184 protein-coding genes and 1 tRNA gene (2 of these 185 only partly in view) are annotated in these 230,686 nt (G+C 37.0%); 109 read left to right on the forward strand and 76 right to left on the reverse strand.

Annotated elements, in window-relative coordinates; translation table 11 throughout:
* Positions 1-75 carry the end of an Rne/Rng family ribonuclease gene (locus tag I3217_RS11330; protein WP_435049870.1) on the forward strand. It extends 1,470 nt beyond the left edge of the window, so only the last 75 of its 1,545 coding nucleotides appear in the window; its start codon lies off the left edge, out of view; the stop codon is at positions 73-75.
* Between the two features lie 60 nt (positions 76-135).
* Here the strand turns inward: I3217_RS11330 and I3217_RS11335 are convergent, their stop codons facing one another.
* From I3217_RS11335 to I3217_RS11350, 4 genes are all read right to left on the reverse strand, one after another.
* Positions 136-1,170, reverse strand: coding sequence for an aldo/keto reductase (locus tag I3217_RS11335; RefSeq protein ID WP_435049871.1), 1,035 nt, complete (start codon positions 1,168-1,170; stop codon positions 136-138).
* Between the two features lie 15 nt (positions 1,171-1,185).
* The gene (locus I3217_RS11340) at positions 1,186-3,363 is read right to left on the reverse strand and encodes a tetratricopeptide repeat protein (RefSeq protein WP_435049872.1); all 2,178 of its coding nucleotides are present in this window, start codon (positions 3,361-3,363) and stop codon (positions 1,186-1,188) included.
* 142 nt (positions 3,364-3,505) lie between these two features.
* Entirely contained in the window at positions 3,506-4,465 is a 960-nt protein-coding gene (locus tag I3217_RS11345; RefSeq protein ID WP_435049873.1) for an OmpA family protein, read from the reverse strand.
* A 31-nt stretch (positions 4,466-4,496) separates the two neighbouring features.
* Positions 4,497-5,255, reverse strand: coding sequence for an exodeoxyribonuclease III (locus I3217_RS11350; protein WP_435049874.1), 759 nt, complete (start codon positions 5,253-5,255; stop codon positions 4,497-4,499).
* A 267-nt stretch (positions 5,256-5,522) separates the two neighbouring features.
* Here I3217_RS11350 and I3217_RS11355 point away from each other — a divergent pair, with 267 nt between their 5' ends.
* From I3217_RS11355 to I3217_RS11370, 4 genes are all read left to right on the forward strand, one after another.
* On the forward strand, positions 5,523-8,927 hold the full coding sequence (locus I3217_RS11355; RefSeq protein WP_435049875.1) for a hypothetical protein: 3,405 nt from the start codon (positions 5,523-5,525) through the stop codon (positions 8,925-8,927).
* 467 nt (positions 8,928-9,394) lie between these two features.
* The gene (locus tag I3217_RS11360) at positions 9,395-9,781 is read left to right on the forward strand and encodes a hypothetical protein (protein WP_435049876.1); all 387 of its coding nucleotides are present in this window, start codon (positions 9,395-9,397) and stop codon (positions 9,779-9,781) included.
* 79 nt (positions 9,782-9,860) lie between these two features.
* Positions 9,861-14,183, forward strand: coding sequence for a CusA/CzcA family heavy metal efflux RND transporter (locus I3217_RS11365; protein ID WP_435049877.1), 4,323 nt, complete (start codon positions 9,861-9,863; stop codon positions 14,181-14,183).
* A 2-nt stretch (positions 14,184-14,185) separates the two neighbouring features.
* Positions 14,186-15,325 (forward strand): efflux RND transporter periplasmic adaptor subunit, encoded by a 1,140-nt coding sequence (locus I3217_RS11370; RefSeq protein WP_435049878.1) that lies wholly within the window; start codon positions 14,186-14,188, stop codon positions 15,323-15,325.
* Positions 15,326-15,379: 54 nt separating this feature from the next.
* On the opposite strand, the gene I3217_RS11375 is transcribed toward I3217_RS11370, so the two are convergent.
* A complete protein-coding gene (locus tag I3217_RS11375; protein ID WP_435049879.1) occupies positions 15,380-16,921 on the reverse strand; it encodes a glycine--tRNA ligase in 1,542 nt (513 codons plus the stop codon).
* A gap of 88 nt (positions 16,922-17,009) precedes the next feature.
* Between I3217_RS11375 and I3217_RS11380 the strand changes: the two genes are divergently transcribed.
* Both I3217_RS11380 and I3217_RS11385 read left to right on the forward strand, forming a co-directional pair.
* Positions 17,010-17,687 carry a ComF family protein gene (locus tag I3217_RS11380; protein WP_435049880.1) on the forward strand — a complete coding sequence of 226 codons (678 nt, stop codon included), beginning with the start codon at positions 17,010-17,012 and terminating at the stop codon, positions 17,685-17,687.
* 57 nt (positions 17,688-17,744) lie between these two features.
* Positions 17,745-19,355, forward strand: a complete 1,611-nt coding sequence (locus I3217_RS11385) for an Ig-like domain-containing protein (protein WP_435049881.1) — start codon at positions 17,745-17,747, stop codon at positions 19,353-19,355.
* Here I3217_RS11385 and I3217_RS11390 read toward each other — a convergent pair.
* Together I3217_RS11390 and I3217_RS11395 are read right to left on the reverse strand one after the other, a co-directional pair.
* Positions 19,339-20,121: an amidohydrolase gene (locus I3217_RS11390; protein WP_435049882.1), complete on the reverse strand. Its 783-nt coding sequence runs from the start codon at positions 20,119-20,121 to the stop codon at positions 19,339-19,341. The genes I3217_RS11385 and I3217_RS11390 overlap by 17 nt on opposite strands.
* Positions 20,121-20,468 (reverse strand): hypothetical protein, encoded by a 348-nt coding sequence (locus I3217_RS11395; RefSeq protein WP_435049883.1) that lies wholly within the window; start codon positions 20,466-20,468, stop codon positions 20,121-20,123. Before I3217_RS11395 ends, I3217_RS11390 begins: the two co-directional genes overlap by 1 nt.
* Positions 20,469-20,671: 203 nt before the next feature.
* Here I3217_RS11395 and I3217_RS11400 point away from each other — a divergent pair, with 203 nt between their 5' ends.
* From I3217_RS11400 to I3217_RS11420, 5 genes are all read left to right on the forward strand, one after another.
* Positions 20,672-22,759, forward strand: coding sequence for a S46 family peptidase (locus tag I3217_RS11400; protein WP_435049884.1), 2,088 nt, complete (start codon positions 20,672-20,674; stop codon positions 22,757-22,759).
* Positions 22,760-22,804: 45 nt separating this feature from the next.
* Positions 22,805-23,089: a hypothetical protein gene (locus I3217_RS11405; protein WP_435049885.1), complete on the forward strand. Its 285-nt coding sequence runs from the start codon at positions 22,805-22,807 to the stop codon at positions 23,087-23,089.
* Between the two features lie 118 nt (positions 23,090-23,207).
* Positions 23,208-24,830 (forward strand): tetratricopeptide repeat protein, encoded by a 1,623-nt coding sequence (locus tag I3217_RS11410; protein WP_435049886.1) that lies wholly within the window; start codon positions 23,208-23,210, stop codon positions 24,828-24,830.
* 161 nt (positions 24,831-24,991) lie between these two features.
* Entirely contained in the window at positions 24,992-27,844 is a 2,853-nt protein-coding gene (locus I3217_RS11415; RefSeq protein ID WP_435049887.1) for a TonB-dependent receptor, read from the forward strand.
* 3 nt (positions 27,845-27,847) lie between these two features.
* The gene (locus tag I3217_RS11420) at positions 27,848-28,861 is read left to right on the forward strand and encodes a phytase (protein ID WP_435049888.1); all 1,014 of its coding nucleotides are present in this window, start codon (positions 27,848-27,850) and stop codon (positions 28,859-28,861) included.
* 76 nt (positions 28,862-28,937) lie between these two features.
* Here I3217_RS11420 and I3217_RS11425 read toward each other — a convergent pair whose 3' ends face one another.
* The 7 genes from I3217_RS11425 to I3217_RS11455 all read right to left on the reverse strand — a co-directional run bounded on the left by I3217_RS11425 (position 28,938) and on the right by I3217_RS11455 (position 39,994).
* Positions 28,938-30,254 (reverse strand): TolC family protein, encoded by a 1,317-nt coding sequence (locus I3217_RS11425; RefSeq protein WP_435049889.1) that lies wholly within the window; start codon positions 30,252-30,254, stop codon positions 28,938-28,940.
* The gene (locus tag I3217_RS11430; RefSeq protein ID WP_435049890.1) at positions 30,244-33,447 is read right to left on the reverse strand and encodes an efflux RND transporter permease subunit; all 3,204 of its coding nucleotides are present in this window, start codon (positions 33,445-33,447) and stop codon (positions 30,244-30,246) included. Before I3217_RS11430 ends, I3217_RS11425 begins: the two co-directional genes overlap by 11 nt.
* A gap of 1 nt (position 33,448) precedes the next feature.
* Complete coding sequence (locus I3217_RS11435) at positions 33,449-34,579, reverse strand: efflux RND transporter periplasmic adaptor subunit (RefSeq protein ID WP_435049891.1); 1,131 nt, start codon at positions 34,577-34,579, stop codon at positions 33,449-33,451.
* Between the two features lie 105 nt (positions 34,580-34,684).
* Positions 34,685-36,454 (reverse strand): MutS-related protein, encoded by a 1,770-nt coding sequence (locus I3217_RS11440; protein ID WP_435049892.1) that lies wholly within the window; start codon positions 36,452-36,454, stop codon positions 34,685-34,687.
* Between the two features lie 86 nt (positions 36,455-36,540).
* A complete protein-coding gene (locus I3217_RS11445; RefSeq protein ID WP_435049893.1) occupies positions 36,541-37,287 on the reverse strand; it encodes a succinate dehydrogenase/fumarate reductase iron-sulfur subunit in 747 nt (248 codons plus the stop codon).
* A 10-nt stretch (positions 37,288-37,297) separates the two neighbouring features.
* Positions 37,298-39,310 carry a fumarate reductase/succinate dehydrogenase flavoprotein subunit gene (locus tag I3217_RS11450; RefSeq protein ID WP_435049894.1) on the reverse strand — a complete coding sequence of 671 codons (2,013 nt, stop codon included), beginning with the start codon at positions 39,308-39,310 and terminating at the stop codon, positions 37,298-37,300.
* 12 nt (positions 39,311-39,322) lie between these two features.
* Positions 39,323-39,994 (reverse strand): succinate dehydrogenase cytochrome b subunit, encoded by a 672-nt coding sequence (locus I3217_RS11455; RefSeq protein ID WP_435049895.1) that lies wholly within the window; start codon positions 39,992-39,994, stop codon positions 39,323-39,325.
* Between the two features lie 397 nt (positions 39,995-40,391).
* On the opposite strand from I3217_RS11455, the gene I3217_RS11460 reads away from it, so the two are divergent.
* Positions 40,392-41,684 carry an aminopeptidase P family protein gene (locus tag I3217_RS11460; RefSeq protein WP_435049896.1) on the forward strand — a complete coding sequence of 431 codons (1,293 nt, stop codon included), beginning with the start codon at positions 40,392-40,394 and terminating at the stop codon, positions 41,682-41,684.
* A gap of 101 nt (positions 41,685-41,785) precedes the next feature.
* Complete coding sequence (locus I3217_RS11465; protein WP_435049897.1) at positions 41,786-42,352, forward strand: hypothetical protein; 567 nt, start codon at positions 41,786-41,788, stop codon at positions 42,350-42,352.
* 88 nt (positions 42,353-42,440) lie between these two features.
* Here the strand turns inward: I3217_RS11465 and I3217_RS11470 are convergent, their stop codons facing one another.
* Complete coding sequence (locus I3217_RS11470; RefSeq protein ID WP_435049898.1) at positions 42,441-43,763, reverse strand: aspartate kinase; 1,323 nt, start codon at positions 43,761-43,763, stop codon at positions 42,441-42,443.
* 103 nt (positions 43,764-43,866) lie between these two features.
* Between I3217_RS11470 and I3217_RS11475 the strand changes: the two genes are divergently transcribed.
* The 3 genes from I3217_RS11475 to I3217_RS11485 all read left to right on the forward strand — a co-directional run bounded on the left by I3217_RS11475 (position 43,867) and on the right by I3217_RS11485 (position 45,696).
* Positions 43,867-44,523: a hypothetical protein gene (locus I3217_RS11475; protein WP_435049899.1), complete on the forward strand. Its 657-nt coding sequence runs from the start codon at positions 43,867-43,869 to the stop codon at positions 44,521-44,523.
* A 64-nt stretch (positions 44,524-44,587) separates the two neighbouring features.
* Positions 44,588-45,361, forward strand: a complete 774-nt coding sequence (locus I3217_RS11480) for an alpha/beta fold hydrolase (RefSeq protein WP_435049900.1) — start codon at positions 44,588-44,590, stop codon at positions 45,359-45,361.
* A gap of 65 nt (positions 45,362-45,426) precedes the next feature.
* Positions 45,427-45,696: a hypothetical protein gene (locus tag I3217_RS11485; protein ID WP_435049901.1), complete on the forward strand. Its 270-nt coding sequence runs from the start codon at positions 45,427-45,429 to the stop codon at positions 45,694-45,696.
* 5 nt (positions 45,697-45,701) lie between these two features.
* On the opposite strand, the gene thiL is transcribed toward I3217_RS11485, so the two are convergent.
* A complete protein-coding gene (gene thiL / locus I3217_RS11490) occupies positions 45,702-46,757 on the reverse strand; it encodes a thiamine-phosphate kinase (protein ID WP_435049902.1) in 1,056 nt (351 codons plus the stop codon).
* Between the two features lie 193 nt (positions 46,758-46,950).
* Here thiL and I3217_RS11495 point away from each other — a divergent pair, with 193 nt between their 5' ends.
* The 16 genes from I3217_RS11495 to I3217_RS11570 all read left to right on the forward strand — a co-directional run bounded on the left by I3217_RS11495 (position 46,951) and on the right by I3217_RS11570 (position 61,286).
* A complete protein-coding gene (locus I3217_RS11495) occupies positions 46,951-48,198 on the forward strand; it encodes a choice-of-anchor B family protein (RefSeq protein WP_435049903.1) in 1,248 nt (415 codons plus the stop codon).
* A gap of 12 nt (positions 48,199-48,210) precedes the next feature.
* A complete protein-coding gene (locus tag I3217_RS11500) occupies positions 48,211-49,539 on the forward strand; it encodes a hypothetical protein (RefSeq protein ID WP_435049904.1) in 1,329 nt (442 codons plus the stop codon).
* Positions 49,540-49,542: 3 nt separating this feature from the next.
* Positions 49,543-50,328, forward strand: a complete 786-nt coding sequence (locus I3217_RS11505; protein WP_435049905.1) for an MbnP family protein — start codon at positions 49,543-49,545, stop codon at positions 50,326-50,328.
* On the forward strand, positions 50,328-51,392 hold the full coding sequence (locus I3217_RS11510; RefSeq protein WP_435049906.1) for a cytochrome-c peroxidase: 1,065 nt from the start codon (positions 50,328-50,330) through the stop codon (positions 51,390-51,392). The genes I3217_RS11505 and I3217_RS11510 overlap by 1 nt, the downstream gene beginning before the upstream one ends.
* A 103-nt stretch (positions 51,393-51,495) precedes the next feature.
* Complete coding sequence (locus I3217_RS11515) at positions 51,496-51,825, forward strand: HesB/IscA family protein (protein ID WP_435049907.1); 330 nt, start codon at positions 51,496-51,498, stop codon at positions 51,823-51,825.
* Positions 51,826-51,863: 38 nt separating this feature from the next.
* Entirely contained in the window at positions 51,864-53,312 is a 1,449-nt protein-coding gene (gene sufB, locus I3217_RS11520; protein ID WP_435049908.1) for a Fe-S cluster assembly protein SufB, read from the forward strand.
* 21 nt (positions 53,313-53,333) lie between these two features.
* Positions 53,334-53,735, forward strand: a complete 402-nt coding sequence (locus I3217_RS11525) for a hypothetical protein (protein ID WP_435049909.1) — start codon at positions 53,334-53,336, stop codon at positions 53,733-53,735.
* Positions 53,736-53,738: 3 nt separating this feature from the next.
* Positions 53,739-54,491, forward strand: a complete 753-nt coding sequence (gene sufC / locus I3217_RS11530) for a Fe-S cluster assembly ATPase SufC (protein ID WP_435049910.1) — start codon at positions 53,739-53,741, stop codon at positions 54,489-54,491.
* Positions 54,492-54,566: 75 nt separating this feature from the next.
* A complete protein-coding gene (sufD, locus tag I3217_RS11535; protein ID WP_435049911.1) occupies positions 54,567-55,880 on the forward strand; it encodes a Fe-S cluster assembly protein SufD in 1,314 nt (437 codons plus the stop codon).
* Positions 55,881-55,975: 95 nt separating this feature from the next.
* On the forward strand, positions 55,976-57,190 hold the full coding sequence (locus I3217_RS11540; RefSeq protein WP_435049912.1) for an aminotransferase class V-fold PLP-dependent enzyme: 1,215 nt from the start codon (positions 55,976-55,978) through the stop codon (positions 57,188-57,190).
* 180 nt (positions 57,191-57,370) lie between these two features.
* Positions 57,371-58,444: a zinc metalloprotease gene (locus I3217_RS11545; RefSeq protein WP_435049913.1), complete on the forward strand. Its 1,074-nt coding sequence runs from the start codon at positions 57,371-57,373 to the stop codon at positions 58,442-58,444.
* Between the two features lie 77 nt (positions 58,445-58,521).
* Positions 58,522-58,995 carry a hypothetical protein gene (locus tag I3217_RS11550; protein ID WP_435049914.1) on the forward strand — a complete coding sequence of 158 codons (474 nt, stop codon included), beginning with the start codon at positions 58,522-58,524 and terminating at the stop codon, positions 58,993-58,995.
* A gap of 37 nt (positions 58,996-59,032) precedes the next feature.
* Complete coding sequence (locus I3217_RS11555; RefSeq protein WP_435049915.1) at positions 59,033-59,455, forward strand: SufE family protein; 423 nt, start codon at positions 59,033-59,035, stop codon at positions 59,453-59,455.
* Between the two features lies 1 nt (position 59,456).
* Positions 59,457-59,780: a DUF59 domain-containing protein gene (locus tag I3217_RS11560; protein WP_066222237.1), complete on the forward strand. Its 324-nt coding sequence runs from the start codon at positions 59,457-59,459 to the stop codon at positions 59,778-59,780.
* Between the two features lie 3 nt (positions 59,781-59,783).
* On the forward strand, positions 59,784-60,290 hold the full coding sequence (locus I3217_RS11565) for a DUF2480 family protein (RefSeq protein ID WP_435049916.1): 507 nt from the start codon (positions 59,784-59,786) through the stop codon (positions 60,288-60,290).
* Positions 60,291-60,362: 72 nt separating this feature from the next.
* Complete coding sequence (locus I3217_RS11570) at positions 60,363-61,286, forward strand: DUF3078 domain-containing protein (RefSeq protein ID WP_435049917.1); 924 nt, start codon at positions 60,363-60,365, stop codon at positions 61,284-61,286.
* Between the two features lie 54 nt (positions 61,287-61,340).
* Here the strand turns inward: I3217_RS11570 and I3217_RS11575 are convergent, their stop codons facing one another.
* Both I3217_RS11575 and hflX read right to left on the reverse strand, forming a co-directional pair.
* Positions 61,341-63,641, reverse strand: coding sequence for an FdhF/YdeP family oxidoreductase (locus I3217_RS11575; RefSeq protein ID WP_435049918.1), 2,301 nt, complete (start codon positions 63,639-63,641; stop codon positions 61,341-61,343).
* Positions 63,642-63,729: 88 nt separating this feature from the next.
* Positions 63,730-64,956 (reverse strand): GTPase HflX, encoded by a 1,227-nt coding sequence (gene hflX / locus I3217_RS11580; RefSeq protein ID WP_435049919.1) that lies wholly within the window; start codon positions 64,954-64,956, stop codon positions 63,730-63,732.
* 109 nt (positions 64,957-65,065) lie between these two features.
* Here hflX and I3217_RS11585 point away from each other — a divergent pair, with 109 nt between their 5' ends.
* A complete protein-coding gene (locus tag I3217_RS11585) occupies positions 65,066-66,001 on the forward strand; it encodes an endonuclease (protein WP_435049920.1) in 936 nt (311 codons plus the stop codon).
* On the opposite strand, the gene I3217_RS11590 is transcribed toward I3217_RS11585, so the two are convergent.
* Together I3217_RS11590 and I3217_RS11595 are read right to left on the reverse strand one after the other, a co-directional pair.
* Positions 65,998-67,413, reverse strand: a complete 1,416-nt coding sequence (locus I3217_RS11590; RefSeq protein WP_435049921.1) for a DUF5689 domain-containing protein — start codon at positions 67,411-67,413, stop codon at positions 65,998-66,000. The genes I3217_RS11585 and I3217_RS11590 overlap by 4 nt on opposite strands.
* A 1-nt stretch (position 67,414) precedes the next feature.
* Positions 67,415-70,174, reverse strand: a complete 2,760-nt coding sequence (locus tag I3217_RS11595; protein ID WP_435049922.1) for a carboxypeptidase-like regulatory domain-containing protein — start codon at positions 70,172-70,174, stop codon at positions 67,415-67,417.
* 97 nt (positions 70,175-70,271) lie between these two features.
* Here I3217_RS11595 and I3217_RS11600 point away from each other — a divergent pair, with 97 nt between their 5' ends.
* On the forward strand, positions 70,272-71,324 hold the full coding sequence (locus I3217_RS11600; RefSeq protein WP_435049923.1) for an endonuclease/exonuclease/phosphatase family protein: 1,053 nt from the start codon (positions 70,272-70,274) through the stop codon (positions 71,322-71,324).
* Between the two features lie 36 nt (positions 71,325-71,360).
* Here the strand turns inward: I3217_RS11600 and I3217_RS11605 are convergent, their stop codons facing one another.
* The 11 genes from I3217_RS11605 to uvrC form a co-directional block, all read right to left on the reverse strand.
* Positions 71,361-71,801 carry a hypothetical protein gene (locus tag I3217_RS11605; RefSeq protein WP_435049924.1) on the reverse strand — a complete coding sequence of 147 codons (441 nt, stop codon included), beginning with the start codon at positions 71,799-71,801 and terminating at the stop codon, positions 71,361-71,363.
* Between the two features lie 98 nt (positions 71,802-71,899).
* Complete coding sequence (locus I3217_RS11610; RefSeq protein WP_435049925.1) at positions 71,900-73,039, reverse strand: hypothetical protein; 1,140 nt, start codon at positions 73,037-73,039, stop codon at positions 71,900-71,902.
* Positions 73,040-73,050: 11 nt separating this feature from the next.
* Positions 73,051-75,600, reverse strand: coding sequence for a TonB-dependent receptor (locus I3217_RS11615; protein ID WP_435049926.1), 2,550 nt, complete (start codon positions 75,598-75,600; stop codon positions 73,051-73,053).
* 161 nt (positions 75,601-75,761) lie between these two features.
* The gene (gene pgi, locus I3217_RS11620; protein WP_435049927.1) at positions 75,762-77,408 is read right to left on the reverse strand and encodes a glucose-6-phosphate isomerase; all 1,647 of its coding nucleotides are present in this window, start codon (positions 77,406-77,408) and stop codon (positions 75,762-75,764) included.
* Position 77,409: 1 nt separating this feature from the next.
* Entirely contained in the window at positions 77,410-78,720 is a 1,311-nt protein-coding gene (locus tag I3217_RS11625; RefSeq protein WP_435049928.1) for a peptidoglycan DD-metalloendopeptidase family protein, read from the reverse strand.
* Positions 78,678-79,601 carry a tryptophan 2,3-dioxygenase family protein gene (locus I3217_RS11630; RefSeq protein WP_435049929.1) on the reverse strand — a complete coding sequence of 308 codons (924 nt, stop codon included), beginning with the start codon at positions 79,599-79,601 and terminating at the stop codon, positions 78,678-78,680. The genes I3217_RS11625 and I3217_RS11630 overlap by 43 nt, the downstream gene beginning before the upstream one ends.
* Positions 79,598-80,383 carry a DUF3108 domain-containing protein gene (locus I3217_RS11635; RefSeq protein ID WP_435049930.1) on the reverse strand — a complete coding sequence of 262 codons (786 nt, stop codon included), beginning with the start codon at positions 80,381-80,383 and terminating at the stop codon, positions 79,598-79,600. The genes I3217_RS11630 and I3217_RS11635 overlap by 4 nt, the downstream gene beginning before the upstream one ends.
* 146 nt (positions 80,384-80,529) lie before the next feature.
* On the reverse strand, positions 80,530-81,690 hold the full coding sequence (gene hppD / locus I3217_RS11640; RefSeq protein ID WP_435049931.1) for a 4-hydroxyphenylpyruvate dioxygenase: 1,161 nt from the start codon (positions 81,688-81,690) through the stop codon (positions 80,530-80,532).
* Positions 81,691-81,810: 120 nt separating this feature from the next.
* Positions 81,811-82,965, reverse strand: coding sequence for a homogentisate 1,2-dioxygenase (locus I3217_RS11645; protein WP_435049932.1), 1,155 nt, complete (start codon positions 82,963-82,965; stop codon positions 81,811-81,813).
* A 183-nt stretch (positions 82,966-83,148) separates the two neighbouring features.
* Positions 83,149-85,371 carry a patatin-like phospholipase family protein gene (locus I3217_RS11650; RefSeq protein WP_435049933.1) on the reverse strand — a complete coding sequence of 741 codons (2,223 nt, stop codon included), beginning with the start codon at positions 85,369-85,371 and terminating at the stop codon, positions 83,149-83,151.
* Positions 85,372-87,162, reverse strand: a complete 1,791-nt coding sequence (uvrC, locus tag I3217_RS11655; RefSeq protein ID WP_435049934.1) for an excinuclease ABC subunit UvrC — start codon at positions 87,160-87,162, stop codon at positions 85,372-85,374. It lies immediately after the preceding gene.
* Positions 87,163-87,275: 113 nt separating this feature from the next.
* On the opposite strand from uvrC, the gene I3217_RS11660 reads away from it, so the two are divergent.
* From I3217_RS11660 to I3217_RS11675, 4 genes are read left to right on the forward strand one after another with little or no spacing between them, the layout of a single operon-like run.
* Positions 87,276-87,701, forward strand: coding sequence for an ATP-dependent zinc protease family protein (locus I3217_RS11660; RefSeq protein ID WP_435049935.1), 426 nt, complete (start codon positions 87,276-87,278; stop codon positions 87,699-87,701).
* Positions 87,698-88,573 (forward strand): 30S ribosomal protein S6--L-glutamate ligase, encoded by an 876-nt coding sequence (gene rimK, locus I3217_RS11665; RefSeq protein WP_435049936.1) that lies wholly within the window; start codon positions 87,698-87,700, stop codon positions 88,571-88,573. Before I3217_RS11660 ends, rimK begins: the two co-directional genes overlap by 4 nt.
* 3 nt (positions 88,574-88,576) lie before the next feature.
* Positions 88,577-89,551, forward strand: a complete 975-nt coding sequence (locus I3217_RS11670) for a succinylglutamate desuccinylase/aspartoacylase family protein (RefSeq protein WP_435049937.1) — start codon at positions 88,577-88,579, stop codon at positions 89,549-89,551.
* Positions 89,548-90,111 carry a 5-formyltetrahydrofolate cyclo-ligase gene (locus I3217_RS11675; protein WP_435049938.1) on the forward strand — a complete coding sequence of 188 codons (564 nt, stop codon included), beginning with the start codon at positions 89,548-89,550 and terminating at the stop codon, positions 90,109-90,111. The genes I3217_RS11670 and I3217_RS11675 overlap by 4 nt, the downstream gene beginning before the upstream one ends.
* A 14-nt stretch (positions 90,112-90,125) precedes the next feature.
* On the opposite strand, the gene I3217_RS11680 is transcribed toward I3217_RS11675, so the two are convergent.
* The 11 genes from I3217_RS11680 to panC form a co-directional block, all read right to left on the reverse strand.
* Positions 90,126-90,749 carry a lipoprotein signal peptidase gene (locus tag I3217_RS11680; protein ID WP_435049939.1) on the reverse strand — a complete coding sequence of 208 codons (624 nt, stop codon included), beginning with the start codon at positions 90,747-90,749 and terminating at the stop codon, positions 90,126-90,128.
* 28 nt (positions 90,750-90,777) lie between these two features.
* Positions 90,778-91,398 (reverse strand): hypothetical protein, encoded by a 621-nt coding sequence (locus I3217_RS11685; protein WP_435049940.1) that lies wholly within the window; start codon positions 91,396-91,398, stop codon positions 90,778-90,780.
* Positions 91,399-91,462: 64 nt separating this feature from the next.
* Positions 91,463-91,843, reverse strand: a complete 381-nt coding sequence (locus tag I3217_RS11690) for a TraR/DksA family transcriptional regulator (protein WP_435049941.1) — start codon at positions 91,841-91,843, stop codon at positions 91,463-91,465.
* Positions 91,844-91,847: 4 nt separating this feature from the next.
* Positions 91,848-95,252: an isoleucine--tRNA ligase gene (gene ileS, locus I3217_RS11695; RefSeq protein WP_435049942.1), complete on the reverse strand. Its 3,405-nt coding sequence runs from the start codon at positions 95,250-95,252 to the stop codon at positions 91,848-91,850.
* A gap of 101 nt (positions 95,253-95,353) precedes the next feature.
* Positions 95,354-95,824, reverse strand: coding sequence for a hypothetical protein (locus I3217_RS11700; protein WP_435049943.1), 471 nt, complete (start codon positions 95,822-95,824; stop codon positions 95,354-95,356).
* A 117-nt stretch (positions 95,825-95,941) separates the two neighbouring features.
* Positions 95,942-98,044 (reverse strand): M13 family metallopeptidase, encoded by a 2,103-nt coding sequence (locus I3217_RS11705; RefSeq protein WP_435049944.1) that lies wholly within the window; start codon positions 98,042-98,044, stop codon positions 95,942-95,944.
* 89 nt (positions 98,045-98,133) lie between these two features.
* Positions 98,134-99,501: a DNA repair protein RadA gene (gene radA, locus I3217_RS11710; RefSeq protein ID WP_435049945.1), complete on the reverse strand. Its 1,368-nt coding sequence runs from the start codon at positions 99,499-99,501 to the stop codon at positions 98,134-98,136.
* On the reverse strand, positions 99,501-100,649 hold the full coding sequence (locus I3217_RS11715) for an alpha/beta hydrolase (RefSeq protein ID WP_435049946.1): 1,149 nt from the start codon (positions 100,647-100,649) through the stop codon (positions 99,501-99,503). The genes radA and I3217_RS11715 overlap by 1 nt, the downstream gene beginning before the upstream one ends.
* A gap of 87 nt (positions 100,650-100,736) precedes the next feature.
* Complete coding sequence (locus tag I3217_RS11720) at positions 100,737-101,624, reverse strand: lysylphosphatidylglycerol synthase transmembrane domain-containing protein (RefSeq protein ID WP_435049947.1); 888 nt, start codon at positions 101,622-101,624, stop codon at positions 100,737-100,739.
* 85 nt (positions 101,625-101,709) lie between these two features.
* A complete protein-coding gene (gene panD, locus I3217_RS11725) occupies positions 101,710-102,060 on the reverse strand; it encodes an aspartate 1-decarboxylase (RefSeq protein WP_435049948.1) in 351 nt (116 codons plus the stop codon).
* Between the two features lie 14 nt (positions 102,061-102,074).
* Complete coding sequence (gene panC, locus I3217_RS11730; RefSeq protein ID WP_435049949.1) at positions 102,075-102,923, reverse strand: pantoate--beta-alanine ligase; 849 nt, start codon at positions 102,921-102,923, stop codon at positions 102,075-102,077.
* 109 nt (positions 102,924-103,032) lie between these two features.
* Between panC and I3217_RS11735 the strand changes: the two genes are divergently transcribed.
* The 7 genes from I3217_RS11735 (at position 103,033) to I3217_RS11765 (ending at position 113,908) form a co-directional block, all read left to right on the forward strand.
* Positions 103,033-103,842, forward strand: a complete 810-nt coding sequence (locus I3217_RS11735; RefSeq protein WP_435049950.1) for a glycogen/starch synthase — start codon at positions 103,033-103,035, stop codon at positions 103,840-103,842.
* 27 nt (positions 103,843-103,869) lie between these two features.
* Positions 103,870-105,477, forward strand: coding sequence for a DUF4270 domain-containing protein (locus tag I3217_RS11740; protein WP_435049951.1), 1,608 nt, complete (start codon positions 103,870-103,872; stop codon positions 105,475-105,477).
* A gap of 12 nt (positions 105,478-105,489) precedes the next feature.
* Positions 105,490-107,337 (forward strand): glutamine--fructose-6-phosphate transaminase (isomerizing), encoded by a 1,848-nt coding sequence (gene glmS, locus I3217_RS11745; RefSeq protein WP_435049952.1) that lies wholly within the window; start codon positions 105,490-105,492, stop codon positions 107,335-107,337.
* Between the two features lie 232 nt (positions 107,338-107,569).
* Entirely contained in the window at positions 107,570-110,296 is a 2,727-nt protein-coding gene (locus tag I3217_RS11750; protein ID WP_435049953.1) for a TonB-dependent receptor, read from the forward strand.
* A 12-nt stretch (positions 110,297-110,308) separates the two neighbouring features.
* Positions 110,309-111,922 carry an SGNH/GDSL hydrolase family protein gene (locus I3217_RS11755; protein ID WP_435049954.1) on the forward strand — a complete coding sequence of 538 codons (1,614 nt, stop codon included), beginning with the start codon at positions 110,309-110,311 and terminating at the stop codon, positions 111,920-111,922.
* 168 nt (positions 111,923-112,090) lie between these two features.
* Positions 112,091-113,599, forward strand: a complete 1,509-nt coding sequence (gene atpD, locus I3217_RS11760; protein WP_435049955.1) for a F0F1 ATP synthase subunit beta — start codon at positions 112,091-112,093, stop codon at positions 113,597-113,599.
* 15 nt (positions 113,600-113,614) lie between these two features.
* Positions 113,615-113,908: a F0F1 ATP synthase subunit epsilon gene (locus I3217_RS11765; RefSeq protein ID WP_435049956.1), complete on the forward strand. Its 294-nt coding sequence runs from the start codon at positions 113,615-113,617 to the stop codon at positions 113,906-113,908.
* Positions 113,909-114,289: 381 nt separating this feature from the next.
* Here the strand turns inward: I3217_RS11765 and I3217_RS11770 are convergent, their stop codons facing one another.
* On the reverse strand, positions 114,290-117,490 hold the full coding sequence (locus I3217_RS11770; RefSeq protein WP_435049957.1) for a PA domain-containing protein: 3,201 nt from the start codon (positions 117,488-117,490) through the stop codon (positions 114,290-114,292).
* Between the two features lie 66 nt (positions 117,491-117,556).
* The gene (locus tag I3217_RS11775) at positions 117,557-118,900 is read right to left on the reverse strand and encodes a deoxyguanosinetriphosphate triphosphohydrolase (protein ID WP_435049958.1); all 1,344 of its coding nucleotides are present in this window, start codon (positions 118,898-118,900) and stop codon (positions 117,557-117,559) included.
* 228 nt (positions 118,901-119,128) lie between these two features.
* On the opposite strand from I3217_RS11775, the gene I3217_RS11780 reads away from it, so the two are divergent.
* Together I3217_RS11780 and I3217_RS11785 are read left to right on the forward strand one after the other, a co-directional pair.
* Positions 119,129-121,870, forward strand: coding sequence for a carboxypeptidase-like regulatory domain-containing protein (locus I3217_RS11780; protein WP_435049959.1), 2,742 nt, complete (start codon positions 119,129-119,131; stop codon positions 121,868-121,870).
* A gap of 147 nt (positions 121,871-122,017) precedes the next feature.
* Entirely contained in the window at positions 122,018-124,024 is a 2,007-nt protein-coding gene (locus I3217_RS11785) for a hypothetical protein (protein WP_435049960.1), read from the forward strand.
* Positions 124,025-124,104: 80 nt separating this feature from the next.
* Here the strand turns inward: I3217_RS11785 and I3217_RS11790 are convergent, their stop codons facing one another.
* Positions 124,105-124,464, reverse strand: a complete 360-nt coding sequence (locus I3217_RS11790) for a toxin-antitoxin system YwqK family antitoxin (protein WP_435049961.1) — start codon at positions 124,462-124,464, stop codon at positions 124,105-124,107.
* 348 nt (positions 124,465-124,812) lie between these two features.
* Here I3217_RS11790 and I3217_RS11795 point away from each other — a divergent pair, with 348 nt between their 5' ends.
* Together I3217_RS11795 and I3217_RS11800 are read left to right on the forward strand one after the other, a co-directional pair.
* Positions 124,813-126,021 carry a porin gene (locus I3217_RS11795; RefSeq protein ID WP_435049962.1) on the forward strand — a complete coding sequence of 403 codons (1,209 nt, stop codon included), beginning with the start codon at positions 124,813-124,815 and terminating at the stop codon, positions 126,019-126,021.
* Positions 126,022-126,095: 74 nt separating this feature from the next.
* Positions 126,096-128,411, forward strand: coding sequence for an inorganic phosphate transporter (locus tag I3217_RS11800; protein ID WP_435049963.1), 2,316 nt, complete (start codon positions 126,096-126,098; stop codon positions 128,409-128,411).
* A 141-nt stretch (positions 128,412-128,552) separates the two neighbouring features.
* On the opposite strand, the gene I3217_RS11805 is transcribed toward I3217_RS11800, so the two are convergent.
* Together I3217_RS11805 and I3217_RS11810 are read right to left on the reverse strand one after the other, a co-directional pair.
* Positions 128,553-131,045 carry a ribonucleoside-diphosphate reductase subunit alpha gene (locus tag I3217_RS11805; RefSeq protein ID WP_435049964.1) on the reverse strand — a complete coding sequence of 831 codons (2,493 nt, stop codon included), beginning with the start codon at positions 131,043-131,045 and terminating at the stop codon, positions 128,553-128,555.
* A gap of 112 nt (positions 131,046-131,157) precedes the next feature.
* Positions 131,158-132,138, reverse strand: a complete 981-nt coding sequence (locus I3217_RS11810; protein ID WP_435049965.1) for a ribonucleotide-diphosphate reductase subunit beta — start codon at positions 132,136-132,138, stop codon at positions 131,158-131,160.
* Between the two features lie 618 nt (positions 132,139-132,756).
* Between I3217_RS11810 and I3217_RS11815 the strand changes: the two genes are divergently transcribed.
* Together I3217_RS11815 and I3217_RS11820 are read left to right on the forward strand one after the other, a co-directional pair.
* A complete protein-coding gene (locus I3217_RS11815) occupies positions 132,757-133,491 on the forward strand; it encodes a LytR/AlgR family response regulator transcription factor (RefSeq protein WP_435049966.1) in 735 nt (244 codons plus the stop codon).
* 2 nt (positions 133,492-133,493) lie between these two features.
* Positions 133,494-135,485, forward strand: coding sequence for a tetratricopeptide repeat protein (locus tag I3217_RS11820; RefSeq protein WP_435049967.1), 1,992 nt, complete (start codon positions 133,494-133,496; stop codon positions 135,483-135,485).
* Between the two features lies 1 nt (position 135,486).
* On the opposite strand, the gene I3217_RS11825 is transcribed toward I3217_RS11820, so the two are convergent.
* Positions 135,487-136,053: a DUF3109 family protein gene (locus I3217_RS11825; protein WP_435049968.1), complete on the reverse strand. Its 567-nt coding sequence runs from the start codon at positions 136,051-136,053 to the stop codon at positions 135,487-135,489.
* A gap of 90 nt (positions 136,054-136,143) precedes the next feature.
* Between I3217_RS11825 and I3217_RS11830 the strand changes: the two genes are divergently transcribed.
* Both I3217_RS11830 and I3217_RS11835 read left to right on the forward strand, forming a co-directional pair.
* Complete coding sequence (locus I3217_RS11830; RefSeq protein WP_435050309.1) at positions 136,144-136,725, forward strand: MarC family protein; 582 nt, start codon at positions 136,144-136,146, stop codon at positions 136,723-136,725.
* 1 nt (position 136,726) lies between these two features.
* A complete protein-coding gene (locus tag I3217_RS11835; protein WP_435049969.1) occupies positions 136,727-136,930 on the forward strand; it encodes a hypothetical protein in 204 nt (67 codons plus the stop codon).
* Between the two features lie 55 nt (positions 136,931-136,985).
* On the opposite strand, the gene I3217_RS11840 is transcribed toward I3217_RS11835, so the two are convergent.
* From I3217_RS11840 to I3217_RS11855, 4 genes are all read right to left on the reverse strand, one after another.
* Positions 136,986-138,587, reverse strand: a complete 1,602-nt coding sequence (locus tag I3217_RS11840) for a S41 family peptidase (RefSeq protein WP_435049970.1) — start codon at positions 138,585-138,587, stop codon at positions 136,986-136,988.
* Complete coding sequence (locus I3217_RS11845) at positions 138,587-139,018, reverse strand: deoxycytidylate deaminase (protein WP_435049971.1); 432 nt, start codon at positions 139,016-139,018, stop codon at positions 138,587-138,589. Before I3217_RS11845 ends, I3217_RS11840 begins: the two co-directional genes overlap by 1 nt.
* 159 nt (positions 139,019-139,177) lie before the next feature.
* Positions 139,178-139,765 carry a HupE/UreJ family protein gene (locus I3217_RS11850; RefSeq protein WP_435049972.1) on the reverse strand — a complete coding sequence of 196 codons (588 nt, stop codon included), beginning with the start codon at positions 139,763-139,765 and terminating at the stop codon, positions 139,178-139,180.
* 148 nt (positions 139,766-139,913) lie between these two features.
* Positions 139,914-140,333 (reverse strand): DUF2147 domain-containing protein, encoded by a 420-nt coding sequence (locus I3217_RS11855; RefSeq protein WP_435049973.1) that lies wholly within the window; start codon positions 140,331-140,333, stop codon positions 139,914-139,916.
* Between the two features lie 445 nt (positions 140,334-140,778).
* Here I3217_RS11855 and I3217_RS11860 point away from each other — a divergent pair, with 445 nt between their 5' ends.
* The 13 genes from I3217_RS11860 to I3217_RS11920 all read left to right on the forward strand — a co-directional run bounded on the left by I3217_RS11860 (position 140,779) and on the right by I3217_RS11920 (position 153,518).
* The gene (locus I3217_RS11860; RefSeq protein ID WP_435049974.1) at positions 140,779-141,486 is read left to right on the forward strand and encodes a hypothetical protein; all 708 of its coding nucleotides are present in this window, start codon (positions 140,779-140,781) and stop codon (positions 141,484-141,486) included.
* A 756-nt stretch (positions 141,487-142,242) separates the two neighbouring features.
* A complete protein-coding gene (locus I3217_RS11865; protein WP_435049975.1) occupies positions 142,243-143,322 on the forward strand; it encodes a tyrosine-type recombinase/integrase in 1,080 nt (359 codons plus the stop codon).
* An 8-nt stretch (positions 143,323-143,330) separates the two neighbouring features.
* A complete protein-coding gene (locus I3217_RS11870; RefSeq protein WP_435049976.1) occupies positions 143,331-144,248 on the forward strand; it encodes a hypothetical protein in 918 nt (305 codons plus the stop codon).
* A gap of 137 nt (positions 144,249-144,385) precedes the next feature.
* Positions 144,386-144,667, forward strand: coding sequence for a helix-turn-helix domain-containing protein (locus I3217_RS11875; protein WP_435049977.1), 282 nt, complete (start codon positions 144,386-144,388; stop codon positions 144,665-144,667).
* A 3-nt stretch (positions 144,668-144,670) separates the two neighbouring features.
* Positions 144,671-145,195: a hypothetical protein gene (locus I3217_RS11880; protein WP_435049978.1), complete on the forward strand. Its 525-nt coding sequence runs from the start codon at positions 144,671-144,673 to the stop codon at positions 145,193-145,195.
* A gap of 8 nt (positions 145,196-145,203) precedes the next feature.
* On the forward strand, positions 145,204-146,478 hold the full coding sequence (locus I3217_RS11885; protein WP_435049979.1) for a DUF3987 domain-containing protein: 1,275 nt from the start codon (positions 145,204-145,206) through the stop codon (positions 146,476-146,478).
* Between the two features lie 447 nt (positions 146,479-146,925).
* Entirely contained in the window at positions 146,926-147,552 is a 627-nt protein-coding gene (locus I3217_RS11890) for a DUF6371 domain-containing protein (protein ID WP_435049980.1), read from the forward strand.
* Positions 147,553-147,896: 344 nt separating this feature from the next.
* On the forward strand, positions 147,897-148,322 hold the full coding sequence (locus I3217_RS11895; protein ID WP_435049981.1) for a hypothetical protein: 426 nt from the start codon (positions 147,897-147,899) through the stop codon (positions 148,320-148,322).
* Positions 148,323-148,667: 345 nt separating this feature from the next.
* Positions 148,668-150,788, forward strand: coding sequence for a DEAD/DEAH box helicase (locus I3217_RS11900; protein WP_435049982.1), 2,121 nt, complete (start codon positions 148,668-148,670; stop codon positions 150,786-150,788).
* The gene (locus I3217_RS11905) at positions 150,788-151,435 is read left to right on the forward strand and encodes a DUF2290 domain-containing protein (RefSeq protein WP_435049983.1); all 648 of its coding nucleotides are present in this window, start codon (positions 150,788-150,790) and stop codon (positions 151,433-151,435) included. The genes I3217_RS11900 and I3217_RS11905 overlap by 1 nt, the downstream gene beginning before the upstream one ends.
* Before the next feature lie 486 nt (positions 151,436-151,921).
* The gene (locus I3217_RS11910; protein WP_435049984.1) at positions 151,922-152,251 is read left to right on the forward strand and encodes a helix-turn-helix domain-containing protein; all 330 of its coding nucleotides are present in this window, start codon (positions 151,922-151,924) and stop codon (positions 152,249-152,251) included.
* Complete coding sequence (locus I3217_RS11915; RefSeq protein WP_435049985.1) at positions 152,252-152,998, forward strand: ImmA/IrrE family metallo-endopeptidase; 747 nt, start codon at positions 152,252-152,254, stop codon at positions 152,996-152,998.
* Positions 152,982-153,518, forward strand: coding sequence for a hypothetical protein (locus I3217_RS11920; RefSeq protein ID WP_435049986.1), 537 nt, complete (start codon positions 152,982-152,984; stop codon positions 153,516-153,518). Before I3217_RS11915 ends, I3217_RS11920 begins: the two co-directional genes overlap by 17 nt.
* 12 nt (positions 153,519-153,530) lie before the next feature.
* On the opposite strand, the gene I3217_RS11925 is transcribed toward I3217_RS11920, so the two are convergent.
* The 7 genes from I3217_RS11925 to I3217_RS11955 all read right to left on the reverse strand — a co-directional run bounded on the left by I3217_RS11925 (position 153,531) and on the right by I3217_RS11955 (position 162,297).
* Positions 153,531-154,466: a restriction endonuclease gene (locus I3217_RS11925; protein ID WP_435049987.1), complete on the reverse strand. Its 936-nt coding sequence runs from the start codon at positions 154,464-154,466 to the stop codon at positions 153,531-153,533.
* Between the two features lie 49 nt (positions 154,467-154,515).
* The gene (locus I3217_RS11930; protein WP_435049988.1) at positions 154,516-157,623 is read right to left on the reverse strand and encodes an HsdR family type I site-specific deoxyribonuclease; all 3,108 of its coding nucleotides are present in this window, start codon (positions 157,621-157,623) and stop codon (positions 154,516-154,518) included.
* Positions 157,610-158,815 carry an AAA family ATPase gene (locus I3217_RS11935; RefSeq protein ID WP_435049989.1) on the reverse strand — a complete coding sequence of 402 codons (1,206 nt, stop codon included), beginning with the start codon at positions 158,813-158,815 and terminating at the stop codon, positions 157,610-157,612. Before I3217_RS11935 ends, I3217_RS11930 begins: the two co-directional genes overlap by 14 nt.
* A 15-nt stretch (positions 158,816-158,830) precedes the next feature.
* Positions 158,831-159,988 carry a restriction endonuclease subunit S gene (locus I3217_RS11940; protein ID WP_435049990.1) on the reverse strand — a complete coding sequence of 386 codons (1,158 nt, stop codon included), beginning with the start codon at positions 159,986-159,988 and terminating at the stop codon, positions 158,831-158,833.
* Positions 159,985-161,532, reverse strand: a complete 1,548-nt coding sequence (locus tag I3217_RS11945; protein WP_435049991.1) for a type I restriction-modification system subunit M — start codon at positions 161,530-161,532, stop codon at positions 159,985-159,987. The genes I3217_RS11940 and I3217_RS11945 overlap by 4 nt, the downstream gene beginning before the upstream one ends.
* Positions 161,533-161,683: 151 nt before the next feature.
* On the reverse strand, positions 161,684-161,977 hold the full coding sequence (locus tag I3217_RS11950; protein WP_435049992.1) for a helix-turn-helix domain-containing protein: 294 nt from the start codon (positions 161,975-161,977) through the stop codon (positions 161,684-161,686).
* Between the two features lie 77 nt (positions 161,978-162,054).
* Positions 162,055-162,297, reverse strand: a complete 243-nt coding sequence (locus I3217_RS11955; RefSeq protein WP_435049993.1) for a hypothetical protein — start codon at positions 162,295-162,297, stop codon at positions 162,055-162,057.
* Positions 162,298-162,443: 146 nt separating this feature from the next.
* On the opposite strand from I3217_RS11955, the gene I3217_RS11960 reads away from it, so the two are divergent.
* A complete protein-coding gene (locus tag I3217_RS11960; protein WP_435049994.1) occupies positions 162,444-162,734 on the forward strand; it encodes a helix-turn-helix domain-containing protein in 291 nt (96 codons plus the stop codon).
* Positions 162,735-162,991: 257 nt separating this feature from the next.
* Here the strand turns inward: I3217_RS11960 and I3217_RS11965 are convergent.
* Together I3217_RS11965 and I3217_RS11970 are read right to left on the reverse strand one after the other, a co-directional pair.
* Positions 162,992-163,073, reverse strand: a tRNA-Leu gene (locus tag I3217_RS11965).
* Positions 163,074-163,322 (reverse strand): GIY-YIG nuclease family protein, encoded by a 249-nt coding sequence (locus tag I3217_RS11970; protein WP_435049995.1) that lies wholly within the window; start codon positions 163,320-163,322, stop codon positions 163,074-163,076.
* A gap of 252 nt (positions 163,323-163,574) precedes the next feature.
* On the opposite strand from I3217_RS11970, the gene I3217_RS11975 reads away from it, so the two are divergent.
* The 4 genes from I3217_RS11975 to I3217_RS11990 all read left to right on the forward strand — a co-directional run bounded on the left by I3217_RS11975 (position 163,575) and on the right by I3217_RS11990 (position 167,917).
* Positions 163,575-164,516 (forward strand): ribose-phosphate pyrophosphokinase, encoded by a 942-nt coding sequence (locus I3217_RS11975; protein ID WP_435049996.1) that lies wholly within the window; start codon positions 163,575-163,577, stop codon positions 164,514-164,516.
* 23 nt (positions 164,517-164,539) lie between these two features.
* Positions 164,540-165,139: a 50S ribosomal protein L25/general stress protein Ctc gene (locus I3217_RS11980; protein ID WP_435049997.1), complete on the forward strand. Its 600-nt coding sequence runs from the start codon at positions 164,540-164,542 to the stop codon at positions 165,137-165,139.
* Between the two features lie 98 nt (positions 165,140-165,237).
* Positions 165,238-165,804 carry an aminoacyl-tRNA hydrolase gene (pth, locus tag I3217_RS11985; RefSeq protein ID WP_435049998.1) on the forward strand — a complete coding sequence of 189 codons (567 nt, stop codon included), beginning with the start codon at positions 165,238-165,240 and terminating at the stop codon, positions 165,802-165,804.
* Positions 165,805-165,982: 178 nt separating this feature from the next.
* Positions 165,983-167,917, forward strand: a complete 1,935-nt coding sequence (locus I3217_RS11990) for a M43 family zinc metalloprotease (protein ID WP_435049999.1) — start codon at positions 165,983-165,985, stop codon at positions 167,915-167,917.
* A gap of 88 nt (positions 167,918-168,005) precedes the next feature.
* Here I3217_RS11990 and I3217_RS11995 read toward each other — a convergent pair whose 3' ends face one another.
* The gene (locus tag I3217_RS11995) at positions 168,006-171,338 is read right to left on the reverse strand and encodes a reprolysin-like metallopeptidase (RefSeq protein WP_435050000.1); all 3,333 of its coding nucleotides are present in this window, start codon (positions 171,336-171,338) and stop codon (positions 168,006-168,008) included.
* 162 nt (positions 171,339-171,500) lie between these two features.
* Here I3217_RS11995 and I3217_RS12000 point away from each other — a divergent pair, with 162 nt between their 5' ends.
* The 15 genes from I3217_RS12000 to I3217_RS12070 all read left to right on the forward strand — a co-directional run bounded on the left by I3217_RS12000 (position 171,501) and on the right by I3217_RS12070 (position 188,481).
* Complete coding sequence (locus I3217_RS12000) at positions 171,501-172,457, forward strand: bifunctional riboflavin kinase/FAD synthetase (RefSeq protein WP_435050001.1); 957 nt, start codon at positions 171,501-171,503, stop codon at positions 172,455-172,457.
* Between the two features lie 223 nt (positions 172,458-172,680).
* Positions 172,681-173,952 carry a serine--tRNA ligase gene (gene serS / locus I3217_RS12005; RefSeq protein ID WP_435050002.1) on the forward strand — a complete coding sequence of 424 codons (1,272 nt, stop codon included), beginning with the start codon at positions 172,681-172,683 and terminating at the stop codon, positions 173,950-173,952.
* 457 nt (positions 173,953-174,409) lie between these two features.
* A complete protein-coding gene (locus I3217_RS12010) occupies positions 174,410-176,188 on the forward strand; it encodes a tetratricopeptide repeat protein (protein WP_435050003.1) in 1,779 nt (592 codons plus the stop codon).
* 2 nt (positions 176,189-176,190) lie between these two features.
* On the forward strand, positions 176,191-176,724 hold the full coding sequence (locus I3217_RS12015) for a GNAT family N-acetyltransferase (RefSeq protein ID WP_435050004.1): 534 nt from the start codon (positions 176,191-176,193) through the stop codon (positions 176,722-176,724).
* Complete coding sequence (locus I3217_RS12020; RefSeq protein ID WP_435050005.1) at positions 176,706-177,032, forward strand: DUF4286 family protein; 327 nt, start codon at positions 176,706-176,708, stop codon at positions 177,030-177,032. The genes I3217_RS12015 and I3217_RS12020 overlap by 19 nt, the downstream gene beginning before the upstream one ends.
* A gap of 3 nt (positions 177,033-177,035) precedes the next feature.
* Complete coding sequence (rsmA, locus tag I3217_RS12025; protein ID WP_435050006.1) at positions 177,036-177,821, forward strand: 16S rRNA (adenine(1518)-N(6)/adenine(1519)-N(6))-dimethyltransferase RsmA; 786 nt, start codon at positions 177,036-177,038, stop codon at positions 177,819-177,821.
* Entirely contained in the window at positions 177,821-179,194 is a 1,374-nt protein-coding gene (gene mgtE / locus I3217_RS12030) for a magnesium transporter (RefSeq protein ID WP_435050007.1), read from the forward strand. The genes rsmA and mgtE overlap by 1 nt, the downstream gene beginning before the upstream one ends.
* A 106-nt stretch (positions 179,195-179,300) precedes the next feature.
* Entirely contained in the window at positions 179,301-180,239 is a 939-nt protein-coding gene (locus tag I3217_RS12035) for a 2-hydroxyacid dehydrogenase (RefSeq protein WP_435050008.1), read from the forward strand.
* 24 nt (positions 180,240-180,263) lie between these two features.
* Complete coding sequence (locus tag I3217_RS12040) at positions 180,264-180,719, forward strand: DUF1801 domain-containing protein (RefSeq protein ID WP_435050009.1); 456 nt, start codon at positions 180,264-180,266, stop codon at positions 180,717-180,719.
* Between the two features lie 5 nt (positions 180,720-180,724).
* Complete coding sequence (locus tag I3217_RS12045) at positions 180,725-181,111, forward strand: VOC family protein (protein WP_435050010.1); 387 nt, start codon at positions 180,725-180,727, stop codon at positions 181,109-181,111.
* 59 nt (positions 181,112-181,170) lie between these two features.
* On the forward strand, positions 181,171-181,854 hold the full coding sequence (locus tag I3217_RS12050; protein ID WP_435050011.1) for a YtxH domain-containing protein: 684 nt from the start codon (positions 181,171-181,173) through the stop codon (positions 181,852-181,854).
* Between the two features lie 281 nt (positions 181,855-182,135).
* Positions 182,136-182,522, forward strand: coding sequence for a hypothetical protein (locus I3217_RS12055; RefSeq protein ID WP_435050012.1), 387 nt, complete (start codon positions 182,136-182,138; stop codon positions 182,520-182,522).
* Between the two features lie 164 nt (positions 182,523-182,686).
* Positions 182,687-183,772 carry an efflux RND transporter periplasmic adaptor subunit gene (locus tag I3217_RS12060; RefSeq protein WP_435050013.1) on the forward strand — a complete coding sequence of 362 codons (1,086 nt, stop codon included), beginning with the start codon at positions 182,687-182,689 and terminating at the stop codon, positions 183,770-183,772.
* A gap of 22 nt (positions 183,773-183,794) precedes the next feature.
* Positions 183,795-187,037 (forward strand): efflux RND transporter permease subunit, encoded by a 3,243-nt coding sequence (locus I3217_RS12065; protein WP_435050014.1) that lies wholly within the window; start codon positions 183,795-183,797, stop codon positions 187,035-187,037.
* Positions 187,030-188,481, forward strand: coding sequence for a TolC family protein (locus tag I3217_RS12070; protein ID WP_435050015.1), 1,452 nt, complete (start codon positions 187,030-187,032; stop codon positions 188,479-188,481). Before I3217_RS12065 ends, I3217_RS12070 begins: the two co-directional genes overlap by 8 nt.
* 91 nt (positions 188,482-188,572) lie before the next feature.
* Here the strand turns inward: I3217_RS12070 and I3217_RS12075 are convergent, their stop codons facing one another.
* Genes I3217_RS12075 through I3217_RS12085 form a run of 3 tightly spaced genes read right to left on the reverse strand, consistent with a single transcriptional unit; the run spans position 188,573 to position 192,157 of the window.
* Positions 188,573-190,405 (reverse strand): GNAT family N-acyltransferase, encoded by a 1,833-nt coding sequence (locus I3217_RS12075; protein ID WP_435050016.1) that lies wholly within the window; start codon positions 190,403-190,405, stop codon positions 188,573-188,575.
* A 22-nt stretch (positions 190,406-190,427) separates the two neighbouring features.
* Positions 190,428-191,678, reverse strand: a complete 1,251-nt coding sequence (locus I3217_RS12080) for an aspartate kinase (RefSeq protein WP_435050017.1) — start codon at positions 191,676-191,678, stop codon at positions 190,428-190,430.
* Positions 191,678-192,157 carry a GNAT family N-acetyltransferase gene (locus I3217_RS12085; protein WP_435050018.1) on the reverse strand — a complete coding sequence of 160 codons (480 nt, stop codon included), beginning with the start codon at positions 192,155-192,157 and terminating at the stop codon, positions 191,678-191,680. The genes I3217_RS12080 and I3217_RS12085 overlap by 1 nt, the downstream gene beginning before the upstream one ends.
* A gap of 110 nt (positions 192,158-192,267) precedes the next feature.
* Between I3217_RS12085 and fbp the strand changes: the two genes are divergently transcribed.
* Positions 192,268-193,275 (forward strand): class 1 fructose-bisphosphatase, encoded by a 1,008-nt coding sequence (fbp, locus tag I3217_RS12090; RefSeq protein WP_435050019.1) that lies wholly within the window; start codon positions 192,268-192,270, stop codon positions 193,273-193,275.
* 64 nt (positions 193,276-193,339) lie between these two features.
* Here fbp and I3217_RS12095 read toward each other — a convergent pair whose 3' ends face one another.
* Positions 193,340-193,771 (reverse strand): TerB family tellurite resistance protein, encoded by a 432-nt coding sequence (locus I3217_RS12095; protein WP_435050020.1) that lies wholly within the window; start codon positions 193,769-193,771, stop codon positions 193,340-193,342.
* A gap of 166 nt (positions 193,772-193,937) precedes the next feature.
* Between I3217_RS12095 and mfd the strand changes: the two genes are divergently transcribed.
* Both mfd and I3217_RS12105 read left to right on the forward strand, forming a co-directional pair.
* Entirely contained in the window at positions 193,938-197,279 is a 3,342-nt protein-coding gene (mfd, locus tag I3217_RS12100; RefSeq protein WP_435050021.1) for a transcription-repair coupling factor, read from the forward strand.
* Between the two features lie 6 nt (positions 197,280-197,285).
* Positions 197,286-198,587 carry a TlpA family protein disulfide reductase gene (locus I3217_RS12105; RefSeq protein WP_435050022.1) on the forward strand — a complete coding sequence of 434 codons (1,302 nt, stop codon included), beginning with the start codon at positions 197,286-197,288 and terminating at the stop codon, positions 198,585-198,587.
* A gap of 1 nt (position 198,588) precedes the next feature.
* Here the strand turns inward: I3217_RS12105 and I3217_RS12110 are convergent, their stop codons facing one another.
* The 4 genes from I3217_RS12110 to I3217_RS12125 all read right to left on the reverse strand — a co-directional run bounded on the left by I3217_RS12110 (position 198,589) and on the right by I3217_RS12125 (position 205,195).
* Positions 198,589-200,949: a TonB-dependent receptor domain-containing protein gene (locus tag I3217_RS12110; protein WP_435050023.1), complete on the reverse strand. Its 2,361-nt coding sequence runs from the start codon at positions 200,947-200,949 to the stop codon at positions 198,589-198,591.
* Positions 200,950-201,061: 112 nt separating this feature from the next.
* Positions 201,062-202,732 carry a LuxR C-terminal-related transcriptional regulator gene (locus I3217_RS12115; RefSeq protein ID WP_435050024.1) on the reverse strand — a complete coding sequence of 557 codons (1,671 nt, stop codon included), beginning with the start codon at positions 202,730-202,732 and terminating at the stop codon, positions 201,062-201,064.
* Between the two features lie 118 nt (positions 202,733-202,850).
* Positions 202,851-204,542: a T9SS type A sorting domain-containing protein gene (locus I3217_RS12120; protein WP_435050025.1), complete on the reverse strand. Its 1,692-nt coding sequence runs from the start codon at positions 204,540-204,542 to the stop codon at positions 202,851-202,853.
* Between the two features lie 293 nt (positions 204,543-204,835).
* Positions 204,836-205,195: a YraN family protein gene (locus I3217_RS12125; protein WP_435050026.1), complete on the reverse strand. Its 360-nt coding sequence runs from the start codon at positions 205,193-205,195 to the stop codon at positions 204,836-204,838.
* Between the two features lie 155 nt (positions 205,196-205,350).
* Between I3217_RS12125 and I3217_RS12130 the strand changes: the two genes are divergently transcribed.
* Positions 205,351-207,258: a S9 family peptidase gene (locus tag I3217_RS12130; protein WP_435050027.1), complete on the forward strand. Its 1,908-nt coding sequence runs from the start codon at positions 205,351-205,353 to the stop codon at positions 207,256-207,258.
* A 91-nt stretch (positions 207,259-207,349) separates the two neighbouring features.
* Here I3217_RS12130 and I3217_RS12135 read toward each other — a convergent pair whose 3' ends face one another.
* Positions 207,350-207,595, reverse strand: a complete 246-nt coding sequence (locus tag I3217_RS12135; protein ID WP_435050028.1) for a hypothetical protein — start codon at positions 207,593-207,595, stop codon at positions 207,350-207,352.
* A gap of 282 nt (positions 207,596-207,877) precedes the next feature.
* Here I3217_RS12135 and I3217_RS12140 point away from each other — a divergent pair, with 282 nt between their 5' ends.
* The 4 genes from I3217_RS12140 (at position 207,878) to I3217_RS12155 (ending at position 211,407) form a co-directional block, all read left to right on the forward strand.
* Positions 207,878-208,567 carry a hypothetical protein gene (locus tag I3217_RS12140; protein ID WP_435050029.1) on the forward strand — a complete coding sequence of 230 codons (690 nt, stop codon included), beginning with the start codon at positions 207,878-207,880 and terminating at the stop codon, positions 208,565-208,567.
* A 139-nt stretch (positions 208,568-208,706) separates the two neighbouring features.
* Entirely contained in the window at positions 208,707-210,008 is a 1,302-nt protein-coding gene (locus I3217_RS12145; RefSeq protein WP_435050030.1) for a c-type cytochrome, read from the forward strand.
* A gap of 173 nt (positions 210,009-210,181) precedes the next feature.
* Positions 210,182-211,066 (forward strand): restriction endonuclease, encoded by an 885-nt coding sequence (locus I3217_RS12150; protein WP_435050031.1) that lies wholly within the window; start codon positions 210,182-210,184, stop codon positions 211,064-211,066.
* A gap of 11 nt (positions 211,067-211,077) precedes the next feature.
* The gene (locus tag I3217_RS12155; protein ID WP_435050032.1) at positions 211,078-211,407 is read left to right on the forward strand and encodes an HNH endonuclease; all 330 of its coding nucleotides are present in this window, start codon (positions 211,078-211,080) and stop codon (positions 211,405-211,407) included.
* On the opposite strand, the gene I3217_RS12160 is transcribed toward I3217_RS12155, so the two are convergent.
* The gene (locus I3217_RS12160) at positions 211,397-212,362 is read right to left on the reverse strand and encodes a S66 peptidase family protein (protein WP_435050033.1); all 966 of its coding nucleotides are present in this window, start codon (positions 212,360-212,362) and stop codon (positions 211,397-211,399) included. The two genes, I3217_RS12155 and I3217_RS12160, sit on opposite strands and share 11 nt — an antisense overlap.
* Positions 212,363-212,509: 147 nt before the next feature.
* Here I3217_RS12160 and metG point away from each other — a divergent pair, with 147 nt between their 5' ends.
* The 7 genes from metG (at position 212,510) to I3217_RS12195 (ending at position 220,000) form a co-directional block, all read left to right on the forward strand.
* A complete protein-coding gene (gene metG / locus I3217_RS12165; protein ID WP_435050034.1) occupies positions 212,510-214,558 on the forward strand; it encodes a methionine--tRNA ligase in 2,049 nt (682 codons plus the stop codon).
* A gap of 26 nt (positions 214,559-214,584) precedes the next feature.
* Entirely contained in the window at positions 214,585-215,349 is a 765-nt protein-coding gene (locus tag I3217_RS12170; RefSeq protein ID WP_435050035.1) for a copper resistance protein NlpE N-terminal domain-containing protein, read from the forward strand.
* A 75-nt stretch (positions 215,350-215,424) separates the two neighbouring features.
* A complete protein-coding gene (locus I3217_RS12175; protein ID WP_435050036.1) occupies positions 215,425-216,060 on the forward strand; it encodes a class I SAM-dependent methyltransferase in 636 nt (211 codons plus the stop codon).
* A complete protein-coding gene (locus tag I3217_RS12180; protein ID WP_435050037.1) occupies positions 216,060-218,186 on the forward strand; it encodes a Tex family protein in 2,127 nt (708 codons plus the stop codon). Before I3217_RS12175 ends, I3217_RS12180 begins: the two co-directional genes overlap by 1 nt.
* Before the next feature lie 92 nt (positions 218,187-218,278).
* The gene (locus I3217_RS12185) at positions 218,279-219,166 is read left to right on the forward strand and encodes a DMT family transporter (protein WP_435050038.1); all 888 of its coding nucleotides are present in this window, start codon (positions 218,279-218,281) and stop codon (positions 219,164-219,166) included.
* A 57-nt stretch (positions 219,167-219,223) separates the two neighbouring features.
* Positions 219,224-219,742, forward strand: a complete 519-nt coding sequence (locus I3217_RS12190; protein WP_435050039.1) for a ferritin — start codon at positions 219,224-219,226, stop codon at positions 219,740-219,742.
* A gap of 75 nt (positions 219,743-219,817) precedes the next feature.
* Positions 219,818-220,000 (forward strand): hypothetical protein, encoded by a 183-nt coding sequence (locus I3217_RS12195; RefSeq protein WP_435050040.1) that lies wholly within the window; start codon positions 219,818-219,820, stop codon positions 219,998-220,000.
* A 53-nt stretch (positions 220,001-220,053) separates the two neighbouring features.
* Here the strand turns inward: I3217_RS12195 and I3217_RS12200 are convergent, their stop codons facing one another.
* A complete protein-coding gene (locus I3217_RS12200) occupies positions 220,054-222,639 on the reverse strand; it encodes a phosphoenolpyruvate carboxylase (protein ID WP_435050041.1) in 2,586 nt (861 codons plus the stop codon).
* Between the two features lie 567 nt (positions 222,640-223,206).
* Positions 223,207-223,539: a single-stranded DNA-binding protein gene (locus I3217_RS12205; RefSeq protein WP_435050042.1), complete on the reverse strand. Its 333-nt coding sequence runs from the start codon at positions 223,537-223,539 to the stop codon at positions 223,207-223,209.
* A 233-nt stretch (positions 223,540-223,772) separates the two neighbouring features.
* On the opposite strand from I3217_RS12205, the gene I3217_RS12210 reads away from it, so the two are divergent.
* Both I3217_RS12210 and I3217_RS12215 read left to right on the forward strand, forming a co-directional pair.
* Complete coding sequence (locus I3217_RS12210; RefSeq protein WP_435050043.1) at positions 223,773-224,333, forward strand: hypothetical protein; 561 nt, start codon at positions 223,773-223,775, stop codon at positions 224,331-224,333.
* 15 nt (positions 224,334-224,348) lie between these two features.
* Complete coding sequence (locus tag I3217_RS12215; protein ID WP_435050044.1) at positions 224,349-224,699, forward strand: hypothetical protein; 351 nt, start codon at positions 224,349-224,351, stop codon at positions 224,697-224,699.
* A 3-nt stretch (positions 224,700-224,702) separates the two neighbouring features.
* Here I3217_RS12215 and I3217_RS12220 read toward each other — a convergent pair whose 3' ends face one another.
* Both I3217_RS12220 and I3217_RS12225 read right to left on the reverse strand, forming a co-directional pair.
* Positions 224,703-225,170 carry a CBS domain-containing protein gene (locus I3217_RS12220; protein ID WP_435050045.1) on the reverse strand — a complete coding sequence of 156 codons (468 nt, stop codon included), beginning with the start codon at positions 225,168-225,170 and terminating at the stop codon, positions 224,703-224,705.
* Between the two features lie 186 nt (positions 225,171-225,356).
* Positions 225,357-225,869 carry a hypothetical protein gene (locus tag I3217_RS12225; protein ID WP_435050046.1) on the reverse strand — a complete coding sequence of 171 codons (513 nt, stop codon included), beginning with the start codon at positions 225,867-225,869 and terminating at the stop codon, positions 225,357-225,359.
* 108 nt (positions 225,870-225,977) lie between these two features.
* Here I3217_RS12225 and I3217_RS12230 point away from each other — a divergent pair, with 108 nt between their 5' ends.
* From I3217_RS12230 to I3217_RS12250, 5 genes are all read left to right on the forward strand, one after another.
* Entirely contained in the window at positions 225,978-226,928 is a 951-nt protein-coding gene (locus tag I3217_RS12230) for an NAD-dependent epimerase/dehydratase family protein (protein ID WP_435050047.1), read from the forward strand.
* Between the two features lie 168 nt (positions 226,929-227,096).
* Positions 227,097-227,585, forward strand: coding sequence for a hypothetical protein (locus I3217_RS12235; protein ID WP_435050048.1), 489 nt, complete (start codon positions 227,097-227,099; stop codon positions 227,583-227,585).
* 137 nt (positions 227,586-227,722) lie between these two features.
* A complete protein-coding gene (locus tag I3217_RS12240; RefSeq protein ID WP_435050049.1) occupies positions 227,723-228,646 on the forward strand; it encodes a YeiH family protein in 924 nt (307 codons plus the stop codon).
* Between the two features lie 55 nt (positions 228,647-228,701).
* Entirely contained in the window at positions 228,702-229,208 is a 507-nt protein-coding gene (locus I3217_RS12245) for a hypothetical protein (RefSeq protein ID WP_435050050.1), read from the forward strand.
* Positions 229,209-229,341: 133 nt separating this feature from the next.
* A protein-coding gene (locus I3217_RS12250; protein WP_435050051.1) for a TonB-dependent receptor crosses the window boundary here: on the forward strand, positions 229,342-230,686 show its 5' portion. Its footprint extends 884 nt past the window's final position; 1,345 of the gene's 2,229 nt are visible here — the first part of the coding sequence; its start codon is at positions 229,342-229,344; its stop codon lies beyond the right edge, outside the window.

Genomic DNA, 230,686 nt, shown 5'->3' on the forward strand with positions numbered 1-230,686 from the left:
AAAATATTACCCAGAGATGCTTACACTTATTTAGAATATCACTTTTTTGATAAAGATGGTAATCAAATCAACTAATAAAAAAGCCTTACTTAAATTTTAAGTAAGGCTTTTTTTATGCTTTTAAAATTAGAAATTTTAAGTTGCCGGATTCGGAATTTCGGTATGCACTTCCTGAATTGCTTTTAAAACCTCTTCGCTTAATTTTACATCTATACTGTCTATATTTTCTTTTAACTGCGTTAAGTTTGTAGCACCAATAATATTGCTTGTCACAAAAGGCTGCTCTGTAACAAACGCCAGTGCCATCTGAGCCAGACTTAAATTAAAATCCTCTGCCACTTTTAAATACTTCTCTGTGGCTTTGGTACAGTTTTCACTGCTGTATCTTGCAAACCTGGGAAACAGTTTTAATCTGGAATTTTCTGCAGCAGTTCCCTTTACATATTTTCCTGACAATACACCAAACGCCATAGGAGAATAGGCCAGCAAACCAATATTTTCGCGTAAGGAAATCTCAGCCAGATCCCCTTCAAATACCCTATTCAATAAAGAATATGCATTTTGAATCGTTACCATTCTTGGTTTATTGTTAAATTTTGCCTCTTCCAGATAACGCATGGTACCCCAGGCCTTTTCGTTAGACAAGCCAATTTGTCTAATCTTACCGGCCTTGATTGCCTTTTCCAGCACATTTAAAACTTCGCCGAAATTATCCTTCCAGACATCTTCAGGATTGTCTTTATAATCACGAATTCCAAACGTATTGGTTTTACGTTCCGGCCAGTGCAACTGATACAGATCTATATAATCGGTCTGTAAACGCTTTAAACTGGCATCTATAGCTTCTTCCAAACCTTCATGAAAAGGTTTCGTTCTTATATGAGCCGTATAATCTCCCGGTCCCGCAATTTTAGACGCTAAAACAATCTGATTTCGCTTCCCGGATTTTTTAAACCAATTTCCAATTATTCGCTCTGTTTCGGCATAGGTTTTCTGTTCTGCAGGAACAGGATATAATTCCGCTGTATCGAAAAAATTTATTCCCCGCTCCACAGCATAATCCATCTGCTCAAATCCTTCGTCCTGAGTATTCTGATTTCCCCAGGTCATAGTTCCCAGACACAGCTTACTTACTTTTATATCTGTATGTGGTATAGTCGTATATTTCATTTTAAAAATTTGTTTTTAAGATTGCCCCTGCATTATTTGTATAGCCATCATTAATCGCTTACTTTCTTTGGTTTTACCTTGTTCCTTATAAATTAAGGCCAGTAAATAATTGTAATCCGGATTATTAGGTTCAAGTTCTAATGCCTGACGAATATAGTTTTCTGCTTGTTTTATGTTTTTATTCTGAAAATAATAGGTCGCCAAATTATACTTCGACCTGGAGTCTTCAGGATCTAACTTAACGGCCATCTTTAAATCGGAAACCGCAGCCTCATTTGCTTTTAATTCAAATTGCAATAACGCTCTAAGATAATAAGGTCTAGCTGAATTTGGCTCTTTCTTAATCCAGGTATTTAAAGTCTGTTTCGCGTTATCATTTTCTCCTACCAAACTATATGTAGTCGCCAGATTGGAATATACCGGCATAAGCAAACTATCCTTCTTTAAAGCTTCTTTGTAGTGCTTAATAGCGGTATGATAGTCCTGATTCTGTAAATAATAATCTCCCAATTGCAAACGTCCGGTTGAAAAATCGGCATTAGTAAACAACATGGTTTCCAATTCCTGACGTGCATTATTTAAATTAGCCTGATTTACGTCTTTTAACAAACTAGGATCAACGCCGTTTAATAATTGTACAGCTCCAATTCTAACTAATTTTGTTGTATCATTTAAATGTTCGGAAGCTATGGCAATACGATCCAGCGGACTCATAGCTCTAAATTTCTGTAACGTGTTATAACGCACTAACGGAGACGGATCCTTAAGCCCTTTTAATAGTACTTCAACCTGTTTTGAATTAGACACCCTTAAATTGTTTATTACTGTAGAACGGGCAATAGCTGGATAATCTAAATTAGTAATATAGGCATCTAAGCGTTCGCGGTCTGCTTTTGTAATTTTTGGCAAATTACTTACCAGTAATCCATCCGAAAAATGATCGGCTCTGTCCGCGCCATACCATGTTATAATTTGTTTAGCCGCCCATTTATCAGATTTATCCTCGTGGCAGCCCGTACAGGCATTTGGCGTACCATAAGCAACACTCTGATCTGGTCTGGGAACCCTAAAACTATGATCCCTTCTAAAATCGTTACCCATATAAGTAGCTCCCGTCATATGGCAATTAATGCACTGAGCGCCTTCTGTTCCCGGTGTATGAAAGTGATGCTCTACTGTATCGTATTTTGGCACATGACATTGCATACACAAGCTATTATCGTCTGCTTTACGCTTTAAAGAATGTGCATCGTGACAGTCAGTACAGGTTACGCCTGAATGATACATTTTACTCTGAAGAAAAGAACCGTAAACATAGTCTTCTTCGTCTATTTGTCCATCTCCATGGTAATAATCACTGGAAATATTCTGAAGCAAATACTGATCCTCAAAAAGTTTACCAGGCTCCAGATTTGGCGTTAGTTTTGCCCGGCGTGCATGGCAAGGTGCACACATATTCATTTGACTGAACTGTCCCTTTCCTGAAATTAAGTAGGTGTTAGCAACCGGAATATTTTCCTGATGACGCTCAGCCCAGTATACATGGCGCTCTGCGGGACCATGACAACTTTCGCAACTCACATTAATTACCGAATAAGAGGTAGCGAAAGCGTCGGCGTCGGCATCGTAATTTTTCTTTAGATTAGTGGAGTGACATTCGGCACACATCGTATTCCAGTTTTGTGCACTTTCTGTCCAGTGCAGCCAGTCATGCGGACTTATTGTATCATCACCATACTGATGAAACCATCGCTTTTTCTCAGTATCCCAGGTTACCCGTAATACCTGCTTTCTGCCTTTTTCGAAATCTACCAGATACTGTTGCAATGGCTGAACTCCAAAAGTGTAATCTATTTTATAATCGGTTTCGCTACCATCAATTTCCTTAATATGCACGTTAAAGTCTCCATTAACTCTCGTGAATTCATAAGAAACACCATCTAAAATGGTTTTTACATTATTAAAATCACCTAAAACTGTAGAATCATTAGCGACCTGCATAGCCAGATCATGATCAGAACCTTTCCAGGTATCGTAAACACCCTTATGGCATTCTATACATTTGGAATCGCCAACATATCCATCTTCATGCTGTAATTCTATATCGGCAACGGCTACATAATCTGATTGTTTTGTTTTAGAATTACAGGCCGACAATAATGCAAAACAAAAAACCCAAAAATAATTTCTCATAGTGGTTTTTAATGGTAGATAACTTAATCCTCTAAGTTAAAACTATTTTTTGTTCGCTCTAAAAAGAAACCCTAAAAATTCTGTGGATAATAAATTAAAATCCAAAGATTTTCAGGGTTAAATCAATCTATGTAAAAACGATTTACATTTCGTTTAACAGCTTGGTAATTTCATCTAGTTTAGGTGTTAGAATTACCTCGATTCTTCGGTTCTTAGCACGGCCTTCTGTTGTTTCGTTTGAAGCCACAGGCGCAAATTCACCACGACCTGCCGCAGTTAAATTTTCAGGATTAATCCCTGGGTTTTCCCTTAAAATAGATACAATTGCAGTAGCTCTTTTAGTTGATAAATCCCAGTTTCCTGCTAATTGTCCGTTACCCTGATAAGGCACATTATCTGTATGCCCTTCAATAAGCACTGCAATTTCAGGATTTTCTGCCAGTACATTTCCTAGTTGCTGTACAGCTTTACGACCTTCCGTTCCCACAGACCAGCTACCTGAACTAAACAACAATTTATTTTCCATAGAAATATAAACTTTACCATTACGTTCTTCCACTGTCAAACCTTTACCTTCAAAATCTGTCAAGGCTCTGGAAATTGCATCTTTTAAAGCATGCATGGTTGCATCTTTCTGCGCAATCACTCGTTCCAGTTCGGCCACCCGTTTTGAACGTGCTTCCAGTTCGTTTTTCAACTGTTGTAATCTGGAATTTTCTGCTGCCAATGCCTGCTCTTTAGCTTCCAGTTGCGCCAGCAACTCTCTGTTTTGCTGTACATTTTTAGCTATAGCTGCCGAACTGTTTTTCTCTAAGGCGTCGTAAGACTGCTTTAAATTATCATAGTTGGTTTTTAAAGCATTGTATTCATTCTGAATTTTATCTCTCTCACTTAATGTCTGGTCATAATTTTTCTGCAGAGCATTCAAATCGGTTTCCAATTGCGTTTTACCAGCCTGTAAGGCTTCATTTTCGTCCTGTAAAGACTTATTTGTTTTCTTCAAAGCTTCATGTCTAGCCTCCAGATCTTTGTAAATCTTAGGAGACACACAGGAGCTTAAACTCGCTACGACTAAAGCACTTGCTAAAACTAATTGTTTCATTTAAGTAGGTTTAATTTAAGGTTAGACTATATTATGAAATTTCTACAAGTATTGGGCAGTGATCACTGTGCTTTGCTTCCGGCAAAATTACAGCGCGCTCTAAACGATCTTCCAACGGTGCCGTAGCCATACAATAATCTATTCGCCAGCCTTTATTATTAGCCCTGGCATTGGCTCTGTAACTCCACCATGAATATTCCTGTTTTTCCGGATGAAGATATCGGAAAGAATCTATAAAACCGCTGTCTATAAAATTACCCAGCCACTCACGTTCTTCCGGTAAAAAACCAGAAACACCTTTCATTTTAGGGTTATGAATATCGATTTCTTCATGACAAATATTATAATCCCCGCAAACAATTAAATTAGGATGCGATTCGCGCAACTCGTTTAAATATTCATGAATCATATTCATATACTCAAACTTATGGGCCAGTCTGTCATCGTTAGTTCCAGAAGGTAAATACATACTCATTACAGAAACTCCATCGAAATCTGCACGTATGTTTCGTCCCTCGTAATCCATAGACTCGATACCTGTACCGTACTCTACATGGTTGGGTTTTATTTTACTTAAAATCGCAACTCCGCTATACCCTTTTTTCTGAGCACTAAACCAGTAATTATAAACATAACCGGCCGCCTCGAACACCTCTAAATCCAACTGCTCTTTTTGCGCCTTTGTTTCCTGTAAACAAATCACATCTGGATTTGCACTTTGTAACCATTCTATAAAGCCTTTTTTTATGGCGGCCCTAATACCATTTACATTGTACGAAATTATTTTCATGCCTATAGTTATATTGTGTTCTTGCAATTTCTCCTAAACGGAGTAAACACATCTTATTTTAAGAATTTCAGCTAAAATAAATAATAGCTTACTTTTACGCCATTAATTTAAAACCCTTTTAACAATCACAATCACAATCACAATCGGAATCTGAAATCGGAAATCTGATTTACAAAATCACTTAAGCTACTACCACACAAATGCATGAACATTTTATTCTTACTTTGTGCTTAAAATATTTTAAACGATTTACAGTTTAAATATCGCATGAAATTACTAACCACCCTTTTCATTTTTTGTTTTAGCATACATGTTTTTGCTCAGGATATTAGTTCCAATTACAAAACAAAACAAGTGGCGGTTAAAGATACTGTTAAAATAGACAGTGTAAGTATTAACCCGTATTGGTTTCAGGTAAAAACCCTTAGCAACCAAGCTGTAGATTCTAGTTTTTACACGATAGATTTTCCTAAAGCTCTGCTTGTATTCAAAAAAGTTCCGGCGACAGACTCTATAAAAATATCCTATTTAAAATTTCCTGAGTTTTTAACCCGCACCTATAAACAGTTAGATGAAAATATTATTTTAACCGATACCGACAATCAGCAGAAATTATACAAACTCAGTCAGCCATCAGCAAAAAGCAATTTTACGCCTTTCGATGGTTTGACTACTTCAGGAAGTATTTCACGTGGGGTGACAGTTGGAAATAATCAAAACTCGGTTTTAAACAGCGAGCTGGATCTTCAGATTTCAGGCAAACTCAACGACAAAATAACCCTGAGAGCATCTATTCAGGATGCAAATATTCCGTTACAGGAAAGCGGATATTCACAGCGTCTGGATGAGTTTGACCAGGTTTTTATTGAAATTTTCAGCGATACCTGGAACATCCGGGCCGGAGATATCGATCTTGAGAACACACAGAGCTATTTTGCAAATTTCAGTAAACGCGTTCAGGGACTTATGGTAAAAGCGAATTTCGACCATGAACATGGAAAAACCGAAGCTTTTGCTGCCGGTGCTCTGGTACGCGGACAATTCACCCGAAGTCAGTTTACAGCCCAGGAAGGCAACCAGGGCCCTTATAAACTTAAAGGACCAAACAACGAACTTTTTGTGCTTATCGTCTCCGGAAGCGAAACGGTTTATGTAAACGGTATAGCTCTGGAACGTGGAGAAAATAAAGATTATATTATAGATTATAATGCCGGCGAGCTTATTTTCAACTCGACATTTCCCATAACTTCAGAAATGCGTATTACAGTCGATTTTCAATTTAGCGAACGCAATTACTCTCGTTTAATCGGTTATGGCGGCGGTCGTTACCAAAGCGAAAAATTTACTTTAGGGGCTTCGGTTTACACCGAAAACGATTCTAAAAATAATCCCATTCAACAAAATCTATCGGCCGAACACGTCGATATTTTAGCCAGTGCCGGCGACGATAAAACTAAAATGACGGCACCTTCTGCCAGTTCGGAAAGTTATAACGACAACAGAATTTTATACAAAAAAGAACTCATAAATAACGAAGAGATTTTTGTATTTTCCAACAACCCGGAGGACGAGCTTTACAGTGTAAAATTCACTTTAGTAGGCGAAAATCAAGGTCATTACATTCTTAGCTCTATAAACGCCATTAACAAAATTTACGAATACGTTGCTCCTCTTAACGGAATTCCACAAGGGAATTACGCCCCTGTAACACAACTTATCGCGCCAACAAAACTACAAATTGCCGTACTTAACGGAACCTACCAGCCTTCAGAAAAAACAAGTGTTTATTTTGAAGGTGCCGGAAGCAAAAAAGACCTTAACCTCTTTTCTAATCTGGACGACAATGACAATGATGGCTTCGCAGGAAAATTAAAAATCGCCCAGAACATTATAAAACAAGACAGTCTCTGGACACTGGATGTCTTTGCTGATTTCGATTATATTGAACAAAACTTCAACACCATTGAACGGTTATACAATGCCGAATTTACACGAGACTGGAATTTAGACACTCCTTCCGGAAATCAGAAACTGTTAATTACAGGACTGCAACTTCAGTTACCAGAGAAAGTCTATTTTAATTATCAGTTCGAACATTTAAACTACAGCAACACTTTTAACGGAAAGCGTCATGTTGCTCGCGGCACACTGCGTTTTAAACGTCTTAACTTTTACACAAACACCAGTATATTAAATTCTAATTCATCACAATCAAACTCTACATTTTTAAGAACTTCCAACACTGCAACTTATACTTTTGGAAAAACCTGGATTGGCGCCAGACTTAATATAGAAGACAATAAAGACCAGAATATCATCACTGACGAATTAAACACTAATTCTCAAAAATTTATCGCCTACGATATCTTTACAGGTATTGGAGACAGCACCAAGGTATTCGCCAAGATAGGCTACAAACAACGTGTTAACGACAGTATTCGGAGTAATAAAGTACAACATGTAAACACTTCTAACACCTATTATTTAGACTCCCGATTAATACAAAACAACACGACTAATCTATCGCTTTATCTCAATTACCGTCAATTAAATAATGTAGATGCAGACGACGAAAACTCTTTAAATTCCAGACTCATTTACAATCAAAGTTTCTTTAAACAGTTGCTACTATGGAATACCATTTTCGAGACCAACTCAGGCACTTTACCTATGCAGGATTTTACTTATGTAGAAGTAGAACCGGGTCAGGGTGCCTACACCTGGATAGATTATAACGACAACGGCATACAGGAACTGGAAGAGTTTGAACTGGCTCAATTTCAAGATCAGGGTAAATACATTAGGGTGCTTTTACCCAATCAAATTTATATAAAAACCCACCAAAACCGTTTTAGCCAGACCTTAACCATAAATCCGTTGCAATGGTCGGCATCATCGTCCGTACTTAAAAAATTCTGGTCTCATTTTTACAATCAGACCGCATTTTTAATCGACCGAAAAAACAGACGGGAAGGCGATAATTTTCAAATTAATCCTTTTAAAAACGATACAGAAAATCAGCTTGGATTACAGCTAAACATAAGAAACGTACTATTCTTTAACCGAGGCAAACAACATTATACCACATCGTACACCTTTTTACAAAACAAGGCCCGGAATGTGCTTACCGTAGGGTTTATTGAGAATAATTTAAATAGCCATCAGCTAAACTTCAATCATAAATTTGCAACCAGCTGGCTCGTAACTTTACAGGGTAATTTAAATACTACCGAAAGTGTGAGCGAAAATTATGTGAGCAAAAATTATAATATAGATGAAATTGAATATCACCCAAAACTCAGCTATTTACTCAGCGAGAATATGCGCTTTGATGTGTTCTATCAGTTTTCCGAAAAAGAAAATACCATTGGGGCCTCCGAAACCTTAAATCAACAGAAATATGGGTTGGCTTTCTCTGTTGCCAACCTCCAAAAATCAGCGATTAGCGGGGAACTTAATTTGTATAACAACAAATTTTCCGGGAATGCCAACACACCAGTAGCGTATCAGATGCTTGAAGGTTTACAACCCGGAAAAAACTACACCTGGAACCTTTTGGTTCAGAAAAAAATCACAAAATTCTTAGATTTAAACTTAAGTTATTTTGGCAGAAAAACCGAAACCAGTAAAAGTATACATACGGGGAATGTACAGTTAAAAGCGTATTTTTAATCAGTAAAAAAATAAATACAAACTTTGACTTTCTGTAATATTCTCAAAAAAAAAAAAAAAGAGTCCAAATACCTACATATTTGGACTCAAGTGTATAGTAGACTTGAAAACTGTGTAACAACCATAACATAATTTTATTTTAAATTAAAATGATTGCTTACCTACACTTTTCTATCTCAAATTTATCCATTCTTTCTGACATTTAATTACGGGAAAACCATACTTTTAAAAGAATTAGACGAAATGCACGTTTCTTTAACACTATATTCAATTTCGCTACCGAATTCTAAAAATAACAACGAATAAATAGCTAAAAACACAACTAAAACTTAAAACCTAAACACACAACCAATAAGATTCACCCATTACAACTCTCTATTAATTAAACCATTATCATCATATTTCTAAACCGGAATTGCAACTTTTGTTTCCTTTATTATTTATAAAAAACCTTACATTTGTGATGCATGCAAAAGTCATTAGCCATAATATTCGCATTTTTTATCCTGTTTCAGAGTCTTAGCTTTGAAGTGAGTGATGTGGCTAATCTTGACATTTTAATTGAGCACGCACAATTTCATAAAAAACAATACGGCGACAGCTTTTTCCAGTTTATGGCAGAGCATTACGGCAATGCGAAAGAAAAGCATCAGGGCGATCATAAACACGACAATCTACCCTTTAAGCACGACCATCAAATGTGCTCGCATTACAATTCTGTATTCACCTTTATACATTCAGAAATTGACATAAAACGAGTAGAGTTTGTAGATATACCACGTAATTTCCTGTACCGGGAATCGCATTCCATTTTTGAAAAATTCCCTTTATTACAACCTCCCAAACACGCATAATTCTTTTTAAAAAGTATTAACGCCTCCATACATCTCAAATGTTAAAAGGCGATATTATTTAATTGCTATTAAAAGAATTATGTTAGAACACATTATTAAATTCAGCTTAAAAAACAAGCTTATAATCCTGTTGTTTACAGCAGGTATCTTTGGTTTCGGGCTTTACTCCCTGACAGAAATTCCCATTGGAGCGGTACCCGATATTACTAATAATCAGGTTCAGGTTATTACCACCTCCCGTAACCTGTCTACACAAGATGTAGAACAATTTATAACCTATCCGGTAGAACTGGAAATGGCCAATTTACCCGGTGTAAAAGAAATTAGATCGGTTTCAAAATTCGGACTTTCAGTGGTAACCGTGGTTTTTGAAGACGACCTGGGCACGTATTTGCCCAGACAATTGCTTGCCGAAAAAATAAAGTCGGCCAGTGAAAAAATACCCGAAGGCTTTGGTGCTCCCGAAATGGGACCTATAACTACGGGGCTGGGAGAAATTTACCAGTACACGCTGGATGTAAAACCCGGTTTTGAAGAGCGATATTCCATAACTGACCTCCGTACAATTCAGGACTGGATTGTAAAGCGTCAGCTTTCGGGCATCCCCGGAGTTGTAGAAATAAATACCTGGGGTGGCTACTTAAAACAGTACGAGGTAAGTATAAATCCTCTAAAATTAACGGCAATGAATATAACCGTTTCCGAAATATTTGAGGCACTGCAAAAAAACAACAGTGTTGCCGGTGGCGGTTATATAGAAAAATCTAATCAGGCTTATTTTATTCGCGGTGAAGGGCTTGCCAAATCGATAAAGGACATCGAAAATATTGTGGTTAAAAATAACGGCACACCAATTTACATTAAAGATGTGGCCCAAGTGGGCTATGGAAATGCTGTTCGTTTTGGAGCCATTACAGGAAATGGCCAGGGCGAAAAGGTTCTGGGCCAGATTATGATGTTAAAAAATGGTAACTCTAAAAAAGTAATCGACGCCGTTAAAAACCGAATTGCCGAAATTGAAACTGCTCTACCTGAAGGCGTTTACATTAATGGCTTTTTGGAACGCAGCGAACTGATAGACAAAACCACTTTTACCGTAACAGAAAACCTGGTTCTGGGATCCTTAATTGTGATTTTTGTCGTTGTGCTATTACTGGGTAATTTAAGGTCTGGACTGGTTGTAGCCTCGGTTATTCCGCTAAGTTTATTGTTTGCTATCTCCTTAATGAATCAGTTTGGGGTAGATGCCAACTTAATGAGTTTAGGAGCTATAGACTTTGGTATTATAATCGACGGGGCTGTTATTATTGTTGAGTTTATTGCGTTTCAGATTTCTCAGGGCGCAGATAAAATAAAAGGACTCCCTAAAGCAGATAAACAATTAGCAATAGATACAATTACCCGAAAAAGCGCCACAAAAATGATGAATTCCGCCATATTTGGTCAGCTTATCATACTTATCGTTTTTATTCCTATTCTAACCCTTAGTGGTGTTGAAGGTAAAATGTTTAAACCGATGGCACTCACTTTTAGTTTCGCACTTATAGGTGCCATGATTTTGTGTTTAACCTACGTTCCTGTGATTTCTTCTTTAGCATTAAAACCTGCCAAAGAACAAAAGAACACGCTTTCAAACAAACTATTGCATATTATAAATAAACAATACCAACCGGTAATTCACTGGTCACTTCACCATAAAAAACTGGTTTTAGGTATTTCAGGCTGTTTGTTACTAGGGAGCATCTGGCTTTTCAGCACTATGGGTGGGGAATTTGTTCCGACTTTAGACGAAGGCGATTTTGTGATACAACCCGTGCTAAAAACAGGAACTTCACTGGATCAGACCATAGCTATTACAACCAAAATAGAAAAGATCCTGCTCGACAATTTCCCCGAAGTAGATCAGGTAGTCAGTCGTATAGGTGCAGCCGAAGTCCCAACCGACCCCATGTCTATGGAACAAAGTGATGTAATTATCAAATTAAAACCCAAAGACGAATGGGTATCTGCAGAAACTAAAGACGAACTTGCTAATAAATTTAAAACTGCTCTGGAAGTTATTCCGGGAATGGATGTAGAATTTACTCAACCTATAGAAATGCGTTTTAACGAACTGATAACCGGCGTTCGGGCAGATGTTGCCATCAAGGTTTTTGGAGAAGACCTGGATGTTCTTTCTCAAAAAGCGAACGAAATAAAAGGCCTTATTACTAATGTAGATGGCGCCTCGGATATTATTGTGGAAAAAGTAGCCGGTTTACCGCAAATGAGCGTAAACTACAAGCGTGATAAAATAGCCAGATACGGATTAAACATTTCCGATTTAAACGATATGATAACCATGGGCTTTGCAGGAAAAACAGCCGGAAATATCTTTGAAGGCGAAAAACGATTCGACCTTGTAATGCGACTCGACAAACAATACAGACAGGATATTAACAACCTGAAAAATCTGTATGTAGACAGCCCTTCCGGAATTAAAATTCCGCTAAACGAGCTGGCAGATATAAGCTATACCACAGGTCCGGCTCAAATTTCCAGAGACGATACTAAAAGACGTATAGTTGTAGGTATTAACGTTAGAGACCGTGATTTACAGTCTGTGGTAAACGATGTACAACAGATATTAGACAAAAACCTGAAACTCCCAGCCGGCTACACCATAACCTATGGCGGTCAGTTTGAAAATTTACAACAAGCCAAAGACCGTCTTTTAATTGCTGTCCCGCTGGCTCTCATCCTTATTTTTATTATGCTGTATTTTGCATTTAACTCCATTAAAGATGCTTTAATAATCTATTCAGCCATTCCGCTTTCGGCCGTTGGAGGCATTTTATTGCTTTGGCTTCGCGGCTTACCATTTAGTATTTCGGCAGGCGTAGGATTTATTGCTTTGTTTGGTATTGCCGTGCTTAACGGCATCGTGCTTATAGAACATTTTAAAGCCCTTAAAAAAACTAGAGAATTTTCATCTATAGAAGCTTTAATAATTACCGGAACCACCGAGCGTTTACGACCGGTTTTATTAACAGCATCGGCGGCGGCACTAGGCTTTCTTCCTATGGCGGTGTCTACTAATGCCGGCGCTGAAGTACAGCGGCCACTGGCCACTGTTGTTATTGGTGGTTTAATATCAGCAACCTTTCTAACTCTGGTGGTTCTACCCGTACTTTACTCCTCGTTAGAAGGCAAACTTAAAATGCCTTTAAAAAAGAAACATATAACGGTGATTATTCTGTTACTTTTTGGACTAAAAATACAAGCGCAGCAACGTCCTTTACACATAGAAGATGCTGTACAGCTGGCCATAGAACATAACAACAATTTAAAAGCTTATAAAGCGCAGTCCGAAGCATCGGAAGCACTTATTGGTTCGGCCTTTAATTTCGATAAAACCAGTATTTATTATCATTACGACGAGAACAATCTGGCTGTAAATAACGAACCTTTAAAAGTCTGGGGAATTTCTCAGGACTTTAAATTTCCAACAGTCTATTTTGCCGATAAAAAAGTCAACCAAGCCTATTTTAACAAGCAACAGGCTGAACTAGACATAAAAACCCTACAGTTAAAAAAAGACGTATATACCGCATTTTATCAGCTTAAATATGCCAGAAGAAAAGCAGAGACCTATAGATTTCTTGACAGTCTGTATCAGAACTTTTCCAAATCGGCACAACGCCGATTCGAACTTGGGGAAACCAATTATTTAGAATCGATAACGGCTCAATCTAAACAAAAACAAATAGAAACTGATTACAATCAAGCCTTACAGGAAGTCATTAAATCTAAAACAGGATTAAAAAGAATAATTCAAGCAGATAGTTTAGAAATCGAAATAGACGATCTGCCTTTAGAACAACTGGAACTAACCGCTTTAAATTTAGATGCTAATCCCGGCCTGCACTATTACGAAACGTCCAAATTATATATAGAAGCTATGGAGTCCAGAACAAAGCAGGAGTTATTACCAGACCTAAGCGCGCAGTACTTCCAGGGCACCAATCGCCATCTGGACGGTAATTTAATAGGCTATCAGTTCGGACTTAAAATCCCGGTATTGTTCTCCGGTCAGGCTTCCAGAATTAAAGCCTCTAAAATTGCCGCGGATCGTGTAGATTTTGAAAAACAAAACTACGAGCAGCTATTACAAAGTAAACAGCAGGAACTACTGGCCGCTTTAAAACAATACGAGGCCTCCATTACCTATTACAATACGCAAGGCGAGCAGCTTTCTGAAGCCATACTAAAAACAGCCTCACAATCTTTTAAAGCCGGAGAGATAGACTTTTTTCAATACATACAGAGTATAGAAACCGCTAAAGCCGTAGAACTGGATTATCTGAAAAACCTGAATCTGTATAACCAAACCGTAATTCAACTTAATTTTTTAATTCTATAATCATGAAATCAGTATATATATTCACCCTTGCTTTGTTACTCATTTCCTGTAACACTAAAACCACGGAAACGAAAACCGAACCCGCTCCGACAGAAAACGGTATTGAAATTTCTAATGCCCAGTTTAAAGAAACCGAGATGGCATTGGGGCAGGTCTCTGAAATGCCCTTTAACGAAACAGTTCTTGTAAACGGAATGATTGATGTACCGCCGCATAACCGGTCTAACATTACCACTTTTTTTGGAGGTTATGTAACCAAAACACCTTTACTGGTAGGAGATGTTGTAAAAAAAGGACAATTACTGGTTACTCTGGAAAATACCGAATATGTAGAAATACAACAACAATATCTGGAAACTGCTGAACAACTGGCCTATTTAAAAAGCGAATACGACAGACAGAAAACGTTACACGACGAAAATATTACATCACAAAAGAATTTTCTGCAAGCAGAAAGTAACTATAAAAGTAATCTGGCCCATTATAACGGATTAAAAAAGAAGCTGGAAATGATGAACCTCAACCCGAAAACGGTAGAACAAGGGCATATCTCCAAATCTATTAACCTTTATGCTCCTATTTCGGGTAGTGTTACCAAAGTAAACATTAGCAATGGAAACTATGTTTCGCCTGCAGACATTGTTATGGAGATTGTAGACACAGATCACATTCACCTGGAATTGACTGTTTTTGAAAAAGACATTTTAAAGATTAAAAAAGGGCAGCACATCGTATTTAAAATTCCCGAAGCCTCGGATGACACTTATACTGCAGAAGTGCATCTTGTAGGCACAACTATAGACGAAAATACAAGACGTGTAAAAGTACATGCCCATTTAAATGAAGCCGAAGCTAATTTTATTGTCGGCATGTTTGTAGAAGCCAGTATTTTAACCGATGACAAAAAAGCCATGGGACTACCTAAAGAAGCTGTAATTAGTACAGAAACAGACAGCTATGTTCTGGTACTGAAAAACAAAACAGAAACCGAATATCGCTTTAAAAAGGTAGCTGTAAAATTGGGCGAGTCTAACGAAAACTTTGTAGAAATTAGTAATCCAGCCCCATTAAAAAACAAGGATATTTTAATACAAGGAACAGCATTACTTGGTAATGATGGTGGTTCTGAGCACAACCATTAAAAACAACAACGCCCGGAAATATTCCGGGCGTTGTTTATACTATATGAATGTCAATTACATTTTCATTAACCAGTTGCGCATATCTACCTCGTCTTTTATAATCTGGCGTAGCTCATCTATCTTAACGCGTTTTTGCTCCATAGTATCACGATGACGGATAGTAACAGTATTATCCTCTAAAGTATCGTGATCTATTGTAATACAAAACGGTGTACCGTTTGCATCCTGACGACGGTAACGACGCCCTACAGCATCTTTCTCGTCGTAAACCACATTAAAGTCCCATTTTAAATCGTCTACAATTTTACGCGCTATCTCTGGTAAATCATCCTTTTTTACCAATGGTAAAATGGCAGCTTTTACAGGTGCTAAAACTGCTGGTAATTTTAATACGGTTCTTGTAGTATTGTTTTCCAGTTCTTCTTCTACTAACGAGTTAGAGAAAACCGCTAAGAACATACGATCTAAACCAATAGAAGTTTCAACCACGTAAGGCACATAGCTTTTGTTTTCTTCAGGATCGAAATACTGTAATTTTTTACCAGAGTATTCTTCGTGCTGACTTAAATCGAAATTAGTACGAGAATGTATACCTTCCAGTTCTTTAAATCCGAATGGGAATTTAAACTCGATATCGGCAGCTGCATCGGCATAGTGCGCTAATTTTTCATGATCGTGGAAACGGTAATTTTCCTCGCCCATACCTAGAGATAAATGCCATTTCATACGCGTTTCTTTCCAGGCTTCGTACCACTCCTGTTGTGTTCCTGGCTTTACAAAGAATTGCATCTCCATTTGCTCGAACTCGCGCTGACGGAAAATAAACTGACGCGCCACAATCTCGTTACGGAACGCTTTTCCGGTCTGTGCAATTCCAAAAGGAATCTTCATACGTCCAGTTTTCTGAACGTTTAAGAAGTTTACAAAAATACCCTGCGCTGTTTCCGGACGTAGGTATAAATCCATCGCTGTATCTGCAGAAGCTCCTAATTTAGTACCAAACATTAAGTTAAACTGCTTAACATCGGTCCAGTTTTTAGATCCTGTTAACGGATCTGCAATTTCCAACTCATCTATTAAAGCTTTTACATCTGCTAAATCTTCTGCTTCTAAAGATTTACCTAAACGCGATAAAATAGCATCAATTTTTTCCTGATACCCTAACACTCTTGCATTAGTCGATACAAATTCAGCTTTATTAAACGCCTCACCAAATCGCTTTGCTGCTTTAGCAACTTCTTTATCTATTTTTGCTTCTATTTTTGCACAATAGTCCTCTATTAAAACATCGGCTCTATAGCGCTTTTTAGAATCTTTATTATCTATTAATGGATCGTTAAAGGCATCGACATGGCCGGAAGCTTTCCAAGTGGTTGGATGCATAAAAATTGCAGCATCTATACCTACAATATTTTCGTGCATTTGTACCATGGCTTTCCACCAATAGTCACGTATATTTTTCTTTAACTCCACACCGTTTTGTGCGTAATCGTAAACCGCACTTAAACCGTCGTAAATTTCACTGCTTTGAAACACATAACCGTATTCCTTTGCATGCGAAATTACCTTCTTAAATTGATCGTCTTGATTTGCCATGCTGCAAAAATATAAAACGCCGGAAAACTACGAGTATCTTTTATTTAAAGTATTGTAAAATTTTGTAATTTAATGCTTTTGGCCTTCCATGTTAAAAGCTCTATTACATATATTTTTTCCTGAAGTCTGTAGTTGTTGCGACACACTTCTGAACGATGGCGAACATGTAATTTGTACAAGCTGCAGACATAATTTACCTGTTACGCAATTTCACTTAACCAACGATCAGACGGCACAAAAAGTATTTTATGGTCGTGTTAAACTGGAACAAGCGACTGCCTTACTGCGGTTTGAAAAGAAAAATATTACTCAAAAACTTATGCATCAGCTTAAATACAAAAATCAGGAAGCTATAGGCACTGTTTTAGGCGACTGGCTGGGGCACGATTTAAAAAAAATTGAAGCTTACAATAGCATAGACATGGTGATTCCGGTACCTTTACATAAATCTAAATTAAAAAAGCGAGGCTATAATCAGGCCGCTGATTTTGGCAGACGATTAGCAGCATCTCTAAATGCAGAATATATAGACGACGTTTTAATTAAAATCACAAACACCCGGTCTCAGGTTACTAAAAACCGCTTGTCGCGATGGACCAGTAAAGACACTGTTTTCAGTATTAAAAACGAAAATAAAATAAACAATAAGCACATCTTACTGGTAGACGATATTATAACCACAGGAGCAACGCTGGAAGCCTGTGCCCAGTTACTCCAAAGTCAACCTAACGTTAAAATAAGTATTGCAGCCATGGCAATTGCTTAAACTGTTTTTTACATACTGCCAAATAAGTTGTTTCTTTGTGCAAATTCTAGATGAATAATGAATAATACACTTTCTAATTTCTTATTTATTATTGCCTGTTGTTTGCTTATTGCAAATTGTGCCAACCGCGGAACGCCTTCTGGTGGAGAAAAAGATATAGAACCACCTGTTTTAGTGCGATCTGAACCTAAAAACTTTACGACCAATTTTAACGCACAGGAGATTAAAATCTATTTTAACGAATACATTAAAATAAAAGATTTAAATAAGCAGCTTATTATATCTCCGCCAATGAATACGCAACCGGAGATTACTCCTTTGGGAAGCGCCAGCAAATACATTAGAATTAGAATTTACGACACTTTAGCACCAAACACAACTTACGCTTTTAACTTTGGAAACAGTATTGTCGACAATAATGAGGGGAACCCTTTTCCTTATTTTAAATATGTGTTTTCTACCGGAGATTACATCGACTCCTTAAAGGTTACAGGCGCAATAGTGGACGCTGTAAATAAAAAGCCTGAAAACTTTGTATCCGTAGCGCTTTATGAAGTAGATTCAACCTTTTCCGATTCCATTATTTATAAGCAAAAACCCAAATACGTTACGAATACGCTGGACAGTTTAACCACCTTCTCTATTGAAAATATTAAAGCAGGAAAATATCTGCTAGTTGCCCTAAAAGAAGGCAATCAGGATTTTAAATTCCAACAGAAGTCTGACAAAATAGGATATCACAACACGCTGATAGAAGTCCCTACAGATTCGACGTACCTGATTAAATTATTTAAGGAAGATCTAGACTTTAAAGCTTTTAAGCCCAGATTAATCTCACAAGGAAAAATTGCATTTGGTTATCAGGGCGATTATAAAGATATGGCCATAAATCTGTTAACGGAAACACCTTCAGATTATGAACATATCATTACCAAAGATGAAAAATCGGATTCTCTTTTGTATTGGTATAAACCTAAACTGGAAATTGATTCTTTAAGTTTTAAAGTAAGCTACAAACAAAAAGTACAAGACACATTTCACCTAAAAATAACAGATAAATATCAGGATAGTTTAGCCTTAAAGGCAGTACCTTCTGGGCAGATAAATTTTAACGAAGATTTCTATCTTAGCTCGCCTACACCATTTCAAACTATTAATACCAGTTTAATTTCTATTATCGACAAAGACTCCGTTGCAGTGCCGTATACCACAAAACTAGACACGCTAAACAATAAATACTTTATAGATTTTGAAAAAGGCGAAAGTAACCGATACAACATACAATTGTTACCAGAAGCCGTAACTGATTTTTTTGGTTATAAGAACGACACCCTTCAGGTTAATTTACAAACCCGGGGCTACGACGATTACGGTAACGCCCGAATTGTTTTACAAAATGCCTCTTATCCGGTAATCGTACAATTAACCAATGAGAAAGGAGATGTTAAGGCTGAAAAATACAGTACCCAACCCGAACCTTTAGATTTTACTTATTTAAGTAATGGCAACTATTTACTACGCGTTATTTTTGACGCCAACGGCAATAAAAAATACGACACTGGTAGTTATTTAAAGAAACAGCAACCGGAACGTATAAGTTATTATCCTAAACCTGTAGAAGTACGTGTAGGCTGGGATGTAGTTGAAGAATTTATTCTAAAAGAGTAAACGCATCTCTATCGTTTAAAAACTTAAACTTCGCTCTGGCATCCTGAAGCTGTTGCTTGTGCAAGGAAACAATTCTAATCCCCTTTTCTCCGGGTAAAAAACCAGTTAATGGTTCGCCTAGCGGACTGTAGGCTGCAGAATGCCCCGTATATTCATGGCCTTTGCTGTCCTGCCCTACCCGATTAACCCCAACGCAATAGCTCATGTTTTCTATGGCACGAGCCTGCAATAAGGTGTCCCAGGCATTAATTCGGGGTTTCGGCCAGTTTGCTACGTACAATAACACATCGTAATCTTCCTGATATCTTGCCCAGACCGGGAACCTTAAATCGTAACAAATAAGCGGACAAATATTCCAGCCTTTATACGATATAATTGCTCTGGATCTACCCGAGGTATAAACACGATCTTCTCCCGCCAGCGTAAACGTATGTCGTTTATCATAATAGCTAACATGACCATCTGGTGTTACAAAAACCAGTCGATTATACAAATTGCCTTCCTCTGATATTATCAAACTCCCGGCAATTGCACTGCCCTTTTCTCCGGCCAGAGATTTCATCCACTGTATTGTGGTACCCTCCATAAATTCAGCATAAGGTTCGGCCTGCATAGTAAACCCGGTGGTAAACATTTCGGGTAATACAATAAGATCAGACGTTTCAGAAATCTCACGTATTTGCGCCTCTAAATTCAACCGGTTTGCTTTAGGATCTTCCCAGATTAAATCGGTTTGTAGTAATGCTATTTTTAAAAATTCACTCATTAAAATATAAGAAATTTCTTTGTTTTTTTCTTATCCTTTTGGTCTGGAGATTGCTTTTCAGCCTTTTTAACAGCTTTCTTTTCTTCCTTTAAAAGTTTCTCTTCTTCACGCGCTTGCTTTCTTCGCATTTTCTGAGTCTTACGGTAAGACTCGGCCTGCGCTTCATGAGCTTCTTTAATTTCCTTCTGAGCATCCAGCGTTAGACTTTCGGTCACATCGTAATTTCCTATCCAGATAGATTCCCCTTTTACATGATAGCTTTTGCCCTCGTAAACAATTTCCTGAGCATTCACTTCAAAAAGAGCCGAACTAAACAATAATATAATTAATAGCGATAATGGTTTCATGAGCCAGCTTTTTATCTCGAAAGTATCTAAAATACACCTAATTACCTTAAAAAACAGTTTTAAATTTCAATTTTTAGATAAAATGAATAGTTTACATATGCATTTTTACACCTGAAAAACAAGCTATATTTCCGCTTTTCACCCGCTAAAAAACGAGAATAAAACCTACCTTTTTTATCTTTGCACCAATTAAAAACAAACTCATGAAATTATTTAAAATTTTAGTTTTATTCATTACACTTCAAGTTAGTGCCCAGCAGGGTGGAATGTGGATTCCTTCGCTACTTAAAGGAATGAACGAAAACGACATGCAGGCTCTTGGAAGCAAACTAACAGCCAAAGATATTTACGATGTAAACCACTCCAGTTTAAAAGATGCAATCGCGCATTTTAACGGCGGGTGTACCAGCGAAGTAATCTCTAAACAAGGTTTAATTTTAACGAACCACCACTGTGGGTACGGACAAATTCAATCGCACTCTTCTTTAGAGCACGATTATTTAAAAGAAGGATTCTGGGCCAAAAGTTTAGCCGATGAACTACCTAACGAAGGCCTTTATGTTGAATTTATAGTGCGTATTGAAGATGTTACCGATCGCGTTTTAGAAGGAGTAACTGCCGATATGACTGAGAAAGAGAAACAAGCCAAAACAGATGGTAACAGTAACCGCATACAGGCAGCCACGAAAAAAGAAGCCTGGCAGGACACTAAAATAAAATCGTTTTTTAAAGGCAATCAGTACTTTTTATTCGTAACCGAGCGCTTTACAGATGTACGTCTGGTTGGAGCTCCTCCAACAAGTATTGGTAAATTCGGATCAGACACAGACAACTGGGTGTGGCCAAGACATACGGGAGATTTTTCTATTTTCAGAATTTACGCCGACAAAAACAATCGCCCGGCAGCCTACTCTAAAGACAATGTTCCGTACAAACCAAAACACTTTTTACCAGTATCGTTAGATGGTATCAGCGAAGGTGATTTTACTTTGGTTTTCGGATTCCCAGGAACAACGCAGGAATACCTTCCGGCTGTAGCCATTAAAGAAATTACCGAGGAATTAAACCCAAGTAATATAGCCATTCGCGAAGCGGCATTAAAAGTAATCGATGCGAATATGAAAGCCAGCGACGAAATCAGAATTCAATACGCCTCTAAACAGGCCCGAATTGCAAATGCCTGGAAAAAATGGATTGGTGAGAACTTAGGAATCAAGAAAAGTAATGCCATAGCCAAAAGACAGGCACTGGAAGCTGAATTTACCGAAGCTGTAAAACAGAAGAAATTAGAAAATCAGTATGGCAATTTATTGTCTGAACTTGAAGCGCGTTATGATGAGTTTGGTGCTATAGACGTAAAACGCAGCAATTTTGTTGAAATCTTTGTAAGAACTAACGAATTGATGCAAATGATGTTCAGACTTTCGCAAATGGAAGCTGCTGCTGCCAAGGGTGAAGACACTTTTAACAAAGCCAGAACTGCTGTACAAAGCAGAATTAAAGGAACCTTAAAAGATTTTAATACCGAAGTAGACCGTGGTATCTACGAAGCGATAATGCCTTTCTACACTACAAATATAGATCCTTCTATATACGATAAAACAGCATTTACAAATGTAGATAACGCTATGAAAGTATTAGAGGGTAGTTCTGCAGAAGTTATAGAGAAGCTACATCAGGATGCAGCCTATGCATACGCCAAACCGTTTATAGACGACTTTTACACGAATGTAGAACCGGAATTCCAGGAAAAAAACACAGCCATAAACGCTTTAGAAACCCAATATATGAAAGCCTTAATGGAAGTTTTACCTAACGAACGTTATTACCCGGACGCCAACAGCACGCTTCGTGTAACCTATGGTCAGGTGCGCGGATACGGACCCAGAGATGCCGTTTACTACGAGCCTGTTACGTATCTGGACGGTGTTATGGAAAAATATGTCCCTGGAGATTACGAATTTGATGTACCTCAAAAACTGCAGGAATTATATGCAGCTAAGGATTACGGACGCTATGCCGACGCCAATGGCAAACTTCCGGTATGTTTCTTAGGAACCAATCATACTACCGGTGGTAACTCAGGTAGCCCGGCGATAGATGCCCACGGAAACTTAATTGGATTAAACTTCGACCGTGTTTGGGAAGGTACGATGAGCGACATGAATTATGACCCTGAAATTTGTAGAAACATCATGGTCGATGTGCGTTACGTGCTTTTTATCATTGATAAATATGCCGGGGCAGAACGTTTAATTAAAGAAATGAAACTGGTTCATCCTAAAAAATAAATTAAAAGTTATATCTTTCAGCAATCACCAAATAAATTACCCCAAATGGAAGTATTATTAATATTATTAGGACTAATTGCAGGAACCTCGGTTGTAGAGGGTTCTAAAGCGAACAAACACGAGTACACCGTAACACCGTTACACACAGAAAACAATGTGACGACGTATGCTATGACACCGGTTAAATCGGGAACGCACAGAACCATTACATCTCAGGAGACTTTACCAGACACACTTACGTATCGCGATTTTAAAACTTTAAAGTCCTCAGATAAAGTTAATGTGTTAAAAAAGAAAGATCTTAAAGACTTAAAATTACAAACAAAATAAAAACTTAAAAGAGGTTGTCTGAAATATAAAGACAACCTCTTTTTTTTTTTTACAGCTTCAAGCCCACCAAAAGGTAAAATGTAATATTTAAGTAACATTACAATGTTTACTTTTGGTCATGATTACATTTAAACTTAGCCGGCCTTCCTTTAGGATTAAACACCATCCATCGTATTTTAATTTACTTTTAATTGCTTTATCATTCGGGTTTCCTGTATATCTGAACGCCCAGCAAAACCCTTATCATTTAAAAAGAATTGACTCTGTATTTACCGAATTAAAAAACCGGTTAAACAAGGCTGAAACGAAAAGTAACAAACTCGATCTTGTAAATTCACATATACAACTGGCCCATTTTTATGAAACTTTGGGTATTGATAACGAAGCCATTAAACACTACCATGATGCTTTAGAATATCATCCTGAAAAGGACACCACTTCTGTTTTTATTAGTAATAAAATTGGCGCTATACATCTCGACTTAAAACAATACGAAAACGCCTTACACTATGTAAACCGAAGCTTAAATATTGCTGAACAGATACACTTTAAAAAAGGAAAAGCACAGTGCTACGCCCTTTTAGGAAGCATAGCCGAAAAAGAATCGGATTACACCCAAGCATTACAATATCAAAACCAGAGTTTAAACTTATTTAAAATACTTATAGACAGTACCGGTCTGGCTACAACCTATGAAAATATAGGAAGTATTTACGAAGATTTAAAACAATACGAACAGGCTTTAAACTATTTTACAAAAGCCAACGCGTTCGCAAAACACAGTCCTTCAGACCTCAGACTAAACATCCTGAACAATCAGGGAGATGCTTACAGGAAAATGGGACAATTTAACAAAGCGCTCCCATATACCCAATTGGCCTATTCTGGGTCCAAAATCACAAAAAACATCCATCAGGAAGCCTCGGCTTTAAAGGATTTAGCACTTAATTACGCAGGATTGGGAGATTTTAAAACAGCCTTCGATTACATGAAAGCCCATTTAAGTTTAAATTCCAACGAGATAGAACAGCAAAACGCAGAACTGGTAAGTACCTTACAGATTTTATACGAAGTTGAAGAACGAGAAGCTCAGATGCAGCTCCTTAACAAACAAAATCAACTAAACACAATCAAGCAAAACATCATTTTACTTTCCGGATCTTTCCTGATTCTCCTGCTAGTAACCTGTATTTTATACTTAAGAAAACGCAAAAGGCAGGAATCTAAAATTCAACATTACAAAAACGAATTATTACAGGCCAACCTGGAAAAAAAGACTCAGGAAGAAGTAGCCTTGCAACGCGAAATTGATATTAAAATCTCTGCGCTTACCAACTACAGTTTGCACCTGGCCCATAAAAACAAAATGATTTCAGACATATCGCGTACCCTTACAAATTTAAAAGACCGGAATCCGATTATGATAAAATCACAAATGGAAACACTGGTTAAAGAGATCGATTCCGATTTATCTCAGGAAGAAGAGTGGACAGAATTCATCAGTTTTTTCGAACAAATTCACCCAAATTTCTTTCACGGCTTAAAACACAGTGTTACGGGCAACCTGTCACCTTCCGAATTGCGTTTATGCATGCTGTTACGTCTGAATTTATCTTCTAAGGAAATCGCCTCCATACTTCGTATAACACCTGACAGCGTGCGTATTGCACGATATCGTCTAAGAAAAAAACTTCCGGTAAACGAAAAAGAAGACCTTCAAGTATTCTTACTCAATCTGTAAGCCATTATTTCCTGAATATTATCGCCATGTAAACCCAGTGTTAATGTAGCCTGCTAATATAGCCTGAATCGGCTGCTTTATTACGTTTTCATAACTCTAGCTTTAGACAAAAAAAGCGCCCTCCGTATAAATTTGCTTCAAAATAAATTTAACAAACAATTATGAAAAACTGGATTACTTTAATGCTGCTATTTGTTACCTCGTTTGGTGCTTTTGCACAGACCGGGCAAGTACAAGGTATCATTACAGATCAAAACAACATTACCGTTCCTGGAGCTTCTATATTAATAGAAGAACTTACCAAAGGAGCTGTTTCCGACTTTAATGGAAAATTTACACTTGTAAATGTAGAACCTGGCACTTATAATTTAAACATTATGTATTTAGGCTATGCTAAATACAGCCAGGAAATTACCGTAAATGCAGGGCAAACTACAAATCTGCAGATTAAATTAACTGAAGAAACCACCGAACTGGATGAAGTACAGGTTGTGCATTTTGGTTTTGGTAGCCAGGCTCGAGCCTTAAACACACAAAAAAACAAACAAAACATTACCAATATTGTTTCTACAGATCAGATTGGTAAATTTCCGGATGCCAATATTGGAGATGCTGTAAAACGTATTCCAGGTATTACCATGCAGGTAGACCAAGGAGAAGCGCGTAATATTATTGTTCGTGGTTTAGCACCGCAATTAAACTCTGTAACCCTTAACGGTAGCCGAATTCCATCTGCAGAAGGCGATAACAGAAACGTGCAAATGGACCTTATTCCTTCGGACATGATTCAGACTGTTGAAGTGAATAAAGCAGTAACTCCGGATATGGATGCCGACGCGATTGGAGGGTCTGTTAACTTAATTACAAGAACATCGCCTCAAGGCTTCAGATTGGCTGCCACAGGTGGTTCTGGTATTAACTTAATTAACGACAAACGTATTTTAAATGGATCGTTTTTAGTAGGAGATCGTAGTAAAAACAACAAATTTGGCTGGGTAGTTTCAGCATCTTACAACGATACGCAATTTGGTTCTGATGACGTTGAGGCCGAATGGGAGGACGAATTCGAATACAACACCGGAGTTCAGGACAGCGAAGGAGACGACATTATGCAGGAAGTAGATGTTAACCCTTATGCCAAAGTTTCAGAAATAAGAGAATACCAAGTACAACGTGTACGTCGCAGTTTCTCTGCCAATTTCGATTACAAACTTAACAATAACAATACTCTATATTTCAAATCGATTTACAACTGGAGAGACGATCGTGAAAACAGATTCCGTTTGGAGCAGGAAATTCTGGATGGTGAAGACATCGAATTCGGAGATTTCACAGTAGATACCAACGGAAACCTAACAGGATTCCCTGTAGAGGCAAAACGCCAGACTAAAGGAGGTATCGATAACAGCCGATCTAAAAATGCACGTCTGGAAGATCAGCGTATGCAAAACTACAGTATTGGTGGAGAGCATTTAGTAAACAATTTACAGGTAGACTGGATGACTTCGTACTCTAAAGCTTCAGAAGAGCGTTTAAACGAGCGCTATTTAGAATACGAAAGCGAATATGGCGTAACATTTAATAACAATGCAAAAAAGCCTAACTTCCTACCTGTAAGCGCTGCAGATGCCGATTACAGCATCTTCGAACTTGACGAACTAACCGAAGAAAATCAATATACAGACGAAGAAGACTTTAACGCCATGGTTAATTTCGAACTTCCGCTTCACATTTTCGATAAAGAAAACGGGATCTTAAAGTTTGGTGCTAAAACCCGATTAAAAACCAAAACAAGAGACAACGACTTTATGGAATACAGCCCAGAAAACGACGATTTAGAGTTCTTGGGTAACATACCAACTAAAAACTACACGCAGTCGGACTATGCTGCCGGTTCTCAATATCAGGCAGGTTATTTTGCAACTCCAAATTATTTAGGAAATCTTGATTTATATGATTCTTCTTTATTTGAAGGTGAAGACCTTCCGGAAGAATATGCTACAGCGAACTTTAATGTGAAAGAAAACGTATATGCTGGTTATGTCATGACGGAACAAAATCTGGCTAAAAACTTCAGCTTCCTTTTAGGTGTGCGTTTAGAGCATACTGTTGCCGAAGCGACGGGTAACGAAATAGTTTTTAACGAAGACGGTGATTATGTAGACACGACTCCTGTAAACAGTAAAAACTCGTACACTAACATTTTACCTAGTGTGCATTTAAAATATGATGTAACAAACAACACTGTTTTACGTTTTGCCTGGACCAATACTCTTGCGAGACCAAATTATGTAGACTTGGTTCCTTACAGAGAAATAAACAATGAAGACGAAGAAATCCTTTTAGGAAATCCGGATTTAGACCCTACAACATCTATGAACCTGGACCTTATGGCTGAGCACTATTTCCAGTCTGTAGGTTTAGTTTCAGGAGGTGTATTCTACAAAAACATTAACGACTTTATCTACACGTTCCAATATGAAGACGAAGACGGATACGAAGTTTACCAGCCTTTTAATGGAGACAAAGCCTCTGTTTACGGATTTGAAGCTGCTTTCCAGCGTCAGTTGGACTTCCTGCCAGGTTTCCTTAAAAACTTCAACATTTACTTAAATTACACCTATCTTAAATCGGATGCATCCGGGATAAGAAATGAGGATGGTGAAGAGCGTGAAGATCTTGATTTACCAAACACAGCGCCTAACATGTTTAACGGATCCTTAGGTTATGCTAACAAGTACTTCAGCTTAAGACTTTCTGCAAACTACTCAGATGCCTATATCGATGAAATCGGAGGTCGCGCTTTCGAAGACCGTTATTACGACGAGCAGTTCTTCTTAGACTTTAACGCCAGAGCTAACATTACCAAGCAACTTAGTTTGTATGTAGACGTTAATAACATTACAAACCAACCATTACGCTACTATCAGGGTGTGAGCGACAGAACCATGCAAATGGAATATTACAAAACCCGCATTAGCTTTGGATTAAAATATGATTTATTTAAAAAGTAAAAAATGAACAAATATATATTAGGACTTGTACTTGCAGCCTCCTTAAGCGCCTGCAAAAGCCGTTTACCAGAAATAAAACCAACTTTAGTAAGTCAGAAAACACCACACGACACAGACGATCCTGCGATCTGGGTTAACAAACAAAACCCGGAACAAAGCATTGTTTTCGGAACCGACAAAAACGAACCAAACGGTGGTGTTTATGCCTTCGATTTAGACGGAAACATCATCCATGAAAAAAGTTTAACCGGTGTATACTATCCGAACAATGTAGATATAGAATATGGTTTTGCTCTGAATGACTCCACTACAGTTGACATTATGATGTTTACCGAGCGTGAAAAACATCAGATGAGATTATACAGTGTACCAGATATGAAACCTCTGGACAATGGCGGATTCCCTGTTTTTGCAGATGAAACCGATATAGAACTTAAACGTCCCATGGGCATTAGCATTTACAAAAATGCTGAAACCCAAAAGACCTATGCTATTGTAAGTCGTAAAACCGGACCTACTGAAGGGTATTTATACCAGTACGAATTACAGGCTGGTGCTAACGGTATTACAGCTGCATTTGTTAGAAAATTTGGTGTATTCAGCGGACAAAAAGAAATTGAAGCCATTGTTGTAGACGATGCCTTAGGCTATGTATATTACTCTGACGAAGGTGTTGGCATAAGAAAATTCCATGCCGATCCGGCAAAAGGTAACGCGCAGATTTCCTTGTTTGGCGGAGAGCATTTTAAAGCAGATATAGAAGGTATTACAATTGCAACCTACCCAAATGGAGAAGGTTTTTTAATTGTATCTAACCAGCAGGATCACAGTTTTAATATTTTTAATCGTGACGATAATAGTTTTATAAAAGCAATAAACCTGGGCACCAAAGAAACCGATGGTTGCGATGTTACAACCGAAGCTTTGGGCGCTAAATATCCTAACGGTTTATTTGTAGCGATGAACGACGAAAAAAACTTCTTTTTCCATAGTTTAGATTCGCTTAAATTAAAATAACCACCTTGCCCCAAATCTTAAAAAGCCCTTTTCTGAAATAGAAAAGGGCTTTTTTTTTTATATTTTAAATAGCTTTTTAAAACGTAACGTTTAACAATTCGCCACTTAATTGTAACACATACAACTCTGCCAATTTCGCCTGGTATTTGGCATTATTTCTACTGAATTCTGCCGTTAACAAATTTAATTGTGCCTGTCTGAATTCTATAGACGTTACCTGACCCAGTTTATACTTTTCCTGAGTCCGGTTAAAATTATTTTTAGCCGTTAAAATATTGTGCTCCTGAACTCTAAAAACCGCCAGTTTATTTTGATAATCTCCCCAGGCATTTTCAAAATCACGTTTTATAGTAAGTAATAAAGACTCTTTTTCCAATTGTCTGTTTTCGAGGTCTATTTTAGCATTTTTTACTCGGGTAATGGTACTTCCGCCATCAAATAAATCCCAACTTAAATTTACACCTCCAGAAATTCCCGTATTAGTAGATAAGGCCACGAACGAGGCCGCATTATTATTATTCTTATTCCACCCATAGGTCCCCACAAGTCCAATAGTTGGCAAATACCCGGATCTGTTAGATTTTATGGTAAATTCATTAATAATAATATTCTTATCGACCTTTAAAAGTGCTACGTTGTTGGCCATCATTTTATTATATAAGTCTGTTTTATCTAAATCCAGAATAAAATTCACCAGCGTATCTACTTTAAAATCCGGAGCAAAATCATCGCCTAAAACGACCTTTAAATCACGCTTGGTATTGTAGAGATTCTGTCTGGAATTCATTAAACTAATACTATCGTTATTTTTATCTACCTCGGCATTTAACACATCTAATTTTGTACTTTGTCCATACTCAAATTGATATTCCGCACGTAAAATACGGTCGTTGGAAATAGCTAAAGACTCCTCTAACGACTTTACATTTTCCGATAACTGCGCTACACTATAGTAAACTGAAAACAACTGAATCATGGTGTTCTCTATAGTTTCTCTGGCTTCCAGCTCCGATAAATTATATAATTCCTTTAACTGTTTATAGTTGTAATAACGCCCTAAACCATCAAAAATGGTATAATTCAGGTTTACTGAAGCATTGTATCTGGAGCTCTCTGCTCCGTTTAAAACTGTAACATCGCCGTTAGAGAATTCTGCTTCTGTATTATCAAGATTATAAGTAGCCCCTGCATTTCCTGATACGGTTGGCAGATATCCCGAGTTCAGTACATCTTTGTTATTATCTGCTATTCTGTTGTCGTTATTCGCCATTTTAATACCGTAATTATTATCTAAAGCAATTTCCACTGCTTTTGGTACGGTTAACAAATCCTGCGAAAACCCTCTTGTAACAACAAGAGACAAGATTACGAATAAGCTATATTTAATGTGCATGTTCCTCATTTTGTTCTTTAATCGCGCGTTCCACTTCCTCTTTAGTAACATTGTTACCTGTAGCCAGCCACTTTGTTTTCTGTTTTACGGTGTTGCTTAAGGATAAAAATAAAGGCAACACTAAAAGCGTTAAAATTGTAGCATAAGCTATTCCGAAAGAAATGGAAATAGCCATAGGTTTTAAAAATTGTGCCTGACGGCTTTTTTCCAGCAGTAATGGCGCCAATCCGGCAATGGTAGTTACCGATGTTAAGAATATTGCTCTAAATCTGGATTTACCAGCTTCTTTTAAAGCATCCTCCAGCTTTAAGCCTGCTTTTAAATTGGAATTAAATTTCCCTATTAACACCAGACCATCATTAACCATAATTCCAATCAAAGCTATAATCCCTAATAAAGAGAGTACGTTTACAGGGAAGCCTAATAACCAGTGTCCCCAAGCCACAGCCGTTAAACTAAATGGTATAAGAAGGATTAATAACAAAGGCTGACTCAAGCTTCTGAAAGTAAAAGCAATGGTAATGTAAATTAACAGGATAACCACCAGACCTGTACTTTTTAAGGAACGGTTTAGTTTTGTTGCTTCTCTGTTCTGTCCTTCATAAGATGCCGATATGGTAGGATATTTAGATTTTAAAACAGGTATAATATCTTTCTTTATATCATCCAGAATATCTGTTGCACTGGTACTCGGATCCTTTAAGTCGGCTGAGACTTCTATTTCTCTTCGCCCTTCCAGATGATTTATAGCCACATCGCCTCGTGCTATCGAATACGTAGCGATATCTTTTAAAGATACGCGTTCACCCGATGGCGTTACGATTCGCATATCGTCTAAATCGTTTATAGAGGTTCGGTTTTCTTTATCGTATCTTACCCAGACTTTAATTTCGTCCTGACCACGTTGAAAACGCTGTGCCTGAACGCCGAAAAAACCACCTCTGATCTGACGCATCACAGCGCTTAAATCTAAACCAAGTAAATAGGCACTTTCCTTAAGTTTTAACCTGATTTCTTTAATTCCTGCAGGATCATTATCTGCTACATCTTTAAGTAAAGGATTAGATTCCAAAACTTTCTTCAATTCGACCTTAGCCGCTTTTAACTCTTCAATATTATTACTCAATAAGGAAACAGCCACGGGACTACCACCAAAATTTCCTCCGGACCCAAAAATTAAGCGTTCTGTGCCAATTACTGGACCTACAAGCTCACGAACCCGATTAGCAACCAAAGACGCATTAATTTCATCTGGGCGCTCTTCTCCCGGTAACATATTAATATCTAATCTTGCACTGGATGCACTATTAATATGTTTAATGGTATTCTCGAAAAGCACCTTATCTGTACCGTTTAAGTATTTATCGGTTAGCTCCTTGTTAGCGATATAGGCCTTTTCTTCTATTAAGGAAATAATAGAATCTGTTACACGCACATTTGTACCGTTTGGCATATCCAATTCTATAGAAACACGATCGCTTGCTACATTGGGAAAAATAGTAACCCCTATTATTCCACCGCCAATAGACCCCACGGTTAAAATTAATATTGCAATAAAAATTCCAAGAGATAAGATTTTAAACTCGAATATAAAGTCTAATACAGGAGCATAAAATTTATCGCGAAAAAATGTCATGATACGATCTCCATAAACATTTATACTGCGCATTTTAGCAAAAAACTGTTTTGCTTTAGATTTAGGCTGTCCACTATCTGCCTTAGGTTTTTGTAATGCTTTTGAATGCGCCAGATGCGCAGGCAGTATAACCAGCGCTTCAATTAACGAGACTACTAATGTTAGGATAACAATAATGGAAACTTCGCTAAAGAACTCACCTATTCTACTTTCCAGAAACAAAAAGGTAGAAAAAGCCAGAACAGTCGTGATAATTGCTGAAACCACAGGAGGAATCATTTCCATTACACCTTCTGTTGCAGCTTCTATAGGATCTTTACCATCTTCAAAATGTTGATAGATATTTTCTGCTATTACAATACCATCATCTACCAGAATACCAATCACGATAATCATCCCAAATAATGATAGGATGTTAATAGTTACACCAAATTGTGACGCAAAAATAAACATCCCTAAAAAGGATATTGGCAACCCGAAGGCAACCCAGAATGCCAGTCTTGTGTTTAAGAACAATGCCAGGAACATTAATACCAGCAACATTCCAACTATGGCATTTTCTACCAACAATTGGGTACGTTGATTTAATGTAACGGATAAGTCCCTTACAATATTCAGTTTTACATTATTATGCGTTTGATTATAGTGCTCTATATAAGACTTTACAGCATCGGCAGATGAAATTAAATCTTCACTATCGGTACTGGTTACACTTACGTTTACCGATAAATTACCATTGAAATATGTGGCATTTGGAATTTCAGAAAAACGATCTCTTAAAATGGCAACATCCTTTAACCGGACAGTTTTACCATCTGAGAATGCTCTAACAACAACATTAGAAAGTTCATCTGAATAATAAGATCGGTTATTAGCACGTATTAAAAACTCTTCGTCATCGGTTTTAATATTACCACCGGTAACTAAGATATTGGAGTTTCTTATCGCATCTGCAACTTCTGTAAATGTAATATTATAGGCTAAAAGACTATTTTCGTTTACAGCGATTTCGATTTCCTCTTCAGGGTAACCTGTAACCTCTACCTGCGAGATACCTTCAATCCCTCTTAAATCGTTTTCTACCTGGCGCCCTAACTGCTTAAGTGTGGCCAGAGGCACATTCTTTCCGCTTATAGCAAAGGATATGGTTTCTCGAACGTTTTCATTTTTTGCAACTACCAAAGGCTCCATTCCAGTTGGAAAGGTAGGTACGCGGTCTACAGCATTTTTAACATCTAAAAGCATAAAATCGATATTCTCGCCTTTATTAATCTCTACTGTAATTGTGCCGCTATTCTCTCTTGAAGTAGATGTTACACGATCTACACCCTGCAACCCTTTTAAATTATCTTCAATTTGAAGTACAATACCTTCTTCAATCTCCTGAGGAGATGCTCCCGGATAATTAATTTGAATCGTAATTATTTTAGATTCTACTATTGGAAAAAACGAGGACTTTAAAGACATTAGTCCCAAAATTCCAAATACCGTAAAGGCTAAAATAAATACGGTTACAGCAACATGATGCTTTATAAAGTAGGAAACTATTTTTCTCATGCTAGTTATGTTGCTTTGGGGTACGGTCTTGAAAAACTTTTACTAACATACCGGCAAAAGCACCCGGTACCGGACGTGAAATTATAACACTGCCATCTGGCACATTTTTTAAAACGACCTTAGTATCGCTAAAGTGAATTGGTTTTACGGGAATAACATCTAAAAGGCTATCTCTTACCACGAAAATCTGATTGTCATCTAACAGTAAATTTCTATCAATTTCGATGGCATTTTCTTCATTTCGTGCATTTAAACGCGCTTCCAGATACATACCTTCTTTTAAATTTTCGTGCTTTACTTCGATAAAAACTGTAATAGTCTGGGTGGTTGCGTCTACACTCCCGTTTATCCTGGATACTACTCCGGTGTAAGTTTCGGTGCCTTCTAAATTATTTAGTTCAACCGATTCATTTACTTGCAGTAAATTGGAAAAGGATTTGCTTACAGCTACTTCTATTTCGTAAACCGAAGGATCTATAAATTCTCCCAGCTTTTGCCCACTTCTTACTAGTGTCCCTTCGGTAACCAAAGCTTCGGTAAGAATCCCTTTAAAAGGTGTTCTTATGGTGTATTTGGATAAGCGTTGTTCCAGATTTTTAACATTATAATAGCTAGATACAATATTTCTACCCGTTATAAAATAGTTTTCCTTTTCTGAAGTCATTTCAGGAAGTGTTGGTGTCGCCTTATTTAAATCGAAACTATTAAGGTAAGCCTGCCATTTAGGGAATACTTCAGGAAAATCAAGCCTTAAGTCGGCCATAATAGCAGCAATAGCATTGTATAAATTACTTTTAGCAGACTGTACACTGGCATAATACTCTGAATCGTTAATACGAATTAAAGTCTCTCCCTGGTTATAAGGCTGTCCCGCCTTAAATAATTTTGTACCCGGAATAAAAATACCTTGTACTTCGGCAAATAACTCAAACCTCCGTTTTGCCATTAAATTGCCATTAGCAGGTATTACAATAGGTATTTTTTTATTGCTGATGGTATCTGCAAAGACCGTCTTAACTACTTTAGGAGGAACTGGTTTTACCTTGTTTTTATTTTCAATAAGGGTTTTAGCAAAAAAAATGGAGGCTATAATAAATACTATGCCCAGAATAGAAAGTATAAGTTTTCGCATGCTGCTATTTTGATAAAAATATTAGACGCCAAAACTATCCCTTAGTTTAGTTTAAAACTGTTAAATAAAACTTAAAATACTTTTAAACACTAGTTTAATTCCATTTTAAATTATTTCCATTTTCTTCAACAGAAAACTGGCATTCATATTCTGGCAAATCCCAGATTTAAAAGTATAATCAAAATACAATTCATCATTCACTATTTCTGCATCGAAATAGTAGTTTTCAACCTCAGATAATTCATCCGAAATTTCACATAAACTTAAATCGTGAGTCGCGATAATTCCGGTAGCATTGGACGCCACAAGTTTCTCTACAAACTTACGGGAACCTATTGCTTTATCTGTGCTGTTTGTTCCTTTTAAAATTTCATCCAGCACAATAAAATAACGCTCGGTTTGTATCGCATCTACAATATGCTTTAGTCGGGTTAATTCCGAAAAGAAATACGAACTGTCATCGGTTAATGAATCATTCGTACGCATACTTGTGATAAGCTTCATAGGGTAATATTTACTCGACTTCGCACAAACCGGAAGTCCGACATTAGCCATGACCATATGCAAAGAAACCGTACGCAAAAAAGTACTTTTACCGGCCATATTGGCTCCAGTTATAATAAAAAACTGCTCCGGTTTTATACTGAAATTATTATCAATACGCTTTTCAGTTTTCAGTAAAGGATGTCCAAGTTGTTTTACTTCCATTACAGTTCCGGTATTGATTATTTCAGGATAAACATATTCAGGATGATTAAAAGCATAATTCCCTAACGCATTATAAGCATCGAAAAAAGAAATCACCTCAAACCAGTCGGTAGTTTTTAAGGCGTGTTTTTTAATCCATTGTTCAATAGCATAAGTGTTTTTAATATCCAGCAAAAACAAACCGTTTCCAAAAACGGCTGAAATAAGATTATTTCGGTTATCCAATCTATCCAGCAATCGGGATAATTGTGAGAAAACAACTGAAGCCTTCTCTCCTTCATCCATAATTAACCTTTGCTTTTCTACGAGCAGCGGTGCCTCAAATTGTTCCTTCTCGATTAAATCCAATAATACGCCGTACTGCTTAAACGTCTCCTTTAACTTATCTGTTTGAGTAGCAATAAGGTTGATAGTTTTTAAATGAAGGCCCGTTAAAACAAGTCCAACCAAAAGCCACAAACCAAGATAATTTGGCGACAGGATATTTATAAAAACCAAAGCACCCAACAACACAGAAATAACAGCAAAAATAGCAGGTAAAATTTTATAATACCCTGGTAATTTAACCTGATAACCAGAAAGCCAAGCATTAATGGTTTTTGCAGGAGTTTCCACCTGAATTAAACTGGATACACCACCATAATGCTGCCTCCAAACCGCTTTATCTGCAAGTTCCTGAATTGCCTGTTGTCTTAAATTAATATGCTCTATATTATTAGCTTTAAGAGCGTCGGCCAGCTTCTGTTTCCCTTCTCTTATAAACGTTCTGTTGATACACTGAAAAAAAGATCCGCGACCAAACAAATCAATATCCAGACTATAGGCATGAGCGGGCTCCTGAAATTCTATCCCTGTATCTCGGTCTAAAAATCCGTTAGTTATAATTTTTATTTCTTCTGCATTTAAATCAGCTATAGCTTTTTCTAAATTCCGTTTGTGCTTAAGATTGGTATATTTCACCAATAAAAAAAGAAAACACCCCAAACCAACCAAACCTGTTAGGATAGCAACATTCCAGTTGGGCAGACTTAAATACACTCCAAAACACAATGCAAGGAACACCAACAACCTTAAAACACTTAAGCCTTTTAGTTGCTTATTTAAAGCCTTTTCCTGAGCCTCATGTAACTCAAGCTGATTCTGATAAAACGATAACGGTTCCTTCATCCTTTTCTTTTTTATAGCAATTAAAACTAAACAAAAAATCCTAAGCAGTAGTGCTTAGGATTTTAATATCAATTCCGGTTTAAAGCTTATCCTTTTAAACTGGCTTTTAAGAATTCTCTGTTCATACGAGCAATGTTCTCTAAAGAAATCCCTTTAGGACACTCAATTTCACAAGCTCCTGTATTTGTACAGTTTCCAAAACCTTCAAGATCCATTTGCTTAACCATGTTTAATACACGGTCTGTAGCTTCTACCTGTCCTTGTGGTAATAAAGCATACTGAGACACTTTTGCTCCAACAAATAACATAGCTGAAGAGTTTTTACAAGTGGCTACACAAGCACCACAACCAATACAGGTTGCAGCATCCATAGCCTCATCTGCTGCATGCTTGGAAATTGGAATAGCATTGGCATCCTGCGTATTACCAGAGGTATTTACAGAAATATATCCTCCTGCCTGCTGAATACGCTCAAACGCCATTCTGTCTACAATTAAATCTTTAATTACTGGGAAGGCAGCCGCTCTCCAAGGCTCTATAGTAATGGTATCTCCATCCTTAAACATACGCATGTGTAACTGACATGTTGTTACTCCACGATCCGGACCATGAGCCTCTCCGTTAATATAAAGCGAACACATACCGCAAATACCTTCACGACAGTCATGATCGAAGGCTACTGGCTCTTCTCCGGTATTTACTAGTTGTTCGTTCAAAACATCCATCATTTCAAGAAAAGACATATGTTCTGAAATATCAGTAACTTTATAATCGACCATTTGACCCTTTGCATTTGAGTCTTTCTGTCTCCAAATTTTAAGTGTTAAATTCATAATGTCTGTCTTATTTGTATGAACGTTGTTTTAGTTCAATGTCTTTAAATTCTAATTCTTCTTTGTGTAATACAGATGCGCTAGGCTCTCCTTTATATTCCCAGGCAGCTACATAAGCATAATCTGTATCGTTACGTTTTGCTTCACCTTTTTGCTCTCCGTCTAACTCCACAGATTCTTCGCGGAAGTGACCTCCACAAGACTCGTTTCTGTTAAGCGCATCCATAGCAAATAACTCTCCCAATTCAAGGAAATCGGCTACACGGCCTGCTTTTTCAAGTTCCGGGTTCATTTCGTTAGCATTTCCAGGCACTTTTACTTCTTTCCAGAAATCTTCACGAATCTGTTTAATTTCAGCCATAGCTTCTTTTAAACCTTGTTCGTTACGTGCCATTCCTACTTTATCCCACATTACTTTTCCTAGTTTTTTATGGAAGTAGTCTACAGATTTTGTTCCCTTATTATTTACAAAGAAATCTATACGATCTTTAACCGCTTTTTCAGCTTCGTCGAATTCTTTGGAATCTGTTGGGATTTTTCCGGTACGGATATCATGAGATAAATAATCTCCGATAGTGTAAGGCAATACAAAATAACCATCGGCAAGACCTTGCATTAAGGCCGAAGCACCAAGTCTGTTCGCTCCGTGATCAGAGAAGTTTGCTTCTCCAATACAGTAGCAACCAGGAATCGTAGTCATTAAGTTATAATCTACCCAAACACCACCCATCGTGTAGTGTGTTGCAGGATAAATCATCATAGGTGTTTTATATGGATCCTCGTCTACAATCTTTTCGTACATCTGGAATAAGTTACCGTATTTTGCTTCTACGATAGCTTTTCCTAATTCGTATATTTTTGCTGCTGTTGGATTTGAAATATTGTGAATTTTAGCCTGCTCTTTTCCATAACGTTCTATAGCCGAAGCAAAATCCAGATACACCGCTTCACCAGTTGCATTTACACCGTAACCAGCATCACAACGTTCTTTAGCGGCACGAGATGCTACATCTCGAGGTACCAGGTTTCCGAAAGCAGGGTATCGACGCTCTAAGTAATAGTCTCTGTCTTCTTCAGCTAAATCGGTAGGTTTTTTACGTCCTTCGCGAATCGCCATAACATCGTCCATGTTTTTAGGCACCCAGATACGTCCGTCATTACGTAAAGATTCGGACATCAACGTTAATTTCGATTGATAATCTCCTGAACGCGGAATACAGGTTGGGTGAATTTGTGTAAAACAAGGGTTAGCGAAATATGCTCCTTTTTTATGAATCTTCCATGCCGCAGTAGCATTAGATCCCATTGCGTTTGTTGACAAGAAGTATACGTTACCATAACCACCGGTTGCAATTACAACAGCATGCGCAGAATGACGCTCAATTTCTCCTGTAATTAAGTTTCTTGCAATAATACCTCTGGCTTTACCATCAACAATAACAACATCTAACATTTCGTGTCTGTTAAACATTTCAATCTTACCACGAGCAATCTGTCTGTTCATCGCAGAATAAGCTCCTAATAATAACTGCTGTCCGGTTTGCCCTTTAGCGTAGAACGTTCTCGATACTAATACCCCACCAAACGAACGGTTATCTAATAACCCACCGTAATCTCTTGCAAAAGGAACTCCCTGTGCCACACACTGGTCGATGATATTAGCCGATACCTCAGCCAAACGATATACGTTAGCCTCGCGAGAACGGTAATCACCTCCTTTTACAGTATCATAAAATAATCTATATGTTGAATCGCCATCTCCCTGGTAGTTCTTGGCAGCATTTATCCCCCCTTGTGCAGCAATAGAGTGCGCACGACGTGGTGAATCCTGATAAGCAAATGCTTTTACATTATATCCTAATTCGGCTAATGTTGCAGCTGCAGAACCTCCTGCTAATCCTGTCCCCACAATAATAACATCGATGTGTCGCTTATTGGCCGGGTTAACCAGGTTAATTTTATTTTTATAATCTGTCCATTTATCTTTAATTGGACCTTTTGGTACTTTTGAATCTAAAGCCATTTGTATTTAAGATTAATGGTTAAAGTGATGATATAAAGCGATGATGATAAATCCTAATGGAATAATAACAGAATACGCTTTACCAATTTGTTGCATAGTTTTTTTACGTCCGGCAGTAGCTCCCATAGACTGGAACGCCGAAGTAAAACCGTGTGCTAAATGAAAACCTAAAAGCACGAATGCAATAACATAGGCACCAACACGTAATGGACTGTGGAATTTTTCTACCAGCTCATGGTAGTATCTAAAACCACCATCATGCAAACCAGACATATCCCCCAGCACATATTTAGTATTTAATTCTGGAATCCAGAAATCAATAAAGTGAAGCAGAATAAAAGCAAGAATAACAAGTCCGCTAAGAATCATGTTTCTGCTCATCCAGGTTGAATTAGCTGCTCCGTTGTTTTGGGCGTATTTAACGCCAATAGCCTTTTTGTTTTTTAATTCTAATACAAACCCCATTACAAAGTGAAATACAACACCGAAAATTAATACCGGCTGTAAGGCCAATTGCACTAAAGGATTTGTTCCCATAAAATGAGATAATTCATTGAATAAATCAGCACTAAAAAGTGATGTAATATTTACCGCTAAATGAATTATTAAGAAAAACATTAGGAAGAAGGCCGAAAGTGCCATTGCCACTTTTCTTCCTATCGAAGATTTAAGAAATCCGCTCATTTTTTTGAAGTTAATTATGTTCACACAAATTTAAACTACTGTGTTATTATACCCAAAAAGTTGGGTCTGAATATTCCTATTTATAACCATTTTAAAGAAGCCATTAAATTACTCGTTTTAAAACACTTAAACCTCAAGTTTTTCATTTAAATTGATTCTTACAAAAAAAACTACAATTTAGGGTCCGCATTACACTCCGTTTCCCGTCCTGTTTTAACAGATTCACAAATCAATACGTAGATAAATACTTAAAAAATACGTAATTCACTAAAGACAAGCATTTCAACTTCTACATTACCATTTTATAAGGTTTAACATCTTTTTAAGGTTTAAGGTTTAAGCATTCCTTTATATATATGTAATTTTGAAAAAATTTGTAAAATAAATTTCCATTTCAATGAAATATCATCCTATAAACAACGAATTATTTATTAGCAACCGCGCTAATTTTACAGCCCAGATGAAACCTAAAAGTCTGGCCGTTTTTAATTCGAACGACATCTACCCAATTGGAGCCGACAGCACCATGCCGTTTCAACAAGATCGCAATATTTTTTATCTAAGTGGCGTAGATCAGGAAAGCAGTATTCTGGTTTTATTTCCGGACTGTCCTAACCCAAAACACAGAGAGATTCTGTTCTTAACAGAAACCAACGAACATATAGCAGTTTGGGAAGGTGCTAAATTAGACAAAGACAAAGCTATTAAAACGTCCGGTATTAAAACAGTGTACTGGCTACAGGATTTTGAAAGGGTTTTTAAAGAAATTATGACACAGTGCGACACCGTATATATTAATACCAACGAACACTACAGAGCAAATGTTGAAACTGAAACACGCGAAGACCGCTTCAACAAATGGTTGAGAGAAAAATATCCGGCACACAGTGTAGCAAAAAGCAACCCGATTTTACAACGCCTGCGTTCCGTAAAACACGAAATAGAACTGGACCTTATTCAGAAAGCCTGTAATATTACCGAAAAAGGATTCAGAAGAATCTTAAATTTCGTTAAACCAGGTGTTATGGAATATAACATCGAGGCCGAATTTATGCACGAATTCCTTAACAACCGCTCTAAAGGTTTTGCATACACCCCCATTGTAGCTTCAGGAAATAATGCCAACGTTTTACATTATATTGAAAACAATCAGGAGTGTAAAGCCGGCGATCTTATTTTACTGGATATCGGAGCAGAATATGCGAATTACGCTTCCGACATGTCCAGAACCATTCCTGTTTCCGGAAAATTTTCAGACAGACAAAAGCAAGTGTATAATGCCATAAATCGAGTTAAAAACGAGGCTACAAAAATGCTAATTCCCGGCACAATCTGGGCAGACTACCACGTAGAAGTAGGCAAAATTATGACTTCGGAATTACTAGGTCTTGGCTTACTGGATAAAGCCGATGTACAAAACGAAAATCCAGACTGGCCTGCTTACAAAAAATATTTCATGCATGGCACCTCTCATAATATGGGACTAGACACTCATGATTATGGCATTCTAACAGAACCAATGCAAGCCAATATGGTATTTACAGTGGAACCTGGAATTTACATTCTGGAAGAAGGTTTCGGTATCCGACTTGAAGACGATGTGGTGATCCAGGAACAGGGCGAACCATTTAACTTAATGCGCAACATCCCGATTGAAGCCGACGAAATTGAAGATTTAATGAACGCATAAGACTTAAAATAAACTCAATACTTAAAAACTCAGAATAATTTTTTGTTCTGAGTTTTTTATTATTATTAAATTCGACAACTTCAACCTATTAATCAATTTTAATGAAAAACCTACTTTTTACGCTAGCCTTTTGCGGGCTTTCACTATTTAATTACGCCCAATCCTCAATTGTAGAAAAATCTATTTTTAATATACAAACTGGTTTTTTAGGTATTTACTTTAACAACGAATCACGTCTTGCAAACTCAATTGCATTAAGAAGTGAGATAGGACTGGACACAGGCATTTGGGGTAATGACATCAACAACATAGATAGCTTTTTACTAACGCCTGTAATTACATTAGAACCACGCTGGTATTACAACCTTAATAAACGGGTTCAAAAAAAGAAAAAGACCACAAAAAACACCGGAAATTTTGTATCTATAAAAACAAGTTATCACCCGGACTGGTTTACCATTTCCAGTGAAAATAATATTAATTTTACTCCAGACATTTCAATTATTCCCACTTGGGGTATTCGAAGACATATAGGCTCACATTTTAATTTCGAAACAGGAATAGGAATTGGATACCTTCATTATTTTTTCAAAGAGCAATACTTTTATTTTGAAGATGAAGACCAGGTTGCTTTAAACCTGCATTTAAGAATTGGCTATTCCTTTTAATACCTTCAGTCTAAATTCAACATAAAAAAAAGCGACACCATTTCCAGTGCCGCTTTTCTATATAACTAATTCAGATTTAAAACATTTGTTATGCTAAAGACATTTCAAAAATGTAACGATGTAATTTTTGTAAGGTCTCTACTTTATCGCTGGTATTAATTAGCAACGAAATATTATTATTACTTCCACCGTAAGAAATCATTCTGATGTTTACATCCTGTAAAATCTGGAATAATTTATGTGTATCCGGATGATTTGCAATATTGTTACCTACCACACACACAATCGTTCTGTGTGTATCCACCTCAACTGTAGAAAATTCCTCCAACTCCATAACTATATCTTTTAAATATGTGTCGTCGTCTATGGTTAAGGACACAGCAATCTCAGACGTTGTAATCATATCGATAGATGTGTGGTATTTTTCAAAAATTTCGAATACCTTTTTCAGGAATCCGTGTGCCTGAAGCATTCGGGCCGATTTTATTTTAATAGCTGTTATACCATCAATAGCTGCAATTGCTTTAATTCCTTCCCCTTCAGCTTTATCATCTATTAAAGTCCCAAACGCCTTTGGCTCCATAGTATTTTTAATACGCACAGGAATTTCCAGATCGCGAACCGGCATTACCGTTTGCGGATGCAAAATTTTAGCACCGAAATACGCCAGCTCTGCTGCTTCATCAAAAGATAAATGCGAAATAGCATCGGTATTATGTACAAATCGCGGATCGTTATTATGGAACCCATCGATATCGGTCCAGATCTGCACCTCTTCCGCCTTTACGGCCGCACCAATTATACTGGCTGTATAATCACTACCGCCACGCTCTAAATTTGAAGTGTTACCGTCTGCATCCAGACAAATAAATCCTTGAGTTATAAAAATTTCAGCATCCTTATCTTCCGCCAAAATTCTATTCAGATTTTGCTTAATATAAAAAGCATCCGGTTCGTTATTTCTATCGGTACGCATAAAATCTAAAGCCGAAATAAGCCTTGCCTTTTTCCCGTCCTGTTGTAAAAAACGGCTAAACATAAAAGTAGACAACAACTCTCCTTTAGATACTATAATATTGTATAATAACTGAGAATGTGGTTTCGAAGCACAGGCTTTTAGCTCAGCGAATACTTCCTCGATATAAGATAAAGACGCATTAACATACTCCTGATTGCTAAACAAATCGTTAGCAACTTCAATATACTTCTGGTGTAATTGCTCTACCAATTGCAAAGCTGCTTCCGTCTTTCCGTCTTTAATTGTATTTGAAATCTCTACCAGCGCATTTGTAGTTCCGGACATAGCTGACAATACCACAACTTTTCTTCCTCCTTCGGAAACAATCGTTTTTACGTTGGTCATATTTTTTACAGACCCTACAGATGTTCCTCCAAATTTTAATACAAGCATAATATTTAATTTTTAAGCCCACAAAATTAAGAAGCTTTAAAGGAAGAAAAATAAAATTGAAAAAAATATGCTAAATTTGCACAAATTGTTAAATAATTAACAAATGAAAACCATAGCATCCTGCGTCGAAGAAATTTTACTATCGCAACCTTTTCTGGAAGAAGCCATTTCCCGGAATATTGTAAACTATTCCGCTCTGGCTTCGGAACTCGTTACACCTATCAGCGAAATGCTACGTAAACCCGTAAAATCCGGTGCTATCATGATGGCTTTACGCCGCTATTCTCCCCCACCTGATTTAGGGAATTCGGTGCGGCTAAAAAAAGTTTTAAATAGTCTTGGTGATATTACAGTACGATCGAATCTTTCTAATTATACTTTTAAAAATTCCACTACACTTTACACCAGTCACGCAAAAGTCATTAAAAAATTAGGCGACAACCCCAATACGTTTTATGCGTTTACCCGCGGTATCCACGAAAGCACTATTGTTATTTCGAGTTCAGAACAGGAACATATAGAACGCTATTTTTCCGGAGAGGTTCAAATTGGAGTACAAAACGATTTATCGGCAATAAGTATTAGCCTTCCGGAAGACAACACTAAAATAGCTGGTTTGTATTATCAGATATTTAAACGTTTAGCCTGGGAAGGTATAACCTTGTACGAAGTAGTTTCCACCACCAACGAATTCACTGTACTAGTAGAAGACCAGTATGTTAACAAAGCTTTTTCGGCAATAAAACGATTACACAGTTAAACTACAGGTTATAAATTATAAAATTAAATTCAGACCTTTTATTTTTGCACTATAATTAGAGATTATGTTTTTAGAACACAAGGGCACATCTATATATTATACCGATTCTGGAAAAGGAACTGCTATTATCCTGCTCCATGGCTTTTTAGAAAACAGCAGCATGTGGAGTAAAATAGCTTCCGAATTATCGAAAAAACACCGTGTAATCTGCATAGATTTATTAGGGCACGGCAAAACCGGCTGCATTGGCTACATCCACACTATGGAAATGATGGCAGATGCCGTTCAAACCGTAATTTCTCATTTAAAAATAAGACGCTATTATATTGTAGGGCATTCCATGGGTGGCTATGTATCTTTAGTGCTGGCAGAACGACTACCGGATAATATTAAAGGACTTGTACTAATGAATTCTACCACGAAACCCGATTCCCCGGAACGGATTGAAATTAGAACAAGAGGCATAGAAGTAGCCAAAACCAACTACAAAGCCATGGTAGAAATGTCTATTGCTAATTTATTTAAACCCGAAAACGTAAAGAAATTCGCTAAAGACATTAAAACATTAAAGAAAGAAGCACTAAAAACGCCGCTTCAAGGTTATATCGCAGCACAGGAAGGCATGAAAACCAGACAAGACCTGGAAGTCTTACTTCATTTTTCACCTTACAAAAAAATGATAATTATTGGAAAAGCAGATCCTGTTTTAAACTATAATGCAATACTTCAGCAAATAGAAAACACCGAAGTAAAATTAGTAGAATACCCTGACGGACACATGAGTTATATTGAAAATGAAAGCGAAGTCTTACAAGAACTAATGCATTTCATCGAATAATTCATGTTTTTCATCGATTAATAAGATTTTTTTCTATAAGTTTAAAAAACCAAATCAACCAACTTATGAAAAATCTACATCAAAAAACAGCTGCATTACCAAGAATTTACTGCAATATTTTTGGACACAATTACCAGGTTACAAAACAGGTTACTTATTTTGTTAAAGAGTACAAATGCAAACACTGCAACAGAGAACTTACCACAAACAGTAATGGCAACCTTATAGAATTAACGCCAAAATTCCGAGAAATAAACTCGATTTTAGAGCGTATACACTCCTCTAAGATTGCCAGACTTAAAGACCGGTCGTTCTCCAACCCGTCGTATATTTAAAAATATTATTCGGAATCGTTATTTAAAGCATTCCACCCCTGCGCTTTCAACGGAATTTTAGTTTCCGCACGCGTAACCAGATGCATGCCCGCACTTTCCTCGGTCATATACCCTATAACCGTTAAATTAGGATTGGCTTTAATTTTAGGATAATCCTCCTGAGAAATAGTAAACAAAAGTTCGTAATCCTCTCCACCACTTAAAGCCACTGTTGTTCCATCGATATCAAACTCTTCGCAGGTACTGATAAATTGCGGATCCAGAGGTATTTTATTTTCATACAAATCACACCCTACTTTACTTTGCTTACAGATATGAATAATTTCGGAAGACAAACCATCACTAATATCTATCATTGCCGTTGGTTTTACATCCAAATCCTTTAGCAATTTCACAATATCTTTTCGCGCTTCAGGCTTTAACTGACGCTCTATAATATAGGTATACGGATCTAAATCCGGCTGATTTTCAGGATTTACCTTAAACACTTCCTTCTCGCGCTCTAAAACCTGAAGCCCCATATAAGCGCCACCCAAATCACCGGTAACCACCAACAAATCATTAGGTTTCGCCCCGTTTCTATACACCACATCTTCCTCATTTACTACACCCATAGCTGTTACAGAAATAAGCAATCCTTTAGTGGATGATGTTGTATCTCCTCCTATAACATCTACATTATACAATTTTGCAGCCGCTTCAATACCAGAATACAATTCTTCTACAGCCTCCAAAGGAAAACGATTAGACAACGCTATAGACACCGTTATCTGAGTCGCCTCGGCATTCATAGCATAAACATCAGACAGGTTTACTATAACTGCTTTATACCCCAGATGTTTTAAAGGCATATATGCCAGATCAAAATGCACACCTTCTACCAACAAGTCGGTAGTAACAACAACCTGTTTATCTTTAAAATCCAAAACCGCAGCATCATCTCCTATACCTTTAATAGTTGACGATTGTTTAATATCAAAATGTTTGGTTAAATGCTCTATTAAACCAAATTCTCCTAACTGACCCAAGTCTGTACGTTGTTGATTTTTATCTTCTATCATACTGCAAAAATAACAAGCTTATTTCTAAAAAACGACTTCATCACAATAAGAAGCGTTAAAATGTACCATTTCACAAGCTTTACCCAACATAAAACACTGATTTTATTAATATTCTATTATTTTTGTTTCAAGTGCTTACAGAGACCTAAGCCTGAAAAACCAAATTGTATCCTGACATTATATTAACCGAATTATGACAATAAAACGCCCTCATCCTTTTCGCTATTTCTATCTGGCAATTTTAGCGTTCAACTTAATAGCTATTCAGGCCTGTAGCTCTGACAACAACTCAGACACAGATGAAACTGAAACTCCTTTAATTCCTCTAGCCGAATGCGTCGATGGTTTTGCCGATGAATACCCTTGTAAAGATTACGATTTAATGGGATTTATTGATATTGAAACTTTAGGCGGCATTAATGCCGAAGGTAACGATTGCTGGGGATGGACAGACCCTGAAACCGGAAATGAATACGCCATTATAGGACACACTACAGGAGCCTCTTTTATAGACATTACAGACCCTACCAATCCAATAAATTTAGGAATTCTGCCATCAGCAACCAGTCCTGACATCTGGCGCGACATCAAAACCTATAACAACTATGCCTTTATCGTCAGTGAAGCCGATAATCACGGCATGCAGGTATTCGACCTTACCAGACTAAGAAATACAAATGAAGCCCCTAAAACCTTTACTGCAGACGCCAATTATAATGAGTTTGGCAGCGCCCATAATATTGTAATTAACGAAGATACTGGCTACGCCTATATTGTAGGCTCAGACACCTTTAGCGGCGGACCTCACATCATAAATATTGCCAATCCTACAACTCCGGTTTTTGTTGGCGGCTATCGCGATTCAGGATATTCTCATGATGCACAAGTGGTTATTTACAATGGCCCGGACAACGATTACACCGGAAGAGAACTCTATTTTGGAAGTGATGAAAATAAAATCTCCATTCTGGATGTATCAGACAAAAACAACATCACCCCTATTTCTGAAATCAGCTATACAAATGTAGGCTACACCCACCAGGGCTGGCTAACGGAAGATATGACATACTTTATTGCAGGTGATGAAACGGACGAATACAGGTACGGAAACAAAACAAGAACTTTGATTTTTGATTTTACCGACTTAGACAATCCCGAATTACACACCGAATATTACGGTGCAACAAATGCCATAGACCATAATGGTTATGTAAAGGATAATTCATATTATCAGGCCAATTACTCTGGCGGCATGCATGTTATAAATTTAACAGATATAGCCAGCAAAACGATAAGCGAAACAGGATATTTCGACACTTTTCCAGAAAACAACAACACCGTCTTTAATGGTGCCTGGAGCGTGTATCCGTATTTTGAAAGTGGCTCCATTATTATCAGCGATATAGATCGTGGACTGTTTATAGTACGAAAATCAATTTAAGCCGCAACTCGAATGTCCCTATTTAAAGTCAATATTATATATTTCGTTTTATGTCTGTTCCTGAGCTGCAGTTCCAATAACGACAACTCTGAAGACCAGACAGAAAAAGACCTTTGGCTTTTTGAGGCAAAAACACTCGGCGGCTCAAAAAATGACAGCGGAAAAGCTGTCGTTTCTACTTCAGATGGAGGTTATATAATTTCCGGATATACCCAAAGTAATGACGGAGATATATCAACTAAAACCGATGACAGTTTCGATGTCTGGGTTTTAAAATTTAATGCTAACGATAAATTAGAATGGTCTAAAACATACGGTGGTACAGGAGACGATCGTGCAGAAGACATTATTCAAAACAACGACGGAAGTTTTTCGGTACTTGGCTATAGCCAAAGTCAGGATGGTGACCTTACGGAAAATGCAGGATTAAAAGATTTCTGGATATTAAATATCGACGCTAAAGGCGAACTCATCTGGCAAAAATCTATCGGATATCCCGGTAACGACTATGGCATTGCCCTCACTGCCACTTCCGACCAGGGACTTCTGCTTACAGGCGTAATTGATGTTACCGCCTCAGGTGGAGCAGGAAATACTAAAACCAACCGGCATGCCGGAGGAGACTACTGGGCTATAAAACTGAATAGTCAAGGCGATATATTATGGCGGCACTACTTTGGAGGCACCTACACCGATACGCCGTATGATGTTATTGAAACACCTGACCATAATTTTATAATCGCCGGATCTTCAGACAGCTTCGACGTGGATATTTCGAACAATCACGGCTCTTACGATTTCTGGGTAGTGAAAATTTCAAATTCCGGAGAACTACTTTGGGAAAAGAATTTCGGAGGCTCACAAATCGACGAAGCCTATTCCTTAACAAGCACCAGCGATGGTAGTATTTATATAGCAGGAGATTCCTGGAGCGAAGATCAGGATATAAGCACGCCTAAAGGCGCGTCGGACATCTGGCTTCTAAAAATAAGTTCAGACGGCGTATTACTCTGGGAGAAATCGTTTGGAGGCAGCCAGTTTGATGCCGCAAGACATATTTTCACAACCCAAGATCAGGGACTTTTAATTACTGGAAGTTCCAGAAGTTCAGATGGAGATTTAACTATAAATCATGGTCAAAACGATGTTTGCATTTTAAAACTCGATGCCTCAGGAAACCTAAAAACACTAAATACCACGGGAGGATCGGGTGTCGATTTCGCTTATAGCATAACACAATTAAACAACGGAAAAATCGTTTGTATTGGAGACAGTACCAGTGCAGATATCGATATTCCAGAAAATAAAGGATACTCAGATTTACTCATTTTAACGCATTAAATTATGAAACACATTATAGCCCTACTTAGCCTTGTTCTTGCATTAACTTCATGCTCTGAAGATCAGGACGACAATTTAATCGCATCCAATTACGCCGCTGTCAGCCTAACTTTCACTCACACTTGGAACGGAGAAACAGTGACCAACGACGATTTTAATGACATTAAATTCACAAATGCGAATGGCGAAGAATTAAGTATTTCGAAATTAAAATACCTTATCTCTAATGTTAGCTTTTCTAATGAAACAGGAGAAACCCTAACTTTCGACGCCTACAATCTTGTAGACGTTACGAACGGCACAAATTTAGAATTTTGCATTTCCGATTCTATTCCCATCGGCAATTATAACAACATCAGTTTTACATTCGGGTTTAATGATGAAGATAATATTGACGGCTTATACACCGATTTAAATGCAGCCTCATGGAACGTCCCTGCCATGCTGGGCGGTGGTTATCATTTTATGCAACTGGAAGGTAATTTTATTACACCTTCTAAAGATGAAGCCATCACACCCGAAGAAATAAGCTACCAATACCACACTATTAGAGCTGCAGACACATCTGTATCTCCCGTTGTTCCGGAAGACACTTCCATTATGGTAAACCTTGGATCTAAAACCATTAGAAATAATACATCGATACAAATAAAAATGGATATTTCGGAATGGTTTAAAAACCCGAATCAATGGGACTTACAGGAATTACACTCCGATTTAATGTCGAACTACGACGCCCAGATTATGATGTATCAAAACGGACAAAACGTCTTTAGTCTGGCCGATTAATGAAATGGTTTGTTAAGCTTTTTATCCTTACTATTTTAACCGCATGTTCTGAGAATGAAGATGCCGAAAGCACTTACATTCCTACTCCAAAACCTCTGGAAATTCCGGAATTATTTAAAACGAAACTTGTTGCCCCCATTGTACCAACCAACAACCCCCAAACCGTTGAAGGCATTGCATTGGGAAAAAAATTGTTTTTCGACACTCAACTATCTGGCAACAACACCCAGTCCTGCGCCAGCTGCCACAACCCGGAATCCGCCTTCAGCGACGATACGACATTAAGCGAAGGCATCGATGGAATTTCAGGAACAAGAAACGCTATGCCACTATTTAATCTGGCCTGGAATTACAACGAAACCTTTTTTTGGGACGGTCGCTCATTTAGCCTGGAAGCACAGGCATTAATTCCGGTAGAAGATCCTGTAGAAATGCATAATTCCTGGGATAACGTTGTTAAAACCCTACAATCGGATACTGAATATCCCGAATTATTTGAACAGGCCTTTTCTTCACCAGAGATCACAAAAGAGCGCATCACAATGGCCATAGCGCAGTTCGAACGCACTTTAATTTCGGCAGACGCTCCATTCGACAAATATCTTCTTGGTAAAGCCGAATTAAGCACCGAAGCCTTAAATGGCTTTAACATTTTTATGGATGAAACCAAAGGCGACTGTTTTCATTGTCACGGCAGCGATAACAACCCATTGTGGACAGATAACGACTTTCACAATAACGGTCTCGATTCTCAAATTACCGATATAGGTTTAGCAGAAAAAACAGGCGATCCTGCTGATAACGGAAAATTCAAAACCCCATCTTTGCGCAATCTAAAATTCACAGCGCCTTACATGCACGACGGTCGTTTTAACACTTTAGACGAGGTTATAAATCATTATAGCGAAGGCTTAAAACAGTCGTCTACAATAGACCCCTTAATGAAACGTGTTGCCGAAGGCGGAGTACACTTAACTCCTCAGGAAAAATCAGATTTAAAAGCCTTTCTGCTAGCACTTTCAGATGAAAACTTCGTGAACAAGGCTGGCTTTAAAACGCCATAATTAAAATCAATAATACCATATACCAATATAATGTAAGGTTATGTGGTAAAACACTACTTAAATTGTATATTTGCAGTCTATTTAGACGTAATCTATTTAATTTATGATTAAAGTATCTGACACAGCTAAAAAGAAGGTCATCGAGCTAATGACTGATGATGGCTATAATGCGAACACCGATTACATACGTGTAGGCGTAAAAAGTGGTGGATGCTCTGGCTTGTCTTACGATTTAAAATTTGACAAAGAGCAACACGACGGCGATAAAGTCTTTGAAGATAATGGCGTAAAAATTATTGTCGACAAAAAAAGCTTCCTATACCTAATTGGAACAACTTTAGAATATTCCGGAGGCCTAAATGGTACAGGATTTGTATTCAACAACCCAAATGCCAACAGAACCTGTGGCTGCGGTGAGAGTTTCTCACTATAAAATTGATTAATTAAGAACTACAACTGAAAGACAAAAATATGTCAAAGTATACAGAGGACGACTTAAGGGAAGAGTTAAAAACCAAAGAATATGAATACGGTTTTTATACCGATATAGAATCTGAAACCTTTCCCGTAGGTTTAAATGAAGATATTGTACGCGCTATTTCTCTTAAAAAAGAAGAGCCGCAATGGATGACCGAATGGCGCTTAGAAGCCTTTCGTAGCTGGAAAGAAATGATTGAGCCGGAATGGGCCAACGTACATTACGAAAAACCAGACTTCCAGGCCATTTCTTATTATTCGGCACCAAACAGCAAACCTAAATACGATAGTTTAGATGAAGTTGACCCGGAATTACTGAAAACATTCGAAAAACTGGGCATCTCTTTAGACGAACAAAAGAAACTTGCCGGGGTGGCCATGGATGTGGTTGTAGACTCGGTTTCGGTAGCTACTACTTTCAAGAAAACTTTGGCTGAGAAAGGGATTATTTTCTGTTCTATTAGTGAAGCTATTAAAGAGCATCCTGAATTAGTTAAAAAATATATAGGTACAGTAGTACCACAAAAAGACAACTTTTATGCAGCCTTAAACAGTGCTGTATTTAGTGACGGTTCTTTCTGCTACATTCCTAAAGGCGTACGTTGCCCGATGGAATTATCTACATATTTCAGAATTAATCAGGCAGGTACTGGTCAGTTCGAGCGTACTTTGGTTGTTGCAGACGAAGGTAGTTATGTTAGCTATTTAGAAGGTTGTACAGCTCCTAGCCGCGATGAAAATCAGCTTCACGCAGCCGTAGTAGAACTAATTGCTTTAGACAACGCCGAAATAAAATACTCTACAGTACAAAACTGGTTCCCAGGAAATGCAGAAGGTAAAGGTGGAGTTTACAACTTTGTAACCAAGCGTGGACTTTGCGAGAAGAATGCTAAAATTTCATGGACTCAGGTAGAAACCGGATCGGCAGTAACCTGGAAATATCCTAGTTGTGTGCTTAAAGGTGATAATTCTATTGGCGAATTTTACTCGATAGCTGTTACTAATAATTATCAGCAGGCCGACACTGGTACCAAAATGATTCACCTTGGAAAAAACACAAAATCCACTATAATTAGTAAAGGTATTTCTGCAGGAAAATCTCAAAACTCTTATAGAGGTCTGGTTCAAATAAGTTCCAGAGCAGAAAATGCTCGAAATTTCTCGCAGTGTGACAGTTTATTAATGGGTAATGAGTGTGGCGCACATACCTTCCCGTATATTGAAGCTAAAAACAAATCGGCACAGATTGAACATGAAGCTACAACAAGTAAGATTGGTGAAGACCAGATTTTCTATTGTAACCAGAGAGGAATAGATACAGAAAAGGCTATAGCCTTAATTGTAAACGGCTTTAGTAAAGATGTATTAAACAAACTTCCAATGGAATTTGCTGTAGAAGCACAAAAGCTTTTGGAAATTAGCCTTGAAGGTTCTGTAGGATAATTTAATAATACACATTGTAGCATGAGAAAATCACTTATCGTATTACTTTGCCTAACTGTATTTTTAAGTTGTAAAAACGAATCGAAATCTAATCCGGAAGCATCCGTAACCGAAAGTACTTCGGATTTAAAAACCTTTAAAGGTGATTTCGTTTATTTTGCCGATGCCGCTGTTTTACAAACCTCTGGAGAAATTTACGGCGTTATAATTAACGATAAAATGCACGAATTAGACGAACAGGTAAAAGTCTATAAAAGTGAAGCTACAGATATGGTACCGGTAGAGATTCGCGGTATTGTAATTCCAAAAGATGAAGATGAAGATGAAGAGGGCTGGCCTCTTCGTATAGATATTAAAGAAATAGTTAACGTGAGTAAGCCTGAGGCAGAAAACAACAATGTTATAAAATTAGGAAAAGAGTAAGTAATGTTAAAGATTAATAATTTACACGCAAGCGTAGAAGATAAGGCTATCCTGAAAGGTATAAACCTTGAAGTTAAACCAGGAGAAGTACACGCAATTATGGGACCTAACGGTTCTGGGAAAAGTACTTTATCATCTGTTATAGCAGGAAAAGAAGAGTATGAAGTTACAGATGGAGATATCTTTTTTGATGAAGAAAACATCGAAGAGTTATCGGCAGAAGAACGCGCTCACAAAGGTATCTTTTTATCTTTTCAGTATCCGGTAGAAATTCCGGGAGTTTCTGTAACTAATTTTATGAAAACAGCTATTAACGAAACTCGTAAAGCTAAAGGATTAGAAGAAATGCCTGCTAACGAAATGTTGAAGTTAATCCGTGAAAAATCTGAGTTACTGGAAATCGACAGAAAATTTTTATCGCGTTCGCTTAACGAAGGATTTTCCGGAGGAGAAAAAAAGCGTAACGAGATTTTCCAGATGGCTATGTTAGAACCAAAACTGGCTATACTTGACGAAACAGATTCTGGTCTGGATATCGACGCATTACGTATTGTTGCCAATGGTGTAAACAAACTAAAAAGTAAAGATAACGCCGTAGTGGTGATTACGCACTACCAGCGTTTATTAGATTATATCGTACCAGATTTTGTACACGTATTGTACAATGGCCGTATTGTAAAATCGGGTGGTAAAGAATTAGCACACGAACTTGAAGAAAAAGGTTACGATTGGATTAAACAAGAAGCGACTTCTTAATAACTAAGTAAACAGTAGCAGTGACAGCTATCACATATACCGAAAACTGACACTGAAAACTGAAAACTGAATACTATGGATTTAAAAGAAAAGTTAGTATCTTCATTTATGGCATTCGAAAATAAAATCGATGTCGATGCTCCTGTGCATCAAATAAGAAATGAGGCTATAAAAATATTTGAAACAGAAGGGTTTCCTTCAAAAAAAGATGAAGCCTGGAAGTACACCTCTCTTAACAGTGTATTAAAGCAGGATTACAGTGTATTTCCTAAACAGGAAAGTGCTTTAGATTACAAGGATGTTAAGCCGTATTTTATTCATGATATTGACGCCTATAAAATTATTTTTATAGATGGTAAATACTCTTCGCATTTATCGCAAACCACTCATGAAGGCATCGATGTATGCCTGATGTCATCGGCATTAACGAAGCCAAAATACCGTTTGGTTATAGAAAACTATTTTAACAAAATAGCGACCAAAGACGGATTAACTTCGCTAAATACGGCATTTTCACAGGAAGGTGCCTTTATACATATTCCTAAAAACAAATTGGTTCAAAAACCAATTCAGATTATACATTTTTCTACAGGAAATGAATCTGCACTTATGCTGCAGCCAAGAAACTTAATTGTTGTAGACGAAAACAGCCATGTTCAGATTATCGAACGTCACCAGAGTTTAACAGATAATCCGGTTTTAACCAATTCGGTTACCGAAATTTTTGCCAACAAACGTGCCATAGTAGATTATTACAAAATTCAGAACGACAATCAAAATGCTTCACTTATAGACAATACTTTTGTAAACCAGAAGCAGGAAAGTCACTGTTCGGTACACACATTTTCTTTTGGAGGAAAGCTAACGCGTAACAATTTAAATTTCTTCCAGAAAGGCGAACGTATTGATTCTACTTTAAATGGCATTACCATAATAGGAGACAAACAGCACGTAGACCACAACACTCTGGTACATCATATCGAACCAAATTGCGAAAGCCATCAGGACTACAAAGGTATTTTTGGAGATAGCAGTACAGGAGTTTTTAATGGAAAAGTTATAGTAAATAAAGAAGCGCAAAAAACCAATGCCTTCCAGTCTAACAATAACATTTTACTTAGCGATAAAGCTACAATCAACTCAAAACCACAGCTGGAAATTTTTGCAGACGATGTAAAATGTTCTCACGGTTGTACTATTGGGCAGTTAGACGAAAGCGCCATGTTCTATCTACGCTCCAGAGGAATTCCACAAAAAGAAGCTAAAGCCTTATTAATGTATGCCTTTAGTAACAATGTACTGGATACCGTAAAAATTCCGGAAGTTAAAACCAGAATTAACAAACTAATTGCTACTAAATTAGGTGTTAATATCGGATTCAACTTATAACAAAATAATATAATCCCAGTAAAGGCAGAGGTTTTCTTTTTATTTTCAAAACGATAGCAAACCTCTGCCTTTTTTTTAATCTATACACGCTCACTATGTTTAACGTTGACAAAATAAGACAAGATTTTCCAATACTTTCAAGACAGGTAAATGGCAAACCTCTGGTATATTTTGATAATGCTGCAACGTCGCAAACACCGCAACAGGTAATAGATACTATTGTAGATTACTACAGCAATTACAACGCAAACATACATCGGGGTGTACATACGCTAAGTCAGGAAGCTACAGATGCTTATGAACAAGCCCGAATTAAAATTCAGAAACATTTTAACGCAAAATTTTCGCACGAAATAATTTTCACCTCAGGCACAACCCATGGTATAAATCTTATTGCAAATGGATTTAGTTCCATATTACAGCCGGAAGATGAAATTATTGTTTCTGCCTTAGAGCACCATAGCAATATCGTGCCATGGCAAATGTTGTGCGAACGCACCGGAGCACAATTAAAGGTTATACCAATGAATACGGACGGCGAACTCATAATGTCAGAATTTGAGTCTCTGTTATCCGACAAAACAAAACTGGTATTTGTTAACCATATTTCCAACGCATTAGGCACTATAAATCCAATAGAGCAAATTATTGCAAAAGCTCATGCCTTTGGAGCAGCTGTTTTAATTGATGGCGCACAATCGTGCCCGCATATAAAACCAGATGTACAGGCACTGAATGTAGATTTCTATGTTACTTCTGCGCATAAAATGTGTGGCCCTACAGGTCAGGGTATGCTTTATGGCAAAGAAGAATGGCTAAAAAAATTACCACCATATCAAGGCGGAGGAGAAATGATTGCTGAAGTTACCTTTGAAAAAACAACATATGCCGACCTGCCTCATAAATTCGAAGCCGGAACGCCTAATATTTGTGGAGGAATAGCTTTTGGAGCAGCAATTGACTATATGAATGCTATTGGTTTTGACAATATTTCTGCCTACGAGCACCAACTATTAACCTACGCTACTCAACAATTATCTGTAATTGAAGGTTTAAAAATTTACGGTACCTCACCGCAAAAAACGTCTGTAATTTCTTTTAATCTTGAAGGGATTCATCCTTACGATGTGGGCACAATTTTAGACAAATTAGGTATTGCAGTTCGTACAGGGCATCACTGTGCCCAACCGATTATGAATTTCTATAACATTCCGGGTACTGTTAGAGCTTCTTTTGCTTTTTATAATACTAAAGCTGAAATAGACAGCCTTGTGGAAGGTGTTAAAAAAGCCAAAATGATGCTGTCCTAAACAAAATAACATTTCATTTTAACATACAAAAAGTCCCAAGCCATGAGTTTGGGACTTTTTGTATTATAACAATCCGTTAATATATTTTGAAATAGTTTAGATACCCCACATAACATACCTGTTGATTTTCAATTCATTATCATTATATTAACACATTATTAATCATAACTCCCAAGTAAAATGAAAAAAATTTTAAGCCTTATGGCTTTAATCATCCTTGTATTCTACTCGTGTTCTGATGATCAGAATACTACAAATCAACCACAAGAAGTTAAAGTCGATATGAATGACTTTTACGTCTATACCGATGCCGATGTAGATGAAACGGCCAGAGTGGCGAGTCCTTCTTCTAAAAAGACCTGCTATACTATGGTAAATTTAAACCGCCTTTTAAATGAAAATCCTGGTTTAGAGAAAAAAATGTACAATATCGAATACAAATCCAGAGCTTTTACCAACAGTAAAAAACCAGATGGTGCAGGAAATGGGAATGGCAATGGCGGTGGAGGCACCGACCCAGACCCTGAACCGGTAGACGATGGGTTAGGCACCATTACAATACCTGTAATTGTACATGTCATTTACAAAAACAGTCAGGAAAACATTTCTTCTCAGCAAATCAACTCTCAAATTGCTGTATTAAATGCCGATTTTGGAAAAACCAATAGCGATGTATCTGGTGTGCCATCAGAGTTTTCGAGCGTAGTTGCCGATAGTGACATTCAATTTACGCTAGCAGCTACTTACAGATATTCCAATTCAAGAACCTCATGGGGCCTTAACGATGCTGTAAAAGCAGAATACCCTCCCATTACTCCGGAAACGCACTTAAACATCTGGATTTGCGAAATAGGTAATGGTTATTTAGGGTATGCACAATTTCCTGGAGGACCAGCATCCACAGATGGTGTTGTAATTTCACCTCAGTATTTTGGAAACACTGGTTATGTATCGGCTCCCTTCGACGAAGGCAGAACTGCCACACATGAAATTGGCCATTATTTAAACTTAAGACATATCTGGGGAGATGGCAGATGTCGTCAGGACGATTTTGTTACCGACACACCAAGCTCTGACGGACCTAATTATGGCTGCCCGTCTTACCCAACAGTAAACTGTCAATCTGCAGATATGACCATGAATTATATGGATTACACCAACGATGCCTGTATGTATATGTTTACCGAAGGACAAAAATCGAGAATGCGTTCTATGTTTGTTTCAGGTGCTCCAAGAGAAAGCATGTTAAACTGATTCGTGTTAAAACAACGTTATAAAGGCGCCACATATGGCGCCTTTTTTATTAACTTTCTATTTTAAAACACCAGATTATGAAATATGTCAGCCTGATAGCCTGTATTGTTATATTCAGTACCTGCGCCAATAGTAAAACAAATACTATTACAGCTCAAAATCAAACAGTGCCTGCAGAACGCAATGCAATTCAAAACGAAGTATTTTTAGAATATCTGGCATTAACGCGAGGTTCCTTTCTGGAAATTAAAATAGAAAATCATAAAATTCTGGTGAAACACCAGCAACACGGTCCCGATAAAATTAATGACATTTCGGATGTAGAATGGGATGTATTAATGGACGAATTACATGCTGTAAATTTAAATGAGCTAAACACCTTAAAAGCACCTTCTGAAAAGCGAGCACACGATGGCGCTCTAAGTGCAAGATTAAAGGTAATAGACAACAACACAATTTATGTTACTCCCGAATTTGACCACGGCAATCCTAACACTAAAATTAAACCACTGACAGACTACATTTTATCTCTTGCTAAAAAGGTTGAATAACAAGTATACAATTTGTAATTTTGAAAAAAGAAAAACTGTGAGCATACAAGACATTCAAAACGACATAATAGATGAGTTCTCAATGTTTGAAGATTGGGAAGAACGCTATCAATACATGATCGATTTAGGTAAAACCCTACCTTTAATTGAAGATCAATATAAAACCGACGACAACCTTATTAAAGGATGCCAGAGCAAGGTATGGGTTCATGCCGAAATGAACGATAATAAAGTTGTTTTTACAGCCGATAGCGACGCCATAATTACCAAAGGTATAATAGCTATACTAATAAGAACCTTTTCTAATCAGCATCCTCAGGATATCATTAATGCAGACACCGCATTTATAGATGAAATCGGTTTAAAAGAACACTTATCCCCAACCCGTGCAAACGGACTGGTAAGTATGGTTAAACAATTAAAAATGTATGCAATTGCATACCAAACACAATTAAGTTAAGATGAGTACCGAAATAGATACAGCCGAATTAGGCGAAAAAATTGTAAAGGTTTTAAAAACCATTTTCGATCCGGAAATCCCGGTAGACATTTACGAATTAGGATTAATTTACGACGTTTTTGTAAATGAAGATTACGAAGTAAAAATCCTGATGACACTTACAACCCCTAACTGTCCGGTTGCCGAAACCTTACCTCTGGAAGTTGAAGAAAAAGTAAAATCTCTAGACATGGTTAAAGATGCCGAAGTAGAAATAACTTTCGACCCGCCATGGAGTCAGGACTTAATGAGTGAAGAGGCTAAACTAGAACTTGGCATGCTTTAATATATGGCAGATGAAATTATTAATCGCGTTGCAAACAGCAAACTAAAAGTCTTAGACCTTGAAGACTATTACCCTTCTGGAACCCGGGTACTTTTAGACATTAAGGACTGGCTTTTAGAAGGCTTGGTTTTGCGGGAAAAAGACTTTAGAGAAACAGTTAAAGCGCATGACTGGAGTCAGTACCAGAATGCCTATCTGGCGGTAACCTGTAGCAGCGATGCCATTGTTCCGCCCTGGGCCTACATGTTAATTACTACCGAAGCTGAAGCTTTTGCAAAACAAATTGTACTTGGAAATCTGGAGCAATTAGAAACTGCAATTTATCAGGACCTTATTTCCAAATTGGATCTTTCGGAATACAAAGATGCTCCCGTTATTATTAAGGGGTGTTCTAAAAAACCTGTACCCGAAAGTGCCTATGTTATGATTACCAGAAAAATTAAACCGCTGGCAAAGTCTATAATGTTCGGCGAGGCCTGTTCCAGCGTTCCCCTATATAAAAGAAAATAAATATTAATGGTTCTGTTTTAGTTTCATCGCTTATTTTTACAGAACAAACAATCGATATTATATCAATACATTATGAGAAAAATTATTACCCTGTGCCTGCTATTCGTGGCTACGGCTTCTTTTTCGCAAACCAAAGAAGAATTACAAGCTTTAAAAAAATCGAAACAAGATTCTATTAATGCCTTACAAGCTAAGGTAGACGACCTCCAGAAACAAATAGATAAATATCCGGGCTGGCATTACGGCGCCTTTGGTACAATTGGAGCAAACCTTTCAGAGTTTAACAACTGGTACGCCCAGGGCTCTCCAAATAATTCTGCCGGAAACATTACTATTACAGCGAATCCGTATGCTAAATTAAATCGTGAAACGTTTTTCTGGTATAACAATGCCAACATCAATTTAAGCTGGGTTAAGTTCGACGACAAAGACGATCCTACAGATAATAAAGACTTCAGACAGGCAACAGATGTGTTTACATTAACATCGCTGTACGGGTATAAGTTTAACGAAAAACTGGCCGCTTCGGCTTTAGGAGAATACCGCACCACTTTATTAAATAATTTTAACGATCCGGGATATTTAGATTTAGGTATTGGTATTACCTGGACTCCTATTTCCGATCTTGTAATTGTGGCACATCCACTAAACTACAACTTTGTTTTTAGTAATGATGATACTATTTTCGAATCGTCTTTAGGCGCAAAAATTGTAGCCAATTACGGTAAATCTTTTGGCAAATTAAAACTGAAATCTAACCTATCCATGTTCCAAAGTTACGAGAGTTCAGACCTATCTAACTGGACCTGGACTAATGCTTTTTCTTATGAAGTTTGGAAAGGTATAGGACTTGGATTCGAATTTGGTTTAAGAGACAATAAACAGGAAGCTGTTAATTATTTTGTAAACACTTTAGGAGAAACCGACACCACGTTTGACAATGTAGACAACAAGCTACAGACCTACTGGACGTTTGGATTAAGTTATGCGTTCTAAGAATAAACAAACTCTTAAAAAAACGGCTTCAATTTATATTGAAGCCGTTTTCTTTTATTTCACTTTTTCTAAAGTCACTTTTACAGATTTACTTATTGGTGTATTACTTTTTACAGCATATTCATCGATAGGAATTAGGGGATTGGTTTCGGGATAATATGCAGCCAAATTGCCTTCCGGAATATTATAAGGGATAACTAAAAAGTTAAACACTTTCCGCTCTGTCCCGTTATAACAACTTAATATATTCACGACATCCAGCGACTTCAATCTAAGGGACTTCATATCTTTCTCATTCATAAACAATACGCGTCTTTCATTAAACACCCCGCGATACCGATCGTTTAAACCGTAAATTGTAGTATTAAACTGATCGTGAGAACGAATGCTCATTAAAAGAAACTCACTCGCCTCTAAATCGTGTTCAGGTAACGGAGTAACCGAAAACCTGGCCTTTTTATTCGGCAGATGACTAAAGTCTAAATCTCTAACATTATTAGGCAAATAATACCCGGTACCGTTCGATTTTTGGTTTACCTGTTCAAATCCATTTATAACCTGTCCCATTTTCTCACGAAGCACATCATAATCTTCACTAAGCGTTTTCCAATTTACAATATGATCCCCCTTAAAATAAGCATCAGCGACACCTCCTACAATTTCGGGCTCACTTTTAATGTCTTCGGAAACAGGTTCCAGAAACCCTTTAGACCTGTGTACTATTCCCATACTGTTTTCTACAGTAAAATGCCGCTGTTTATCATTTTTTATATCCCGTTCAGATCGCCCCAAAGTTGGTAAAATAATAGCGGTCTTACCTGTAATACAATGGCTCCTGTTTAATTTAGTACTTATTTGTACCGTTAAATCACAATTTTCCAAAGCTGCGGCAGTATATTCGGTATCTGAAGCCGCCGAAACAAAATTCCCTCCAAGAGCAACAAAAACCTTGGCTTTTCCGGCATGCATTGCTTTAATGGCATGCACCACATCTACCCCGTGATGTTGCGGCGGGTCGAAACCAAAAGCAGCCTTAACAGCTGCATTAAAACGTTTAGATACGTAATGCATGATCCCTACGGTACGATCGCCCTGTACATTACTATGCCCTCTAACCGGACAAGTCCCTGCACCAGGTTTTCCCAGACTGCCTTTTAACAGCAATAGGTTAACACATTCTTTAATATTATCAACCCCATTTTTATGCTGGGTTAAGCCCATAGCCCAGCAAATAATTATTCTGGTTTTATCTGCCAGCAAATTGACCACTTCATCTACATACTTTTGAGCAACACCAGTTAGTCTCAGCAATTCGGTTTCGGAATACGCGTCCAGATCAGATAATAATGTCTCATAGCCCTCGGTATATTTAGCTATAAACTCATGGTCGAAAACCGAATTATTCTCGGCATCCAGCCGGACCAGTTTCTTTTGAATTAATTTAAGCAAAGCAACATCCTGATTAATTTTCACCTGAAGATGAATATCACTTAATGTTGTTCCTGATGCGAGCATTCCGAATATTTCCTGAGGATTGTCAAAACGAGTTAACCCTGCTTCCAATAACGGATTAATACTAATTATTTTTCCTCCGTTTTTCTTACACTTTTCAAGTGCCGACAACATTCTGGGATGATTCGTACCCGGATTCTGCCCAATTACCATTACAACTTCGGCTTTATCAAAATCTTCTAATTTCACAGACCCTTTACCAATACCCAAAGTTTCTGAAAGTGCTACACCACTCGATTCGTGACACATATTGGAACAATCCGGTAAATTATTAGTCCCCAGAGCACGAGCAAATAAGCCATATAAAAATGCTGCTTCATTACTGGAACGCCCGGAGGTATAGAAAATAGCTTCATCCGGATTATTCAAGTTATGTAATGATTTTGCAATAGTTTTAAAAGCATCTTCCCAGGATATTGGCAGATAATGCACTTCGCCTGGCTTTAAAATCATGGGTTGTGTTAGTCGACCACTTTTACCAATCTGAAAATCGGTCCAACCGGAAATTTCTTCCACCGAATACTTTGCAAAAAATGCAGCATCTATAACTTTATTTGTTGCTTCTTCTGATAATGCTTTAGCTCCGTTTTCGCAATATTCACCAAGTTTAGATCGTTTTTCCGGATCTGGCCAGGCGCAACCCGGACAGTCAAAACCATCAATCTGATTCATATGAGACAGGGTCTTAAGCGACCTTACTACGCCCATTTCCTTGAAAGCATGTTGCAGGGCAACTTTTACGCCTGTAAAACCGGCAGCATGCGTTGCTGGCTGGGTTAATTTAATTCCGGTAAACTGATCTGAACCCTGAGTGCGTACATTTCTGGATTTTTTTTTATCCATTTGGTTTGATGTCCTTAGTTAGTTAAAAGACGTTAAAATAATTACAAAGTTTATAAAAACAAAATGCGCCGTTACCAGCGCATTTTTATTATTCTTCTTCTCCCAAATCCAGATCGTTGTAATCCGGATATAAAAAGTGATTATATGGAAATCGTGTTACATGAATTTCACGAACTTCGTTATAAACCCGCTTTCTGAAATCTTCTAAATTTTCTTTATTCAATGCAGAAATGAACAAGGCATTATCGCCCAATTTACTCATCCAGGTACGCTTCCACTCCTCTAAAGAGTAGTTAGAGCTTGTACGCTCGGCCTCCAGATCAGTTTCATCAAAAGGCTCAGGATTATAGGCATCAATTTTATTAAACACCATTATAGTTGGCTTATCGGCTCCATCTATTTCTCCTAAAATCTTATTTACAGAAGCGATATGATCTTCAAAATTAGGATGCGATATATCTACCACATGCAATAACAAATCAGCTTCTCTTACCTCGTCCAAAGTACTTTTAAAAGACTCTACAAGCTGAGTCGGCAACTTTCTAATAAACCCTACGGTATCACTTAATAAAAACGGTAAATTATGAATAACAACCTTCCGCACGGTCGTATCTAAAGTCGCAAATAACTTATTCTCGGCAAACACCTCGCTCTTACTAATCACATTCATAAGAGTCGATTTTCCAACATTGGTATACCCTACGAGTGCAACCCTTACCATGGCACCACGGTTACCGCGTTGTACCGACATTTGTTTATCTATGGTTTTTATTTTTGCCTTAAGTAAAGAAATACGCTCTCTTACAATTCGACGGTCGGTTTCTATTTCCGTTTCTCCGGGACCACGCATTCCAATCCCCCCTTTTTGTCGCTCAAGATGCGTCCACATTCCTTTTAATCGCGGTAAAAGATATTCACATTGCGCGAGTTCTACCTGAGTTCTGGCATAACTGGTCTGAGCACGCTGCGCAAAAATATCCAAAATAAGATTGGTACGATCTAAAACCTTACAATTAAGAATTTTACTAATATTACGTTCCTGAGCTGGGCTTAATTCGTCATCAAAAATAGCAGTGCCAATATGATGTTCTTCAATAAACTGCTGTACATCGGCCATTTTCCCGGCACCTATAAAAGTTTTAGGGTTAGGCATATCCATTTTCTGAGTAAAACGTTTTACAACTTCACCTCCCGCGGTAAAAGTTAAAAACTCCAACTCGTCCAGATATTCTTTAGACTTTTCTTCGTCCTGATCTTTAGTTACAACTCCTATTAAAACAGCCTTCTCTAAGGCGATATCTTTTTTTTCTAGCATAGATTAAATAAAGCACAAAGTTACATAATTGTAAGCATTTTAATTTTTATATTTTAAAAGATTACTTTTTGTAGTTGAAGCATTAACTTGCAATAGAAATAACTTTTTTATGAAAACAGTATCCTTTTTTAATGTGGAAAATTTATTTGATACGTTTAACGATCCGCATACCAATGACGATGATTTTTTACCGACTTCGGATAAACGGTGGACCGAAAAACGCTATGAAAATAAACTCTTTAAATTAGGATTGGCCATTTCCAGTATTGGAAAAATGGAAACAGAAACACATCCGGCCATTGTGGGACTTGCTGAAATTGAAAATAATACCGTTTTAACAAATCTACTGGAATCGGAACATTTAAATGATTTGCCTTACGATTACGTCCATTTCGATTCGTCGGACGAACGCGGAATTGACGTTGCTTTAATTTACGACACAACGGTCTTTACCGTAATACATTCTGAACCATTTTCCATACAATTATTTGATGAATATGGTTCTCAAGACTATACCCGGGACATTTTATTAGTTTCAGGGCTTTTTGACGGTGAACCCATGCACTTTTTAGTCAACCACTGGCCTTCTAAGCACGAAGCATCTAATGCTGGCAAGCGCTTGATTGTTTCAAATAAAGTCAGTCAGATTATAACAGGTTTAAATGATAATAATCCGGGCTCCAAAATAATTGTCATGGGTGATTTTAACGATGATTCCGATAGTAAAGGCATACAAACTTTAGTTAATAATAACGCTTTATTTAATCCCATGGAAACTCTGAAATCTACCGACAGAGGTAGTGTTAGTTACCGTGAAGGCTGGGATTTATTCGATCAGTTTATGCTTAGTCATAATTTCCTGGAACATAAGGCCGGGCATCATAAATTTGACAGTGCCGATATTTTTGATGCTGACTTTTTAAAACAGTATCGCGGACATTATGCAGGACAACCTTTTAGAACTTATGCCGGAAACAAATATAAAGGAGGGTATAGCGATCATTTTCCTGTATATCTGTTATTGCGAAAAATTACTGGCTTTTAATCCTGAAGCAATACTCTGAAATCGTCCAGCTGATAAGAACCATCCAGCGCTTCGTTAGTACCGGAGCCTGTAACTTTAAATGCCACATATAGTATACCCTGATAGTTTGAAATATCAATCAGCCCGGAATCTTTAAAGGTATACCACTCATCGTATTTAGTTGGTAACTTAGCTTCTATAGGTTCCCAGATTGCCGAAAGCACATCAACCCCATTAAAGTTAGTTGATACCAGAACCTCCACCTTATTCTTCACCGAATCCAGATGATGTTGCGCCATTTTAAAATTTAAATATTCGGTTAAATTACTGGTCATATCGATTCTCGGAGAGATTAACCAGGCTACATTTTCGGTATCGTTAGCACCAAAAGTTCCAAATTCAGCATAGCCATTTTTACTGTAAATCTGTTCGGTCCACAGCACTTGTCCGCGTTCAGAGAAGTTTATCCATCCCGCTGTATCCAGAATAGTATCATCTGTAGCATCACTAAAGCTTTCCTGATAAACTACTGTAAAATCGTCTGTACTTAATGGTGTACAGCGTTCGTTTGCAAACTGCACATCGTCAGAATCATTCAGAATAAGTACCAGATCATCTCCACCATAACTTCTGGAAACAACACCCTTAATCGTACCATTTTTTACAGGTAAGATTTCATTTTTAAAAGTAGCAAAAGAGCTGGTTTCCAAAATAAAACTTTCGTAACCAAAACCATCGCAACGCTGCATTTTTCTATGAGTATCAAAATCATCTTGTGAATTAAAATAGGACTGCCCTTCTAAATTTTCCGGAAACTCGACATGATTTATACTGACGTACACACCTATAAAATTGTCGTTTAAATCAGTAAACTGGACTTCCAGAGGTTCCATACTCAAAGTCTCCGAAGTACGGAAAACATGTGTTTTTATTTGATACTCGCTAAATAAATCCACGCGATCTCCATCAGGTAAACCACCTATTGCCGGTATTTCGGAGGCGGTTTCCCCAAGATACAGATCTTTTAAAACGATATACACTTCTCTGCCAACATTAAACTGATTATAAGAATCCACCTGATTTAAAACAATATTTATTCCCGCTGTTGGTTGCACGGGCTGATCCTGAACAAATAACTCTTTATAAAAATTCCCGGTTCTGTCTGAAGATGTAACATAGGCTTTAAGCACACTGTTAGACTGAAACTGTTTTACTTCTCCCGGAACGAACTGTTGTTTTAACTCTGCAACTGTAATCGTTTTATAAACCCCATCCTCTATGCCCTGTAATAATTCGGTCAGCCCCTTGTTTTCTTCCTCGCCAAGAGACTTAGGCACAGAAAAATCATCATCCTGAACACAACTCGCTAAACACAGCAACACAAGACATCCTGTATAATGTAAAATCAACTCAAGTATTCTTATCGTTCTCATATTAAAACCTCAGATTTATATTAGCAAAATAGCTTGCACCCCTCCCATACCAGTATTTGGGAGCAAACACCCGTTTTGGATGAGAAACATCTGCTTTTAATTCGGCATAATTTGCATTTCTTCCCTGTTCGAATCCTCCCGTTTTATATAATTTATCCAGTATATTATTTACACTTAAAAACAGCCCCAGATAATACTTTTTTATACGCCAGGACTTTCCCCCAATTAAATTCACAACCAGGTAATTATTAAAGCGTTCCTGCTTTAATAACTGCTTAGCAATTTCCTCATCGTAATCGTTAAACGGAAGCCCGTCATCATCGAGATAAAAATTAGACGTTCTGCTTAGGGGACTTACGTCCAGATAGGTATTGGTAAAAACATTTCCCGAAGCACCAAACCACCAGTAATCCGGATCTCTATATTCAAATCCAAAAGAAAAAGCACCTTGCGGCCCATTGGCCAATCTATAATTTTTAAGCTGAACAGCTCCAAAGTCTATAGCACCATCCTGGGTTACAAAGCTGGAAGATGTTAAATATAACTCAGGCGTATTATTATAAATAAACTGCCCAAAAGACCCCGCTGCCTTTAACTTGAAAGTTGATGTAAGCTGAAAATCTACACCATATTCGAAACCAAAATGCAAGGTATTTACACCGTGCAGAACTTCCTGTACAAAAGCCGAAGTTTCATTGAACTGTATCCCAGCCGAGGTTAGCCCATCGGCATAATAAAACCCAATCTCATTTTTATTTTTTTGCTGAATATAATACCCTAAAATCTTTGCTTTAATTACCGGTGAACGATACGTATAACTTCCTTCAAGAACCAATTGATGTGCCTCGGTTAATTGTTTAACAATGGCATTATTCTCTCTGGGATTAGAAAATGAATTTTGAAGACCGGGAGGTTGTTGCACAAAAGCTGACTTTAACTGAAAAATATGCTTACCTGAAATTTTATAAGTCAACCCGCCTTTAACTCCAAAACCAAAAAAGTCTAAAGCATCACTTTTACCTAAGGAAGATTCTGCAAAAGCTTCATGCTGAAACACACCTTCCCTTTGGTAGTGGGTTTGAGACAAATTTACCGCCAGAAAATAATCTACAGCCCGAAAACGCATTTGTATCTGACCAAAACCAGACATGGTACGAGCTTTAAAAATATAGTGATATTTCATTTTATCACCTTCATTAAGAAGTCTGTCAGGTTTGAGCAAATCGTATTGCCAGCCATCAAAAGGATCAACATGTAAATAATTTTCAGCCCCTAATAAATCGGTTAATTCTCCGTAATTATCTGAACGCAGCTGCCTGTAATTAAAAGCGCTGTTTATTAAAATCCTATCATTAATCTCGGTATTTAAAAGGGTGTTTGCAGAAAACACCTGATCATCGATTCTGTCGTCGTATAAAATATAAGCCGCACTTAATCCCGAGCTGGCATTTGTAATATTGGCATCGTAAATTCGATTCCAGTTTATCTGACCGTTTTCAATAAAATCCTGTTCAGCCTGATACGCCTTTGCATAATCGGGTTCGTTTTGCGCCAGAAAATAACTTGGCAATTTCTGGTAATAAGACGGACTTGGGTTTGCGCCTCCTGGATAATCTAATCGACTATTAGTTTGTTTTCCAAATTTATAACTCAGGTTGGTTTGCAGTGTCGTCCTGGTGTTAATAGTCCAATAATGCGAGAATATAGCCATAGGTTCCGCTATTTGTTTTACACGGGAATTTCTTTTCTCACCATCCTGATACCCCCAGTACTCGTTATACCTAATATCTTTTAAATCGTAAACCTCCTGAGTATTTGGTGATGATTTACCGCGTTTGTTAGGCGTGTAAATTCCGGTAAAATTAATACTATGTTGGGCTGACACTTTCTTTTCTACAGATATAAAAAAAGAATTGGCATCATAAAATGTAGCGTCCAGATACCCTTCTGCACCCCAACGCCTCCCAAGACAAAGCGCTAAAGCCCAACCCGCTTTAGACAGTCCCGTAGCATAACTGGCCATTACCCTGTTGGTATAACTTCTGTTTGCTGCGCTATAGGTAACACGGCCGCCTTTTCTGTATTCTGAAGCCCTGGTGTTAATAGATCTCGTTCCTAAAACCCCTCCAAAGTTGACAGCTGAAGGAGCTATACCATAATTCAGTTCCTGATTTCTCAACATATCATTAATTCCACCCCAGTTATTCCATTGTGGTCTTCCATTCTGAAATGAATTCATGGTAACACCATTTATTAACACAGAGCCTTCACTACTATCTAACCCTTTAATTTTATAAAATGACGGACTAAATTCGAAGGCAGCTGTACGCTGAAACACATCTAATCCCGCCTGTAATAACCCAGAAATATTATCAGCCGCATTACTATCTTCCTGCAACTCATCATCGCTTAAAATAATGGTATATACATCTGATTTTAAATCCAGGTCTTGCATCAAAAGCATATCCTGAATAATTAATGTATTCCCCTCAGTTAAGACTATCGGAAATCGCTTAGTTAGATACCCTAATTTGGAAATGACTAGCACCCATTCTCCTGCAGGGATAGGATTTCTAAACCTAAAACCTCCTTCGGAATCTGTTAAAACCTTAAAATCGGTATTTTCAATGGTAATACTTACATCGGCAATTCCAGACAAAGTCATCCCATCCTTTACACTCCCGGAAAGGTTTGGTAACTGCCCGTAAACACAAGGAATTACATAAATAAAAAGAAGAACAGCCAGAATCGTTTTACGCATTTTAAATCGAACTTAATTTCTAGCTATCAATTACTTAGAGCGTACTAATTTAGCTTTTTTAAATTATTATGCCTTATTTTTAGGTATATTTTAGTCCATGAAAAAATTATTCCCACAAGTTTTACTGCTTTGTTTTGTTCTGAATAGTATTTATAACTATTCCCAGGAACGCCGTTTTTCCATACACACCATAGCTTTTTACAATCTGGAAAATTTGTTCGATACAGAAGACGATCCATTCAAATTCGATGAATCCAGCCCTATCATGGAAATTGCATCGGAAAGGCAACTGGTCTATTCAGAAAAAATAAAAAACATGGCTAAAGTAATAGATGATATAGGCAAAGAAACTACTAAAACAGCTCCAACAATAATTGGGATTTCAGAAATAGAAAACCGCAAGGTGTTAAACGTTTTAACTAACGACATGTTATTGCGGGAGTCAAATTATGGCATCGTACATTTTGACTCTCCCGATAGTCGCGGTATAGATGTTGCCTTACTCTATAAAAAACAATTTTTCAAAATAAAGTCGGCCAAACCCTATCCGGTTCAACTTATAGATAAAGAAAGTGGAAAACGCATTTATACCAGAGATGAATTACTGGTTTCCGGGTTTTTAGACGGAGATTTAATACATATTATTGTTAACCACTGGCCTTCCCGCAGAGGAGGGGAAGACTTAAGCAACTATAAACGTGAGGCTGCAGCGACACTAAACAAAACGATTATCGATTCGCTGCAAACGGCAAACCCATATGCTAAAATTATACTCATGGGTGATTTAAATGATAATCCTACCGACTCCAGTTTAAAGACGATACTGAACACAAAACGAGACAAACAAAAGCTAAACCTTAAAGATATTTATAACCCTATGGAAAACCTCTATCTGGTGGGGCTTGGAACGACGGCTTATCGCGACAAATGGAGTTTATTCGACCAGATTATGGTCTCTAAATCTCTTTTAAAGAGCGATTACAAAACCTATCAGTTTTATAAAGCCGGTATATTTAATCCCGATTATTTAATTACTAAAACAGGGCCGTACAAAGGTTATCCTTTCAGGAGCTTTGATAACGGTGGTTTTACCGGCGGTTACAGCGATCATTTTCCTGTATATATGTTCCTGATAAAAGAACAATTGTGAAGCATAAAAAAAGCGACATAAAGTCGCTTTAATATCTTATCCTAACCAGGTATTCCAAGGAATTCGTGACAGTAATAATATAAATGCTATAGTATAAAAAATGGATATCAATTTAAATTTACTCTTAGATGTTAGTTTAGATTTATGCTTGGAATAACCTACTGTAATTAAAGCAATCGCAATTATATTTATTACAGGATGCTCTACCAGATACAATCTGTTTATCGCATCTTTCATTACACCTCCCATACCTAATTCACCAAACATAGCTAATCTTGGCGAAACAACATAAAGTAATATTCCTATAAGCAACTGAATATGTGACACGATTAAAGTGAATAAAGCCAGTCTGAAATCTTTAGGTCCATATTCCTTTTTACCTGAAGATTTTATAATGGCATTTACTGCAGTAAATCCAAGTACGGCTAATACGATAAAAGCCCAGTAAGAATGTAAATTAAGAACTATATTATACATGTTTGTCTGTTTTTTATTGTAACAAATGTACGCATTTAAACCGCATAAAAAAACCATGTATTTCTACATGGTTTTAATGTTATTAGGTAGTGCTTTATTTAGTTATTTCTAACCCAAACACCATCTGTTTTAATTAATGAGATACTTTCGGTAGTATTCGTACCGTTATAAATATCGTAGGTTAAAAGATACTTCTGACCTTCTTCTGCAGAAGGGTCTAAATGATCTAATAAAAGCGCCATTGCTGTTCCAATCATATCGGTTATACCTGCGCTGTTTTGTGTTGTATCATCACTCCAGTAAGCTGCATTCCCTGGTCTTCTATCTAGGTTACCATAGTTACCCATACTCGATACTGCTGCATCGTATCCTGGTTCATTTTCTAATTGGGCAGCCATATAATCGTAATCACTTCTAACTAATGCATACTTAATCGTATTATCAGGTACCCAGGTTTCTCCATCGTGACCAAATTGTAAAGAACTTTCAACAACTGAAGGCACTAAATTCCAGTTTGTACCATCGAATACATAAGGCACTAAATTCATTTCGTTATCTGCCCCACTTACATATAACTCGTACATAGTTACTACACGATCTCCTTCCATTGCGTAAGGATAAAGTGTTTTTAAGTAGATTGAAATATTAAACTCTGCAACATCCTCGTTTGAGAAGTTAGGGTAACTTTGTTCCATATCGTTATACTCTTCAGCAGTAAATTCACGAACAAATTCCCAAGAATCTAAAAGAATAAAGTTATTTGTTAATTCTGAAGTTGTTCCGGCAGAATAATATAAATACGTTAACTCTACCATAGCGCCTCGCGTTGCTTCAGGATATTTGTACATTAAAAAATCTACCATATCGTCTGCACTATCGAAGTTACCGTATCTAAATCCTAACTCGGCATAATCTTCTGCTGTTACTGTGTAAGAGGTATTAGAACGAATACTGTTAGATTTGTACAAATGGTAAGTTACTAAAACCGAAGATCCTTTTCCCCAGCTTGGGTAAGCATCTTCTAAAAATCCTGGAATTAACTCTTTTGCCTGATCGTCGTTATCAAAATTAGGAAACGATCTGTCCATCGCTTCGTAATCGTCTTCCTGAAGTGTATATTCGTCGCTTCCAACTATAGGTTTATCAACACTATCAATGTCGTTGTAAATATCTTCCATAGGATTACACGCTGTAAACAGGGCTCCTACGGCTAATACTAAAAATACTAATTTTTTCATCTTACAATTTTTTAAAAGTTAAGTTTAGCTCCAATACTAAACGTTCTACCGTAACCGTACCACACTAATGCTGTAGAAGCAGTAGATCCTGTACCGTCTAAAGCATCAGACACATACTCTGTATTTAACACGTTATTCATTCTTCCGTTTAACATTACATCAAATCCACCAAAGTCAAATTTATGTGTTAAACCTAAGTCAAACAATCCGTAAGCAGGAACTTTCCATGCATCCGGAGCACCTTCAGTCCCTCTATCGCTAGGATCGAACGACGCATATAAATTATCGTAATAGTTATAATCTACTAAAACATGGGTATCAGCCATAATTTCATAATTCACACCTAAGGCTAATGTAGTTTGGGCAGCATCTCCAACATGTAAGTCTTTAATATATAAATCTACCGTTTGGATAAGTTCTTGCTGATCGTTAAAGATCTGAACATCTGTTACGTTGTTATCCCATCTCCAGTCTCCAAAAGACGCCATACCTGTTATCTTTAATTCGTCTGTTGGACGGTATACGAAATCCAACTCAACCCCCTGGTGAAGTGCGTTAACACCTAAGATATTAGCCGTAGCGAATGTACCGTCTGGCTGAGAGTAACCATAAGTCTCTGTTCTATCTTTCCATAACGTTCTATAAACGTTTACGTTTGCAGAAAATTTAGATGAACGGAAGCCGTAACCTAATTCTACACTAAAAATCTTTTGGTTTTCTGCGTCGGCATTAATGTGTGAGTTATCAAACTGTAAGAATACAGAATCGAATCCCGGAGCCTTTTCAAAATACCCGATATTAGCGAATACATTGTGGTTATCTGTTAAATTATAGTTTGCACCTCCCTTAGCACTATAACCAAAGAAGTTGTAACGATCTGTTTCCTGGTTTGGATCGCTGTCTAAATAATTAAAATAATCTATACGCTTATAAGACGTATTAGAGGCTGCAACAGATACAAAAGCAGATAATGCATCTAAAGTATACTCAGCTTGAGCAAAACCACCAATCCAGCCAACTAGACCGTCGTTATAGTAATTAAATTTATCTCCTACTGTATACGTTCCGTTTGGATTATTTACATCATTGTCATCAGCAAAATACTGACCTCCTAATAAATCGGTTAACTCAGTAAAGTGAACACCTTTATAGTTTCTCAAGTCTAATCCACCTAAGAACACTAAATTATCTGATAAATCAGTTTTTAAGGTTGATAATAAACCGTACCAAGTATGGTCGTTACGAGATGCTCTTAAAATCGTTTCTGAACCTTGTGCACCTAAAGCAGCGTTTTCGTCAACAATTTTATCGAAATTTACCGGACCATATAAACCATCACGGTATTCGCTAACACCACCTTCTCCTAAACTGAATTTGTTAGTACCAGAGAATCCGCCTCCACCACCTGAACCGAATGATGCGTATGCAGCAGTAGATAACGTTGTTTTCTCAGAAATATCCCAGTAATGGTTTAAAGAGATTTGAGGTTTGTGATAGAAGTTATCTTCCTGATGGGTTACCTGACCATTTTTATACCCCCAGTCTGCGTTGAAACGCTTACCACGTTCGCTGGCTCGATAGGTAGAAATTAATTGTCTGTTTTGTCTTTGTCCGTGACGTTGTTTCGCCCCGAAAGCTGTAAACGCTAATTTGTGGTCGTCTCCTATTTCTTTAGAAATATTAACGAAGTAAGATACTGCGTTAAACTCAGTTCCATCTACATAACCATCACCGTCTGTTTTAGCAGCAGATACTGTAGCAGCAAAACCGTTATCCATTAACCCGGTCGAATAAGTAGCTCCAAATTTTAAATACCCATCGTTACCAATAGAAGTACTTATATTACCTCCGGCCTCGATATCTGTAGTTTTAGAAAGGATGTTAATAGTACCCCCTACAGAAGGCACAGCCACTTTAGCTGCTCCTAAACCACGTTGTACCTGCATAGAGCTAGTTACATCGCTTAATCCAGCCCAGTTACTCCAGTATACACGACCGTTTTCCATGTCGTTTACCGGTACACCGTTAATTAAAACGGCAACATTGTCAGACTCAAAACCTCTTAAGTTAATACGTCCGTCTCCAAAACCACCACCAGACTTGGTTGCATATACCCCTGGAGTCGATTTTAAAACTTCAGGAAATTCCTGAGTTCCTAATTTTAATTCGATTTCGTCTGCACGAATTGTAGACACTGCTACCGGAGTTTTTCGATCTACGGCAACAGAAGCAATAATTTGAACCTCATCTAAGCCCATTAAACTTTCTTCAAGTGTAATTTGGCCTAAATCGGTATCACCAGAAACTGTAATATCTTTTGATAAATAACCAATAAAAGAAAGTACAATTACAGCGTCTGTAGATTTGGTCTGGAAAGTAAATTTTCCGTCAAAATCTGTAGACACACCGTTCGTTGTCCCTTTTTCTACCACATTTACCCCAGGAAGAGGCATGTTGGTTCCAGGATCAATAACGGTTCCTGTAACAATACTTTGCGCAAAACCTATGGTACTGCACACCATAAATAATGCAAAGAATACGTTTTGAGTAATGTTCTTCATTTTAATTAATTGTTGTTTGATTTTACGTTTGCAAAAATAGTCCACTCGGACATATGATTATTATGTAAATGTTAAGATTTTTAACACCTCGCAAGATACTCATAATCTGCACAATAAAAAAAATGAAGAACTTTGTATCAAAGAATTAACAGATTAGCTGTTTATCCTCTAGAATTTTTATAAAAATTTAAAAGATTAAGAGTAGAATTGTCATGTTTATATTCCTCAGAACCATCAAATTCCTTTAAAATTTTATTCGCTAATTGCTTCCCTAATTCCACACCAAACTGGTCGTAACTAAAAATGTTCCAGATAATGCCCTGAACAAAGATTTTATGCTCGTACATGGCAATTAATTTACCCAGACTTTCAGGGGTTAATTTTTTTATAAAAATGGTATTTGTTGGCTTATTCCCTTCAAATACTTTAAACGGAAGTAACTTGGCTTTTTCAGCTTCTGAAAGGTTTTGTGTTTTCATTTCTTCCAACACTTCTTCTTTAGTTTTTCCGTTTAATAAAGCTTCGGTCTGAGCCAGGAAATTAGACATTAATTTATCCTGATGATCTACATTACCGTGTAATGCTTCTGTAAATCCAATAAAATCTGCAGGAATTAACTTGGTCCCCTGATGGATTAGCTGAAAGAAAGCATGTTGTGAATTTGTTCCTGGCTCTCCCCAGATTATCGTTCCGGTCTGGTAATTTACACGATCGCCATTACGATCTATACTTTTACCGTTACTTTCCATTATACCCTGTTGCAGGTAGGTTGCAAATTGCGTTAAATATTGGCTATACCCAATTATAGCTTCGCTTTCTGCATTGTAAAAGTTATTGTACCACACGCTTAAAAGTGCTAGTACAACAGGAATATTTTTGTCGAAATCGGCAGTTTTAAAATGGTTATCCATAGCATGCGCTCCTGCTAGCAGACTGTCGAAATTTTTATAACCTACCGCAAGACTTATGGTTAAACCAACCGCACTCCATAATGAGAAACGACCACCAACCCAATCCCACATAGGGAAAATATTATTTTCGTCTATACCGAACGATTTCACATTGGCAATATTTGTGGATACCGCCACAAAATGTTTCGCTATTGCAGCCTCATCGGCCGATTTTAAGAACCATTCTTTTAAGGTATTGGCATTCGATAAAGTTTCCTGAGTAGTAAAAGTTTTAGATACAATAACAAATAAGGTTGTTTCCGGATCTAACTGTTTAATAACTTCATTGACATGATCCCCATCCACATTACTTACAAAATGCGTTGTTAAGTCATTTTTATAATACTGAAGTGCATCCACCACCATTGCAGGCCCTAAATCGGAACCTCCAATACCAATATTTACCACATGCGTAAACGGTTTCCCCGTATATCCGGTTCTTTTTCCGCTAACAACATCGTTGGTAAATGCTTCTATTTTTTCTTTAACCTCATAAACTTCAGACATCACATCCTCTCCATCTACCTTAAATCCGGCATCTTTTGGCGCTCTTAAAGCAGTATGCAATACGGCACGACCTTCGGTCTGATTTATAATTTCTCCGGAAAACTGACTCGCAATGGCTTCTTTTAATTTCACCTCTTCTGCCAGTTCCAATAAATATTTCACCGTTTCTTCGGTAATTCTGTTTTTAGAGAAATCAACATAGAAGTCTTCCCAGATTATCGTGTTTTTATCTGCTCGCTTTACATCGCTGGCAAATAATTCTTTCATGTGCACGTCTTTGATTGCTTCAAAATGATTTTGAAGTTTTTTCCATGCGTTTGTAGTGGTTGGATTAATAGTTGGTAATGCCATTTTAATATGCTTGAGTTATTAAATCTTGTTCTGTGGTTTGCGTATTTTCCTCCTTAAAAGGCACAGCATCCAGCTGCTTCCTTATAGGCTTTATAAAGTCTAAATAACGCACTTTTAAATTATCCGAAATAGGTTCGGCTGCAGGCAGTTTTTGTTTAAACGGATCGACTTGTCTTCCATTTACCCAGAACCGGTAACACACGTGCGGTCCAGAGGTATTCCCTGTCATTCCAACCCAACCAATAACATCACCCTGCTTTACAAAATCGCCAACTTTTACCTTGCGTTTTTTCATATGCAGGTATTGGGTTTCGTACATTTTGTTATGTCTTATTTTCACATAATTACCATTACCTCCCGTATAACTCGATTTAGTAACTGTTCCGTTAGCTGTAGCCATAATCGGGGTTCCTATTGGAGCGGCAAAATCGGTTCCTTTATGCGGACGCACTTTATTACCATATAAGGCAATACGTCTGTTTAAATTATATCGCGAAGATATCCGGCTAAATTCTACAGGTGCTTTTAAAAACGCCCGGCGCAAGGTTTTAGCTTCTTCGTTATAAAAATCGGTTATGCCTTTAACCGTATCGGTTTCAAATTCGAAAGCGTAAAATGGTTCTTTATTATGCTCGAAGTAAGCCGCCTTAATTTTATCTATTCCGGCATAAATTGTGTCGTCAATATACTTATCAGTATAAATTACTTTAAAACGATCGTTTTTCTGAAGTCTTGTAAAATCAATAGTCCAGGCATAAATATCTGACATTTTATAAGCCAGTATCAAACTTAATCCGTCGTCGTCTAAGGTCTGAGAAATATTACTTGTTATGATACCAGAATATTCCTTTTCAACATACTTAATTGGTTTTCTTCTGGTATAGGCATGAATAGAATCCTGTAAATTAACCACAACATACTCTTCCTTATTCGGCTGATAAATAAAACATCGTGGCGTTTCTAAAGAATCTTTAGAGCACAACAAGGTATAAGGCTGCCCGATATTAATTTTTCTAATATCGAAACTATCCTTGGTTTTTTCTGAAATTTGATAAATTTTGGAATAGCCTATATTATTTCGTTCCAGAATATACCCGAAACTATCTCCAGATTTAACAGTATCTCTCTTAACTATGTAATCGTTTAATTTAAAGCCAAACTCGTAAATATCTTTAGGCTTTTCTTCTTTTACAACGGCTAACTCTTCTTTTAATTCTTGTTGGGGTTTCTCTTTACAAGCCACCAAAGCCAGTAAAGCAACACAACTAATTACACATCTTTTCCCCAATCTGCTAATTCGTTTTCTGTCCATAAATCTGGAAAAAATATTCTTTTTTGATATTTTGGATGCATGTATTTAACCCATTCACTACCTCCGGTAGCTTCAGCGGTTTCGCCTCCTATGTTTAAATAATGATTCGCGGTATTATAATGCGCCATAACCCAAGTAATATTTACTGTATAGTCGTAATGTCGCATAGCATTTACCAATGCTCTATCTTCTTTAACATGCTTTGGCAGACTTTTAAACTTTGTCCACAAATTGTGCGTGTTATAGAATTCGGCAAATTTAAGAAATTCATCTTTGTATCTTTCTTCAAATACTGTTAATAAATAACTTTTCTTACCCGTTTTATAGTCTTTTCCGGCTGCCTGCCAATACAAATGGTTAAATGCATGCTCGTAAGAGGTATTTCGGTCTATAGTTTCCCGGAATCTGTTGTCTATTAAATTTATAAGTTCCGTAGATGCAAATTCTATCTTTCTGTATTGCGCACTTTGAAAACCACTTGCCGGAGTTAAGGTGGTCCTGAATTTATTATACTGCTCGACCGACATACCATCTCGCATAATATTAAACGAAGACGTTAACATGTCGAAATACCGACTAACCCGCATTAATTTATCTGAAAAAAAAGCAGCATCGACATCTTCTTTTCTCGCCACCTGATCTATTTCCCAAAGTATCATTTTAAATAACAGCTCGTTAATTTGATGATACATGATAAACACCATTTCGTCTGGTAAAGTAGTTCGCTGAATCTGCAAATTCAACAAGGCATCTGTCTGAATATAATCCCAGTAATTTATGGGTTTGGCATGTAGTAAGCCCGTTAAATGTGTATCCAGATTCTGACCTATTGCATTAAATTTATCTTTTAGTTGAAGTTCTATATCTTCGTGTGAACTCATGGTTTGGCTATAATTTTTAGTGGATATTTTAAACCTTTAAAAGCATCTAAATCTGCACGTAAGGATCCTACAGCCAAATCTGCTTTTACTCGTAAAGGCATCTTATTTTTATCGTTAGTTACCCAAAGGGTTAAACTTTCTTCTTCTTTAAAAACGCGACCTGCCATTACATAGGGTCTGAATTTTAAAGCTGGAATATCGCCAAATTTTGTTTCTATAATTTCTGTACCTAAATATTTTAATTTGAAAGGATAATTTTCTTCATCGAAAAACATATTAACAAACACTTCCTCGCCTACCTGTAAGCCATCAACATTAAGTTCATTTCTTAAATAATAGAACGTAGATACCATATCCTGTACATCTTCACTAGTACTGAATTCCTTATGCTTATCGTGCTTTACATTATAAACTAATGCTTTGTTTTTTACATGATCAAATTCAATCTCTATATTTTTGGTATGCCCGCCTTCATCTATTTTTCTTATAAACTTATACGGCACATAGTTTGCCATATCAATATAGGTTTCGTACAAATCTTCGACTTTAAAAAACCATTTTATAGGGCCGGTAGTCCAGCCTTTACCAACAACATGATATACTGGCTTTCCTTTAAAGTAATCCTTTTTAACTTCCAGCGTGGCCTCTCCTGCTTTAAGAAATCCACTATAACTCATTTCGAATTTAAACCATTCGCCTTCCTGAAAAACACTTTCATTCTGGCTTCTACCTTGAATGCCTAAGCCAAAAACAAATAAAAAAATGATTAAGGGATTTCTCATATTTTATATTGAATTGTAACCAAAATACGAACATTATATTCCATTCGCTTAGATTTAATTACAATTACTATTCCAAATGTATTAAAAGTAAAAAACTCCATCAAAATTAATGACAGAGTTTTAGTTTGCTATTTCTTAAAGTTATGTTAAAGCGTACCACGCTTTTCCTGTTCCCGCTCTATAGATTCGAATAAGGCCTTAAAATTTCCGGCTCCAAACCCCTTAGCCCCCATACGCTGGATAATTTCGAAAAACAAGGTTGGCCTGTCCTCCACCGGCTTAGTAAAAATTTGAAGCAGGTATCCTTCTTCATCGGCATCTATCATAATACCCAAACTTTTTAACACTTCAATATCTTCTCTAAGTTCATGGCTGTGTTCTTCCAAACGCCCCGGTACAGCTCTGTAATACTCTTCCGGTGGATGTGATAAAAATTCAACCCCACGTACTCTTAATTTTGACACCGTACTAATAATATCATCTGTTGCCACGGCAATATGCTGAACGCCCGGACCCTCATAAAAATCAAGATATTCTTCTATCTGAGATCTTTTTTTACCTTCAGCAGGTTCATTGATAGGAAATTTAATTCTGCCGTTACCATTACTCATAACCTTACTCATAAGCGCTGAGTATTCGGTATGAATCTGTTTATCATCAAACGACAAAAAGTTTACAAATCCCATAACATCTTCGTACCATTTTACCCAGGTATTCATTTCTCCCCAACCTACATTACCAACCATATGGTCTATAAATTTCAAACCGGTTGACTCCGGATTATAATCCGTTTCCCAACTCACAAAACCAGGCATAAAAGTGCCGGAGTAATTTTTACGCTCGACAAACAAATGCACTGTTTCTCCGTAGGTATAAATTCCCGAACGTACAACTTCTCCAAACTCATCCGTTTCAACTACAGGTTCCATATAGGGTTTCGCACCACGCTTTACCGTTTCTTCGAAAGCACTTCTTGCATCGTCTACCCAAAGCGCCACTACTTTTACACCGTCGCCGTGCTTTGCAAGATGCTCGTTTATATGATGACCAGAATGTAACGGCGTTGTTAACACCAGCTTTATTTTATCTTGTTTTAACACGTAAGATACCGTATCCCGGCTACCTGTTTCCAAACCTTTATAGGCATAAGATTGAAATCCGAAAGCAGACTTATAAAAATGAGCTGCCTGTTTCGCATTACCTACATAAAACTCTACATAATCGATTCCTAATAGCGGCAAAAAGTCTTCAGCTCCTTCAAATATTTTTTCCAGTCCGTAATTGACTGATTTAATTTCTTTACTCATAATATTACAAATTATAATAATTAGATTTTAAACTAGTAGTTTCATTAATCACTATTTACAAGAATTTAAGAAACCACAAAAAAGCGCAAAATCAGAAATACACATATAAAATTTAACTGTTTATAACCAGGACTTAAAATAATCCTCATCCGCTATTTTTAAAGCTTCTTCGGTTATCTGCAACGGTTTAAATGTATCGACCATAACAGCTAGTTCATCTGTTTTCACCTGACCTATACTGCGTTCTACAGCTCCGGGATGCGGCCCGTGTGGAATGCCTGCCGGATGCAGCGAAATATGCCCGGCAGCAATATCGTTTCTACTCATAAAATCACCATCTACATAATACAACACCTCATCACTATCTATATTGCTATGGTTGTAAGGTGCTGGGATACTTTGTGGATGATAATCGTATAATCTTGGCACAAAACTGCACACTACAAAAGCATCCGTTTCGAAAGTCTGATGCACCGGTGGCGGCTGATGGATCCGGCCGGTAATAGGCTCAAAATCGTGAATTGAAAACGCATAAGGATAATTGTAACCATCGTACCCAACGACATCGAAAGGATGGGAAGCGTAAACCATATCAAAAATATCTCCTTGTTTTTTTACCTTAATTAAAAAATCACCACTTTCATTATATGTTTCCAGTTCTTCGGGTTTTCTTATATCGCGTTCGCAAAATGGCGCATGTTCCAGCAACTGTCCAAACCAGTTTCTGTAACGTTTTGGCGTATAAATTGGTCTGTGAGACTCCACAATAAACAGCCTGTTGTCTTCGGTATCAAAATCTATTTTGTAAATCACGCCACGAGGAACTAACAAATAATCTCCGTATTTAAAATCCAGATTTCCTAAATGCGTTCTCAATTTTCCGGTGCCGCGATGTATAAAAATCAGTTCATCGGAATCTGTATTCTTATAAAAATACTCGGTAGTTGAGTGTCGAGGTGCGGCCAGCACAATATTGCAGTCGGAATTGGTAAGCATTATTTTTCTACTGTCCAGGTAATCCTTTTCCTGAGGCACCTGAAATCCTCTGAACCGATACGACTGAATGTTATTCGACTTAGCTATTTTTGGGGCAACAGAATATTGCCTGCGAATCGCTTTAACCTGAGTAGGCCTTTGTTCGTGGTAAGAATTGGTTGACATACCATCGAAACCAATGGTACCAAATAACTGCTCTGAATATAAAGTGCCATCAGGCTTTTTAAACTGCGTATGGCGCTTAGGTGGAATTTGTCCTAATTTATGATAAAAAGGCATAGTAATGTATTTAGTAATTAAACAATATTGAGGATTAATTACTACAAATTATTCGGGTTTCCTTTTTATTAAAAATTTCAAAAAGGATAATAAATCTTGCCAAAATACATTCATAATATTACAAATATCGTAATATTTTAATGTATTCATAAATTATTTACGTTATAAAAAGCACAAAAACTACTAAAACCAAAATCCGATATTAAAATACCAGTTATTTCCACCAAGTTCCGGAGACCAGGTATAATGCAGTTCTATTGGTCCTAATACGGTTTCCCAACCGTAGCCCAAAGCATATCCGGAATAATCGGGAAGCGTAAACCATTCGCCAAAATCGAAAATATTATCTTCTATGTTGGCATAATTTGCAGCCACAGAAAAATGATGCTTTTTAGCGAATTCGTAATCTACTTTTACACTTCCTTTTACAAAACTATCTCCATTTAAGGACAACCAGTCATAACCATAAAACGATTTTATATTATTTATTAGGTTACCTCCATATCCCCCAAGAGCAAAATTAAGATAAGGTCCTTCATTCTCCCCAATGGTAAAACCTCCTTCATTAAATATATTTACTGACAAACGATCAAAAATTTTAAATGCAAAACCTACATCTGCTTTCCCGATTGAGAATTGCTTAAAATCGCTTTGATATGCCGTTGACAACAGGTAGAAATGAAAATCGGTATCTAAATAAAATCCTTCCTTAGGAAAATATTTATTGTCGTAAGAGTCGAAATTTAATTTTCCATACACGCTAAAATAGTTCGTGTTTTCGAAAGTTCTGCGGTTACTTCCCGAATCATTGGTAACGGTTTCCGATTCTATATTTAAATATTTCTGTTCGCCACCAATACTCAGAACCAAATCGGGGACAAACTGCGTCTGCACATAAAACTGATTAGTAAAATCCTTTAATTCGGTATCGATTTTATTCACTCCGGGTTCTACATCTCGAATTAATGCTGTTGCCGATACATTTCTGTTAAACTGATTAAATCTGGATTTAATACCGATACTCCAGTAAAATCCTTTATCTATATAATATTCAAAATTATACCTGACATTATCACCTAGAATAAAGTCCAGAGACGCCACATCGTTATTTAACATTAAACGCTTTCTGGTTAAATTTATTAAGGCTGCACTTTTATAAAGCTCGTCGTAATGCAGTGCAAACTTTAAAGCCGTTCGTTTAGAAGTTTCAATAACATGTGTTACCAGATTGTAACTTACCCCGTCAGAATCCGGTGTTAATTCGTAAATAAAACTATCAAAATTATTAGTAGCAATAAGATTATTTACACCGCTGGAAAAATCGACATAACTCACTTTAGAATCACTTTTAAGCTTAAGCTTCCCTAAAATATAAGCTCGCGTATAATGCTCGTTTCCGTAAATAGTAATACGTTTTATATTCAGACTGTCCACCTGCTTTATGGAAGGAAACGGAGGTCTATTTCCCGATTGACGTGACACAATCTCCTCTAAACTTGGCAGCTTCCGTTTAGCGGCAGCTTCGCCATTTTTAATAATTTCATCGCCGTAATCGAAAGAAATCACAGTAAAATCTTCAATATTCGGTTTAATATAAACATCGGTTTTCTGCACTTTTTTCTTCATGTCCTCGATAGCCGAATAATTATGGATCTGATACAGAATTTCTGTGGCCGATTTTAAATCTTTAGGCTTAGCTAACTCATCCTGAACATCCACGCCAATAACAACATCGACACCTTTAGCCTTCATCTCATCTAAAGGATAATTATTTACCACACCGCCATCAATATACACATGATCACCAATGTGCATGGGCTGAAACAAGGTTGGCAAGGCCCCGCTTGCCATAATTGACTGAGCTAAATTACCACGCTCTAAAACCACTGCTTTCCCCGTTTCCATGTCGGTAGCCATGCAAAAAAACGGAATGGGTAAATTTTTAAAATCAGCCACATCATTTACATGCAGAGTCAATTCAGATAGTAAATTAAAGGTATTCTGTCCGCGTGTAAGTGCTGTAGGTATGCGCACTTTAAAATTATCGAATGGCAACGTTAAGGCATAACGCTCTGAATTTTCCCGCTCATAATAGGTTTTGGACCTTCTGGGTATATTATCAATAATGATATTATCAAAATCGACCGATTTAAATATAGAATCTATAGCCTTCCCGGAATAGCCCGAAGCATACAAGGCCCCAACAATAGCACCCATACTGGTTCCGGCTACATAATCTACTCGAATTCCTAAACTATCTATAACTTTTAACACACCAATATGCGCAAGCCCTTTTGCCCCTCCGCCACTTAAAACAAGACCGACTTTTAAATCTTCTTCCGACTTATTTTGAGCAAAAAAAGGGGTACAGACTAACAATAGTACTGCTACAAGTAATACCCTCATTTAACGATTGTAATGATTAAAAATTTTTGTTCCTCTTGAAAGACCAACTACATCTTCGAGATCTTTTAACGACGCTTTCGATATACGCTTTACCGATTTAAAATGACTTAACAACTCGATTATGGTTTTTTCTCCAATTCCAGGAATAGATTCCAGCTCGGTATTCAGCGCACTTTTACTTCGGCGGTTTCGATGATGCTCGATTCCAAAACGATGCGCTTCATTTCTGAGTTGCTGAATCACCTTCAAGGTTTCGCTTTTTTTATCTAAATATAACGGAATTGGATCGTTTGGATAAAATAATTCTTCTAAACGCTTCGCAATTCCGATTATCGCCACTTTACCTCTGATTCCTAAAGTATCAAGACTTTTTAAAGCCGATGACAACTGTCCTTTTCCGCCATCAATTACTATAAGTTGTGGCAAGGGCTGTCCCTCCTCTATTAAACGTTTATACCGTCTGTAAACCACTTCTTCCATAGAAGCAAAATCATCCGGTCCTTCAACAGTTTTAATATTAAAATGCCTGTAATCCTTCTTACTTGGTTTTCCATCTTTAAAGACTACACAGGCCGCCACAGGATTAGTTCCCTGAATATTGGAGTTATCGAAACACTCTATATGCCGGGGTTCTTCATGTAAGCGAAGGTCTGTTTTCATCTGTGCCATAATACGTTTAACATGACGGTCCGGATCTGTAATTTTAATTTGCTTAAACCGTTCCATCCGGTAATATTTAGCATTGCGATGCGATAATTCTAAAATCCGCTTTTTATCGCCCAGTTGTGGCACTGTAACTTTTACCGCTTCTCCCAAATTAACTTTAAAAGGCACATAAATTTCTTTTGAATTGGAATGAAAGCGCTGCCTTATTTCTGTTATGGCTAATTCGAGTAATTGCTTATCTGTTTCGTCTAATTTTTTCTTTATTTCGAGAGTGTGCGAACGAATAATAGAACCGTAAGATAATTGCAGGAAGTTTATATAACCATAGCTTTCGTCGCTGGTTATGGAAAACACATCTACATTACTAATTTTAGGATTCACAATGGTAGATTTAGCCTGATAATTCTCTAAAACCTCTATTTTCTCTTTTACTTTCTGCGCGGCTTCAAACTGCATATTAGCTGCAAGTTGCTTCATTTGCTGCCGGAACTGAACCAGAGAATCCTTAAAATTTCCTTTTAAAATTTCGCGGATAGCCAATATTTTTTCTCCGTACTCTACTTCCGATTCATAAGCTTCACAAGGACCGTTACAGTTTCCTAAATGATACTCAAGACAGACTTTATACTTACCAGATTCTATTTTAGCTTCAGACAAATCAAAATTACAGGTACGCAAAGCATATACACCTTTAATTAAATCGAGTAAGGTGTGTACGGTTTTCATACTGGTATAGGGACCAAAATAGTCGGATCCGTCTTTTATAACCCTGCGGGTAGTAAACACTCGGGGAAACCGTTCTTTTTTAATACAAATCCATGGATAAGACTTATCGTCCTTAAGCAAGACATTGTAACGCGGCTGATGCTTTTTAATGAGATTATTCTCCAATAAAAGCGCATCTGTTTCTGTCTCAACCACGATATGCTTAATCTCGGCAATTTTTTTTACAAGCACACGGGTTTTACCACTATCGTGATGTTTAGTAAAATAAGACGTCACCCGTTTTTTTAAATTCTTAGCCTTCCCCACATAAATGATGGTTCCATCCTTATCAAAATACTGATAAACACCTGGCCCCGAAGGCAGTGTCTGCAATTGAATTTTTAGTACCGATTCGTCCATAACTCAAAGATACTACAACAAAATCAATTGCAATTAACCCGAAAAAAAATAGCATTTATTTATGTACATTTGAAATAACTTTTAAATACTTTCGTCACTTTTTTAAACAACGTATGGATAAACGTACTTTAGGTCGTGTAGATAAATTTGATTTCCCGAAACTGGACCTCTATGAAATAGATGTTAAAATGGATACGGGCGCATATACCTCTGCCATACACTGTTCTACTATAATTGAAGAAAACAACAGCCTGCGTTGTGTATTTTACAGTAAAGGACACCCTAATTTTAGCAGTAAAGAAGTAACTTTTACAGAGTATTCCTTTACCAACGTAAAAAGCAGCAATGGCATAAAAGAAAATAGATATAAAGTAAAATCTGAAGTGATAATTTTTGGTAAAACCTACAAGATTAATCTAACTTTAAGCACCCGAGACGATATGCGATTTCCTGTACTTATAGGCAGACAATTTTTAAAACGTAAATTTCTGGTTGATGTAGATCTTCAAAACTTATCTCATAATTTAAAAGCCACATGAATATTGTAATTCTATCAAGAAACGCAGAACTTTACTCGACAGACCGACTAATCGTTGAGGGAGAAAAGCGCGGTCATAAAATGGAAGTTATCGACCCGCTTAAATGCGACATTATAATTGAAAAAGAGAAACCTACCATCTTTTACAAAAACAGATATTTAGATTATGTAGATGCCATTATTCCTAGAATTGGTGCCTCGGTAACCTTTTATGGTTGCGCTGTGGTAAGACAATTTGAAATGATGAATGTATTTACCATAGTTACTTCAGATGCTATTCAGCGCTCACGCGATAAACTGCGCAGTTTACAACGCTTAAGCAAAGCCGGAATAGGCATGCCTAAAACGGTGTTTACAAATTATTCAAGAGATGTCGAAGAGGTTATAAACCATGTTGGTGGCACCCCGGTAATTATAAAATTACTGGAAGGCACGCAGGGCTTAGGTGTGGTCCTTGCAGAAACGAAAAATGCAGCTGAATCTGTTTTGGAAGCCTTTAATGGACTACAAGCCCGGGTTATCGTTCAGGAGTTTATAAAAGAAGCCAATGGTGCCGATTTAAGGGCCTTAATTGTAGACGGACACGTGGTAGGAGCTATGAAGCGCCAGGGTAAAGACGGCGAATTCAGATCTAATTTACACCGCGGAGGCTCAGCAAATATCATTAAATTAAGTGAAGCCGAATTACGCCTGGCTATAAATGCAGCCAAAGCCTTAAAACTACCTGTTTGTGGTGTGGATATGTTACAATCTGCCAGAGGACCTCTGCTTTTAGAAGTCAACTCCACTCCCGGGTTGGAAGGCATAGAAGGTGCAACAGGTAAAAATATCGCCAAAAGCATCATCACCTTTATAGAACGGAATGCAAAATAAAATATGGCTGCACCCAAGGACATTCTATACATTTTAGGAAAACCCATCCGACTTGGAGAAAGTGCGGAAATTAGCTTCGATGTAGCTAATTTACACACCTCTTCCAGTGTCGATGTTCCTATTTTTATAGAACGCTCCAAACGTCCCGGACCTACAGTTTTGTTTACTGCAGGCATACACGGTGACGAAGTAAATGGTGTTGAAATTGTGAGACAACTTATAGCCAAGGGCATTAACAAACCCAAAAAAGGCACAATTATCTGTATTCCTGTAATTAATATTTTCGGATTTATTAACCTTACCAGAGAATTCCCGGATGGACGCGACTTAAACAGGGTGTTTCCGGGTAACGAAAATGGCTCACTTGCCAGCAGAGTGGCTTACAAACTGATACACGAAGTTATACCATACGTGGATTATGTTATTGACTTCCATACGGGTGGTGCCGGGCGGTTTAACGCTCCTCAGATACGCATTGTAAAAGACAACCCAGATCTGGATGAATTAGCTAAGGCTTTCGGTGCCCCATTTGTGGTATACTCTAAAAACCTGAACAAATCTTTCCGCTATACCTGTTCAAAATTAGGTATTCCCATGTTGCTTTTCGAAGGCGGAAAATCTTTTCATCTCGATGCCAACATTACCAATACCGGAGTGAATGGAGCGAAGCGCGTACTTTCATTCTTAGGCATGTTAAACACAAAATTTAAAGCCTCAAAACCTAAAAAACCCTGCGTTTTTATTTTAGAAAGTCGCTGGCAACGCGCCAATTATTCAGGCATGTTCAGACCTACCCTCGATTTAATGGCTACAAAAATTAAAAAAGGAGACATTCTTGGCAATATTACAGATCCCTATGGTAAGTTTAACGATTTTGTAAGAGCAGAACACGGCGGATACATCATTAATGTAAATGAAGCCCCTATTGTATATCAGGGAGACGCTTTATTTCACATCACCAGAAAATTAAAACGATGACTAAAGCAGAATTAAGGAAACGCTATAAGGCAGAGCGAAAAGCATTAACAGAAACCACCTGTGACGACCTTAGTCTTGAAATTTCCAATCAGCTTCTAAAACTTCCGGTCTGGGACAAATCCTTTTACCATATTTTTTTAACTATAGCAGAACAAAAGGAAGTTAACACCGAATATATACTAAACATACTCTCGGGGAAAGATAAAAATATTGTGATTTCAAAAAGTAATTTTGAAACAAACGAGATGCATCATTTCCTGTTAACCGATGCCACTACCATTAAGAAAAACGAGTATAACATCCCGGAACCGGTAGATGGTATTCCTATACCAGACGCAAGTATCGAGGTTGTATTTATACCTCTTTTAGCCTATGATGCGCAAGGCAACAGAATTGGATACGGCAAAGGCTTTTACGATCGCTTTTTAAGCAAATGCAACCCTGATGTTATAAAAATTGGCCTATCATTTTTCGAAGCAGAAAATGAAATCTCCGATATTTCTCCTGAAGACATTCCGCTAGATTATTGCATTAGCCCCAAGCGCATTTATAAATTTTAAACGCCAATTTAGTCTTATTCAGTTTTAGGAAAAGCTTTTTTATTGAATAAAATCAGCAGTACAAAACCTGCACTAATAGCAACATCGGCGATATTGAAAACAGGTTCAAAAAAGGTAAAATACTTTCCTCCCCAGATTGGCAGCCATTCCGGCAAGTATCCTTTCCATATTGGGAAATACAACATATCCACTACCTTACCGTGCAAAAATGAGTCGTAACCACCTTCCGCAGGTAAAAAACTGGCAATCTGCCCATGACTATCACTAAACATAACCCCGTAAAAAACGGAGTCTATAATATTACCCAATGCCCCCGCAAAAATTAATGCTATCGCAAAAGTTAGATACTTATGCCCGTTACTCTTTATAGAAGAATACAGCCAGTATCCAATACCAAAAATGGCAAAAACCCGAAATACTGTTAAGGCTATTTTAGCAGCTCTATCTGAAATCAGATCTGAAAAATCACTGATTTTTGTTCCCCAGGCCATGCCTTCATTTTCAATAAAATATATCCTAAACCAGTTAAACACCGATACATCTTCTCCTAAAATAAAATGTGTTTTAATGTATATTTTACTTATCTGATCGATTAGAAGAATAAGGATAACAAGTATGGAAGTTCGTTTTAGGGACATGCTTTGGGTTTTCAGCAAAAATAGAATATTATTCTGTTTTATACACACTTATATCGCCATGAATAGATTTAAGCATTATTTCGTTTTGCCCCGGTACTAACGGACTTAACAAAAGGATTCCATGTCTGGACTCGGCAGTTACTTTGGTGTAATTCGTTTCTACTTTTATATCTCCATTTACTGTATTAACCCTTGCGTTTCCTTGAAAATGGTATAAACTACAACTTCCATCCCTAAGCTCTAAAATCGCATTATTATATTGCCCGATAACTTCTACCAGTCCAATATCACTATGTACATATAGGTTTAAATGCTCAGGCAACTCCACCTCCATTTCTATAGACATGACCTTGTGAGCACTAAGCTTATCATTATCGGCTGTAAATAAAGGATGAAAACCCGAACGGATAAACAGGGTGTCGGACTTCTGTTCAGATATAATCATCATATCCTCATAATGCTCACCTGCTATTCGCGTTTTAATAGCCATGCTTTCCGATTTTTTTGTGGTAACATGTATTTTATAACAGGTATTTCCGTTAATATATACTGTAGATATTCCGGCATTATTTATATGTTTTTCAATATGTTTCTGAGCAAAAACTGAAAAACAGGACATGTAAATTAGTAAAACTAAAAGCGATCTCATAAAAGCAAAAAACGCCTTTGCAAATGATTTTGCAAGGCGTTAATTTATAATGTTAACGTAAATATTATTGCATGTTTTTAGCTTCGATACTTAAGGTAGCATGCGGAACCAATTTTAAACGTTCCTTGCTAATAAGCTTACCGGTTACACGGCAAATCCCGTAAGTTTTATTTTCGATTCTAATTAAAGCATTTTTAAGATCACGAATAAATTTTTCCTGACGAATGGCTAATTGCGAATTCGCTTCTTTACTCATGGTCTCACTGCCTTCTTCAAACGCCTTAAAAGTTGGAGAGGTATCATCTGTACCATTATTAAGATCGTTCATATAGGCACTTTTAATTAAATCTAAATCGTGCTTAGCTTTTACAATTTTGTCCTGAATTAACTCTTTAAATTCAGCCAAATCCTTATCGGAATACCTTACGTTTACATCTACGCTCATAATGTTAGTGTTTTTCAATAAACAGTTTGGTCTGGATGTTATCGAAATCGACATCAATACCATTGTTTATTAGGTCCATAATTTCAAGTTCGGCGGTCAGGGTCTCTGCCTTTATATATTCTAAATTGGTCTGTACAGCATTTACAATAGCTTCATTCTTCTGAAGTTTCACATTAATTCTGTCGGTAACTTCAAAACCAGAATCTTTTCGTAAGTTCTGTATTCTGTTGATAAGCTCTCGGGCAATTCCTTCTTTTCTTAATTCATCCGTTATGGTTATATCTAACGCCACGGTTAAATTACCTTCGTTTGCAACCTGCCATCCTTCTATATCTTGAGAGGTAATTTCTACATCTTCTAGACCTAAAGTAAGACTTTTTCCATTAATTTCAATATTTACACCGCCAGTTTGTTCAATTTTTTTGATATCCTCGGCTGTAAACTTCCCTATTTCACTAGCTATCAACTTCATATCTTTACCAAATCTTGGCCCTAAAGCTTTAAAATTTGGCTTAATATGTTTCACCAATATATCTGAAGCATCTTCTAAAAGTTCTATATCTTTTATATTTACTTCATGTTTTATTAAATCGGCCACTGCTAAAATCTCAGATTTTTGCTCCTTAGTATCTATAGGAATCATTACTTTTTGCAATGGCTGTCTTACTTTAATTTTTTCTTTTGCACGTAACGATAACACCAAAGATGAAATCGTTTGTGCATTTTCCATTTTACGCTCTAAAGACTTATCGATATAGGTCTCATCGCAAACCGGAAACTCGGCCAAATGTACACTTTCAAAGTTTTCTTTATGTGTAACCTGTGTTAAGTCACGGTAAAGTTTATCCATAAAGAATGGTGCAATTGGCGCTCCAAGTTTCGAAATGGTTACCATACAATTATATAAAGTCTGGTAAGCCGAAATTTTATCCTGTTCGTAATCGCCTTTCCAGAATCTTCTTCTACTTAAACGTACATACCAGTTACTTAAATAATCCTGCGTAAAATCGGAAATTGCACGCGCCGCTTTTGTAGGCTCGTATTCGGCATAATACTCATCTACACGTTGTATTAAGGTGTGTAATTCCGATAAAATCCAACGGTCTAACTCCGGGCGATTTTCTAATGGTATATCTGCTTCTTCGTATTTAAAACCATCTAAATTAGTATACAAAGAAAAGAATGAGTAAGTATTATATAAAGTTCCGAAGAATTTACGTTTTACTTCTTCTACACCTTCTAAATCGAACTTTAGGTTATCCCAAGGGTTAGCATTACTAATCATGTACCAACGCGTAGCATCCGGTCCGTATTCCTTTAAAGTCTCAAACGGATCGATAGCATTGCCTAAACGCTTCGACATTTTCTGACCGTTTTTATCAAGTACAAGTCCGTTAGACACTACATTTTTATACGCTACAGAATCGAAGACCATAGTAGCTATTGCATGCAACGTATAGAACCATCCTCTGGTCTGATCTACACCTTCTGCAATAAAATCGGCAGGGAAAGAGGTTTTTCCATCAATCTTTTCCTTATTCTCAAACGGATAATGCCATTGTGCATACGGCATCGATCCTGAATCGAACCAAACATCGATCAAATCACTTTCTCTGCGCATTGGTTTGCCTAAAGGTGACACTAACACAATCTGGTCTACTATATTTTTATGTAAATCTAATTTTGCATAATTCTCTTCCGCATTATTTCCAACTTCAAAATCTGCAAAAATATCTTCAGCCAGCACACCTGCCTCAATGGCTTTTACCATTTCTGCTTTTAATTCTTCTACAGAACCAATACATAATTCTTCTTTACCATCTTCTGTTCTCCAGATTGGCAACGGAATTCCCCAATAACGCGAACGCGATAAATTCCAGTCGTTAGCATTGGCCAGCCAGTTTCCAAAACGCCCTGTTCCTGTAGCTTTAGGTTTCCAGTTTATGGTTTCGTTTAGCTGGAACATGCGCTCCTTAACATCGGTAACTTTTATAAACCAGGAATCTAACGGGTAATATAAAATTGGCTTATCTGTTCTCCAGCAATGTGGGTAACTGTGTTTATATTTTTCAACCTTAAAGGCTCTGTTTTCCTCTTTTAATTTAATAGCTATTTCTACATCTACAGAACGTTCTGGTGCCTCTTCATTAACGTAATATTCGTTCTTGACATATTTGCCGGCATACTCGCCCATTTCCGGACGAAACTTCCCTTGTAAATCTACCAACGGCACTAAATTTCCGTTCTCATCTTTTACAAGCATTGGTGGCACTTCCGGTGTAGCCTGTTTTGCTACCAAGGCGTCATCGGCACCAAAAGTTGGCGCAGTATGCACGATTCCTGTACCATCTTCTGTTGTCACGAAATCTCCAGCAATAATTCTGAAAGCATTTTCAGGGTTTTCATGAGGCAATGCATATGGCAATAACTGTTCGTAAGTTATACCTACTAAATCTTTCCCTTTAAATTCCTTAACTACATAAAATGGTATTTTCTTATCACCATGTTTGTAATCTAAAAGTGGTGGTTTAGAATCTACCTCAAAAAATTTACCAGCAAATTGTTTTCCTAATAACGGCTTTGCCAGAACGACATTCATTGGTTCAAAAGTATACTGGTTATAAGTCTCAACCAATACATAGTCTATTTTAGGCCCAACGGTCAACGCAGTATTACTTGGAAGGGTCCAAGGCGTGGTCGTCCAGGCTAAGAAAAAGATATCGCCTTCATCTTGTAAGAAATCAGGTAACGATTCGGCATTCGCCTTAAACTGAGCTACAATTGTCGTATCTGTTACATCCTGATACGTTCCCGGCTGGTTTAATTCGTGAGAACTTAATCCTGTTCCTGCTTTAGGTGAATACGGTTGAATGGTGTAGCCTTTGTACAATAATTTTTTATCGTAAATCTGTTTTAACAACCACCAAACACTTTCCATATATTTTGGTTCGTAGGTAATATATGGATCATCCATATTTACCCAGTACCCCATTTTCTGTGTCAGGTCGTTCCAGATATCGGTATAACGCATTACTGCTTTACGGCAGGCTGCATTATAATCTTCTACAGAAATGGTTTTACCAATATCTTCCTTGGTAATTCCTAATTCTTTTTCTACTCCTAATTCAATTGGTAATCCATGAGTATCCCAACCCGCTTTACGCTTTACCTGGAATCCCTTCATGGTTTTATATCTCGGGAAAATATCTTTAATAGAACGTGCTAACACGTGGTGAACTCCCGGAAGTCCGTTTGCCGAAGGAGGCCCCTCGAAAAACACAAAAGGCTCATGCCCTTCTCTGGTAGTTACACTTTTTTCAAATATATGTTCTGACTCCCAAAAACTAAGAATTTCTTCAGCTATTTTTGGCAGGTTAAGACCTTTATATTCAGGAAATCTCGTACTCATTTGTTCTGTTTTCTTATAAGAACGCGAAATTAAGGAATTTTAAGAAAACTGAAGCCTATAATACGGAAAAATCACCCGGTTAAGAGCACGAAACACCTTATTTATTTAAGGGTTTCAAGATATTCATCTAAAAACCGGTTTCCTTTAGCAATAAGCAAATCTTCTTCCGCTTTAGCTATATTCAACGTTGAGATTGTACGCCCTTTGTTTATGTAGATTTTCTTTTCACTCGCCGCGGAAGATTCCACAACTACCGTTACCAGTTTATTGTTCTGATAATAATAATTTTCCTCGCGAGAATTTCCCGTCTCCTCCACATTTTTAACGTGACACAAATCGTGGTTATCCTTATTATAATTTACATAATATTTGAAAGTCCCAATATCGTCCTGTCCCTGAGTATCTGTTAAAGCCCCTTCTACCACAGTTTGTCCTAAAGTATGATTTTCATTCACCTTAACCATATACGTATCCAAAGCTGAAACCATATCGGCTTCGCTTTTACCAGCGTGTGTTCCGCAGGCCATTGCCAACAGCACAAGCACCAATCCTAAAGCAGTCTTTAATTTCATAATAATTAGTTTTTACTACACCTCCTAAACACCTAATTAAGAAGCATATACAAATATAAAAGAAAACCCCCGAACATTTTGTCGGGGGTCATTTTCATTTTAGCTCAAAAAAACGAATTACCAGATTTTTACACGCTCTTCCGGCTCTATATACATTTTATTGTCTGAAGTAATTCCGAAAGCCTCATAAAAAGACTCTACATTTAAAAGCGGCTGAACAGCACGATTCATACCCGGAGAATGCGGATCAGTTTTAATCTGATTTTTTAAAGCATCATCTCTGTATAATGTTCTCCAAACCGTAGCCCAGGACATAAAAAATCTTTGCTCTGGTGTAAAACCATCTATTTTACCTGGATTTCCATGCGCTGCCAAACTCATTTGTAAAGCATCATAAGCTGCATTTACACCACCAAGATCTCCAATATTTTCGCCTAAAGTAAATTCACCATTAATATAAGTTTCAGGTAATACTTCCAAACTACTGTACTGATCTGCCAATGCCTGCCCTAAAGCCGTAAATTGTTCTAAATCTTCATCGGTCCACCAGTTATTTAAATTTCCGTCTTTATCGTAACGCGCTCCAGAATCATCAAAACTATGTGAAATTTCGTGACCAATTACAGCTCCTATTCCACCATAATTCACAGCGTCGTCTGCTTTATAATTATAAAATGGGGGTTGTAAAATAGCTGCAGGAAACACAATTTCATTAAAAGAAGGATTAAAATATGCATTAACTATCTGCGGCGCCATATACCATTCCGATTTATCTACGGGTTTACCCAATTTATCCAGGTTTTCCTGGAATCTCCAGGCACTTGCATTCTGCATATTCTGAAGGTAAGTTCCACCAGCTTCCACATCTTTAATTTCAAGTGCTGCATAATCTTTCCACTTGTCTGGATACGCTATTTTTATTTGAGTAGCCTGAAGTTTTTCTATTGCTTTCTTCTTGGTATCCTCGCTCATCCATGATAATTTTTCTATACGAATTTCGAAAGCCTTGATTACATTCTTAATCATATCTTCAGCTTTAGCTTTTGCTTCCGGCGGAAACACTTTATCTACATACATCTTCCCTAAAGCTTCACCTACTGTTCTGTTTATGGTTTGTAAAGCGCGTTCATCTCTTGGTCTTTGCTTTTTATCACCTCGTAAGGTTTTACTGTAAAACTCCCAGTTTGCATACTCTAAATCATCGCTTAATTTACTTGCGGCACCATTAATCGCATGCCAGCGTAAATACGCTTTCCAGTCCTCCACTTTATCTTCAGCTAAAACCGTTTGTAAGGCCTTCATATATTTTGGCTGAGACACTACAATGGTATCTAAACCTTTTGCACCAATACCATCAAAATATCCCTTCCAGTCAATCACCGGAGTCATATTCTGAAGCTCAGCAACAGAAGTAGGATTATAAGTTTTTCTTCTATCTCTTAATTCTACTTTATCCAGTTTTGGTTCAGCTAAAAGAGTCTCGAATGCTAAAATTTGCTTAGCCTGAGCATTAGCTTTTTCCTCGGTATCTCCTAAAAACTGAAGCATTTTAGTAATATAAGCCACATAAGCTTCGCGTTTTTCTTTAGAGTCCGCATCGTCTTTAATATAGTAATCCCTATCTGGTAAGCCCAGTTTTCCTGTACCTAAATAAGCGGCGTTTTTATTACTGTCTTTAGCATCTGCTCGCACACTAAATCCGAAAAATCCTGCTCCACCTTTAGGCTCCATTTCTGTTAAATACGCTTGAAGCCCATCGATATTCTGAATACTCTCAATTTTATCGATAGTTGGTTTTATAGGCGTTATACCTGCTTCATTTCTTGCAAGGGTATCCATTATGGTTTCATAAAGAAAAACAGCTTTTTCCTGATCTGAGCCCGGCAACACCTGAATATGATTCAGATCTTTATTATCAGACATCGCTGCTTTTAAAATACCTAAAGCATCTTCGTCTGTTTTCTGGCGCAGTGCATCGAAACTCCCCCATCTGGAACGGTCATCCGGAATGGCATTGGTTTTTACCCAGTTTCCATTAACATAATTGAAAAAATCGTCTTTAGCACTTACCGTGGTGTCCATTAATTTTAAATTAATTCCCGGTGTAGCTTCTTCTTTAACGACCTCTGCCATATCACTTTTTGCTTCTTTTTTACAGGCTGTAACCCCCGAAAATGCAATAGCACTTAACACAGATAATTTTAAAATGTTTGTTTTCATAGATTTAAATTTGGATATATTTTTTATAAAGTCCAAAACCAAACATCCGGACTTACGTTTATATTTCAGTTTAAAATTCACAATTACAGCTAGACAATAATCCCCACCAGATCCTCTATTTTTGAGAGCAACTGAATTTTTATTCCTTTAGGTCGTATTGCTATTTTATTGTATTTCGATACGAAAATTGTTGAAAAGCCAAGTTTTTCGGCTTCCAGAATGCGTTGTTCCACACGCTGCACTGGTCTGATTTCCCCCGACAGCCCAACTTCGGCTGCAAAGCAAAAATCTTTCTGAAGTGAGTCATCTTCATTAGAAGATAAAATAGCCGCAACAACGGCCAGATCGATAGCCGGATCATCTACTGTTATTCCTCCTGTAATATTCAAAAACACATCCTTTGCTCCTAAGCGGAAACCTGCGCGTTTTTCCAAAACAGCCAACAGCATATTCAATCGCTTGGCATTAAAACCAGTCGCACTACGCTGGGGTGTTCCGTAAACCGCAGTACTAACAAGCGCCTGAACCTCTATCATTAAAGGACGCATACCTTCTAAAGTTGCAGCAACAGCATTTCCACTAAGTTCTTCGTCCTTTTTAGAGATGAGTATTTCTGACGGATTTGATACTTCTCTTAAACCCGAGCCCTGCATTTCGTAAATCCCTAACTCGTTGGTAGAACCGAATCGGTTTTTATTTGCTCTTAAAATTCGAAACACGTGATTTCGATCGCCTTCAAACTGCAAAACCGTATCGACCATATGCTCCAGAATTTTTGGTCCGGCAATATGACCGTCTTTAGTAATATGACCAATTAAAATTACAGGAGTAGACGTTTCTTTAGCATATTTAATAAGCTCGGACGTGCACTCTTTTATTTGAGATATACTCCCTGAAGACGATTCTATATAATCGCTGTGTAGGGTTTGAATAGAATCGACAATTACAATATCGGGTTGCAAATCTTCGATTTGCTTAAAAATATTCTGCGTCTTGGTCTCTGTTAAAATATAACAACTCGTATTATTCGGATTAATACGCTCAGCTCGCATTTTAATCTGCTTCTGACTTTCTTCTCCGGAAACATAAAGTGTTTTATACGGTAATTTTAAGGCCACCTGAAGCAATAACGTACTTTTACCAATTCCCGGCTCTCCGCCAAGCAGCGTTAATGAACCTGGCACAATACCGCCCCCAAGCACACGATTAAATTCAGCATCAAACGTATCTAAACGCGCTTCAGTAGCCGAATCTATTTCGTTAATCAACAAAGGCTTTGATGCTCTTTTCCCTTGACTTTTTGTTACAGAAGCCACCTTCCAATCGTTCTTCTCAGCAGTCTGAACTACTTCTTCCACGATGGTATTCCAGGCCTTACAGGCATTACACTGCCCCTGCCATTTCGCATACTGCGTACCGCAACTCTGACAAAAAAACGTCGTTTTTACTTTTGCCATTAATACCCGAAATCTGCTTTAAGACGGTTGGCACGTTCAATCATATCATCTTTGGTTAAACCTCCTATTTCATCAAAAATATAAGACGACTGATACGTTTTCATGGCTTTTTTAGGCTGTCCGGTTTCTTCGTAATAACGCGCCAGATAATATTGTCCCAGCAAGGCTTCCGGATAAGCATCGCGAGCTAGTTTCCCTAACTCCTGATAATCCTTATACTCCTCCTTTTTTTCTATAGCCGCCGCTATAGCTTTAAAGTCGTTTACCAATATGGTTTTATCTACACCGTACAATTCTTTAATTAATTCGTACTTCGTTTTTAGATACTCGATAGGAGGATCGTCTGACGCCAGAATTTCGCGCTCGTATTCTTTAGAGGTGATGGGCTGATACACATAAAATATATCGGATAAAGCTTTCGGAATCGCCTGAGCAGCCACAGAATAATGTGTTAACCCTTCAAACAAATCGTAGTTATACTTAAGATTATCATTATCAATTTTATCCAGTAAAGTATTTAAAAGCTCAGTACCGGTTTTTACAGATTTAATATCGTCTGAGGCTGTACACAAATAATAAAACACTTTACTATCTATTTTAGACAAACGGTCCGGCATATATTTAGTCATGTTAGGTGCCAGCTCCGGACTTATAACAATATACGCCTGAAACAACGGCTTCCCTTTTAACAGATAATAATTGATAAAATTAGCTGTAGCACCATGACCGATGGCCACTCTAAAATTTTCGGTACGATACTTCTCTTCTATAAAAGGAATAAGCTCCATACCAATAAACTCAAAAAACTTGGCACTGGAATCTATAGGTAAAGAATTTTGCTCGGAAAACATGGTATCATTATAACGATCTTCCACCTGTTTAATCCCAACAACAATAACATCTGGCACATCTTCCCAATACGAATAATAATCTAAAGTTCCTGCAACGGGTTCGAACATATAATCGGCATCGAACACCAGAACAATCGGGTACTTTTTATCAGTATTTTCGGAATATCCACGGGGCAATTGGATCTTTAATTTCCTTGTTGCTCCTAATTTTTCAGACTTAATGGTTTCGTAAACGGCCTGAGATGACACGAGTTGAAACGCAAAAAGGAATAGAATTATAGCAAAACTTTTTTTCATATTTAAAAGAGTTAGTGCTATGCAAGGTATAAAAAATTAGCGTTTTAATACAAGAATCTTTTTCTAGAATAAAACCTAAGCTAAAAACTAGCTTTGATCTGCTTTTCTATTGAAAACCGGAAGTAGCAACAAAGACAGCCCTCCGCAAAGAATAATCATAAGTGTTTGAGACGACCACATAATCCAGCCAAAAGCTATACTTGGTCCCTGACCTATTCCAAAAAGGGAAAACGCCGCGTATACCGCGACCGGATAAGAACCAATCCCGCCATTTGTTGCTGCAATACTAAAACTTGCAGAAATAAAACCAATTAGAACAGCACCTACAGTTATAGGGTGTATACCTTCTATCGCAAAAGTGGTAACATAAAACATAAGCACATACATGCCCCAGATAAACAGGGTATGCGCTATAAACCACCATTTTTTCTTCATTGTAAAAATACTCAACACACCTTCAATCAAACCAGACAGAAAGGTTTTGATTTTTATAGCCAGAATCGACTGACTTTTTCTAATGTAAAGTATAAATCCTAAACCAGCTAAGACCAGAATCACAACACCTAAAATGAGTTTCGGGAGATTAAATTTCTCAAGAAAGAAATTAAATATGAAGTCGAACTGAAAAAAAAGCGTTATAAAAATGATTCCGAACATAACCACAAGGTCTGCAATACGTTCGGCAACTACAGTACCAAATCCTTTTTCGAAAGGCACGTCTTCGTAAGTCGAAATAATTGAAACTCGAGCGACTTCTCCTGCCCTGGGAATGGTATAATTAATTAAATAGCCTGCAAACACAGCCATAACACTATTTAAAAATTTTATCTTATAGCCCAAAGGCTCCAACATAAACAACCAGCGATACGCCCGGGACAAATGACTTAACAAACCTAAAAGACCTCCTAATAAAATCCACCAGTAATTCGCATTTTTAAAATACACCAGTAATTCATCTAAACTTACTTTAGACAAGGAATACCATATTAAAAAAACTCCCAACAGAATTGGGAGTATTATTTTTAATATTTTGAGGCTTTTAGATTTCAACTACTATATGTTAAATCAATTTATTTGTTGCTTCATCAGGAAACACTAAAGACGGTTTAAACGTCTTAGCTTCTTCAAAATCCATAAAAGCATAAGTTATTAAAATAAGAGTATCACCAACAGCTACACGTCTGGCAGCTGCACCATTTAAAGTAATCTCTCCACTATTTCTAGGTCCAGGAATAACATAAGTTTCAAGGCGTTCTCCATTGTCGTTATTTACAATTTGAACTTTTTCTCCCTGAATAATATTAGCAGCATCCATTAAATCTTCGTCGATTGTAATACTACCAATATAATTCAGGTCTGCACCTGTACATTTTACTCTGTGAATCTTAGATTTTACTACTTGAATTTGCATTTTGGCAAAGTTAATTAATTAAGTGCTATGTTATCGATTAATCGAATATCATCTGCGAAAACCGCAACAAAGGCACGATATGTTTTTTGTTTGTTAATATTTTGAGCCGTTTTCAAAGAATCTTCTTCTGCAATTGTAAAGTATTCTAACTCTAACAATTCCTGCTTTAAAAACTCATTTTCAACCCATTGCGTAATCTCTAAAGCACTTTTTGTGCCAAACTGTGCTTTGGCAGCTGTTAATGTTTTGTAAATAAACGGCGCAGCCTCAGCGTATTGCGGTTTAAGTCTAACATTTCTGGAGCTCATAGCAAGCCCATTCGGCTCTCGTAAAATTTCGCACCCTACCACATTTACCGGGATATTATGTTTAGCAACCATTTTTTTAATAATTGCCAGTTGCTGGAAATCCTTTTCCCCAAAATAGGCATTATCTGGTGTTACAATTTCAAACAAACGTTTTACTATAGTCCCCACCCCATCAAAATGTCCTGCGCGAAATTTACCTTCCATTTCATGCTCCAGACCATCAAAATCAAATTGAGTGGAAACCACGCCTTCATCATAAATATCCTCTACCGAAGGAGTGTAAACCATAATATCATCAGAAATTGTTTGTAGCAATTCCAGATCCTTCTCCAGAGTTCTAGGATAGTTAACCAGATCTTCTTTATTGTTAAACTGAGTTGGATTAACAAATATGCTCACTACAGAGCAGTCGTTTTCGCTTATAGAACGTCTTACCAAAGACAAATGCCCTTCGTGCAGCGCTCCCATTGTAGGAATTAACCCAATAGTTTTAGCCTGAGACTTTAGGGTCTTAATTTCAGATTTTAATTCCGATTTTTGTGTAAATACCTTCACTCTAAATAAAAATTAACGCCTGCAAAATTAATATTTTACTGGCAATCTGCATAAAATTTTGTAATTTTGCGTGTTTTTTATTTTGAATTTACAATAAGCCTAGTAATTTATGAAAGATAAGAGGATATTATACGTATCATCTGAAGTAGTTCCCTATTTACCAGAAACAGAAATCTCATCCATGTCGTTTGAAGCCCCTAGAATGGTTAACCAGCAGGGCGGACAGATTCGGATTTTCATGCCCAGATATGGTAATATAAACGAAAGAAGACATCAATTACACGAGGTCATCAGGTTATCCGGAATCAACCTAGTTATTAACGACTTAGATATGCCTCTGATTATTAAAGTGGCATCTATCCCTAAAGAGCGCATTCAGGTCTATTTTATCGATAACGACGAATATTTTAAGCGTAAGGCCACGCTTACCGACGAAAGCGGCAATTTATTCCCAGACAACGACGAACGCGCTATTTTCTTTGCAAAAGGCGTAATAGAAACTGTAAAAAAATTAAACTGGTCGCCTGATATTATTCACGTTCATGGCTGGTTAGCAGCTTTATTACCACTTTACCTTAAAGAATATTTTGCGGGCGAGCCATTATTTAGCGACAGTAAAATTGTAACTTCCGTTTACAACCAGGGTTTCGAAGGCACATTAAACCAAGACATGGCTTCAAAAGTTAAATTTGACAATGTAAATGACGAAGCTGTAAAAACTTTAACAGAGCCTACGTATAATAATTTAATGAAAGTTGCGATAGATTATTCTGATGCTATAATTATTGGTTCAGAAGAAATCCCTGAAGCATTATCGAAACATCTGGAAAGCCTGGACAAACCAGTATTAGAATATAAAGATAAAGAAGAGTTTAGTGAAGCTTATTCTAACTTCTATACCAACGAAGTTTTAAAATAGTTCACTGTCATCTCTCATTTTGCATTTATGAAAAAGACCCTAAAAGCCCTTAAAAACACAGGTTTTCTTATTCTTGTATTAAGTCTTATAATCGCCTGCGATAAAGACTACAACACCATTGGAACAGACATTATTGGAGGAAAAGATTTTATTACAGACAGTATTTCCTATCCTGTAACAGCATACACTAAAAAAGTAAAACCAGTACAAACCAACGGGCTAACATCTAATCTGTTAGGTGTTTTTAATGACCCTGAATACGGTTTAACTACAGCAAATGTAGTAACTCAAATCGTTCCTCAAAATTACAATCCGTCGTTTGGAACCGACGCTACAGTAGATTCGGTAACACTTGTTTTACCCTATTACTCGACATTACTGGAAACAGACGACGACGATAATTCAACTTATAAAATAGATTCGCTTTTTGGTGGAGATCCTATAAAATTATCCATCTACGAAAACAAATATTACCTGAGAACTACAGACCCGAATTCGAATTTCGACGAATCTCAGGTTTATTATTCCAATGCCAACGAAAGTATTAACTTCAATAATTTTACTGGCGAATTACTTTACAGTACGGAGGATTTTGTTCCGAGTGAAGATGAAATAATAATTAAAGAAATAAACGAAGATACCGAGGAGCTTGAAGTTTCGGAACGTTTATCGCCACGCCTAAAAATCACCTTCACCAACAACAACTTCTGGCAGCAGATGTTAATAAATAAAGAAGGTAGTCCAGAGCTTAGCAACCAGAATAATTTTGTAAATTCATTCAGAGGTTTATATTTCAAAACTGAAGCTATTAATGGAACTGGAAATCAGGTTATGTTAAACTTCTCAGATTCTGAAGCTTTAATCACCATGTATTACTCCTATAAAAATGATGATTATGACGCCGAAGATGAAGATTCTGAAGAAATTTTAACCGGAGAATTCACTTTGTCTTTCAACTCCACAAGGTTGAACACATTGGAAAGCGATATAGTATATAACGATGGTAACAGTAGTACCGGAGACGACAATTTATACCTTAAAGGCGGGGAAGGTTCTATGGGAATTATCGACCTGTTTTCGGGAGCCGATGACGACGGCGATGGTTTATCGGATGTATTAAACGAATTTCAACGTAATAAAGACAAATGGTTAATAAACGAAGCACAGTTAACCATTTATGAAGACCCGGATAAAACGTATCAGACAGATGACTACCATTTATACGACAGACTATTTGTTTACGATGTAAAAAATAGCACTGCTCTTGTAGACTATAGCGCAGACCCTACATCAAGCACATCGTCTGCATATATTTCAAGTATTTACCATTTAGGACAGCGTATTGAAAGTAAAGCGGGAACGTACAAATACAAAATTAGATTAACCGAACATATTAAAAACATTTTAAAGAAAGACTCTACCAATACAAAATTGGGTATAGTGCTTTCCACAAATGTTAATTCTGTTTCACAGGCACGCTTGTTGGACAGCGATGCAGACGAGGTAACAACCCTTCCTTCGGGAGCAGTATTGGAACCAAAAGGCACCGTTTTATACGGCAGCACAACCAATGTACCAGAAGGATTGCGTGTTAAATTAGATATTTACTATACAGATACAGACCAAGAAAACTAGAACAAAAAAACTATGTGCGGAATAGTAGGATATATAGGCTACAGAGAAGCCTACCCCATTGTAATTAATGGTTTAAAGCGATTGGAATATCGCGGTTACGATAGTGCAGGTATTGCATTATTTGACGGTCAACAACTTAAAGTTGCAAAAACAAAAGGAAAGGTTGTAGATTTAGAAGCACGCGTTAAAGAAGAAATTACAACCAACGGACATATTGCCTTAGGTCACACACGCTGGGCAACTCACGGTGTTCCTAACGATGTTAACTCTCACCCGCATTACAGCAATTCGGGGAACCTTGTAATTATTCACAACGGGATTATCGAGAACTACGAATCCTTAAAAAAAGCCTTAATTAACAGGGGCTACACTTTCAAATCAGATACGGACACCGAAGTTTTGGTTAACCTGATTGAAGATGTTATGACTAAAGAAAACCTGAAACTTGGTAAAGCGGTTCAAATTGCACTAAATCAGGTTGTAGGAGCATACGCTATTGCCGTATTTGATAAAAACAAACCCGACGAGATTGTAGCTGCAAGACTTGGAAGCCCATTAGCAATTGGTGTTGGACGCGAAGAATTTTTTATAGCGAGCGACGCTTCTCCGTTTTTAGAATTTACTAAAAATGCCATTTATCTGGAAGATGAGGAATTAGCAATAATCAGATTAGGTCGCGAAGTAAAAATCAGAAAAATTTACGACGACTCTACCGTAGACCCTTATATTCAAGAGTTACAGTTAAATCTGGAACAGATTGAAAAAGGAGGCTACGAGCATTTTATGCTTAAAGAAATCTACGAGCAGCCCAGTGCTATATTAGATACGTTTAGAGGCCGTTTACTTTCTAATGAAGCTATAATAAAAATGAGCGGTATCGAGGACAATATGAAAAAGTTCCTGAATGCCGACCGTATTATTATTGTAGCCTGTGGCACCTCGTGGCATGCAGGTCTTGTTTCAGAATATATTTTTGAAGATTTAGCCAGAATTCCGGTTGAAGTTGAATATGCTTCGGAATTCAGATACAGAAATCCGGTTATCACAGAGAAAGATATTGTAATTGCCATTTCTCAATCGGGTGAAACTGCAGATACTCTGGCTGCTATAAAACTGGCAAAATCCAAAGGCGCTTTTGTTTTTGGAGTTTGTAATGTTGTAGGCTCATCTATTGCAAGAGAAACTCATGCAGGGGCATACACTCACGCCGGACCAGAAATTGGAGTGGCTTCAACCAAAGCATTCACAACTCAAATTACAGTTCTTACATTAATCGCTTTACGTTTAGCGCGTGCTAAAGGCACTATTTCAAGTTCAGATTTCCGTCATCATTTAATTGAACTGGAACTGATTCCTGATAAAGTTAAAAAAGCATTAGAATCGGACGAGTATGTAAAAACCATAGCAGACATTTATAAGAATGCTAAAAACTGTCTATACTTAGGTCGCGGATATAATTTCCCGGTAGCCTTAGAAGGTGCCTTGAAATTAAAAGAGATTTCGTATATCCACGCTGAAGGCTATCCTGCAGCCGAAATGAAACATGGACCTATTGCCCTTATCGACGAACAAATGCCTGTAATCGTAATCGCTACTAAAAAAGGGCATTATGAAAAAGTAGTAAGTAACATTCAGGAAATCAAATCCAGAAAAGGCAAAATTATAGGTGTAGTTACCGAAGGTGATACTCAGGTTAAAGATTTAGCCGACCACGTGATAGAGGTTCCAGAAACTTTAGAAGCGTTATCCCCTCTTTTAACAACAATACCTCTTCAACTATTATCGTATCATATCGCGGTAATGTTAGGAAAAAATGTAGATCAACCGAGAAACCTTGCGAAATCGGTAACAGTAGAGTAAGTTCTACAACATACAATTTTATACATCAAGGCACTTTTAACATATTGTTAGAAGTGCCTTTTTCTATTTAAAAAAACCAGTAAGTAACAACAAAACTTTAAACATAATTCGATTTTATACCAAAATAAATATCACATTATCATATTTGAGACCTATTTTTTAAACATTCTATTTTAATGAATAAATAAAAAATGTATATTGGCAAGCAACAAACTAACCTTTAACTTATTTTATGAGAAACCTAGTTTCAGTCCTGGCCCTGTTGCTAAGTGCCATAACCTACGCGCAAACTACAATTTCTGGTACAGTTGTAGATGGCAATAACCAACCCATACCGGGAGCCAACCTTATTATTTTAGGCAGTACTACAGGAACCGTTACAGATTTTGACGGTGCTTTTACTTTAAACGTTCCGCTTTCTCCTCCATTTACTGTTCAAGCCAGCAGTGTTGGATACCGTACAGAAAACAAAGAAGTAAATTCCAACAATCAGTATTTAAGCTTTACCTTAATGGAAGGTACCGAACTTGACGAAGTAGTCATCTCTGCCTCCAGAACTCCCGAGCGTATTTTCGAATCGCCTGTAACAGTGGAACGTTTTGGAATTAAAGAAATAAAAAATACGGCTTCGGCCGATTTTTACGACGGTTTGGAAAATCTTAAGGGTGTAGATATTAACACCAACAGTTTAACTTTTAAATCTATAAACACAAGAGGTTTTGCATCCTTTTCTAACACTCGGTTTATGCAACTTGTTGATGGCATGGATAACTCAACTCCCGCCCTGAATTTTCCACTGGGTAATTTGGTTGGTATGACAGAAACCGATGTGCTCAGTGTAGAACTATTACCTGGAGCTTCTTCAGCCTTATATGGTGCCAATGCCTTTAATGGCATTTTATTTATGCGCAGTAAAAATCCTTTTGAATACCCGGGTATAAGCGGATATATCAAACAGGGAATCACGACACAGGAGGCAGCAGGTACGAATTCCTATACCGATGTAGGTATAAGAATCGCTCATAAATTTAACGACGTCATTGCTGCTAAAGTAAATTTTGGCTGGCTTAAAGGAACCGACTGGGCCGCTAATAATTATACAGGTAAACCGGGTAGTGGTTCCACCAGAGCTACTATAGATTACGATGGGTATAATGTTTATGGCGATGAAGTTTCTACAAATATACGTGCAGCATCAGGCGGATTAGGCATCATTCCCAATGTGGTGGTTAGCCGAACTGGTTATAGAGAATCGGATTTAACCAATTATAAAGCTGAAAGTTTAAAAGGTGACTGGGGACTATACTTCAGACCCTGGAAAAATGATTTTGAAATAGCCTATGTTGGAAAAATGGGAACCGGAAATACTATTTACCAGGGTACCAACCGCTATAATATTGCCAACTTCTTTCAACAACAGCACAAACTTGAAGTGCGGAACAATAACTTCTTTGTACGCGGTTATGTGGTGGCAGATAAAGCAGGAGATTCTTACGACATGGTTTTCACCGGTATCAATATTAACCGCCAATGGAAAAGCGACACTCAGTGGTTTAGCGAATACATAAGTACGTATGCTGGTGCCACACTAAGTGGAGCTACCGACACTGAAGCACATGCAGCAGCCAGAGCTACCGCCGATCAGGGACGTTTTGAGCCAGGAAGTACAGAATTCAAAAATGCATTTAACACTGTAACAAACGATCCCGATTTAAATACAGGCTCTAAATTTCAGGACGCTTCAAAATACTACCATGCCGATGCCAATTACAATTTCAGCCATCTTACCGATTGGGCAGAAATTCAAGTGGGCGGATCTTATAGAAAATACGACTTAAATTCATTTGGAACCATTTACACAGACGATGATTCGCCTATAAAATATTCCGAAATGGGTTTATATACACAAATCCAGAAACGTTTTTTAGAAAACGAAGCACTTAAACTTACAGCTTCGCTACGTTATGATAAATCGGAATTATTCGACGGATTCTTTTCGCCAAGAGTTTCTCTTGGCTACACTTTCGGACCACAGGACAACCATAATATTCGCGGATCCGTTCAAACCGGATTCAGAAACCCTACCACTCAGGATCTATTCATTGGTCTGGATGCCGGTCGGGCCATCTTAGTCGGGTCTGCAGCAAGTAATTTAGACCGCGATGTAAGAACGTTTAATGTTAGTGCAAGTGGCCAGGCCTTAGGCTCCCCTGCTACGGCCGATATTTCCGGACGAGCAGCTTACGAAAATGCATTCACTTTAAATTCTGTTGAAAACGGCGCTCCTGTAGCTGCGGATATTGATATTGTTAAACCAGAAAAAGTGGCGTCTTACGAAATTGGTTACCGTGGAAAACTGCAACAAACCATTATCGACTTAAGCATGTATTACAATTCGTATTCCGATTTTATTTCGAACGAAACAGTTCTGGTTCCGTTCTATGGCACTGTTGGAGACAACAGCATGTCGCTGGCAGCGCTTCAAAACGGCGATTATAAATCGTACCAGACCTATACCAACTCTGATGCCGATGTGAATTCTTATGGTGCTTCTGTACAAGTATCGACAAAAGTATTTAACCATTACGACTTATCTGCCAATTACACCTTTACCAAACAGGATTTTGAACAGGATAAGTATCCAGACTTCCGAACTAATTTTAACACGCCGGAACATAAAGTTAAAGTTGCTTTTGGAAATCCGGAAGTCATAAAAAACCTGGGCTTTAATCTGGCCTGGCGATGGAGCGATACGTATTTATGGCAATCCACATTTGGAGATGGCAATATTCCTGCATACCATACGCTGGATGCTCAGATAAACTATAAAGTTCCAGGTATAAAATCAGCTTTCAAACTGGGGGCCACCAATCTATTAGGAGATGAATACTTTACCGCTATTGGAACGGGATACATCGGATCCATGTATTATGTATCCTGGACTATTAACAACTTATAATTAAAACACCTTATGAAACTAAAATATATTTGGTTGGCAACACTGGCATTACAGTTTGCGGCCTGTAGTAACGACGACGACAATAGTTCTTCTCCATCAGACAACCATCCCGATTTAATCACCGGGACTGCAGATTTTACAACGTATGTCGCTTTGGGGAATTCCCTGACTTCCGGATATACAGACAACGCTTTATTTATTGCAGCTCAGAACAACTCCTTTCCCAATATCCTTTCGAGCAAATTTAAATTAATTGGAGCAGGCGATTTTAATCAACCTTTAATGAACGACAACTACGGCGGCCTGGCATTGGGAGGCACTCGCCTTCCGGGAATTAATCCAAGACTGGTAACTACTGGCGGTGGTCCTGTAGCTTTGGAATCGGTAATCGGTGACGTAACTGTTAGCACCGATATTGTAACAAACAATCCGTCGGGTCCTTTTAATAATATGGGAGTACCTGGAGCAAAAAGTTATCATTTGCTGGCACATGGTTATGGTAATCTTGCCAATCTTTCGGCCGGATTAGCCAATCCTTATTTTGTAAGAATGACTGGAAGTACACCAGACGCCTCGGTATTAGAACTGGCCATGTCACAGAGTCCGACATTTTTTTCTTTATGGATTGGGAATAATGACGTACTGGGCTACGCTCTAAGTGGCGGAGATGATACCAATCCTATTACAGAAACAGCAACCTTCGATTACGCTTATAACATATTAATAAATACCCTGACTTCTGGTGGGGCGAAAGGCGTAGTTGCCAATCTGCCTTATGTTACTTCAATTCCACATTTTACTACGGTTCCTTATAACCCTTTAAGTCCACAAAACCTTCAGTTTGCAGCACAGATACCAACCCTTAATATGGTATACGGTGCCTTAAACCAGATTTTTATTGCTTTAGGAGAAAGCGAACGCGCGATAGTATTTTCTGACTCAGAAGCCAGCGCAGTAGTTATCAAAGATGAAACTCTTGCCGATTTATCCTCACAAATAACAGGAGCCTTATTAGCAAGTCCTACTTTCCCTGCATTTTTACAGCAGATGGGACTTCCAGCTGAGGCAGCTCCAATAGTAGCTCCTTTACTTGGAACAACCTACGGCCAGGTAAGGCAGGCAAATGCAAATGATTTATTTGTACTTCCAAGCATGAGTATAATAGGCACAGTAAATTCAACAATAGCAAATGCTTTAATGAGTCAAGGCTTACCGGAACACATAGCCCAGCAATTCGCTTCAGAAGGCATTACCCTACCTTTGGAAGATAAATGGGTTCTGATTCCTGCGGAACAAGATCAAATTAAAACAGCGATAGATCAGTTTAACAGCACAATTAAAAATGCAGCCACTCAGGGGCAACTGGCTTTTGTAGATGCCAACATGATTTTACAACAGGTTGCCAATGGTGGTTATGGTTACGGCAATTTTATATTAAATAATGCTCTTGTTACCGGGGGAGCCTTTTCTTTAGACGGAGTTCACCCAACTTCTCGCGGATATGCGCTTCTGGCAAATGAGTTTATGAGAGCCATAGATGCCACGTACGACACCAATTTTGAAGCTTCAGAAAATCTGGTTAATCTAGGAGATTACCCTACAAACTATTCTCCTTTGCTTCAATAATTTATCAAATTCTAACAGAATAAAAAGCGTTCAATATAAAGCCGCTTTCCATAATCTAAAAAAGGTAAAAAACATATTTTATTTTAAATTTAATCTTCTATCTTTGCAGCGCGAAAAAACAGATGTATTTCGCTAAAATTAACAGCAAAAACAATAAACACATAGGTAATGTCAAAAGTTACAGGTAAAGTTGCACAAATAGTTGGTCCTGTTATCGATGTAGTATTCGAAACAGAAGGAGCACTTCCAAAAATTTACGATTCATTAGAAATTAAAAAAGCGGATGGTTCTGTTTTAGTTTTAGAAGTACAGTCTCATATTGGAGAAGATACTGTACGTACTATCGCGATGGACTCTTCAGATGGTTTAAGCCGAGGTACTGAAGTAGTAGCTACTGGAGCGCCTATCCAAATGCCAATTGGAGACGATGTTTACGGAAGACTATTTAACGTAATTGGAGATGCAATTGATGGATTAGGAAACTTACCTAAGGCTGGTGAATCTGGATTACCAATCCACAGATCAGCTCCTAATTTTGATGAATTATCAACTTCTACTGAAGTTTTATTTACAGGTATTAAAGTAATCGACCTTATCGAGCCTTATGCAAAAGGAGGTAAAATTGGATTATTTGGTGGTGCCGGTGTAGGTAAAACAGTATTAATTCAGGAGTTAATTAACAATATTGCAAAAGGTCACGGTGGACTTTCAGTATTCGCTGGAGTTGGAGAAAGAACTCGTGAAGGAAACGACCTTTTAAGAGAGATGTTAGAATCTGGTATTATTAAATACGGTGAAGATTTTATGCACTCTATGGAAAATGGTGGATGGGATTTATCTAAAGTAGATAAAACTGCCATGAAAGACTCTAAAGCTACATTCGTATTCGGACAGATGAATGAGCCACCAGGAGCACGTGCACGTGTTGCCTTATCTGGTTTATCTATCGCTGAATATTTCCGTGATGGTGCTGGAGATGGTCAAGGAAAAGACGTATTATTCTTCGTAGATAACATTTTCCGTTTTACACAAGCAGGATCTGAGGTATCTGCACTTTTAGGTCGTATGCCTTCTGCGGTAGGTTACCAACCAACATTAGCAACAGAAATGGGTGCTATGCAGGAGCGTATTACATCTACTAAAACAGGATCTATTACATCTGTACAGGCGGTTTACGTACCTGCGGATGACTTAACTGACCCTGCACCAGCAACAACGTTTGCGCACTTAGATGCAACAACAGTATTATCTCGTAAAATTGCCGAGCTAGGTATTTATCCTGCGGTAGATCCATTAGATTCTACTTCTAGAATTTTAACGGCTGACATTTTAGGAAAAGACCACTATGCTTGTGCTCAACGTGTAAAAGAGTTATTACAACGCTATAAAGAATTACAGGATATTATTGCGATTCTTGGTATGGAAGAATTATCTGAAGAAGATAAATTAGCTGTAGGTAGAGCAAGACGTGTACAACGTTTCTTATCTCAGCCTTTCCACGTAGCAGAGCAATTTACAGGTATTCCAGGTGTATTAGTAGATATTAAAGAAACTATTAAAGGATTTAACATGATTATGGATGGTGAATTAGATCACTTACCAGAAGCAGCGTTCAACCTGAAAGGATCTATTGAAGAAGCTATTGAAGCTGGAGAGAAAATGCTTGCAGACGCATAATTCAACACTTAAGATATGTATTTAGAAATAGTATCACCAGAAGCCACTTTATTTAGTTCGGAAGTCGATGCCGTTACTGTACCGGGTGTTGATGGTGAATTTGAAATGCTTAAAGATCACGCTGCAATAGTTTCGCTATTAACAGCAGGAACTGTAAAAATTAAAGTACATACTAAACCACATTTAGAGTACGATAAATTACATCCTGAAGTGACTCCGCATGTTTCAGACAACAAAGTTTTAACTTTAAATATTAAATCTGGAACTTTAGAATTAAAAGACAATAAAATAATAATCTTAGCCGATTAATTTATTTTATAAGGAAATAACAAAATGCCGCAAATTAGATTTGCGGCATTTTTTTTTACCATTTAAACCTTATCCCATCACGTATCAAAACGTCCTTTACACCTACTATAACACCGCTTGAACACAGAATATACTGGCCTAAACAACTATATTAAGTTATAAAAACCGTAATATACAATCAGTATGAGACTAAATACCTCAGGCCTAAGTAAAGTCCTGGAATTGATACAATTTAAGCAATTATTACTTAAAAAGCCTTAGAACCCCACCCTTAAGCATTTTTGTAAACCTTTATTCCAATACATAAAGAAGTAAGTTCCAAGCATAAAAAAAAGCGAGCCACAATGGCTCGCTTTTCTCTTATAGTAATATTTAAAACCCTTACTTAATTACAAACTTCTTAGTCGCACTAACCGAACCACTTGTAAACTTAGCAAGATACACTCCTGAAGCTACATTAATATTAATGGCCTTACTTGCATTTCCAGATAAATTTAAATCGTTAACATAAACAGACTGACCATTTAAATTAAAAATCTGCAAATTAACAGCACCTAAATTAGATTTTGAAGTCACATTAAAATCCCCGTTTGATACTGTTGGGAATAAAGAAATTCCAGTATTCAATACATTCTCTTCAACACTTAATGCCTCACCGGTAAATTTACCGGAGAAAATACCACGACCATAAGTAGAAGCAAAAATAGTATTATCATCTCTAAGAACTAAATCGGTAACTTTCACATTACTCATTCCGTTAAAAGCTGACTTCCAATTTGGGTTCTCACTGGTAAAATTAGTAGTATACCAAACACCCAATTCTGTACCTATAATGACCTCGTTATGTTTTAAAGGGTTTTGAAGAATGGCTTTTACGGGCATGTCTGGTAAATCACCATCTTTTTGTTCCCATGTTGTTCCTCCGTCTGTTGTATACCAGATATTATTAACACCATAGTTATGAAACGTCACAAACATTTCGTCGGTCGATCTACCAAATTCGATATCAGAAACACTCCCAACAAACCCAGATCCAGAAATATCAGTCCAGGTCTGCCCCAATATATTCGAAGCTGAAATTATCTTCAATAACCTACCATTTTCTAATCCGGCATATAAAATACTTTCTTCATTAGATACATCATAAGGAGAAATCTGCAAAGCCAAGGCAGGTGCATCCAATAATCCATTTTTTAATGTATTGACCTCATAATCTTCTGTAGTGCTTTTGGTGCGATAAGTCCGTATGGCATATTCAGTCCCAATTGAATAGTTTGAAAACAAATAATCCAATCTAGAATCTAAAGCTTGCGGATTAATAAATTCCCCTGCATTCTCATCTTCTTCAATCAATGTTATTTTTTCTCCAGTTTTATAATCAATCCTATAAATAGCATTATTATAAACGTAATTCGCAATAAAATATGAATCTACACCATCAAGATCAAAAGAAGTATAACCTCCATCCCCCCCTGTTATATCAATGGATGAAGACACACCTTCCTTAGCATTCTTGAAATAAGGAGTTCCGTTATCTTGTGTACCCCCTGAGAAATAATTCCCTTGAACTGTAGAAGTTGGAGCAGCTCCGATGGTATAAAATTGGGTAACATTATACCCATTATTTCTAACTTGGGGCGATTTACCACCAGTAGAGGAATAATAAACTCCACCATCATTACCGAAAAGCATTTTTGACGTATCCCCATTACCAAATACTATTGCGTGCTGATCGGCATGCATTCTTGGGAACCCGAAACCTCCATACCAGTGAGTAATTTGATCCCAAGCGATACCTCCTGTAGAGCTACTAAACAAATCTATTCCTCCAACAAATATTTTATTATCGTTAGTTGGATCTACTTTTATAACTAAATTATAAAACGCTTGATTTCTACAAAAGTCATTATCATCAATATCACTATCAACATCATTAGGTAATTTTAAATCCGATACCGTTGTAAATCCATCAAGAGTCTTTTTCATAACAACTGGGGTATCATCATCTGGACCTTCAGCTAAAACATAAATTTTATTAGGTTTAGTACCGGATAATGCAATTTGAGTGCGCCTTGCATTAAAACTATATGCCAGGTTAAAATTTTCACCATTTGAAGAAGAAAAAATAGTTCCCCCTCCATCTCCATAAACCTTATTTCTAGTTGTAGCCACCCATAAAGTATTATCTGCCCCTAATTCTAAATCATTAGGTTCATATCGGTTTCCACCAGAAGTCAACGGCAAGCCTAACAATTTCCATGAACTCCCCTCATTATCAGACTTAAATAAACCATAATCCTGAGGACCTAGTAATGTTATTGGATTGGAATCACTATAAAATGTCGATCCGGCGGCTATAAACACTTCAGAAGCCCCTTTATTATCTCTAATAACAATGTCATTTACATGTTGATTCCCTTTTAATACATAATATCCAAAAAAATCACCTCCATTAACAGCTTTGATTGTACTATTAATTACCTGACCTGTATTTAATGCTTCTACAAGTTTATCTCCTTCTGCTTTAGAAATCATTACTGAAGGAATCTGAATCACCCCATTAGTGTCATCCCCCCCCATAACAATTGGATTACCTGCTTCATTGTTAATCATTATTACAGCCTTAGCACCAGCAGCCTGTGCATTCGTTATTTTTTGAACAAAACTACAAGTTCCACGATAAATAACAGCTATTTGCCCATTTACAGCCGAAACATTTTCAACTGAATTACATCCCAAATTTGGATTTGTTCCTCCTGAATTTATCAGAACTAAATTACCTGTAATGCCTGAAGTAGCCTTTGGGCCAAAACTTGCCCCAAGTGAAAGATAATTTCCTGCTAAACTACTAGGAGAGTTCACTATTACATTAGAATCTGATTGCAATACAGTTTCCCCAACTGAGCCTCCAAAAACATGACTCCATGAATTTCCTCCATCTACCGATTTCCATACACCATTGCCATTCACGTCTCCAAAAACATAAGATTCTCCTGTACCCACATACATTGTTTTTGTGTTATTAGGATCTACTGCTATACAAGTAATATTTAAATGTTCAGGAATATCTACTGCTGTCCAGACCGAAGTAGGATCGGAGATATTGGTATTTCTCCATAGCCCTCCACTTACACCTCCTGCCAAAACAGTTTCATTAGTACTATCATTTGGATCAAATATTAAAGCACGGGTTCGTCCACCAACATTATTTGGACCGCGTTCTACCCAATTATTATTTGAGTTGTCTCCTGGAACTCTACCTGACGCTAATGCCTTAGTCCGTTCCTCTAACAATTGCTGTTGAATCTGTCTAAGATTTTCCTGAGTAGGTCTTCCAATAGCTGGATTCATAGTTAATTCCCATACCCGTTCCATATAGCGATCAGGAGGCAACCCCAATTCCGAACGTTTCTTTTTCGGCAACAATTTTGTTGATTTATAGGGACTATTTTCAAGGTGCCTAGCATGCAAAGCCCTAAGCCCCACAACCGAATTTTCTGGGTCTCTATTTATTTCTTCACAAGAAACTAAAGTAAAAACAAGTCCCAGAACACACAAGACTAAAAAGTGTTTATTCTTCATATTGGAATTAGTTGAGTTACTACAAAAATAATTTTTTCAATTTGTTACACAACTCTTTAAAAACTATTAATACAACTTACCCTGTAATTTTTTATAAATTAGAGACGCCTGACTATCTGATAATAACGATACGTAATGACACACATTAAGCAGTCTTAAATACAAAGCTTCTTCGCTAAAGTTTATAGTCTTTGGTAGCGTTTGCAAAATGAGTTTATCGTAATTAGACGGATTGCCCTCAAACTGATTGTTTACGGCCTTAATAAAGGTGTTAAGCAGTCGGGAAATCACCTCATACCCAGAAATTTCTTTATCTAAAACTTCGGCTGACTGGTAAATTTTTTCAACACTTAATTTTATAATATCGTTAATCTGCGCCTCGTATTTACTTTTATCAAGTAACGACACATTAAATTCACCATTTAGAATGGCTTGCTCATTAGCCTCAAAAACCGTAATAGCCTCATTAATTAATGCACTTATAGCCAAGGCCCGAAGATAACTTATACGATCCTGCGTAGTTGTTAACTGGTGATATTTATTCACATCGATTACATCTTTAACCAGTTTAATTAAATATTCCAGAGCAAAATCTTCGTCAATTAAACCCAGATTAATACCATCTTCAAAATCGATAATGGTGTAACAAATATCATCGGCGGCTTCAACTAAATAAGCCAGAGGGTGCCTGTTATATTTAACATTTCCTGAAGCATCGGTTGTTGCCATACCAAGTTCAGTAGCAACTTCTTTAAAGGCTTCAAACTCACTTTGAAAAAATCCGTATTTTTTATCGGCCACATGACTTGTCGGCTTTTTAGGAAGCGATGCCTTAGGATACTTTATAAATGTTCCTAAGGTCGCATAGCTTAAACGCAGTCCCCCTTCGCGTCCCTGACGACTCTGGGTTAAAATTTTAAATCCGTTGGCATTACCTTCAAAATCGCACAAATCCTGAAATTCCTCAGGGGTCAATTCACTTTTATATTGCTGGCCTTTGCCAGTTTTAAAATATTCTCCAATTGCCTTTTCTCCGGAATGTCCAAATGGCGGATTACCGATATCGTGCGCCAGGGCAGCTGTGGCTACTATAGCACCAAAATCGTTAGGTAAATAACCATGAAGCTCTTTTAAGTCAGGGTATTTTTTTAAAATTTTTTCCCCCACTCTACGACCCAAAGACCTCGCTACCACACTAACTTCCAAGCTGTGTGTTAATCGCGTATGAACAAAATCGGTTTGAGACATCGGTATAACCTGAGTCTTATCCTGAAGGCTCCTAAACTCGGCAGAAAAAATAATTCGATCGTAATCCACTTCAAACCCCAAACGGGTTTCGTCCTGTGCTTTTCGCAAACGCTTGGCAACATCTCCATAACGCTTAAGAGATAATAACTGCTCCCAATTCATAATTTTAATTTAAGTCTGCGCAAGATAATATTTTAAAACATCCAAGCCTAGCAAAGACTTACCGCAATTTTAACCTAAAATCTTATGTTAATTTAATGTTTACAAAACCCCGCACTACTTAACATTCGTTAACCTTTAGTTAACCTTTTTATTAACAATCTTTAATACTCCATTAACCTAGACTTTACATTGTGAAAGTTTCTTTGCCGCATGAAAATAAACGACAAAATGAGACAAATTTTAATAGTATTAGGATTTTTGACAACCGTATTTACCTACGCTCAAAACACTGGTAGTGTTGCAGGTAAATTAACAGACAAAGAATTTAACAACGAACCGCTGGCCTTTGCGAACATTTTAATTAAAGGCACCACAAAAGGTACCACCTCCGATATGGATGGTCTTTACACCTTCGAAGGCCTTGAAGCTGGTCAATATACTTTAATATTTAGTTTCGTAGGTTACGAAACTCAGGAAATCCCTGTAACCATTACTGGCGGACAAACTGCTACTATAGATGTTGTTATGGGTGCCAGTGCAGCTGCACTGGACGAAGTTGTAATTACTACAACTACAAAAAGAGAAAGTGAAACAGCTTTATTATTAGAACAAAAGAAAGCTGTAGTTATAAAAGAAAGTATCGGTGCCGAACGTCTTTCTGAAATTGGAGTAACAGATGCTGCTAATGCAACTGCTAAAATTTCTGGTGTAGCAAAGAGTGAAGGTTCTGGTGAAGTTTTCATTCGTGGTCTTGGTGACAGATACCTGTCTACAACAATGAATGGCTTACCTGTACCATCGGACGATGTAAACAATAAAAACATCAACTTAAACCTGTTTTCTACTAACATGATTGAAAACGTAGGGGTAAGTAAAACGTATGCAACGTCTAGTTATGCAGATCAAAGTTCTGGTAACGCCGATGTAACGTCTAAAAGTTATTCTAAAAAAGGAATTACCGTAAGTTTATCTTCTGGTTACAACACAAACCTAATTGGGGACAACAACTTTAAGAAAAGTATCATTTCTGAAGACGTAACTTTAGGTTTTCATAAAAAACAATATGCTTTAGTTGACTTAATAACAAGACAAGGCTGGGATCCGTTAAACCAGAGAAACACCGGTAACTATGGTCTTTCTTTATCTGGCGGAACTAAATTCGATATCTTCGGGAAACAATTAAAATTATTTGTAGCAGGATCTCACTCTGTAAAACACAACTACCAGGAAGGTATTTTTAAAAGTTACAGATCTAACATCTTAGACAACTCGTTTACAGATACAGAATTATCTAACACCAGTACAAACTCTACAGGTTACGTGAATTTTGCCCTTAAATTAAACGATAACCACAAATTAAGAATCAGCAGCTTATCGGTTAACAAGAGTGATGACAACGTATATGAGCAAGGTAGAAACGGAGAAGGTTATGTATTCGATCAGGATCCTCAGGAAGACGGCGCTTTTGTAAGAGACCAGAACTTTAAACAAACCATAATGTTGGTTAACCAGATTGAAGGTGATCATAAATTTGGAGAACGCAACAATTTAACATGGGCCGGTGGCTACAACTACGTACTGGCTAAAGAGCCAAACAGAATTCGTAACGAAGCCAACATTTTAGATGAGAATACAGTGCAGTATGCGCACGTTGGAGACTTTCAACAAAGAAAATCAAGTCAGACTATCGAAGACAGAGAATACAATGCATACATCAAGGATGCTATAGACTTAGGAAAATTTGATGAAGATGCTAATACAAGCCCTTACAAATTAAATATTGGTGCAAACTTCCGTCAGAAAGACCGTATGTTTACATCGCTTTTCATCGGGGTTAGAGCCAGAGATTTCCAGGTGCCTTCTGTAGATGATTTCACGCAAACATTTACTGCGGAAAACTTCAATAACGGTTTAATATTACGCGAACAACAACCAGACCGTTACGATGCCGATTTAAATATCATGGCGGGTTATGCTAATTTAGACTTTGGATTAAACAAAAAATTCTCTGGTAATGCCGGTATACGTTTCGAAAGAGATGAAATTAATGTACTTTGGGCAGTAAACAACTGGGTTGGTCGTACAGGATCTGTTAAAAAAGAATATAACGACTTCTACCCTAGTGTAAACTTAAAATACGAACTAAACGAAAAGCAGTTTTTACGTTTAGCATCTAGCTTAACACAAACACTTCCGGAATTTAAAGAAATCGCGCCTTTCGAGTATGTATCGCCAACTGGTCGAGTAACTCGTGGTAATCCTAACTTAGAAAAATCAGACGTATTTAACTTAGACTTTAAATGGGAATTTTTCCCGAAAAGCAGCGAGTTAATTTCGACTACAGCATTTTACAAGCAAATTAAAAACCCTATCAACTTGGCTCAAACAAGAGGGTCTTCAGGAATTTTTGAATATTCAAACACAGGAGATCAGGCTAATGTATTCGGATTAGAATTAGAATCTCGTATAGATCTTATCACAAACGATAACGAAGAAAGCCTTTTAAACTTTAATGCTAACGTTACTAAAATGTGGTTCAGCCAGGATTTACTTGAAGACTACCAATACAAAGGCATTACAGAAACCGACTTACAAGGTGCTTCTGATTTAATCCTTAACGGATCTTTAAGTTACAACAGCAGAACCGACAGAGAGTTTATTGCAACTTTAACCGGAAACTACGCTTCTGATAAAATATTCGCTTTAGGATCTCCGGAAGATTTCGCAAACAGTGCTGTACTTTACAACGATGCTATTATAGAAAAAGCATTCGTAACCTTAGATCTGGTTGTTAGCAAGCAAATTACAGAGGACTTACAACTTAAGTTTGTTGGAAGAAACCTTTTAAACCCGGAAATCGAACAAACACAGTTAATCAGAAACATTAATACAGGCGAAGAAACTAACGAAACTGTAAGCTCTTACAGAAAAGGAAGTTTACTAAGCTTAAGCTTAAAATATACATTCTAATAAAGTTTAGTTAACATTAAGCCGCTTAATTACAAGCTAATGTAACTCAGGTTTAATATTGTCTTAAAGCTAAAAAAACACAAACCGGTTTACTTTGCAGGACAATTAAGTCATTTAATGAACAACCAAAATTTAATAAAACTTAACATGAAAAAATTAGTTTTCAATTTCTTTAAAGTAGCTGCCTTAGTATCGGCTGTAACTTTTACTAGCTGTAATGATGATGATCCTGCTCCGATAGGACCAGAAGAATCAGATGTAGTTAAAAACTTAGAGAGCGGTATCCTTAAAGGTAAATTACAAGAAACTTATACTTTAAGTGCTAATGTACAATATACCTTAACAGGTGAATTTATTATCGATAACGAAGCTGTATTAAACATTCCTGCAGGAACAAAAATCTTAGCCGATAAAGGTGGTACAGATGTTTATATCGCTGCTTTAAAAGGAGGAACTATTAACATTAACGGTACAGAATCTAACCCGGTTGTAATGTCTTCTGTAGACGGAGAACCAGGTGACTGGGGTGGGTTAACACTTTGTGGTGAAGCTACTACTACTGCTGGTGTTGACGCTGTTGCTGAAGTTGGTGGATTTATTTACGGTGGTACTAACGATAGCGACAGCTCTGGTATTATCCGTTATTTACAAATTTCTGGTACTGGTGCACAGATTAACTCAGAATCTCAGTACAACGGTGTATCTTTCTATGCTGTAGGATCTGGAACTATAGTAGACAACGTTGCGGTACTTAACGGTTCTGATGATGGCGTTGAATTCTTCGGTGGTACTGTTTCTGTATCTAACTTATATTTAGAAAATTGTGACGACGATGCTATCGACTGGACTGAAGGATGGACAGGATCTGTAAACAACGCTTACATTTCTAATACTGTTTCTGGTTTCTCTACTGTTTTTGAAGGAGACAAAGACAACGGTAACCCTAAATTCAACAACATTACTGCAGTTTCTACTGTTGGAGGAACAGCTTTACAGTTTAAAAAACAATCTGGTGGTACGATCACTAACTTATCTTTAAGTGGTTACGATGTAGATTTAGATATGAAAGATGGTGGAGCTACTTCTAATGTAGTATTCGTAGACGGATACGAGCCTGTAGCCTTCGCTACTGAAGAGGAGATGGCTGCTTCTGGAGAATATTTCTACGCTTTAAACACTACTGTTGTTCCAACTGTAGATAAAGCAATCTTCTCTTGGGTATCTAGCGAGGTATCTTTCGAAAGCAACTTATTACAAGGTGCTGTTACTGAAGACACAACCTTAGACGCTTCTGTTAGCTATACTTTAAACTCTTCTTATATTGTACAATCTGGAGCTACTTTAACTATTCCAGCCGGAACTAAAATTACTGCTAGAGATGGTGGTACTGGTGTTTACATCGCTGTTTTACAAGGTGGAAAAATAGACATCCAAGGTACTGAGGCTAACCCAGTAGTAATGTCTTCTGTAAACGCTCAACCAGGTGACTGGGGTGGATTAACAATTTGTGGTAATGCTACAACTACTGCTGGTGTGGATGCTGTTGCTGAAATTGGTGGATTCGTTTACGGTGGTACTAACGATGCTGACAACTCAGGATCTGTTAAAAACTTAGTAATTAAAGGAACCGGAGCTCAAATTAACTCTGAGTCTCAATATAACGGTGTATCACTTTACGCTGTAGGTTCTGAAACTGTTTTAGAAAACATCGCTGTAATTAATGGTGCTGACGACGGAATTGAGTTCTTCGGTGGTTCTGCTTCTGTAACCAACATCTATTTAGAAAATAACGATGACGATGCAGTAGACTGGACAGAAGGATGGAACGGATCTATCACTAATACTTATATCTCTCACACTAAAGAAGGTTTCTCAACTGCTTTCGAAGGAGATAAAGACAACAAAAACCCTCAGTTTATTAATGTAACTGCTATCTCTACTGTTGGAGGAACGGCTTTACAGTTTAAAAAACAATCTGGTGGTACGATCACTAACCTTTACTTAGAAGGATACGACAAAAACATCGATATGAAAGATGACGGTCCTTTAGCTAACGTAATAATCGATGGTAAAGCTGCTACCACTACAGACGCTTATAACACAGGAGAAAAAGTAGACATTTCTTCTTGGTCTTGGAGAGAAGCTGGTTTATAATACAAACCGCCATATAATAATAAAAAAGCATCCGAAACCGGATGCTTTTTTATTTTAAAACACTTTATAGTAAATCAAATTTAATTATTAACTGCGACGCGCGTTTTGTTTGTCCATTCGTTTACACTGGCAATTGCGTTATTTGAGTAATCTACTTCTCTTAACACATCATTATCCCAGTAAAACCATTTACCCACTTTTTTACCCGCTTTATATTCGGCTGAAGCTGTTTTTTTACCTTCCAAATCGTAGCTCTTCCACTCGCCTTCCAGCTTACCATCTAAGGTATAGGCCCCGGTTTGACTTACCACACCGTTGTCGTGGTAATACGTAACCTCGATTAGCTGAGCTTCTTTATTTAATTTTAATTCTCTTTTCTCTTGTGCAAATGACACCACGGTCATTAAAAATGCAAACACATATAATACACTCGCCTTCATCTTATTTGGGTTTTAAATTATTATCTATACTCAAAATTAGCAATTATTTTACTTTCACGCAACATTTACGTAACATTAAATTAACATTAGAATTTATTTTGGTCATTTTCAAAGCGTTATATTTTATTTAATTTTAATATTAACATAATAATAGCTTCACGTTCACATAAAGTATATAGTAGATATTTGCGGAAATTTCATATAAACTATTAGTTTTTGTCGACTATTTTATCATGAATTAAAGAACTGCCCGTAACAAGGCAGTTCTTTCTATTTAATAACACTGAGTTAACATTGAGTTAACATTGGTTTTAGTTCTTTGCCGCCGACAAAAACTAAAATATTTATATGAAACTTAAAGCACTACTATTTGTAGTATTAGCTTGCTCGGTTTCAACTTTCGTGCACAGCCAGGAATTAAAATCCGCTAAATTTGGTAAGGGGATTTTAAATATTGTCGATAAAGACAGTACATGGTCCATGAAACTTGGCGCCCGTATGCAACTCTTAGGATCTGTTTTTACTTACAACACAGAAGACGGTAATTTTCAAGACACCAATTCATCTTTTCTTATCAGACGTGCCCGACTAAAATTTGACGGTTTCGTGTTTAACCCTAATCTGGTTTACAAATTAGAACTTGGGTTATCCAACCGCGATAACTCCGGCAGTTCAATCTACACCCATAATTCTCCTAGAATAATTATGGATGCGGTTATGAAATGGAAATTCCACAAAGGATTTGAATTCTGGTTTGGACAAACCAAACTTCCAGGCAACAGAGAACGTGTAATTTCTTCGGCCAACTTACAATTAGTAGACCGTTCTATTTTAAACGCGGCATATAACATAGATCGTGACATCGGATTACAATTACATCACGAAGCCCAGTTAGGCAAACAGTTTATTATGCGTGAAATTATTGCCATTTCACAGGGTGAAGGCCGAAATGTGACTACAGGTAATTTAGGCGGACTGCAATATACAGGACGATTAGAGTTTCTACCGTTTGGCGCATTTAAAGATCATGGAGATTATTTTGGCAGCGATTTAAGTTTAGAGCAAACACCTAAACTTTCGGTTGGAGCCACTTTCGACTTCAACAATAACGCTGTTAGAACGCGTAGCAACATGGGAAGCTATATGACAACTGATACAGGATTTCACAAAACCGACATAACAACCTGGTTTATAGATGGTATGTTTAAATATAAAGGCGTATCTTTTATGGCTGAATACGCCAGCAGAACTGCAGAAAATCCTGTGGCACTAAATTCTGATGGCACCGAAACCGGTCAAACCGTATTAATAGGAAATGGTGTAAATTTACAAGCCGGTTATTTATTTCCTGCAAACTGGGAAGTATCCGGGCGTTATGCCTCAACAAATTTCAGTAAGGGCATTACTACCCGTGGAACAGAAAACGAATACACTTTAGGTGTATCCAGATATATAGTAAAACATAAATTAAAAGTACAAACAGATTTAGGCTACCTAACGAATAAGAAAAATACAGATTTACTTATGTACAGGTTGCAGTTTGAAGTGCACTTTTAAGCTAAAATCATAACATTAACGTAACATATCAGTGAAAAACACTTAAGATATTTGCACACAATTTAAATTAAATTATGGAGAATATTTATTTACTTATGATTGTTGCTCTTGGCGTACTAGCCATAGCAGATTTGGTAGTAGGAGTAAGTAACGATGCCGTTAACTTTTTAAACTCAGCCATCGGCTCTAAAGCCGTTTCTTTTAAAACAATCATGATAGTTGCCAGTATTGGTGTAGCCGTAGGAGCCATATTTTCAAGTGGTATGATGGAGGTTGCACGTAAAGGGATATTTAATCCTGGCGAATTTATGTTTAGTGAGATCATGATTATATTCATGGCTGTTATGATTACCGACATTTTACTGTTAGATTTTTTTAATACCATTGGTATGCCAACCTCAACTACAGTTTCTATTGTATTTGAACTTTTAGGAGCCTCGGTTGCCATTGCCTTAATTAAAATTGGCCATGACGGGGGTACATTTTCAGATCTGGTAAATTACATTAACACCTCTAAAGCCACCCAGATTATATTTGGTATTCTGCTCTCGGTAGTCGTAGCCTTTTCTGTAGGGGCCTTTGTACAATGGGTTTGCCGTTTACTTTTATCTTACGATTTTGAGAAAAAAGCAAAATGGGTAGGTGCCTTATTTGGTGGATTTGCCATTTCCGGTATCACTTATTTTATTTTCATGAAAGGTATTGGCGGAACCGCTTTTGCTAAAGAAAGTTACGATGCTTTAGGCGGCATGACCATTAAGCACTTTTTAGAAACTCAGGTGCTTACCATTCTTGCTATAAGTTTGGTATTATGGACTTCACTGTCTTATTTATATATAGCTGTTTTAAAACAAAACATATACAAACTTATCATCCTTATCGGAACCTTTGCTTTAGCCTTGGCTTTTGCCGGAAATGACCTGGTAAACTTTATTGGTGTACCTATCGCTGCCTGGCAATCGTACCAGATGTGGGCTGCATCGGGAGTTGCGGCAGATGCCTTTAGCATGGAAGTTTTAGCACAATCAGTTAAAACACCAACCCTATTGTTATTTATTGCCGGTATGGTAATGGTTGCTACTTTATGGTTTTCCAGCAAAGCTAAAGCCGTAGTGAAAACTTCTATTGACTTATCAAGTCAGACGGATACAAAAGAGCGTTTTCAGCCAAACTTTTTATCCCGTGCCTTTGTAAGAGGTGCTGTTGGACTGTCTCAAATGGTTAATTTCGTTTTACCAGAATCAGCTCAAGCTAAAATAGACGAACGCTTTACCAAACCAACCATAGAGCTAAACAAAGACAAAACTTACGAATTACCAGCATTCGACATGGTTCGTGCTGCCGTAAATTTAATGGTTGCAAGTGTTTTGATTTCTATAGCAACCTCTATGAAATTACCTTTATCGACTACCTATGTAACCTTTATGGTAGCCATGGGTACATCCTTAGCCGATAGAGCCTGGGGTGCAGAAAGTGCTGTATATCGTGTAGCCGGGGTTTTAAATGTAATCGGAGGATGGTTCTTTACAGCCATAATCGCCTTTGTAACGGCTGCAGCCATTGCTTACCTTATTAACTTACACGTGCCTTCAATGGTTGCTATCTTATTATTAATAGCACTGTTACTTCTTGCTCGTAATTACATTTCTTTACGCAATAAGAAGAAAGAAGAAAAAGCCGAAGGACAGCTAATACGCGCAGAAAGCAGCTCTATTCAGGGGGTAATTCACGAAAGCGCAGAAAACATAGCCAACACCATTAAGCGTTCAAACAGAATTTACACTGGGGCTATCGACGGCTTATCGAAGCAGGATCTTGTTTCGCTTAAAAAGAATAAAAAACAAGTTGATAAACTATCGACTGAAATTGATGAATTACGTGATAATATTTTCTATTTCATTAAAAACCTTGACGAATCGAGTGTTGCCGCAAGTAATTTCTACATTAATATTTTAGGGTATTTACAGGATATGTCGCAATCTCTAGAGTACATCTCTAAAGTAAGCCATAAACACGTAAATAATAACCATAAGAAATTAAAATTCAATCAAATTAAAGAGTTGAAACAGGTCGACCAGACTGTTGAAGACTTATTTAAAAACACGCAGAGAGCTTTCGAAAACCGTTCATTTGAAGAAATTGGTACGATCCTGAACAACAAAAAACAGATTTTTGCTCAGATTACCGAGAAAATCCAGAAACAGGTAGAACGCACCAGAACGGAAGAAGTAAGTCCGAAAAACACGACGCTTTACTTTAGCTTACTTTTAGAAACTAAAGATTTACTAACAGCGACTATGAACCTATTGGAAGAGTACCACAATGCCCACGATGGTTCTATAGACATTACTAAATTTAAAATAGACAATGAAACTGTAAAAGGCGAATAAGCTCCTTTTAATTATAAACTATAAAAGCTAAGACAAATGATTGTCTTAGCTTTTTTTATAGGCTAATATCAGCTTAAATCAGAAAAAAAGCCATCTCACAATCGAGATGGCTCAACCATTTAACACTTAAAATATATACAATTAAGAACCGCACATTAAACAATCATCGCCTTCCGATGCTTTAGCCTGTGCTATTAACGCCTTCATCTCTTCAGGCGTTAAGGGTTCTGCATTGATTTCCTTTTCCGAAGTTTCTTTCGCGAATTTTTCGGCAGTTTTTACAGCCTGTTCCTTTTTATGTTCCATCTCAGCCTTTCCATTACCAACTGTTTCTGTTGAAGGTTTAGCTACCGGAGCTGCTTTCTTTTTATTATCCAGTGTGAATTTAATGGCATCTACAGCACTTTTGGTTCTTAGGTAATACATTCCTGTCTTTAAACCACTTTTCCAGGCGTAAAAATGCATAGAGGTAAGTTTTGCCATAGTAGCACCCTCCATAAATAAATTTAAAGACTGCGACTGATCGATAAAATATCCGCGCTGACGCGACATATCTATAATATCTTTCATACTAAGTTCCCATACCGTTTTATACAGATCTTTAATATCCTTCGGTATTACATCTATATCCTGAATAGAACCATTAGCCCTCATGATATCCTGTTTTAAACCTTCATCCCAAAGTCCCAATTCCACCAGATCCTCCAAAAGATGCTTGTTTACCACAATAAATTCTCCGGACAACACACGTCTGGTATAAATATTTGAAGTATAGGGTTCAAAACACTCGTTATTACCTAAAATCTGCGAGGTAGACGCCGTCGGCATTGGCGCTACTAAAAGCGAGTTTCTAACACCATGCTCCATAACGTCTTTTCTCAATTTATCCCAGTCCCAAAGACCGCTCAAATCGGAATCTTTAAGTCCCCATAAATTATACTGAAATTCTCCTTTGCTTATAGGAGACCCTTTAAAACTCTTATAAGGCCCTTCGGCCTTAGCCATTTCCATACTGGCCGTAACTGCAGCAAAATACAAGGTTTCAAATATGTCCTGATTTAACTTTTTGGCTTCATCACTGGTAAACGGCAATCTTAATTTTATAAAGGTATCCGCCAGCCCCTGAACTCCTAACCCAATAGGCCTGTGACGCATATTGGAATTTTCTGCTTCAATTACAGGGTAGTAATTTCTATCAATAACTTTATTTAAGTTTTTAGTGACACGTTTTGTAATTTTAAACAGTTCCTTATGATCGAATTCCCCGTTTTTAATAAACATTGGTAGGGCAATAGACGCCAAATTACAAACAGCAACCTCATCGGGAGCGGTGTATTCCAGAATTTCGGTACACAGGTTAGACGAACGAATTGTCCCTAAATTCTGCTGATTGGATTTTCGGTTTGCAGCATCTTTATACAACATATAAGGCGTTCCTGTTTCTATCTGAGATTCCAGTATTTTTTCCCAGAGCTCTCTTGCCTTAATCGTTTTTCGTCCTTTACCCTCAGTTTCATATTTTACATATAAAGCTTCAAAAGTATCACTATGTACTTCATCCAGACCAGGACATTCATTTGGGCACATTAAAGTCCAAGGACCGTCTTCCTGTACGCGTTTCATAAATAAATCTGAAATCCACATGGCATAAAATAAATCGCGGGCACGCATTTCTTCTTTTCCATGATTCTTCTTTAAATCCAGAAAATCCATAATATCGGCATGCCAGGTTTCTATATACATAGCAAAACTTCCTTTACGCTTTCCTCCTCCCTGATCCACGTACCGCGCGGTATCATTGAATACTCGAAGCATTGGCACAATGCCATTAGAAGTACCATTAGTACCCGAAATATAACTACCCGTTGCACGTACATTATGAATCGCCAAACCAATACCTCCGGCTGACTGCGATATTTTAGCGGTTTGCTTTAACGTATCGTAAATACCATCTATACTATCATCTTTCATAGTTAAAAGAAAACAAGACGACATTTGCGGCTTTGGCGTTCCGGCATTAAACAAGGTTGGCGTGGCGTGTGTAAAATATTTTTTCGACATTAACTCGTAAGTCTCTATCGCTGCATCCAGATCGTTTAAATGAATACCTATCGCCACACGCATTAACATATGCTGCGGACGCTCTGCTATCTTACCATCTATTTTTAATAAATAAGAACGCTCCAAAGTTTTAAAACCAAAATAATCGTACCCAAAATCCCTGTTATATATAATTGTGGAATCCAGACGCTCTTTGTTTTCCATAATCACCTGATATACGTCATCCGCCAGTAAAGGCGCTTCCTGCCCGGTTCTCGGATTAATGTAGGTATACATATCGTGCATGACATCGCTAAACGATTTTTTGGTGTTTTTATGTAAGTTAGATACGGAAATTCTTGCTGCCAATCGGGCATAATCGGGATGAGCAGTAGTTAAAGTTGCCGCTATTTCGGCCGCCAGATTATCAAGCTCACTGGTTGTTACACCATCATACAAGCCTTCAATTACTCGCATAGCCACTTTTACCGGATCTACCAGTTCGTTTAAGCCGTAACACAGCTTTCGCACCCGGGCCGTAATTTTATCGAACATTACAGGTTCTTTTCTTCCATCTCGTTTTAATACATACATAATAGTTTACAGGTTTTATTCAGTGCACGACACGCCATACCGACACCGAAGGTTAGTTATTAAGGTTATTTCGTTTTGATTGTATTTTATCTGATATGATGCTGACCCTGATCTAAAAATCGGCATCAAAATTAAATTTATCTTCTTCTTCCTCTTTGTTTAAAACACCGGCCTTCTGATATTCGGACACCCGTTTCTCAAAGAAATTAGTTTTCCCCTGTAGCGAAATCATATCCATAAAATCGAAAGGATTACTGGTGTTGTACACTTTATCGCAATCTAATTCACTTAAAAGTCTGTCGGTAACGAATTCCAGATACTGCGTCATTAAACCTGCATTCATACCAATGAGACTCACAGGTAATGATTCAGTAATAAATTCACGCTCTATATTTAAAGCATCAACTAAAATTTCTGTAATTCTGGATTTAGGAACCTTGTTTACCAAATGGTGATTATGTAAATGCACGGCAAAATCGCAATGCATGCCTTCATCGCGAGAAATTAATTCGTTAGAAAACGTTAACCCCGGCATTAAACCACGCTTTTTTAACCAAAACAAAGAACAGAATGCTCCTGAAAAGAAAATACCTTCTACCGCAGCAAAAGCGATTAAACGCTCTGCAAAACTTGGAGACTCTATCCAGCGTAAAGCCCAGTCTGCCTTCTTTTTAATCGCCGGAAAGTTTTCGATGGCATTAAAAAGTATACCTTTTTCCTTTTCATCCTTTACATAGGTATCGATAAGCAAGGAATAAGTTTCACTATGGATATTCTCCATCATAATTTGAAAGCCGTAGAAAAATTTGGCTTCGCTATACTGCACTTCACTTACGAAATTTTCAGCTAAATTTTCATTAACGATACCATCGCTTGCAGCGAAAAACGCCAGTATGTGTTTAATAAAATAACGCTCGTCATCATTTAATTTATCTCTCCAATCGGAGATATCCTGATGAAGGTCGATTTCCTCGGCCGTCCAGAAACTGGCTTCAGATTTTTTATACCACTCCCAGATGTCGTGGTGTTGAATTGGAAAAATTACAAATCGGTCTTTGTTCTCCTGTAAAATAGGCTCTGTAGTTTGAGACATGAATACACTGTGTTTTATTGATTATTACGAATGATTTTTGAGTATTGTTAGTAACAAATATTGAAAAATAGCCTCGAAAAAGAAAGACTTACTTATCAACATTGCATTAAAGTTTTTAACAACACAAAACAAAAACACAACAAAAAGTGAACAAAAACTAAAACTTAATCTACTTACATTCTGTTATTTACATTTTTAAAAAAACAAAAAAGTTTACATTTTTTTAAAGCCAAGAAGATCAATTAAGAAACACAAAAAACACAACACTTAACTATGCTACCTTAAATCAGCGCATAAAAAAAGAGAGTCTATTTAAAACTCTCTTTTTCCCCAATAATTAACTAAACTAACTAAAAATTCTTAACAATAATGTAGTTAACTTAACTTTCTATATCCTGTTATAATTGCGCTCTATTCTAAAAAAGGAAACTTTATATTTTTCCTTAAAAACTTGTATCAAATATCATAAATTCTTACAAAAATTCAATTACACATGTATAGTTGGCAATAAATATTGTGTAATTGGCAAACTGCCTTTATTAAAAAAATAATTTAATCCAATTATCATTAACAGATAAGCAATAAACTGTTATATTTATATCAATTTAGCCGATTTTTATGATAAAAGCTGTTATTGTAGATGATGAACCAAAGGCCATTCAAGGTCTAACCTGGGAACTGAATAATTTTAGTAACGAGATTACAGTAATACAAAGTTTTACCTCTCCCGAAGATGCTATAATTTACCTGAATAACACTCCGCCCGACTGTTTGTTTCTGGACATTCAAATGCCGACTATGGATGGTTTTCAATTTTTAGACAAACTTAATAACCGCGATTTTGCAGTGGTTATCACTACAGCCTACAACGAATATGGTATAAAAGCCATAAAACATGAAGCTATTGACTATCTTTTAAAACCGATAGACTCCGACGATTTAAAAGAGACGATATTAAAAATCAAAAAGTTCAACTCTAAAACTACGAAGACACAAAACATCACTCAGATTCTGAGTGAGTTCAACGAAAAATTCAACAACCATCGCATAACTATAAATACCGATGGAAAATTAATTTTTGTGGAAACCGAGGATATTATTTTTGTGGAATCGGACGGCAACTACAGTACTTTATTTTTAAACGACGGACAAAAAATTGTAATTACAAAAAAACTTAAAGAAGTAAATGCAATACTACCTGAACATTATTTTTTCAGAATTCACAACTCATATATAGTAAACCTGAACAAAATAAAAGAGTACATAAAAAACGATGGTTATGTAATTACGCAGTCCAACCATAAAATACCTGTAGCCAGACAACGTAAATCAGATTTTCTGGAAAAACTGTAATTATGACTCGGCTCCCTCATAAACCGTCATTTTCCCTTTCGAAAAGCTATATTTTATTTAGCTTTTGCCTTTTTATTTGTCTTATTCAGCCACTCCGCGCACAGTATTCTACAAACGATAAAGCCTTCGAATCCCGTGTAAGTCAAAGCATCATTGAGAAAGAAAAAGACTACAAAACACTTGAAGACCTATTCGACAAAGACAAAAAAGACAGTACAAAAATGCAGTATTTGGCACACCATGCCAATGCCAATAACGCGTTCGACATAAAGAGCTTCGCTTTAAATGCCCTGGGTAGTATTTACAGAAACAAAACCATGTACGAGAAAGCTATTACCACCTATCTCGAAGCAGAAGAAGCCGCTATTACAGCTAAAAACGATGTATTAGAAGTTATATCTCTAAACATGCTAGGCGTAGTATATCGCCGCATGGATCTTATTAAACCCGCTTTAGATTACCATAAAAAAGCTTACGATCTGGCTTCTGAAAAATTCAGAATGAATCCAGATCCGGAATTTGAACACAGTATGGCCGTTTCCAGAAATAGCATGGGGAACATCTACTTAACTCTGGAGCAATACGACCTGGCTCTTAAACAGTTTGAACGCTCTCTGGAAATAGAAAAAAAAGCCGACAACATACTTGGACTGGCTATAAACTACCAGAATATTGGCTATGCTCTGGAAATGAAAGGCCTTCTAAACAAAGCCCTGGAAAACTACTTTATATCACTGGATTACAACGAACAAATGGATTCTGATATCGGTCGTGTTATCTGTGACAATGCTATTGCTCATGTTTACATTAAACAGGAACAATACGAAGAAGCTCTGAACCTACTAAAAGAAGCACATGAAACGGCTCTAAAAGCCGGCGACCAGTATTATATCACCGAAACCTATCTTACTACAGGGATCACACAAATAAAATTAAAACAATACACTGAAGCTGAAAAAAATTTAAAGACAGGCCTGCAACTTTCCAGAGCATATCAGTTTAAAACCTTTACAGCTGACGCTCTTCTACATCTTGCTGAATTACAATCTTTAACAGGCGATTACAAAACGGCCTACGAAAATTTTAAAGAAAGTAAACTAACCGAAGACAGCGTATCTAACGACCGTAATCTTAATTATGTTAACGACCTAATTATACAATACGAACACGAATCGAAGAATAATCAGATTAAAGAACTTTCGGATGAAAACGAAATTGTAAAAAATAAACTGGAACGCAACAAAAAACTATTCTGGTACACAGCCATTTTAATTTCCCTGTTTACCACCATGATTATTATAATAATCCGACACCGACAGGTAAAACAGGAAAAACAGATTATTACCCTAGAGCAGGATATGTTACGAAGTCAGATGAATCCACACTTTATCTTTAACTCCCTTAATTCCATTAAGCTCTACATTATTAATAACGACAAAGAAAAGGCTGTTTACTACCTCAATAAATTTTCTAAACTTATCCGTAAAATTTTAATAGCATCTACCGAAAAAGAAATGTCTCTCGAAGAAGAACTGGACACGATGAGACTTTATATCAATATTGAAAATATTCGGTTTCAAAATGAAATAAACTTTAAAATAAAAGTAGACGACGGCATTAACATATCTAACATAAAAGTACCGTCTTTAATCCTCCAGCCATTTTTAGAAAACGCACTCTGGCACGGTTTATCTTCTAAAAAACACGATAAGAAAATAGACCTGCATGTTTTTAAACCCAGCAAGGATTACATTACTATAAGTATAGAAGACAACGGTATTGGCCGTAAGGAATCGGCAAAAATAAACAGTCTAAAAGTATTAAAACGAAAATCCGTAGGTATAGCCATTACCAAAGCCCGTTTAGCCAATTTCTCCAAACGCTACGGTAATAATTACACCTTCGACATTGAAGATTTATATAACGACAAGCAACGCCCTAAAGGCACAAAAGTAACCTTACATATACCCTTACCAAAATTAGCTAAAGCCTGATTTATTTATACGTTTCCGCCACTTTTTCTAGCTCCGTATACCAATCTTCGCCAAACTTTCTAATTAAGGCCTCTTTTACAAATTTGTAAATTGGCACCTGCAATTCTGCACCCAAAGTACAGGCGTCATCGCAAATATGCCAGCGATCGTAATTTACAGCCGAAAATTCGGTGAAATCTTTAACACGGACAGGATATAAATGGCAGGACACCGGTTTTTTCCAGTCAATTTCACCTTTATTATAAGCCTCTTCTATAGCACATAGCGCCGTTCCTTTTTTATCGAAAATAACGTAAGCGCAGTCTGCCCCGTCTATTAAGGGCGTTTCAAACTCACCATCTTCAGTAACTATCGAGGTTCCCTGCCCTGCAATAGCAGCTATACCTTCCTCCCGGAGAAATGGTTTTACCTTAGGGTAGATATCCTTTAAAATCTGAACTTCATTTTCATCCAACGGAGCTCCTGCATCCCCGTCAATACAACATGCGCCTTTACAAGCCGATAAATTACAGACAAAATCCTTTTCTATAATCTCTTCCGATACTATGGTTTTTCCTAACTGAAACATGCTACAAAAATAGATAAACTTTCTATTTATTTAGCACCGTTAATCATTTATAATCTACTACATTTGCCCCGTATTAAAACTCCAGAAGTCATGCAATTAGACTTTAAAGAAATTTTTACTGCCTTTATGATTTTATTTGCCGTAATAGATATTATTGGCAATATTCCTATTGTTATTGACTTACGCAAAAAAGTAGGTCATATTCAAAGCGAAAAGGCTGCTATTATTGCAGGGATCATTATGATTTTATTCCTGTTTCTGGGAAAAAACATCTTATCCTTAATTGGTATAGGTGTAAACAGTTTTGCCGTAGCAGGTTCATTTATCCTGTTCTTTATTGCTCTGGAAATGATTTTAGGTATTACCCTTTATAAAGAAGACGAAAATACAGCTATGACAGCATCTGTCTTTCCACTTGCTTTTCCGCTAATTGCCGGTCCGGGTAGCTTAACGACCTTACTGTCTCTACGCGCTGAATTCAGAATTGAAAATATTATTGTTGCCGTTATAGTAAACGTTATAATTATTTACGGGGTGTTAAAAACCTCTGCCACGATAGAACGTTTTATTGGACAAAACGGAATAAACATCATACGAAAAGTATTTGGCGTTATACTACTTGCTATAGCCGTTAAACTTTTCGCTCACAACATTAAAGCACTATTTATTTAAGATGAAGATTTTAACCATAATTTTATCCGTTATAGCCTTAGGATTAATAGCCTTTAACATTACTCAGATAGATTTTAATAATCCGTTTGGAGACGATAGTATTGTTGCCTTAATAACCATTATGGCTTTGCTTTGTGCTATAGTGTTATTACTGATACTAAACACCTCTAAACGTATTGAGGAGCGCCACAAAAACAAGAAATAACCCCATTAGATTACTGGCTTCTGAAGCTAATAAAACCTAATAACTCGGGTAAATTTTATTTTCCGGAATTTTTATCGTTGCTCAGTTTAACGACTTCGTTAATCATGTCGTCATTTTTATTGAAGACCTCTGTAAAAGCACCTTTACCAAATAACTGATCGGCCAGCGTTGCTTTTAAGTATTGTTTCACTTCTTCGTGATAAGCCACAAACGTAATTACAGACTCCGTTCTAATATTCAGATAATCCTGAAATTTCAACACTAAGTCATCAGATACTTCAAAAGTATCAATAAATTCCTTGCGCGTATAATTATCATATAAATGACGATCCTGCTCCAACTCTTCGAAGATAAAATAACTAATAAAACCTCGTTCCTCTAAAAACACAAGGGTTTCGTTTTGCATGTTGGTATCCAGAGGCACAAAAACATCAGGAATAATGCCACCACCGCCATACACCACCTTACCTTTTGGCGTGGTAAACTTTAACGAATCTGACACTTTTATTTTACTCGGATCCATCAATTCACCACTATCCAACCTCTCGAAATACTCATCGTAGTAATCTTTATTACCATGACTATAAGAACGCTGAATTGAGCGCCCGGTTGGCGTGTAATACCGAGACACCGTTAAACGCACTGCACTACCATCTCCCAATTCCATTTCGCGTTGCACCAGACCTTTTCCATAAGACCTGCGGCCAACAATAGTTCCTTTATCATTATCCTGAAGCGCCCCGGCAACAATTTCACTCGCTGAAGCCGAATTTTCATTGATTAACACATACACCTCACCATCTTCAAAATCGCCACGTTTCGTAGCATAACTACGCTCAATTGCTCCACTCTTATTTTTAGTAAACAATATCAGTTTTTTATCTTCTAAAAACTCATCTGCAATTTCTTCTGCAATCGCCAGAAACCCTCCCGGGTTATCTCTTAAATCTAAAGCAACCTCTTTAGCCCCACTGCGCTTTAAGGCTGTAAGCGCAACTTTAAACTCTTTAAATGTTGATTCCGCAAATCTGTTAATCTTAATATACCCAAGTGTATTTGTAAGCATATAACTAGCGTCTACGCTCTTAATTGGAATAACATCGCGGGTAACCTTAAAATCCAGTATCTGATTGGTGTCCTTGCGATACACTTTCAAATTAACATCAGTATTAATATTACCTTTTAGGCGATTTACTATATCGACATTATGAATCTGTTTTCCAAACAAAGAATCTCCGTTGGCATAAATAATACGGTCTCCACCCTGAATCCCTACTTTATCGCTTGGGCCGTTTTCTACAGCACGTATTACAGTTACCGTATCTTTATAGGTGTAAAAATGCACGCCGATACCCACAAAATCTCCTTTCATACTCTCGGCCACACTTTCCATATCTTCTTTAGGAATATACACTGAGTGTGGATCCAGGTTTTCCAGAATACCATTTACGGTAACATCTACAATACTATCGGTATTAACATCGTCTACATACTCATAGTTAATATAATCGATAAGTCGATTAAGTTTATCCTTATTACTATTCGAGGTAAAAAGACGGTCTGAATGGTCGGCAAAATTTAATTTACCCCCAATAAGAATTCCCAGCGCCACTGCAGCACCAACAACCAAGGGTAAATATTTTTTTTTAAAAGCCATTATTCAGATAAATCTTCGATATGTTCTATTTCTATTCCAGCCTTCTTTAAGAAAATTAAACCAGAATCATCTTTATATTCTTTACTATACACCACTCTTACAATTCCCGCCTGATGCACCAATTTACTACACTCTTTACAGGGCGACAAGGTTATATAAAGGGTAGCGCCCTTACAGGACTGTGTAGAAGCTGCAACTTTTAATATGGCATTGGCTTCGGCATGCAAGACATACCATTTTGTATAACCTTCCTCATCTTCACAAAAATTCTCGAATCCGGTTGGTGTACCATTATAACCATCAGAAATTATCATCCGGTCTTTTACTATTAAGGCACCAACCTGTTTACGTTTACAGTAGGATAACTTCCCCCACTCTTGTGCAATTCTTAAATAAGCTTTATCGTATTTAAGCTGTTTCTTTTTAGGCATTAAAAGGGATTAAAGTATTTCTTCGAAAAATTTTAAATCGCCTTGAACCAGAAGATTTTTAACGACTTAAAATATTTCGAAATCAGTTTATAACGAAGATAGGCTGTTCGCCATTTAATTACAATGCCGAACCGTTAAAATTTTTACAAATGTTGCAGTTTAACGTACTAATTCATTATCGAGAATCATTGGTATAACTAGTCCAATAACTATTGAAGATAATACAAGCACCCAGTCGCGTTTTGAAAACCTGAACACGGTTTGCATAACATAACTTAAAAACAGTACGACAAAGACTATTATAACCTGAGCTATTTCTATACCTAAAGCAAACTCAGCAAGTGGCAATAATTTATTAGAAGACTTACCTACCAGCAAATGAAATTCTCTCGCAAACCCTAAACCGTGAACGACTCCGAAAAACAGAGCCGATATAAATAGTAGCCCTATACCTTTTGATGTATTTTTTCCAGCTGTAAAGACATTGAACACAGCCATAATTAAAATGGTAATCGGAATTAATAACTCCACCAGGGCGCCATTAACTTTCACAATATCGTAAGCTGCCAAAACCAAAGATGCTGTATGTCCCAGGGTAAATAAAGAGACCAGTATTAAAACACGCTTCCAGTCCTTAAACACATAAGGCACTGTTAACACCATTAAAAATAAAATATGATCGTAACCATTAATATCCAATACGTGATTTACACCATATTGCACATAAAACATAAAATCGTCTAGCATAACCGGGATTTAGGGGCGTCTACAGAAAGACATTAATAACTTAAATTCTGCCTGCAAACTTAATAAAAAGAAACACACCCCGGAAGAAAAACAAATGGACTAAACCCTCAGTATCTTAGATCAATTTTGATTTTGAAACTGCATAAAACTATTCCTTTCTAATCCAATACTGCGTACGCCCCAAGATTGACAGTCCCAAATACCCTCGTACCTTAAGCTTATTTTCCTCAACCAGTTTAAGGTAACAGCTATAAACATCTCCGGATTCAGGATCCAGAATAGTACCGTCATTAAACTCGTCGCCATCCTTTTTAATACCTTCAATTATAACAAGACCAATAATAGGCTGGTCTTTTTTTGCTCCTTCGCACTTCTCACAGCGGGAATCGCGCTCGCCGACATACTTATTGACTATTTTTGCGAAATAAGTGTCGTTGGTTTTATAAATTTCAACAAGTGCTTTTTTCTCTTTGGTTTTATCGTCAAAGGTCTCCCATTTCCCCAGGATATTTTGACTGTAAGAACATAAACTTAAAGCAGTAATTAAAAGTGTAAATAGTAGTTTCATTTTAGTTTGTTTTGCCTCAAATTTATAAAAATTTAATTATTCAAATCACCAACATATTCACTCATCTCTATATCCAGTCTAAAATAGGAAATTTAAAGATTTTCCCGAAGTCATTACACACACATGGAAAAACTAATTTATTGCTGTCAAGAAACGTCGAAAATAAAGTACCCACATTAAAAAAGTCAAAAATTTAAATTCACCCTTTAGTCAATCAAAACTCGTGCATTAAAAAAATTCGTTTTCCTTTCCCAACTCCACCCCAAATAACTAAGATACCACTTCACCACCTCAAGCATAAATCAATCCACTTGAAACTAAAACTTTGCGGTTATCTGTTCGCATGCGCTATCTACTTTATAAAATAAGTTTCACCTAAAATCAAAGTGTTAACTTAATTATTCAATTAAATTAGCCGACTTTTTATAAACCAACTAAATACCCCATGAAAAAGTTTGTATTAATCGCTCTAGGCTTATGCCTTTTTAATTGTTCATCTGATAACGACACTGACACACCAGAAACATCTGACAACACGTCTATTCGCTTAAAAACAATAACAGATAGTTACGGCAAAGTCACTACACTGTATTACAACAATGCTAATATTTTAATTGAATCCGAAGAAGTAGACGAAGGATTAAGCACTAAAAAGAAATACATTTATAAAGACGACAAATTAGTAGGACAAGACAATTACATAAATAATGAGGATATCGTTAACGAAAGCCTCTATTACACCTATTCAGACGACTTAATCACCGAAAGTTCCGGTTATCAAAACGGAATTTTATATACACATATATACAAATACAATAACCTAAACCAACTAATAAGCGATACGCAATACAATGATGATAAATTTTGTTGCGAGTCCAACTATACTTATAATACTAACGGTAACGTAGAAGCATTAATACGTAATGGAAATACAACAACCTACCAATATGACGACCAGAAAAACCCATATCACTACATTTACAATAGTGCTATTTTAAAAATACACACAGTTACAAAAAACAATATTACTTCAACCAGTTCAGGAGCCGAATACAGCTATAAATATAATAATGAAGGATACCCTATTGAGATAAACAGACCTACTGGGGAAACTATTAAAATCATGGAATACGAAACCTATAAACTAAAATAAAACCAACTACAGAATTATTCCATAAATAAAACTTCTGTGTTATCTGTTCGCGCGCGCGTATCGTTTCGATTTTACAAGTGTTTACATTTATACACATAAAATAACTAAACACTTTCAACCCCTGGATAAAAAACCGTAGTTTCAAAAAAACACCCGAAATTAACCCCTTAGTATTCCAGAGAGCCTATTTAATCAACATCAATGTTGGTAACTGCAATTCATATAAGGGTTTCATCCAGTAATAAACTAACAACCTCCAATCTATAAGAAAAGAGGGCAACAAAGACGTTCGTACTTCAAAATAAATTTTCTTCGTTTTCGAAGTTATACAGAAATGTTAATAGTAAAGATCTTATTCATGTCACAACGCGCGCATTAAACAATTATTTTATTGCAATATGTTTCAGAAAATTTAAAGACAATAAAAACTGTTTTCCGAACAATAAAAAAAGCAGAAATTTAAAGCATTTCAAAAGATGTTGACTAGATGTTGACTAAATCAAGGTATTAAAAAAGAAAAGCCCTTGAAAATCAACCGATTAACAAGGGCTTTAGTACTCAAGGTGAGTACTTTTTTTACTTTACCAAAAATTTAAACCCAACTCAAAACCCCAGTGTTTACGGGGGTTTTAAGAAATTAAACTTATTAACATTTTCCCTTCCTTTCCCTTCTTTTACATAATTTTGTTACTGATTTGTTACTGATTTGTTACTGATTTGTGACTCATTTTTTACCCTTAAAAAAACAATTTAAGTATGAGTGTAAAGCTTCGAAAAAGGAAACTAGCCAAAGGTGCTACAAAATTTTATTTGGATATTTATCAAAACGGAGAACGTTTTTATGAATTCCTAGATTTCAGAATCGAATCAACAGATACTAAATCTGTAAAAGAAGACAAAATAAAATTAGCTAACGTTATACGTTCCCAACGTGAACTAGACATAATTTCCTCAAATAACAAGTTTATACCTAAATACAAGAAAAACGTAAACTTTTTTGATTTTGCAGAGGCCTTCATTCTTAATTACAAAAAGAAGGATGTAAGGATGATCCAAGCTACCTTAAATCAGTTTAAAAAATTTATTGAGAATCCAAAACTAAGATTGACCGACATTAACCATTCAATCATGTTAAAGTATATGGATTATTTAAACGATGTTTCTGGATTAACAGGAGTAACACCTCACAACTATTTTACCAGATTCAAAAAAATCCTAAAAGAAGCAGAAATACAGGGCCTAATTACTGAAAACCCTGCTAGTAAAATTAAGTTTCAGAAAAAAGGTAATCCAGACGAACTAAAAAAACAAGTACTCACCACAGATGAAATACAAACTTTAGCGAATACACCATGTGGAAATAATGAATTAAAAAGAGCATTTTTATTTGCTTGTTATACTGGCTTAGGTTATGCCGAAATCAAAAAGTTAAAATGGGCAAACATTGCGAATAACAGATTAACTACAAGAAGAGAAAAAACCGATCAGAAGGTAGATATTAAACTAAAAGATTCCTTATTAAATCTTTTAGGGAAAAAATCCAGAAAAGAAGATTTCATTTTTGATTTTATAGGAGAAAACGGAAATACCATTTCAGATAATGGTATTAATAAATGTCTTAAAAATTGGGTTAACCGAGCAGAAATTGACAAACACATTACATTTTATTGTGCTAGACATACCTTTGCCACACAATTACTTCAATATGGCGCGAATTTAAAAACTGTAGCAGATGCATTAGGTCACTCAAATACAAGGAACACTATTAAGTACCTTAATTACATTGATAATCTTAAAGATGATGCAGTAGACAATCTTCCTTCCCTTAACATATAAACAAAAAAATGAACGAACATATTCAATACTATATTTCAGAATTTGAAAATCAAAAACAGATAATCAAAAAAGAAATAAAATCTAAATTAATTGAACATAAAAACAATTTTTTGTCTTTTGATAATGCTCATAATTCTATTCTAACTGATTTTGAAACCACTAAAAACAATTTAAAAGTTAAAAAAGACAATTTCTCTTCCTTATTTCTAATATTTCAAAACAGATACGCATTTTACGAGGAAGAACATGTATTAGAAGTAATACCAAGAAAACTACTGCCTGCTTTTGAACAACTCCTTATAACTAAAAAGTATTCTTTCAATGATATACTAAAAGATATTGCAACCCATGAAGCTATAGTACTAATAGTTAATATTTTTCGTAAATACTCCCCTATTCACAGGATGGAATATAGCTTAAATAAACTTGAGGAATTGGAAATCTTAAATTATAATTTAGTCCCTGAAAACATTCCGCGATTTAATGAGCTACATAAATTACTGTACAACTCTAATGAATCTAAAATCGATGACAAACGCTCTCCATTAAACTTTGAAATCAAAAGCGAATATTCAGATTCCTTTAAAAAATTATACTTTCATTTTACGGAATTATATTTAAATGAAGATTTTACCTCTCAAGATGACTTTGAAAATATCTTTATTCATGATTATCAATTGAAAAACTCTGAAATACATTTTAAATGTTCAACCAAATTAGCTTCCCAACTTCTTTATAGGCTTAGTAACGAGATTTTTAATAAAATGAATCTTGCTAAAATAGAAAGATCAAAAAAATTCAAATCTCAAACAGACAAATTCATAACTGGTAATAACATAAGCAATTCAAAAAAACAATGTTCTGAGGATGAGTGGGAGATGGTAGAAGACACTCTAAACCGCATTAAAAAAGTTAAGAAACCGTAATATCATTCACATGTGAATAGAATCTGAATCACATATGAATGATTTCCCGAACCAACCTTTTTTCTTGCCTTTCTTTGCCCTTGTTAACAGCAAGGAATAGCGCTATTCCATATTTATAAATTTTCAAATTTTTATTTATGGAACATATAAAAGAAGTTCTAGACAGAATATTGGAAAGCCAATATTTACAAAAAACAGTATTAACATTTAGTGAAGCTTGTATTTATACAGGAATATCAAAAAGCAAAATGTATAAGCATACATCTGCTAAAAATATTCCATATTACAAACCAGAAAATAAATTAATTTTTTTTAGAAAAGAAGAGTTAGATCAGTGGTTATTACGTAACAGGCAATCAACCCAGGAAGAGTTGGAACGCGAAGCAACAAAGTATTCATTTAACCGTAAAAGATTTTAAATCATGGATACTACAAAATTAAACATTCGTGTTTCACAAGAAACAAAAGCAGAATTAGATCTTTTAAGTATTTCACAAGATATTCCTCTTTCAAAAATAGTTAGACTTGCTATTTCTGAATACATGGATAGGCTTCAACATAAAGATAAAAATACAGTTGAAGTAGTTCCTGCTCAACAACCTAGTTTAGTTCAATCACTATCGTTTACTGAATTTGTTAATTGGGTTCATGATAAGAGGTATAATCCAGACATTTGGGATTCTGAAGAACTGTACATACAGTTTATAGAATTAATTTTAGAAATGCACACAGACCCATTATTTAACGATGATATTCTTATTGAATTCAATAAAATTTTAAGAGAGCTTAAATTAGTTGTTTCAGAGCATGAGAATGAAGAGTTGTGTGACGGTGAATTCAGCTTTGTATCAAATACAATAAACGGCTTTGATTATGAAAAATTCAGATTGTTTATGTACAGCATCCGATTTGATGAAGAAAACAATAAAATATTATTCATCAAATAATTTGGGTTATGTACAGCAATACAAAAGAAATCAAACAGAAAATAGACAGCCTAATATTATCGGATTTTGACAAAGCAAAGGATAAACTCGGTATAATTCTGGATTGCTTACCTACAGAATATAAATCTATTATTAATGAATCTTTTATTCACAAAAGAATTCCTAAAGAGTATATGTTGAGCTCTATTCTGTTTACTATGAGTTCTGCTATAGGTTTAACATTTTACTTAGATGTTTTTGGGTATAAAAATTACGGTAATTTATACTTTACTATAATTGGGAGTCGTGGCGATGCAAAATCAGAAGCCATTAAGATTGCTACACAACCTCTTAAACATAGTGATGACAACGATTATAATGATTATGTAAACGAATTAAGTTGTCAAGCAGACGATACCCCTGCAATTAGAAAACAAAATTTAATTCAAAACGCATCCATTGAGGCAGCACATAAAGTTCATTCGGACAACCCAAATGGTGTAGGACTTATGATTGATGAGATATTTGCACTTGTTGAAAAAATGGCCAATCCAAGTAGTAGAGACGGAATTGCGTGGAGAAACTTTTTATTGGAAGGCTATACAAATGGCTATGTAGATATTTCAAGAAAGACTACGGAAAGCTTTAGAATAAACGAAACTTATATATCCATGTTAGGCGGCTTGCAGCATCAATTTTTAAATAAATTGTTTTCTAACGGGAATTTAGAAAGTGGGTTCATAGATCGGCTTTTGTTTACATTAAAGCTTACAAGCAATAATACACTGTCAGCTGGTAAAATCTCACAGGACATCACCATTGGTTATCAAAAATCAATTAAAAATGTATTGGAGTATAAACGACAGTCAGAAAAACTAGAAGAGACCAAAAAGCAGTTCAGAATTGAAATCACAAAAGAAGCCGAAGTCCTTTTATTTAATTACTTGCAAGGTATTATTAAAAAACAAATACATGCAAAACCAATAATTAAAGAGTACATGTCTAAAATGCAAATCTCTGTTTATAAATTGTGTGTTGTATTGTTTATGATAAGACATTCTAAAAAGTCAACTTTTGCATCTTCCTTAACCAAGGAAGATGTAAATCTTGCTATACAGGTAAATGAATTTTACTTCCATAATTTTAAATATATTATAGAACAGCATATTAATATTCAAGATAAAAAGATTGCTATAGACGAGGTTATTGCTCTGGCGAAACAGAACAATGCATCCCAAAAAGCGGTTGTAGAGGTTACTGGACTACATAAAGGTACAATTAGTAAAAAATGGAACAAAAACTAAAATAGCAACTGGCAACTCGAAACTTTTCATATAGCACTTATTAAAAACTAACAATCAATTAGTTATATTAGAAAATCAAATTCATTCGAGTTGCCAGTTGCCTAATAAAAAAATAATATGTTTCAAAAAATAGAATTGCAATTAGTATTCGACAACAAGAGAGACAGGAAACTCATTACGCCTTGCTGCAATAAGCATAATAAGGATGGCAAATTTGTAAACTATAAAAATCTCCCTAACAATTACGGATATTGTCATTCTTGTGGTGAAATTTCACTACCACCCACATTATATAAAGATGATTCAGGAAATGAATACATCTGGAATGACTTAAATAATAAATTTGAACCTACTGTATCACATTTGTACCACGAAAATGTATCACAACTGTCTTCCAGCAAAAAAGCCAATTGTGACCAAAAAAGACCCCCTCACAAGTATATTGACATGAGTCTAGTTGCAAAATTCTGCAACCACCCAATTGAAAACCCATTATTAAAATACTTACGTAGTACATATGGTAATACAGAAACTGAAATAGTAAAAGAACTGTACCACATTGGCACGAGCAAACACAACGGCACAATTTTCTGGTATATTAACGTATATGGCAAAGCCCAAAAAGCAAAAGTTTCTTTTTACGACACCAATGGAAAACGAACTAACAAATTTAAAGTGCCATATAAAAATGAGGATGGTTATTATAGTTGCTTATTTGGAGAGCACCTATTAGGATCAAAAGAACATTATAGCAAACCAATAATTTTAGTAGAGAGTGAAAAAACGGCTATAGTATGCGCTATTAGACTACCTCAATATAATTGGTTGGCATATGGAGGCATAAATGGTCTGACAGACGAAAAATTAAAAGTGTTAATAGGCAACCAGATTACCATTATTCCTGATATGAGTAGAAATGCCGTTTCAATAATGGAAAACAAAATTGATTATTTAAAAAGCATTGACATTGATGCTAAAATTTGGGATATGACTAATGGTAAAACTGATGATCAATTGAAAGATGAAGGATGGTATAATTGTGACTTAGAAGATTTCTTTCGGATATTTCATTAAGACAGAATATTAATTACATTCCAAAAGAGGTAGTGATCTGATAGTGTTTTTTTTTTGCTACACCAACTGTACTGCAGTTTCAAATTTTGATTGATGTTTTTAGTCATTTTTCTCCTGCTTTGGTATATTGTTGTGGTATTGGTGTGGTAGTTTATGCATGTTCAAATGCGCTATAATTAAAAATACAACCGTTTAAGAATAGATAATAATTAAACATCATTTTATTATAGATTCTTATACCAAAATACTTCAACATGTAAGTTTTTTTTCTATTTTGGAACTGCATATATTTTAGAAATAAACACATCTGTTTGTTTATACATGCGTTACCACACATTTGAGAAATGAACATAGAGCTGACCAAAGAACAATCCCTAAAGGGTGATGAATTTCTAAAAAAGCTACTTTCGAACGGAGCTTTGGAAAGACAAAAAGTGTATGATTTTTTCAATGACCGAGATGAAGCTATTGTTGTTTGTAGAATTCTTGAACAAAAAGGAATTATCATATTAAATAGCCCTACATACAATGACCCTTTTACTATTGTTATTCCAGAAGACGGAATTTCGACCTTTTTAAAAAATGGCGGACTAACCAAAATTTCGATTGATAAAGATGAACATCTAATAAAAGAAAAATTAGAAAAACAAATAAGAGGGTTGACTATAGATAATTTAAGATTAAATAATTGGGACATAAGATTTCGTTGGGTAATTGCGGTTATAACTTTTATAATTGGATTCATAACGAAATATTTTATTGACAGGTAACAAGATATTTTATCAAATCTAATGTTCCGACTATAAAAAAGAAATATACTAGAAATTGAGCCATTTTGCTTAATAAATATTCGATTAAATAAATGTATCGGAATTGAAAATTAACAATCTGAACAAAAAAACGTGTGGCAACAAAGTACTGTATAATGCATTGCTAGTTTAGGCTTGCTTACGAAAATCCTCGCGGATTTTCTATTCGGCTTTTATTTGCTAAAATTAGTTGCTTAACCACGCAACGACATCATACACAAAACCGTTGTGTGTAATAGAGTAGATAATTATTTGGTATCAATATTTATTCTCTATTTTTGTCTTGAAAGTAAACTTAAGTCATAAATGAGTCAATTAAATATTGTAAGAGGGGACATAAAAAATAAACCCGAATCTTCAAAACAACTTATAAATTTCTTCGAACCAATTAAATCAAAATTTGAAGGTACATTATACATCGGATATCCAATAATTGGTACTTCTCAAGGAGGTTTTCAAATTGACGCACTTTTATTGACTAAAGAAACAGGTTTGGTGGTTTTTAATATTATCGAGGGAACTGATAATTCTCTAAATTATACTGAAATTCAAGATGAAAACTACACAAAATTAGCATCTAAATTACTTCAACATACAAGTTTAACGAAGAAAAGAAAACTTGCAATAGATATTAAAACAGTAACATATGCCCCTGCTTGGAAAAACGTTAATCAAATAGACAAAGATTATGATTGTGTCATAAATGATGCATCAATGAGAGAGTATATTGAATCGTTGGATTCTGAAGATTCTACTTATTACGAAAAAATTCTTTCAGTTCTTCAATCGATAACTTCTATTAGAAAAAATAAATCGAGAGAATATTTAAAGAAAGATTCATCTAAAGGAAGTAGGCTTAAAAAACTTGAAGATTCAATTGCTAACTTAGATAGTCAGCAAAGCTCAGCTGTTATTGAAACTGTAGAAGGAGTTCAAAGAATAAGAGGTTTAGCTGGATCTGGAAAGACAATAATCTTAGCTTTAAAAGTTGCTTATCTACATGCTAAAAATTCAAATTGGAAAATAGCAGTCACTTTTAATACCAGATCGTTAAAAGATCAGTTTAAAAAATATATAACCTTATTCAGTTATGAACATTTAAACGAAGAACCTAATTGGGATAATATTGATATTATTCATGCTTGGGGTACTCCTTCCTCTGAGGGAATATATTTTAATCTATGTAAGGAATATAACATTGAATTCTACGACTTTAAAGCTTCAAAAAGTTTAACCTCAATTTATGGTAAAGAATTTGACAAGGTCTGTGAGAAGGCTCTTAGTGATATCCCAGAATTCAGGAAGAAATATGACCTAATTGTTGTTGATGAAGCTCAAGATTTTTCTAGGGATTTTTTAAAGATTTGCTACAATATTTTGGGAGACCCAAAAAGGCTTGTTTATGCTTATGATGAACTACAAAGTTTAAACACTAAAACAATGGCGTCACCGGAAGAGATTTTTGGTAATGACCCAATTGGCGAACCATTAGTGAAATTAGTTAATGAGGAAAATCAACCAAAACAGGATATAATTCTTTACAAATGTTATAGAAATTCTTTAGAGATTTTGACAACCGCACATGCTCTTGGTTTTGGGGTTTATAGAGACTCAGGTTTAGTACAAATGTTTGAGAATTCCGAATTATGGAATGATATCGGTTATAATGTTTTAGAAGGTCAATTAGAAGAAGGAAAACAAGTTAAATTAAAAAGAAATAGTGAAACTAGTCCAGACTTCCTTTCAAACCATTCGCCAGTGGATGATTTACTAAAGTTTGAAGTTTTTGAAAATAATCAAAATCAAGTTGATTACGTTGTTGATGAGATAGTAAAGAATATTAATGAGGAAGAACTAAGATTAGACGATATAATGGTTATCAACCCTAACCCATTAACTACTAAATCGCTTGTAGGCGCTTTTAGAAAAAAGTTATATGATAAAGGGATCAACTCTAGTTTGGCGGGAGTAACCGATTCCCCTGATATATTTTATAATCAAGATACCATCACATTTACTGGAATTTACAGAGCTAAGGGTAATGAAGCTGCAATGGTATATATTATAAACTCACAATATTGTTTTGAAGGAGTTGAACTTGCCAAAAAAAGAAACATCTTATTTACAGCAATGACTAGAAGTAAAGCCTGGGTCAGAGTTTGCGGATATGGTGAAGAAATGGTCGGATTAAAAAATGAGTTTGAAAAAGTTAAAGAGAATAACTTTGCCTTATCATTTAAATATCCGACGGAAGAAGAGCGAAAGCATATGAACATTGTAAACAGAGATATGTCTGAACAGGAGAAAAACAGGATTCAGAAGAATCAGCAAAATTTAGGTGACCTATTAAAGGATTTGAGTGAAGGTAAAATTCATAAAGAAGATATCCCACAAGAGCTTCTTAATCAGCTGAGAAACCTTTTGTAATGACGAGGGCTGAGATTATAAAACAAATCAATGAGGTTACCTCTAATTTAATAGAAGTTAATTTATCTGAAGAACAAAATTTTCCGGCGGAAAAAGACGGCTTGATTTATATCTCTGGAAATAATGATATTTCTATTTCCTTAAGAAATATTCCTTATTCGGACATTTATTATATTCTAAGAGACGGCAAAAATTATAACGTCAAATTAATAGATGGAGCACTCATTCAAATGATGTATTACTTTGATAAATATGAGAATTTAAAAAAATATCGTTTAGCTTTTTTTCCATCTCCAAGTTTGGAGGAATTTCAAAATAATAGTGAACTATATGAAATAGACGAAATCTACGCGGATATTATTCAAAAAAACATCATTACTACACCTATAAGATTCGATTTTGACCCTTCTAATCATGAAGTAATACATCATCCTTGCTCACATCTAACTATTGGACAGTATAAAAATTGCAGAATACCTCTATATAAACCTATAACTCCTTTTATTTTTATAGATTTCATTTTAAGGAATTTTTACAATACCGCTAGGAATAAATTTTCTGAAAAACTCTCATTTGATAAGACTAATCATTTTGATTATTGCATTCATGATTTGGAAAGAGAGATTTTGCATTTGTCAATTTCCTAAGAAGTTTTCAAAACTATACTACACACAAGACCAGCTCCTATGAAAAGCACTAGTCCAGTTCTTCAAAATTAAATAGAACCTTAGAAAATGGCTTTAATTGATTCATACAGAAATAATCTATCTAGTAAACAAAGTGATTTTACGAAGCTTTTTTTTTGCAGGTAAGGCTATAATTGTAAGACTAATAATCAATAGTATATATACCGAAATTTATCAAAATTTCTGTCGAATTAGAATTTAGATTGAGCCTACAAATCTATTTTTTTGCACTAAAATGGAGAGACTAACGAGTACTATATTCTCCAACACTCCTGCACTTTCAAGCAATATTTCCATATCAAATGAAACACCTTTTTCTTTTTAGCACCAGTAAAAATAACCAAACAGAATCGTTATAATACATGTTTCTACCGTTAAACAGATGTTACATTTTATCGCACGTACAAAATAATTAACTACTTTTGTAACATCATATAAACCAATTTTATGGATACCATCATAGGACAAAACATTAAACTTTTAAGGGAAAAATTAGGTTTAACCCAAGATGATGTAGCAAATTATCTAGATTTAAGCAGAATGCAAATAAGTAGATATGAGAAAGGAGAAACCCCTGTACCTACTCCTAATCTTACCAAATTAGCAAGTTTGTTTTCGGTAGATGAGTACGACTTTTATGAAGAAAACGCTACAAAAGTTAACGCGAATCTTGCCTTTGCTTTTAGAGCTGATGAGTTAAGCTCTGACGATTTAAAAACAATTGCGTCCTTCAAGAAGATTGCTATGAATTATTTAAGAATGAAAGACGCCCTGTAAATGACTAATATCATTGTAGAAAAAGAAGCCGGTTTATTTAGACAAAAAAATGGACTTGGCGCAAATGATCCCATTCGACTAAAAAGTATCTTAACCTATTTAGATGTAATTACAGTCTATAAACCATTGGGAGCTGATTTTTCAGGTATGGCGTTGAAAGTTCAAAAGGAAAATGACACGGCAAGGTTTATACTTATTAACAGTACTCATAGTTTAGGCAAGCAACACTTCACAATTTGTCATGAATTATACCATTTGTTTATACAAAAAGAATTCAATGCTATGGTTTGCCAAACAGGAAGGTTCAACAAAAAAGATAAGGAAGAATTTAATGCGGATTATTTTGCCGCTGTATTATTATTGCCTGAATCAGGAGTGAAGTCTTTAATACCAGATAAAGAATTAAGCAAAGACAAAATAACCCTTAGAACAATATTAAAAATAGAACACTATTACTCTTGTTCAAGAGCCGCATTACTATATCGGCTTATTGAACTTAAAATAATATCTAAAAGCTATAGTGAGAATTTTAGACAAAATATAAAATTGGGAGCACTACAGCATGGATATAACACAAACTTATATTCAAACGGAAACAACAATCTTGTTCTTGGTAATTATGGAGATTTAGCTTTTGAACTTTATGATAAAGAAATAATATCGGAAACTTATTACTACACACTTTTAAAAGACCTAGGATTAACTGACCAAGAATTACAAATTATCATAAATGGCGAAGAAGAATAAAGGAAAGATTATTTTAATCGATGCTGACGTTGTTTCTCATTTTATAAAAGCACGCGAAATATATTCTTTAAATTCTATTTTCGATTATGAAATTCGATTATTAGACAAAGTTTACGATGAGCTCAACAACAACTTAACCTGGAAAACTGAAATTGACAATTTAATAGCTCAAAAAGTATTAATTGTAGAACCATTTCCTGAGACTAATAATGAGATAAAAAAAGAATACTTTCACATCAAAAAATTAATGTTCAAAGGTGATGGAGAAAGTGCTTGTTTGGCCTATGTGAGATATACCAAGAATATTATAGCAAGCAGTAATCTAAAAGATATTAAGAACTACTGTAACTTACATGATATAGAATATTTAACAACAATGGATTTTCTTTGTCATGCGCTAAACACAGGTATTTTTACCATTGAGCGATGCAATACATTTATAGAAAAAGTGCTTCAAAAGAAAGGAAAATTACCTGTTAGAAAAATGGAAGACTACACCTGTAGAGAAATTACCATTTAAAGCCTAACTTAACTACTCCTCAAAATAATCGAGGTCTATTTTTTTGATGCTTATTTTCTTGTCTATTTGAACGCCAAGATTGTATTCGATAGCAAGGTTTGCTAATTCTTTACCATCGATAAGTACTATTTTTTGTTGTTTACTATCCTGTGCGGTTTTAATAGCGCTTTCAGAGAATCTGGAAGTGGTTAGAAATACGCCTTTGTTTACGCCTTGAAGTGCCAAAGACCCTATGAAGTTTCTAATATCGGGAGAGCCTACCGTACCATTAGTAAATCTTTTTGCTTGAATGTAAACACTTTCTAAACCTAATCTATCTTGGTAAATGATACCATCTACACCATTATCTCCTGTTTGTCCTGTTACTACCGCTGATTCTTCCCTGAATGCACCATAACCCATTTCCTGAAGTAATGCTATTACAAAGTTCTCAAAATAACTGAATGAGTTCTCCTTAAGTTTATCCAATAACTCAGTTGCCAATTGTTTTCTAAGCTGTTCAACGGTGGACGCTAATATTTCTTCTGGGGTTTGACTTACACCATTTTTTGTTTCAACCACATCCACCGTTTCGGATTGCCCTTGGTTAAATGTTGCTATCCATTCCTTATACTCTGGCATTTTCTTTAAATGTTTTAACCTTAGTTCTGTTGGATTGGAGTTTAAGAATTTCTTACCGTAATCTGTAATTTGATAAATTCCTCTGCCCGGATAGTGAATTAAACCCGCATTTTTAAGGTAACTACGTGTCCAACCTACTCTATTCCTAAATAATCCCATTTGACCACTAGGAACCTTAATCTTTAAATGTTCATCTGTAAGATTAAAATGAGAGGTAAGTAAATCCATTACCTCATTTAATTTCTTTGGCTGCCCATCTTCCAAAAGCTTTAACATTGGAAGCATTATGGTTTGAAAGTCGGGGATCTGAGATTTTAAATCGGACATTATTGGTTGGTGTTAGCTGTATAGTTAGTTTACATTATTTAATTAAGTCTTACAATTGCCCACCTACACCTTTAAACTTCTCAACAAAGGATGAAATCTTTTGAAATACACTTTGCTTTTTAGTTAGGTATTGCGGGTTTAATGGACTCATTTTTGGTAAAATGGAATTTAGTTCTGTGCCATTTTCGCTGGCGTATTCACGTTTTAATGAGGCTGTGATATAACGTTTTGCTGCTTCTTCATTTAAATTCTCATCTGTAATTAATTCGGTAGCTTCTGTTTTCTGTTTGCCTTGTGCATAAGAAAAGAAAGCATCTATGATCGTTGCTTTTTCTTTTATTTCATCTAAATCTGTTTCATTGATAAAATCGACTACCAAACTTTCTTTTGCTCTATTGCCTACACTAGCACGAATGATGCGTCTTATTTCTTCTACTAATTCTGCTTTATTTTTTGTTTTCTTATTATGCTCAAAAATCAATTCCAGAATATAGTCCAGGTTTATTTCTTGTGACTTTAATAAATCGACTTCAAATACTACCTCATCCCAATCGATACCCGATTCTTCTGCTTCCTTGCCTTTTCGCTCTCGACGCAACCAATCACGAATGTCGTTATAGGTAGAGCGATAATCTTGGATGGTGCGTTCTGCGAGTAATTCAATTTGTTTCATTACGGTAATATCTTCATCTGAAACAAAATAGGTTTCCTTGAATGCTTCCACAGCTCCCGGGTCGTTTATATCTATTTCCTGAAATGCTTTCAGGTTGGCAAACTCATCGTAATTCTGGAGTATATTTTCTACTCGTAAATATTCCCCAAAGAGTTTTGAGAATTCTTTTTTGTCCTTCTCTGTTACAATAGCATCTGGGTCTGGGAATTTTTCTCTTAATTCATTAACCACTTCAATATAACCGCGACGAGCATTACCCGTTGCAATATCAGTAAACCCTTCTAAGTATTCTTTGTAACTCTTCTCTAACACCACATTTCTTGTACTGCTATCCCCAAAAAGGGTTATTGCATCAATGGTGGCTTGTTCTAAATCTCTAAAGGTTACAATATTTCCAAAGGTTTTAGTAGCATCGTAAATACGATTGGTACGTGAAAAGGCTTGCATTAAGCCGTGATAACGCAGGTTTTTGTCAACAAATAATGTGTTGAGGGTTGGCGCATCAAAACCTGTTAAAAACATCCCTACTACAATTAGTAAGTCTATTTCCTTATTCTTAACACGTTTTGCAAGGTCTCTATAATAATTTTGAAACTCTTTGCTTTCAACACCATAACTGGTTCTGAACATTGAGTTGTAATCGTTGATAGCCTGAGTTAAAAACTCTTTGGCACTTAAATCCATTGCCGTTGGCTCAAAGGTTTCATCAGGAATTTCACCTATGGCATTTTGCTCTTCATTAGCAGCAAAAGAAAATATAGTCCCTATCCTTAATGGCTTATCACTCTCTTTTTGCAGGCTATTTAATTCCTCATAATAACATTTTGCGGCATCTACACTACTAACGGCAAACATGGCATTAAAACCACTATTTCCTCCCTTAGTTCTGTGTGTTTTTTGTCGGTAATGCTTTAAGATGTATTGCGAAATTTCTTTGATACGCACAGGATGGAGTAATGCCTTTTTATTTTCTGCAGCGGTTAACTTCGTTAAATCCTGTTCTGTTTCTATGCCTTTAAACTGTGGGCGAACATCGTTATAGTCTACTTTAAACTTTAATACCTTTTCGTCTCTAATGGCATCGGTGATGACATAGGAATGTAATTCACGACCAAACACACTTGCCGTAGTTTCTGCACCTAAGGCATTTTCGGGAAAAATAGGTGTTCCAGTAAACCCAAACTGATAGTATTTTTTGAATTTCTTTTTAAGGTTCTTTTGTGCTTCACCAAATTGGGAGCGGTGTGCTTCATCAAAAATAAAAACGACCTGTTTTTGATAGATATCCAAATCGTTCTCACTTTTCATAAGATTATTCAGTTTTTGAATGGTGGTAACAATAATCTTATTATCCTGTTTTTCTATGTTTCGTTTTAATCCTGCCGTACTATCAGAACCATTCACACTATCCGGTGAGAAGCGTTGGTATTCTTTCATGGTTTGAAAGTCTAAATCTTTACGGTCTACCACAAAAAACACCTTATCAATAAAATCCAGTTGCGTTGCTAATCTTGCAGCTTTAAAGCTAGTAAGGGTTTTACCCGATCCTGTAGTATGCCAAATGTATCCGCCACTTTCGGTATCAGACCAATTTTTAGTATTAAAGGAGCTTTCTATTTTCCATAACATTCGTTCTGTAGCGGCAATTTGATACGGACGCATTACAAGAAGGGTATCGCTTACATCAAATACCGAATAGTTTAAAAGTACATTCAGTAGGGTACGCCTTTCAAAAAATGTAATGGTAAAATCCTTTAAATCCTTTATCAAAGCATTGTCCGCTTTTGCCCAGTTCATGGTAAAGTCGAAGCTGTTTTTATCACGTTGTACGGTGTTGGCAAAATAGCGACTGTCTGTACCATTTGAAATTACGAACAGCTGTAAATATTTAAACAGCGAATTGTCTGTATTGAAACTTTCTTTAGTGTAGCGATGTACCTGATTGAAAGCTTCACGAATTGCCACCCCTCTTTTTTTTAATTCTACTTGCACCAGAGGTAAACCATTAACCAAAATGGTCACATCGTAACGGTTGGCATGAGTCCCCTTTTGTTCAAATTGCGAAATGACCTGCAATTTATTGCGCGTGATGTTTTTCTTATCTACTAAGTAGATGTTTTGAATACGTCCATCATCAAACACAAAATCGTAAATGTAATTATCGTGTATCTTTCTTGATTTATCTGTAAGGCTATCACTAGGTTTATCTAAATACTCCACCACAAAACGCTGCCATTCCTTATCTGTGAATTGCATGTTGTTAAGTACTTGCAATTGCACACGCACATTAGCCAACATACGTTCTTGATTGTTGATTTGTGGCACAAATTCATAGCCTTGGTTTTTTAAATCCTGAACCAATTCTCTTTCTAAATCTGCCTCTGTTTGATAGCTAGCCGGCGTTTCGTTAAGTTCTGAAAACTTTTTGTAGCTATCTAAAACAATAAAGTTGTTGGATTCTGCTATGGTTTTATACTGTTGCATGTTCTGATTGTGTTATTTCCGTTTCAGTACCTGAACTGTCTGTAAATTGTAATTTGAAACTATGTTTAAGTAAAAACTGATTGAAAACTTTTATAAAAATATCTTTTTCACTTTCTTGGATAGTGGACATTTCATCTCCAGAAAACTTACTGTGACTGTATAAATTAATAAGACGAATAGCGATTGATATTTCCTCAGAAGATATATATAGCTCAATTAGGTCTTCCCAATGATTATATCCCAAATAAGTTGAAGTTTTCTCTAAAACATTTCTTAATAGGTTAAAGTGATATTTATATATATTGCGTGTACTAACAACATTTTTAAGTTCATTTAGTAAAAAAACATGGTAGGAAAAAGGTGAGTCCTTTGAGTCCTCTAACATGTAAGTTCCATCATCTAATTTTTGAAACCGATATCTTCTTGTATTTCCTACACGATTCAATTCATTAAACAACACGTTATAAAACAATGGATTATGAGTTGAAATAATAAACTTCAAATTGGTTTCTTTTGCATTCTTAATTAAAGTTGCCAAATCTACTGCCAACTCAATTAAATGATTATCATCTAAAGAACTAACAGGGTCATCAATAAAAATATATTCTAAATCATTGAATTTATCTGAAGACCTTTCATCCTCTTTTTCACCTAAAAGCAGAACAATATGTTGTATTAAACTATAAAATACACACCAGATAAAGTTACTTTCTTCTCCTTTAGAAATTTTTATATTTGATTCACTATTATCACCACCACCCTGGTAAGCAAATGTAATTTCAGAAAAGTCATCATTAAAAGATGGAGTTATTTTTGAAGTTGTGTAATGTTGAAAATTACTTATAATATTACCATCTTGATTTTCATCTTTTAAAAATTCGAGAGCCAAATTAGTAAAACCATTCGAATGGACTAATAATTTCCTTTCTATATCGTTAGGTAAATCATTATCCCAATAAAACAAATCTTCAGTAAAGGCATTGTAATACATTATTTTAATACCAGAAGCTTCTTGTTCATCATCATCCTCCTCTGAATTTTTTGGTGCTATTAACTCTTTAAACTCACGAGAAAGACGCGTTTTTCCTGTGCCATTGAAGGCATAAATTAATTGAATCTTAGCTTGTTTTTTTCCTTCCTTCTTTGATGATGCTAATAATCCTCTTGCAATTTCAGTTAATGATTGACTCATGTTATTTGGTTAGTTTTATGCTTTAGGAAATGTTAGTAATTGTTCACGGTAATACTCATACTGTTTTTGCCTTAACTCTATTTCTTTTGGTAAACCTTCGCTTATAGACGACGTAAGCACATCAAATTTATCTAAGATGGAAACGATTCGTTCTTGTTCTTCTATTGGTGGAATGGGGATTTTATATTCCATTATTTGACTTTTATTTCCTCGTGGCATCTTCGCGCCTTTTGAGTGTTGCATATTATATTCAAAGAATTTATCGTCTGCCAAAACTTGAAATAAATATCTAGGGGATAGATTGTGTTCATTTAGTCGAATTACCAATACATCACCGTTAGTACCTCCAGTTCGGTCTGAAAACCATATTTTCTTTAAATAAGGACGAATGTTTCCTATCAAAATATCATTTTCAATATACTTTGTTGAATTTCCTTTTGTTGGAACCTTTGTTGAAATAGTTTTGCCTTCTCTGTTTTGCAACAAATTATCAACTCCAACATAATTATCTTCATTAAGTTTATCAAAACTGATACGGTCTTTAGAATATTCCCCAACTTCTCTCAAAGCTTTCCATTCCACCTCATTCTCATCAAAACTTAACAATTGCTCCCTATAATAGGCATACTGTTGTTTACGAGCTGTAAGCTCTGCTGTAAGCTCTGCTGTAAGCTCTGTAAATTTATCTAGAATATCAACTATTTTTTGTTGGATTTCAATTGATTTTTTTGGGTTGCCAGGGCATGGGATTGGGATTTCCTTATTACTATAATTGCTAATCCATTGTCGCTTATGGTCACCATCAACTAAACCACTTGGTAAGGTATTTAACCAATAATATATATACTTCAGTAAAGCAAAAGACTCATCTTTTGAAGTAATCATCTTCATTGCTGAAGACTTTACTTTAAAATCGAAATCAACCCATTTATTGGCTGTCGTAAAATCATCGAAAATTATTACAGGTTTTTCAGATGCTTTATATATTCCATTAGTTTCATCCGTATATCCTAAAATAAATGTTTTACCTGCGGTCAGAACAGGTGTTTCATATTCATCTTTGTATTCTTTAGAGTTTACACGGTATTTTGTAGGTTGTTCATAATCCGTATATTCACCCAAAGTTTTCCATTCAACCTCATGTCCCTCTAACAATTTATCTAAATAACTCATGCCTCAATTTCTTTTATAATTTTATCAATATCAGCACGTAACTTGTCTATTTTCTTTACTGTTGTAGTAATTTCGTTATTAAGCTTTAAAATGTCAATTTTCTCCCGGGTATCTTCAGCTTCTATATATGAACTTACAGATAAATTATAATCGTTTTCCGCAATCTTGGTATTATCTATAGTTGTCGCTATGTGAGCTACCTCTCCTTTGCTATCGAACATTTTCATCACCTTTTCAATGTGGGTGTCGGTCATCACATTGTTGTTGGTTTCTTTTTTGAAGTAGTCTTCGCCACTGGCATCAATAAACTGCGTTTTTGTATCAGTTTTATGTTTTGAAAGAACTAAAATGTTTACCGCTATGGATGTACCGTAAAACAGGTTAGGTGCTAAAGAGATGACGGTTTCTACAAAGTTGTTATCTACCAAATATTTTCTAATCTTTTGTTCTGCACCCCCACGATAAAAAATACCTGGGAAACACACCAAAGCCGCTCTACCTTTGCTTGATAGGTAACTTAACGCATGTAACACAAAAGCAAAATCTGCTTTTGATTTAGGAGCTAATACACCTGCTGGCGCAAAACGGTCGTCGTTAATAAGGGTTGGATCGTCATTACCAATCCAGTTAATTGAGTATGGCGGATTAGACACTATGGCATCAAACGGTTTTTCGTCACCTAACTCTGGGTGTATTAAGGTATCGCCATGCACCATATGAAACTTATCGTAGTTGATATTATGTAAAAACATGTTCATACGTGCTAAGTTGTAGGTAGTATGGTTAATTTCTTGCCCGTAGAAACCTTCCTGAATAATATGGCTGTCAAAATGTTTTTTAGCCTGTAACAACAAAGAACCCGAGCCCGCAGCGGGATCGTAAATTTTATTCACTGTTGTTTGCCCATGCATCGCTAATTGTGCAATAAGCTTGGACACATTTTGAGGGGTGAAAAATTCACCACCAGACTTCCCTGCATTGGCGGCATAATTGGAGATTAGAAACTCATAAGCATCTCCAAAAAGATCTATTTGATTGTCTTCAAAGTTTCCAAAATTTAAACCTTTAACACCTTTTAGAACTTTCGTTAATCGGTCGTTTTTAAGCGGTACGGTATTCCCTAGGCGGTTACTCGTCGTATCAAAATCTGCAAACAAGCCTTTAATATCCTCTTCCGAAGGGTAGCCTATAGCGGAGCTTTCGATAGCAGAAAATATAGCTGCTAAATCTGTATTTAAATTAGGATTGGTGTTTGCGTTTTTAACCACATTAACAAACAACTGGCTTGGATAAATGAAATAGCCTTTTGTTTTTATGGCATCCTCCTTTATTTCGGAAGATATGGCATCATCAGGAAAGTTGGGATAATTAACGCTATCATCGCCACCCTCTATATAATTTGTGAAATTTTCGCTGATGAAACGGTAGAACAGTGTCCCTAATACGAATTGTTTAAAATCCCATCCATCTACAGAGCCACGTACATCGTTGGCAATTTTCCATATTTGATTTTGTAATTCAGCTCTTTGTGCTATGCTTGTCATTTTTTGAGTTTATGCGTTTTATCTAGATTTAGACACAGTGAAGACTTTATCTAGATTTTGAAGTGTTAAAAATAAAAATATATCTCGGTTTTACATTATGGTTTTCCCCAGGAATGAACTATTATTTATCAATTAACACCTCCTTGATCACTTACCTCTTATACCTGAGTGATTTCACCTCTATTAACGCCTTATCTAGATCAACTCTTTTAACATAATTTCTTCTTCCTAGTTTAAAAGCTGACAGAAACCCTTTTTTAATATAATTATGAACTGTTAATTTAGAACACTTCAATTGTTCTGCTACTTCTTCAATAGAATAATATTCCTGCTTTTTAGTATCCAAAAGAACCGCTTTAAGTTCTTCCTTTAAATCTTTAACGATCATATCCTTCAACTCTTCAGGAGTGATGTTGTATAATAAAATTGTTTGTGAATTCTCCATGGTTTCTAATTTTTAGTATTATTAAATCGCAATGCCTTTTCAATTTACTTAATAGAAACGAGAATTAAATTACATGTTTAAAAAGCATTTTTAATTTTTCCTGATTCCTGCTCTTTGTGAAACCAAGACAAATGGAGTAGTAAAGTTTCATTGTGTATTTCTATCTCTTTTTCCAAAAACACCGGAAAATCAGCCTGCCCTATAATAATTTCATTAAACTCACTTTTAGTTTTTTTACGATGCACTACCCAATAGTGTTTTAGTTTTTCTATATCGGTCTCGCAGCTACACAGTTTTAGATTCTTAGATAGGTTACACATATTATTAGTAAAGAATTAGATTTACAATGGTTAGAAACCATATCAATTACAACCAAGATAGTAAAATTCATTGGAGATAAATCACCGAATAATACAAGGCTTAAAGTTGTTGTAATCCATTTTAATTATAAGAAAACTTGAATAACATGAAAACAAAAACCATCGAAATCACAGAAGTAACCGTTAACGAATTAGCCGATAAAGTAGCCGACAGATTAATGGATAAAATAAAAATTTACCTAGAAGAATTAAAAATCAATGAAAGCGATGTTTACCTAACCAGGCAAGAAACTACTGATTTTCTAAAAATTGACAGCTCAACCCTTTGGCATTGGACTAATAAAGGCAAAGTAAAATGTTATGGCATAGGCCAACGAAGATACTACAACAAAAAAGAGCTTATAGACCTCTTAAAGAAAAACGAAATTAAAGTGTAATATGGCTCTGTTTGTGTTACCACTTAAATCAATTTATTAAGTACAATTCAATTTAAAATTCATAAAAAAGTAGTAAAAAACTTACATTTGTCTGTTTTAAATAAAATATTTTCAAGAATAATTATAGGATAATAAAGGAAAAATCTATTTCCCTTTATTGGTTCTTTTTATCAAAAAAATATTCAATTTTTGTTACTCTCTTGTGACTGATTTAAATAAAAAAGCCTGAAAATCAAACGATTAACAGGCTTTAAATGTACTCAAGGTGGGAATCGAACCCACACTTCCGAAGAAACTGGATTTTGAATCCAGCGCGTCTACCAATTCCGCCACTTGAGCTTATTTAAGAGAATCACGTAATTTTCGTAATTTCTCCTTTCCTATACCAGACTTCCAATACTTTTCTCTAAGTCTTGCTTCCGGTCGTGTTTCACAAACTTCAGAATAAATTAATTCAAAAGGCTTATAAAATCTTGTAGTTCTTTCTCTACCGTCATTATGTCTTTGTATACGTATTTCAACATTTTGTGTTAAACCCACATAAATGTAATTATGCAACTTACTTGATATGGCATAAACATAATACAAATTTAATACTTATTTCAAAGTCCTGCGCGCCTGCCTGTCGGCAGACAGGTCTACCAATTCCGCCCTGCCTAGCGCAGGCAGGCACTTGAGCAGAAACTAAATTTCCGTTTAGTAGGCTGCAAAAATAGTCGATTTTTTTTAAAACTTCCTAAAAATTACAACACATTATTCTTTTCAAGTTAAAATAAATCCCTAAATTTGCACCCAATTTAAAAACCAGTAGTGTTTCACACTTAAAAACAACAAGTTACCATGCGTAATGTATATACAGAGGCTAAAATTTTTACCTGTAAACAAAGTAGAGCTTTAGCAGAAAAAATTGCTGCTGCCTATGGGACCCACATAGGAAATGTAATTACCTCTACTTATAGCGACGGCGAATTTCAGCCTTCTTACGAAGAGTCTATTCGTGGTACTCGTATTTTCATTATAGGATCTACCCACCCGGGACCTGAAAACTTAATGGAAATGTTGTTAATGATTGATGCCGCAAAACGTGCATCGGCAAGACACATTACTGCAGTTTTACCTTACTTTGGCTGGGCAAGACAAGACCGTAAAGATAAGCCACGTGTACCTATAGCTGCTAAATTAGTAGCGAAAATGCTGGAAACAGCCGGAGCTACGCGTATTATTACTATGGATTTACACGCCGATCAAATTCAGGGTTTTTTCGAAAAACCAGTAGATCACCTTTTTGCTTCAACCATCTTTTTACCGTACTTAAAGTCGTTAAACCTGGACAACCTAACCATTGCCTCTCCGGATATGGGTGGTTCTAAAAGAGCTTACGCCTACTCTAAAGCATTGGAAAGCGATGTCGTTATATGTTACAAACAACGTGCAAAAGCCAATGTTATTTCTTATATGGAATTGATTGGTGATGTTACAGGTAAAAACGTGGTACTAGTAGACGATATGGTAGATACGGCAGGCACTTTAACCAAAGCAGCCGACCTTATGATGGAACGTGGTGCCGTTAGTGTAAGAGCTATTTGTACACACGCCATACTATCAGGAAACGCTTACGAAAGACTTGAAAATTCAAAACTTGAAGAGTTAATCGTTACAGATTCTATTCCTTTAAAACAAGAAAGCAAAAAAGTAAGAGTACTTACCTGTGCTGAATTATTTGCCGGTGTAATGCAAAATGTACACTACAACAAATCTATCAGCTCTAAATTTTTAATGTAATTTAATAATTAATATAAATAAACATGAAATCAATTACAATCAACGGATCTCAAAGAGAAAGCGTGGGCAAAAAGGTAACTAAAGCCTTACGTAATGCTGGTCAGGTTCCTTGCGTATTATACGGAGGAGATAAGCCAGTACATTTCTCTGCAGAAGAATTGGCTTTCTCAAAACTTGTATACACGCCTAATGCGCATACAGTTGTGATTGCTTTAGAAAATGGTGAAACTTACAATGCAGTAATGCAGGACATCCAATTTCACCCGGTAACAGATAAAATCTTACATATCGATTTCTATCAGTTATTCGACGATAAAGAAATTACTATGGATATCCCTGTATCTTACGTAGGTAACTCTCGTGGTGTAAGAAATGGTGGTGTGTTACGTAAAAACAAGCGTAGCTTAAGAGTTAAAGCTTTACCAGCTAACTTACCAGATTTTATCGAAGCAGATATTACGCCTTTAAGAATTGGTGGTAAATTATACATCACGACTCTTGAAAACGATGCATACAAATTTATGCACCCAGACAACACTGTAGTATGTCAGGTAAGACGTTCAAGAAACTCTGTAGCAGATACAGACGATGATGAAGATGATGCAGAAGCAGCTGCAGAATAATCCATTCGTAGTCTAAATAATAGTTAAGAGCATCCTGTAATTTTCAGGATGCTTTTTTATTTTTACCAGCAATACAAAACCGTATATCCCTTACAATCATGAAAAAATTCCTAATAGCAGGCCTGGGAAATATAGGCGATAAATACACCGAAACCCGCCATAATATTGGCTTTAAAATACTAGACCATTTAGCAGCTAAAGAGGAGCTTAAGTTTGAAACTGACAAACTTGGAGATCTGGCAACCTATAAATTTAAAGGCCGAACGTTTATTCTACTCAAGCCAAGCACCTATATGAATTTAAGCGGAAAAGCTATTCAATACTGGTTGACTAAGGAAAAAATACCTTTAGAAAACCTTTTAGTAATTACGGACGATCTTAACCTCCCTTTCGGGAGCATTCGCTTAAAAACCAAGGGCAGCGATGGCGGTCACAACGGTTTAAAAGACATACAGGACAAATTACAGACTACAAAATACAACCGATTCCGATTTGGTATTAGCGACACTTTTAGTAAAGGCCGACAAATAGACTATGTACTCGGCGAATGGACTACCGAGGAAAACCTAGCGCTTCCGGAACGTCTGGACAAAGCTATAGAACTTGTTAAATCCTTTGGTACTGCAGGTGTAAATAATACAATGAACACCTTTAACGGAAAATAATTAATAATAAAATACCTAAAAAACTAATAATTTCATTTTTCAGAATTTAAACAGCCTATTTCTTATTGGTTCACTCCTAAATCAGATATATTTGCCGCCAATCAAACTCTAACACACTAAATAAACATGAAATTTTCAACCTTTAAAATTTTCACGTTGTGCTTCTTTAGTTTCGTTGGTGGGTTATGCACAAGATAACACGCTAACACCTGCCGAAGGGGAACAATGTGGATTTATAAATGCAGAAATACGATTACAATCAAAACATCCGTCGCGTTTAGACGACACTCAATTTGAAAGCTGGCTATCACCTAAAATAACTAAACTCAAAGCCGAACGCTCCTTAGGACGCACAGATAACAGCATCATCCAGATTCCCGTAGTAGTGCACGTGATTCACGATGGCGATTCTTATGGCAAAATGGAAAACATTACAGACAGCCAGATTGAATCTCAGATTACAGTACTAAACCAGGACTTTAGAAAGATGATGGATACACCAGGTTATAACGACAATCCTGTAGGTGCCGATATTGGTATAGAATTTGTTCTTGCCAAACAAACCCCGGACAGATGCCCAACAAACGGTATCGACAGGGTAAATATGCAACGTGCCACCTGGAGCGAAGAAGATATTGACGACATATTAAAACCGGCTACAATATGGGATCCTGAACACTATTTAAACATGTGGTCTGTTGTGCTTACACGAACAGATTTATTAGGCTATGCCCAGTTCCCTTCGGCCTCTGGTTTAGATGGAATGCCAGTTAACGGGGGCGCTGCAAATTCAGACGGTGTAGTATGCCGTTACAATTCGTTTGGAAGTATTGCTTTCGATGACGGCACTTTTAATTTAAGTGCTCCGTACAATCTGGGCAGAACTATGACACACGAAGTAGGTCACTTCCTGGGCTTACGCCACATCTGGGGAGACGGTGGTTGCTCGCTAGACGATTACGTGGCAGACACCCCGTTATCTTCGCAGTCTAATACCGGCTGCCCTGCCATTGATACCTGTAATGAAGAAGGAGAAACTGAACCTGTTTACGACATGGTCGAAAATTACATGGACTACACCAATGACGCTTGTATGAATATTTTCACACAGGGACAGAAAGAACGTATTCTGGCTGTATTAGCGAATTCTCCAAGACGGGTTAGCCTAGTTACATCTAACAAAGATGAAGCCCCAGATCCCGTTGAAAATGACCCTAGCATAGAGCTGGCAGAAATTTCTATCCCGGAATGTGGAACACAGGTTATTGCAACAGTAAAAGTTACAAACTATGGCACTTTACCACTTACAGAATTAACGATTACTTCAGGCATTGAAAATACAAATTCATCTGATTATAAATGGACAGGAAGTATTGACTCAGGAAAAAGTGAGTTAATAAATCTTCCCGGAATAAATACCGTGAGCGGCACCTTCAATTTTGTGGTTTCAACATCTAATCCTAACGGAAAAACAGATGACAGAACATGTAATAATGAAGCATCTAAAGAATTCAAAATGACCAGTACCTATACCTCAACCTCGGTTATTAATATGAAATTAAAAACCGATAAAAATGGTAAAGAAACGACCTGGAAATTCTTAGACAGCGATGGAAACATTATAGACCAGGGCGGAGGAAATTACTGGGGTAACTTTAAAGTAAACAAATCCTTCCAAGTAAACCAAAATGAATGTTACACTTTCGTAATTAACGATTCTGGTGCAGACGGCATGTGTTGCACTAACGGCGAAGGTTATTTTACACTTACCGCAGAAGATGGCACTGTTATTTATTCTGGAGGAGAATTTGAAAGTGAGGAGCGTATCAACATTACTACCCAGACTTTAAGTACCGACGATAAAACATTTAAAAACGGTATTAGTTTATACCCAAACCCTGCAAAAAACAATCTTAATCTAAAAGTCAGCAATCTTAGTGAGCTACCAACTCAGTATTTCATTTACAATATATTAGGCCAGTTAATTATACAAAAGCAAATTAATACTACAGCAGACTTAAGTATTAATACCAGCGAATTTAGAAACGGCATGTATTTTATTAAAGTTATAAAAGAGCAACAATCGTTAACACTACCATTTGTTAAAGACTAAAGTTTATTCACTTTAAAATAGAAAAGCCAGACTGCACGAGTTCAGTCTGGCTTTTATTTTATTTAAAAGACGTTCCCTTAAAAACACCTTACTCAACAACTATCTTCTTTACAGCGCTTCGTTGACCATCCTTAACTTCAAGAAGATACATTCCGGAAGCGACATCTCCTAGTTTGATTGTCTCCATAAAAGAATTTGTTTCACTATAAGATCTGTAAAATACACGTCGGCCACTTAAATCAAAAACCGCAACACTAATCACATTCCCTGAATCTGAAGTTAACGACACCTTAAAGGTTCCTGCATTCGGGTTTGGCCATACTTTAAACTCTTCAAACATAAGATCATTTACATCTAAAGTCGGTAAAACCTGGATTGCATAATCCTCTACCTCTCCATCGAAACCTATTTCACAAGCACTTGCTGCCTCTTTGTATTTCGTCCCGACACGCATAATCATTTTATCTGTCAGCACAGCATTTTCAGGTACGGTAATAGTAAACGGTGCATTTGAGGTGATTCCATCTACTACATTTTCCGCCGTTCCTAAATCATACATTTCTCCTTCATCATCAAAACTGCAATTGTAATTCCAGTCAATCCAAACCGTAGTATGTGTTACATAGTTACCAGAAGTATTAGCCTGAACTGTTAAATCGTAACTCTCTCCGCGGTTTAAAGTGGTTGAAAGATTTGTAAAATCGCTGTAAGCCGTTTTTCCTGAAGCATTATCTATAGTATTAAACACCACACGGGTTGTGGAAGTCTGGTAATCATATGCAGTATCCCCTCTCGATTCACAGCGGGTACAATAGGTTGTAGTAAAACTATAGATTTCAGAAAACATAGAATCAGCACACTCATTCCCGGCCTTAACACGCCAGTAATAGTCGGTTACCGGTGATAAGTTGTTTACTGTTAATTTTGGCATTGTGGTTTTATACGTTTTAACATTGGTACTAAAATCAGCCACAGTTGAAAACTCTATTTCGAAAAATTCGGCATAATCAGGAGACTCCCAGGTTAATTCTGCATCTAAATTTACTTCACTTACACCATCTGCTGGTGAAAGCAGTACCGGAGCTTCAACCACAATTGATTTCAAGGTAAAAGCAACATCAGCGCTTTTGGTTACAGAATTAGAAGTCCCTATGACGGAAAGGCTGTGCACATCGATTGCTGCCTCGGAAAAATTAGACAGCCTCAGTACAGTAGTTCCGTTTGCTGTTAAAGTTTCCGGATTGAAACTGGCAACAACACCTTTTGGAAGATTTTCCACGGAAAAAGTGGTGGTTTCTGTAAAACCATTTACAGTAGTATAATCCAGCTCAACATCCAAATGCTCTGAATCCTGACAGGTAACATAAGTAGACTTGCTATCTGATTCTCCTAATAAAAACATAGGTTCTGAACGCGCGATAGCAAAATCTACATTAGAAATATCGTAGAAAATATTATCTGCCGCTTCAACCATAATTCTACAGGTAGTACTTGGATTATCTGGAATTAACACAGTAGCTTCTCCGTTATTATCTACATTAGTGGCCAGAGAAACCGGATAGGTATAACCGCCATCTAAAGACAGTTTAATATTTACTTTTGCACAATTGATTGGCGCCTGATTGGTTTCCCCAACATTCCACCTAACTTTATAGCTGGTATTCACAAACCAGGTATCGCTTTCATTCAGGCTCTCCACTGTAAACGGTGTTCCATCTACTACGGTTACTGTCATTAAATCGGCATGAGTTTGCCCTATCCCTGAAGCAAATCCACTACCATTATCACGCACGGTGAAAGCAAAATTTAAAGTTCTGGCAACAGAAGGTGTTACCTCCCAGGTTGGAGTCAAATTTCCGGCTATTACATCGCTTAAACTAGGCATATAGCGACTGGGAGAATCTGTTGGTAAATGCGACCTGTATAAAGGGCCGTTAACCCAGTTCGATTTTGGCGCCCCTTCTGCCGGTGCTTTTTCGGGATCATTTTGAGACCAGTTATACGTTAGTGTGGCTGTCCCATTAACATCAGTTGCCGTCCCAGTTAATACAAACGGTGTAGACACGGGTATAACGTAATCACTACCCGCATTAGCTACCGGCGCTACATTCTCTAAAGCAGTTTGCGCCCCACAGGAGCTTTTACCATCTGGCTGAATATTATTTGTAATATCTCTTATATTCACATAATTAAAATGCGCATCGGAATTCTCCTGTACATTGTTAGTCTCTCCACAAATTCCGGCGTAGCCCATAATCGAACTTCCTGAAGCCGGTTCAACCTCGGTAGCACCATTTCCTGACCGCGAACAGGTATTCATAGTATGATACCCTCCAAACTGATGTCCCATTTCATGAGCTACATAATCAATATCGAACGCATCTCCTACAGGGTTTGGCGTTCCTGTATATCCTTGTCCTTTCGAAAAACTTCCGGTATATGGAGCCACGGCATCTGTACACACGCAACCTATACAACCGGCACTACCGCCATCGCTGGTATTAAAATTATGACCAATATCGTAAAGCGATTCATCCTTTAAAGTAGTAGATATTACCTCCTGAGTTTTAAGGTTAAATTCTGATCCCCATGGATCGTTATTAACATCGTAGTAAATAAGCTCGTCGTTTCTACTTATAAACACCAGCGTAATGGCCAGATCCCGTTCGTAAATCTCATTGACTCTGTTAATAGTAACAGCCATTTGCGCCTGTATGCGTGCCTTTTTTTCTTCGTCGGTTCCCTGACCAGCAAATTTAGCTCCGTACTTAGCGTTACATGATAAAGCCAGACGATAAGTTCTTAACACCTTATCGTTCGCATATCCCGCAGCATCGGACACATCGTGTTTTAAACTATATAAATCGATATTTTCCTCGGTTAAACAAGAAAAATCCTGAAGTGTTTCATTAATAGCCGAACGCTCATACACCATATAATTTTGTCCATCTGTGGTATATGGATCTATAAATAAAGAACTACGCTTTCCCGATAACGAAAATACGTGTAATCCAAACGGCGTTATACTAAAACGCATGGTTGCCGTTTTATCGTCAAGACCTACAGCTTTATAGGTTTTTATTTCCGGAAATTTAGCCGCCAGCTCAGGCTGCATGATTGGAGCTTCAGTAACCGAAAACTTTTGAAAGGCTCCATCAGGCATAGGGAATTCGATAACCGTACCCGTTTGCGCACCTTTAGCAGAAGACAGCGGTACTGCATTTAAAATATCTTTAAAAACTTTTAAGTTCAAATTAAATATCTGATAGCTTTCAGGGTGAACCTTCCTATTGTTTCGTTCCGATTTTAATCCTGCTTCAGAACCTTTGGTCCAATAGGAATTTTGTGCAGTTAAGCTTTGACATATGGACGATCCCATAAGTATCAAAACCAAAAACACAAGTTTAAAGTTGTTTGTCATTGGTTGTTTTATTTTCACTATTTAACTGCACTTTAAAAAAATAAAATAGGGTGGTTGCAAAAACTAATGTAATTTTGCCTGCAAACCATAATCTTCTAAAAGTTAGCACTTGCGGCAAATTTAAACTTTTTGAAATATAACTTAACTATTCGCATAAATTAAATGGAAAAAGTCAGAAATTTAAAAAATCTAGACTCCAAAATATCTACCGTTGTTACCATAGGGACTTTTGATGGCGTACACCTTGGACATCAAAAAATATTAAAACGATTGGTAAATACAGCCAAAGACACCAATTTAAAATCGGTAGTACTTACATTTTTTCCACACCCAAGAATGGTGCTTCAAAACGATGCCAACATAAAATTAATTAATACCATTTCCGAACGCAGTACAATTTTAGAACAGTCTGGAGTTGATTATTTATGTGTTCAGGAATTTACCAAAGAATTTTCCAGACTTAGCGCTGAAGAATTTGTAAAATCTCTTTTGGTAGACCAGTTACACGCAAAAAAAGTAATTATTGGTTACGACCACCACTTTGGAAGAAACCGGTCGGCGAACATAGACGACTTAAGGCAATTTGGTTTGGAATTCGGTTTTGAGGTCGAGGAAATTTCTGCAGAAGACGTTAACGAAGTTGCTGTTAGTTCAACAAAAATAAGGAAGGCCTTAGACGCCGGTGATATAGAAAAAGCCAACACGTATCTGGGTTATGCCTATTGCTTAAACGGCACTGTAATTTCAGGTAAAAAACTGGGTAAACAACTGGAATACCCTACCGCCAATCTGCATATCGAAGAATCGTATAAACTTATCCCTAAACAAGGCGTATACATTGTAAAATCAGAAATTGAAGATAAAACCGTTTACGGCATGATGAATATCGGGACAAACCCGACCATTTCTGACTCATCGAAACAACATATTGAAATTCATTTCTTCGATTTTAATGATAATCTTTACAATGCGGCCTTAAAGATTGAAATCCTTCACCGCTTAAGAGATGAAAAAAAATTCGATTCGGTAGAGGCTTTAAAACACCAGTTGCAGTTAGACGAAAAACAATCGCTCAATTACATTAAACATTTACATAACATAAACTCTAAAACGTCTTAGAAACAAGACGAATTAGAATTTAATCAATCGACAGATTAGAGCATAAAATAGGGCTTTATTTTATTTCTTTCGACCTAAAAACTTATTACTTTTGCTCCTTATTTAAGTTTCACCCTGCGTTAAGGATTGCAGCGGCATCCTTTTTGTTTTTATAAAAAGCAAAAAGATACAGCGGAAAGTCTGGTCTTGTTTTACAAAACAAGAAACGCCAAAATTAAAACGAATGTTACAAGTACCTTTTATACGAGACAATAAAGACCACGTAATTGCAAGTTTAGCAAAACGTAATATTGATGCTGCAGAAATGATTTCTAAAGTTTTAGAACTGGACGAAACCAGAAGAAGTACTCAGGCCGAATTAGACAACACCTTAGCCGAAGCCAACACTTTATCGAAAGAAATCGGGAACTTGTACAAAAGTGGTGAAGCCCAAAAAGCCAATATTTTAAAGGAGAAAAGCGGAAATTTAAAGGAGCGTTCTAAAGAATTAAACGATGCTTTAAACAGCACCAGTGATGCTTTAACGGAGTTACTTTACAAAATTCCAAATGTACCAAACGAAACCGTACCTGCAGGAAACTCAGAAGACGATAATGAAGAAGTATTCAGAAAGGGAGATATTCCAACGCTTTTCGAAGGCGCTTTACCGCATTGGGAACTTGCTAAAAAATACGACATTATAGATTTCGAGCTTGGTAACAAAATAACCGGAGCCGGATTTCCTGTATACAAAGGTAAAGGTGCCCGTTTACAACGTGCATTAATTGCCTATTTTTTAGATAAAAATACAGAAGCAGGTTATAGCGAATACCAGTTGCCGCATTTAATTAACGAAGCCTCAGGGTTTGGAACCGGGCAATTACCGGATAAAGAAGGTCAGATGTACCATGTTACTGCCGATAATCTGTATCTGATTCCTACTGCAGAAGTACCAGGAACCAATATATTCCGGGATGTAGTTTTAAACGAAAGCGACCTGCCTATAGGCATTACGGGTTATACACCATGTTTTAGACGCGAGGCAGGAAGTTACGGTGCTCACGTTAGAGGACTAAACCGTTTACACCAGTTTGACAAAGTTGAAATTCTACGTGTAGAGCACCCGGAAAATTCATATAAAGCTCTGGATGGCATGGTAGACCATGTAAAATCTATTTTAGATGAACTTAAATTGCCTTACCGTATTTTAAGATTATGTGGCGGTGACCTTGGATTTACTTCTGCTCTTACTTTCGATTTCGAGGTGTTTTCTACTGCTCAGGACCGTTGGTTAGAAATTTCATCCGTATCTAATTTTGAAACCTTCCAGGCCAATCGTTTAAAATTAAGATTTAAAAATAAAGATGGTAAAAACGAGCTGGCGCATACGCTAAACGGAAGCTCGTTGGCTTTACCTAGGGTTCTAGCAGGAATCTTAGAAAATTACCAAACCGAAAACGGTATCGAAATTCCAGAGGTATTAGTACCGTATACCGGATTTTCAATTATTGATTAATTAAAATAAAACTTGAATTTTTACTTACATTTTTTTCGAATAAAACCGTAAATATTTCGACCAAGCGATAAAAATAAGCGTTGTTTAACGAATAAGCCTTACAAAATTTTGTATTTTAAATAATTCTTTCGTATTTCGTAGAACCAAATTAATGACCTACGATTATGAAAAATCTTATTAGACTTATTTTGATGGTAGTGCTTATTATTTTAGCGAGCAAAGTATTAACATCAGATTTCGAAATCATAAAAAGTCGAGCCGATAATGAAATTTCGGTGACTTATCCATAATACATACAGAAAATCCAATCGAGTAATTGAATCATACTTAAATTGACAGTAGATTAATAGCACTTTTATTTTGGTTGGTAGGAATGCCTGTTTTTCAGGCATTTTTTTATGCCCTTATTTTTCATTTCTTAAAACACACTTCCCTATCTTTACAAGAAAGTAAAACTATGAGATTTCTAATCCTTTGTTTCCTGCTTTTAAGTACCTGCGTCTTCTCGCAGGAAGATATTATTGCCAAAGAATATTTTAAAAACGGAGACTTCGAAAAGGCCTTGCTGTCTTATAAAAAACTGCATTCCAGAAGTCCGTTAAATATTAGTTACACCACAGCCCTTGTGGAAACTCACCAGCAATTAAAACAATATCAGCAAGCTCAGGATTTATTGTTGGAGACATTACAAAAAATAAATTACCCCGGATTTTACGTCGAGCTTGGCTACAATTATCAACTATTGGAACAGCCTGAAAACGCCGTGAAAAATTATAATATTGCATTTTCCAGTATAGACGAAAATCCTAATTATGTATTTTCGGTTGCCCGAAGTTTTCAGAATCATTCCTTATTAGACTGGGCCATTCGCTCGTACGAAAAAGCTATGAGTATTAATGAAAACCTCAACTTTAATATGCAGCTTGCTCAAATCTACGGGGAACAGGGCAATGTCGAAAAAATGTTTGTTAGCTATATAGACTTTCTGGAAAAAAACCCAACGTATATCGACGAGATTAAACGCGCTTTCAGTGACTTTCTAACAGAAGACGGTACTAGCGAAAACAATAGTAAGTTGCGCAAAATTTTGCTAACTAAAATTCAGGAAAATCCGGAATTAATATGGAACGACCTGTTAAGCTGGCTCTTTATTCAGCAAAAAGATTTTAACAAGGCCTTTATGCAGGAAAAAGCGATTTATAACAGAGCGCCCGAAAGCCTGGACCGCATAATTCAACTAGCCGAAATAGCCAGAACCGATGAAGATACAGATATTGCCTTAACAATATACGATTACGTGATTAAAACGGCTCAGGACACAGAAACCCTGCTTCAGGCGCATTACAGTCTTTTAGAACTTAAAACTGAAATCGAAAATCCAAAAGCGTATAACGGTATTAAATCGGAGTATTTAAAATTATTTGAAACCTTTGGCTATCAAACACAAACCCTCGGTTTACAAATTGCATATGCACATTTTTTAGCCTTCTACCTTAACACGCCAACAGAGGCAGAAAACCTGTTAAAACAAACGCTTAAACTAAATCTGGCACAAAACCAGATTGCCGATGTTAAACTGGAACTTGCCGATATTCTGGTATTACAGGAAAAATTTAACGAGGCCCTGATTTATTACTCGCAAATACAACAACAGTTAAAAAACAGTACCATATCTCAGGAAGCCCGATACCGTGTAGCCAGAACCAGTTATTTTAAAGGCGATTTTAAATGGGCAGAATCTCAGCTAAATATTTTAAAATCATCAACATCACAATTAATTGCCAACGATGCCTTGGATTTAAAGCTTCTAATTTCAGACAACAAATATGAAGACTCCACACAAACCGCTTTAAAACTTTATGCCAAAGCCGATTTTCTGGCTTTTCAGAATAAAAACACAGAATCTATTACCCTGCTAAACACCCTGTTAAAAGACCACGCTACAGAACCTATAGCAGCAAACGCCCTATACAAACAGGCTAAGCTCTACGAAAGTAAAAAGGAATACAACCTGGCAGAAAATAATTATAATAAGATTATAAACGGATTCCCGGACAGCCTTTTAGCGGACGACGCTTATTTTGCGCTTGCAGAATTGTATAATAACGTTTTAGGGCAACCTGAAAAAGCAAAACAACTCTACGAGTATATCATTTTTAATTTTGCCGACAGCATCTATTTTGTAGAAGCGAGAAAACAATACAGAAGTCTGCGCGGCGACACCATAAGTCAGTAACCATGAACATTGTTAGTACAGACCGTTTAGAATTAGAGGAGTTAACTGTAAATGATTCAGCCTTTGTAATCGAACTTTTAAATACCCCAAACTGGCTTAAATTTATTGGCGACCGCAATATAAAATCGGAAGCTGACGCCAAGGCCTATATTTTAAATAATCATATAAAAAGTTATACCACCAATGGCTTTGGTTTTTACAAAGTGCTTTTAAAATCTGAAAACCTTAAACCTATTGGCTGCTGCGGACTCATAAAACGTCCTGAACTGGATGGTGTAGATATTGGATTTGCATTTTTACCCGAATATGAAGGTTTTGGTTACGGATTCGAATCGGCCTCAGCCATTCTAAACATAGCGCACTCCAGATTTAATCTGGACAAAATTTTAGCAATTGCATTAGCAACTAATAGGAATTCAGTTAAATTACTTGAAAAATTAGGCTTAACTTACCAAAAAACGGTAATTCCTTTTGATGATGGCAAAGAGTTACTGTTATTTGCAAAAAATTTAAAGACATGTACATCTACAACGTAACGTCTAATGTAGACTCAAGCATACACGACCAATGGCTGGACTGGATGAAACAGGAACATATTCCACAAGTTTTATCCTGCGGTTTATTTTACGAAGCCAAACTTACACGTGTTCTTGTAGAAGAAGAAATGGGAGGTATCACCTATTCGGTACAATACAGAGCAAAATCCAAGGCAGATCTTGATAACTATTACGCACATTATGCAGAAGGCCTGCGCGCAGAAACTTTAAAAAAGTTTGCAGACCGCGTATTGTCTTTCAGAACCGAACTGGAAGTTATAGACGAGTATACAGCAACAAAACACTAAGGTATGACGGTAAAAGCTAAAAAACATTTAGGACAGCACTTCCTTACCGATGAGAATATTGCAGAAAAAATTGCAAACACCTTATCGCTGGAAGGATATAATAATGTCCTGGAGATTGGTCCGGGAATGGGCGTGCTTACCAAATATTTGCTAAAGAAAAAAACAACCACCTACGTTATAGAAATCGACACGGAATCGGTTGAATATTTGAAAGCAAATTACCTGAATTTAGCCGATCGTGTTATTGAAAAGGATTTTTTAAAATACGACATAAACGAGGTGTTTCACAACGAACCTTTTGCTATAATCGGTAACTACCCCTATAATATCTCATCCCAGATTGTCTTTAAAACTCTGGAATTAAGAGATCAGATTCCTGAATTTTCGGGGATGTTTCAAAAAGAAGTTGCCGAACGCATCTGCGAAAAAGAAGGTAGCAAAACCTACGGTATTTTATCGGTATTAACTCAGGCCTTTTACGATGCCGAATATTTGTTTACTGTACCGCCAAGTGTTTTTAATCCGCCGCCTAAAGTAGATTCGGGAGTGTTGCGATTAACCCGTAAAACAAATTACAAACTGGATTGCGACGAAGCCTTATTATTTAAAATCGTAAAAACGGCCTTTCAGCAACGCCGGAAAACACTTAGAAACAGTTTAAAAACATTCAATTTAAGTGATAATTTAAGAGAAGATAGTATCTTTGGCCAACGCCCGGAACAACTCTCTGTTGACCAGTTTATAAGCTTAACTAAAAGAATTGACAACGACCTAAAAACACAAAATTAGTGGAAGAAATCGACGACAATATTCAGTTTAAAATAAGCGATGAGCTTATCGAAAACGTGGAACGTTTAGTAGAAGCAAAAGATGATGAAAACATCCTACTGTTACTAAACGATTTTCACCATGCTGATATTGCCGAGATTTTAGAAGAAACGGACGTTGAGCACGCTATTTACGTAATAAAATTACTGGATAGTGAAAAAACGGCAGAAGTTCTGATGGAGCTGGATGAGGATACCCGGGAAAAAATCCTCTCTACCCTTTCGGCCAAAGAAATTGCCGAAGAAATTGAAGAATTAGATACCGATGACGCCGCCGATATTATTTCTGAACTTCCACAGGATAGACAGCAACATGTAATCGCCCAGATTGAAGACCACGAACACGCTCGCGACATTAAAGATCTGTTACGCTACGACGACCACGTTGCTGGTGGACTTATGGCGAAAGAGTTGGTTAAGGTTTACGAAAACTGGAAGGTTACCGAATGTGTTAAGGAAATGCGTGCCCAGGCCGAAAATGTTACTCGTGTACATTCGATTTATGTGGTCGATGAGAATGAAAAGCTTATAGGCCGACTTTCGTTAAAAGACCTACTTATCGCTTCGCCAAGAGCACACATCTCAAATGTATACATTCCTAAAGTAGATTTTGTTTATGTAGATGAAGACGTCGAAGAGGTAGCAAAAGTCATGCAGAAATACGACCTGGAAGCTATACCTGTTGTAGATAAAAACAAAACGCTACTCGGACGCATTACTATCGACGATATTGTAGATGTTATTCGAGAAGAGGCCGAAAAAGATTACCAGTTGGCTGCGGGTATTACACGAGATGTAGAAGCAGACGACAGCATCTGGAAACTTACAAAAGCACGTTTGCCTTGGCTACTTATTGGTATGTTTGGCGGTTTAGGCGCTGCAAGTATTATAAACGGATTCAGTTATGCTATGACTGAATTCCCGAAACTACTCATTTTTATTCCTCTGGTACAGGCCACGGCTGGAAATGTTGGAGTACAATCCTCGGCCATTGTAGTACAGGGTCTGGCAAACGATACTATTAAAGGTGAAATTTTAAAACGCCTTTTTAAAGAATTTATACTTGGCCTGGTTAATGGGGTTGCCATTGCCGCCATAGTATTAATAATAAGCCACTTCATTTTCGAAACCTCTTATCTGGTATCCGCTACCATTTGCATTGCACTGATTTCTGTAATTGTTATGGCCGCGTTAATAGGGACTTTTATTCCTATATTTTTAGACAATCGCGGCGTGGATCCGGCAGTTGCTACCGGACCATTTATTACCACGAGTAACGACGTATTCGGAATTTTAATCTATTTTTTAATAGCAAAATTAATTCTTGGGTTTTAATATAAACCTGTTTGCTTCTTTATCCCCTTTTAAAACTCAACTTGCTTTAATTATTCTCAACTGGTTTATATTTAAAGTTCGTAAATTTGAAGTCTAATTTATTATCATGAATATTCTTCACCTGGATAGCAACCACCCCCTTTTAAAAGAACAATTAACAGCTTTAGGTCATATAAATCATGACGATTTTACGTCAACCAAGTCAGAAATTGAATCTAAGATAAACGAATATGACGGTATTATTATCCGCAGCCGATTCACTATAGACAAAACATTTCTGGATGCCGCAACACGTTTAAAATTTATAGGACGCGTTGGTGCCGGTTTAGAGAATATAGACTGCGCGTATGCCCAATCTAAAGGCATTTACCTTATCTCGGCACCGGAAGGCAACCGCAATGCCGTTGGCGAACACACCTTAGGGATGCTGCTTTCTTTGTTCAACAAATTAAACAAAGCCGATCGCGAAGTCCGGGAAGGTAAATGGTTGAGAGAAGCCAATCGCGGACTGGAACTGGATGGTAAAACGGTAGGTATTATTGGTTATGGAAACATGGGAAAAGCCTTCGCTAAGAAGCTCCTCGGTTTCGATGTAGAGGTTCTGTGTTATGACATTAAACCCGAAGTTGGCGATAAAAATGCCACTCAGGTCACTCTCGAAGAATTTCAAAAACGTGTAGAAATAGTCAGCCTGCATACACCACAAACTCCGCTAACGTTAAATATGATAGATGGCAATTTTATTAAAGGCTTCAAAAAACCATTCTGGTTTTTAAATACCGCCAGGGGGAAAAGTGTAGTAACTTCAGATCTGGTAGCAGCACTTAAGTCCAAACAAATTCTGGGAGCTGGATTAGACGTACTGGAATATGAGAAATCGTCTTTTGAGAATTTATTCACAAGCAATACTATGCCCGAAGCCTTTGAGTATTTAATTCAGGCGGAAAATGTGTTGCTTACACCACATGTAGCAGGCTGGACCATTGAAAGTAATATTAAACTGGCACAGACAATAGTCGATAAAATTAAAGCAAAATTTAATTAACTTTAAGAGGTTAATATTAACCTCATGACTTACGACGCCAATACACCCGACGAATACATTGCCCTGCTTCCTGAAGACCGAAAAGCCCCAATGTCCAAATTACGACAGGTTATTTTACAACATCTGCCAGACGGATTTCAGGAAACTATAAGCTATGGCATGATAGGCTATGTCGTACCACATGCACTATACCCCGATGGGTATCATTGCAATCCAGAGCTTCCCCTTCCTTTTATTAACATTGCCTCTCAGAAAAATTTTATCGCGCTGTATCACAGTGGTATTTATGCCGATAAGAATTTACTGGACTGGTTTACTTCAGAATATCCAAAATACAGCAAAAGAAAGCTGGATATGGGGAAAAGCTGTATTCGTTTTAAAAAACCAGAAGACATTCCTTTTGAATTAATCGCTGACTTAACCTCCCGGATAACGCCGGAACAATGGATTGAAACCTACGAAAACGCTATTAAAAAATAACCACTATGAAAAAACGTGTAACAGGCCTTGGAGGCTTCTTTTTTAAAACAGAAAATCCAGATGCCATAAAACAATGGTACGGCAAACACTTAGGCTTACCGGTAGACGATTACGGTTGCACCTTTTGGTGGAAGGACAAGCATGGTAAGGATTGCAGCACCCAATGGTCACCATTCGCAAAAGACACCACATATTTCAATCCCAGCGACAAACCTTTCATGATGAATTTCAGAGTAGAGAATCTTACAGAGCTTTTAAAAACTTTAAAAGCCGAAGGCGTAACAGTTGTCGGAGACATCGAAGAATACGAATACGGTAAATTTGGCTGGATTCTGGATCCTGAAGGCAATAAAATTGAACTCTGGGAACCAATAGATAGTGCTTTTTTATAATTCAATTTAATTTTTTACTACCTTTATTTACACTACAACCCACTAAAAACAAAAGTGTTATGAGTGATAATAAAGAAAACTTAGGAGAAAATCTAAACGACAAAATAGATGATGCTAAGAAAGCAGTTTCCGATGCTGCCGAAAGCATAAATAAAGACGCAGATAACCTGTCAGACGACACCAAAGACGCTATTGATGAAGCCAAGAAAAAAATGTCTGAGGTTAAAGATGAAATAAAAGAAGATATTGAACACCTGAAAAAGGAAGCAAATTCCTTCTCAGACGAATCGAAGAAGAAATTCGATGAGTTTTCGGAAGAAACCAAAAAGAAAAGCCACGAATTTTCTGAAGAAGCTAAAAAGACTTACGAAGAAGCAAAAGAAAAAGCCAATGAATTTGCCAGTGAAGGTAAAAAAGCGGCAAACGACTTTGCGGAAGATGCTAAAGGCATACTTAACGATGGTAAAAATGTAGCTATTATTGCCCATTTAACTATAATTGGCTGGATTATAGCTTTTGTTTTAAATGGCCAGAACAAAACAGAATTTGCCTCGTTTTACATCCGTCAGGTATTAGGCATCGGCCTTTTAGGGCTTCTCGCTTTTATTCCCGTAATTGGTGTGGTTATCGGATTTTTTGCCTTTATTTTATGGATTATGAGTTTAGTTAACGCTCTTGGAAACAACACTAAACCAGTATTCCTTTTAGGCGACAAGTTTCAGGAATGGTTTAAGGGATTATAACGGTTTTTAACCTTGGCTACCATTATATTCCTAGCCTTACATCCTGATTTAAAACGAATTCCAAAGAAATCATCAGTACTAACTCAAATCATTTTTAAAACAAAAAAAGCACTTAAAACACTGATATACAAAACCATAAACAAAAAACACATTTAAAATAATTTTAAATACACAAGGCCTGTTAACAAAATTTTATAGTTACACACTTGTTTGTATAGTTGCATACATATAGTTTTGTATCTGCTATGCAAAAGTCTTTTAGAAATATAGTATCTCTGTGTATGCTATTATTGTGTGTCCTCGGACCGCAGTATACGCATGCATTTTTCTCGCCATCCAATAGCGAGATTTTACACTATATTTCCAGTTCAGAGTCAAACAAAGTTGAGCATTTAGATCTGGCTTATGTTAAATCTAATTCTGCGTTCCAGGATTTTGGTCTTAACTCTAAGCACAGGCATTTAATCGAAAATGAAAATGAAGAGTTTGAATGTACGTCTTCCAGAAAGTTTGTAGAAAGTCAAAACTACAGCAACAAGCTTAAGTACTTTCAGCTTTCAGCATTTTCTATTTATACAAATACAACTTTACCTCTGGGTAAAGATTTTTCTCATGTAACAACTTACAAATCCTCATTATATCTTCTCTTTGAGGTGTTTCGAATTTGATTCAAAACCGATTAACAGGCTGCTAACAGCCTTTTCTTTAGTACACATACACAATAGTATCTTTGCAGGCGACTATACTGCTAAGACATAACCCTTTTGTGCATTCCTGTACGTATTCCCTAGTATTTAAAAAAATTGTAACGCTTTTAAAAGCAAAGATTATTATGAAAAACATACCAATTTTCATTGGCCTTGTAGGCTTATTATGCACTGTAAGTTGTAACTCTCACAAAAAAGAAAAACAAGAAGAACGCACATTTCAAATAACCAATCCCGTTTACAAAGACACTTCAATAGTTCAGGATTATGTGTGTCAGATTCACGCCATTCGCCACATCGAACTTCGCGCAATGGAAAAAGGCTACCTGGAAAAAATATCTGTAGACGAAGGTCAGCATGTAAAAAAGGGACAAGCCATGTTCCAGATTATGCCTAACATTTATCAGGCAGAATTACAAAAGGCCAAAGCCGAAAACGAAGCAGCATCTATAGAATATGAAAACACAAAATTACTGGCCGACAGCGAGGTGGTATCGCCAAACGAATTAGCCTTATCGAAAGCAAATTTCGACAAATCTAAAGCCGAGGTTACTCTGGCAGAAACGCATTTAGGTTTCACCAACATCAGAGCGCCTTTCGATGGCCTCATGGACCATTTACACGTACGAGAAGGCAGTATGCTTGACGAAGGCGAATTATTAACTACGCTTTCCGACAACAGCAAAATGTGGGTGTACTTTAACGTTCCTGAAGCCGAATATCTGGATTACATTATGAATGCCGCCAATACCAGCGAAAAACAACATGTAAACCTGTTAATGGCCAACAACCGAAAATTTAATCAGGATGGTGTGGTTGAAACGATAGAAGGTGAATTTAATAACGAAACCGGTAACATAGCCTTTAGAGCAACCTTCCCGAATCCCGACGGTATTTTACGTCACGGCGAAACCGGGACCGTGTTAATGACTATTCCTTTAAAACACGCTCTGATTATACCACAGAAAGCAACTTTTGAAGTTTTAGATAAACATTATGTTTTTGTAATAGACGAGGATAACATCGTAAGACAACGCGAAATTAAAGTAGGGTCTGAACTCCCTAACCTTTTTGTTGTTGAAAATGGACTTAAGGAAAGCGATAAGATTCTTCTAGAAGGTATTCGCCTAGTAAAAGACAGTCAGAAGATAAAATACGAGCTGGAACAACCAGACGAGGTTTTAGCCCACCTAGACATGTACGCCGAGTAGTCATCCTCTAAAACGAAACATCATGTTTAAAAGATTCATACAAAGACCGGTACTGGCCATAGTCATATCGGTAATTATCGTATTTACGGGACTGCTGGCTATAAAACAATTACCCATATCGCAGTTCCCTCAAATTGCCCCTACAACGGTTAACATTTTTATTGCTTATCCGGGTTCCAGTGCCGATGTATTGGTTAAATCAACTTTAATTCCTTTAGAAACTGCTATTAACGGTGTACAAGGTATGCGCTATATCGCATCAGACGCTACCAGTGCAGGAGAAGGAACCCTGCGTATCATTTTCGATCCGGGAACCGACCCTAACGATGCTGTAGTACGGGTAAAAACCAGAGTTGATCAGGTTATGCCTTTACTACCCGAGCTGGTTCAACGCGAAGGTGTTATTATTACACCGGTCCAACCCAGTATGTTAATGTACGTTAACCTGTACACTAAGAATAAGAACAACGACGAGAAATTCTTATATAACTATGCCTACACGCGTATTATTCCGGAAATACAACGTATTAAAGGAATTGCAAGTGCTCAAATTCTGGGTAGCCGTAAATACGCCATGCGTGTCTGGTTAAAACCCGACCGTATGCGTGCCTACAACATTTCGGCAGAGGAAGTTTTAGAAGCCATGCAGGATCAGAGTATTTTAGCTAGACCTGGTCGTATTGGACGAAGCTCCGGTAAAAAATCGCAATCTCTGGAATATGTACTGACCTATAGAGACCGTTACGACGAACCCGAAGAATATAAAGACGTTATCATCCGGGCTAATTCGGAAGGTGAAATTATAAAACTGGGAGACATTGCCGATGTTGAACTTGGAAGTGAATTCTTCGATATCTATTCGAATCTGGACGGAGAACCATCGGCTTCAATAGTACTAAAACAAACGGTTGGCAGTAATGGTAGTGATGTTATTGCCGAAGTAAAAGCCAAATTAAAAGAACTTAAGGAAGACCTTCCTCCGGGCGTAGATTACAAAATCAGTTACGACGTTTCTAACTTCCTTAATGCTTCCATAGAACAGGTATTACATACCTTACGTGATGCCTTTATTTTAGTTGCCATTGTGGTATTCCTGTTCTTGGGTGACTGGCGCTCTACTCTTATCCCGATTATTGCTGTTCCCGTCTCGCTTATCGGTGCATTTTTTGTCATGCAGCTATTTGGACTATCCATAAACCTGATTACTTTATTCGCCTTAGTATTAGCCATTGGTATTGTGGTCGATGATGCGATTGTGGTGGTAGAAGCCGTCCATCTTAAAATGGAAGAAGAACACCTTACGCCTTATCAGGCCTCTAAGGAAGCCTTAGGTGAAATAGGTGGTGCCATTCTGGCTATTACACTGGTAATGGTATCTGTATTTATCCCTATTTCATTCATGACGGGACCTGTGGGTGTATTTTACCGCCAGTTCTCCATAACTATGGCGGGCTCAATTGTTATTTCGGCTGCAGTAGCCTTAACATTAACTCCGGTACTTTGTGCCATGATGTTAAAAAACAATCATGGTAAGGAACGCAAAAAATCAATCATCGATAAATTTATTGACTGGTTTAACCGCGGTTTCGAAAAACTTACAGGGCGTTACGTTAAGGTGTTAAACAAAATTGTGGCAAGACGTGTCTTAACCTTTGGTTTACTTATAGCCTTTTGTGTTGGTATTTTCTTTACCAATAAAGTACTTCCTGCCGGATTTATCCCAAGTGAAGACCAGGGTATGATTTACGCCATTATACAAACCCCTCCGGGAGCGACTCTTGAACGCACCAATCAGGTGGCCAGAAAATTACAGACCATTTGCGAGGAAATAGATGGCGTGGAATCGGTATCCTCTTTAGCGGGATATGAAATCATGACTGAAGGTCGCGGATCTAACGCCGGTACCTGTTTAATAAACTTAAAACCGTGGTCGGAAAGAAAGCATTCTGTTCATGAAATCATGGAAGAACTGGAAGAGGAATCTAAAGATCTCGGAGCGACTATTGAATATTTTGAACCACCGGCCGTTCCCGGTTTCGGTTCATCTGCAGGCTTCTCCTTGCGTTTACTGGATAAAACGAATTCGACCGATTATCAGCAATTCCAGAACATAAACAACGACTTCCTTGAAGAACTAGGAAAACGTAAGGAATTAACAGGGCTATTTACCTTCTTCTCTGCCAATTATCCGCAGTACGAACTTGTAATTAACAATAAAGCCGCCATGCAAAAAGGTGTTTCTATTGGAACAGCCATGGAGAACCTCAACATCCTTATTGGTAGTACCTACGAACAAGGATTTATTAAATACGGCAGGTTTTTTAAGGTGTACACTCAGGCCGCTCCGGAATACAGAAGTCTACCAACAGACCTTGAAAAACTGTATGTTAAAAACGAAGAAGGCGAAATGGTACCTTATTCGGCGTTTATGAAAATGGAAAAGCGTTTAGGCCCAAACGAAATTACGCGTTACAACCTATACAACTCCGCTGCCATTCGAGGCTTACCAGCCAAAGGCTACACCAGTGCCGATGCCATTAACGCCATTCGCGAAGTTGCGAAAGAAAAATTACCTCGAGGTTACGATATTGCCTGGGAAGGTCTGTCTTACGATGAGGCCAACCGCGGTAACGATGCCCTTTACATTTTTGGAGTCGTATTATTATTCGTGTATTTCGTGCTGGCCGCACAATACGAAAGCTTTATTCTGCCTCTGGCCGTTTTACTATCGCTTCCAGTAGGTATTTTCGGTTCATTCTTACTACTAAAATTAATGGGCTTATCGAACGATGTGTATGCCCAGATTGGAATGATTATGCTTGTAGGACTCCTCGGTAAAAACGCGGTATTAATTGTAGAATTTGCTGTACTTAAAAACAGGCAGGGCGCCACGGTATTCGATGCTGCCATTGAAGGTGCAAAACAACGTTTCAGACCAATTTTAATGACCTCTTTTGCCTTTATCGCCGGACTTATTCCACTGGTTATTGCTCATGGAGCAGGCGCTATTGGAAACAAAACCATTGGTGGTTCTGCCATGGGTGGTATGGTACTGGGAACCCTTTTCGGAGTTATTATCATTCCGGGACTTTACTATGTTTTTGGAAAAATGGCTGCCGGGAGCAGTTTAATTAAAGATGAAAGTACAGAACCTATGTCGGAAGAATTTATAAGACGACATGAAGAAGACAGCAATCTTAAACAAAAACTTAAGGTACTTAACGAGAAATTAAAAAACCTAATGAAAAGAAATAACGATGAATAAGCATATATTCAAATACATAAATTTAAGATTTGCCTTTGTTCTTACCCTGTTGGGCACAGCCTTTTACAGCTGTGTTCCAACACGGGAAATCAGAGATGAACAAGTTGCTCTGCCTGATAATTTTAATACGGTAGTTAGCCAGGACACTGTAAATTCGGCTCAAATTAAATGGAAGGACTATTTTAAAGACCCGGATCTTATTGCGCTTATTGATACTGCTTTGGTAAACAATCAGGAACTCAACATCATGCTGCAACAGGTCGATATGGCTCAGAATGAAATCAAAGCCAGAAAAGGAGAATACTTACCTTTTGTAGACATTCAGGCTGGTGCCGAAGTAGAAAAAGTAGGACGCTATACAAGTCAGGGCGCCAACGATGCCAATACCGATATTAAACCTAGCGAAGAATTTCCGGAACCCCTGCCAAACTACGGTGTGGGCGCATTTGCAACCTGGGAACTGGATATCTGGAGTAAACTGCACAATGCTAAAAAGGCAGCTGTTATGGAGTATTTATCGACGGTTGAAGGTAAAAACTTTATGGTTACCAATCTGATTTCAGAAATCGCAGCATCCTATTTCGAACTGCAGGCTCTGGACAATAAATTAAATATTATTGAACAGAACCTGAAACTTCAGAATAACGCCTTAAAAACCGTAGTGCTTCAAAAACAAGCGGCTCGCGCCACAGAACTTGGCGTAAAACGATTAGAAGCCGAAGTCTTTAAAAATAAAAGTGAGCGCTTTGCTGTAAAACAGGATATCGTGGAAACCGAAAACAGAATCAACTTTTTAATCGGACGCGCTCCACAGTCTGTACAACGCAACTCCGAACATTTTATAGACCGCGAAATGGATTCATTGTACGTTGGCATTCCATCTCAGTTACTTGCCAATCGCCCGGACATTAGAAAAGCCGAATACGAATTACAAGCGGCTAAATTAGACACTAAAGTCGCCAAGGCCAATTTCTATCCTGCTTTTACTCTTAAAGCCGGCGTGGGACTTGAGGCCTTCAATTTAAAATATCTTACAACAACACCGGAATCGCTGTTGTATAATGTTATTGGAGATATGGTAGCCCCTTTAATTAACAGAAATGCAATTAAAGCGGAATACTACAATGCCAACGACCGACAATTACAGGCGGTATTCGATTACGAAAAAACCATTTTAAATGCCTATATCGAAGTGGTAAATCAATTATCGAACATCGATAATCTGAAACATAATTACGCCTTAAAAGAACAACAGGTGGAGGCCTTAACCAAATCTATAGACATTACAAACAAACTCTTTAGATCGGCCAGAGCAGATTATATGGAAGTATTACTTACCCAGCGTGATGCCTTAGAATCCAGAATGGATTTAGTAGAGACCAAAAAAGAGCAGATGACAGCTTTTGTACAGATGTATAAATCTTTAGGCGGAGGCTGGAATTAAAAAATGTGTTAGCCACACGCCCCAAATCCACAAAAAAAGCTGAAGTTATTATACTTCAGCTTTTTTAATTCTATTCAAATTTATAACAAGTTTAAACCTGCTCGCCATTCCCCGAAAATCTGCGTTCCAGTTCTTCCTGAAATTCTTCCATAACAGGACGTACGGTACTTTCTGGTAAATCGGCTATTTTAATATACATCAGGCCATCTACGGCATTATTAAACAAAGGATCTACATTAAAAGCAACCAGCTTGGCATTTTGTTTAATGTATTTTTTAAGTAATACTGGTAACCTTAAATTCCCTGGCTCGACCTCGTCTATTATTTTATCGAATTTATTTAAATCAGCTTCAGTAGCATCAAATACAAAATCCTTGTCGGCATCTTTTAATTTTACCTTGAATTCCTTTTTTGGTCGCACGTATTGCGCCACATACGGATCGTAGTAATGCGATTTCATAAACTCAATCATTAAAGACTTTGAGAAATTAGAAAACTGATTACTAATACTTACTCCACCTATTAAATACTTGTGTTCCGGGTAACGCAACGTTGTATGTACTATACCGCGCCACAATAAAAATAACGGCATCGGTTTTAACTGAAATTCTTTAACGATAAAGGCGCGCCCCATTTCTATAGACTCACTCATCATTTTATGAAGCTCGGGTTCGAACCTAAACAGATCCTGAAGATAAAACCCATCAATACCGAATTTCTTAAAAATTTCTGCACCAAGGCCCATTCTATAAGCACCCGCAATCACTTTCTGATCGTCGTCCCATAAAAACATATGATGGTAATAATTGTCAAACTTATCTAAATCTATAGACTCATTGGTGCCTTCTCCCACCTCGCGGAATGTAATTTCGCGTAAACGCCCGATTTCTCGTAAAACATTTGGAATTTGCTGAGACGTTGCCAGAAACACCTCGTAGTTTTTACTTTGTAATAAACGACAATCGTCTTTACGCAGCTGCTCTACCTCCTCGTTCATTAAAATTGTATCGACAGGCGTTACAATGCGTTTTGGCGGTTTTGTGGTTTTTAAGGTTGAAGATAAACTATGCAGTATTTTCGATTTATCCTCGAATGCATTCGCCAGCATATACGTTTTCCGTCTTAAAAACTCAGAATAATCCGGTAAGGTTACGTGCTCCTTCTGGTCGGCAACAGTTATGGGTTTTCCTATACGCACTTTAATTACGCGACGCTTTTGCGACAGCATTTCCGATGGTAATTTTGCCGTTCTTAAGGAGTCACTAATTTGAGACATCCTATAAAACAGTTTGCTGTTTTTAGCATGAAAATATATAGGCACGACAGGAACTTCGGCCCGCTTTATAAGTTTTAATGCTGCTTCTTCCCAGGGTTTATCCACCACTAATTTTCCTTCTCTATACGTAGACACTTCTCCGGCAGGGAATAGTCCCAACGGATGCCCTTCCTTAAGATGCAGCAACGCATTTTTAAACCCGGTAACACTGGATTTTACATCCTTACGATCCTCGAAAGGATTAACCGGCATAATATAAGGCTTTAAAGGCTCTATCCGATGCAACAGGAAATTGGCCATGATTTTAAAATCGTTACGCTGCTCCAGCATTAGCTTTAAAAGCAAAATACCGTCTATTCCTCCCAGCGGATGGTTTGACACTGTAATATATGCACCGTCTTTTGGCAGCCGTTTTAAATCTTCTTCCGGAATTTCAAACTTTATATTAAATTCGTTTAAAATACGATCCAGAAACTCAACGTCTTTAAGATGTTTATTCGCTAAATAAAATTTATTTAAGGTAGAAATTTTCAGAACTTTCATTAAGCTCCACCCCATAAAAGTACCGAGAAACCCAAATTTCTCTAAATTAATAGCACTGGCAACCTCACTTGCTGTAACTAATCCTTTTTCGTTCTTTTTGGCCATGATAACAAATGTAGTAAAATGTTTATTTAGTTACTATTTGTAAAGTGTGTTGATTACGTTGTTTTAATAAAATGCTTTTTCCCTGTTCCACGCTGGAAATAGCATCTGCAGTATAATGTCTTACAGTGAATAAAGTGACATTTTTGATATACTCCACTTTAAATTTAACAGATAAATGTTGAATAACATCTTCTATATTGTTGTACATATCGTCGATACAAACAGAAAAGCTAATTGCTGAATTCTGAATTAAGTCGACCTTCATTTTAAACAAGTGTAAAATTTTAAAAATATCACTGATATTCTCCTCTACGATATACGAAAAATCCAGTGTAGACAGACTGATTAAAATCTGATTTTGCTTTAGTATAAAGCAGGGCACTTCCGGCTCCATTTTTAAATCTGCTGCTATTTTTGTTCCCTCCTGCTCCGGATTTAAAAACGACTTAACGTATAATGGGATAGTATTATTTTGCAGGGGCTGTAAGGTTTTTGGGTGAATTACACTTGCCCCGTAAAACGCCAGCTCTATAGCCTCGTTATACGATAAGGCATTTAACAATTGGGCACCCTCAAAATATCTGGGATCGGCATTTAATACACCGGGAACATCCTTCCAGATGGTAACAGATTCTGCCTGTAAGCATCCCGCTAAAATCGCCGCCGAATAATCGCTGCCCTCACGCCCCAGAGTTGTCGTAAAGCCATTCGCATTACTGCCTAAAAACCCCTGAGTCACCAAAATATGTCCATTAACACTTAAGGGAGTGACTAAACGTTTGGTTACCTGCCAGTCTACTGCTGCTCTGCGATAACTGGCATTGGTTTTAATATACTGCCTTACATCCAGCCAGGTATTATCCAGACCGCTGGCCTCTAAAAACGCACTTACAATTCGGGTTGAAAACAATTCTCCGAATCCAATAATCTGATCGTATACAAAATCATAATCCCCAGACGTGTTAATTTCCAGAAACTCGAGCAACGCCTTGTAATCCCTTTCAAACTGAGTATAAACAGAGTGCGTTTTATCTTCAAATAATTCTGAAATTATGGTCTGATGGTACGTCCGAACGACTTCCAGATCCCTTTTCAAATCTGCAGAATTATTAAGATAGTCAGAAATAACAAGTTCCAGAGCATTTGTAGTTTTACCCATAGCGGAAACTACAATCAATATATCCTTATTAACTTGTTGTCTGACAATTTCAGTCAGATTTTTAACACCGGCGGCATCTTTTACAGAAGCGCCGCCAAACTTAAAAACCCGCATTACATATTAGCGATATACTGTTTTATCGCGTCTTCATTTAATTGCACCACATCCCAGTCACGCATCACATTGGCGCCTTTACTTTCGTAAAACGCTATTGCCGGTTCGTTCCAGTCTAAAACCTCCCAGTTTATACGTTTTGCTCCCTTGGAATGACCATATTTAATAACTTCGTTTAATAGAGCTGTACCTATTCCCGTACCTCTGTAAGCTTCATTTACAATTAAATCTTCCAGATGAATAATAGGTCCTTTCCAGGTAGAATAGCGATTATACACCAGGGCAATACCTTTAATTTCTTCAGAAACTTCTGCTACGAAACACGTAAATAGCGGATGATCTCCAAAACCATCGCGTTCCAGATCGCTTACAGTAACCTCTACAGCATCGGGTTCCTTTTCATAAATGGCCAGTTCGTTTATAAGCTGAAGCACGCCAGGCATATCTTCCTTTTTTGCAGGTCTAATGGTATAATTCATAATCTGTATTTGAGTCGGCAAAGATACAGATTTTGAATGGATTTAAATTAGATTTCAAACGTTGTAGTTTCATAAAAAACACGATATTTGTACAAACCAACAGCAGATAAATGACACAAAAAAACAAAACCCTTGGCGAATTTATCATTGAAAACCAAGCCTCATTTAAATACACCACAGGTGAACTTTCCAGATTAATCAATTCAATACGTTTAGCAGCTAAAGTTGTAAACCACGAAGTAAACAAGGCCGGATTAGTAGATATCATCGGTGCTGCCGGCGATGTTAATATTCAGGGTGAGGACCAGCAAAAACTGGACGTTTACGCTAACGATAAGTTCATACAAACTTTAACCAACAGAAATATTGTTTGTGGTATTGCCAGCGAAGAAGAAGACGATTTTATTACGATTAACAGTCAGGATTCCAACAATCAGAATAAATACGTGGTGTTAATAGACCCCTTAGACGGTTCATCTAACATCGATGTAAATGTATCTGTAGGAACTATTTTCTCGATTTACCGCCGTGTTACTCCGGTAGGAACTCCTGTAAAAATGGCCGACTTTCTACAAAAAGGAAATCAACAAGTAGCTGCAGGTTACGTGGTTTACGGCACCTCGACCATGTTGGTTTATACTACGGGAGCTGGTGTTAACGGCTTTACGCTAAACCCGGCTATAGGGACGTTTTACCTGTCTCACCCCAATATGCAATTCCCGGAAGACGGCCGAATTTACTCAGTAAACGAAGGGAATTACATTCATTTCCCACAAGGTATTAAAGACTATATAAAATACTGTCAGAAAGAAGAAACAGGACCTTATACAGCGAGATACATAGGCTCCTTAGTTTCCGATTTTCACAGAAATATGATTAAAGGCGGTATTTATTTATACCCTAAAAGTTCTAAAAACGAAAAAGGAAAACTGCGTTTACTATACGAATGTAACCCTATGGCCTTTCTTGCCGAACAAGCCAATGGAAAAGCCAGCGACGGTTTTCAACGCATTTTAGACATACAACCTACAGAACTTCATGAACGCGTGCCTTTTATTTGCGGCAGCAAGAACATGGTAGAAAAAGCAGAAGAATTTATGCGTAATGCGAGCAGTTAATTTTTTAAGTGAATAAAAAAGCGACCAAAAGGTCGCTTTTTTTTATGCTAGTCCAAGCATGAATCTATTGATTCATCGTTCTGATTTCCTCTATAAACGTATCCAGATCCACCCCCATAGCTACCAGAGTCAGGGCTTTATCTACAATATACTTGACATTTTCGGGAGAAAACCCTAAACCAATACCTATCTTACGCAATAAAATTTCTTCATGATCGCCCTTAATATGGTCGACATACACCATACGTGACAAATCGTAAAGACGCTCTAATCGATGGTCATAAGATGTTGGCGGATTAATAGGGTGACTTTTATAATCCATTAAAATTTTCTCATATTCCGCATCGCTGATGTGTAAATTTCTGGCCAACCGATCTAAGAACAATTTTTCATCATTCGAAATGATTCCATCATCCATGGCCACACGCACTATGGCTGCAAAATGATCTTCGTTGCGTTTCTTAAATCCACTATCAAATAAATCTAAAAATGACATATACTATTTTTTTTAATTTTAATAAACATTAAGCTTCGCGCAATTAAAGCCTTACTTTTTTCATGATATAATGTAGTTAAAATCCTAATATTTTCCTATAAATTTGAAGAATTGTTAACAACAGTGCTAAGAACATAAATCTTATATTTGCACAAAATATTTTGCTTTGAGTAAAAACGATCTCTTGCATACTTTTGCACAAACTTTGCAAACGCAAAATTTGCAGCTTGCTATTGCCAAAAACGACAGTAAAACGCTCTTAAAAGGCCTTGTAGGGTCTTCCTTTTCTCTGGTTATATCCAATATTTTTAAACAGGCCGAAAAACCTTTTTTGCTTGTGTTTAACGACAAGGAAGAAGCTGCCTACTATTTGAACGATCTGGAACAACTGCTAAATGACAAGGATGTATTGTTTTATCCGGGAAGTTACAGAAGACCTTATCAGATTGAAGAAACAGACAATGCCAATGTTTTACTGCGTGCAGAAGTTTTAAACCGCATTAACTCGCGAAAAAAACCAGCCATAATAGTTACCTATACCGATGCACTGTTCGAGAAGGTAGTTACTAAAAAAGAGCTGGAACGCAACACCTTAAAAATTGCCATCAACGACAATCTGTCGATAGATTTTGTAAACGAAATGCTGTTCGAGTACAAATTTAAACGTGTCGATTTTGTTACGGAGCCCGGTGAATTTTCGGTGCGTGGTGGTATTGTTGATGTATTCTCGTTTTCTAACGACGAACCTTACCGTATAGAATTTTTTGGCGATGATGTAGACAGCATCCGAACATTCGATGTGGAAACACAGCTATCGACCAATCAGATCAAAAAAATCAATATTATCCCGAATGTTGAGAACAAGTTTTTAGAGGAAATTCGCGAAAGCTTTTTGGAATACATTTCGGACAATACAGTTGTTTTTTCTAAAAACAGTCAGTTGCTTTTTTCAGGAACAGACACCTTATTTTCCAAGGCTAAAGATGCCTTTCAGAATCTTAACAAAGACATAAAACACAATACTCCAGAGGAATTATTCTGTAATTCGGAGATCTTAAAAAAGCAACTTTTAAAACTCACTGTGGTGGAATTTGGCAGTGGTTATTATTTTAATAACGCCATCGAAACTGCCATTGTTTACAACACAACTCCACAACCGTCGTTTAACAAGCAATTTAATTTGCTGATAGACGATTTAAACAGCAATCACAACAAAGGTTACACCAACTATATCGTTTGTAGTACCGAGCAACAAGCCAAACGTTTACACGATATTTTTGAAGATACCGAGCAAGGCGTCGCATATAAAACACTGGTATTATCGCTGCATCAGGGATTTGCAGACCACGACACTAAAGTGTTGTGCTATACCGATCATCAGATTTTTGAGCGCTATCATAAATTTCACCTTAAAAATGGCTACGCCAAAAAACAAGCCATTACGCTTAAAGAATTAACAACACTTGAAATTGGCGATTATGTAACCCATATCGACCACGGGGTTGGACGTTTTGGAGGACTTCAAAAAATTGATGTGGAAGGCAAAAAACAGGAAGCCATTAAGTTAATTTACGGCGAACGCGATATTTTATATTTAAGCATCCATGCCCTGCATAAAATTACCAAGTTTAATGGCAAAGACGGGAAGCCACCTAAAATCCATAAACTTGGAAGTAATGCATGGAAAACGCTTAAGCAAAAAACCAAAACCCGGGTTAAAGAAATTGCCTTTAATTTAATTCAGTTATATGCCAAACGAAAACTGGAAAAGGGATTTCAATATAATCCGGATAGTCATATGCAACTGGAACTCGAAGCCTCATTTATTTACGAAGACACCCCGGATCAAAGTACTTCTACGGCCGACATAAAAGCCGATATGGAAAGCGAACGCCCTATGGATCGCCTGGTGTGTGGCGATGTTGGTTTTGGTAAAACCGAAGTTGCCATCCGCGCCGCTTTTAAAGCTGTAGATAACGGTAAACAGGTAGCTGTACTGGTACCTACAACCATTCTGGCGTACCAGCACTATAAAACCTTCAGCGAACGTTTAAAGGATTTTCCTGTTGCTGTAGATTATGTTAACCGTTTTAGAACCGCCAAGGAAAAACGAGATACATTAGAAAGACTTGAAAATGGTCAGGTAGATATTATTGTAGGCACGCACCAGCTGGTTAATAAAAGTGTAAAATTTAAGGATCTTGGTCTACTTATTGTAGATGAAGAACAGAAGTTTGGAGTAGCCGTAAAAGAAAAACTAAAAACACTTAAGGACAATGTAGATGTGCTTACCTTAACGGCAACACCAATACCAAGAACCTTACAATTTAGTCTAATGGCAGCGCGAGATCTTTCCGTAATCACTACACCTCCGGCAAACCGTTACCCCATAGAAAGTCATGTGGTGCGCTTTGACGAAGAGACCATTCGTGATGCCGTGAGTTACGAAATTCAACGCGGGGGACAGATTTATTTCATTCATAACCGTATTGAAAACATTAAAGAAGTTGCCGGTTTAATTCAGCGTTTGGTACCCGACGCCAAAGTAGCCGTTGGTCACGGGCAGATGGAAGGCAAAAAACTGGAAGCCTTAATGCTTGCCTTTATGAATGGCGAATTTGATGTTCTTGTGAGCACCACTATTGTAGAAAGTGGTTTAGACGTTCCAAATGCCAATACCATTTTCATAAATAACGCCAACAATTTTGGTTTAAGCGATTTACACCAGATGCGTGGACGCGTAGGCCGTAGTAACAAAAAGGCCTTCTGTTATTTTATTACGCCTGAATATTCGGCCATGACTGCAGATGCCAGAAAACGAATCACTGCTCTGGAACAGTTTACCGAACTGGGAAGCGGATTCAATATCGCGATGAAAGATCTTGAAATTCGAGGTGCCGGTGACTTATTGGGAGGAGAACAAAGTGGATTCATTAACGATATTGGTTTCGACACCTATCAGAAAATTCTTAATGAAGCCATAGAAGAACTTAAAGAAAACGAATTTAAAGACCTATATCAGGACGACAATAAACCTAAGGAATACGTTAAAGACATTACCATAGATACGGATTTTGAACTGCTGTTCCCCGATGATTACATCAACAATATTACAGAACGTCTTAATTTATACACCCAGCTTAATAACTTAAAAACTGAAGCTGAATTAGAAACTTTCGAAAAAGAGTTAATCGACCGATTTGGTGAATTACCTACACAGGTCCAGGACCTGCTAGACAGTGTTCGCGTAAAATGGATTGCAGCCAAAATAGGACTGGAAAAAATCGTGATGAAACACGGTAAAATGGTTGGTTATTTTATCAGCGACCAGCAAAGTTCCTTTTACCAGAGTCCTGGTTTTACAAAGGTGTTACAATATGTACAAGGTAATCCCGGAGCCTGTAAAATGAAAGAAAAAGAAACCCGTGCCGGTTTGCGTTTATTACTGACATTCGACCGTATAAAGACGGTAAAACAAGCTTTAATTGCCCTGAAACCCATTATATAAAACAGCATGAAAAAATTAATTTTAGCCTTCATAATTTGTCCGCTCCTTACCTGGGCACAAAACAGTATTTCAGGAACCTTTATCCCGGCTTCTGAATTTAAAGCTGCCATTTTATATAAACTGGAACTGGCAAATACCGTGTATATTGACAATGCAACGATTACCGACGGCCATTTTAATTTAAAAGCTGATGCAGGTTTAAAACCCGGCATGTATCGCATTGTATATGCCCTACCGCAGGAACAGTACAATTTCGATTTTATTTACAACAACGAAAATATCGTATTTACCTTCGATCAGGATAAAGGTGTTTCCTTCCAGAGTTCTGAAGAAAACACATTGCTTAGTGATTACCGCGACCATATGCAGGAGCATAAAGCGCGTATTAACAGCATTTATAATGAACCGACTCCTAATACTTCGGAATATTTACAAGTCATTAAAGATCTGAATAAAACCCAGACACAATTCGAAAAAGCGTCGGAAGGCACCATTGCACACCATTTTATTATCGCAGAAAAACCGTATATCCCTGAAGGTTACGAAGACGCCGAAACCTTTTTCAACAATTACAAAACCCATTTTTTCGACAGCATAGATTTTAACGACACGGTGTTGCAAAACTCAGGATTTCTGATAGAAACCTGTTTAAACTACGTGTTTATTTTTGTAGACCAAACGCAGCCAAACACTACCTTTCAAAACAACATAGACCACGTGGTTCAGGCCACTTCCAAAGCACCTCAGATTCAGAAAACCTTACTGGAAATTCTTTGGACTCAGTTTAAAAATCAGCAAAATGAAACGGTTGCCAATTACATCTCCACAAAGTATCTCATTGATACCCTGGATCCGGTAGCCGATAAAGTTTTATTACAGGAAATTAAGGCTTTTAAAAATACAGCACTGGGAAATAAAGCTCCGGAATTTTCATGGACAGACCAAGGCATAAAAACACAGTTAAGCGACCTAGAAGGCAAAGACTTTTACATTATTACCTTCTGGAGTAGCACCTGCTCGCATTGTTTAAACGAATTACCGGTTTTAAAAGATTACTTAAAAAACAAATCGAACATCCAGGTTATTGCCATCGGCCTCGAAGATGAGCCTGGGCACTGGAAACAAACCATTAAAAACTATCCCGATTTCACACAAATTTACGGCGAAGGACACTGGGATAACCCAATAAGTATTGATTACGGCGTTACAGGCACACCTTCTTTTTTTGTACTGGATAAAAATAAAGTGATTCAAGCCAAACCGGACGATGTGGAAGAGCTGATTTCTTACTTAGATTTACAGTTATAATTTAACGACGTCTTCCAGAATAGGTCATAGCTTCACCTTTTCCGAAACCATAACTTAAGCCAAGGGTAAAAAAGCGACCTCGTTTGCTGTGGTTAAAATTGTAAGTGTTCGTGTTGGATATAATCGATTCGAAGATTCGCGATTCGAACACGTCGTTAATTGCTAAATTAACGACTACTTTACCCTTTAATATTTTCTTACGAAGCCCCAGATCCATAAAAACAAAACCTGAATTATCGCCTTGTATGGTTTTATAATCAGATTCAAACTGACCCGAAACCTCCACGTCAACATCGGCTGGCAGACCCAGTTTTCCAGTAAGTCGACCACTAAATCGTTGCCCATTAAAATCGAACGACTGCCCTTCAAAATCACCGTCCCGCTGAAAATAATTAAAATTAAAATCGCCGTTAAACGACAACCAGTCCAGCGGGGAGTATTTTCCGTTAAGTTCAAAACCTATTGCGTTATTTGTCCCGACATTTTCCGGCGTTGTTAAGGTTACATTATCCTGAAATATCGAAACACGCTCTACCACATCGGTAGTATACAAATAAAATATACTGGAGTTTAAAGTGGCTTTTCCGAGTTTAAAAATCCCTGTTAATTCGTAAGAATGGGAATATTCGGGTTGCAAATCGGGATTTCCAACTCGGATATTATAGTTATTCCTGAAATTAAAAAACGGATTTAAATCCCATAAACGCGGTCTGAAAATACGCTTGGAATACCCCAGCTGTACAGAAAAATCATCATTGAATTTATACGAACTGTGTACTGTAGGAAAATAATCGGTATAGGTTTGCTTATTGTCTTCCTTGGTATTAGTTAACAGCGTGTGTAAATTAGTATGTTCTACCCGAAGCCCCAGTTTTAATCCCCATTTATCTTTCTCATAAGCACCCGTTCCGTAAAGTCCCAGTACTTTTTGATTGTATTCAAAATTATTGGTAAGATTAGGGTCTACCACCCAGTTTTCGCCATCTAATTCGCGTACTTCGTAATCGTTCCCCACATCATTTATTACATATTGCACCCCTGTTTCCAGCGTAAACCCTTCCGAAAGAGGATTAGTATAATCTAGTTTAAACGTATAATCGGCTTGCTGAAATTCGGTTTCTGTCTGCTGATCCGGATTTACAGCACTACCTAAAGTGGTAATATTATTAAATTCAGACTCCTGAGCTTTCCCAAAAAAGCTTCCTAAAGCACTAAACAGCAAGGTATGCTCTTCGTTATTCTTAAACTCCTTTTTATAGTTTAACTCGTATTGCCATTTCGGATTAGTAGCATCTGTAACTTCTTTCCTGTTCCATTCCGATTCCAGAATGGTATCCTGATAGGAGCTGAAATACGTATGCGAGGGCTGATCTTCTACTTCGTAGGCAAAATTCCCCGACAAGGTTAATACATTTAAATCGTTAATGTGATAATCGGTTCCTAAAGTGATATTAAAAAAAGCTTCGTTTCTATACTCAGTCCCTTCACTTAAAACGCTAATGCCTGTTTCTAAATTTCGGTTTTCAGATGTATTATCTCTGGGTAAAGAACGGTAACCGCCTCCTAACTGAGTAAACAGATTAAATTTTTCGGTTCTACGGTTTAAACTCACTCCCACACTGTGATTATCCGGAATTCCGGTATTTAAAGATATCGACCCGTTTAAACCCTTTTTCTCTTCCTTTTTTAAAATGATATTTAAAATACCTGCAGTCCCTTCGGCTTCGTATTTTGCCGATGGATTAGTAATAACTTCTATCCGATCTATCATATCTGCAGTAATAGTTCCCAGCGCATTACTGCTTTCGTCTGCCAGTACCGACGGCTTCCCGTCAATTAAAATCTGTACGCCGCTATTTCCTCTTAAACTTACCTGCCCTTCTATATTTACATTTACCGAAGGCACATTGTTTAAAACCTCTAAAGCGCTTACTCCGGTACTGGCAATATCCTGCCCCACATTAAATACTTTTCGGTCCAGTTTAAACTGGGTGGTAGACACTTCTGCCCGCACCACCACCTCATCTAAAGCTTCGGTATCCTGCTCCAGATACAGCGTTCCTAAATCGGTTTCTTTTTTACTAAAATCCAGTTCTTTAAATGTTAGAGTTTTAAACCCCATAAAACTGATTTGAAGATACCCCCCTGAAACAGATGCTTCGACTGTAAACTTACCATCTTCATCCGTTGTGGTTCCTGAAATGGCCTGATTTTGTTTTGCATCCATTAAAACCACTGTAGCATAAGGTACCGGCATATTCGTTTCCTGCTCTAAAACCCGACCTTTAATTATTGTTTGTTGCTCTTGCGACAGACCACAAAAACTAATCAGGAAATATAAAGAGAATAAAAGCGAACGCATATACATATGGCTTAGGATTGTTTTTCGGAAACTCCAAAAATAACAACTTAAAACTGAAAATGAATCAGTTGAGACCAATTATACAGACAAAGCTTTAGAAAACAAGCCTCTTTTAAAGCTCATTTGTGATGCGCTTATAGAAATCGATAAAAGATTCTTCCGACTCTAAATCCAGTTTCTTACGCAGGCGATACCGCTTGGTATGTACACTTTCAGTTGAAATCTTTAAAATGCCCGCGATTTCCTTGGAACTCATTTCTAAAATAAGATACGACAGTAACTGTTCATCGTTTTTGGTAATTTTTTTGTAATGCTTCCGAACATACATCAGGAAATCCTGATTGACTTCTTTGGACAGAGATTGCAACTGTTTAATATAATTCTGATCGTTTAAAATTTCTGAAAACGACAACTTTAAAGCATTAACCTCATCTTTAGAAGTAACACCTTTATGCTTAACCTGACCCTCTAAAGTATCCAGAAACTCATCGATCTGATTCACCTGATTGGCAAAAGACATCAAATGCTCCTGATTAAATTTCAGCTTTTCTTTCATTAAAGCTTCCTGCAATTCCTGATTTTTTATTTTTATATCGCTCATTTGTTTGGTCTGAGCTATAGTTTCTATTTTCCGTTTTTTGTTTTGAATTATGAGGTAAGAAATACCAATAATACAACCTATAAAAACCAAGGCTACAAGAACGATAATCCGGTATAAATCTTTTTGTTTCTGAGACTCCTCGAGTAAGCGCTGCTGTTTTTCCAGACGATGTTCCAGATTTATACCATGTATTTTATCGCGACTGTTTACATCTTTTAAATCGTTAAAAATAGCATGATACTTTTGTAAATAATCAATCGCTTTACCGTATGCTTCCTGTTGTTTGTAATACTTAAAATAAAGCTTATTTATCTGAGACAAATCATCGCGATACTCAAAGGTTTTGGCAATTTCTTCTGCCTGTTGCAGTAAAGAAAGCACATCTTCTCCTTTTTGTTCTTCAAGTGCCATTTCGGCCATCTGCTCCAGCACATAGACTTTCCCTTTTATACGCCCGGCTTCAACAAACGACTTTTCGGCATTTAAAAAGTCTGCTTTCGCCAGCTCATATTGCTTGTCGTATTTATACCACTCTGCACGATGCACAAATACAGAAGCCGCGATTTCCGGATTTTTAAGGATTCTATTCAAATTCTCGGCAATGGCGAATTGCTTTAATGCTTTTTGCCTTTCGGAAACTGTTACAATCTGGTTGGCCTCGGAAGCATTAGAAATCCCGCTACTATATGCATTTCCCAAATTTAAATGCGCCTTAGCCAGGTTAACCGTATCTTTTACTTGTTCCAGCAAGGAAATGGCCTGACCTAAAAGCTCTATCTTTTCGTTATTATTTTCGGTTATATGCGAGCGGTTCATAATGGATATACCCGCCATGCGCTTATTATCTATAGTGTTACTTATCGTTTCGGCCTTTAAATAACTTTCAAAAGCTTTTGCGAGGTTGCCTTTAGAATACCAGAAGTTACCCAAAGAGATATACGAATCGGCATACTCCTTAGTCTGATTTTTAATCTGTGCCCTCTGCAAATTCTCGTTCAGCACCCGAAAAGCGTATTCCGGATCAAGAAAAGAATTACTATTTATCAGCCTGTTAATTGCCAGAATATCGCCTTTTTCCGACAAGGCTTCAATTTTCAATTTAATCTGTTGTGTAGAATCAATCTGTTGTCCGGCCAGCTGGCCAAAGCAAAATATAAAGAGAAAAAATCTGATTGCTTTCATAGACAAAAAAAGAGCTGATAAGAAATATCAGCCCTAATTTAATTTATTTTCCCGATAAACGAGATTTACTTAATGGCTTCGAGGCTCTCCTTAAAGCGTGTTGCTATCGAAACTATTTTTAGTTCTTAATCAACTTAATGGTCTGGTTGTATGCCTTTCCTTCAAGTTTCAAGAAGTATATACCTGGCTGTAACGTATTGGTTTGAATACTGTTTCCTGTAAAATTAGCATCTGCAAAAACCTGCTGACCGGTTACTGTGTAAAGTGAAACTTTTAAGTCCTCGTTATTTTTGATATTAACATGAATAACATCTGAAAACGGATTCGGGTAGATATTAGCATCGGTTGCATTATTTACATCGGCAACACCTAAAGTTGCTTTGTTTGCCCATTTCATAAAGAATCCACGCGTATGATCAGAAGCATCTTCAACATCACCATTTTCTATTAACTGCATTTTATTTATAAAACGACCACCTGTATACATATCGCCATTATCTAAAACTAAGGTTGAGTTATTAGACAGGATTGTATATTCATCGTAACCATTTACAGAAAATACTTCGTTAAAAGATCCATCCTGATTTAAATGAAGCTGATACATACTTAAACTGTTCGGACTATGAGCAGAAATCACCTCCGAACCATCGAAATTAAACTTAGAATAGTTATCAAATCCTCCACCCACGAAGATAGCATTATCATCGTTTGTTGTTATATTGAATACACGATCCTGGTATTCTCCACCTAAATCTTTAGCCCATATTAAATTTAAATCATAGTCAAATTTTGCAATAAATCCATCAGAGATACCGTAACCATTTAAAGCAGTACCCTGAATATTAAACCCGCTGTCTGGCGTAAAGTTACCACCAACAATTACGTTATTTTCTGAATCTACAGCTAACGCTGCATTGGCCTGGCTCACGTCTTCTGCACCATACGTGATGAAACCTGTAGCATCTCCGGTACCCGTACTAAATTTAGACAAACACATGAAATACCCTGAACCTGAATACGGCAGCTCCTGTTCGTCTAAAAGGTAAGGCATACCATAGTCGAACGCCAGATACAAACCAAAATCATTTATAGCCAGTGCGCGTATAGAACCATAAGTCCCGTTATTTTTTCCTTCTATTTGCTTTTTCCAAAGCAATATACCATCGGCATTTATTTTAGTAAGGAAAAAATTGTACCCATATTCGAAATCGTAAGTAAACTCTGTATCTCCAATCTTAAAAGGACCGTCATAATATCCTGCAATATATAAACTCCCTGCTTCATCAAGCACCATACGAATCGGGTTTGCAGACATATATTCTGAAGCATACCAGTGTTTCACCCAGATTAAAGCCCCCGTTTCCCCTGAGAATTTTGCAATGATACCACGGTTGGTATAATCCGGACCTTCACCTGCAATTACCTCTTTTTCATTAATAACAATATCTCCCATAGAACTCGACCAGCCCACTGCTAACACATCATTATTCTTATCTATTTGTATATCGAAAAACGCATCAGAATCACTTCCCCCCATCGTTGCAGTCCAGATTGGATTTCCGTCCAGGTCTGTTTTGGTTATAAAGGCATTGTTAGCTGGCAAAACTGGTAACGCCACACTACCAAAACTCCCAGACGTATTATATACCCCATTTACATAAATGGCGTCGTCGGTCGCTTTAATATTGTTAACATTGGTGTTTGTGTGATCGCCTGACACATAATGTACCCACTCGGCATAATTTTGTTGTGCTACAGTAACCTGAAAGCCAACAAACATGGAACATAAAAATAGTACAGTTTTTTTCATAAATAGTTTTTTAGAATTGAAGGCGCCAAAGATTTAACTTTTCTTCAATATCACACCATAACACACCTGAACATGACATAGACAAAAACTACAACACCATGAATAACAGCGCATTTAATTCTAACACAACTCAACAAAAGCCTGGCACTACAAGTTTAGAACACACAAAAAGACAAGATATTTTTAGGAGAACTAAGGATAATTACACCGGTTTTCACACTAAAAACACGCGATATAATATCTGGAAAAGATTCAGATAATTATTAAAATATTAAACTTAGGAGTATTTTATATTAAAAATGATAAAACGCATTCTCTAAATGCTCCAGTTCCATACCCGTTTTGGTTTTTACTATGGCAATAATATCGAAACGCACTTCAAGATCCAGAGTATGATCTGCTATAAAGGCGTCGACCGCTTTCACTAAATTCTGAATCTGTCTGGGCTTCACAAAATCCTGTGGATCTCCAAAAGTATTGGTCGACCGGGTTTTAACTTCAACTACGGCAAGTACATCATCTTTTCTAGCCAAAATATCTACTTCGGCTTTCTGGTACCGATAATTGCGTTCCAGAACGGTATAGCCCTTTTGCTTCAGAAAATCTACTGCCATATCCTCTCCTTGCTGTCCTAAAATATTATGCTGTGCCATCTTAAAATCCTTACAGCAATTAAATTACAAATAAGTTTTCATTTTCAACTGATTATAACAGTCCGTAACCCGAATAACCCCTTGCACTTTATAATAAAATTAATAATCGAAATGATACGATATGGTTATCTTTGGAGGGCATTAAAACACATAAAATGAAAAAATTAACCTTAATTCTAGCCGTATTGATTAGCAGCAATTTAGCAATCGCTCAACAGGTTATGACTCCGGATGTATTATGGAGTGTAAAACGTTTAAGCGTATTGGGCGTTTCGGAAGACGCATCACAGATTTTTTACAGCGTAAAAATTCCAAATATCAAAAATAACAATTTTGACACCTCGTACTACAAAATGCCAATAGAAGGTGGTTCGGCAATAAAAATCGATAAGGAAGATGTTACTGTAGGTGACAAGAATATCTCTCCGGACGGTGTTTACAAACTGTTTCACAAAAGTGTCCAACTGGAAAATATTAAAGGCAAAGATCTGTACACCAAATTAGAAAAAGCCGATGCCTACGTCTTTACTGATCTGGATAACAGGCACTGGGACAGCTGGAGCGACGGATCTTACGAGCATGTATTTTACAAAAAAGCAGATGCTGACGATGAGACCGCTACAGACATTATGCCAGACGAACCCTACTACACACCGCAACGTCCTTTTGGTGGCGACGAAGATTATATCTGGGCACCCGACAGTAAAAGTATTTATTATGTGAGTAAAAAATTAAAAGGCAAAGCCTACGCCACAAGCACAAATACCGACATTTACAAATACGATATTGATAGCAAAACAACCTCCAATATCACTTCAGAAAATAAAGGATACGATACCAATCCGGCCTTCTCTAAAACGGGAGTTTTGACCTGGACCCAAATGCAAACCGATGGTTATGAAGCCGACAAAAACGATATTATTGTCCTGGAACATGGTGTAAAACAAAATTTAACCAAACAATGGGACGGCACGGTAAGTAGCTTTAAATGGAGTAACGACGGTACTAAAATTTACTTTATAGCGCCTATTGATGGCACTATGCAGTTATTCGCTGTAAATTATCCGGGTAAAAAACGCATAGCTCCCGTAGTAAAACAATTGTCTCAAGGACAGTTTGACGTAAGAAGCATAGTATCAGAAACCAAAAATGGACTGATAGTAACACGCGGAGATATGAATCAGGCCAGTGAGATTTACGCGTTTAATTTAAAAGACCAGAGTTTTAAACAACTGTCTACGGTAAATGACGCGCTTTACAAATCGCTGGATTTACCTAAAATTGAAAAACGCTACGTTACCACTACCGATAATAAACAAATGCTGGTATGGGTAATCTTACCACCAGATTTCGACCCGAATAAAAAATACCCGACGTTGTTATATGCTCAGGGCGGACCACAATCGCCTTTATCCCAATTCTATTCCTTCCGATGGAATTTCCAGCTTATGGCCTCACAGGGCTACATTATTGTAGCGCCTAACCGACGCGGTATGCCGGGACACGGTGTAAAATGGAATGCAGACATCAGTAAAGACTGGGGCGGACAAGTCATGCAGGACTACCTTTCGGCCATAGACGATATCGCTAAAGAATCGTATGTAGACAACACCCGTCTGGGAGCTATTGGGGCGAGTTACGGTGGCTATTCGGTATTCTATCTTGCAGGCATTCATAACAAACGTTTTAAAACCTTTATCGCCCACGATGGTGTATTCGATACCAGAACCATGTATGGCACTACCGAAGAATTATTTTTTGTGAATCATGATTTCGGAGGCAATTACTGGGATAAATCCAATACCGTGGCTCAAAAAGCCTTTAACGAATTCAACCCGATAAACCATGTCGACAAATGGGACACCCCTATACTTGTTATTCAGGGCGGGAAAGATTACCGCGTACCCATCGAGCAAGGCTTAAGTGCTTTCCAGGCAGCACAGCTTAAAGGTATTAAAAGTAAACTTCTGTATTTACCAGACGAAAACCACTGGGTATTACAACCTCAGAACGCACTGGTTTGGCAGTACGAATTCTTTAAATGGTTAAAAGAAACCTTGTAATATCGCATTACAAGAACATATAAACAAATAAGGACTGCCCTAACTAACGGCGGACAGTCCTTATTTTTTTAAACACATTTATAATAATAAACTAAGCAATATTTTTAGGTCCCCATTGCGAGCACAGCATATCCGGTGCCGCTTTGGTAGGATGCGGACAACTGGACGAGGAAAAACGCAGACAGGTAGCACAACTGGTATCGTCTTTTAAAGCCAGTTTCATATCGAAAGAATCGCAGGTATAATCTTTATTTACTTTAACGTGATGCACTGCACAGGTATGTCCTGATTCCATATTGTTGCAATGGTCGCAGTTATTGGATAATCGAATTGCCATAATAATCAGAATTTAAAATTGTACTCTAATTTACAACTAGAATGCCTCAAAACCAACACAACATACTGAAAAACAAGAATTTAAATTTAGAATAAGTTAAAATAGTTTAAACTACATACTCTTGAAGCCTTACACCGCTTTTATCCTTAAATTTTGGCCCACAGTCCAAACAAACAATCTCCAAATTTCTTTTTATAGATTTTCAATGAAATCAACAATATACTTTAAGATTTTTTCTATTTTGTATGAATCTAACTGAAAACCCACCACTATAGCTATAATTTGAAAAGAGAAGAAAAAATAGCAGAAACTTATTTTAAATATCATGGTTTTCATAATATTATTTTTGAACCGAAAGGAAACAGAACACCAGACTTTGAAATCAACAATAAAATTGCAGTTGAAGCCCGTCGACTCAATCAATTCCATAAAGGTGAGCCAATTGAAAAAGTAGAATACAACTTAGTCCCTAAAATCATAACCCAAATTAAATCCTATGGAAATGGTTTACATAAAACCTCTGCATTCATAGGCATAAGATATCGCAGACCTATAAATTATAACAAAAGAATTAAAGAAAAAATCAACTCTATACTTGACTCTCATTCAAGAGAAATGTCAGCTCACAAAACTTATAAAGTAACTGAAAATTTAGAAATTAATATATTCCCTTCTCAAAAAAAATTTAATACGCAATTTCATTTTGGCTCCTCTTTGGATTCAAATCAAGGTGGTTTTGTATTAAATAATATATACAATAGTCTTAAAATAATAATAAAGGAGAAAACATCCCGTATACAACCATTTAAATCAGAGTATCGAACTTGGTGGTTAGCATTAATAGATGATATTGGAAATGGATTAACTGAATACGAAATAGACCAATTAAAAGAAATCATTGATTTTGACTTAAATTTTGACAAGGTCTTTATCATTTCAAATTTAAACCCGACTAAAGGAGGTGAATTATAGAATACTACAAACAATTCAAATAAACACAATTAACTCATTATTAGATAATTAAAATAATTTTAATTAACTTTATTCTATCCAAAACCAATTACTTTTCGTTTTTATGTTGTGGTTATGTTCAACCTAAACCACAACAACAATGCGACACTTTCTCCATTTTTTTTACATACTAATTTTACTATCAGGGCTTACTGGCAGTATCAATTCCTGTCAATCTAAAGCTGAGCCCAAACTGGTTCCTATAGACGCTGCGACTTATTTTAAATCTGGAACCAATATCCCGCTTCCAGACGCAAAATTCCAGGTTACAGAGCAGCGTATCGCTCGGGGCGACTACCTGGCCAATGGTATTTTAAAATGTTTTTCCTGTCATTCCGATGCCTGGAATTCCCACCCCGGTGATTCTTTGTTTGAAGCCCGTAAAGGTTCCGGACGAAAAATGTTTGAAACCGATTCCACTTTACTATATTCCATGAATATTACGCCCGACACCCTGACTGGCATTGGCAGTTATACCGATGCCGAAATTACCAACGCCATACGAAAAGGCATAGGTAAAGATGGCCGGAAACTCGCCGATATGCCTACTTTGGGACACGCGCAGTTAACCAACGAAGATGTCGTAGCTTTGGTGGTGTACTTGAGATCCTTAAAACCCATTGAAAAAGAAATTCCGAAGCGGAAATTCACAAAAATGATGGAAGCAGGCATGAATTTCGATCCCTTTCTTTCCGTAACAGACACCCTCTTGCCAGAACCAAATATGTCCGATCTCCTGGAACGAGGAAAATATCTGGCGAGTATTGGCGTCTGTGTTGGTTGCCATACCGCATTTGAAGGTGGAAAACCTAAACTTTTTGCCGGCGGAACAACGTATGATACGAGAGAAGGCCTACTTTACTCGCCCAATATTTCCTCCGATAGTACAGGCATTTCAAAATGGACTAAAGCTAGTTTCATAGAACTGATTAAAACCGGGAAATCGGGCACTTTGCACGATGTTATGCCCTGGAGATATTACAACACCATGACCGATGACGATCTTACAGCCATTTATCTAGCACTAAAACAAACGTACCCAGTTAAACATCAAGTTGCCAAAGGCTACGATGCTACCTATTGTGTTGTGTGTAATACGACTCACGGCCTTGGGAACACTAATACATCTATAGTGCTTCAACCCACAGCAGACAGTATTTCTGAAGATATTTCCGGAACCTATAATAGTTTACTAACCAGCGATGTCGTTCAAATTGAAAAACGAGATGACAAATATATTGCTACTGCCTTTGGAATTCCGTCTGAACTTGTCCCAATAGCTAACGATTATTATTACGCCGATAATTTATATGCGCCCATCCGTTTTATAAAAGATGGAGAGACCATTACAGGATTAAAGATTAAAACCCTGTTTAATAATCCGTACAAAAAGCAGGAATAACATTTTGCTAAAAAACACTAGAGAACTCTCAATTCGAATCTCATATCTTTTAAGTTTTTAAATATCGCGGTAATACAACTGTAAGATTTTTTCTATTTTGTAGGCATATAACTGTAATAAATATAAAAGAACTTATTTCAGTGTTGTTCTAATGCAGGAAAAAACAAACCGATATGGAAATACCTAAATTTCATGAGACTTTTATACCCATTTTGAAAGTATTAGCAAATGGGGAAACTCTCCAAACAAGGGAAATGTATCAAAAAATAATTAATCAATTCTATTCTGAACTTTCAAAAGAACAATTAGAAGAAAAAACAAAAAGTGGTGACATTCTAATTCTAAACAGAATTGCTTGGGGAAAATCATATTTAAAAAAAGGAGGGTATATTGAATTTCCTAAAAGAGGATTTGTAAAAATAACAGAGAAAGGGAAGAATCATGTTTCATCTAGCTTAACTTTAAAACAAGTTGAAAATTCTGAAAACTATCTAGAATTCTATAACGAGGAAAACTCAAAAAAGGTATCAACTCCTTCTATAATTCGAAACGCCTCTCCTCAAGACCTTATTGACGAAGGTTTTAATCAAATTGACATCCAAGTCAAAGATGAATTACTAGAAAAATTAAAGGAAATTGATCCATTTTATTTTGAAAAAGTAATTCTTATTCTACTAAAAAAAATGGGGTATGGTGATTTTATCGAAACGGCAAAAACTGGAGATGGTGGAATTGACGGAATAATCAATGAAGACAAACTTGGTTTGGATAAGATTTATATTCAAGCCAAAAGATATGGGGAAAATAAAGTACGTGAAAAAGATATCAGAAACTTTATTGGCGCAATGAGTGGCGACACTCAAAAAGGTGTTTTTGTTACTACATCTTCATTTGATTCAGGAGCGACAAAAAAAGCTCATGATGCTCACCATACAATTATTTTAATCGATGGTTTAAAGTTAGTTGACCTAATGCATCAGTATAATGTAGGTGTTCAAATAAAATCATCTTATGAAGTAAAAGAACTAGATAATGACTTTTTTGAAGATAATAATTAAGTAAAAATTTTATGGCAAATAGATGGGGAATTACAAAAGATGTTGAAAAAATTGTAAGAGAAAGAGACACTTCATGTGTTTATTGTGGCATTGTATTTTCGAATGACAATAGTTCTAGAAAAAATAAACCGTCATGGGAACACATAATAAATGACATAAGAATTAATGGAACTAACAATATAGCTATTTGCTGCATGTCTTGCAATGCAAGCAAAGGCTCTAAACTACTTGAGAACTGGCTTGATAGTGATTACTGTAAGAAGAAAAAAATTTCGATAAATTCCGTTTCAGAAGTAGTAAAAATGGCACTAAAACATCCGCCTCAATTACCTAATCCTTAAACACCAAAGTAGTTTGATTTTTACTGACCTTCATTTCTATCTGGCTGCCTAAAATCAAAGCACGGTTATCATCTTCGTGTCCTGCAGGCATATTAAAGGCCACTGGAAAATCGTATTCAGCCACCACATCCAGAATAATTTCTTCAATTGTTCTTCCAAACTCGGTGGTGTTTTTCTTCACTTTCGAAATATCGCCCACTAGTATGCCTTTACATTTGGTGAAATACCCGGCGCGTTTTAAACTCTGTAGCATACGATCTATATGGTAAGCATATTCGCCGATTTCTTCTATAAACAGAATTTCTCCGGCAGGATTTATACTGGTTTCCGACCCCAGCATGGTATGCAATAAGGTCAAGTTTCCGCCGGTGATAGGTGCGGTTACTGTTCCCGGTTTATTATAAGGCGAGCCCTCTAATGTATAAGTGAGTGGTGTTCCAAACAAGGCAGCTTTACAGGTGGCGATGGTTTCGGCTATTTCGCTTTCATCTTCCGGCAGACTGGTACACATCATAGCATGCAGGGTTTCGTAGCCTAGATTGTGAATCTGGTTATGTAAAGCCGTAATATCGGAATACCCAATCATCCATTTCGGATGTTTTTTAAATGCCGTGTAATCCAGTTTATCTAAAATACGCACCGTACCATATCCACCACGAGAACTTAAAATGGCTTTAATATTCGGGTTGTCCAGCGCCCATTGCATATCGGCAGCGCGATGCGCATCGGTCCCGGCAAAATGTCCGTTTTGCTCGAAAACATACTGTCCTAAAACCACATGCAGCCCCCAGCTTTCCAATAAAGCTTTGGCGCGATTTATCTCTTCGGTTCTGTTTTTTAATATGCCTGAAGGCGATACGATAGCCACGGTATCTCCCGCTTTTAAAAACGGTGGTTTAATATAGGTTTTACTGGTAATTCCAGTATGAGAAGCAGTGGTATTTTGAGCAATCACAGTAAGGGTTTTAAAACTGAAAACAAAAAAAATAAGGAGTAGAAATTGTCGATTTAAGGCCATATATCGTGCTTTTTGTAAAAGTACATTTTTTTTCTAAATGCGTACCGAATTCCGTACTTTTGTGGCTTCAAAAACGAAATTAGAATGTCAAAAAGATATACCATTACAGCAGCGTTACCGTACACTAACGGCCCGATACATATTGGGCATTTAGCCGGTGTTTACGTACCTGCCGATATTTATGCCAGATATTTACGCTTAACCGGAAACGATGTGGCTTTTATTTGCGGAAGCGACGAACACGGTGTGCCTATTACCATTAAAGCGAAAAAGGAAGGCGTAACCCCTCAGGATATAGTAGATAAATACCACGCTATTATAAAACAATCTTTCGAAGATTTTGGTGTATCTTTTGATAATTACTCGCGCACCTCAGCTAAAATTCACCACGACACTGCTTCAGAATTCTTTAAAACGCTTTATGACAAAGGCGAATTTACAGAAGAAACCACAGAGCAATTATACGACGAAGAGGCCAATCAGTTCTTAGCCGATCGTTTTGTTACAGGTACCTGTCCGAAATGTGGTAATGAAGAAGCTTATGGCGACCAGTGCGAAAAATGTGGTACCAGTTTAAATGCTACCGATTTAATCAACCCTAAATCGGCAATAACCGGAAACACGCCAACTTTAAAGCAAACCAAACACTGGTTTTTACCTTTAGATAAACACGAAGACTTTTTAAAAGAATGGATTTTAAAAGGGCATAAAAAAGACTGGAAACCTAATGTTTACGGTCAGGTAAAATCCTGGATCGACGACGGATTAAGACCACGTGCCGTAACCCGCGATTTAGACTGGGGTATTCCTGTACCGGTTGAAGGAGGCGAAGGCAAAGTACTATACGTTTGGTTCGACGCTCCTATAGGCTATATTTCGTCTACCAAAGAATGGGCTGCTCGCGAAGGCAAAGACTGGGAACCGTACTGGAAAGATAAAGACACCACTTTAGTGCATTTTATAGGAAAAGATAATATTGTATTCCATTGTATTATTTTCCCTGCCATGTTACAAGCGGAAGGCTCTTATATTTTACCGGAAAATGTTCCGGCAAACGAATTCCTCAATCTGGAAGGTAACAAATTATCGACCTCTAAAAACTGGGCGGTGTGGTTACCTGAGTATTTGGAAGATTTCCCAGGACAACAGGATGTATTACGCTATGCCTTAACAGCCAATGCACCGGAAACCAAGGATAACGACTTTACCTGGAAAGATTTTCAGGCGAGAAATAACAACGAACTTGTAGCCATCTTCGGAAATTTTATTAACCGTGTGGTGGTTTTAACCAATAAATATTACAACGGCAGTGTACCAACTCCGGGAGCTTTCTCGCAGGTAGACGAAGAAACACTGGCCGCTTTAAAAGCGTACCCGGCCGTAATTTCCAGCTCGATAGAACGCTACCGTTTCCGCGAGGCAAGTCAGGAATTAATGAATTTAGCCCGTTTAGGAAACAAATATTTAGCCGACGAAGAGCCTTGGAAAATGATAAAAGTAGATGAAGCCCGCACGCAAACCATCATGTTTGTAGCGCTTCAGATTGCTGCAGGCTTAGCCACCTTAAGTGAACCGTTTTTACCGTTTACTTCAAACAAATTAAAATCAATTTTAAACCTGACAGATCTCAACTGGAACGCTGTTGCAAACACAGATGTTTTAGTAGAAGAAGGTCATGTTATAGGTCAGGCAGAATTACTGTTTACTAAAATTGAAGACGACACCATCCAGAAACAACTGGATAAATTGATAGCGAGCAAAAAAGCTAATGAAGCCGCTAATAAAACTGTAGAGCCACAAAAAGACACTATTACTTTCAACGATTTCACGAAACTGGATTTACGCGTTGGCACGATTTTAGAAGCTGAAAAAATGCCTAAGGCTAAAAAACTTCTGGTTTTAAAAGTAGATACTGGCATAGATGTAAGAACTATAGTATCTGGAATTGCCGAAAGTTTCACGCCCGAAGAAGTGGTTGGTAAGCGCGTTACCGTTTTGGTTAATTTAGCTCCAAGAGCCTTAAGAGGTGTAGAGAGTGAAGGCATGATTTTAATGACCGAAACTGCCGAAGGCAAACTTGTATTTGTAAATCCTGACGAAAAAGGTGTATCAAACGGATTACAAATCAGTTAAAATTAACCTTTAAAAACCGGATTATTATGTTAAAACACACATTCACACTTTTAATCTTGTCCGTGGTTTTGCTAAATTGCAAATCGGCTGACATTAAAACAGCAGACACAGCGCATAATAGTATGAATAGTTTAGACTGGAATGGCATTTATACAGGCACTTTGCCTTGTGCAGATTGCGAAGGCCTTAAAACGGTGATTGAATTACACTCCGATTTAAGGTATACCGAAAAAACGCAATATCTGGGCAAACAGGAAACTGTAAACGAAACAACAGGTACTTTTTCCTGGAATGCGTCTGGTAACATGATAACCCTGTATAAAGGCTCAGCTCAGCAAAGCTATCTCGTTGGAGAAGGCAGGCTGACGCATTTAGATGCAAATCAAAATAAAATCACCGGTGAGCAGGCAGATCAATTTATTTTAACACAACAGTCTGAACATGTTTTAACAGATAAACCCTGGAAACTCATAGAACTTCGTGGAAAAACCATCGAAGACCGTACTCCACAGCCTTATTTTAAATTACATAAAGCGGAAGCCCGTATAAGCGGAAACTCAAGTTGTAATGGCTTTGGCGGCGATTACGAACTGCTTGAAGGCAACCGTATTCAGTTTTCGAAACTGATGCACACGATGCGCGCCTGTATAGACATGAGTATAGAAAATGAATTCTTAAAAGTATTGGAAACAGCAGATAATTACACAATATCTAACGGAATTTTAAGTTTAAATAAAGGCCGAATGGCTCCTTTGGCAAAATTCAAGGTTGATTATTTTATTAACAACTAAACCTTTTTGCCTCAGATCCTTTTAACAAAAGACCTCTCAAATTTATTTTGACGAGGTCTTTTAATTTCTTTTAAAATGGAAGAACACGCAACCTACAAATCGCATTGGGACCAAGTTTATAAAACAAAAAAAGACGAAGCCTTAGGCTGGTACGAAACCGACTTAAGTCCTACCTTAAACCTTATCGAAAAAACCCAGCTTGGCCCGGATGCTCGACTTTTAAATGTGGGAGCAGGAACCACAACCTTAATAGACGCTTTAATAGCTCAGGGGTTTACATCGATTCTGGCAAATGACATAAGCCCGGCTGCTTTGGAGTCGCTGGAAACCCGTATTAAAACCCAATACCAGCAAAATATCACCTGTATCGAAGACGACCTTTCCAACCCAAAGATTCTGAATAATATAGCACCGGTAGATTTATGGATAGATCGCGCTGTACTTCATTTTTTTAATGAACACCACGAGCAGGATGCTTATTTTAAACTTTTAAACACGCTGGTAAAACCACAAGGTTTTGCTCTTATTGCTGTTTTTGCGCTGAATGGTGCCGAAACCTGCTGTGCTTTACCTGTGAAACGCTACAGCACCGAAGATCTGCAGTTAAAACTCAGTCCGGATTTTACATTGATCTCCAGTTTTAATTACACCTTTATTAATCCGTTTGGCGGCGAACGTCCTTACATTTACACTTTATTTCAGAAACACTAATGCAGGCATTACACTACATAATTTCGCAAACAGGCTTACCAAAAGCCGGAGTACAAAACACGATAAATTTACTTAATGAAGATTGTACCATTCCGTTTATATCCCGATACCGAAAAGAATTAACAGGAAATCTGGACGAGGTACAGATTGCCGAAATATTAAAGCATAAAGAAGCATTTGAAGTCCTTGAAAAGCGAAAAGCAACTATATTAAAAGCGCTGGAAGAACAGGAGGTTTTAACTCCGGAACTACAACAAAAAATTGAAAGGACCTCCGATTTAATTACGCTTGAGGACCTTTATCTGCCGTTTAAGAAAAGTAGAAAAACCAAAGCGGAAAAAGCCCGACAGGCGGGACTGGAACCACTGGCTAAAATTATAATGAGCCAGAATGCTCAGGACTTAGATACCGTAGCTTTCAAATTTCTGAAAAATGATATCACTACTACAGAAGACGCATTGGAAGGCGCCAGACATATCATAGCCGAGTGGATTAACGAACGTACAGACATCAGAAACAATATCAGATATCAGCTGCAACGCTTTGCCAGTATTGCCACCAAAGTGGTAAAAACAAAAACTGAAGATGAAAAAGCGCAGAAATTCAGAGATTATTTCGACTGGTCAGAAAACCTCAGTCGTATTCCGTCTCACCGACTTCTCGCCATTTTACGCGCCGAAAAAGAAGGCTATATCCGACTCAAAATTGAAATTGACGATGAAACAGTGTTACAGAAAGCAGAAAGCAGAATTATACGCTCCAATAATGCCTGTGCCGAACATATAAAAACAGCCATACAGGACGCTTACAAAAGGCTCCTACTTCCTGCATTAACTAACGAAGCCTTACAAATTGCCCGGGAGAAAGCAGACGAATCGGCCATTCAGGTTTTTGCAAAAAATTTAAAACAATTACTTTTAGGATCTCCTTTAGGCGAAAAACGAATTCTGGCCATCGACCCCGGATTCAGAACCGGATGTAAACTGGTGTGTCTTGATGCTCAAGGCAATTTAAAATACAACGAAACCATTTATCCGCATCCGCCTAAAAACGACACTACCGGAGCCATAAAGAAAATAAGTTCTCTGGTTGAAGCCTATAAAATTGAAGCCATAGCAATAGGTAACGGTACCGCTTCCCGGGAGACGGAACAGGTCATTCGTAAAATAAGATTTAAAACCGATATCCAGGTCTTTGTAGTGAGCGAAGCCGGAGCATCTATTTATTCAGCTTCTAAAATTGCTCGCGAAGAATTCCCGGATTACGATGTAACCGTTCGTGGCGCTGTATCGATAGGTCGTCGTTTACAGGATCCGCTGGCGGAACTAGTTAAAATTGAAGCAAAATCGATTGGAGTCGGACAATATCAGCACGATGTAGACCAGCCTAAATTAAAGCAATCTTTAGATGCTGTTGTTGAAAATTGTGTAAATGCAGTAGGTGTAAACATCAACACTGCCAGTACCTCGTTATTAAGTTATGTTTCGGGTATCGGACTGAAACTGGCCGAGAATATTGTAAATTATCGCTCTGAACACGGCCCATTCCCCTCGCGAACTGCCATAAAAAAAGTACCGCGTTTGGGTGATAAAGCCTTTGAACAGGGTGCGGCATTCCTGCGTATAAAAGCAGCTAAAAATCCTCTGGATGATTCCGCTGTTCATCCTGAACGCTACGATATTGTAAAACAAATGGCTAAAGACACCGGTAATACCGTTGATGCCTTAATTGGAAATACCGCTGTTTTAAAAACCATAGACCTTAAACGCTATTGTACAGACACCGTAGGATTACCAACTCTGGAAGACATTATTAAAGAACTGGAAAAACCGGGATTAGACATTCGCGAACAAGCCAAAGTATTCACCTTTAATCAGGATATTAAAACCATTAACGATTTGAGAGCAGGACAGCTCCTTCCCGGAATCGTAAATAATATTACGAATTTTGGTTGTTTTGTTGATATAGGCATTAAAGAAAGCGGACTTATACACGTATCGAACCTGGCGGACACCTTTGTAAGCGACGTGAACGAGCACGTTAATCTTCACCAGCAAATTATTGTAAAAGTGCTGGATGTAGATACAGAACGAAAGCGTATTCAGTTGAAATTACATTCCAAATAAAAAAGAGATAGTTTTTTAAATTTCAGACGTATAGAAGTCAAAAACTTCGAAAAGAAAAGCGTACTTTTGCGCGCTTTTTAAATTGAAGGGTCATGACAAAACCAAGACTAGCTCTAGCCATAGGCGTTATTTGTATTTCTATATTTCCTGTATTGGTTCGCCTGAATTTATCGCCGGGATTAATCTCTGCATTTTACAGAATGGCCTTTGCTTCGGCTGTAATTTTACCTTTTGTTTTAATTACAGGAAAACTAAAAATGCCTTCGCTTAAAATGATTGGACTCTCGGCTTTATGCGGATTAATATTTGGTCTTGATGTCGGGGTCTGGAATATTGCCATTCAGGAATCATCAGCCACTCAGGCCACTTTGTTAACCAATTTATCTCCGGTATGGGTCGGCATTGGCGCCTTTTTATTTTTAAAAGATAAGCCGTTACCCAATTTCTGGGTTGGAACTATTGTAGCTCTTTTTGGAATGGTAACTTTGGTCGGCTTTGAGTTTTTTGTGTCACTGAATTTCGACCTCGCTTTTATGTTTGCTGTCCTTTCGGGTATGTTGTATTCCGTTTATATGCTAACCAGTAAATACGTTTTGGAAGAGACCGAGGTTCTGACTTTTATGAGCATTAGCTTAATAGCCTCAACCTTATCTTTAGGTCTGATTAATTTAGCCATGGGAGAAGCCTTTTCCGGCTTTTCAAATATGGGCTGGTTTGTTCTCGTTATTCAGGGGCTGGTATGCCAGCTTTTAGCCTGGGTGCTTATAAGTTATGCCACAAAACATATGCGTGCCACCCGCGTTTCTGTAAGTCTTTTAGGTCAGGCTGTCCTGGCATCTATCCTAGCCTGGATCTTTTTAGACGAAAAAATAACTTTACAAATGGTAATAGGCGGGTTCATCCTACTAGCCGGGATTCGTATTACGTTTATTACCAAACAAATCCCGATTTACAAAACGCTTAAAAACAGAAAATCTTAGATTTTTTAATTTAAAAGCTATACCTTTTCTCTATAACTTTGTTAAAAAAGAAAGATTATGTTATCAAAAATTATAGAAAAGGCTTTAAATAAGCAAATTAGAATAGAAGCCGAATCCTCACAGATTTACTTAGCTATGGCCTGCTGGGCCGAGGTAAAAGGACTGGAAGGCGTTGCTGCATTTATGTATAAACAATCGGACGAAGAACGGGAACACATGTTAAAACTGGTACGTTTTGTAAACGAACGTGGAGGTCATGCCCAAGTTTCGGAATTAAAAGCTCCAAATGTAACTTTTAAATCGTTTAAAGACATGTTTGAAATGCTTTACGAACACGAAACCTTTGTTAGTGAAAGTATAAACGAACTGGTACATATTACTTTAGAACAAAAAGACTACGCCACACACAATTTCTTACAATGGTATGTTTCTGAACAAATTGAAGAAGAGGCTATGGCACGAACCATACTGGATAAAATTAATTTGATAGGTGACGATAAAGGTGGCTTATACCTGTTTGATCGTGATATTAACCAACTTACCGTAAGCACCGCAGCAAATATTAGCCCGGAATAAGTTTTAACATTTAATCTTATTTAGATTAAGTAAAAATAATTATTTTTGATGCCTAAGCAACTCAACAGATAGGTTTTGGGCAAGAAAAAAGACAAAAAGAAGGAACTTAAAAAAGCAAAAAAGGAGCTACAGAAACAGGGCATAGAACTTCCTATTGCCGGTAAATGTAAAACCAAATGTTGCGAAAAGTATCAGAAATCGGAAAAGAAGCGTTGCAAGAAATGCCCGTGTTTCGATTTACTTAAAAAGGTAGCATAAAAAAAGCCTCTAAATGTACATTTAGAGGCTTTTCAGCATATTTAACTAACGATTTACGCCGAATTACGACTGGCGTTAATATTTCCGAATAAAGAACGCGTAACTAAAGTTTCATAAATTTTAATCTGTTCTTCATCTCTTACTTCTGCTTTTTCAAGTTCCTGAATCTTTCTTAAAGCGTATTGCTGTATGGTTAATAACGGCAGTACAATAGATTCTCTGATATCGATAGACGCCTTTCCTGCCGGCTCATCTTCCATTAAGGTTTTAAAGCCTGTTAGCTTCAGTAATAAGCGCTTAGTGGTTTCAAATTCTGTATAAATAATTTTCCAGAATGCGCCAAACTCAGGGTCGTCTGCCATATATTTTGTTAAATCGAAGAACGATTTAGATAAGGACATCATACTGTTGGCAATTAAGGTTTTAAAGAAGTTTGAATCGTTATACAACTGCATTACTTTATCAAACTCACCAGCATCTTCATAGGTCTTTAAAGCTGTACCTACGCCGAAGAATCCCGGAACGTTTTGTTTTAACTGACTCCATGAACCTACAAACGGAATTGCTCTCAGGTCAGCAAATACCAAGCCGTCACCCTTACCACGTTTCGAAGGTCTACTACCAATATTGGTTTTCGCGTAATACTTAAGCGTACTCATACGCTCTAAATACGGCACGAACATCGGGTGGTTTTTAAAGTCAACGTAAGTTTTATAACTAATGCCTGCGAGATCATCCATTACGGCTGTATTTTCTGCACTCATTACATTATTCTTCTCGTTTAAACGGTTTAAAATCCCCGAACTTAATAACTGTTCCAAGTTATACTGAGACGAATCTAAGGTTCCGAAATTAGAACTAATGGTTTGCCCCTGAATTGTTAACTGCACTTCTTTATCTTCAATTGTTGGACCAAGTGAAGCGTAGAACTGGTGTGTTTTTCCTCCACCACGTGCAGGAGGTCCTCCACGACCATCAAAGAATATTACGGTAACATCGTATTTTCTGGAGATTTCCGTTAAGCGTTCTTTGGCCTGGAATATCGCCCAGTTCGCCATTAAGTATCCACCGTCTTTTGTTCCGTCAGAGAATCCCAACATAATGGTTTGTCGGTTTCCTCTTTTCTTTAAATGCGCACTATAAGCAGGATTAGTATATAACTCTTCCATTACCAGGTGAGCATTTTCAAGATCCGGTACCGTTTCGAATAACGGCCCTATATCTACTGTTAAATCGTCGTGGAAGGCCACAAGTTTTAACATGGCAAACAACTGCATAACATTTAGCGTTGTCTGGTTGTTACTAATAATATATCGGTTGGCAGCCTGCTCGCCATTAGCTTCCTGAATGTCTTTAATAACCTTCATGGTATTTAAAGCTTTTAAGACTTCTTCATCTTCAAAAATTGACAGGTCAACTTTACCTTTTACATTAGATAAAATTTCAACTTGTTCTTTTTCTGAAAGCTCTAAGAAATTTTTAGGGAAAATATCGCTTCCTGAAGCAATAACCCCTTCAACCATTTGCGTAAACACTTTATCGTGCGCTCGACTATCCTGACGGATATCCAGATTTGCAAAATGATAACCAAAAAGTTTCACTTTATTGATATAACTGTTAATTTCACTTAAATAAAGCGACTGGTGCTCGGTTTCCAGAAGGTGCTTAATCGCGTGTAATTCGCTTACCAACTCAGATAATGGAAGTATAGATGTGTCGGTAGGATTAATCATGTGATTCCACAATTTAGTCTCTATAGCCACTATACGCTCTTCTACGCCCTTAAAAGTTAATTTACGTCTAAGACGTCGGGCATCGCGATAATAATTCTTTAAAACGGTTTGTTTTAGCCTTTGAGCTACTTTAAGAGTAATCTCAGGAGTTACAAACGGATTTCCGTCACGATCTCCTCCTGGCCAGAAACCGATATTAAGAATACTGTTATCTATTTCTTCGTTATCGAAGATGTTTTGCTGAATATAATCGTAAATAGTTCCGAAAGAATAGTAGAATACATTTTCCAGATACCAGATTAAACTAATCGCCTCATCGTAAGGTGTTGGCTTTTTATGCTTATAGAACGGTGTTTTACCTAACTGCGCAAGTAAATCGTTTATTCTGGTTAAATCGTCTTCCTGAATCGCTTCTGTTAAGTTGGTAATAATACCAAGAACCGACCCCGGATAAAACTGGGTTGGGTGCGCTGTAAGTACGATACGCACTTTAAACTCTTCAAGATATTTTTTTAATTCTTCTTTTTTACGACCAGACGATGCCATTTCCTTTAAACTACGAAGGGTACCAATACCTTCCATATTGTTTACAACAGGGAAAGCTGCGTCTTCTATCGCATCAAATAATACAACCTGACGTTCTATATATTGTATAATACGGAATAACAGGTTTAACTGACTCTCCTTCGATCGCCTTGCCTGATATTTCTTAAAAAAAGTTTCTACAATTGTTGTTGGATCATCTCCGCTCTCAAAGCCCTTTTTACAGGTTTCATGAAACAGTGGTAATAACACTCCCGTTTTTGTAATGGAGTCAAACGGCAGGGTCATGAAGATGCTGTTATAGATCTGATACTTCGATAATACGTTCTGATTAAATCGAGTTAATTTTGGTTTTACTGACATCTCTAATTTTCTTCTTAAATTTCTATAAAAATACTAAAGGTTAGCCAAAAGCTTAGCATACATTAATAATTTTTATGTAAATTTAAATGATATCAAAACTTTAATTCATTATTGTAGGCAAATCATCAATTTCATTAAAAATAAGCATGATTTAGTGCCAAAAATTAAAAAATACCGAAGAAATGTAATCTATAACCTACATAAAATTTAATCCAAAATCCTGACAATCAACATATTACACAAAACAAATAAAAAGCAAATATTTTTTCACTCCACTTTTACAACGTTTGCATAAAATAAAATTTCAGTCATGCGTAAAAAACGATCCATAATAATCTTATCTCTATGTTGGTTAATTTTCATAATCTGGGAAATTTTATTCATGAATTGGGCCAATTCTCAAGACGATGCCATCATACGATTTGACCTTGTTATAATATTACCCATTTTAATTTTGTTCACCATTTTTATGCTCTTTAAAATTTACCAGAAAAGACGTCGTAAAAAAAGCGGTCCGCCGCAATAAGGCCAACCGCTATTTTAAATTTCCGAAATTTTAATTAAAATCTATTTCCCCAGCAATACAATTTGATCGCAGACAATTTCTGTTACATAGCGCTTTTCTCCGTTTTTCGTATCAAAGCTTCTGGACGTTAATTTTCCTTCTAAAGCAATTTCTTTACCTTTTACCAGATATGATTCGGCCAATTTTGCATTGTGCCCCCAGGCAACCACCGTATGCCATTGCGTGTCTGTAATTTTTTCCCCCTTGCTGTTTCTATAACTTTCGTTTGTTGCTATAGAAAATTTTGCCAATACCTTTCCTGATTCCATGGTAACGATTTCAGGGTTATTTCCTAAATTTCCAATCAACTGTACTTTGTTTCTTAGTGTGCTCATAATAATGTAATTTAATGTTAAACAGTTAATACCTTGTCTATTAAAGACTATACAAAGGTTTAAAAACTAAAATCAGTTAACCGGTTAAAAACCATTTAAATACGTTTGTAGTCGTTTGTAAACGTTTGTAGTCATTTAAAAACGATAAAATGGTTTTATTAAACGCCAAAGCGCAATAAAGTATAGCTTCAATCTCCCTTTATTTAACTAACTTTACTGAAAACCAACATTTTATGAAAACCACAATCGTACTTTTATTCCTTTTAGTCCTGCCCTGCACTATAATATATGCTCAGGAAGACGAAACTAAATCGGTTTTTGATGAAGAAACTGAAATAAAACACCACCAGATAGGTTTTATGTTAGGCCATGCGCATATAAGTCAGGGCCATAGTAATGGTAACAAAAAATGGCTTGCATTACCAATGATTAGTTTAAACTATAATTACTGGTTTAACGAACGCTGGGCTTTTGGTCTGCATACCGATATGGTTTTAGAAGACTTTGAAGTTGAACAATGGAACGGATCTGGGGAGGATAAAATTCTGGAACGTAAAACCCCCATAGCTCCAGCGATAATGATGTTGTACAAACCTGGAAAACATTTTACATACATGCTGGGAATAGGTGAAGAATTTACCTGCGAAGAAAACTTATTTTTAATTCGTGCCGAAGTTGAATACAGTTTGGAATTACCCAATGAATTTGAATTTGGAACCTCGGTGGGCTACGATATAAGAGTAAACGAATACGACTCCTGGGCGTTGCAGATTGGAGTATCCAAACTATTTTAGCAACCGTTTCCAATTATGAGTAAAACCTGTTTACACTGCCATGACACCATAAACGGACGTAGCGATAAGAAATTTTGCAGCGATTACTGCCGAAATGCCTATAATAACACAATAAATAAGGACGCTAAAAACTATATAAGGAATACCAACAATAAGCTACGAAAAAACTGGCGCATACTGGAGACTTTAAATCCGGAGCAGAAAACCAAAACCACAAAATTAAAACTGGATACGCTGGGCTTCGATTTTAGCCTGTTTACGAGTATTTACACCACCAAAGCAGGCACTATGTATTATTTTGTTTACAATCAAGGCTATTTACCGCTTGATGGGGATTATGTGGCATTGGTTCGCCGAAGCGAATGATACTTATTTCCAGTTTTGCCCTTTTAGTTTTAATGCTGCCTTTAAAATATCTTTCTGACTCACCTGCCCTACTAATTTCCCATCTACGACTATAGGAAAACGGCGGCGTTTGGATTCTAAAAACTTATTGGCTGCATCAAAAATATTCATATTGCCGTCTATGGTTTGCACATCTTTAATCATACGTCCTTCCACTTTATGCTGCCCCATAGGCATATTGTAATACCGGCAATCGCTTATTTGCTTTAAACAGTCTCCTTCCGAAATCATTCCTACCAGTTCGTAATTATCGTTTACAACCGGTCCTCCGGAAATTTTATGCGTAATTAATGTATGAATAACATCCTCGACCGTTTGTTCCGGTTTAAATGTGATTAATTCGGTAGACATATAATCACGAACTCTTACAGGAATATATTCTACCTCTTTTTGCTGCTGTCGCCTAGCCCCTTGAAAACTTTTAATGCCCATAATATTCAATTTTAGTATCCAAATAAAGTTACTGAATTATAGTTACTTAACCTAACTAAAAACATTATAGTACGACGAAATAAACAAAAAACTAGTTAAATTTTTATTTAATTCTGAAATTTGAAAGAAAATATTTCAAATATATCTTATCCGACCCGAAAACAAGTCTAAACTTCTAAATTATAACTACTCGGGTTTCGCTATATTCTGAGTTTCTTTTTCGAACTTTTTATTGATTTGAAGATTTAAATTTGAAAAGGCTAGCAATACTTCTTTTATAGCCTGAATCTGCTCAGCTTCCGGCATATTTTGCAATTCCAGTACACTTTGCAGTTTCAGTACTTTGGTCTCCAGTGTCAGTATACGAGCATCTATCGCCGGTGTTTGCACCACCTCGGGCATACTTGTTTTTAACTCTCTGATAAAAGTAATTAACTCCTTGGCTTCGTTTTTAAAGAAAGATATATCTCCTGATTTTAAATGTTCTATGGTTGAAACCAAAGCGTGATACTTATCCCAGGCTGCAAGTGCATCTTCCGCTTTCGCATCCAGACTGTAATCACTATACTTTAATTTAGCAATATCAGACTTTAGCACCTCTGCAGACAATTCCACAGGTTCTACCTCAACCTTTTGCTCTGATTTGGAATTACACCCCAAAACCACTAAACAGCTAAATACGACAAGAATTTTCTTCACCTTAAAACAATTAAAATAAAACACTTACAAAATAGTCTGTGAGGTATACCAAACACCATTTAACCACAAATTATTCCTATTTTTATATGACACCTAATATATCCTCTAATGAAACCAAAAATTTTAATTATTGGCGCATGTGGCCAGATTGGTTCCGAACTAACATTTAAGTTACGACAAATGTATGGCGATGAAAACATAATTGCTAGTGATATTAGTTATAATAATGCAGAAGTGGTAAATTCGGGTATTTTTGAAATCTTAGACGCTCAGGATTTCAAGGCTTTGGCACTTTGTATTGAAAAACATAAAGTAAAAACCGTTTATCTTATGGCTGCCATGTTAAGCGCCACGAGCGAAAAATTTCCACTAAAAGCGTGGGACCTCAACACGCAATCCTTATTTCATGTTTTAAATCTGGCAAAATCGGGTGTTATAAAACATATTTTCTGGCCTTCGAGTATAGCCGTTTTTGGCCCCACAACCCCAAAAGAAAATACGCCACAACACACCGTTATGGAACCATCGACGGTTTACGGCATTACAAAACAAGTCGGCGAGCGCTGGTGTGAATACTATTTTAACCGTTATAAAGTTGATGTACGCAGCCTGCGTTACCCGGGCATTATCAGTTGGAAAACCTTGCCCGGAGGCGGCACTACCGATTATGCCGTAGACATTTACCATAAAGCCCTGAGTGATGGACATTACGAATGCTTTTTAACCGCAAACACCAAATTACCCATGATGTACATGGAAGATGCCATATCTGCCACCATTAACCTCATGGAGTCCGACTCAAAAACATTGCACATACGCTCTTCTTATAATCTGGCCGCCATAAGTTTTACACCTCAGGATGTTGCTAAAGAAATACAAAAACACCTTCCGGAATTTAACATAAGTTACATACCGGATTTCAGACAGGGCATCGCCGACAGCTGGCCTAAAAGTATTGACGATTCTCAGGCCCGAAGCGATTGGAACTGGAGCCATCAGTATAATCTGGAAGCCATTACCAAAGATATGCTAACTCAACTTGCTCCCAGATACAAATAAAAAATCAAGAGTAATAGTACCCTGAAGCTGAACTTTATCTGTAAAACCAGTCCGCATTCACAACGCACAAACCGCAGCGCTATTTCAACAAAAAGTTGTTGCTTCGGTATTTAAATGTTATTTTTAAATAAAAACTACAACGCCCTGCGCGTTTAAAACATTGAAACTATGAGATATTTTTTAACCTTATTTTGTTTAGCACTAAGCTTTAGTTTTGCCTCTTGCGAAGGCGACCAGGGACCTCCTGGAATTGACGGTGAAGTCGCTCCTGCTTTTGAAATTGAAGTCGATTTTAATAATGCAAATAATTACGCGATAACCCAAAACTACGGATTCGATATTTACCCTTCTGATGTAGTACTCATCTATATTTCCTGGGAAACAACAAATTCAGGACAGGAAGTCTGGCGTTTACTACCGCAAACCGCGCTTTTCGATCAAGGTGTATTAAGTTATAACTACGATTTTACCGATGTTGATTTCAGTATTTTTATGGATGCCACCTTCGATTTAAGTACTCTGGATTCCAGCTGGACTCAAAATCAGTATTTCAGAGTGGTTGTGGTTCCTGCCGATTATATTAATCAGGTAGACACCAGTAATTACGACGACGTTATTAACGCGGCACATATTACAAATATTCAAAAGCTTTACTAAGTATAACATAAAATAATACCATTTAAAATCGGTTTGAAATGTATTTCAGACCGATTTTATGTTTATACACTTATTACCCGAACAACCCGAAATTAGACTGCAACCATTATTTCCAGGGTTGACGTATATTTACAACCATGAAACCGCTATTAGCCAAATTATATTTTTTTGCCGTTCTGGCCGCTGCTCTGTTAGGACTAATATCCAGTCCTGTGGCTTTAGGCTTAGGTTTTATATTCTCGCTGTGGTTTAAACATCCGTTTTTATCGGCAAGCGAACGAAGCATTCAAGTGCTTTTAAAACTGGCTGTGGTAGGACTGGGATTTGGCATGACACTTACGGATACCATAAAAACAGGTATATCCAGCTTTGGTCTTACCCTATTTTGCATTGTGCTCACTCTAAGTTTTGGCATCCTGTTAGCACGGTATTTACACCTTGATAAAACACTGGGACATTTAATTACTTCGGGAACTTCAATCTGCGGTGGCAGTGCTATAGCTGCTATTTCTCCGATAATACGAGCCGACACAAAAACCATTTCCATTGCCTTAGGCGCTGTATTTTTTCTAAATGCCATAGCCTTAATTCTGTTTCCGCCACTTGGACATTTATTTCATCTTAGTCAGCAGCAGTTTGGCCTCTGGTCTGCTGTAGCCATTCACGACACCAGCTCTGTTGTAGGTGCTTCCCTGACCTATGGAAACGAAGCCCTACAAATAGCAACAACCGTAAAACTATCGCGTACCCTATGGATTATTCCGCTCTCGGCCTTATCTATGATACTCTTTAAATCGAAAGGACAAGGCATTAAGTTTCCGTTTTTTATCCTGTTTTTTATAATTGCTATTTTTGCAAACAGTTATCAGATTCTGCCACAAAGCTTCAGCAACTCTATCGTACTTCTTTCGAAACACCTGCTGGTTGCAACCTTATTTTTAGTAGGGTCTACCTTATCGTTAAACGACATAAAACAGACCGGTATTAAACCCATGCTTTTTGCTGTAATTTTATGGGTATTTGTTTCGGTTACATCTTTGCTTTATATTTTATACTTTTAAAATAGAAGCTAAAAGTATTTTTATCTTTACATTTAGCACCTATTTTCAACTTTAATTGAAACAAAAACCGCATTTAAAAACCAACCTTATTAAAGGGTTTACCCTTATTCTGGCCCTCTGCTATCTGATTGCGCCACTTAAAACCCCTGTTTTTAATGCACTCCACCAAATATCGCACATTCTACAGTCAATTAAATTACCTAAAAGCCATAAAACATCCTTTTACGTACATCATGAGCATGATGCCTTTGGCAACCACATAAGTTCTGAGAAAGAACAACAAAGAGCACATCACAAAGAGCTGAATACCAAAAAAACAGAGGTACCCCATTCACATGAATACATTTCGCTTTTCAGTAAGGTTTTCAATTCCTCCGACGAACATGAAGATCCTAAAGAATCTGTATTAAAACTGGAACTGGATAAACATTTTATAAGTACTTTTCAATACGGGAATTCAATATTTTTATCAGACAACACACAGAACATCTGGCCCGATACTCTATCCTGGTATTCCAGTTTCCATTCTACACTTAACCCACCTCCCAGAGTTGTTTCATAACATAAAAACGCATTTTATTTTCAGGCTTATTTCATTTTAAATAAACGTCTGAACACCTGCTGTATATTCAATTTTCAGCATAAAATGCAGCACAACAAAATACCTTTAAAACTTTAAAAAGTAAACTTTTAAAATGAAACAATTTTTAACAGCAATGCTATTGCTGATTAGCGGCATACCCTATGCCCAGGAATTAAAGGGCAGTATTACCGATACCGACAAAAACCCGATAGAAGAGGTAAGTATTTTTAATAAAACCACCCAACGCCACACCCATACCGATGGTAATGGGATATTTATCTTACACCAAACGCAGGCTAACGACAGCATTTACCTGTCGCGCTTAGGATTTGAACCTAAACTGATAAAAATCTCGCAAAGCGATTTAGATCAGGGCATCTCCCTGCAAATGCAGACTGCAAACCTGTCTTTAGATCAGGTAGTTTTGGTTGCCGAAGTTGATGCATTGAGCAAACTGGTAGATGTAAACGTAAAAACAGATCCTGTAAAATCGTCGCAGGAAATTCTTAGAAAAGTTCCGGGACTAATTATCGGTCAGCATGCCGGTGGAGGAAAGGCAGAACAGATCTTCTTAAGAGGTTTCGATGTAGACCACGGTACCGACATCAGCCTGTCTGTAGACGGCCTGCCGGTAAATATGGTTTCTCATGCTCATGGTCAGGGGTATTCCGATCTTCATTTTGTAATTCCGGAAACCATAGACCATATTAAATTCGGCAAAGGTCCATACTACAGTAATGTAGGGAACTTTAATACAGCAGGCTATGTAAATCTGCAGTTAAAGAAGACTCTGGACAGCAATTACGCATCGGTAGAAGCAGGACAATTCAACACCAACAGACTTGTGGGTACGTTTAATGTTCTTGATAACAACACGAGTAAGGCTTACATTGCCTCTGAATTATACCTTACCGACGGACCATTCGATTCACCACAGGACTTTAACCGTTTTAATATTTTAGGAAAATACAACTATAAACTAAACGGAAATCAGGAATTAAACATCAGCACCTCGTATTTTCAGAGTAAATGGGATGCTTCGGGGCAGATTCCGCAACGTGCAGTCGACAATGGTACCATAGACCGTTTTGGCGCTATAGACGATACCGAAGGCGGACAAACCAGCAGAATGAATGTCCTCGTAAATCATACCAAAACCCTGGACGAAAACCGTGTGGTTACCAGTTCAGCATACGTATCGCAGTACAATTTCGAGCTGTTTTCTAATTTCACATATTTCCTTGAAGACCCAGTTAACGGCGACCAAATTAAGCAAAAAGAAAACCGACTTATAGGTGGAGCAAGCACGCAATACGAGCATCGTAATATTGCACTAGGCACAAACACCAGCTTTAAATATCAGGCCGGGATTGGATTCAGATACGATAATATTGACGATGTTGAGCTATCGCATACGCTAAACAGACAAACCACCTTGAATTATCTGGCGCTTGGTG

Origin of the sequence: Formosa sp. S-31 (genome assembly GCF_051172795.1) — a bacterium.
Classification (GTDB): Bacteria; Bacteroidota; Bacteroidia; order Flavobacteriales; family Flavobacteriaceae; genus Formosa.

Bases quoted from the DNA above. Each gene is read 5' to 3' on its own strand.
- I3217_RS11900 (WP_435049982.1), top strand. From the start codon at position 148,668: ATGAGTCAATTAAATATTGTAAGAGGGGACATAAAAAATAAACCCGAA.
- I3217_RS12010 (WP_435050003.1), top strand. From the start codon at position 174,410: ATGAGATTTCTAATCCTTTGTTTCCTGCTTTTAAGTACCTGCGTCTTC.
- serS (WP_435050002.1), top strand. From the start codon at position 172,681: ATGTTACAAGTACCTTTTATACGAGACAATAAAGACCACGTAATTGCA.
- I3217_RS11545 (WP_435049913.1), top strand. From the start codon at position 57,371: ATGAAAAAAATTTTAAGCCTTATGGCTTTAATCATCCTTGTATTCTAC.
- I3217_RS12080 (WP_435050017.1), bottom strand. From the start codon at position 191,678: ATGCGGGTTTTTAAGTTTGGCGGCGCTTCTGTAAAAGATGCCGCCGGT.
- I3217_RS11780 (WP_435049959.1), top strand. From the start codon at position 119,129: ATGAGACAAATTTTAATAGTATTAGGATTTTTGACAACCGTATTTACC.
- I3217_RS11505 (WP_435049905.1), top strand. From the start codon at position 49,543: ATGAAACACATTATAGCCCTACTTAGCCTTGTTCTTGCATTAACTTCA.
- I3217_RS11385 (WP_435049881.1), top strand. From the start codon at position 17,745: ATGAATAATACACTTTCTAATTTCTTATTTATTATTGCCTGTTGTTTG.
- I3217_RS11860 (WP_435049974.1), top strand. From the start codon at position 140,779: ATGAAAAAGTTTGTATTAATCGCTCTAGGCTTATGCCTTTTTAATTGT.
- I3217_RS11670 (WP_435049937.1), top strand. From the start codon at position 88,577: ATGGCTGCACCCAAGGACATTCTATACATTTTAGGAAAACCCATCCGA.
- I3217_RS11805 (WP_435049964.1), bottom strand. From the start codon at position 131,045: ATGTATGTATTAAAACGAGATGGAAGAAAAGAACCTGTAATGTTCGAT.
- I3217_RS11930 (WP_435049988.1), bottom strand. From the start codon at position 157,623: ATGCAACAGTATAAAACCATAGCAGAATCCAACAACTTTATTGTTTTA.
- I3217_RS11840 (WP_435049970.1), bottom strand. From the start codon at position 138,587: ATGGCTTTTAAAAAAAAATATTTACCCTTGGTTGTTGGTGCTGCAGTG.
- I3217_RS11790 (WP_435049961.1), bottom strand. From the start codon at position 124,464: ATGAAGGCGAGTGTATTATATGTGTTTGCATTTTTAATGACCGTGGTG.
- I3217_RS11565 (WP_435049916.1), top strand. From the start codon at position 59,784: ATGGCAGATGAAATTATTAATCGCGTTGCAAACAGCAAACTAAAAGTC.
- I3217_RS12145 (WP_435050030.1), top strand. From the start codon at position 208,707: ATGCGACACTTTCTCCATTTTTTTTACATACTAATTTTACTATCAGGG.
- I3217_RS12220 (WP_435050045.1), bottom strand. From the start codon at position 225,170: ATGGGCATTAAAAGTTTTCAAGGGGCTAGGCGACAGCAGCAAAAAGAG.
- I3217_RS12060 (WP_435050013.1), top strand. From the start codon at position 182,687: ATGAAAAACATACCAATTTTCATTGGCCTTGTAGGCTTATTATGCACT.
- I3217_RS12210 (WP_435050043.1), top strand. From the start codon at position 223,773: ATGAAAACCACAATCGTACTTTTATTCCTTTTAGTCCTGCCCTGCACT.
- I3217_RS11735 (WP_435049950.1), top strand. From the start codon at position 103,033: ATGAAAGATAAGAGGATATTATACGTATCATCTGAAGTAGTTCCCTAT.
- I3217_RS11750 (WP_435049953.1), top strand. From the start codon at position 107,570: ATGAGAAACCTAGTTTCAGTCCTGGCCCTGTTGCTAAGTGCCATAACC.
- I3217_RS11955 (WP_435049993.1), bottom strand. From the start codon at position 162,297: ATGTGTAACCTATCTAAGAATCTAAAACTGTGTAGCTGCGAGACCGAT.
- uvrC (WP_435049934.1), bottom strand. From the start codon at position 87,162: ATGGACGAATCGGTACTAAAAATTCAATTGCAGACACTGCCTTCGGGG.
- I3217_RS11635 (WP_435049930.1), bottom strand. From the start codon at position 80,383: ATGAGAAATCCCTTAATCATTTTTTTATTTGTTTTTGGCTTAGGCATT.
- I3217_RS11875 (WP_435049977.1), top strand. From the start codon at position 144,386: ATGGAACATATAAAAGAAGTTCTAGACAGAATATTGGAAAGCCAATAT.
- I3217_RS11690 (WP_435049941.1), bottom strand. From the start codon at position 91,843: ATGAGCGTAGATGTAAACGTAAGGTATTCCGATAAGGATTTGGCTGAA.
- I3217_RS11740 (WP_435049951.1), top strand. From the start codon at position 103,870: ATGAAAAAGACCCTAAAAGCCCTTAAAAACACAGGTTTTCTTATTCTT.
- I3217_RS11455 (WP_435049895.1), bottom strand. From the start codon at position 39,994: ATGAGCGGATTTCTTAAATCTTCGATAGGAAGAAAAGTGGCAATGGCA.
- I3217_RS11825 (WP_435049968.1), bottom strand. From the start codon at position 136,053: ATGTTTCAGTTAGGAAAAACCATAGTATCGGAAGAGATTATAGAAAAG.
- I3217_RS12055 (WP_435050012.1), top strand. From the start codon at position 182,136: ATGCTATTATTGTGTGTCCTCGGACCGCAGTATACGCATGCATTTTTC.
- I3217_RS11775 (WP_435049958.1), bottom strand. From the start codon at position 118,900: ATGAATTGGGAGCAGTTATTATCTCTTAAGCGTTATGGAGATGTTGCC.
- I3217_RS11910 (WP_435049984.1), top strand. From the start codon at position 151,922: ATGGATACCATCATAGGACAAAACATTAAACTTTTAAGGGAAAAATTA.
- I3217_RS11575 (WP_435049918.1), bottom strand. From the start codon at position 63,641: ATGGATAAAAAAAAATCCAGAAATGTACGCACTCAGGGTTCAGATCAG.
- hflX (WP_435049919.1), bottom strand. From the start codon at position 64,956: ATGCTAGAAAAAAAAGATATCGCCTTAGAGAAGGCTGTTTTAATAGGA.
- panD (WP_435049948.1), bottom strand. From the start codon at position 102,060: ATGCAAATTCAAGTAGTAAAATCTAAGATTCACAGAGTAAAATGTACA.
- I3217_RS12175 (WP_435050036.1), top strand. From the start codon at position 215,425: ATGGAAGAACACGCAACCTACAAATCGCATTGGGACCAAGTTTATAAA.
- I3217_RS12125 (WP_435050026.1), bottom strand. From the start codon at position 205,195: ATGGCACAGCATAATATTTTAGGACAGCAAGGAGAGGATATGGCAGTA.
- sufC (WP_435049910.1), top strand. From the start codon at position 53,739: ATGTTAAAGATTAATAATTTACACGCAAGCGTAGAAGATAAGGCTATC.
- I3217_RS12075 (WP_435050016.1), bottom strand. From the start codon at position 190,405: ATGGCCAAAAAGAACGAAAAAGGATTAGTTACAGCAAGTGAGGTTGCC.
- I3217_RS11835 (WP_435049969.1), top strand. From the start codon at position 136,727: ATGAAGATTTTAACCATAATTTTATCCGTTATAGCCTTAGGATTAATA.
- I3217_RS11370 (WP_435049878.1), top strand. From the start codon at position 14,186: ATGAAATCAGTATATATATTCACCCTTGCTTTGTTACTCATTTCCTGT.
- I3217_RS12095 (WP_435050020.1), bottom strand. From the start codon at position 193,771: ATGTCATTTTTAGATTTATTTGATAGTGGATTTAAGAAACGCAACGAA.
- I3217_RS11855 (WP_435049973.1), bottom strand. From the start codon at position 140,333: ATGAAACTACTATTTACACTTTTAATTACTGCTTTAAGTTTATGTTCT.
- I3217_RS11585 (WP_435049920.1), top strand. From the start codon at position 65,066: ATGAAAACAGTATCCTTTTTTAATGTGGAAAATTTATTTGATACGTTT.
- I3217_RS11405 (WP_435049885.1), top strand. From the start codon at position 22,805: ATGGAAGTATTATTAATATTATTAGGACTAATTGCAGGAACCTCGGTT.
- I3217_RS11865 (WP_435049975.1), top strand. From the start codon at position 142,243: ATGAGTGTAAAGCTTCGAAAAAGGAAACTAGCCAAAGGTGCTACAAAA.
- I3217_RS11785 (WP_435049960.1), top strand. From the start codon at position 122,018: ATGAAAAAATTAGTTTTCAATTTCTTTAAAGTAGCTGCCTTAGTATCG.
- I3217_RS12050 (WP_435050011.1), top strand. From the start codon at position 181,171: ATGAGTGATAATAAAGAAAACTTAGGAGAAAATCTAAACGACAAAATA.
- I3217_RS12000 (WP_435050001.1), top strand. From the start codon at position 171,501: ATGGAAAAAGTCAGAAATTTAAAAAATCTAGACTCCAAAATATCTACC.
- I3217_RS11365 (WP_435049877.1), top strand. From the start codon at position 9,861: ATGTTAGAACACATTATTAAATTCAGCTTAAAAAACAAGCTTATAATC.
- I3217_RS11590 (WP_435049921.1), bottom strand. From the start codon at position 67,413: ATGAGAACGATAAGAATACTTGAGTTGATTTTACATTATACAGGATGT.
- I3217_RS11975 (WP_435049996.1), top strand. From the start codon at position 163,575: ATGCGTAATGTATATACAGAGGCTAAAATTTTTACCTGTAAACAAAGT.
- I3217_RS11435 (WP_435049891.1), bottom strand. From the start codon at position 34,579: ATGCGAAAACTTATACTTTCTATTCTGGGCATAGTATTTATTATAGCC.
- I3217_RS11800 (WP_435049963.1), top strand. From the start codon at position 126,096: ATGGAGAATATTTATTTACTTATGATTGTTGCTCTTGGCGTACTAGCC.
- I3217_RS11815 (WP_435049966.1), top strand. From the start codon at position 132,757: ATGATAAAAGCTGTTATTGTAGATGATGAACCAAAGGCCATTCAAGGT.
- I3217_RS11850 (WP_435049972.1), bottom strand. From the start codon at position 139,765: ATGCTAGACGATTTTATGTTTTATGTGCAATATGGTGTAAATCACGTA.
- I3217_RS11960 (WP_435049994.1), top strand. From the start codon at position 162,444: ATGAAAACAAAAACCATCGAAATCACAGAAGTAACCGTTAACGAATTA.
- I3217_RS12070 (WP_435050015.1), top strand. From the start codon at position 187,030: ATGAATAAGCATATATTCAAATACATAAATTTAAGATTTGCCTTTGTT.
- I3217_RS11390 (WP_435049882.1), bottom strand. From the start codon at position 20,121: ATGAGTGAATTTTTAAAAATAGCATTACTACAAACCGATTTAATCTGG.
- I3217_RS11700 (WP_435049943.1), bottom strand. From the start codon at position 95,824: ATGAAATTAAAGACTGCTTTAGGATTGGTGCTTGTGCTGTTGGCAATG.
- I3217_RS11870 (WP_435049976.1), top strand. From the start codon at position 143,331: ATGAACGAACATATTCAATACTATATTTCAGAATTTGAAAATCAAAAA.
- I3217_RS12085 (WP_435050018.1), bottom strand. From the start codon at position 192,157: ATGAATTATACCATTAGACCTGCAAAAAAGGAAGATATGCCTGGCGTG.
- I3217_RS11510 (WP_435049906.1), top strand. From the start codon at position 50,328: ATGAAATGGTTTGTTAAGCTTTTTATCCTTACTATTTTAACCGCATGT.
- I3217_RS11945 (WP_435049991.1), bottom strand. From the start codon at position 161,532: ATGACAAGCATAGCACAAAGAGCTGAATTACAAAATCAAATATGGAAA.
- I3217_RS11350 (WP_435049874.1), bottom strand. From the start codon at position 5,255: ATGAAAATAATTTCGTACAATGTAAATGGTATTAGGGCCGCCATAAAA.
- I3217_RS12190 (WP_435050039.1), top strand. From the start codon at position 219,224: ATGTTATCAAAAATTATAGAAAAGGCTTTAAATAAGCAAATTAGAATA.
- I3217_RS12120 (WP_435050025.1), bottom strand. From the start codon at position 204,542: ATGAAAAAAACTGTACTATTTTTATGTTCCATGTTTGTTGGCTTTCAG.
- sufD (WP_435049911.1), top strand. From the start codon at position 54,567: ATGGATTTAAAAGAAAAGTTAGTATCTTCATTTATGGCATTCGAAAAT.
- I3217_RS11890 (WP_435049980.1), top strand. From the start codon at position 146,926: ATGAGTCTAGTTGCAAAATTCTGCAACCACCCAATTGAAAACCCATTA.
- I3217_RS11540 (WP_435049912.1), top strand. From the start codon at position 55,976: ATGTTTAACGTTGACAAAATAAGACAAGATTTTCCAATACTTTCAAGA.
- I3217_RS11480 (WP_435049900.1), top strand. From the start codon at position 44,588: ATGTTTTTAGAACACAAGGGCACATCTATATATTATACCGATTCTGGA.
- I3217_RS11935 (WP_435049989.1), bottom strand. From the start codon at position 158,815: ATGAGTCAATCATTAACTGAAATTGCAAGAGGATTATTAGCATCATCA.
- rsmA (WP_435050006.1), top strand. From the start codon at position 177,036: ATGACGGTAAAAGCTAAAAAACATTTAGGACAGCACTTCCTTACCGAT.
- I3217_RS12110 (WP_435050023.1), bottom strand. From the start codon at position 200,949: ATGCGTTCGCTTTTATTCTCTTTATATTTCCTGATTAGTTTTTGTGGT.
- I3217_RS12035 (WP_435050008.1), top strand. From the start codon at position 179,301: ATGAATATTCTTCACCTGGATAGCAACCACCCCCTTTTAAAAGAACAA.
- I3217_RS11810 (WP_435049965.1), bottom strand. From the start codon at position 132,138: ATGTCTCAAACTACAGAGCCTATTTTACAGGAGAACAAAGACCGATTT.
- I3217_RS11515 (WP_435049907.1), top strand. From the start codon at position 51,496: ATGATTAAAGTATCTGACACAGCTAAAAAGAAGGTCATCGAGCTAATG.
- I3217_RS12170 (WP_435050035.1), top strand. From the start codon at position 214,585: ATGTTAAAACACACATTCACACTTTTAATCTTGTCCGTGGTTTTGCTA.
- I3217_RS11615 (WP_435049926.1), bottom strand. From the start codon at position 75,600: ATGAAGAACATTACTCAAAACGTATTCTTTGCATTATTTATGGTGTGC.
- I3217_RS12180 (WP_435050037.1), top strand. From the start codon at position 216,060: ATGCAGGCATTACACTACATAATTTCGCAAACAGGCTTACCAAAAGCC.
- I3217_RS11685 (WP_435049940.1), bottom strand. From the start codon at position 91,398: ATGAGATCGCTTTTAGTTTTACTAATTTACATGTCCTGTTTTTCAGTT.
- I3217_RS11360 (WP_435049876.1), top strand. From the start codon at position 9,395: ATGCAAAAGTCATTAGCCATAATATTCGCATTTTTTATCCTGTTTCAG.
- I3217_RS12015 (WP_435050004.1), top strand. From the start codon at position 176,191: ATGAACATTGTTAGTACAGACCGTTTAGAATTAGAGGAGTTAACTGTA.
- I3217_RS12045 (WP_435050010.1), top strand. From the start codon at position 180,725: ATGAAAAAACGTGTAACAGGCCTTGGAGGCTTCTTTTTTAAAACAGAA.
- I3217_RS11440 (WP_435049892.1), bottom strand. From the start codon at position 36,454: ATGAAGGAACCGTTATCGTTTTATCAGAATCAGCTTGAGTTACATGAG.
- I3217_RS11705 (WP_435049944.1), bottom strand. From the start codon at position 98,044: ATGAAAACAAACATTTTAAAATTATCTGTGTTAAGTGCTATTGCATTT.
- pgi (WP_435049927.1), bottom strand. From the start codon at position 77,408: ATGGCATTACCAACTATTAATCCAACCACTACAAACGCATGGAAAAAA.
- I3217_RS11950 (WP_435049992.1), bottom strand. From the start codon at position 161,977: ATGGAGAATTCACAAACAATTTTATTATACAACATCACTCCTGAAGAG.
- I3217_RS11395 (WP_435049883.1), bottom strand. From the start codon at position 20,468: ATGAAACCATTATCGCTATTAATTATATTATTGTTTAGTTCGGCTCTT.
- I3217_RS12240 (WP_435050049.1), top strand. From the start codon at position 227,723: ATGAAACCGCTATTAGCCAAATTATATTTTTTTGCCGTTCTGGCCGCT.
- I3217_RS11460 (WP_435049896.1), top strand. From the start codon at position 40,392: ATGAAATATCATCCTATAAACAACGAATTATTTATTAGCAACCGCGCT.
- I3217_RS11595 (WP_435049922.1), bottom strand. From the start codon at position 70,174: ATGCGTAAAACGATTCTGGCTGTTCTTCTTTTTATTTATGTAATTCCT.
- I3217_RS11645 (WP_435049932.1), bottom strand. From the start codon at position 82,965: ATGCCTTTTTATCATAAATTAGGACAAATTCCACCTAAGCGCCATACG.
- I3217_RS11475 (WP_435049899.1), top strand. From the start codon at position 43,867: ATGAAAACCATAGCATCCTGCGTCGAAGAAATTTTACTATCGCAACCT.
- I3217_RS11885 (WP_435049979.1), top strand. From the start codon at position 145,204: ATGTACAGCAATACAAAAGAAATCAAACAGAAAATAGACAGCCTAATA.
- I3217_RS11470 (WP_435049898.1), bottom strand. From the start codon at position 43,763: ATGCTTGTATTAAAATTTGGAGGAACATCTGTAGGGTCTGTAAAAAAT.
- I3217_RS11795 (WP_435049962.1), top strand. From the start codon at position 124,813: ATGAAACTTAAAGCACTACTATTTGTAGTATTAGCTTGCTCGGTTTCA.
- metG (WP_435050034.1), top strand. From the start codon at position 212,510: ATGTCAAAAAGATATACCATTACAGCAGCGTTACCGTACACTAACGGC.
- I3217_RS11680 (WP_435049939.1), bottom strand. From the start codon at position 90,749: ATGTCCCTAAAACGAACTTCCATACTTGTTATCCTTATTCTTCTAATC.
- I3217_RS11905 (WP_435049983.1), top strand. From the start codon at position 150,788: ATGACGAGGGCTGAGATTATAAAACAAATCAATGAGGTTACCTCTAAT.
- fbp (WP_435050019.1), top strand. From the start codon at position 192,268: ATGACACAAAAAAACAAAACCCTTGGCGAATTTATCATTGAAAACCAA.
- sufB (WP_435049908.1), top strand. From the start codon at position 51,864: ATGTCAAAGTATACAGAGGACGACTTAAGGGAAGAGTTAAAAACCAAA.
- radA (WP_435049945.1), bottom strand. From the start codon at position 99,501: ATGGCAAAAGTAAAAACGACGTTTTTTTGTCAGAGTTGCGGTACGCAG.
- I3217_RS11400 (WP_435049884.1), top strand. From the start codon at position 20,672: ATGAAATTATTTAAAATTTTAGTTTTATTCATTACACTTCAAGTTAGT.
- I3217_RS11765 (WP_435049956.1), top strand. From the start codon at position 113,615: ATGTATTTAGAAATAGTATCACCAGAAGCCACTTTATTTAGTTCGGAA.
- I3217_RS12200 (WP_435050041.1), bottom strand. From the start codon at position 222,639: ATGTCAGTAAAACCAAAATTAACTCGATTTAATCAGAACGTATTATCG.
- I3217_RS11980 (WP_435049997.1), top strand. From the start codon at position 164,540: ATGAAATCAATTACAATCAACGGATCTCAAAGAGAAAGCGTGGGCAAA.
- I3217_RS11610 (WP_435049925.1), bottom strand. From the start codon at position 73,039: ATGAAAAAATTAGTATTTTTAGTATTAGCCGTAGGAGCCCTGTTTACA.
- I3217_RS11375 (WP_435049879.1), bottom strand. From the start codon at position 16,921: ATGGCAAATCAAGACGATCAATTTAAGAAGGTAATTTCGCATGCAAAG.
- I3217_RS11380 (WP_435049880.1), top strand. From the start codon at position 17,010: ATGTTAAAAGCTCTATTACATATATTTTTTCCTGAAGTCTGTAGTTGT.
- I3217_RS12020 (WP_435050005.1), top strand. From the start codon at position 176,706: ATGTACATCTACAACGTAACGTCTAATGTAGACTCAAGCATACACGAC.
- I3217_RS11450 (WP_435049894.1), bottom strand. From the start codon at position 39,310: ATGGCTTTAGATTCAAAAGTACCAAAAGGTCCAATTAAAGATAAATGG.
- I3217_RS12130 (WP_435050027.1), top strand. From the start codon at position 205,351: ATGAAAAAATTAACCTTAATTCTAGCCGTATTGATTAGCAGCAATTTA.
- I3217_RS11650 (WP_435049933.1), bottom strand. From the start codon at position 85,371: ATGAGGGTATTACTTGTAGCAGTACTATTGTTAGTCTGTACCCCTTTT.
- I3217_RS11845 (WP_435049971.1), bottom strand. From the start codon at position 139,018: ATGCCTAAAAAGAAACAGCTTAAATACGATAAAGCTTATTTAAGAATT.
- I3217_RS12215 (WP_435050044.1), top strand. From the start codon at position 224,349: ATGAGTAAAACCTGTTTACACTGCCATGACACCATAAACGGACGTAGC.
- I3217_RS11820 (WP_435049967.1), top strand. From the start codon at position 133,494: ATGACTCGGCTCCCTCATAAACCGTCATTTTCCCTTTCGAAAAGCTAT.
- I3217_RS11625 (WP_435049928.1), bottom strand. From the start codon at position 78,720: ATGGACAGAAAACGAATTAGCAGATTGGGGAAAAGATGTGTAATTAGT.
- I3217_RS11345 (WP_435049873.1), bottom strand. From the start codon at position 4,465: ATGAAACAATTAGTTTTAGCAAGTGCTTTAGTCGTAGCGAGTTTAAGC.
- I3217_RS11465 (WP_435049897.1), top strand. From the start codon at position 41,786: ATGAAAAACCTACTTTTTACGCTAGCCTTTTGCGGGCTTTCACTATTT.
- I3217_RS12150 (WP_435050031.1), top strand. From the start codon at position 210,182: ATGGAAATACCTAAATTTCATGAGACTTTTATACCCATTTTGAAAGTA.
- I3217_RS12185 (WP_435050038.1), top strand. From the start codon at position 218,279: ATGACAAAACCAAGACTAGCTCTAGCCATAGGCGTTATTTGTATTTCT.
- I3217_RS11485 (WP_435049901.1), top strand. From the start codon at position 45,427: ATGAAAAATCTACATCAAAAAACAGCTGCATTACCAAGAATTTACTGC.
- thiL (WP_435049902.1), bottom strand. From the start codon at position 46,757: ATGATAGAAGATAAAAATCAACAACGTACAGACTTGGGTCAGTTAGGA.
- I3217_RS11925 (WP_435049987.1), bottom strand. From the start codon at position 154,466: ATGTCCGATTTAAAATCTCAGATCCCCGACTTTCAAACCATAATGCTT.
- I3217_RS11915 (WP_435049985.1), top strand. From the start codon at position 152,252: ATGACTAATATCATTGTAGAAAAAGAAGCCGGTTTATTTAGACAAAAA.
- I3217_RS11920 (WP_435049986.1), top strand. From the start codon at position 152,982: ATGGCGAAGAAGAATAAAGGAAAGATTATTTTAATCGATGCTGACGTT.
- rimK (WP_435049936.1), top strand. From the start codon at position 87,698: ATGAATATTGTAATTCTATCAAGAAACGCAGAACTTTACTCGACAGAC.
- I3217_RS11880 (WP_435049978.1), top strand. From the start codon at position 144,671: ATGGATACTACAAAATTAAACATTCGTGTTTCACAAGAAACAAAAGCA.
- I3217_RS12205 (WP_435050042.1), bottom strand. From the start codon at position 223,539: ATGAGCACACTAAGAAACAAAGTACAGTTGATTGGAAATTTAGGAAAT.
- pth (WP_435049998.1), top strand. From the start codon at position 165,238: ATGAAAAAATTCCTAATAGCAGGCCTGGGAAATATAGGCGATAAATAC.
- I3217_RS11715 (WP_435049946.1), bottom strand. From the start codon at position 100,649: ATGAAAAAAAGTTTTGCTATAATTCTATTCCTTTTTGCGTTTCAACTC.
- I3217_RS11995 (WP_435050000.1), bottom strand. From the start codon at position 171,338: ATGACAAACAACTTTAAACTTGTGTTTTTGGTTTTGATACTTATGGGA.
- I3217_RS12230 (WP_435050047.1), top strand. From the start codon at position 225,978: ATGAAACCAAAAATTTTAATTATTGGCGCATGTGGCCAGATTGGTTCC.
- I3217_RS11630 (WP_435049929.1), bottom strand. From the start codon at position 79,601: ATGAGTTCACACGAAGATATAGAACTTCAACTAAAAGATAAATTTAAT.
- I3217_RS11570 (WP_435049917.1), top strand. From the start codon at position 60,363: ATGAGAAAAATTATTACCCTGTGCCTGCTATTCGTGGCTACGGCTTCT.
- I3217_RS11755 (WP_435049954.1), top strand. From the start codon at position 110,309: ATGAAACTAAAATATATTTGGTTGGCAACACTGGCATTACAGTTTGCG.
- I3217_RS11495 (WP_435049903.1), top strand. From the start codon at position 46,951: ATGACAATAAAACGCCCTCATCCTTTTCGCTATTTCTATCTGGCAATT.
- I3217_RS12135 (WP_435050028.1), bottom strand. From the start codon at position 207,595: ATGGCAATTCGATTATCCAATAACTGCGACCATTGCAACAATATGGAA.
- I3217_RS11550 (WP_435049914.1), top strand. From the start codon at position 58,522: ATGAAATATGTCAGCCTGATAGCCTGTATTGTTATATTCAGTACCTGC.
- I3217_RS11940 (WP_435049990.1), bottom strand. From the start codon at position 159,988: ATGAGTTATTTAGATAAATTGTTAGAGGGACATGAGGTTGAATGGAAA.
- I3217_RS11660 (WP_435049935.1), top strand. From the start codon at position 87,276: ATGGATAAACGTACTTTAGGTCGTGTAGATAAATTTGATTTCCCGAAA.
- ileS (WP_435049942.1), bottom strand. From the start codon at position 95,252: ATGAGTACGAGATTTCCTGAATATAAAGGTCTTAACCTGCCAAAAATA.
- glmS (WP_435049952.1), top strand. From the start codon at position 105,490: ATGTGCGGAATAGTAGGATATATAGGCTACAGAGAAGCCTACCCCATT.
- I3217_RS11830 (WP_435050309.1), top strand. From the start codon at position 136,144: ATGCAATTAGACTTTAAAGAAATTTTTACTGCCTTTATGATTTTATTT.
- I3217_RS12065 (WP_435050014.1), top strand. From the start codon at position 183,795: ATGTTTAAAAGATTCATACAAAGACCGGTACTGGCCATAGTCATATCG.
- atpD (WP_435049955.1), top strand. From the start codon at position 112,091: ATGTCAAAAGTTACAGGTAAAGTTGCACAAATAGTTGGTCCTGTTATC.
- I3217_RS12155 (WP_435050032.1), top strand. From the start codon at position 211,078: ATGGCAAATAGATGGGGAATTACAAAAGATGTTGAAAAAATTGTAAGA.
- I3217_RS11415 (WP_435049887.1), top strand. From the start codon at position 24,992: ATGAAAAACTGGATTACTTTAATGCTGCTATTTGTTACCTCGTTTGGT.
- I3217_RS11430 (WP_435049890.1), bottom strand. From the start codon at position 33,447: ATGAGAAAAATAGTTTCCTACTTTATAAAGCATCATGTTGCTGTAACC.
- I3217_RS11335 (WP_435049871.1), bottom strand. From the start codon at position 1,170: ATGAAATATACGACTATACCACATACAGATATAAAAGTAAGTAAGCTG.
- I3217_RS11675 (WP_435049938.1), top strand. From the start codon at position 89,548: ATGACTAAAGCAGAATTAAGGAAACGCTATAAGGCAGAGCGAAAAGCA.
- hppD (WP_435049931.1), bottom strand. From the start codon at position 81,690: ATGAGTAAAGAAATTAAATCAGTCAATTACGGACTGGAAAAAATATTT.
- I3217_RS11560 (WP_066222237.1), top strand. From the start codon at position 59,457: ATGAGTACCGAAATAGATACAGCCGAATTAGGCGAAAAAATTGTAAAG.
- I3217_RS12105 (WP_435050022.1), top strand. From the start codon at position 197,286: ATGAAAAAATTAATTTTAGCCTTCATAATTTGTCCGCTCCTTACCTGG.
- I3217_RS11445 (WP_435049893.1), bottom strand. From the start codon at position 37,287: ATGAATTTAACACTTAAAATTTGGAGACAGAAAGACTCAAATGCAAAG.
- I3217_RS12235 (WP_435050048.1), top strand. From the start codon at position 227,097: ATGAGATATTTTTTAACCTTATTTTGTTTAGCACTAAGCTTTAGTTTT.
- I3217_RS11600 (WP_435049923.1), top strand. From the start codon at position 70,272: ATGAAAAAATTATTCCCACAAGTTTTACTGCTTTGTTTTGTTCTGAAT.
- I3217_RS12040 (WP_435050009.1), top strand. From the start codon at position 180,264: ATGACTTACGACGCCAATACACCCGACGAATACATTGCCCTGCTTCCT.
- I3217_RS12115 (WP_435050024.1), bottom strand. From the start codon at position 202,732: ATGAAAGCAATCAGATTTTTTCTCTTTATATTTTGCTTTGGCCAGCTG.
- I3217_RS11420 (WP_435049888.1), top strand. From the start codon at position 27,848: ATGAACAAATATATATTAGGACTTGTACTTGCAGCCTCCTTAAGCGCC.
- I3217_RS11340 (WP_435049872.1), bottom strand. From the start codon at position 3,363: ATGAGAAATTATTTTTGGGTTTTTTGTTTTGCATTATTGTCGGCCTGT.
- I3217_RS11525 (WP_435049909.1), top strand. From the start codon at position 53,334: ATGAGAAAATCACTTATCGTATTACTTTGCCTAACTGTATTTTTAAGT.
- I3217_RS11605 (WP_435049924.1), bottom strand. From the start codon at position 71,801: ATGTATAATATAGTTCTTAATTTACATTCTTACTGGGCTTTTATCGTA.
- I3217_RS11425 (WP_435049889.1), bottom strand. From the start codon at position 30,254: ATGCACATTAAATATAGCTTATTCGTAATCTTGTCTCTTGTTGTTACA.
- I3217_RS11770 (WP_435049957.1), bottom strand. From the start codon at position 117,490: ATGAAGAATAAACACTTTTTAGTCTTGTGTGTTCTGGGACTTGTTTTT.
- I3217_RS11355 (WP_435049875.1), top strand. From the start codon at position 5,523: ATGAAATTACTAACCACCCTTTTCATTTTTTGTTTTAGCATACATGTT.
- I3217_RS11410 (WP_435049886.1), top strand. From the start codon at position 23,208: ATGATTACATTTAAACTTAGCCGGCCTTCCTTTAGGATTAAACACCAT.
- I3217_RS11500 (WP_435049904.1), top strand. From the start codon at position 48,211: ATGTCCCTATTTAAAGTCAATATTATATATTTCGTTTTATGTCTGTTC.
- I3217_RS11895 (WP_435049981.1), top strand. From the start codon at position 147,897: ATGAACATAGAGCTGACCAAAGAACAATCCCTAAAGGGTGATGAATTT.